The sequence below is a fragment of the Kribbella sp. VKM Ac-2568 genome (genome assembly GCF_004345365.1).
GTDB classification, from domain to species: Bacteria; Actinomycetota; Actinomycetes; order Propionibacteriales; family Kribbellaceae; genus Kribbella; species Kribbella orskensis.
The window spans coordinates 1-201,715 of record NZ_SLVF01000016.1 but is presented as its reverse complement, the minus strand read 5'-3'; the positions used below and the strand labels follow the sequence as shown (position 1 = coordinate 201,715).

The window sequence follows — 201,715 nt, the reverse complement described above, 5'->3', positions numbered from 1 at the left end:
AGCGCCGATGGTACTGCGACCGGGAGGTCGTGGGAGAGTAGGACGTCGCCGGACATTCACACTGTTAAGGGCCACCCACACCGGGTGGCCCTTAATGTTTGTGCCTGTATTTTTGTCTGAGCGTCAACACCTCGTACGACCGATAGGAGTCACCGTGGCTACGCCACCTCGCAACCCTCGCTCTGGCCCGGGCGATCGCTCCGGCCGTGGTTCGTCCGGCGGTGCCGGCCGAGCCGGCGGTGGGCGTTCCGACTCCACTGGAGGCGACCGCTCAGGCGGCGGCTTCAGAGGCGGGTCTGGCGGAACAGGCGGCTCCGGTAGCCGCGGCGGCAGCAGCTCGGCTGGCCGCGGTGGTAGCTCGTCGAGCCGTGGTGGTGCGCCGCGCACCGGCGGTAGTGGCGGCGCCCCGCGTACTGGCGGTACCGGTGGCGCTGGCGGTGGTGCTCCCCGTAGCGCCGGCAGCGGTCCCCGTAGCTCGAGTTCGTCCCGTGACGACCGGTCAGCTCCCCGTCGCGACGACCGTTCTGGTCCTCGTCGGGATGACAGGTCGGCTCCTCGCCGCGACGACCGCTCCGGGCCGCGCTCGGACGACCGTTCCGCGCCGCGTCGTGACGATCGTTCGGGCCCGCGTCGGGATGACCGCTCCGGAGCGCGTTCGGATGAGCGCGCGCCGCGTCGGAACACCAAGTGGGACGACAAGAACACCGGCGGCGAGCGTGACCCCTTCCGCGGTCAGTACCCGTCGAGCGGCCGTGATGACCGGTCCGCCCCTAGGCGTGACGACCGCGGCTACCAGAGCGGCGATCGCTCTGCCCCGCGGCGCGACGACCGTGGCAGTTATCAGAGCGGCGATCGCTCTGCCCCGCGGCGCGACGACCGTGGCAGTTACCAGGCCGGTGAGCGCGGCGGCTACCAGGGCGGCGATCGCTCCGCGCCGCGGCGTGATGAGCGCGGTGGTTACCAGAGCGGCGATCGCTCCGCGCCGCGGCGTGATGAGCGCGGTGGTTACCAGAGTGGTGAGCGGTCTGCGCCGCGTCGGGATGACCGTGGCGGCTATCAGGGTGGCGAGCGGTCTGGGCCGCGGCGGGAAGGGCCTACTGGGTACCGGGGTGGTGAGCGGACCGGTCCGCGCGGGGATGACCGCGTGGGTGAGCGTTCGGGGCCGCGTCGGGACGACAGGACTGGCTATCAGGGCGGAGAGCGCTCTGGGCCGCGCCGGGATGACCGGGGTGGACCGCGGCGGGATGACCGTGGCGGACCGCGTCGGGACGAGCGTGGTGGACGGCGTAACGAGCGTGGTGGCCGTGGCAGTGGTGCGAGCCGGCACGATGAGGAGAAGGTCGGTCCGCGCAAGGACGACCCGGTCATTCCGGCCGGGATCACCGGTGCTGAGCTTGATCGGTCGGTGAAGGCCGAGCTCCGGTCGCTTCCGCGCAGCCTGGCGGACCTCGTCGCGCAGCACCTGGTCGCTTCCGGCCGGTTCCTGGACGACGATCCTGAGCTGGCTTACCAGCACGCCAAGACCGCTCGACGGCTCGCGGCGCGCCTGGGCGGCGTACGGGAGGCTGTGGCTGTTACTGCGTACTTGTCCGAGCACTATGACGAGGCGTTGACCGAGTTCCGTGCGGTGCGGCGGATGACGGGCAACCACGAGGTGCTGCCGACGATGGCGGACTGCGAGCGTGCGCTCGGCCGGCCGGAGAAGGCGCTTGCGCTGTCGCGGGAGAAGCAGGTCAAGGATCTCGAAGAGGGTTCGCAGATCGAGATGCTGATCGTCGCGGCCGGGGCCAGGCGTGACATGGGCCAGACCGCGGCGGCGATCCAGACGCTCGAGGTTCCTGAGCTGACCAAGCGGACCCGCGCCGACTGGTTGCCGCGCCTGCGCTATGCGTACGCCGACGCGCTGGCCGAGGCTGGTCGGACTGAGGACGCGCTGGTCTGGTTCCACCGCGCCGCCGGTGCCGACCAGGACGGCTCCACGGGTGCCGCCGAACGCGCCGCCGAGCTGGAAGGCCTCCAGTTCACCGACCTGGACGACGAAGACGACTACGTCATCCAGGAAGTCACCGACGAGGACGAAGCAACCGCTGAGGACGAAATCACCGACGAGGACCTGGCCGCGGCCGCGGATGCTCTGGACAAGACCGCAGACGACCAGGACGACGTTGTAGTGGATGACGCCCTGGACGGCGAGGTCGACGTCGCATCCGACGCAGGAGAGGACCTGTCGGCCGCCGCACCTGCAGACGAGGTCGAGGACAAGGTCGAGGACGAGGACCAAGAGAAGCCGAAGGACTAGCAGCATCTGAGCGGCCCGGACAGGCCGGTGGGAAACCACCGACCCGTCCGGGCCGCTCTTGCATGCTCGGGCTCGTCTGCCCGCCGCCGCGCGGCGGGGTGGCAGAGCGGTCGGGTGGGATGCCGGGGTTGGCGTGGCGGGTGGGGAGTGTGCGGGGGCGAGGAGAATGGGGGGATGGTGGAGAGCGTGGGTCCGGGGAGAGGTGTCGGCGAGGGCGCGAGTGGGGTGGAGCGCCGATCGCTGGCTGGGGTCGAGGGCGTGGGTGGGGTTGAGCGCCGACTGTTGCCTGCGGTGGAGGGCGGGGCGGGTGCTGAGGGTGAAGAGGTGCTGGTTGGGGATTTGGTGGCGGCCGCTTTGGGGAAGGGGGCCGGGCGGTTGAGGCGGGCTGTGGGGATGGTGGAGAAGGGGGAGGACGACGCGATTCATCAGGTGCGGGTGGCTTGCCGGCGGTTGCGGAGTGATTTGAAGTTGTTCCGGAAGGTGCTGGCGGGGGATTGGGCCAGGGACCTGCGGACGGAGCTGGCCTATCTGGCGGCCAGTTGTGGGGAGGCTCGGGATCTCGAGGTGATTGCGGAGCTGGTTCGGGAGAGTGCGACCAGTGAGGATGATCCGGATCACGTGGCGACGATTCTGACCACGTTGACGGTCGGGCTGGAGCGGGCGGCCGCACAGTCCGCCGAGGTGGTTCTGGGGGACCGGACCGCCTTGCTGCTGGACGATCTCGAGGCGGTGGTGGCGGCGCCCGAGCTCAACAAGAAGGCGGCGAGACCTGCCGTCGAGGTGCTTCCTCAGTTGCTTGCGTCGGCTGAACAGACGTTCGCCGCCGCGGCCGACCAGCTGAAGCCGTGGACCGAGGACGACGACTGGCACGAGGTGCGGTTGCTGGCCAAGCGCGTGCGCTACGCGGCCAACACGGCCGCCTCCGTCCTAGGTGAGGAAGCCAAGGAGACCGCGGCCCACGCAGCGAAGTACCAGGAACTGCTGGGGCAGCATCAGGATCACTGCGCGGCCGCGGATGCCCTCAGCACGCAGGCGCGGGACGCTGCTGACCAGGGCGATGCCGAGCTGTTGTTCTCGCTCGGCCGGCTCACCGAGCGGCACCGCGCGGCCCGCAAGCCCCTCCGCGAAGAGTTCCTCGGCCTCTACCACCGCCCCTAGGACCTCAGACGAGGTGGGAATGGAGGCGAGGTAGCGACGAGGCCGCGAGCGCCGTTGCCAGCAGGATGCGGGCCTTCGAGGTGGGTACAGGGCCTGCCATCACCGCACCCGCTTGGACCAGGGCGGCGCCTCCGCCGGAGCCGTAGATGGCCGCAGTGGGACCGCTGGCGCAGCGGCTGGTGACGAGGACAGGGATACCCGCAGCCGTCGTGGCGACGACCTCCTCCAAGAGCCCTGGCGTGGGATTGCCTGCTCCGAGAGCCTCCAGAACAACCCCACGGGCACCCGCAGCGCGGCAAGCCGCCAGCTGTACTCCGTCCGCTCCGACATACGACGGCACGACGTCGACTCGCGGCAGCGACTGAAGGTCCCCCAGCGCGAAGCCAAGAGGTCTGATCGGCCGCGACCAGAAGCGCACCACCCCACGGCGTACCTCGCCGACCGGACCGCCGTTGTACGACGCGAAGGCGTCCGGTGCGAGCGTCTGCACCTTGACCGCCTGGCGAGCCGCGTGGATCCGCCCGGCCATCACCACCAACGGTCCAAGCCCTCGCGCAGCAGGTGAAGCAGCCACCTGTACTGCGTCGGCCAGGTTCCTCGGGCCGTCCGAGTCGGCCTCACCCGCGTGCCTCTGCGCACCAGTCAGCACCACCGGCGCCTGCCGATCCCCGGGAGTCAGCAGATCCAGCAAGTAGGCCGTCTCCTCCATCGTGTCCGTGCCGTGAGTGACGACCACCCTGTCGTGGCGGCCGGCCTCGTCGAGGATCTGGGTGACGAGTTCCAGGAGGTCGGCGACCGTGAAGGAGAAGCTGTGCCGGCACACCAGTTCTCGGACGGACACCGGCTCTGGGAGCTCCGCCATACCGACGACGAGGGCGCCACCACCGACAGCAACGCTGACAGCGCCACCTACACCGGCGGCAGAGGCGATCGTGCCGCCGGTGGTGAGGATGCGGACGCTCACTGGCTCTCCAGGCGAAGCGCTGCCACCGACAGGGACCTGGCACGCCGCCCGACCAGGTAGTAGAGCCCACCCGCCACCACTGATCCCGAGAGCCACGAGAAGTCCGTGTTGTTGAACACAGTCGCCACCGGACCTTGCATGGCAGGCACCAGTCCGAACTGCCAGGACCACCCGGCCGCCAACCCCAGTGCCAGGCTAACCAGCGCCCCGACGTTCCACAGCCCGTACTGCGAGTCGGCGGCGTACAGGCTCGGGACGTGCAGGCGGCCGCGACGGAGTACGAGGTAGTCGACCGCGACGATCGCCGCCCACGGGGTGATCCAGACCAGGATCGACACCATCCAGTTGTCGAAGGCGTGCGCGAAGCTGTCGGCGCGGACGAAGACCACCAGGACGCCGGACGCCACCAGACCGGCCGCCAGCGTGATCTTCCAGCGCGCCACCTTGATGCCGATCGACAGCGCGGCCAGCGAGCACGAGTAGAGGTTCAGGATGTTCGTCGCGACCGGGCCGTGCATGATCAGCAGGAGGACGGGCAGGGCCATCGCGCCGAAGGTGCTGATCACCAGGGACGACGGGTCGCTCCCGGTGCCCGCGCTGGCCAGGCAGGCGCCGAGTGCGGCGAGCCAGACGGTCGGCACGTACATCCCGAGCGCCGAGGCCCAGAACACCGAACGGCTGGAGGCTTCCCGTCGAACGAAGCGGCTGTAGTCGGCGGAATAGGGCAGCCAGGTGAGTCCCCAGCCCACCCCGATCGCGGTCATCAACTGGGTCATCGCGGTGAGCTTCGCGCCCGGGTCGACCGCCGTCGCCGCCGTCCAGTGCAGCTCCGCACGGCTCAGAGCCAGCACGGTCATGACCGCCATCACCAGCACGGTCACGGGCACCGTGTACTTCTCGAAGGTCCGGATGGCGTAGAAGCCGTACAGCGCGAGGGCGAGCTGGACGACCATGATCACCGCGGCGACCAGGTACTCCACGGCCACACCGCCACGGACCCCGAGCTTGGCGAGGACGGCCATCACGAGGTCGAGGACCACCCAGGTGTTCACGCCCACCCAGGCCATCGTCAGCAGGCACTGCACGATGCCGGGGATGATCGCACCGCGCCGGCCGAAGGGCGCCCGGCCGAGCACCATCTGGTTGACCGCGGTGCGATGACCGATCACGTTGAACAGGCCGAAGACCGCGCAGCCGATGAGGTTCCCGCCGGCCACCACCAGGAGGGTCTCCAGCAGGCTCAGTCCGAGAGTGATGCCGAGCGCGCCCAGCACCCAGTTGATCGGCGCGAGGTTGGCGCCGGCCCAGATCCAGAACTGCTCGTGCGGGCTGGAGTCGCGACCGGACGGTGGGATCGGCTCGACTCCGTGGGCGTCGAACGGGACGGCTTCGGCGGTGCTCATGGCGGCCTCCAGGGGGTGGTGGCCTGCGACACACAAGCCACGGTGATGGCTCAGAAAACCAGCCGGACCTCCCCGGGGTCAGTGGACAGATCTCTAGTGAAATGCAGCTCGGGTGGATATCTTCACAGCATGCTGACCCTGGCCACGCTCCTGCAAGACCCGTCCCTGGAGCTCGAGCTTCTCGTCGCGGGCACCGACGGCAGCCTGGACGCAGCGGCCCTCTGGGTGCACAACACCGAGCTGCCCGATCCGTCGCCGTACGTGCGCGAGGGCGAGATCGTGCTGACCAACGGCCTGTGGCAGGAGCAGACCGCCGCGGCCGACTTCACCAGGAACGTACGGCGGGCCGGTGCCGCCGGCATCATCTTCGGCCTCCGCGCGCAGACCCCGGAAACCCCGCAGGCCTTGGTCGACGCGTGCGAGGAGCTGGGACTGCCGCTGCTGGAGATCTCCACCAGGGTGCCGTTCACCGCGGTCACCGAAGCGGCCTCGGCGCTTCGTGCGGACCAGCGCAGGGACGCCCTGGTGGGCATGGTGAGGCGGGGAGATGCGCTGGCCCAGGCGATCTCCCACGGCGCCGGCGCTTCCGGAGTACTGGCGGTGCTGCGGCGCGAGCATGAGCTGCCGCTGGCGGTAGTCGACCGGATGGCCCGGCCGCTCGCGTCGGCAGGGGCCGAGCTGTCAGCAGAGCAGCGGCGCCTCGTCGCTGAAGGGCTAGCAAGGCATCCGCCGCCGCTGGAGGTCGATCTGGCCGGTGAGCAAGGCAGAGCGACGCTGTTCCTGGTCGGAGCGGTGGGGGACACCGATGCCGCGCTCGTCTGCCTGAAGCCCGTCACTGAGCTCAGTCGTCAGGAGCAGGACGCCCTCGACCAGGCGGCGCGGTTCCTGAGCCTGGAGGTGGCGAAACAGCAAGCAGTACAGGCGATCGAGCTCCGGTTCGCCAGCGAGCTGCTCGACATGATCCTGTCGGGGACGCGGCGCGCTGCCGAGGTACCGGACCGGCTGCGGGCGTTCGGCGTGGACCCCTCCGGTGAGCTGGTGGTGCTGACGACAGCGTTCGCCGATGGCGACGAGTCGACGCTGCCGGGGTTGTCGGAGACAGTGGGCAGCTTCTTCCTGGAGCAGAGCCTCGCAGTGGTTGTAGCCGGCGGCAGCCAGGACGTGGTCGCAGTACTGCAGCGGCCGCGCAAGGAGCTTCACGAGCTGGCAGAGGCGCTGCTCCGCTCGATAGCGCAGCGATTCCCCGGCAGGCGGGCGGTAGTCGGCCTAGGAGAGCCTGCTGCGACAGCACAAGCTCTGCGGCAGCCGCTGATCCAATCCCGTGAGGCATGCCGGGTACTGCGGCGACGCCAGGGCCAGGCGGTTGCCTCGTTCAACGAGCTGGGCACGCACCGTCTGCTCCTCGGCCTCCAGGACACCGAGACCCTGCGCAACTTCGCCGACGGAGTACTCGTACCGCTCAGGGAGTTCGACCGCCGCCGTGACGCCGAGCTCGAGACCACCCTCAAGGCCTTCCTCCAGTACGACGGCCAGTACGCCGCCACCGCCGCCGCGCTCTACGTGCACGTGAACACCTTGCGCAACAGGCTCGCCAAGATCGCCGAGCTGACCGGGCGTGACACCAGTCGCACAGAGGACCGGGTGGACCTCTACCTGGCGCTTGAGGCCGACGAGCTGGCTCAGGGATAGATCGAGGGGTCAACCACCACAGGCGAAACGGGCCGCACAGCCACCGAGGCATCAGCCGACGCCCGTACCGCGAGGTCGCGGCACCGGGCGAACTCCACATCACCACAGCTCTGCGCGTACTCGATGAGTTCGCGCAGAGCCAGCAGCCGCCCGGGTCGCCCGGACAGGAACGGATGCAGGCAGAGCGTGAACAGGCAGTGGTAGAACCGCATCCCGTCCAGCTCGGCCTTCCACAGTTCCAGTACCTTGCGAGGCGACTCGATCACCGAGCCGATCTGCGGAGCCGGGAGATACGCGTACTGCTCCCAGTCGTCCAGGGACCAGTGCACCGGCAGTTCGACCACACCGCCGGCGCTGAGCAGGTACGGCCGGTCGTCGCCCATCAGGGACGAGTCGTAGAGCAGCCCGTGCTCCGCGACCAGTCCAGGCGTCTGCGGGCTCGCCTCCCAGAGTGCTGCCCGGTGGCCGCTCACGGTGATGCCTTGGGACTCGAAGACCGCCAGGGCTCGCTCGAAGTCGTTCCGCTCATCGGCAGCCGTCAGGGAGGTCGGTGGCCGGTGACTGTACGAGTGGTGGGCTACCTCGTGTCCCCGCTCGACGATGCTCGCCGCCAGCCCCGGCCGCTGTTCCGCGACCCAGCCGGGTACGAAGAACGTCGCCGGAACTTCCAGATCGTCCAGCAGGTCAAGGATCCGCGGTACGCCGACGTCGGGTCCGTACGACTGGTGCGACATCGTCGTCAGGTGCTCGGCGTAGTGGCCGCCCTGCGCGAGGATCGGCGACTCCGCGTCCACGTCGAAGGTCAGTGCCGCCACCGCCGCGGCTCCCGCAAGCCAGGTCATGACCTGACAGCCTGCCATGCCCGGGCGCTCGCCAGGGTGACATCGGGATGCAGGGAGTTGCGGTCGAACGCCTCCAAGCCCCGTTCCTCCTCGAGCCGCCGCGGCAGATCCGGGTTGGCCAGGGCGCCGCGGGCGAGCGACAGCAGGTCCGCGTGGCCGTCCGTCAGCACCTGCGCGGCCTGGGTCGGGTCGTGCATGCCGCCGTTGGCGATCACCGGGAGACCGGTGAGCCGGCGAGCGAGCCCGGTGATGGTCTGGCCGCCGGAGAGACGGGCCGTGTCGATCCAGTTCCGGCCTTCGCTGGCGATGTGCAGGTACGACGCGCCCGCGTCCGCGACCGCCGGGAAGATCACCTCGGCGTCGGCGGCTCCACCCGGCCAGCGGTAGACCAGGTCGTTCACCTTCGTCTGGGACAACCGGACCCCGACGAGGAAGTCCGCAGGCACCGCGGCGGCGATCGCGGCGACGATCCGGGTGGTCAGCCGGATCCGGTTCGAGACGCAACCGCCGTACTCGTCGGTCCGCTGGTTCGTGTAGTCCGTCAGGAACTGGTCGAGCAGGTAGCCGTTCGCAGCGTGCACCTCGACCCCGTCGAACCCGGCGACCCGGGCGTTCACCGCCGCGGTCACGAAGCCGGCGACCACCGCGTCCAGGTCGGCGGAGGTCAGTTCGCGCGGCACCGGCCAGGGACCACTCCCGCCGTAGTCCGGCATCATCTCGCCGACTGGCTTGACCGGGGACGGCCCGGCCGTGGCCTCGGAGTACGGGTTGCCCTGGGAGAGGGCGCCGGCGTGCATCAACTGCGCGACGATCCGTCCGCCGGCCGCGTGCACCCGGCTCGTGACGTCCTGCCAGGCGAGCACCTGCCGGCCGGTGACGAGGCCCGGCTGGTTGAGATATCCCTGGCTGTACAGGTGATCCGTGTGGGTGCCCTCGGTCAGGATCAACCCGAACCCACCAGCGGCGAAGCCGGCGTAGTACTCCGCCATCTCGGCGGTCGGTACGCCGTCCGGAGTGGCCGAGACGCGCGTCATCGGCGCGACGGCCAGGCGGTTCGGCAGGTTGAGGTGGCCGAGTCGCAGCGGCTCGAGAGTGGGGTGGGTCATCGGAGATCCTCCAGGACGTCGAGGGCGAGATCGGTCGGACCCGGACCGTTCAGCAAGGTCAGGTCCTGCGGGCAGGACGACACCGCGACGACGCAGTCCAGGTCCGCCCGGAAGGTGATCGAGTCGCCAGGCTTGGTTGCTGCGGGCAATGACTCCAGGGTTCCGTCGGCCGCGACGGGCACTCGCATGAAGACGTTGACGGGCTGCGGGACCACCGGCGTCGCGAGCCCAAGCTCGGCCAGCGCGCCGGTCAGGTTGTCTGCGCAGGAAGGGTGATCCGGTGCGCCGAGCAGGTCGTACCGGGCCCGGTCGCAGGCAGCCATCAGTAGGTCGTGGTAGCCGGGCGACGTGTCCTCGACCAGGGTCAGGATCGGGCGCCGTTCGGTCGTCACGAAGGTCTCGCCGACCGCCGGGAACAACTTGCCCGTGGTGAGCCGGGTGTGCGACGCGCTCAGGTGTTCGGTGGTCTGGCCGCCGGGAAAGGCGAAGAGGTCGCCGACCTGTTGTCCGGCCAGATCGGTGACCCGGACGAACTGGCCGCGCGCGACCCGGACGGCTCGTCCGGCCCGCGCCGGCACGATCGTCCGCTGAGTGGTTGCTGTCATGTCCGGAACTCAACCAGCGGAGCCGCCCTCGGCTCGATGGCCGATCATCCAGCATCCAGCGCTGGATTTGGAGCAATCTCTAGTCGAGTGTGCGGAAGAGCAGTCCCACTCGAGGCTTGGGGCCGAAAGAAGTGGCCTTCTGCGGGAGGATGACGCCCCGGGCTGCTGACTGGAGCACCTGGTCCATGCGGGGCGCTACCAGCTCCACTGCGGCCTGCTGAGGATCCGCCAGGGCTATGGCGTCGGATAGCGCGTGGTGGAAGGTGATCTCGTCTGCGGGGACTCCCCACGCCGGCAGCAGGACCCGGTGCAGCAGGGCGACCGTGGGAGTCACCTGACCCTCGGTGGAGCTCAGTGTCACCCAGGAGGTCCCATCGGTGATGGCGATGCGGTCCGGCACGCCTTCCACCCGGCCGGGGAGCACCTGCCAGCCCTCCGGAGTACGGGAGGAGACCAGGTCGAGTGACAGGCCCGGGACGACGCGGTGGATCGGGTCGAGGGTTAGCGGGTGGCGGTCGTTGTCGACCAGCATCGCCAACCCCACTTCGGTTGCCGGGCGGTTCGGCTCGCGCCGGTTCCGTTCCAGGTACGCCGCATAGCGGTGGTGGCCGTCGGCGATCAGGGCCTCGTGGCCGGCCAGTTCCTGGGCGATCGCGGCGAGCACCGCGGGGTCGTCGATTCGCCAGATCCGGTGGTGCGCGCCGTTCTCGGTGTCTGCCACCAGCCACGGCTCACCCGCGCGGGCCGCGTCCACCGCGTCACTGGCGACGCCACCACCGCCGTACGCGAGCAGGATCGGCTCCAGGTCGGCGTCGGTGGCCTCCATCAGCTCGAACCGGTCGTCGACCCAGTGCGGCATCACGTCCTCGTGCGGCAGCACCACCCGCCGGGCCGGATCCAGGCCGAGCGATCCGACCAGCCCGCAGAGCACGGCGTCGCCGTACTGCTGCTCGTAGACGTACAGCGACGGCCTCACGTCCTGGATCACCACGCCGTCGCGCTGCCAGCCGGACAGCCTGCGCGCGGGCTCGTCGTACCGGCTGGGACCGAGGTCCGGATCGCGTGGAAGGATGAGCCTCACCATGTTGTGCAGATCAGCGTCAGTCAGCCGCCGGACGATGGCGGGTTCGAGCACGTCGTACGGCGGCGAGGTCACCGCGCCGAGCGCGCTCACCTTGCCCGCGACGAACCGCCAGGCCCGCAGCGGCTCGAGCCGCAACACGCCGGCGGACGCTTCTGACATGGGCGGCATCGTACGGGGGGAAGCATGAGCACGACACGAGAATCGCCCGCTCCGCTGTCGGCGTGTGACGAACCGCTCGCCACCGCGTACGACGTGGCACTGCTCGACCTGGACGGTGTCGTCTACGTCGGGCCGGATCCCGTCCCGGAGGCGCCCGAGAACCTCCGCAAGGCCGCCAAGGAGGGGATGCGGATCGGCTACATCACCAACAACGCCAGCCGGCCCGCCTCGGTGGTCGCCGAGCACCTGGCGTCGTTCGGCCTCGACGTGATCGGGGAGGACGTGGTGACCTCGGCGCAGGCGGCCGCGAAGCTGATCTCGAAGGACTTCCCCAAGGGATCTCCGGTGCTCGTGATCGGCGGCGAGGGCCTGTACGCCGCACTGGAGGAGTACGGGCTGGAAGCGGTCCGCAGCAGCGACGCCAACCCGGTCGCCGTCGTCCAGGGGTTCCACCCGGACGTGAACTGGGTGATGCTCGCGGACGGCGCGCACGCGATCAACGAGGGCGCCCGCTGGTACGCCACGAACCTCGACTGGACCATCCCGACCGCGGGTGGCAAGGCGCCGGGCAACGGCACCCTCGTGCAGGCGGTCCGCGCCGCCGTCGAGGTGGACCCGACCGTGGCCGGCAAGCCCGAACCGCCGTTGCTGGAGACGAGCATCGAGCGGCTGAAGGCGGAACGCCCGTTGATGATCGGCGACCGGCTGGACTCCGACATCGCCGGCGCGCACGCGGTCGGCATCGCCAGCCTCTGGGTCGCCACCGGAGTGAACGACGCGCACGATCTCGCCGCCGCCCCGAAGAACCAGCGGCCGACGTACGTCGGGGCCGGGCTCGGCGCGTTGGCCGAGAGGCATTCGGGCGTGACAGTCGAGGGCAGCAAGCACACCTGCAAGGGCTGGACGGCTGAGGTGGTGGACCGGGCTGTGGTGGTCAAGGGAGAGGGCGAGCCGTTCGACGGGCTCCGCGCGATCCTGTCGGCGACCTGGGCCGCGGTGGACGCGCCGGCCAAGCCTGCGGCGAAGACGGCTGCCAAGGGGGCCTCGCGGAGCCGGCGGCCGTTGCCCAAGCCGGGTCCGGCTCCCGGCTCGATCAAGCTCGACGAGGCGCTGCACCGGGTCGGCCTGTCGGGCTGACGTGGTATTGCGGTCCTAGCGCGATAACGTGGCTGGCAACGAAGCCCGGACGAGGGCTGGTGGGCGGGGACCGAACCCAGCCCGGACCGGGCCGTTGGGACAGGAACCAGCAAGGAGGCAGTCATGGTGATGGACGCAGTGCGCGGCTATATACAGCTGGCGAGCGGCCTGACCGAGGTCACGAAGCAGCGCGCCCAGCAGGCCGCGAAGGCACTGGCGCAGCAGACCGGCGCGGACACGCTGACCACTGGCCTGAGCACCAAGGTGTCCGACCTGGCCGACGAGATCGTTGCCACCAGCAAGAGCAACCGCCAGTTGCTGCAGGCGATCGTGGCGAACGAGGTCGAGGGCGCCGTCGCGCGGCTGGGCTTCGTCCGGTCCGAGGAGGTCGCGGCGCTGACCCGCCGGGTCGAGAGCCTCGAGCGCGAGCTTGCCGACGCCGACGAGGCCGAGACTGTCCACGCTGCCTCGGCGCCTTTCGCCGAGCCGGCTCCCGCGGCGAAGAAGGCAGCTGCGAAGAAGACCGCGAAGAAGAGCGCAGACCACGGCGCGGCGGCGGCCAAGAAGACGGCGAAGAAGGCGGCCAAGAAGGCCCCGGCGAAGAAGGCATGACGTGACCGAGCACCCCGGCGAGCAGTTCCCCCCGGCGGTCGACCCCGACGTCGAGCCGGGCGCCGATCCCCGCACCGACGAGCCCACCGAGCCGGACTACGACTCCGAGCCGGGACCGGAGTCGATGAACTCCTCCGGCTGGGTCAACCCGACCCTGCAGGCCCGCTCCCACACCGATCCCCTCCTGGCCGGCTTCACCATGTACGGCGACCCGCCGCCGGCCGACGACTTCCTGGCGACGGACGACTCCGAGCAGACCTTCGAGGCATCGATGGAGGAAGAGCCCGCAGTCGAGGTGGAGCAGCCGCTCGAGGAGGCTGAGGTAGCCCCCGAGCCCGTCGAGGCGGCATACGAGCCGGAGGCGCCTGCTCAGGTGAAGCCTGCTCCTGTGGTGCCTTCGCCTTCGCCTTCGCCTGCGGTGATGGCGAGGCCTGGGCCGCCAGGTGGCTCGCAGTACCAGCAGACGCAGTACCAGTCGCAGCCGGAGCCGCAGTACCGGCAGGAGCCGGAGCGGGTGGCGGATGACGACGGGGTGCATCCGTTGGTGGAGGAGACGATGGGGCGGCTGGACGAGTTGCGGGAGCGGCCGGTCGGGGAGCATGCCGAGGTGTATGCGGACCTGCACGAGCGGCTGCAGAGCGCTTTGGTGGAGGCGGACGCCGAGCACGGCGACCGCGCCTGAGTGGCGAAGGCAGTGAAGCGGTCCCGGCTCGACGCCGAACTGGTACGGCGTGGGCTGGCCCGCTCGCGGGAGCACGCGAGCGAGTTGGTCGCGGCCGGCAAGGTGAAGGTTTCGGGCACGGTGGCGACCAAGCCCGCCACCGGGGTCGGTGCGGACGCGCCCATCCTGGTGGACACCTCCGAGGTCGACGACCCCGGCTACGCCTCCCGGGGAGCGCACAAGCTGGTCGGAGCGTTGGAGGCGTTCAGCGAGCTCCAGGTGAAGGGCCGCCGCTGCCTGGACGCGGGAGCTTCCACCGGAGGTTTTACCGACGTCCTGCTCAGGAACGAGGCGGCGAGCGTGATCGCCGTCGACGTCGGCTATGGGCAGCTCGTCTGGGCTCTGCAGACCGACGACCGCGTGACCGTGATGGACCGCACGAACGTCCGGACGCTGACTTTGGAGGACATCGGCGGCGAGCCGGTCGACCTGGTGGTGAGCGACCTGAGCTTCATCTCGCTCACGCTGGTGCTGCCGGCGCTGCTCGGAGTGGTGAAGCCCGAGGGCGATCTGGTGCTGATGGTGAAGCCGCAGTTCGAGGTCGGCAAGGAGCGGCTCGGCAAGGGCGGCGTGGTCCGCGACCCGGAGTTGCGCGCGGACGCGGTCCGGGAGGTGGCCCGGAAGGCGGCCGAGCTCGGCTGGGGAGTGGCGGGAGTGGCGGCCAGTCCGTTGCCCGGCCCGTCAGGAAATGTCGAGTACTTCCTGTGGATACGGCGTTCGGCGTCCCCGCTCGATGAGACGATGCTCCGGACCGCCATCGAGAGCGGTCCCCAGTGAGCCGCTCGAGCCACAGACGGAGCGACCCACCGAGCGACCCGCTGGGCGGCACGAGCAAGGCGATCGAAGGCGGGAGAACCAGTGGTTGAGCCGGCGTCCGAGCCGCGGCGGGTGCTTGTGGTCACGCACACCGGCCGCGACCAGGCGGTCGAGGTTGCGCGCGAGGCGCACCGGCTGCTGACCGACGCGGGTCTGGTCGTGCGGCTGCTCACCGAGGAGGCGGAGGCGCTCAAGCTGGACCCGGTCGAGATCGCCGACGACCCGGAGAAGGCCGCCCAGGACGTCGAGCTGATCATCGTGCTCGGTGGCGACGGCTCGATCCTGCGCGCCGCCGAGCTCGCCCGCCCGCACGCCACCCCGGTCCTGGGCGTGAACCTGGGCCATGTCGGGTTCCTCGCCGAGGCGGAGCGGGACGACCTCGGACGGATCGTCGAGGTGGTCGTCGACCGCAGCTACACCGTCGAGGAGCGGATGACGCTGGCGGTGGACGTCTGGCACGACGGCGAGCGGATCTTCGACACCTGGGCCCTGAACGAGGCCAGCGTGGAGAAGGCGGCCCGCGAGAAGATGCTCGAGGTGATGGTCGAGGTCGACGGCCACGCGCTGTCCCGCTGGGGCTGTGACGGGGTCGTGGTCGCGACGCCGACCGGCAGTACGGCGTACGCGTTCTCGGCCGGCGGGCCGATCGTCTGGCCCGAGGTCGAGGCGATCCTGCTGGTCCCGCTGAGCGCGCACGCGTTGTTCTCCCGGCCGATCGTGGTGGCGCCGACCTCGGAGCTGTCGATCGAGCTGGTGGCGGCGTGGCACGGGCGCGGAGTGGTGTGGTGCGACGGCCGCCGGATGGTCGAGGTACCGCCGGGTGCCCGGATCAACGTCCGGCGCGGCAAGACACCGGTCCGCCTGGCGAGGGCGCACGAGGCGTCCTTCACGGACCGGCTGGTGGCCAAGTTCGACCTGCCGGTCCTCGGCTGGCGGGGCGCGGCAGAGCTGAATCATCGGCGCAACCGAAGCGCACAAGAGGAGACCTGAGGAGCCATGCTCGCTGAGATCCGCATCACCGGACTGGGCGTGATCGAGGACGCCACGCTGGAGCTCGACCCGGGCTTCACGGCGGTCACCGGCGAGACCGGGGCCGGCAAGACGATGGTCGTGACGGGCGTGAACCTGCTGCTCGGCGGCCGGGCCGACAGCGGGCTGGTGCGGCACGGCGTGCGCCGCGCGCGGGTCGAGGGCCGGGCCACCGCGGTGCCGAGGTCGATCGTGCAGCAGGCCGAGGACCGCGGCGGCGAGCTGGACGACGACGAGCTGCTGATCGCGCGCGAGCTGTCCTCCGAGGGACGGTCCCGGGCCTTCCTGGGCGGTGCGTCCGTGCCGGTCTCGGTGCTGGCCGAGGTGTCCGGCGACCTGGTCGCGATCCACGGTCAGGCCGACCAGTGGCGGCTCCTGCAGCCCGCGCGGCAGCGGGAGACCCTCGACACCTTCGCGGGCAAGCCGGTGCTCGTCCCGCTGGGGGAGTACTCAGCGGCGTACCGGCGGCATCGTGAGGTCGAGGCGGAGCTGATCGACCTGACCACGCGCGAGCGTGACCGGCTGGCCGAGGCGGATCTGCTGCGCTTCGGGCTGGAGGAGATCGCCAAGCTGGAACCCTTGCCTGGTGAGGATGTGGAGCTCGCGGCCGAGGAGGAGCGCCTCGCGTACGCCGACGGCCTCCGTACTGCGGCGACGTCGGCGGCGGATGCGCTCGCGTCGGACGATCTGGACTCGAACCGCCCGAGCGACGTGCTCGGACTCCTCCAGCTGGCGAAGCAGGTGCTCGACGGCGAGCGGGAGCACGACGCGAAGCTGGCGGAGCTCGCCGATCGCGCGAGCGAGCTCGGGTACCTCGCGGCGGACCTGGCCGGCGAGCTCTCGTCGTACGCGACCGATGTGGACACCGACCCGGCGCGGCTCTCCGTGGTCAGCGAGCGGCGGTCGGTGCTGACCGGGCTGGTCCGCAAGTACGGCGCCGACGAGGGCACCGTGGACGAGGTGCTCGAGTGGTCGAAGCGGTCGGCCCAGCGGCTGGCCGAGATCGAGGGCAGCGACGAGCGGGTCGAGCAGTTGACCGCCGAGCAGACCGAACTCCAGGCGCAGCTGAAGGATCTCGGCGAGCAGGTCAGCGCGGCCCGCAAGGAAGCTGCCGCGCGGCTCGGGGTGGCGGTGTCGGAGGAGCTGAGCGGGCTGGCGATGCCGCACGCGACGCTGACGGTCGAGGTGCACGAGACCGCGGCCGGGCCGTTCGGCGCCGACGAGGTCGAGTTCTGCTTCGCGGCGAACCCGGGGAGCCCGGCGCGCCCGCTGCAGAAGGCGGCGTCGGGCGGCGAGCTGTCCCGGGTGATGCTGGCGCTCGAGGTGATCCTGTCCGACACGCACCCGGTGCCGACGCTGGTGTTCGACGAGATCGACGCCGGTATCGGCGGCCGCGCGGCGGTGGAGGTCGGCAAGCGGCTGGCCCGGCTGGCCGAGAAGGCCCAGGTGATCGTGGTCACCCACCTGCCGCAGGTGGCCGCTTTCGCGGACCGTCACGCGGTGGTGCTGAAGAGTGACGACGGCTCGGTCACCACGAGTGGCCTGGTCGCGCTCGACGACGACGCCCGGCTGAAGGAACTGTCCCGGATGATGGCCGGCCTGGAGAACTCCGACGCCGCCCAGGCGCACGCCGAGGAACTCCTCGCGCTGGCGGCCGAACGGCACACCAAACCACGGAAGAAGCGCTGAGTCGCCGACGAGAAAGCGCTGAGCGACGATCCCCGGTGGCACCCGGATCGGCCAAAAGGATGATTTAACGCAACGTTACCGGGGTATCAGTCAGTGTTTAGGCTCCGCGGGCCGTTAAAAGGCGGGCCGAGGGCTCTTGACATGGCAGGATGAGAGCGCGATGAAACTGCCCAGCCTGCGGAGAGCACGCCCGACTGAACTGCCCGGTATCGCCGGAGTGGTCCGGCTCGATCGTCGTACCAAGAATCTCACCAAACGGCTGAAGCCGGGCGAGATCGCGATCATCGACCACGTCGACCTGGACCGGGTCAGCGCCGAGGCCCTGGTGGACTGCCGGGTCGCCGCGGTGGTGAACGTGGCCGACTCGATCAGCGGCCGCTACCCGAACCTCGGGCCCGAGATCCTGGTCGAGGCCGGCATCCCGCTGGTCGACGGGATCGGCCGCGAGGTGTTCTCGGTGCTGCACGAGGGCGAGCGGATCCGGCTGCACGACGGCGTGCTGTACCGCGGCGAGGAGGTTGTCGCCAAGGGCATCTCGCAGGACAGCAAGACCGTCGCGGAGCAGATGGACGAGGCGCGGGCCGGCCTGTCCACCCAGCTCGAGGCGTTCACCGCGAACACCCTGGAATACCTGCGCCGCGAGCGCGACCTGCTGCTCGACGGCGTCGGCGTACCGGAGATCCACACGCCGATGGACGGCAAGCACGTGCTGATCGTGGTCCGCGGTTACGACTACCGCGAGGACCTGGTCGCGCTGCGGCCGTACATCCGCGAGTACCGGCCGGTGCTGATCGGTGTCGACGGCGGCGCCGACGCGCTGGTGGAGAACGGCTACGTCCCCGACCTGATCGTCGGCGACATGGACTCGGTGAAGGACGACACGCTGAGGAGCGGCGCCGAGGTCGTCGTGCACGCCTACCGGGACGGCCGTGCGCCGGGCTCGGAGCGGCTCGAGCGGCTCGGCGTCGACTCGATCGAGTTCCCGGCCACCGGCACCAGCGAGGACGTCGCGATGCTGCTGGCCGACTCCAAGGGCGCCTCGCTGATCGTCGCGGTGGGCACCCACAACTCACTGGTCGAGTTCCTCGACAAGGGACGCTCCGGGATGGCGAGCACCTTCATCACCAGGTTGCGTGTGGGTGCGAAGCTGGTAGACGCCAAGGGCGTCGGCCGGCTGTACCGCAGCCGGGTCTCGACCTTCCAGGTGGTCGCGTTGATCGCGGCCGGCCTGTTCGCGCTCGGGGTGGCGATGGTCGCCATCGGAGCCGACGACGTGCTCTGGTCGATCCTGCGGGCGCGCTGGAACGACCTCGTCTACTGGATCCGGGAGCTGTTCGCGTGATCGACTTTCGCTACCACATCGTCTCGATCGTGGCGATCTTCTTCGCCCTCGGAGCCGGTGTGGTCCTGGGTGCCGGGCCGCTGAAGGGCACCGGCAGCGAGATCGTCCAGAGCCAGGCCGACAAGGACCGGGCAGCGCTCGAGGACGCCCGTGCGGACCTGATCCAGGCCAAGGCGCTGGACAAGTACCGCGACGACTACGTCGCCAAGGTGACGATGGGCCTGACAAACGGCAAGCTGACCGGCAAGAAGATCGCGGTCGTGACGATGCCGTCGGCCGACAACGACATGACCAACTCGATCCAGGACGCGCTCGAGGCGGCCGGCGGCCAGGTCACCACCCGAGTGTCGCTGGACGCGAAGCTGTTCGACCCGGGTCAGCGCCAGCTGGTCGAGTCGCTGGTAAACGAGCTCGTCACCGCGGACATCACCTTCGACCCGGACAGCAACACCTACCAGCGCGCCGGGATGCTGCTCGCCCGCGGCATCGCCGCCCGCGAGGAGGGCAAGCCGGTGGACACCGAGGCCACCCGGATCCTCAGCGGGGTGACCGGTTCCAAGCTGGTGTCGCTGAAGCCGACCCCGAAGGACCGGGCCAGCCTGGTCGTCGTGGTCGCGGCCAAGCCGCCGACGCCCGCCCCGGACAACTCGTCGTACAACGACGCGGTGGACTTCGCCGAGGGGCTCGACCAGGGCAGTGGCGGCGCGGTCGTCGCCGGGGTCCCGGAGAGCGCGCAGAACGGCGGCATGCTGAAGTCGCTGCGCGGCGACTCGGCCGCCACCAAGATCCTGTCCACTGTCGATGTCGCGAACATCCCGAGCGGGCAGATGACCGTCGTCTTCGCGCTGGTCGAGCAGGCCAGTGGCAAGGCCGGGCAGTACGGCGCGGTCGACGCCAAGAACGGGGTCGCTCCGTCCGCCGACCAGGCGAAGGGCAACTGAGATGGGTCTGCTCGGTGCGGTGATCGCCGCTGCCGCGACGGCGGGCCTGGAGCGGGCCGCCGCGAAGTTGCCGAAGGAGAACCGCGCGCCGTTCGAGCGCACGAACCACCGTGGCGAGACCGTCACGCTGCTGGAGGGCCCGATCGCCGTACTCGGCGCGCTCGCCGGCGTCGCGGCCAGTAGTTCCGCCGGCCGGGTCAAGGCCGCCGCCCTGGTGGCCGGCTCCGTCTCCGGTGCGGTCGGCGCGTACGACGATCTGGCGGGAGCCACGGAAACCAAGGGATTCCGCGGGCATCTGACGGCACTCCGCCGGGGCGAAGTGACCAGCGGCGCGGTGAAGATCCTCGGGGTCGGCGCGGCCGGTCTGGTCGCGGCGGCGTTGTTGCCCCGCCGCGCCAAAGGTTTCGGCGCGGTCACCGAGATCGTTGCCGACGGCGCCTTGATCGCCGGGACCGCGAACCTCACGAACCTGCTGGATCTGCGCCCGGGACGTGCCCTCAAGGCGGTCACCGCGTTGAGCGCGCCGATCGCTGTCACCGCTGGCCCGGCCTCGGCCGTCATCGGCGCGGCCGTCGCGTCGGCGCCGTCCGACCTGGGTGAGCGGTCGATGCTCGGTGACTGCGGAGCCAACGGCCTCGGCGCCATCACCGGTACGGCGCTGGCCGCGTCGCTGCCGCGGCCGCTGAAGGTGCTCGCGCTGGGTGCGGTCGTCGCGCTCAACCTGGCCAGCGAGAAGGTCAGCTTCACCAAGGTGATCGCCGAGACGCCCGCGCTCGACAAGATCGACCAGTGGGGCCGACGGCCCCGATGACCGAGCAGTGATGGCGCGGTGAGCACGGGCGGCCGGATCGCCCGGGCCGCCCTGATCATCGCCGGGGTCACGGTGCTGGCCCGGGTGGTCGGGTTCGGCCGGTGGCTGGTCTTCTCGAAGACGGTGGGCGCGGGGTGCCTGGCGGACGCCTATGCGACCGCCAACCAGTTGCCCAACGTGGTGTTCGAGATCGTCGTCGGCGGCGCCTTGGCAGGTGCGGTGATCCCGGTGCTGGCCGGGCCGGTGGCTCGTGGCGACCGCGCTGCCCAGGGCCGGATCATCGGTGCTCTGCTGACCTGGTCCGTGGTGCTACTGACGCCTTTCGCCTTACTGGCTTGGCTTTTCGCCGGGCGTTACACCGCCGCGATGCTCAACACCAGTCTCGAATGTGCCGGCTCGGGCAGCACGGCGACCCGGATGCTGGTGATCTTCGTGCCGCAGGTCTTCGGCTACGCCATCGCCGTGGTCGCGACCGCGGTTCTCCAATCCCACAAGCGATTCGCCGCGGGCGCGCTGGCTCCGCTGATCTCCAGCCTGGTCGTCGTGGCCACGTACTTCCTGTTCGCCGCCATGGCTCCGAGGGCTGACGAGGCGTCGCGGGGAGCCGCCGATCTGCTTGCCTGGGGCACCACTGCCGGCGTCTTCGCCCTAGCCCTCACAGTGCTCGTGCCGATGCTGTTCCTGCGCTTGCCGATCAGGCCCACCCTGCGTCTCGACCCCGGCGTCGGTCCCGTACTGCGGAGACTCGCTGCGGCTGGTCTGGCCATCTTGGTCGCGCAGCAGGTCGCCTTCGTCGTCACGACCTACCTGGCGAACCACCGAGGCGCCGCAGGCAGTATCGCCGTGTACACGTGGGCAAACGCGGTCTACCTGCTGCCCTACGCCGTACTGGCTGTGCCGATCACCACTGCGGTCTTCCCGCGGCTGGCGGCCGCCTACCAGTCTTCAGACACCGCAGCCTTCGACCTGTACGCCGCGACCTCCACCCGAGCGGTGATGCTCGCGGGAGGCGCAGGTGCCGCACTGCTCGTCGGTACTGCGGTCCCGGTCGCGCGGATCTTCGCGTACAACGATGGCGCTGTGCAGGAGGGACAGGCGTCCTCGCTGGGCGCCGGGCTCGTCGCGTTCGGTCCGGCGGTCATCGGGTTCGGTGTGCTCATGCACCTCGGCCGGGTCCTCTACGCAAGGCATGCGGGTCGCCAGGTCGCCCTCGTCACCGGCGGAGCCTGGCTGGCTGTGGCCATCGCTGGGGTGCTCCTGACCTTGCAGTGGGACGGCTTGGACGCCGTAGGCGCACTAGCCGCGGCGATGTCCGTCGGCATGCTCGCGGGCGCGGTCGTCCTGCTCGTGGTGTTGCGGCGGGTGGCCGGACCTGGTGTGCTCAGCGGGTTGCCGCGCGCCACGATCGCCGCGCTGGTCGGCGCAGTACTGGCCGGAGCCGCCGGGTGGGCAGTGGCGCTACCTGCTGCCGATGGCGGCTGGGGGAGTGCCCTGTTGTTCTCGGTACTCTCCGGCCTCGCCGTCGTGATCGTGTACGCCGTGGTCGCGGTGGCCGTGGATCGTCAGGACGTCCGGGCGTTGCTGCGCCGGGGTGTCCCAACCGCTGTGGAGGAGAAGCAATGAGGATCGGCCTGCTGCTGGCGGAGGCCCGGGGTGGGATCGGCCAGCACGTCGCCTCACTCGTGCCGCGATACATCGCTGCCGGCCACGAGGTGGTCGTCTGCGCGCCACCCGGCACAGCGGAGCACTTCGACTTCGGCGGCGCCACGGTGGTCGGGCAGGCGCCCGGACTCCGTGGCTGCGACGTGATCCACGCACACGGCTACCGGGCCGGCATGGCTGCCCTGCGCGACCGTTCGCACCTGCGGCCGCTCGTGGTCACCTGGCATAACGCGGTGATCGCTCCTGGCCCGCGAGGCCTGGTGATGAAGCTGGGCCAGCGGTTGGTCGCTCGCGGAGCCGACCTGACTCTTGGAGCGTCCAGCGACCTGGTAGAGCTCGCGCGCAGCTTGGGAGCACGAGAAGCCCGCCTGGCCCCGGTGGCGGCCCCCGCGATGCCGGAGGTCCGAACACCCGCTGCCGACGTGCGGGAGGCTCTAGGGATCGGTGAGGCGCCGCTGGTGCTCACTGTGGGCCGGCTGGCTCCGCAGAAGGACTACCCGACCCTGCTGTCCGTTGCCGCCGATGTCGCTGCCACCCATCCGGACGTGGTGTTCGCCGTGGTGGGGGATGGGCCGCTGCGCGACAACCTGCAGTCGCGGATCGACGCAGAGAACCTGCCGGTGCGCCTGCTGGGACACCGCAACGACGTAGCGGACCTCCTCGGCGCCGCTGATGTCTTCCTGCTCACCTCCCACTGGGAGGCCCGAGCTCTGGTGCTGCAGGAGGCGCTGCAGGTCGGTGTACCGGTTGTGGCGACGGCTGTGGGCGGAGTGCCCGAGCTCGTGGGCGACAGCGCAGTACTGGCGTTCCCTGGGGACTCGGCCGGGCTGGCGTCCGGAGTACGGACGGTTCTATCGGAACCTGAGACTGCGGCCGCTATGCGGACAGAAGGCCTGGAGTTGGCCGCTGGATGGCCGGACGAGGACGAGGTGGCGAAGAATCTCCTGGACATCTACGCGGGTCTCGTCGCGACCACTGCTTGACAGGCGGTAGGCTAAAAGCCCGTGGACAGAGCTTCGTTCGGGCAGCAGACCAAGCACGTATTCGTCACCGGTGGCGTGGCCTCCAGTCTCGGCAAGGGGCTGACAGCTTCCAGCCTCGGCAGTCTGCTGACGGCACGGGGCATCCGGGTCACCATGCAGAAGCTGGATCCGTACCTCAACGTGGATCCCGGCACCATGAACCCGTTCCAGCACGGCGAGGTGTTCGTCACCAACGACGGCGCCGAGACCGACCTGGACATCGGGCACTACGAGCGCTTCCTCGACCGGGATCTCTCCCAGGTCGCCAACGTCACCACCGGCCAGGTCTACTCGTCGGTGATCGCGAAGGAGCGCCGCGGTGAGTACCTGGGCGACACCGTCCAGGTCATCCCGCACATCACCAACGAGATCAAGGACCGCATGGTGGCCATGGCCGGTCCCGACGTGGACGTCGTGCTGCACGAGATCGGCGGCACCGTCGGCGACATCGAGTCGCTGCCGTTCCTCGAGGCCGCGCGCCAGGTCCGCCACGACGTCGGCCGCGACAACGTGTTCTTCCTGCACATCTCGCTGGTGCCCTACATGGCGCCCAGCGGCGAGCTGAAGACCAAGCCGACCCAGCACTCGGTCGCCGCGCTGCGCTCGATCGGTATCCAGCCCGACGCCATCGTCTGCCGTGCGGACCGGCCGATCCCGGACAGCGTGAAGCGCAAGATCTCGCTGATGTGCGACGTCGACGTCGAGGCCGTGGTGGCCGCGCCGGACGCGCCGAGCATCTACGACATCCCGAAGGTGCTGCACGGCGAGGGCCTGGACGCGTTCGTCGTACGGCGCCTCAACCTGCCGTTCCGTGACGTCGACTGGACCCGCTGGGACGAGTTGCTGAAGGTCGTGCACCACCCGGCGGACCAGGTCACGGTCGCGCTGGTCGGCAAGTACATCGACCTGCCGGACGCCTACCTGTCCGTCGCAGAGGCACTGCGCGCGGGCGGTTTCGACAACGACGCCAGGGTCAACCTGCGCTGGATCGCCTCCGACGAGTGCGCCACTCCCGAGGCGGCCGCGCGGCTGCTCGGTGACGTGGACGCGATCTGCATCCCGGGCGGCTTCGGTGTCCGCGGCATCGAGGGCAAGATCGGCGCGATCCGGTACGCCCGCGAGTCCGGCATCCCGATCCTCGGTCTCTGCCTCGGCCTGCAGTGCATGGTGATCGAGGTGGCCCGCGACCTGGCCGGCCTGGACTTGGCGAACTCCAGCGAGTTCGACCCGGACGCCGAGCAGCCGGTTGTCGCCACCATGGAGGAGCAGAAGCACATCGTCTCCGGCTCCGGCGATCTCGGCGGCACCATGCGGCTCGGCCTCTACCCGGCGAACCTGGCCGACGGCTCGATCGTCCGCGGCCTGTACGACGCCCCGTCGGTGCAGGAGCGTCACCGGCACCGCTACGAGGTGAACAACGCGTACCGCGACAAGCTCGAGACGGCCGGCCTGGTCTTCAGCGGGCTGTCCCCGGACAACGAGCTGGTCGAGTTCATCGAGCTGGACAAGGCGCTGCACCCGTTCTTCGTCGCCACCCAGGCGCACCCGGAGCTGCGGTCCCGGCCGACCAAGCCGCACCCGCTGTTCTCCGGGCTGATCGCGGCCGCCCTGGTCCGGCAGCGGGAGTCCCGCCTGCCGGTCGAGGATATCGCCTCCGCCAAGAAGACCGCCGGCTCGGCTGCGAAGCCGAAGGCGGAAACGGCGAAGGCTCGATGACGGACCACCCGGAGCTCCGGTACGGCGCCGGCCTGGCCGACGCCCGCGAGAGCTGGCCGGTTGCCTCCTCGGAGATCGTGCACCAGACCGGCCGGGTGATCGCAGTACGGCGGGACATGGTGGTCCCGCCCACCGGCGGCGAACCCTTCGACCGCGACGTCGTCGTCCACCCGGGCGCTGTCGGCGTGGTCGCGTTGGACGAGGACAACCGGATGCTGCTGGTCCGCCAGTACCGGCACCCCGTCGGCTACCGGCTGTTGGAACCACCTGCGGGGCTGCTCGACGTACAGGGTGAGGCTTATCGGCTGGGGGCCGAGCGGGAGCTCTGGGAGGAGGCCGCGACCAAGGCTGCCGACTGGCGGGTCCTGGTCGACGCGTTCACCTCGCCCGGGATGACGAACGAGGCGATCCGCATCTTCCTGGCCCGGGACCTGTCGGAGGCGAACGAGGTCTACGAGCGCTTGCACGAAGAGGCCGATATGGAGACCGCGTGGGCTCCCTTGGCCGACGTGGTCAAGGCGGTGCTCGCCGGTGACCTTCACAACCCGACGCTGGTGATGGGCTCGCTGGCGGCCTGGACTGCTCTCAACGGCGACGGCTTCGACTCGCTGCGGCCTGCTGACGTCCCCTGGCCGGCCAAGGACTCATAGCCCTCGCCCGGCCAGAGACTCAGAGCGCTCGCGCGGTCGGCGTCTGCAGTGCCAGGTAGGGGTCGAGGTCGATGGCGTCCGGCTGGCCGATGGCGGCTTTGGCGATCAGGCCGCGGAACGGGCGGGACATCATCAGCCTGGTCGAGGCGTCGCGCAGCCGGATGCCTGTCTTGGTGAGTGGCATGGCCATCTTGAGTCCACCCGGCGGCAGTTCCATCCGCTGCTCGACGTAGGCCTGCATCCGGGCCTGGTACGCCGGGAACGCATGCTGGTGGTCTCCGTCGGACCTGGCCAGCTCACCCGCGAGCACGTACGCCCCGACGAGTGACAACGCAGTACCGTGCCCCGCGAGCGGTGAACCGCAGTACCCGGCGTCGCCGAGCAGCACGACCCGGCCGCGCGACCACTCCGGTACGACGACGCGGCTGGTGGTGTCGAAGTAGAAGTCGTCCGCGTCGCGGAGCGCGTCCAGCACGTGGCGCGCGTGCCAGCCGACACCCTCGAACGTCTTCTCCAGCAGGGCCTTCTGCTGCTCGACGTCACGCCGGTCGTAGCTCAGCACCGGCGACCGGAAGCTCAGCAACGCCCTCGCGTACTGCGGGTCGTGGTCCGGCCGGAGCCCGACCCAGCGACCTCCTGGGGCCGTGTGGATCTTCATCCAGTGGTTCAGCGGCTCGGGGGACTTCACGGTGAAGAAGGACCCGTAGCCGCCGAGGTGCTGCACGAACTCCGACTCCGGGCCGAAGGCGAGCGAGCGGACTCGCGAGTGCACCCCGTCCGCTCCGACGACCAGGTCGAAGCGACGCTCGGCTCCGTGCTGGAAGGTGACGGCGACGCCCTGGTCGTCCTGCCGCAGCGCGGTCACCGCGTCGCCGTACAGGTATTCGATGCCGGTCGACGTGGCGTCCAGCAGGATCGCGGACAGGTCGCCGCGGAGGATCTCGATCTCCGCGACCGGTCCAGCGCCGTCGAGCAGTTCAGCGGGGAGCGCGGCGGCTCGGCTGCCGTCGGCGCGGACGTACTCGAGGCCGCGCTCGTGCATCTGGCGGTCGCGGACGGCCGGCATCAGGCCCATCCGCTCGACCACCTCGCGAGCGACACCGCGCAGGTCGACGGTCTGACCGCCCGGACGCGGACCCGGGGCGATCTCGACGACGGTCGGGCGGAACCCGTACCGGTGCAGCCAGTAGGCCAGGGCGGGACCGGCGATACCGGCGCCCGAGATCAGGACGGTCTTCGACATTTCGCGGACTTCCTTCCGTGGGGTAGTGCACGTACGGTGTACACGTACAAAGTCACAGATTGACGCTTGGTGAGTCCAGATGCACTAGTGCGGAAGGTGGCCGATGAGGGCAGAAGCAGCGCCGTACCAGCAGATCGCGGCGGAGATCCGGCGGTCGATCGAGAGCGGCAAGCTGCGTCCGGGGGAGCGGGCGCCATCGACGCGTGCACTAGTGCGCGACCACGGCATCGCGATGGCGACAGCCACGAAGGTGCTCGCCACGCTGCAGCAGGAGGGCCTCGTCCACTCCCGCCCCGGCGTCGGCACTGTCGTCGGCCCGCCACCTCGCCCATCGGCAACCCAGCAGCGGGCGCCGGAACCGTCGCTGAACCGGGAGGAAGTAGTCCGGGCTGCGATCGCGATCGCCGACGGCGAGGGGCTCGCGGCGTTGTCGATGCGGCGGGTCGCCACCGATCTCGGCGTCTCCACCATGGCCCTCTACCGGTATGTCGGCGGCAAGGACGCCCTTGTCCTGCAGATGGTCGAAACCGCGGTCGGCGACTTCCCGTTCCCGGCGAAACGTTCCACGAGTTGGCGCGAGGGCATCGAGACTGCCGCCCGCCTGCAGTGGTCGGCTTACCGGGCTCATCTCTGGCTGCCGGCAGCGGTCAGCCTCAGCCGTCCCCAGGCTCTGCCGAACCTGCTGGTGCACACCGACGCCGTACTGCGAGCCGTCTCCGGGTTCGGCGTCGACGCGAGCACCTCGCTGTACGCCGCGATCACCGTGTTCGGCTATGTCCGCGGTGTCGCGCTGAACCTGGAGCCGGAGGCCCGAGCCGAGCAGGACACTGGGATGACCGCGGACGAGTGGGGTGGCCATCAAACGGACCAGTTGGTCGCACTGATCGGCCAGCACGACCTGGCCGGCTTCCGGGCGCTCGACTTCGGCAACTTCGAATTCGACTACGACCTGGACCAGTTGTTCGAGTTCGGCCTCGGAATCATGCTCGACGGGCTGGCGGTGAAGTTGCAGCGGATGCGGTCGCCGCTACGCTGAGTGTTCACGGTAAGTACCTGCTCGCCGAGGACTTCGGCGACGAGTCGGGCCGGCTGCTGGCGCGGGCCCAGCGAGCTGTGAAAACGGTGCTAGAGGCAACAGTCACTCGGCGGCCGACTCGACGAGCTGAAGAACGACCTGGTCCTGCCAGAACAGCTCTGGGACCTCGGCCAGGTCCTGCACGAACAGTCCGTACTCCGCGCCCGCCAGCGCGAGGTGGCTCGTGGGATGGCGACGGCCGAGCTCGAAGCCGTGCTCGGACCGCAGCTGGCCCGCAGCATCGACGCCGCCCGCGACGCCGGCCGAACGCTAGCGCTGCCCGCCGAGTAGCGCAGCCTCTTCCTCAGCTGAGAACCCGGCCTGGAGCGGCGGTTCACCGCGATGCCGGTCCCAGGCGAGCACATCGGCGATCGTGACCGGCAGCGGAGTGGCGGGCATCCCCGCCGCCCGCGCCTTCGCCGAACTCCGCTGGCGGGACGGCCATTCCTCCTCCGGCAACAACAACGGCCCCCGTACTGCGTCCGCCGGCACCGGCACGATCTCCACGTCCTGACCGGCGATCCCGGCGGCCGTCCGGATCACGCCGCCGATGGTGGTCGGCTCGAGCGGCCCTACGGCGTTGAAGGCGCCGGACCTGTCGTCAGCGAACAGTTGGACCACCAACCGGGCGAGATCCCGGCTGTCGATGAGCTGGATCGGCTGGTCCACGCTGCCCGGAAGAGCCACCCGGCCGCCGCGGGCGCCTCGTCGTACCCAGTAAAGGACTGTGTCCGAGGAGTCGTAGGCGCCGGCGACCTTGCCCGGCCGGACGATAGTGGCGCGGTCTCCGTAGCGGGCAAGTACGTCGTCCTCGCACGCGACCTTGCAGCGCCCGTAGGTCTCGTTGTCGAGCTGATCAGCGGCCCGCAACGGCTCCCGGCGCGGCGTGGACTCGTCCGATCCCGGGGCCACTCCGGTCCGGAGGTAGACCGCGTGGCTGGAGATGAAGACGTAGCGGCCGGCCCGGTCGCCGAGCGCGTCCATGGCGCCGTCCACCTCCCGGCTCTGGTAGGCGCTGACGTCGACGACGGCGTCCCACTCGCCGCGTTCGAGAGCCCGGTAGTCGCCGGTGTCGCGATCGCCGATCAGCCGCGCGGCCTCGGGGAAGAGGTCGGTGCCGGTCTTGCCCCGGCTGAAGAGGGTGACCTCGGCGTCGTGGCGCAGCGCGTCGCTCACGATCGCCCGGCCGACGAACGACGTACCGCCGAGAACCAGGATCCGCATGGGCTCGACCGTAGTGTTCCGCCCGCGTCGGTGCGACCGGATTAGGGTGCAGGGTATGAGTCGGACTGTGGTTGTTGCTGGTGGCACGGGTGGGCTGGGGGCGGCGGTTACGGGGGCGTTTCTCGGGGCTGGGTGGCGGGTTGTCGTGCCGGGGCGGCGGGCGGAGTCGCTGGCTGAGTTGGGGTCGCACGAGCGGCTGCAGACCGTGGTGGCTGATCTGTCCGATCCTGCTGACGCGGCTGAGGTTGCTCGGGTCGCGGCCGCAGATGGAGGTGCTCCGGTGCGGGCTTTGCTCAACCTGGTAGGCGGATTCGCGTCCGGTGGGCGGCTGCACGAGACGCCGATCGAGGACTTCGAGAGTCAGTTGCGGTTGAACCTGCGCCCGACGTACCTGATCACGCAGGCGGTCCTGCCGCACCTGCTCGCCGGTGGTGGCGGATCGATCGTCTGTACGTCGAGTGGCTCGGCGCTGAAGCCGTTCTCGGGAGCGGCCGGGTACATCACCGCCAAGGCGGGCGTGCTCGCCCTCGCCGACGCGCTGAACGCGGAGTACGCGAAGGACGGCATCCGCGTGAACGTGATCCTGCCGGGCACCATCGACACCCCGGCCAACCGCGCCGCCAGGCCCAAGGCCGACACCAGCAAGTGGACGCCGCCGTCCCGGATCGCCACTGTGCTGCGCTTCCTGGCCGAGACCGACGGCGTCAGGGGCGCCCGCATTCCGGTGTGACCAAGGCCGCTGTCCACAACCTCAGGCAGCGGCTTGCGCAGTATTCGAACCTCTGTGCGATGCTTGGGGAATGGGGAGCAACAGGCGCTATCCGCGCGAACCGCCGCCGGATCACAAGCGGCGCCACTGCTGGGTTCTCGGTACTGCGTACGAGCGCGGCCCCTGGCCAGGGCTGATCCTGGAGTGGCGGCGGAGCAACTCCGACGACTGGATGGCCCGGGTGGTCTACGTGCCGAACCCTAAGGAGGCGAAGTCCGTCGAGGCGTGGTTCGCGGCCGGGTTGCTGCGCCCGCTGGAGCCGTCCAGGGTGCCGCAGGGGCAGGTGGACTTTCGGTGACCGGGACGTCGCCGGTTGAACTGTGGGTGAACGAACCCTCACGGTTGTCACCGTCGGTGAGGTACACATGAGGTGGGGGTAAACCGTTCGGCCCGGCCCGGCGTCTGAAGAGGTGTGCGGCGTGGGTACTTGTCGCACGAACCCTCGGGGCTGACAGGGGAGGCCATGGGTCGTCGATCCCGCGCCAAGCGCGCCGACAGTGCTTCCAGCCGTGTGTCCGGCCAGGCATCCGACACTGCGTCCGATGCGTCGGACCCCGCCGACGTGCCCGCGAGCGACGACGCGCCCCCGAGCAGCGACGCCGCTGAGCAGATCCGCGACCGCCTCGAGGCGACCCCGAGCGAGGCGCCGCCGAGCGAACCACCCCCGCGCGAGCCGCCGCGCGAGCCGCAGCCGAGCGAGGCGCCCGCGAGTGGTGCCCTCGTGAGCAGTGCGGTCAGCAGCCCAGCGGGGCGTCCGGTGAACCGGTCGCTGCCGCGGTCGCTGTGGTTGACGCTGTTCGGCGCGCTGCTGCCCGGGCTCGGCCTGGTGATCGGCGGGCGCAAGCGGCTCGGGGCGTTCGTGCTGACCCTGTGGATCGGCCTCGTCGGCCTCGCCGTCTACGTCACGCTGACCCGGCGCGAGGACGTGCTCGCTGCCGCGGTGGTGCCGAGCCGGTTGCTGGCCACCAGTGTCCTGATCGGCGCGGTGGCTCTGCTCTGGATCGTGGTGATCGTCGGCTCGCACCGGTTGTTGCGTCCGGCAACTGCCGGCCGGGGTGCCCGGTTCACCGGCGCCCTGCTGGTCGGGGTGCTCACCTTCGCGATCGCTGCGCCGGCCGCGCTCGCAGTACAGAGCGTGCTGGCCCAGCTCGACCTGGTGCAGAACGTCTTCGTCGCCCAGGACGAGAGCAAGAGCGCGACCCGGCCGTCGACCGTCAACGTGAAGGACCCGTGGGAGGACCGGCCCCGGCTGAACCTCTTGCTGCTCGGCGGCGACGACGGTCCGAGGCGGGTCGGGGTTCGTGCCGACACGGTGATCGTCGCCAGCATCGATACGAAGACCGGCGACACCTCGCTCATCTCGATGCCGCGGCAACTGACCTTCATGCCGTTCCCGAAGGACTCGCCGCTGCGTCGGTTCTATCCGAACGGCTTCGGGCAGGAGGGACTGAGTCTCGAGGGCCGGCTGGAGTGGATGCTGACCGCGATGTACCAGAACATCCCGGAGGCACATCCCGGCATTCTCGGGCCGTCCGACAACGAGGGCGCCGACGTGGTGAAGCAGTCGGTCGGCGAGGCGACCGGGTTGAAGATTGACTACTACCTGCAGGTCAACCTGCAGGGCTTCGACGACATCGTGGACGCGCTAGGCGGGATCACCGTCAACGTCAACGAGCGGGTGGCGATGGGCGGCATCAGCAGCTCGCACATCCCGCCGGGCCAGTGGATCGAGCCCGGCCCGAACCAGCACCTGAACGGCTTCCGCGCCCTCTGGTTCGCCCGCGGCCGGTACGGCGCCGACGACGACCAGCGCCAGATCCGTCAGCGATGCGCGATCAAGGGCATCGTCGACGCGGCCGACCCGACCACCCTGGCCACGAAGTACCAGGCCATCGCGAAGGCCGGCAAGAACCTGCTCCGCACCGACATCCCGCAGGAACTCCTGCCCGCCCTGATCCAACTCGCCTTCAAGGTCAAGTCGGCGACCGTTTCGAACGTCGCCCTGGACGTCTCGAAACTCCGCCTCAAGTACCTCCACCCCGACTACGAGGGCCTCCGCGAAACAGTCGAGAAAGCCCTGTCCGCCAAGCCGGAACCCCCAAGTGCGGCGGCCGGCGCCGGCCCCACCCCCGGCAAGAGCACACCGCCCGGCAAGAGCACCTCGCCCGGCAAGCCGGCAACCTCCGGCAAGGCGACGCCCCCCGCGCCGACCGAGAACCTCGAGGACGCCTGCGCCTACCACCCCACCACCGACCAACCCGACAGCTGACCGCGCCCCAGACCGCAGCGGTCGGCCGTTTCCCTGTGGATGAGCTGTCCTGATCCTGCCATCAGCGGATCTATCAGCTGTGCGACTGTGGACAACTTGACCGCTTCCGGCCAATCGTCAGAGTCCTTGTAAATAAGGGCTTTCTGGTTCGAAACTGTCCGTGGAGATGTCTAGGCTCCTGGGTATGGAACTCGTGGATCTGCGACCGCCGTGCTCGATGAGCGGCAGCGAACTGCTGACCGCTCTCGACGCACTGCACGTCGACATCTCCACGCGCCTGACCTACCGGCTGCAAATCCTCGAACGCCTCGACGAGATCGGCTACGCCAAAGAACTCGGCGCTCCCGACACCATCCACCTGCTGTCGCTGCGTCACCGCCTCGACCTCGCCGACGTTCGCCGGGACCTCAAGCTTGCCACCACCTTGAGCAAATACCCGGCCGTCGCCGCCGCCCTCCCCGACGCTCTCACAGCGACTGTTCACGACCCCACCGATGTCCTCGATGCCGATGCCGATGACGGTGTGGTCGAAACGCCACAGTCGATGCCGGTTGTGCTGCATCCTGCCCAGGCGGAGGCGATCGTCACCGCGTTGGAGAAGATCCCCACTGCCGCGATGGTGCCAGAGGAGGACCTGGAGGTCGCGGAGAGGGAAATGGTGAAGGCGGCCCGCCACCTGACCCCCATCGAGTTGCGAAAGCTCGGCAAGCGAGTCCGCGACACTCTCGACACCGACGGCCCCCAACCGGCCGAGGACAAGGCCTACCTCCGCGAGAACCTGTGGCTGAAGGAGGCTGATCACGGCCTCAAGTTCGGCGGCTTCCTGGCCAACGAGAACGCCGAAGCATTGAAGACCGCGATCCACGCCCTCGCGAAGCCCCACAAAACCATCGACGGCGAGCTGGATCCCCGCCCCCGCGACAAGCGCCAAGCCGACGCCCTCTCCACCCTGCTCGCCATCGCCGCGGGCGCCGACGACACCGGCCACCGCAACCTCGCCATCTCGGTCACCATCGACTACAACGACCTCAAAGCCGCCATCTCGAACACCAACGGCGACACCGTCAGCGAGGCCAGCGAGGGCAGGGCGGCGCCCGGGCAGTTCGGTGCCGTCGACGCTGCCGGCATCCCAACGGCGTACGGGAATCAACGCACGACTGGTACAGGCGATCTCATCTACGGCGGCAGCCTGTCCGCGGGCGCGATCCGCCGGCTCGCCTGTGACGCGGGCATCATCCCGATCGTGCTCGGCTCGAACTCCGAGCCCTTGGACGTCGGCATGCTGCAACGATTCGTCAACCGCGCAATGCGCCGGGCGCTGATCAGGAGAGACAAGGGCTGTGTGGTGTGCGGAGCGCCACCGATCCACTGCGACGCCCACCACCTGATCCACTGGGCAGACGGCGGCCCCACCGCGCTGTGGAACCTCGTCCTGCTCTGCAAAGCCCACCATCGCGGCGTCCACGCAGGCCACTGGACCATCAAGATCCACGACGGCGCCGTCGCCGTATCCCGCCCCACCTGGGCCGACCCGCCCGCGCCGCGCCCCACGCCATTGCGGCTCCCCGTGCCCGGTGATCCACCAACTCCAGCACCACCAACCACAACCTCCACCCGGACACCCGCCCGGGCGCACACCCCTGCCTCCACTGGCGCTGCCGTGCTCGCACAGGCACCTGCGCGCGCGGTACGAGCATGGCCTTACGTCACCGACGTCCCTTGGATCTCCGCGGCTGAGGCCATCCGCCTCAATCCCTGGGGCACCGACAACACCGCCTCCCCAGGCCCGTGACCGCCACCGCTACCCGGGCCGCCACCGCTCACCGGGCCGCCACCGCCCACCGGACCGGCGCGAACCACCCGACAGCGCCGTCTGCGCCTGCTACCAGGCACGGACGGACCTACCAGTCCGAGTGGGCGCCGCGGTACCGGCAGTTGGGACGAGACCGCCTGTCCGGCTGTCGCCGGTACGGCCAACGCCTGGCTGCCTGGCCGTCGGCGGCGGCGGTGGCGGTGGAGTTGGCTGTTCGGCGGTGCGGCTGAAAGCTTGTGGAAGTCGAGTGTCGATCTGGTGGTGACCCGGTCGACGTGAGAGTAAGTGTTCGGAGACTTCGACCAGGGGAGTAGACAGCGATGCGCTACATGATCATCAACAAGGCTGACGAGAACACCGAGGCGGGGCGGTTTCCCAGTGACGAGGTCGTCGAGGGGGTCGGCAAGCTGATGGACGACCTGACCAAGGCGGGTGTGCTGCTGATCGGCGAGGGTGTGCACCGCAGCGCGCTGGGTGCCCGGGTGAAGGTGTCCGGGGGTAAGCGGACCGTCACCGATGGCCCGTTCGCCGAGACCAAGGAGCTGATCGGCGGCATCATCGTCATCGACGTACGCAACAAGGACGAGGCGATCGAGTGGGCCGCCCGGCTGGCCGAGGCGCTCGACGCCGAGGTCGAGCTCCGCAAGGTGGTCGAGGAAGCCGACTTCGCTCCGGACTCAGGGCTCTACCAGCAGTAGACACCGCCTCCCGTCGAGAAGCTCAACCAACGGCAGTCGAGCGGGGCCCGCGCCTTCAACGCGGGCCTGTGCCGCGGCTGTGGGTGTGGTCCGAGGGCGCGGCTGTGCCTCCGGCGCGGGTGTGGGCCTGACCGCGGTGTAGGGCTTCGGTGGGGTGGCGCTTGCTGTTGGGCCGGGGGTGGGGTTCTATCGGTCGGGTGACGGTAGCGGACACGTACGGGGACACGCACGGGGCGATCGATGCGGTCTGGCGGATCGAGTCGGCGAGGATCATCGCCGGCGTCGCGCGGATCGTGCGGGATGTCGGCCTGGCCGAGGAGCTGGCGCAGGACGCGCTGGTGGCGGCGCTGGAGCAGTGGCCGGAGTCGGGCGTGCCGAACAACCCCGGCGCCTGGCTGATGGCGATCGCCAAGCGGCGTGCGATCGACCTGATCCGGCGCAAGGAGACCTACCAGCGCAAGCTCGCCGAGATGGGCCACGAGCTGGAGATCGACGGCGACAGTGTCGAGGACGACGTAGAGGCGATCCTCGACGAAACGATCGAGGACGATCTGCTCCGGCTCGTCTTCACCGCCTGCCACCCGGTGCTGACCACGGACGCCCGAGTGTCACTGACGCTCCGGCTGCTGGGCGGCCTGAAGACCGACGAGATCGGCCGGGCGTTCCTGGCGCCCGAGGCGACCATCGCGCAGCGGATCGTGCGGGCCAAGCGCAACCTCGCGAAGGCCGACGTGCAGTTCGAGGTCCCCACCGGCGATGACCTGATCCAGCGCCTGTCGTCGGTGCTCGAGGTCGTCTACCTGATCTACAACGAGGGGTACTCCGCGACCGCGGGTGACGACTGGATGCGTCCGGCCCTGTGCAACGAGGCGATGCGGCTCGGCCGGCTGCTGGCCGAGCTGATGCCGGGGGAGCCTGAGGTCCACGGCCTGCTTGCGCTGATGGAGCTCCAGGCCTCGCGCGCGAACGCCCGGGTCGGCCCGAACGGCGAGCCCGTCCTGTTGCTCGACCAGGACCGCCGCCGCTGGGACCGGCTGCTGATCCGCCGCGGTCTGGAGAGCATCGACCGCGCCTGGACCCTCGGGGGCACCCCCGGCCCCTATCTCCTGCAGGCGGCCATCGCAGCCTGTCATGCCCGGGCCGCCGAGGCCGATGACACCGATTGGGCTCGAATCGCGGGTCTGTACGACGTACTGGCGCAGGTGACGCCGTCGCCGGTGGTGGAGCTCAACCGGGCGGTGGCGATCTCGATGGCCTTCGGGCCGGAGCGGGGGCTCGTCGCGGTGGATGCGCTGGCCGATGAGCCGTCGCTGAAGGACTACCACCTGCTGCCGAGCGTGCGAGGCGACCTGCTGTTCAAGCTGGGCCGGCTCGACGAGGCGCGGGTGGAGTTCGAGAAGGCGGCCGGCCTGACCCGCAACGAGCGCGAGCGCGCCCTCCTGCTCGACCGGGCGGCGGCCTGTTAGGTGCCAGCGACCGCCCGAGCGACGCGGGCGCGGGGGCTGGAAAGTTTCTCGGCCGGGGGTGTCGATTCAGCCCTTCGATGTTCGACGCAGTGGTGCGGCCAGGTGATCGGCACCGGGCTCGCTCACACCGGGCCAATCGAGACGTTGGCCCTCTGAGAAGGAGCACCACCATGGAAAACGTCATCTCGGCCGACGGCACCTCCATCGCGTACGACCGGCTCGGCGACGGCCCCGCTGTCGTCCTGGTCTGCGGCGGATCGGTGGACCGGATGTCGAACGCCCCGCTGGCCGCCTTGCTCGCGCAGGACTACACCGTCTACAACTATGACCGCCGTGGCCGGGGCGACAGCGGCGACGCCGAGGTCTATGAGGTCGAGCGGGAGTTCGAGGACCTGGACGCGATCTTCGCCGTCGCCGGCGGCTCGGCGCATCTCTACGGGACCTCGTCCGGAGCCGCGCTCGCACTGCTCGCCACCGCCGCCGGCCGTCCGGTGAACCGCCTGGCGCTGTGGGAGCCGCCGTACATCCTCGAAGGCACTCGCGAGCGCCCGCCGGCCGACACCGCGTCGATCTACCGTGAGTTCGTGGCGGCCGGTCGCAGGGACAAGGCCGCGGAGTACTTCATGGCCGAGGTCGTCGGGCTGCCGGCCGAGTTCGTCGAGATGGCGAAGGCGTCGCCGTGGTGGCCCGCTCAGGAGGCGATCGCGCACACGCTCGCGTACGACGCGACGGTGATGGGCGACTACTCGGTCCCGGTCGAGGCGATCGCCGCTGTCATCCAGCCGACGCAGGTGCTGACCGGCGGCGCCGCCGGGGAGTGGATGAAGCTCGGCAACCAGGCCGTCGTGGATCAGTTGAAGGACGGCAGCCACCGCGTGCTGCCCGACCAGGAGCACAATGTCGACCCCGCCGTACTGGCGCCCGCGTTGAAGGAGTTCTGGGGATGAACGCCGTGGTCTCGAAGGATGGAACGAAGATCGCGTACGACCGCCGCGGGGAGGGGCCCGCGGTCGTCCTGGTCGACGGCGCGCTCTGCAGTCGCGCGCAGGGACCGATGCCCGAGCTGGCTGAACTGCTGGCCGCGGGATTCACCGTCTACAACTACGACCGGCGCGGCCGGGGCGACAGCGGCGACACGGCGGAGTACGACGTCGATCGCGAGGTGGAGGACCTGGCCGCGGTGATCGAGGAGGCGGGCGGGTCGGCGTACGTGTACGGCACGTCCTCCGGTGGGGCGCTGGCGCTGCGGGCCGCGGCGGCCGGAGTACCGATGACCAAGCTGGTCGTGTTCGAGGCGCCGTTCGTGGTCGACGACCAGCGCCAGATCCCGCCGACCTGGGTCGAGGACCTGCGCGGCCTCGCCGACCGCCCGGGCGACGCGATCAAGTACTTCATGACCAAGGGGATCGGGTTGCCGGGCTTCGTCGTCACGATGATGAAGCTGATGCCGGCCTGGAAGCCGATGAAGGCCGTCGCGCACACCGTCTGGTACGACGCGGCGATCCTCGGCGACAACGTCAAGGGCAAGCCGCTCGACGCGTCCCAGTGGAGCGGGGTGACCGCTCCGGTGCTGGTCGTCGGCGGTGGCAAGAGCCCAGCCTGGATGCGCACCTCCGTCAAGGCGGTCGCGGACGCGGTACCGGGAGCGGCGCACCAGGAGATCCCGGGGCAGAACCACATGATCAAGGCGACGGCGATCGCGCCGGTGCTGACGGAGTTCTTCGGAGGTGGGTCACGATGAAGTTCCGGACCACGTTGCAGGGCACCACCACGACCGGGATCGAGGTGCCCGAGGAGGTCATCGTTGCGCTCGGCAAGGGCAAGAAGCCGCCGGTGGTCGTCACCGTTGCCGGATACACCTACCGCAACACCGTCGCGGTGATGGGCGGCCGGTACATGATCTCGCTGAGCGCGAAGAACCGCGAAGCGGCCGGGGTGGCCGGCGGGGACGAGATCGAGGTCGAGCTCGAGCTGGACACCGAGCCGCGGGAGGTCGCCGTACCGGAGGACTTCGCGGCGGCGCTCGCTGCGGAGCCGAAGGCGCGGGCGTTCTTCGACGGGCTGTCGTACAGCCAGCGCAGCTGGTTCGTGCTCGGGATCGAGGAGGCGAAGAAGCCGGAGACCCGGCGGAACCGGATCGAGAAGGCGGTGGAGCGGCTCGCCTCCGGCCGCGGCCAGCGCTGAACCGCAGTCACACCCGTTACGTCCGAAGAACCTTGGCCACCAGGCCGAGGTTCTTCGGACGTGAGAGGTTCGATCAGAGCGTGATCAGACCGCCGGCGTTCGCGCGGGCCGCGTCGAAGCGGGCCTGGGCGTCCGCCCAGTTCACGACGTTCCACCAGGCCTTGACGTAGTCCGGCTTCACGTTCTTGTACTGCAGGTAGAAGGCGTGCTCCCACATGTCCAGCATCACGATCGGGATCTGCCCGGCCGGCAGGTTGGCCTGCTGGTCGTACAGCTGGTGGATCAGCAGGTTGCCCTGCAGCGCGTCCCAGCCGAGGATCGCCCAGCCGGAGCCCTGGATCGTGGTCGCCGCCGCGGTGAAGTGGGCCTGGAACGCGTCGAACGAGCCGAACGCCTCGTCCAGCGCGGCGCCGAGCTCGCCGTCCGGCTTGTCGCCGCCGTCCGGGGACAGGTTCTTCCAGAAGATGGAGTGGTTGACGTGTCCGCCGAGGTTGAAGGCGAGCGTCTTCTCCAGACCGACGATCGAGCCGAAGTCACCCTTCTCGCGGGCCGCGGCCAGCTTCTCCAGGGTGTCGTTCAGGGCGTTCACGTACGTCTGGTGGTGCTTGGAGTGGTGCAGCTCCATGATCTCGCCGGAGATGTGCGGCGCCAGGGCGCCGTAGTCATAGGAGAGATCCGGAAGCGTGTACGACGTGGTCAACTCTGCTCCTTCGTCAGGGCCCCGAAGGGCCGTTCTGCTGCGAGTCCGAGGGGTGCGCGGACCCGGTGCCCGTCGGGGCGCCCGGCCTAACCCACCTCCAGGCTCTACCTTGAAACTTCAACCAGTGTTGAGGTCAAGCGACACATGGTGCCGCCTCGACCCGCTCCGGCAGTCGCGGTCGGTGGACCGCACGGGCCCACCGGCAGCTCCTAGTCTGCCCCTTCGGTCCACCGGTCCGTAGGCGGCCTCGCAACAGTTCACCCTGTGGTCGCCCGAGAGTCCGTCGTCAGCTGTCGGCCAGGACCGTGCGCAGGGTGGGGGCGAACGCGTCGGGGTGTTCCGCGAAGCCGGTGTGGTCGCCCCGGAAGCGGAGCGGGACGACGCCCAGTCCAGCGGCCAGCGCGGTCGAGGTCCGCTCGCAGAGCTGGCCGGCCGAGTCCTCGCCGATGCCGACCACGATGTGCACAGGGCCGTCTCGCAAGGCATCGACATCCGGCTGCCAGCCGACGCTCTCGCCCAGCTCATGCGTGAACCAGAACCGCTCGTCGGCGACCGACTGCGGATCCCGCTCGCCGCCGAACAAGCCTTCGATCGCGTCCTCGGGCAGGAAGATGTTCGCCTGCGCGAAGAACTTCCGCCAGGCACCGATCACGTCGCCGGACCGATAGGTCGCGCGCATATCCGCCGACAGTGCGTGCTGCTCGGCCCGGTCGTCGAGCAGGTTCAGCAGCGGTGGTTCGTGGGCGATCACGGTGCTGACCACGTCGGGGTGGTGTTGCGCCAGCGCGAGCACGCTGACCGCGCCACCGCTCGAACCGAAGGCGATGGCCGGTCCGGCGCCGACGTGGGAGATCAGGGCGGCGAGGTCACCGGCCCGCTGCTGCGGGGTCGAGTCCTGCTCGGGATCGTCGAGCAGGCTGCGGTTGATCCCGCGCGAGTCGGTCGTCAGCACGGTGTACTCCGTGGCGAGCAACTCCGCCAGCGGCGCGAACGACCGGGCGTCCATGGGTGCGCCGACGAGGACGACGAGCGGACCGGTACCGCGCACTTCGTAGTACAGGCGGGCGTCGTCGACGTCGAGGGTCAGGGCGGTCAGGGTCTGGTTCATCAGGTGCTCCTCATGGTGGTGGTTCTTCTTTCCGCCTCGCTGGTCGCGAGGTACTGGTTCAGGACGGCGGGTGCTGCGGCGGCTACCAGGACCGCGAGCGCCGCCGGGATCAGGAGGGCGGTCGGTAGCCCGGCCCGGCCGGCGACCGAGCCGATCAGAGCGGGGCCGACGAGGCCGCCGCCGTAGCTGATGGTGGTGACGGTCGACAGGCGGCGGGCAGAGGCGCCGGACGTGCCCAGCGCGCTGACCACCACGGGCCAGACCACCGCCATCCCGGCGCCGGCGAGCACCCAGCCGACGATGGCCGTGCCGACCCGCGGCGTTGGGGCGGCGCCTGCCAGCAGGACCAGCCCGTACCCCGCTGTCGCGGTTCCTCCGGCGATCCGGATCGTCAATGCCGGCCCGAGTCGCGCACGCACCGGGTCGCCGGCGAAGCGCACGACGGTCATCGCGACGAAGAAGGCGGTGTAGACGAGCGACCCGACCGCGGTAGTAGCCCCCAACACCCGCGTCGCATGCACCCCGGCCCAGTCCGTCGCCGCCCCCTCGGTGAGAAATGCCGCCGCCCCCACCACCCCAAGCCCAACCACCAGACCAACCCGACGTGGCTCAGGCTGGGCGGCCTCGCGTGCAGACTCGGGGCCAGGGACCGGGTGCAGGTTCCTGCTGAGGGCGAGGGTGGTGGTGAACAGGACGGCGGCGCCGGTCAGCAGTAGTGGCTGGACGTCTACACCGAGGTGCAGGCCGGCAGTGACCACGGCGCCTCCGAAGACTGCGCCGAGGGTCCAGGTGCCGTGCATCGTCGCCATCACCGGCCGGCCGGTCGCCCGCTCGGCACCTACCGCCTGCAGGCTGAGGGCGACATTGAGTGCGCCCGACAGCATCCCGAGCACGACGGCCGACACGGTCAGTACGCCGGCCGACGGTGCCAGCGCCGTGAGAGCCAGCGCCAGCGACGCGCTCGGCATCGTCCACCGAAGCAGACGTTGACCAGTCCACCGATCCGCCAGACGTCCGGCGATCGGCATCGCCACCAAGGCGCCGACTGCTAGAGCCATCAGCAGCCCACCCAGCCGTCCGGCGCCGAGGTCAAGCCGCACGTCGGTGGCCGGCAACGTCGCACCCCACAACGCGTTCAGTACGCCGGTCACGCCGTAGCAGCCGGCGGTCCGTCCTCGTGCTCCCATGCCTCGACCATGAGGCAGCCGACGGCCCGGACGCCAACACCTGTTGGGCGCCTATTCACGCAGCTGGTGTGTTAATAAGGTGAGGTGCCCGACGACCTCGAGATCCGGCTGCTGCGGTACTTCGTCGTCGTGGCGGAGGAACTGCACTTCAGCCGCGCCGCCCAGCGGCTCTTCATCGCGCAGCAGGCGCTCAGCCGCGACATCCGCCGGCTGGAGGACCGCCTCGGCGTCCGGCTGCTCGACCGCACCACCCGTCGCGTCGAGTTGACGCCCTCGGGACGCAAGCTCCTGGTCCGCGCTCGCGAACTGCTCGCCCTGCACGACCTCACCGTCCGCGAACTCCGCGGCGAGGCTCCGTCGTTGACCGTCGACGTGGTCGGCCCCGGGCTCACTCCGGCGCTCGTGCTCGCCGCGGCCCGGCGGAACGCGCCCGATTTGGAGTTCTTCGCGCGCTTCCACACCGGTACCGAGCTGGCGGTGCCGTTGCTCCTGTCCGAGCGTCTGGACGTGAGTTTCGGCCGCAATCTCACCCAGGCCGACGGCCTGCGGGAGCGCGTAGTACGACATGAGCCGCTGGCGGTCCTGATCCCTGAGCGGCACCCGCTCGCCGAGCTTGCCGCCGTTCCGCTGGAGGCCCTGCGCGGGACCGGTGTGTGCTTCCGGGCCGGGAATCACGCGACGGCGGCGTGGGACCACGCAGCACTCCAGCTGCTCGCGCCCTTCGGTGTCGACAGCGGCGGTGCTCATCCCCACGTCCAGGGCGCCGACGAACTCGCGCAGCACGTCCGCGACCGCGACGCGCCGATCCTGACGATGACCACCCAGCCCGCGGTTCCAGGCGCCGTACTGCGGCCTCTCGTGGATCCGGTGGTTCTCTACCCGTGGTCGATGATGTGGCGAGCCGACCTCGTTCATCCTGCGCTGGATGCCCTCAATGAGGCAGTCGACGAGCTCGCGGCCGACGACTGGCTGTCGATCCCGCCCGGAGCCTGGCTCCCCGAGCCAGAAGCATCCGCCAGACGGTGACGGCGAGAACACGCCAGCCCCATTCAGCCCTTGCCGGGTAGGGATCGGCGGAGAACCCGACACACTGCAGATCTCGGCGACCTGCAGTCCCGGGCGAGTGACGAACTCGCCGCCGACGAGCAGCCGGAACGTGTCGTGTTCGGCGTCTCGCTCGATCCAGACCAGTTCGCCGGTCGCGGTCTGGTTCGGCGTACCGGTCAGGATGTCGACCCAGTTGCTGTCGGCAACTTCCCGGACCGGCGTGGTGGAGCCGGTCGAGGGGTCGACCTCGAGCAGGTGGAGGCAGGACTGGTCGCGCGTCTGGACGGCGATCACCGGGTTGCCGGCCGCCCAGACGACCTGGACGAGGTACTCGAACCGCTCCCGGTCCCACCGCACCTCACGTCGTTCGCCGGCCAGGTCGACGACGTACAGGCTGACGTCCGCGTTGGCGGTGCCGGCGACCGGGTAGCGGAACGGCGTCGGCGCCTTCTCGGGCTGCATGGGTCCGCCAGATACCGAAGCTGCACAGGACTTTCGTCCACCCGGGCGACCAGCAACCGCTGACCGTCGGGCGCCCACCAGAAACCCTCGCCGCGTTCGGCCGCCAGGTCGACGACCGACAGCTCCCCTTGGCGGAGGACCGACAGCAGGGCGCCGGCACCACCCCGGTACGCCGCTGCCGCGGTGACCCGCCGCTCTCGGCGATCCGTCGTGTCGTAGACCCACAGGGCCTCGTCCCGCAGGAAGGTGACGAACCGCCCGTTGTCGACGACGGCGAACGCACTCGCGGCGCCGGCGCGGAACCTCTTGGTCCGCGCCAGCTGCTGCGGCAGATCCTCGGCCATCGGTTCCCCTCCGTCGGCGGCACCCTGCGGACGGCCAGCCTGTCGGGGCCGGGGTTCCAAGAGGTTCCGGCCGGACCATCCGATCAGGACGTGAAACCGAGCTTGCGGAGCAGATCCTGGTGGGCGAACTGGCCGTAGTACTCGACGAGCTCGGCGATCCGGTCGTCCCGGAAGGTCGCGCGAATGATCAGCCGGTTCTCGTACTTGTCGCCGTCGAGGAACTCCGCGACCATCCGCTCCTCGATGACGGCGACGGCGGGATCGACGGTCTGGTGGAACAGGACATCGTGGACGGCGATGCTCCGGGCTTGTGCGACCAGTCCGTTGAAGGCTGCGCGCAGCGTCTCGTGGCCGGTCAGGACGGGTGGCATACCGGGCACCGGCAAGGCAGCCTCGTAGCGGCAGTCCTCGGTCCAGCACTCGACGAACGCCTCGATGTCACCGGCGTACAGCAGCTTGCTGGAGCGGCTCCAGGTCGCTTCGTTCCTGTTCCGGGCGGCGACGAGATCGACAGCGGGAATTGTGTTCGTGGTCATGGTGGTTCTCCTCAACTCATAGATTCGGGTTCAAAGGCCGGGCGACTTCGGTTCGAAAGGTCAGGCGATGAGGCCGACACCGCGTGGCGGCGTGGTGGTTCCGTGCATCCGGCGGGCGTAGCGGCGGAAGGCGCGGCGGCCGAGCGGCGGCAGCAGGCGGCGTACCGGCGCGGGGAGCTTGCGAAGCTCGAGGTCGATCACTTCCGGATCGCCTTCGTAGAGCATCATCCCGAAGCCCAGCACCATCTTCCGCTTCGGGATCGAGGACATCCCCTGCTCGGTGAACTCCTCCCACTCCGCCGCCGTGAGCTGCCTGGCCATGATCGGCAGCAGGTGCGTCTCCTCCGCGTGCAAGTGCTCGAACAGGGCCGCGCACAGGGTGTCGAGGACTGACGCGAGGTGCTCGCCGTCGGTGCCTGATGCCGTGCGACGCCACGTGTCCACCGCCTGGTGGGCCTGATCCAACTGCTCGGCCACCTGCTCGTGCTGGCTCTGCATCACGTGCACCAGCGGCGCGAGCTCGTGCGGAACGCGCTTGAGCAACGCCTCCCACAGCAGGTCGTCCTCGATGGTGTGATGGTGATGCAGCAGCGACAGGAACAACTCCACGTGGTCCGCCACCGCCGCGGTTCGCCGGCGGTCGCCGGCCGCGGTCCGCCGTACGGCGGCAGGGCTCAGCCCCAGCTCGCGGCGGAAGTTGCTGTGCGCCACCTTCATCATCCGTACGTCGGTGAGCCCGGGTCCGTGCAGCCGGTGCTCGTCCGTGGTCCGGTTCGTCATCGCCCTTCCTTCCTCTCGGGTGATCCGCTTCCTCTTGGCTGGACCGGTTCCTCTCGGACGGTCCGGCTTGCTGTCGGATGCTCCGATCGTGGGACCGGGCTCTTGGAAGTCGCCTGGAGCCGACTTGGAGGCATCCGCTGACAACCGGAGGCCGGCCGGTTAGGTTCGAGGCGTGCGGTTTCGGGTGTTGGGGCCAATGGAGGTTCTCGATGCCGACGGGGGGCTGGTCCAGCTCGGTGGCCAGAAGCAGCGAGCCCTGCTCGGCCTGCTGATCGCGTCCGGCGGCCGGGTCGTCCCGGTGTCCCGCCTGGTGGATGAGCTGTGGGGCGAGGACCCGCCGCCGAAGGTCCTGGTATCGGTGCAGTCCTACGTGGCGAATCTCCGCCGGGTGCTCGAGCCGGACCGGGCGGCCCGGGCGCCGGCCCGGGTCATCGTCACTCAGCCGCCGGGCTATTCGCTGGCCGCCGCCGAGCTCGACGTGGTCGAGTTCGAGGAGTTGGTGAGCGCCGGCCGCGAAGCCCTGGCGACCGATCCGGGCCGGGCCGGCGACCTCCTCCGCGCAGCGGCGAGCCTCTGGCGTGGCGACCCGTACGCCGACCTCACCGCCCTTGCGCCGGCGCTGGCAGCCGAGGCCGCGAGGCTGGTGGAGCTCAGCCTGCTCGCCACCGAGGACCGGTTCCGGGCCGACCTCGCGTCGGGCCACCACAAGCGGGTGGTGGGCGAGATCGAGCAACTGGCCGCCGCCCACCCGCTGCGGGAATCAGCCTGGGGGCTGCTCGCGGTGGCGCTCTACAGATCCCAGCGCCAGGGCGCCGCGCTGGACGCGTTGCGGCGAGCCAGGCGAATCCTCGCCGACGAGCTCGGCGTCGACCCCGGCCCGGAACTGAGGCGTCTGGAGAAAGCAATCCTCGACCAGGAACCCACCCTGGACGCCTCCCCGCGCGCAGCCCGCACCACTGCCCCGGCCCCCGCTACGGCGACCAGCCGACCGGGCGGCGGGGATCACCTGGTTGGTCGGGAGGAGCCGTTGACCCGGCTTGCCGGGCTGCTCGTCGAGGCGACCGCGGGGCGGGGGAACGTGGTGCTGATCACCGGGGAGCCGGGGATCGGCAAGACCGGTCTGGCCCGGGCATTGACCGCGACGGCCGCGGCGATGGGACTGAACACCGGCTGGGGCCGCTGTGAGGAGACCGCCGGAGCGCCGCCCTTCTGGCCGTGGTCGCAGGCATTGGCCAGCCTGATCCCGACGGCCGACGACGCCGCGAGGGCGAGAACACCGCTGGCATCGCTCATTCCGGATCCGGCCGCGGAAGTGTTGGATGCGAATACTGCGGTGTTTCGGTTGGCTGAGGCGGCGGCTGGGTTGTTGCGGGCGGCGGGACCGACCTTGCTGGTGCTCGATGACCTGCATCGGGCGGACGGGGACACCCTGCGCCTGGTGGGGCGGCTCGGGCTGATGGCGACCGGGCTGCCGGTCCTGCTGGTTCTCACCAGCCGTGATGCGGAGGCGGACATCACGCCGGAGGTCGCCGAAGTGCTGGCCGAGCTCGCCCGGGCGGAGCTGGTCCGGATCGGCCTCCGCGGGCTGGATGAGACGGGCATCCGGACCTACGCGCGGCTCCACCACGACATCGAGATCCCCGAGACGGTCGCGGCAGCGTTGGCTCGACGGACGAACGGCAACCCCTTCTTCGTCGGCGAGCTGATCCGGTTGCTCGCGGACCAGCGGCAGCTGACCGAATCGGGTGCGGCCGAGCTGCGGGTTCCGGACGGCGTCCGGGACGTGGTGCGCCAGCGGATCGCTCAACTGCCCGACGAAGTGGAACGGCTTCTGGAGGCAGCCGCGGCCTACGGAGCGGCCTTCGATGCCGACCTCGTCGAGGAGGCCTCAGGCCTGACCGCCGCCGAAGCCGTCGCTGCCACCGAGGCCGCGCTCCTGGCCGGACTGATCGTTGCCGATGGCCCCGATCTCCGATTCACCCATGCCCTGGTGAGAGAGGCCGTCTACGTCCGGTTGCCACTGGGACGACGGCGCGAGTTGCATGCCGCGATCGCCGGGCTGCTGGAGCAGCGGACCGGGCGGATCGGACTGGCCGAGCTCGCCCACCACTACGGTGAAGCCGGCCCGGACCACGCGCGTGCCGCCTGGACTTATGCCGTCCGCGCGTCCGAGCTCGCGGCGCGACAGTCCGCTCCAGCGGAGGCGGCTCGGCTGCAGGATCTGGCATTGACGTCCGTATCGCGGGACCGCACCGCCTCCGCCACAGACCGGTACGACGTACTGCTCGGTCTGGCGCGGGCCCGGAAGCGGGCGGGGCAGGAGATCCAGGCCTGGGCCGCCGCGCGCGAGGCTGCGGAGGTTGCCCTCGAGGCCGGAGATGTGGTCGCGGCGGCGACGGCCGCGGTGGCAGTCACCACCGACGCGATCTGGAGCTGGCGCGAGTACCTGGTGGTCGACTTCACCGGTGTCGCCCTGTTCGAGCGACTCCTGCGGGAGCTGCCGCCGGGACACGAGGTGGTGCGGGCACGTCTGCTGGCGGCTCTGGCGGCTGAGATCTACTACCAGCCGGACACGGTCGAACGGGCCGTGGCGCTCTCGACGGAGGCAGAGTCACTCGCCCGGAGGTACGGAAGCCCGGAGGATCTGGCGAGGATCCTGGAGCTCCGCCATCTCGCCTACGAGCGTCCGGAACTGCTGGGCGAGCGGTTGTCGGCTGCTCGCGAGCTGCTGGACCTTGCCGAAGCGGCGGACGATCCGGTGGCGGTCTCGCGGGCGCTGGTGTTCCGTGGCCGGGATCAGCTCGAGCAAGGTGAGGTGGCCGCGGGTCTGCGGGACTATCAGCGCGCCCGCGGGCTGGCCGAGACGTACTCGCTCGCGCCCGTGCTGGTCACGCTCGTCTGGGCGGACGCGGTCGTGGCTGTGGGCTGGGGCCGGTTCGACGACGCCGAGCGAGCTATCGAGACGGCGGCCGAGTTCCACGCAGGTACGACGCTGGCCGGAGCCGCCTCACTTCCCGTCGCCCTGGCGGCGACGCTCGGGTTGGCCCGAGGCACGCTGGCGGCCATCGAGCCGATGCTTGCCGAAGCAGCCGCCCTCTCCGGGCTGGCGTTGCTGCGGGAGTGGCACGCGCTGGCCTTGGTGAGGGCCGGGCGGATCGAAGAGGCCGGCGCGGCGCTGGGACCGTGGCATCAGCAGCCTGAGGTGCCGCCGGACTATCTCTGGCTGACGCATCTCGCGATCCGCGCGGAGCTCTGGTCCGCCCTGGGCTCCGCGGAGGCTGCCCGGGAGCTGTATGCGCAGCTGGCGCCATACGAGGACCGGGTCGTCATCGGTGGTACCGGGATCACCATCGCCGGTTTCGCCGGGCACCAGGTCGGCCTTCTCGCCCGGACGGTCGGCGAGCTCGACCTGGCCGTTGACCACTTGCAGACGGCTCTTGACCGCAACGAATCGGCCGAGCTCTGGCCGTTCGCCGCCGCGACCGCACGCGAGCTGGCCACCACATTGCGGCAGCGCGACCGGCCCGGCGATCGGCAGACCGCGGCGGCCGTGGAGGCCCGCGGGGCCGGGTGGATAAGCGGCTGGAGCGGGCGACCGGTGGTCCTGCGTGACGAAAGCACTTCAGGGGGCGAATAGACTCGGGGGTCGAATGCGGTGGCAGGCCCGGCCGCCGAGATCCCCCTGACCGAACCTGAGGTTGTCGTGCTCACCATGCAGGACGCGCTGCTCGCGCTCACGAAGTACTGGACCGACCGGGGCTGCATGGTGGTGCAGCCGTTCAACACCGAGGTGGGGGCCGGCACGCTGAACCCGGCGACCATCCTGCGGGTGCTGGGTCCCGAGCCGTGGCGCGTCGCGTACGTCGAGCCCTCCGTGCGCCCCGACGACGCCCGCTACGGCGAGAACCCGAACCGGCTGCAGACGCACACCCAGTTCCAGGTGGTGCTCAAGCCGGACCCGGGCAACCCGCAGGAGCTGTTCCTGGCCAGCCTCGAGGCGCTCGGCATCGACACCGACGCGCACGACGTCCGGTTCGTCGAGGACAACTGGGCCAACCCGGCCACCGGTTCCTGGGGGCTGGGCTGGGAGGTCTGGCTGGACGGCCTGGAGATCACTCAGTTCACCTACTTCCAGCAGGCCGGCGGGATGACGCTGGACCCGGTGTCGGTGGAGATCACCTACGGCATCGAGCGGATCATGATGGCGCTGCAGGGTGTCTCGCACTTCAAGGACATCGCCTACGCCCCGGGCATCTCGTACGGCGAGGCGTTCGGCCAGGCGGAGTACGAGATGAGCCGGTACTACCTCGACGACGCGGATGTCGACAGTGAGCGGCGGCTGTTCGAGGAGTACGCGCAGGAGGCCCGGCGGATGCTCGACGCGCGCCTGCCGGTCCCCGCTCATCTGATGGTGCTGCGCTGCTCCCACGCGTTCAACGTGCTCGACGCCCGCGGCGCGGTCAGTACGACGGAACGCGCGAAGGCGTTCGGCCGGATGCGCACCCTGGCCCGCGAGGTCGCCCAGCTCTGGGCCGAGCGGAGGACCGAGCTCGAGCACCCGCTGGGGATCGCCGAGTTGCCGGCCGCAGCCCCGGAGCCGACCGAGTTCCCGACCATGAGCGGCACCCGGCAGTTGCTGTTCGAGATCGGCACCGAGGAGATGCCGCCGTCGGAGGTGACCAAGACCGCCGAGTCGGTCCGTGTGGCACTCACCGAGAAGCTGGCCGCGACCCGCCTCGGCCACGGCGACATCACCACCTATGCCACCCCCCGCCGGGTGGTCGCGTTCGTCGCCGGAGTACAGGCGGGGGAGCCGGATGCCGAGCGGGTCGTCCGCGGTCCGCGCAAGTCCGCCGCATTCGATGCCGAGGGCAACGTTACGAAGGCGGCCGCCGGGTTCGCCCGCGGCCAGAGCGTCGAGACCTCCGAGCTGCACGACCTCGAGGTGGACGGCGTCGAGTACGTCGCGGTGACCAAGCCGGATCCGGGTCGTGGCGCCGCCGAGGTGCTCAGCGGCGTGCTGGCCGAGATCGTCAACGGTCTGCGCTCGGACAAGAACATGCGCTGGAACGACTCCAAGCTCTCCTTCACCCGGCCGGTCCGCTGGCTGGTCGCACTGCTGGGCGACCAGGTCGTCCCGGTCTCCGTGTCGACGCTCGCCGCCGGCCGGACCACCCGGGTGCACCGCACGGCCGCGCAGCCGACGGTCGAGATCGCCGCGGCCGAGGGGTACCTCGACCTGCTGCGGATCCACGGCATCGAGGCCGATCCGGCCAAGCGGCGGGCGCAGATCATCGAGGCGGCGCAGCGGCTCACGGCCGAGGTCGGCGGCACTGTCGACGTCGAGGGCGAGTCCACCCTGGTCGACCAGATCGTCAACCTGATCGAGGAGCCGACCGCGATCCTCGGCAACTTCTCGCCGGACTACCTGGACCTCCCGTCGGAGATCCTCACCACGGTGATGCGCAAGCACCAGCGCTACCTGCCGGTCCGCGACGCCGACGGCAAGCTGCTGCCGCACTTCGTTGCCGTCGCCAACGGTTCGGTCGACGAGGCGACGGTGCGCAACGGCAACGAGGGCGTACTGCGCGCCCGGTACGAGGACGCCGCCTTCTTCTGGCGGGCCGACCTGCAGAGCACGCCCGAGGCGATGAAGCAGGGGCTGGAGAAGCTCGCCTTCGAGGAGCGGCTCGGCTCGATGGCGCAGCGGGCCGGCCGGATCGCGAAGGTCGCCGAGGCGCTGGCGGAGAAGACCGGGCTGGAGGGTGACGACCTGACCGCGCTGCGGCGGGCCGCTGAGCTCGCCAAGTTCGACCTCGGCTCGCAGATGGTGGTCGAGCTGACGAGCCTGGCCGGCACGATGGCCCGCGAGTACGCGCGCCGTGCCGGTGAGTCCGAGGCCGTCGCGCAGGCGCTGTTCGACATGGAGTTGCCGCGCGCCGCCGGTGATCCGGTGCCGTCGACCACGCCGGGAGCGATCCTGGCGCTGGCGGACAGGTTCGATCTGCTGGCCGGGCTGTTCGCGGTCGGCGCCAAGCCGACCGGGAGCTCGGACCCGTTCGCGTTGCGGCGGGCGGCCGCGGGTGTCGTCGCGATCCTGCGCGAGCACCCGGAGCTCCGGGCGATCACGCTGTCCACCGGTCTGGCCGCGGCCGCCGAGCAGATCGGCGCCCAGGGCATCGAGGTGTCCGAGTCCGCGCTGGCCGATGTCGCCGACTTCACCGTCCGGCGGTACGAGCAGCAGCTGATCGACCGCGGTGACGACCACCTCCAGGTCGCCGCCGTGCTGTCGCTCGCGGAGGCTCCCGCGGCCGCCGACGAGACCCTCGCGGAGCTCCAGCGCCAGGTGGAGAACGAGTCGTTCGCCGAGCTGGTCGCAGTACTGCAGCGGGTCCGCCGGATCGTCCCGGCCGACGTGACCGCGCAGTACGACCCGTCCAAGCTGACCGAGCCGGCCGAGCTGGTCCTGCACGAGGCGGTCCAGAAGGTCGGTACGGCGCCGACCGCGCTGGGCGAGTTCGTGACGGCGGCCGAGGTGCTGGTCGAGCCGATCACCACGTTCTTCGAGGAGATCCTGGTGATGGCCGAGGACCCGGAGGTCCGCGCCGCGCGGCTCGGCCTGCTCGCCACCATCCGCGACCTCGCCGCCCCGGTACTCGACTGGCAGGCGCTCGGTACCAGCCTGGCGTCCTGACGTCGGGCGGGATGTCAAGAAGCTGATCGTGGTCCCGACCAAGAGGTGACCGGCCACTCGGCCGGTCACCGTCCAGCGGAGGTGCCATGAGAACCGACATCCTGTCCGTCCCCGGAGCGAGCCTGTACTACGAGGTTCGCGGGGCCGGGCCTGTTCTGCTGCTGGTGTGCGGCGGGGTCTACGACGCCGCGGGGTACGCCGACCTCGCCCAGCACTTCGCCGACCGGTACACGGTGGTGACCTACGACCGGCGGGGCAACTCCCGCAGTCCGCTCGACGGTCCGGCCGAACCGCAGAGCATCGAGGTCCACAGCGACGACGCCGCGCGGGTGCTGGCGGCAGTGGGCGTCGCCGCGGACGCGCCGGCTGAGGTCTTCGGCAACAGCTCGGGTGCGATCATCGCGCTCGACCTCGTAGCTCGTCATCCCGAACTCGTCCGCACACTCGTCGCCCACGAACCGCCGTTGTTCGAGCTGCTGGAAGACCGCGACCACTGGCGCACGATGATCCGCTCGGTCGAAGAGACCTTCCAGTCCGCCGGTCCCTGGGCAGCACTGGAGAAGCTGAACGCCGGCTTCGCCGCCGACCGTGCGGATGGCGACGGGCCGGATTCGGAAGCTGAGCAGCCGCCCGGGCCGGATGCGGAGGCTGATGCGGAGACTGTGGCGCGGATGCAGGAGAACTTTGCGTTCTTCGTTGGTTACGAGGTTCCGCCGTTCGCGGCGTACCAGCCGGACCTCGCTGCGCTCGCCGCGGCGCCGACCCGCGTAGTACCGGCTGTCGGTGAGGGCTCGAACGGCGAGCCCTGGGTGCGGGCCGCGGGGGTCCTGGCCGAGCGATTGGGAACCGAAGTTGCCGCGTTCCCCGGAGACCACGGTGGCTTCGGCACCGAGCACCAGGAGTTCGCCGCCAGGTTGGACAAGCTCCTTAGAGCGGCAGGGTGAGCAGGGGGGCGAGGCGTTCGCCGATCAGGCGGTAGCCCTCGGGCCCCGGGTGCAGGTCGTCGACGTACAGGGCTTGGGCTTCCTCGATGCTGAGCACGGTGCGGCCGTCGATCAGCTGCAGCTCGGGATCGCCCAGCGCCCGCGCGCCGAGCTCCACACAGGCGCGCACGTCGTCGAGGGTGAGGCCGAGAGCGTTCGGCTTGCCCTCCACGTTGGGTGCGTGCAGCGGCGTGATCACCACGATCGGCGTGTGCGGATGCCCGTCGCGCACGGTCGCCACGAACGACTCGACCTGCCCGGGCAGGGTCCGCCCGCTGAACGTCTCGCCGCCGTAGATGTTGATGCCCAGGCACAGCGTGATCAGTCGCGCCGGCGTATCCCGGATGGTCCGCGCCGCGATCGGGTCGAGATGGCACTCGCCCGCGAAGCCGAGCGCGACCAGGTCCCAGCCGTGCTCGCGGGCCACCAGCGCCGGCCACGTCTCGGACGGTCCGTACGCTCCCGTGCACTGCGTGATCGAGCTGCCGTAGGTGATCCACCGCGGCCCGACCGGTGGCTGCGGCTCCGCCTCACCGTCGAACAACACCGCCCGTACGCCGATCGCGCCCGCCTGCGGCAGCCAGATCTCCAACCGCACAGGCCCGGGCGGTAGCTCCACGGTGATCCGCTGCTCGCCTGCCTCGACCGGGCGACGCGCATGCAGGACGCCGTCGACCAGGAAGTCGACCGGCGCGATCAGCGAGTAGATGTCCAGCTCGGCCCGGATCTCCAGGCTGACCGTGGCCGCCGAGGTCAGCCAGGCGGCCCGTACGCCGGCCGGCGTCGCCGCCCGCGACCACAACCGGTGGCCCGGCCGGTCCGGCACACCGACCCAGTCGGTCAGGGCGAACGACTGCTCGCGCGGGTCCAGCCGCCAGAACGTCATCCACCCGGCGGCATCGATCTCCCGATGCCGGTAGCCGGTCCAGAGCGGGTCAGCTCCCACTGCGCACCACCCTCTCCGCCGCACCGGCTCCGCGCCGCGCGGACGACGGTACTGCGCTCGCGCGGGGGGTCGCACGAGCCGCTGGGGTGGACGGCGTGGCGGCGGCCGAGGTGTACAGGCGAGTGGCGGCCTTGGCCCCGAGGCTGGCATCCACATGGTCGCGCATCACCGCGGCGGCGGTTTCGGCGTCTCCCGCGGCGACCGCCTCGACGAGGGCGAGGTGCTCGGCGTGGGTGCGGTCCAGGTCCTCCTGGCTGCGTTCGACCTTCAGCGCGAGCCGCCGGTAGCGGTCCGCCTTGTCCCAGAGTCCGTCGAGGGTCTGGACCAGCAGGTCGTTGTGCGAGGCGGAGTAGATCGCGTGGTGGAAGAGCCGGTGCGTGCTGAGCTCCTCGACCTTGGGGTCGGTCCGCAGCGGGGCCAGGTCGGCGGCGGTGGCGCGGATCAGCTCGAGGTCGGCCCGGGTCCGGCGCTCCGCCGCGAGTCCGGCGGCGAGCGGGTCCAGCGACCGGCGGATCTCGACGAGATCCCGCGCCTCCTCGGCGTTCAGGGTGCTCACCCGGGCGTCACGGTGGGCGTCCAGCTCGACCAGACCGTCGCTCATCAGCCGCCGCAACGCCTCCCGCAGGGGCGTCGTGCTGATCCCCAGCTCATGGGCCAGCCGGCCTTGCTGGATGACGGCCCCGGGCTCGAGCTCACCGCGCAGGATCTGGTCCCGGACCAGCCCGTACGCGAGCTCGGCCTTGGTCGGGCGGCTCCCGTTCTGCTCGTCCATCGGTCCTCCGTTCAGGCGGTCGGGAGGTTATAACCTACCGCAGCCCAGCCGCCGCCGCGACGCCTGCCGACATCATCTCGACGGTCGCCTCACACCGCGTTATAACCCTCACGTAGACGGAATCAGCGCATTTCAAGGCCTGAGACGGTTCGCCTCGGTCCCTTGACGGAACAGGTTATAACGAAGCACAGTAGCTGCATCACTCGACGAGAGGACCCAGCGTGGCCACCACCGCCCACCCGGAGCCCTACCGGCTCGGCATCCTGCTTGGCGACGGCATCGGCCCGGAGATCGTGCCGGCCACCGTCCAGGTGATGGATGCGGCGCTCGCCGCGGCCGGCGCGAAGCCCGCCGACTGGGTGCCGCTGCCGCTCGGCGGAGCTGTGATCGAGACCCACGGCAGCGCGCTGCCCGCGGAGACCCTGGAGACGCTCGGCGAGCTCGACGGCTGGCTGCTCGGCCCGCACGACAGCGCTGCCTACCCGGAGCCGCACCGCTCTCAGCTCAACCCGAGCGGCGCCATCCGCAAGCACTTCGACCTGTTCGCCAACATCCGGCCGGCGAAGGCCTTCGAGGGCACCCCGGCGCTGCGGCCCGGCATCGACCTGGTCGTCGTCCGGGAGAACACCGAGGGCTTCTACGCCGACCGCAGCACCTACCGCGGCACCGGCGAGTTCATGCCGACCCCGGACGTGGCAATCGCGATGGGCATCTTCACCCGGCCCGCGATCGAGCGGATCGCCCGCACCGCCTTCGAGCTCGCGATGCGGCGGCGCAAGCACGTCACCGTGGTGCACAAGGCGAACGTGCTGCGCACCAGCACCGGTTTCTTCCTCGACATCTGCCGCGAGATCGGCGCGCAGTACCCCGAGGTCGAGCTGGACGACTTCCACATGGACGCGATGACCGTGCACCTGGTCCGCCGGGCCGAGGCGTTCGACGTGCTGGTCACCGAGAACATGTTCGGCGACATCCTGTCCGACCTGACCGGCGAGCTGGCCGGGTCGCTCGGCATCGCGCCGTCGATCAACGCCTCGCACGAGCGGGCGATGGCCCAGGCCGCGCACGGCTCCGCCCCGGACATCGCCGGGCAGAACCTGGCGAACCCGATCGCGATGATCAACTCCGGCGCCATGCTGCTGGACTGGCTCGGCACCCGGTACGACGACCCGCGGGCGCAGGCGGCCGCGGTACTGATCGAAAAGGGGCTGGAGGCAACAGTCCGGTCCGGTGTCAGTACTGCGGACCTCGGCGGCACGGCCGGTACGTCGGACTTCGCCGCGGCGGTGGCCGCCACGATCGGCGCGGTATGACCATCGCGGAATCTCGCCCGGCCGAGCTGGTGGTGGGAGAGCGCAAGATCGCCTTCCAGCCGCTGCGGGGTGTCGCGCCCGACCAGCTGCCGCGCACGCTGCGGATCCTGCTGGAGAATGCACTTCGGCACGGATCGCCCAGCGAGTCCCTGCGCAACTGGACGCCAGGGTTGACCGGTGAGATCGAGGTCTACGCCTCCCGGGTGTTCCTGCACGACACCAACGGCGTACCGGTGCTTGCGGACCTGGCGGCGATGCGGGACGCGGTCGCCAGTCGTGGCGGAGACCCTGCGACGGTCGATCCGCTCGTCCCGGCGGAGCTGGTGATCGACCACTCGGTGATCGCCGACGTGTTCGGCCGTCCGGATGCGCTGCAGCTGAACGAGGAGCTGGAGTACCAGCGCAACGGCGAGCGGTACCGCTTCCTGCGCTGGGGTCAGCAGGCGCTGGAGCAGCTCGAGGTCGTCCCGCCCGGTTCGGGGATCATGCACCAGGTCAACCTGGAGTACCTGGCCCGGGTCGTCGACGAGCGCGACGGCCTGGTGTTCCCGGATCTCTGCCTGGGCACGGATTCGCACACCACGATGATCAACGGCCTCGGCGTGCTGGGCTGGGGGATCGGCGGGATCGAGGCCGAGGCGGCGATGCTCGGCCAGTCCGTGTCGATGGTCCTGCCGCCCGTCGTCGGAGTCCGGCTGGCCGGCTCGCTGCCGGCCGGGGCAACCGCGACCGACCTCGTCCTCACGATCACCGAGCGGCTGCGGGCGCACGGCGTGGTGGGCAAACTGGTCGAGTTCCACGGGCCCGGCCTGGCCGGTCTGCCGGTGGCGGACCGGGCGACGATCGCCAACATGAGCCCCGAGTTCGGCTCGACCGCCGCGTGGTTCCCGATCGACGACCAGACGCTTCGCTACCTGGGTTTCACCGGTCGGCCGGCCGAGAAGATTGCACTCGTCGAGGCCTACGCCAAGGAACAAGGCCTCTGGCACGATCCGGACGCGGCTCTCGTGTTCGACGAGCGGGTCGAGGTCGACCTGGGTGAGGTGGTCCCGTCGATCGCGGGCCCCAGCCGCCCGCAGCAACGCATCCGCCTGGCCGACTCCAAGCAGACCATCGAAGCCGCCCTCCCGGCCGGTCCGCGGACCTCCGACTCCGAGCCGGGGCACGGTGCGGTGGTGGTCGCGGCGATCACCTCGTGCACGAACACCTCCAACCCGGCGGTGATGGTGGCCGCCGGCCTGCTCGCCAGGAACGCCGTGGACAAAGGACTGGCGAGCAAGCCGTGGGTGAAGACGACCCTGTCGCCCGGATCCCGGGTGGTGATGGACTACCTCGCCGAGGCGGGACTCACGCCGTACCTGGAGAAGCTGGGCTTCCACCTGGCCGGGTTCGGGTGCATGACCTGCATCGGGGCGTCCGGCGCGCTGATCGACGAGGTTGCCCAGCGGGTCCGGGCCGAAGGGCTGTCGGTCGCGGCGGTGCTGTCGGGCAACCGGAACTTCGAGGGCCGGATCCAGCCGGACGTGCGCTCCAACTACCTGGCCTCGCCGCCACTGGTGGTCGCCTACGCGCTGGCCGGCCGGATGGACGTCGACCTGCTCACCGAGCCGCTCGGTGTGGGCAGCGACGGGGAACCGGTGTACCTGAAGGACATCTGGCCGCGGCCGACCGAGATCGACGGCGTGATCCGCGAGGCGCTGCAGCCCGAGATGTTCACCAAGGCCTACGCGGACGTGTTCGCGGGCGACCATCGCTGGCAGAACCTCGGCGGCGAGGCCGGCGAGACCTTCGCCTGGGACGAAGTGTCCACCTATCTGCGCCGACCGCCGTACTTCGAGTCGCCGGCCAGGCCGGGTGACCTGGTCGGGGCGCGAGCCCTGGTCAGGCTCGGTGACGCCGTCACCACGGACCACCTGTCCCCGGCCGGCGCGATCCCGCCCGACAGCGTTGCGGGTCGCTACCTGCGGAGTCTCGGCGTACCGGCCGGTGAGCTGAACACCTATGCCTCCCGCCGGGGCAACCACCTGGTGATGATGCGCGGCGCGTTCTGCAACCTCCGGCTCCGGAACTCCCTTGCCGAGGGCACCGAAGGCGGCGTCACCCGCAAGGACGGTGTGCTGACGTCGGTGTTCGAGGCCGCGATCGCCTACCAGCAGGAGGAGGTGCCGGTCGTCGTTGTCGCGGGCAAGGATTACGGCACCGGCTCGTCGCGGGACTGGGCGGCCAAGGGGCCGGCCCTGCTCGGCGTGCGGGCGGTGCTCGCCCAGTCGTTCGAGCGGATCCACCGATCCAACCTGGTCGGGATGGGCGTCCTCCCGCTCGAGTTCCTCCCGGGCGAGGGCGACGACCTGACCGGCGAGGAGCCGATCGACATCGCCCTCGGCGACGACGGCTTCGCGACCGTCTCGTCGGCGGGCAGGACCTACCGGCTGCGGATCCGGCTCGACACCCCGCGCGAGCACGACTACTACCGGCAAGGCGGAGTGCTGCCCTACGTGCTGGATCGGCTCCAGTCCCGAACGCGGCCAGTCGTTGCCGCAGCAGGAAAGTAACCAGTACGCTTGTGTAACAGGTGATGCAATTTAACTAAGGTTACGCTCACCTTCATTTTCGGAAGGAATACCAGCAGATGAGCACGGAAGTGGCGGAACGACCGGCCGAGCAGCACCACTCGCACCGGGATGTGACCGGAGGCTGGCTGCGGCCGGCGACCTTCGGGGTGATGGACGGCCTAGTGTCGAACTTCGCCCTGGTGGCCGGAGTGGTCGGCGGTGGCGCGAGCGGCAAGGTGGTGATCATGACCGGCCTGGCCGGGCTGGTCGCCGGCGCCTGCTCGATGGCCTCGGGCGAGTTCACCTCGGTCTCCTCGCAGACCGAGCTGATGCAGGCCGAGATCGAGACCGAGCGGCGTGAGCTGAAGGTCCACCCCGAGGAAGAGCTCAAGGAGCTCGCGATGATGTACGAGGCGAAGGGCCTGCGCCCCGAGCTGGCGGCGGAGGTCGCCCGCGAGCTGACCGCCGACCCGGCGGTCGCCCTCGACGTGCACGTTCGCGAGGAGCTCGGCGTCGACCCGAACGACCTGCCCTCGCCCTGGCTGGCGGCGGGTTCCTCGTTCGCCGCGTTCGCGATCGGCGCCGTGATCCCGCTGCTGCCGTTCCTCTTCGGCGCGGCCAGCGTGCTCCCGGCTCTGCTGCTGAGTGTGATCGGCCTCGTCGTCACCGGCGGCATCGTCGCGCGGATCACCGCCCGTCCGTTCTGGTACGGCGGCGGCCGGCAGTTGCTGCTCGGCGGCCTGTCCGCCGCGGTGACGTACGCGATCGGCCTCCTGGTCGGTACCGGCCTGTCATGAACGAGGTAGCTGGCGTGAGCCACCGGCCGTTGCGGATCACCGCCCTGGTGAAGCAGGTGCCGAAGGGCGACCACAGCGGTCGCCTCGACGCCGACGGACGGCTCGAGCGTGCGGGTGCCGTCACCGAGATGAACCCGTGGTGCCGTCGGGCCGTCGCCCAGGCGGTCCGCCTGGCGGGGGAGTCCGGCGGCCGCAGTACCGCCGTCACGATGGGTCCGCCCGCCGCGGCCGACGTACTGCGGGAAGCGGTGGCCTGGGGGATGGACGACGCGGTGCATCTGAGCGACCGGGCGCTGGCCGGCTCCGACTGCCTCGTCACCGCCCGGGCGCTGGCTGCCACGATCGGCACTCTCGGTGCGACGGACCTCATCCTCGTCGGCGCCAGCTCGGTCGACGGCAGCACGGGAGCGGTCGGCACGATGATCGCCGAGCTCCTCGGCCTGCCGTACGTCGGCCCCGTCCTCGCCGTCGAACCCGAGCCGGGCGACTCGCCGGCAGGCACGCCGGCCGCGGAGCAGGCGGTCCGGCTGCGGGCGACCGTGCAGCACGACGACTGGACCGAGTCCGTCGTAGTGGATCTGCCAGCCGTCGTCGCCGTCGCGGAACGATCATGCAACCCCTGCAAGGCTCCCGCCGAGACCTGGCCGCCTGAGGATGTCGTCCGCCGGATCTCGACGGCGGATCTCAATCCCGGCAGTTGGGGCCTGGCCGGCAGTCCGACCAAGGTGGCCGGTGTTCGCCCGGTCGAGCTGACCCGTGAACCAGTGATCTTCCGTGGCACTCCGCAGGTCCAGGTGAGCCGCGCGATCGCGGAGCTCCGGGCCCGCGGCTGCCTCGACGAGCTCGAGCTGCTGACCGAGTCGGACGAGGTCGTTCCGCCGCCGGGCCAGGAGCAGCCGGAGGTCGTCGTCCTGGTCGGCCCCGGGCCGGAAGCAGGCATCCGGGCGCTGGTAGGCGCTGCCGCGGTACTGGCGGCCGGCGCCGGTGGATCCGTGACCGCCGTTCGGACTGACGGCGGACCGGATGCGCCGGATCTGTCCGGCTGGGGTGCCGATGCAGTAGTAACACTGACAGGCGACGAACCGCGGCCGGCCGCGAGTGCGCTGGCCGAGTGGATGGCAGCCAGGTCGCCCTGGGCCGTCATCGGCGCCGCGCTCCCGTGGGACCGCGAGGTACTGGCACGGCTTGCTGTCGCCTTCGGCGCCGGCCTGATGTCGGACCTGGTCAGCCTCCGGGTGGACGGCACGCGTCTGACCGGCCTGAAGCCGTCCGGTGGCGGCACGCTGGCCGAGATCGTCAGCCACGGGTCACCGCAGATCGCCACCTTGCGGACCGGCATGCTGCCGCTGCGCAAGCCGCGCCACTCCGAACGAGCCCCGCACACCGTGCTGTCCGTGCCGCCGGATCCCGCGATCGAGCGGACCGACCGGAGCAGCGGCGGCGAGGGGGATGCGCTCGACCGTGCGGAGGTGGTGATCGGTGTCGGCCGCGGCGTCGACCCCGGCCGGTACGCCGAGCTCGAGCCGATGCGGGTGCTGCTCGGAGCCGAGCTGGCCGCCACTCGCAAGGTCACCGACCAGGGCTGGATGGCGCACGGCCGCCAGCTCGGCATCACCGGACGGAGCGTCGCGCCGCGGATGTACTTCGCGATCGGCCTGTCCGGCAACATGAACCACCTGGCCGGCGCGAGCCGGGCCGGGACGGTACTGGCCATCAACACCGACCCCGCGGCGGAGATCTTCGCGCACTGCGACGTCGGGCTGGTCGCGGACTGGCAGGAGGTGATGCCGTTTCTCCTCGACGGACTGCGAGAACGCGGTGTCACGGCCTAGTGGGGCGCCGCCGGATAACCTGTCCGGCATGGCGACCCGACGTACCAAGGCCAAGAGCACTGCGGAGCTGTCCGACGCTGCGTCGGCCTCGTGGCTGCTGCTGATCTACAAGGTGCCCAGCGACTCGTCGCGGGCCCGGGTGGCGGTGTGGCGGGAGCTGAAGCGGCTGGGCGGGTTCTACGTCCAGCAGGCGGTGTGCGTACTACCGGATCGCGAGGAGCTGCGGGCCGGCATGGAGAAGGTGCGGGAGAAGGTGGCCGAGCTGGGTGGCTCGAGCGTCTTCCTCACCCTGACCGATGTCGACGACGACGCGCGCGACCAGTTCGTGGAGGGCTTCCAGAGCCAGTCCGCGAAGGAGTACGCCGAGATCGTCGAGGAGTGCGAGACGAAGTTCGCCAAGGAGATCGAGTTCGAGCGCTTCCGGGAGAACTACACCTTCGAGGAGGCCGAGGAGATCCGCCAGGACCTGGAGAAGCTGCGGCGCTGGCTGGCCAAGGTGGAGGGCCGGGACTGGATGGGTGCCGAGGGCAAGGATCTTGCGCGGGCCAGGGTGGCCGACTGCGAACGCCTGCTGGAGGAGTTCGAGGCGGACGTCTACGAGCGGACCGAAGGCAAGATCTGAGGCCGGATCCGAGGCAGGGCGTGAGCGGCGTCTGAAGCAGGGCGCCGGCCGGCGTCGCTACTTGCGGCGCTGGGGTTTGCGCTTCGCCTTGGGCAGGGTCACGTAGCCCTCGTCCGCGCGGGAGTAGCCGATCAGTTCCTCGCGGAGCTGGTTCATCCGGTCGGTGGTGTCGAGCGAGCGTTCGCGGTCCGCCGCGGCGACCGCGATCGTCAGCGCCTCCAGCAGGATCAGCACGGTCGCCTGGCTGGTGAACGTGCCGGGCCGGCTCATCGGCGCGGACAGCACCACCGCGACCTCGTCACGCAACGCTTCGCCGAGGGTGTCGGTCAGCAGGATCACCGGTATGCCGGCCTCGGTGCAGTGGTCCAGGATCACCCGGCTCTCCCGGACGAGGCGGTTGTGCGCCAGCACGACCACCACGTCCTCCGGGCCGATCAGCAGCAGCCGGTCGGCCAGGCGGTAACCGGTGTCGGACGCGGACCGGGCCCGGTGCCCGATCCGGACCAGGTGGGTGGCGATGTACTCGGAGACGCCTTCGAGGCCGGCGAAGCCGCAGATGATCGTCTCGCGGGCGGCGCCGACCAGCTCCACGGCGCGGCGGAACTCGTCCGTGTCGAGGGTGCGCTCGGCCTGGGTCAGTCGCTCGATGTGGTCGCGCAGCGTCGCGCTGAGCACCGCCTCGGGTCCGTTGCCGACGGACTCGATGCTGTTGCTCAGCCGGTTCGCCGGCGTGAGGAGGCTCTGCAGATGGCCCTGCAGCGACCGCTTCAGGCCCGGCAGGCCGTCGAAGCCGAGAGCTTTCGCGGTCCGGACCACGCTGGCATCACTGGTGCCGGTGGCGCGGCCGAGCTCCTCGGCGGAAGAGAAAGCCGCCTCCTGGGGATGGGCGGACAGGTATTCGGCGACCCTTCGTTCGGTCGCGGTGAGGGTGCCGAACCGGGCCGCGACCCGCTCCTGCAACGTGGGCGGCTTGGGCTCCGCAACAGTCACGACCGCTCCTTCGCCTCGCAGTAGTTCTGCCGGTACGCACTGATCATGTCACCCGGCGGGCCCAGATCACCGGCAGGTAAACGATCGTCGGACCCGTTGACAGTCACTGTAGCAATCACTACCGTCATATGGATATTCGTAGTGAACACAACGAATGGTCACTTTCCAGACTTCTTCCGTCCACTGGAGCGACTCCGTGTCACAGCTCATCACGATCGACCTCACCGCCGCGGATGCCCGTGAGCGAGGCCGCCAGTACGGCGAGGCCGCCCGCGAACAGATCGCCCGCTCGGTGGCCTTCTACGCCGAGTCGGTGGCTCGCGCGACAGGCCTTCCCTGGCAGGAGATCCTCGACCGGGCGCCCGCGTGGGTGCCGGTGATCGACGGCTACCTGCCGGACATCCTGGACGAGCTGCGCGGCATCGCAGAGGGCGCCGGCCGCAGCTTCGAGGAGATCCTGGCCCTGAACAGCCGCGGCGAGCTCACCAAGGGCAACCCGTTCGCCGAGGCCGACGCCACCACGGACCGCAGTACGAACGATGACGGCTGTACGTCGTTCGCGATGCTGCCGCAGGCCAACGCGCTGGGCCGCGTCTGGGCCGGGCAGAACTGGGACCTGTGGGACGGCATCGCCGACACCATCGTCGTACTGCGGATCGCCCAGCCGGGCAAGCCGGCCATCATCTGCCACGTCGAGGCCGGCCAGGTCGGCCGGCACGGCGCCAACTCCGCCGGCCTGGCCCTGAACGCCAACGGGCTCGGCGCGGGCTTCGGGACCGGCCTCGGAGTGCCGGGCACCTTCGTCCGCAGGAAAGTCCTCGAGAGCTGGGACATGCACGACGCGCTGGCCGCGATCTTCGGCGTCCGGCAGAGCCTGTCCAGCAACCTCCTCCTGACCCACCGGGACGGTTTCGCCATCGACGTCGAGACCACTCCCGGACGGCACGGCTGGATGTACCCGACGGAAGGGCTGCTGGTCCACGGCAACCACTTCCAGTCCTTCATCCCGCCGCAGATCGAACAGTCCTACAAGCCCTTCTCGGTGGACTCGCTCTACCGGACGCCGCGCGTCGAGGAGGGCCTGTCCCGGGCCCGCGTCGACGGCACCACCGAGGAAGCGGTCCAGAACATCGTGCAGACCACGATGAGCGACCACTTCAGCCACCCCAACGCCGTCTGCCAGCACGTCGACCCGCGCCGGCACGAGCTCGACCGCTATTCCACGATCGTGTCCAGCCTGGTCGATCTGACCACCGGCACGTATCGGCTGACTCCCGGTCTGCCCTGCAGCAACAGCTACCAGCAGGCTCCGTGGAACCTCTACGACGGTCCTGGTCCCGAGGACCGTCCGCACGTCCCCGGTCCGGCGCAGGCTCTTGCCGTCGCCGGGTGAATCCCACCCCTGCAAGGCATCTTCGACTCGAGGAGCGAATGCCATGTCCCTTTCCATCACGAGGTTCCGGCGCACCGTCGCCGTACTCACCCTGACCGCCGCCGCGGTCGCCCTGTCCGGCTGCGGCGGCTCTGCTTCCTCACCGGCCACCGGTGCGGCCCCGAACGCCAACCGTGCCGCCGCCGCTGCCGGTGTCAGCTCGGACGTCAACGACGAGCAGTGCGGCAAGTCCACCCGCACGATCAAGCACGACCTGGGTACCACCACCATCACCGGCAACCCGACCAAGGTGGTTGCGCTGGAGTACTCGTTCGTGGACGCGATGGCCGCGGTCGGGATGTCTCCGGTCGGGGTCGCCGACGACGACCATCCGGAACGGATCATCGCGCCGATCCGGGAGAAGACCGGCAAGTACACCTCGGTCGGGCTGCGCGCCACGCCGAACATCCAGGTGATCACGTCGCTGAAGCCGGATCTGATCATCGCCGACAGCGGCCGGCACAAGGCGATCTACGACCAGCTGTCCAAGATCGCGCCGACGATCGCCTACCCGAGTCTGAACGGCAACTACCAGCAGGTGCTCGACAGCGAGATGTCGACGGCGATCGCGCTGAACAAGTGCGACGAGATGAAGACCCGGCTGGCCGAGCACGCCAAGCTCCTGTCCGAGCTGAAGGCCAAGGTGCCGGCCGGCGAGGAGCGCAAGGCGCTGTTCGTCCGGGCCTCGGAGAAGGGCTTCACCGGCTTCCCGCCGAAGGCGTACACCCCGGGGGTGCTGGCCGCCGTCGGCATCGGCACGGCGTTGCCGGACGAGAACGGTGACGCATCGGTCTCGCTCACGCTCGAGACGCTGACCACGACCAAGCCCGAGGTGATGTTCATCGCCCCGAACCCCGGCCCGACGCTGACCGACCAGTGGGAGAAGAGCCCGCTGTGGAAGCAGGTCCCCGCGGTGAAGGACAACCGGACGTTCGAGGTCGACCCGGACAGCTGGTCCAGGTCGCGCGGCCTGATCTCCGCCGAAGTGGTCGCCACCGAAGCCATCAAGCTGCTCTACGGGAAGTGACATGTCTCTGTCCCTGGAAACTGCGCCCACCGCCGAGGACGCCGCCCACCGGCGTCCTCGGATCACCACCAACAAGCAGCGGGTCACCTGGGTGACGCTGGCGCTGCTGGTGGTCCTGGTCGTGGGTCTCGTCTGGGCACTCTCGATCGGGAGTCAGCACATCTCGTTGTCCCGGTTGCCCGGGGCGATCTTGAAGGCCGACGAGCCCGACGAGCTGATCATCCAGTCGATCCGGCTGCCACGGGTGGTGCTGGCGCTCTGCGTCGGCGCCGCCCTGGCGGTGGCCGGTGCGTTGATGCAGGCCGTCGCCGCGAACCCGCTGGCGGCGCCCGAGATCATGGGCGTCAACGCCGGTGCGGTGCTGATGGTCGTTCTGGCCGTCACCGTGGTGCCCTCGCTGTCGGGTGCGCCGACGATCCTGCTGGCCTTCGGCGGTGCCGCCGCGGCCGGTGTGTCGGTGATGCTGCTGGCCGGTTCGGGGCGCGGCCGGGTCAGCCCGGTCCGGCTCGCGCTGGCTGGTGTGACGGCGAGCAGTCTGCTGATCTCGCTGACCCAGGTGCTGATCATCTTCGACGAGAACTCCACCGACAGCGTGCTGTTCTGGCTGGTCGGCGGCGTCAACTACGCGGGCTGGCACGACATCCGCAACCTGCTGCCCTGGCTGGTTCTCGGCCTGATCGGCGCGTTCGCGATGGCCCGGCCGCTGAACCTGCTCGCGCTCGGCGACGACATGGCCCGCGGTCTGGGTCAGAACGTCGAGCGGACCCGGTTGTTCGGGTCGGCCCTGGTCGTCGTGTTGTGTGGTGCTGCCGTGTCCGTGGCCGGTCCGGTCGCGTTCATCGGTCTCATCGTGCCGCACATCTTCCGCCGGCTCGTCGGCTCCAGCTACACCGTCCTGCTCCCGCTCTGTGCGGTGGGCGGAGGTGTGCTGGTGCTGTACGCCGACATCGTGTCCCGCTACGTCAAGCCGCCCTTCGAGGTACCGGCCGGTGTCGTCACGGCGCTGATCGGCGCACCGATCTTCGTGTACCTCGCGCGTCGACAGAAGGTGACCTCATGACGAGTACTGCGATCGTCGCTCAGCACATCCGGCGGACCTCCCTGGCGCGCCGGCACCCGGCCATCCTGATGGGGTCGCTCGGCGTGCTGGCCGTGGTTCTGAGTTTCTACGGGCTCAGCGTCGGCGCCACCGAGGTCCCGGTGGCCGACGTGCTGCGGGCCTTGGTCGGTGACACCTCGACCCAGGCGTCGCGGATCGTGATCGACTTCCAGTTGCCGCGGGTCCTGCTCTGCTGGCTGGTCGGCATCGCGCTCGCGGTGTCGGGGGCGGTGATGCAGGGCGTGATCCGCAACCCGCTGGCGGCGCCGGACATCATCGGCGTCACCAAGGGCGCGGGGTTCGCCGGCATGCTGTTGCTGCTCGCGATCCCCACCCTGCCGGTGGTGGCGGTCGTCCCGGCCGCCTTCGTCGGCGGCCTCCTCGCGGCCGCGATGGTGTATGTGTTCGCCTACCGGCGGGGAGCTACCCCGGTCCGGATCGCGTTGGTCGGGATCGCGGTCAGTGCCGCGTTCGAGGCCGGCATCCGGTTCCTGCTGGTCCGCAACCCCCTCGACGTGTCCGCGGCGCTGATCTGGCTGACCGGGAGCCTGTTCGGCCGGTCGATGACCTCGGTGCTGCAGATCCTGCCGTGGGTGCTCGTGCTGGTCCCGCTGATCATCGTGTGGGCCCGCAAGCTCGACGTCCTCGGTCTCGGCGACGACCTGGCCTCGGGCCTGGGGGAGCCGGTGGAGAGGACCCGCCGGGTGCTGCTGTTCTTCGCCGTCGCGCTGGCCGCGGCCGCGGTGGCGGTGTCCGGCACGATCGGCTTCGTCGGCCTGATCGCGCCGCACATGGCCCGGCGGGTCTTCGGCGGCAAGCACATCGCCTCGATCCCGGCCGCCGCGCTGTTCGGCGTCCTGCTGATGTTGATCGCCGACATGCTCGGGCGTGGCCTCGCACCGCCGCTCGAGATCCCCGCCGGCCTGGTGACAGCCGTCGTCGGGGGCCCGTACTTCCTGTACCTGCTCGTGAAGACCGGAAAGTAGGAGATCCGCCATGCGTCTGCAGGCACAAGGTGTCGAGCTGGCATACGACCGCACCGTCATCGCCAAGGACCTGACCCTGAACATCCCCGACGGCAAGGTCAGCGTGCTGATCGGGCCGAACGGCTCGGGCAAGAGCACCGCGCTGCGCGCTCTCGCCCGGCTGCTGCCGCCCACCAAGGGCAGCGTCGTCCTGGACGGCAAGTCCATCCAGGACACCCCGACCAAGGAGGTGGCCCGGCTGCTGGCGATCCTGCCGCAGGTCCTGGTCACCCCGGAATCCATCTCGGTGGAGGACCTGGTCTGGTTCGGGCGGCATCCGCACCGCACGTCCTTGAAGGTGCCGAGCGAGGCCGACAAGGAAGCCGTCGAGTGGGCCCTGAAGGTCACCAGTACGGCGGAGTTGCGGCACCAGCACGTCGACCAGTTGTCGGGTGGTCAGCGGCAGCGGGTGTGGATCGCGCTCTGCCTGGCGCAGGGCACCGACCTGATCCTGCTGGACGAGCCCACGACGTACCTCGACGTGGCCTACCAGCTCGAGGTGCTCGACCTGCTGCACCAGCTCAACCAGGAACAGGGCAAGACCGTCGCGATGGTGCTGCACGACTTCAACATGGCGGCGGAGTACGCCGACCACGTGTTCGTGATGAAGTCCGGCAGCCTGGTCACCCAGGGGCCACCGGAGGACGTGTTCACCTGCGACATCATCCGCGACGTCTTCGGCGTCGAGTCCAAGGTGGTACCGCACCCGGTCAGCGGCAAGCCGATGTGCATCCCCTTGCGGGCCGGCCTGCTGGAGCGTGCAAACCTGGCGGTGGCCACCGGATGAACCCGACGAAGGGGAGCAACGCATGACAGAGCAGGCCCTCACCGAAGCGGTCACGCCGGCCGAGATCGCCAGCCGGTCGCAGCGGGTCGCACCGCGGCTGCGCGAACACCTCGAGGTCACGCCGTTCGTGCCGTTCGGGGCGTTCAGCGAGGAACTGGGCGCGGAGGTGCTGGTGAAGTGCGAGCACCTGCAGCGCACCGGCTCCTTCAAGGCGCGCGGCTCGATGGCGAAGATCCTTACGCTGACCGATGAGCAGCGTGAGCGCGGTGTGGTGACCGCGTCCACCGGCAACCACGGGCTCGGGGTCAGCAACGCGCTGGCCACCCTGGGCGGCCGGGGCATCGTCTACGTGCCGGAGAACGCCTCGGTCAGCAAGGTCGCGGCGATCAAGCGCTTCGGCGTGGAGGTGCGGAGTCAGGGCACCGACTCCGGTGCGCTGGAACTGGTCGCCCGGCAGCACGCCGCCGAGAACGACCTCACCTACGTCCCGCCGTACAACGACCCGGACATCGTCGCCGGGCAGGGGACGGTGGGCGTCGAGATCCTCGAGCAACTGGCCGGGCAGCAGCTGGACGCGGTCTTCGTGGCCGTCGGCGGCGGCGGCCTGGTCAGCGGGATCGCCTCGGTGCTGAAGCGCTACCGGCCGGAGATCAAGGTGTACGGCGCCTCGCCGGTCCGCGATGCCCCGATGGTGGCGTCGATCGAGGCCGGCAAGGTGGTCCAGGTCGACGCCCAGGCGACCTTGTCGGACGGCACGGCAGGCAGTGTCGAGCCCGGCAGCATCACCTTCGAGCTGTGCCGGACGCTCGTGGACGACTGGATCCTGGTCAGCGAGGACGCGATCAGCGCCGCGCTGCGGATGGTGATCGACACCGAGCACCAGCTGATCGAGGGCTCCGCGGCGATGGCGTTCGCCGCCGCGCGGGCCCGGCGTACCGAGCTGGAAGGCCAGCGGGTCGCGATCGTGTGCTGCGGCGGCAACATCTCGGCCAGCACGCTGGTGGCCGCGCTGGCCTGACCCCTCCCCGGGCCCGCGCGGTGGCGCCCGAAGAGACCCCGGCTCCCGGGTCCCTTCGGGCGCCTCGGCATGCCCAAAAGTTGCCTCAGGCAAATAAATCCTCCGTCACGTTGACACGGAAAGAACAACGTAACTATCGTTAAATGCAGCATATGTTGCATCAAGCGAAGGAAGTGAGAGATGGACGCGGCAACGTGGGGCCTCATCATCGCGACGTTCGTCGCGTGTTTCGTGGAGATGGTGGAAGCCACCACGATCGTGATGGCGATGGGCTATACCCGGAGCTGGAAGTCGGCGCTGATCGGCACGCTGGCTGCGCTCGGCGCGCTCGCGGTGGTGACGGTGTTCGCCGGCTACGCGCTGGCCACCTGGCTGCCGGAGTCGGCGCTGCAGCTGGCGATCGGCGGACTGCTGCTGATCTTCGGGCTGCAATGGCTGAGAAAGGCGATCCTGCGGTCATCGGGCCGAAAAGCCGTGCATGACGAGGCGGCGATCTACAAGGAAGAGGTGGCGGCGGCCAAGGCCGCCGGGCAGAGCACCGGCAGTATCGACATGTTCTCCTTCATGGTGTCCTTCAAGGGTGTCTTCCTGGAGGGCATGGAGGTGGTCTTCATCGTGATCACCTTCGGCCTGAACGCGGACAACATCCCGGGCGCCAGCGCCGGGGCGCTCGCCGCCGTCGTGATCGTGCTGATCATCGCGATCGCACTGCGCCGGCCGCTGTCGATGATCAACGAGAACCTGCTCAAGTACGGCGTCGGCCTGCTGCTGGCGTCGTTCGGAACCTACTGGGCGGTCGAGGGGATCGGCATCTTCCAGTCCGGCCGCGAGAGCCTCGACTGGCCCGGTCACGACCTCGCGATCATCGGCCTGCTGCTCGCGTGGCTGGTGCTCAGCCGGATCTTCGTCGCCGTGCTGAAGACCCCCGCGGCCCCGGTCGCCCCCGCCAACGTCCCTGTGGAGGTGAAGAAATGAAGTTCCTGAAGTCCTTCGGCCAGTTCTGGTACGACTTCATCATCGGTGACGACTGGAAGATCGCCGTCGCCGTGGTGCTCGCCCTGGTGGCGCTGTTCGCGGTGATGAAGGCCGACGTGCTCGGCGACGCCGCGCTGACCGTGCTGGGAGGCGCCGGGATCGTGGTCGCGTTCGCGATCAGCCTCGCCATCGACGTCCGTCCGAAGCGGCGGTGAGGGCCTGAATCCCTTGCCCTGTTGACGTCCGGCCCCGCACGTGGATCCCAGTCCGTGCGGGGCCGGCGCAGGTCCGAAAGGTGTCTTGTAGTGAACACAACGCTATTCAGTAATTTCGTAGTACCTGCTACAGTCGGTTCCGAGGTGCCCGGCCAGACGATTCGGAGGATCCAGACGTGATTGCTGACTCCCGCCCACTGAGGAGGCCCCAATGATGCGCGACACCGCGGAGACCGTGCTCGCACTGCTCCCCTCCGACGTCCAGTACGGCGATGTCCGGGTGGTCCGGCGGACCCACGAACTGGTGCTGGTCGAGCTCGACGGCCCGGGTGAGGTCGGCTACGACGACTCCCTCGGCCTCGGCCTGCGCATCGTGATCGGCGGCCACTGGGGCTTCGCCGCGACACACCGGCTCGACCCGCAAGGGATCGACGCCGTCATCGCCCAGGCCGTCGGCCAGGCCCGCGCCGCCGGCGGCGGCGGTCATGTCGCGCTGGGGCAGCCCGTGACGACGCGCGCCACCTGGTCGTCGCCGATGGAGGTCGACCCGTTCCTCGTCCCGCTGTCCACCAAGCTCGACCTGCTGTCCGCCACCGTGAAAGAGGCGTCGACCGCGGGTCCGCTGGTCCAGCAGGTCGAGGCGTCGGTCGACTTCTACCGCGACGAGAAGGTGTTCGCGAACACCGAGGGCGCGCTGATCGAGCAGACCCTGACCGAGAGCGGCGGCGGCCTGATGGTCAACGCCGGCGACGGCAACGACGTCCAGCGCCGCTCCTTCCCGCAGGGGGTGCCGCGCCAGATCCGCGGTCACCGCGGCGACTTCGCCACGGCCGGCTGGGAGCACGTGCTGGCGATCGGCCTGCCGGAGAACGCGGCCCGGGTCGCCTCGGAGGCGGTCGCGCTGCTGACCGCGCCGCAGTGCCCCGACGAGGTCACCACACTTGTTGCCGGTAGCAACCAGCTGGCGATGGTGCTGCACGAGTGCGCCGGCCACCCGATGGAGGCCGACCGCGCCCTCGGCACCGAGGCCAGCCTGGCGGGTGGCACCTACGCAACCCCCGAGCGCCGCGGCAACTTCCGCTGGGGATCGGAGATCGTCTCGGCGTACGCCGACGCGACCATCCCGGGCGCGCTCGGCTCCTACGCGTACGACGACGAGGGCGTTCCGGCCCAGCGCACCCAACTGGTGAAGGACGGCATCTTCCAGGGCTACATGTCCGGGCGCGAGTCCGCGGCGGCGCTCGGCGACGAACCGACCGGGGCGTCCCGCGCCGACGGCTGGCAGCGGCTGCCGCTGGTCCGGATGACCAACATCTGCCTCGAGCCGGGTGAGTCCTCGCTGGCCGAGATGATCGCCGGCACCAAGCGCGGCATCCTGGTGGACACCAACCGGGGTTTCTCGATCGACGACCAGCGGATGTCGTTCCGGTTCCAGACCGAGATGGGCTGGGAGATCCGCGACGGCAAGATCGGCCGGATGCTGAAGAACTGCACGTACCAGGGCGTCACGCCGCAGTTCTGGGCCGAGCTCGACGCCCTCGGCGGGCCGGACGAGTGGAAGGTGCACGGCGTCCCGTCCTGCAACAAGGGCGAGCCCCTGCAGGTGGCCCACGTCGGCCACGGCACCGTACCCGGACGCTTCCAGAATGTGCAGGTGGGACGATGAGCATCGATCAGGCAGAGGTCGCCCGGGCGCTGGAGATCCTCGGCGACGGCACCCGGCTCGACATCCTCGGCGAGAACGCGGACCTGCTCCGCTACGCCGAGTCGGAGATCACCGCCCAGCACAGCGAACGCAGGCTCCGGGTCCGGGTCCGGATCAACCGCGACGGCCGGGCGGCCGCCGGTTCGCTGGAGACCCTCGATCCCGACGCAGTCCGCACCCTCGCCGACCGCCTCTCCGCGGCCCTGGCCGACCTCCCGGCCACCTCGAGCAACGCCCCGGAGTCACCGTCAGGAACGAACTCCGGCAGCACAGCGCCTGCCACGCCTGAGATTGTCCCCGCTCAGTCGGTACTGGAGTCTGATCCGGCGGTCCGCCACCAGTGGTTCAACACGGTCCGGGTCGGCCTGGACTCCGACATGAAACTCGGCGGCGCCATCCGGTACGACGTGATGGACCGAGTGGTGGCCGACTCGACCGGGCTGTTCCGCGCCGAGACGTTGACCAAGGCCTCGATCCAGGCGATCGCCAAGCAGGACGGGCGATCCGCGAGCGTCAAGCTGCTGCACCGCGACGCCGACCAGATCCCGATCGGGGAGATTCCCGGCCGGCTGCGGGAGGCGCTGACTCCGCTGCCCTCGGTGGATGCCCACCACGGCACCTGCCGGGTGCTGCTCAAGCCGCAGGCCGTCAACAGCCTGATCGCCACCTACGGGTACGCGGTCCTGGGCGCGAACGCCTACGCCACCGGACGGTCGCTGGTCGCGGGCCGTCTCGGCGAGAAGATCACCAGCGAGCTGATCACCCTGGTCGACGACGGTTGCGACGCCGACGGACTGCCCAGCGGATTCGATGCTGAGGGCAACGTTCGGCGCAGGACCACGCTGATCGACAGGGGCGTGCTCACCGGCGTCGTCTCCGACCAGCGCCGGGCCGGGTTGACCGGCGGCGTGCCGACCGGTCACGCGGTACCGGACGGCTGGCGGTTCGGCGGCGACCCGGTTCCGTCGCACCTGTTGCTGGCGCCCGGCGAGTCCACCGAGGACGAGTTGCTCGCCGAGGTCGGCAGTGGGCTCGTGGTGAACCGGCTCGACTACCTTCGGGTGCTGCACCCGAAGGAGACCCTGGTCACCGGGACGACCCGCGACGCGACGTACTGGGCCGAGGACGGCAAGCTCGTCGGCTGGCACCCGCAGCTGCGCTTCACCTTCAAGATGGACGACGTGATGAACGCGATCCTCGGGGTCGGCGCCGTGCGCGAGCGCTGCGACCAGACCTTCATGGAGAGCATCGTGGTTCCGTCGCTGCTGATCGACGCCGGTCCGCTCGTCCTCCCCTGAACCAGCAGCGCCCCGGGCCATGCGTGCTCATAGAAGGCGCGGAGCGCTGCTGCTCCACCTCCTGACCAGGGTCACTCTCCTGATCAGGAATCACTGCGACGAGGGAGCGGATGACACCGACGCTCACCACTCTGCTCAACGGGTACTCGCTGAACACAAACCAGGGCAATCCGGCCTTCTGCTCCGTCCACCTGGTCGAGAGCGAGGCCGGGCGGGTGCTGTTCGACTGCGGCCATGCCGGCCGGCGCCGGATGTTGCTGGAGGCTTTGTCCGCCCGTGGACTCGAGCCGGCCGATATCGACACCGTCGTCCTGTCCCACGGCCACTGGGACCACCTGCAGAATGCCGACTTCTTCCGGCGGGCACGGGTGCTGCTGCACGCGGACGAACTGCGCAACCTGGACGCGCCACCCGCCAAGGACCTCGGCACACCCCGCTGGGCCAAGGCAGTGCTCGACGGGCTGGACATCCAGTCGGCGGGGGAGGGCGACCAGCTCATCCCCGGCGTCGAAGTGCTCGAGCTGCCCGGGCACACCCCTGGCTCGATCGGCCTCGCCGTGACCACAGACGCCGGAACCACCGTGCTCACCGGTGACGCCGTGCCCACTGCCGCAGTACTGCGGGCCCGCCGCGCGTCGGGTCGCCCGTACGACGCGGCCAAGGCGGATGCGTCGGTCGAGCGGGTCGCCGATCTCGCCGATGTCGTCTGCCCCGGACATGACGCTCCCTTCCGGATCAGCGCCAGTGGGAACCTGGAGTACGTCGTGAGCCCCGAACCGCTGGTCTTCCGGGGACGAAGCCAGGCTGTATTTGATTCCTCGCCCACCCCACCACCCCAGTCATTTGATTCCTCGCCCACCCCACCACCCCAGTCTTTCGAGGAGACACCGTGAACCAGACCGTGGGACAGACGTCGAGCCTGGTCGAGGAACCACCCGAGGTCGACCTGGCCACCGCAGCGGAGTTCCTGCGCGCGCAGTACGGGATCGTCGCCGAGTTGCAGGCGTTGCGGAGTGAGCGTGACCTGAACTTCCTGGCCGTCGCCGACGACGGCCGGCAACGGGTGCTGAAGGTGTCGAACTCCGGCGACGATCCCGGCCAGATCGCGATGGAGAGCGCCGCGATGCGCCATGTCGCGCTGGTCGATCCCGGTCTCCCGATCCCGCGCATCGTCGACACCGTGGACGGCGAGCAGGTGGTCACCCTGAAGGCCGACGACGGCCGGGTGCACCAGGTCCGGGTGATGACGGTGATGCCGGGTGCGGTCGGCGATCTCGCGGTTCTGCCGGACCGGTTCGCCGCGGACTTCGGCGAGGTCTGCGCGCGGCTTGCTCGTGCGCTCCAGGGCTTCGGTCACCCGTCGGCCGATCGACGGCTGGACTGGGATCCCCGGCTGGTGACCGCGCTGCGGCCGTTCGCGCAACAGTTGCCCGACGCGAGCCGCCGGGCGCCGATGGAGAAGCTGCTGGATCGCTTCGAGGGCTTGGAGGAAGCGACCAAGCGGCTGCCGGCGTTCGTGCTGCATGGTGACGTCACCTTGAGCAATGTGCTGCTCGACGCGGACGGGATCTCCGGCGTGATCGACTTCGGCGACATGCACCACACTGCCCGGGTGGCCGATCTCGCGATCAGCCTGACCTCGCTGTTGCGGGAGTCCGCCGATCCGTGGCCCGCGGCCGCCGCGTTCCTCGATGCCTATCAGCGGGTGTTGCCGCTCGAGCCGGAGGAGGTCGAGCTGATCGGTGAGCTGGTGCTCGCCCGGATGGCCGCGAGCGTGCTCATGTCGGCGTGGCGCGCTCCGCTCTATCCCGACAACTACGAATACCTGACGAGCCTGGTGGCCGGGAGCTGGCACGGACTCGATCTGCTGGCGGGGATGGACGCCACCGAGCTCGCGGATCGCTTCCACCGGCTCTGCGGGACCTCCCGGGTGGAGTCCGCCCAGCGTCTGGATCCGTCGCTGTCGGAGCGCCGGGGTGCAGCCCTGGGCGGGCAGCTGTCGCCCTTGTTCTACCGCGAACCGTTGCAGGTGGTCCGGGCTGCCGGAGCCTGGGTGCACACCGCGGACGGGCGTCGCTATCTCGATGCCTACAACAACGTTCCCGTCGTCGGCCATGCTCACCCGGCCGTGGTCCAGGCGATCTCGCGCCAGGCCGCAGTACTGAACATCAACTCCCGCTACCTGCACCCCAACGCCGTCGAGCTCGCGGAGCGGCTCACCGCCTCGATGCCGCTGGGCTTGGACACCTGTGTCTTCGTCAACTCGGGCAGCGAGGCCAACGACCTCGCGTGGCGGATGGCCCGAGTGGTCACCGGTCGATCCGGAGTGATGGTCGCCGATCTCGCGTACCACGGGGTCAGCGAGGCGACGGCTGCCTGGTCGACCAACACCTACCCGCCGTCGGCACGTCCCGCGCACGTTGCCGTCTTCGACGCGCCTCGGCTGGATGCGGACGGGCAGCAACCCAGTGGCGTCGAGGCGGGCCGGCGGGTCCGGCTGGCACATGACGAGTTGCGCCGGGCCGGTCAGGACGTGGCGTTGCTCGCCGTCGACTCCGTGTTCAGCAGCGCGGGGATCCTCACGCCGACCGGACGGTTCATGCGCGGCCTGCAGGACGAGACCCATGCGCTCGGCGGGTTGTTCCTCGCCGACGAGGTGCAGGCCGGCTTCGGCCGTGGCGGTCGCAACCTCTGGCGGTTCACCGACTTCGGCCTGACGCCCGACTTCGTCACGCTGGGCAAGCCGATGGGCAACGGGCACCCGATCGCCGCGCTGATCACCCGGCGGGAGATCGTCGAGCAGTTCATCGCGATCGACGAGTTCTTCAGCACCTTCGCCGGCAACCCGGTGTCCTGTGTCGCCGCGCTGACCGTGCTGGACGTGATCGAGCAGAACGGCCTGGTCGAACGGTCCGGCCGGATCGGCGCCGAGTTGTCGGCCGGCCTCGCAGACCTCGCGCCCAGGCTGCACCCGGCGGCCCGCGTTCGTGGCCAGGGCCTGATGGTCGGGGTCGAGATCCCACCGGAGGCCCCGCTGACGGCAGCCGACCTCGCCGAACGACTGCGCGAACAGGGCGTCTTCGTCGGCACCACCGGACCAGGCGGGACCGTCCTCAAGATCCGCCCGCCGCTGATCTGGGACGAGGGCCACGTCGCATACTTCCTCAAGGCTTTCCAAGCTGCTGCACTAACCTGAGCCTCGTGCGCGAACTGGTCGTCCTTGGCACCGGGAGTCAGGTGGCGTCGCGAGAGCGCAGCCAGAACGGGTACTTCCTGCGCTGGGACAGCGACGGCTTCCTGTTCGATCCGGGCGAGGGGACCCAACGGCAGATGCTGTACGCCGGGGTCTCGGCCGGGGCGATCACCCGGTTGTGCGTCACCCACTTCCACGGCGACCACTGCCTCGGAGTACCGGGGGTGATCCAGCGGTTGTCGCTCGACGATGTGCGGCATCCCGTGCACGCGCACTACCCGGCGTCCGGCCAGGAGTACTTCACCCGGCTCCGGTACGCCGCGTCGTTCTTCGAGCGGGCCGAGGTCCGGGAGGAGCCGGTCGAGGAGGAGGGCCTGCTCTCGGTCGGGCCGTTCGGCCAGTTGTGGGCCAGGCGGCTGGAGCACCCGGTCGAGTCGTTCGGGTACCAACTGGTCGAGCCCGACGGCCGGCGGATGCTCCCGGACCGGCTGGCGCAGTACGGCGTGGTGGGGCCGGCGGTGAGTCGCCTGCAGCAGGCGGGATCGCTGGAGGTGGACGGGCGCACGGTGACCGTCGAGCAGGTGAGCGAACCGCGGCCGGGCCAGCGGTTCGCGTTCGTGATGGACACCCGGCTCTGCGAAGGAGTGTTCCGGCTGGCCGACGGCGCGGACCTGCTGGTGATCGAGTCGACGTACCTGTCCTCGGAGCAGGAACTGGCCAGGCGCTTCGGGCACCTGACCGCACGGCAGGCCGCCCGGGTGGCGCGGGAGTGCGGGGTGCGCAAACTCGTGCTGACGCATTTCTCCCAGCGCTACACCGAGCCGGAGCGCTTCCACGAGGAAGCGGCGGCCGAGTTCGACGGCGAGATCGTCGTCGCCGCCGACCTCACCCGGGTCTCCGTGCCGGCTCGTCGCTGAGTGTTCCCGGCCGGGAACATCTGGGTACTGTACGACTGTTGAAGCCCTTAACTACCCGCGTGAGCAAGGAGATTCGATGCTGTACGGACAGGAGCACGTGAAGCGCTACGAGGAGACCGACGGCGAGGTCGGCTACGACTGGGGTGACCACGGCGCGCACATCCTCATCCTCACCACCGTCGGCCGCAAGTCCGGCGAGGAGCGCAAGAACCCGCTGATCTACCGCGAGGTCGAGGGTGGTTACGCGATCGTCTCCTCCGCCGGCGGCGCCGACGCGCATCCCGCGTGGCACTTCAACCTCGAGGCCGACCCGGACGTCAAGGTCCAGATCAAGGCCGACCGCTTCGCCGCCCACGCCCGCGTCGCCACCGACGAGGAGCGCGCCCGGATCTGGCCGCTGATGACCGAGATCTGGCCGGACTACGACACCTACACCACCAAGACCGACCGCCAGATCCCCATCGTCATCCTCGAACGCCGGTAGTCCTCCCCACGCGGCTCCTGACGGATGACCGGGCGACGAATTGTCGTTGCCCCGGTCATCTCGTCGTGATCCAGGCGAGGTATTGCCGTTCCAGGATTCCAGTTGCAGGGTCCCGATCACGGACTAGCGCAGGTCGCGGAAGAACTCGCGGATGTCGGTGGTCAGCAGGGCCGGCTCCTCCAGGGCGGCGAAGTGGCCGCCTCGGGGTACGTCGGTCCAGCGGGTGATGGTGTTCTCCTGTTCGACGTAGCGGCGGATGGCTACGTCGTGGGCAAGGATGAGGGCGGCGGTGGGGACGCCGGAGTTCTCCTTCGTCACGCCCCACGGTGCTGCCTGTGCGTAGCCGACGTACGCGGCGGTGCCGGCCGTGCCGGTGAGCCAGTAGAGCATCACGTTGGTGAGCAGCAGGTCCCGGTCGATGATTGCGTCCGGCAACGTTGCGCGCGGGTGGGTCCACTCGCGGAACTTGTCCATGATCCAAGCGAGCTGCCCGACGGGCGAGTCGACGAGTCCGTAGGCGAGCGTCTGCGGACGCGTCGACTGGATCGCGACATAGCCGAACTCCTCCTGCATGAACGCGTTGATCCGCGCGACCCGGTCCTGCTCGATCGGCGACAGGCTCGCCAGTTCCTCGGCCGGCATCGGGTACGGCGCGATCGGACCGGGCCCGCCGTTCGTGTGGACGCCGATCACGTGCTCGCGATCCACCCGTCCCACCTCTGCCGACACGGTCGCGCCGATGTCACCACCCTGTACGGCGTACCGGTCGTAGCCGAGGCGGTTCATCAGCTCCGCCCAGGCCCGGCCGGTCCGGTCAGTGGTCCAGCCACCGTCACTCGTGGGACCGGAGAACCCGAACCCAGGCAACGACGGGATCACCAGATGGAAGGCATCCGCCGCGTCCCCGCCGTACGACACGGGATCGGTCAGCGGGCCGATCAGGTCGAGGAACTCCACGATCGACCCCGGCCATCCGTGGGTCAGCACCAACGGCAGCGCGTCCGGCTCAGCCGACTTCACATGTAGGAAGTGGATCCGCTGACCATCGATCTCGGTCGTGTACTGCGGGAACTCGTTCAACTGCTTCTCGGCGGCACGCCAGTCGTAGCCGGTCCGCCAGTACTCGACCATGTCGGACAGCCAGGCGACCGGGACGCCGGTGTCCCAGTCGTCGCCGGGCAGTGCGGCCGGAAGTCGCGCGGCGGCGAGCCGGTCCTGGAGATCGTCGAGAGTGCTCTGCGGGATGTCGATGACGAATGGCTTTATCATGTCTTCCACTCTGTCACCCGGTTAGGACAGCTTCAGTCCTAGCTCGATGGCAGACTGGGGAACATGTTGGAGACCTCGGCGCGACTGCTCAAACTGCTCTCCCTGCTGCAGTCTCCGCGCGACTGGAGTGGTACCGCGCTCGCGGAGGAACTCGGCGTCGGAGTACGGACCGTCCGCCGCGACGTCGACAAACTCCGCAACCTCGGCTACCCCGTCGACGCCTTACCCGGGGTGGCCGGCTATCGCCTGGGTGCCGGTGCGGCCCTGCCGCCGCTCCTGCTCGACGACGAGGAGGCGGTCGCGGTCGCGATCGGACTACGGGCCGCCGCGACCGGGAGCGTCTCGGGCATCGAGGAGTCGTCGGTGCGCGCCCTCACCAAGCTCGAGCAAGTCCTGCCCTCGCGACTGCGCCATCGGGTCCGCCTGCTCCAGTCGGTCGCGGTGACTCCGACTGCCGGGGCCTCGGTGGCGCCCGACGTGGTGTTGGCCGTCGCGGCCGCTTGCCGCGATCACCAGCGCCTCCGCTTCGACTACCGCAGCCACGACGGCACGTCGACAGTCCGTACTACGGAGCCGCATCGCCTGGTCCACACCGGGCGGCGGTGGTACCTCGTGGCCTGGGACGTGGACCGCGAGGACTGGCGAACGTTCCGCCTGGACCGGCTGAACCCGCGGATCCCTACCGGCCCACGCTTCACGCCTCGACCGGCGCCCGAGCTCGATGAGACCAGTCGAGGAGTCGCCTCGGGGGCGTATCGCTATCAGGCTCGCTTCCTGGTGCGTGCGCCCGCCGAGCAGATCGCCGACCGGATCGCCAACACGATCGGCACGGTCGAGCCGGTCGACGCCACGACCTGCATCCTCTCCACCGGCTCGAACTCCCTGGACGAACTCACCCTCTACGTGGGGCTCCTCGGCTTCGACTTCCAGGTGGAGTCGCCACCCGAACTGATCGACCACGTCCGCACCCTCACCACTCGCCTCGGAGCGGCTACGCCGGCTTGATGTTCTGGTTCAGGTGGAAGGTGTTGTCGGGGTCCCAGGTGGTCTTCAGCGTGGTCAGGCGGGTCAGCTTCGCGGGCGGGAAGGCCCGGCGCACGCTCTCGCCGTTCAGAGTGTTGAGGTACGCGCCCCCGGCGTACTGGTCGAGTGAGGCGGCGTACGCGCGGATCGTGGCGATCCGCTCCTCGTCGTCGGCAGGGTCCTCCCACCGGGTCGCGGTGACGAACTCGAACAACGTGTCCCGCTGGCTGAACGCGGCCTCCTCGTCCGGTACGTCGGAGATGGCGCCGCCGTAGGCCTGGAGGCTCGCGCCGACCCCGGGGTTCCGCAGCAGCGCCCGGATCGCGTCGTCCGTGAGGGCCTTGAAGTAGTGGCCCTTCCAGTAGCGGCGGTACCGGTGCCCCTGGATGCTGTCGTCGCGACTCTGCAAGGTCAGGTAAGGAACCTCTTCGATGCTCTTGGCAACGACCTGGCCGAGGCCGTCGAAGGCCTGAAGCAACTGCTCGCGCCCGGCCGGGTCGCCGACCCAGGCGAAGCCCACGGTGATCCCGTCGCTCCGGATGCTCGCGGTGAAGGTCGCCTGCCGCGGAGCGGTCGCGTTCAGCTCGCGCCAGGCCCGCAGTACGGCGAAGGTCTCGGCGGCGGGGTAGGTGAACTCGGCGACGAGTGCCTGGGTGCCGATGACGTGCAGGCGGAACTCGAACGAGGTGACGATGCCGAAGTTGCCGCCACCACCGCGCAGACCCCAGAAGAGGTCCGGGTTCTCCGTCGCGCTGGCGTAGACGATGTCGCCGGTCGCGGTCACTAGCTCGTAGCGGACGACGTTGTCGCAGGCGAGGCCGAACTGCCGGGCGAGCCAGCCCATGCCGCCGCCCAGGGTGAGGCCGCCGACCCCGGTGTGCGAGACGTTGCCCGCGGTGGTGGCCAGACCGTGCTGCTGTGCGACGCGATCCAGTTCGCCCAGTAAGGCGCCGCCCTGGACCCAGGCGACCTGCCGGTCGGGGTCGACCCGCACCTCGCTCATCGGGGTGAGGTCGATCATCAGACCGCCGTCCGGTACGGCGAGGCCGGCGATGCTGTGGCCGCCGCACCGCACGCCGATCTCCAGGTCGTGCTGGCGCGCGTACCGGACGGCGGCGGCGACGTCGGCGGTGGTGTGGCACCTGGCGATCGCGGCCGGGCGGCGGTCGACCATCGCGTTCCAGACGCTCCGGGCCTCGTCGTAGCCGGGCTCGCCGTCGCGGATCAGGATCAGGGTCTCGGTCTGGATCTGGGTGGCGGTCATGGTCTTGCCCCTTTGCTGGAAAGTCTTGGTACTCACGACCATGACAGCGAAGCGGTACCCGGATAAGGTCCAGTTCCATGAGCCGATCCAGGACCAATTCCGGTTCCGGGGAGCTGTTGGTCGAGCTCCGCCGGGAGACGAGCGTGCCGCTGCACCAGCAGTTGGAGGGTGGGATCCGGGACCGGATCCGGCAGGGGTTGCTGCGGGCGGACACGGTGATGCCGTCGACCCGGGCGCTCGCGACGGACCTCGGCCTGTCCCGCGGCGTCGTGGTCGAGGCCTATCAGCAACTGGTCGCCGAGGGGTACCTCGTCAGCCGGACCGGCGGCTACACGCAGGTCGCGCCGGCCGCGGCCCGCACGCCGCAGGCGACCGAGACCAAGAGTCGGCCCAGCGGACCGCCGAAGATCGACTTCAAGTACAGCCGTCCCGACGTCTCGCAGTTCCCGCGAGCCGCCTGGCTGCGATCGATCCGGCGGGTGCTGAACGAGACTCCGCACATGAGTTTCGCGTACCTGGACGGCCGGGGTGCCGACGAGTTGCGAACGGCGCTCTCCGACTACCTCAACCGGGTCCGCGGCACCTCGGCTCGACCCGAGAACATGTTGGTCTGCAACGGATTCGCGCAGGGATCGCGGTTGCTCCTCCAGGTGCTCGCCGCCTCCGGATATCGGCGGCTTGCAGTCGAGGACCCGTCGGACAACGAACTGCGGGAGGTCGCGACCGCCGCCGGGCTCGAGGCCGTCGGAGTACCGGTGCTGGAGTCCGGCCTGGATGTGGAGGCACTCGAGCGGTCCGGAGCGGACGCAGTACTGGTGACTGCCGCGCATCAGTTTCCGACCGGCGCGGTCACGTCGGCCGAGACAAGGGCGGCGCTGGTCGAGTGGGCTGCTCGGCGCGATGCGTTGATCATCGAGGACGACTACGACGCGGAGTACCGGTACGACCGCGAGCCGATCGGCGCGATGCAAGGGCTCGCGCCGGATCGGGTGGTCTACGCGGGGACCGCGAGCAAGACGCTGGCGCCAGGACTACGGCTCGGCTGGCTGATCCTGCCGGCCCGGCTGGTCGAGCCGATGGCGGCCGCCAAGATCGTCGACGACCGCGGCTCGCCGGTGCTCGACCAGTTGACCTTCGCCGACTTCGTCGCGCGCGGCGAGTTCGACCGGCACCTGCGCCGGATGCGACCGCGGTACCGGCGGTTGCGCGACGCGCTGGTCGGCCGGCTGGCCGAGCGGTTGCCCGACCTCGAACCGATCGGGGTCTCCGCCGGGCTGCACGTGATGGCCTGGCTGCCGGCGGACGTGTCCGAGAGCGCGGTGACCCAGGCCGCACGGGACCGTGGGCTCGGCGTCTACGGCCTGAAGCCCTATTGGGTGCAGAATGCCGGTCCTGAGGGTCTCGTCTTCGGGTACGGCGGGCTGACCGAGCCGGCCGTTGTCGAAGGCATCGACCTGCTCGCGGACACCATCGCCTCATTACGCAGCTAGGACACTAGGACCTTGATGGAGGATGCCACGACTTCCTAGCGGTTCACTCGTAGTCCGTCGACGTGGTGACGTGGGCCCACTGGGCGGCCTCGTCGGCGCGGGACCGGGAGGCGCGATCGGCGTGCTCCAGGGCGTCCTTGCCGAGCAGCAGTCGTAGCGGCGGCTCGTCCAGCGCGGCGATGTCGACGACGGCCCTGGCTGCCTTGGCGGGATCGCCCGGTTGCTTGCCGTCGACGCTCACGCGGTACCGGTTGAGCTCGCCGACGGTCGACTCGTAGTCCTCGCCGACCGGCGTGATCGTCATCGACGAGCCGCCCCAGTCGGTGCGGAAGGCGCCCGGCTCGATGATCGTCACCTTGACGCCGAACGGCTTGACCTCGTTGTTGAGCACCTCCGAGAAGCCTTCGACGGCGAACTTCGCGGTCTGGTAGGCGCCCATTCCCGGGGTGCCGCCGACGCGTCCGCCGACCGACGAGAACTGCAGGAAGTGGCCGGAGCGCTGCTTGCGGAACACCGGCAGGGCGGCCTTGGTGACGTTGACGACGCCGTACAGGTTGGTCTCGACCTGCGCGCGGAAGTCCTCGTCGGTGGTCTCCTCGATCGGCGCGCTGTTGGCGTAGCCGGCGTTGTTCGCGACCACGTCGAGGCCGCCGAACTCGTCGATCGCGGTCTGTACCGCGCCCCGGGCCGCCTCGGCGTCGGTGACGTCCAGGGCGACGGCGCGGATGGCGTCGCCGTACTCCTTCACCAGGTCGTCGAGCTGCTCGGGCTTGCGAGCGGTCGCGACCACGCGGTCGCCGCTGTCCAGGACCGCCCGGGTGAGCTCACGTCCGAGGCCGCGGGAACTGCCGGTGATGAGCCAGGTCTTGCTCATGATCTCTCTCCACTAACTAACCGACTGGTTGGATAGTTCTATGGAACCTCGCTCGGCGAGAGAAATCAACTGACCAGTTGGTTGGTAGACTCGGGATCATGCAGAGGGATGCCGGACGGACCAGGAAACGGATCCTCGAAGCCGCGACCGAGGAGTTCGCCGCGCTCGGCATCGCCGGCGCCCGGGTGAACCGGATCGCCGAGGAGGCCGGCTGCAACAAGGCGATGCTGTACGCGTACTACGGCAACAAGGACCAGTTGTTCGACGCGGTCTTCACCGCCTATGTCGACGCGTACCTCGAGGAGGTGGGGTTCGACGCGGACGACCTGCCGTCGTACGCCGGTCGCGTCTTCGACTACTTCGAGGAGCACCCGGGTCACCTGCGGCTCGCCACCTGGTACCGGTTGGAGCGACCGCAGGGGGCTCGGCTGGAGGCAGTGCTGGCGGTGAACGCGGACCGGCTTGCCGCATTGGAGCGGGCTCAGGCCGATGGTGTGATCCCGGCGGACTTCAGTCCGGTGGAACTGTTGTCGCTGATCCAGTCGATCGCCACGAGTTGGTCGACGATGAACCCGGAGTACGGCAGCGCGGTGCCCGCCGACCGCGCCCACCGCCGCCGGACTGTGGTGGACGCGGTCGAGCGGTTGCTCACCAGCCGAGACGCTGGAGCGTGATCGGAAGCACCACCCCGCCGCCGTACCTCCGTGGAGTGGCCGGCTGAGGTGTGGTGCGGGTCACGGTGGATTCTCAGGTGATTCCTCTATCGGCTCGATGGTGCTCTCAGGATCCCGCGCTCTACTCGAATCAGCAGGGAAATGCGCTGAGGAGGCAATGGGAATGAGCGAGATCGACGGAGAGCAGGGACCGACGCCGGACCAGACCGGTCGGCAGGGTTCGGGGCAGCAACAGGGACAGGGTCCGAACACCCCGCCGCCGTCGCCGCAGCCCCAGCAGCCGGAAAACCAGCAGAACCAGCAGGGCCAGCAGCAGGGATGGACGCCGCAGTACGGGCCGTCGCACTACAAGCCGCAGGAACAGCGGCAGTACGGGCAGCCAGGTCAACCGGCACAGGCGCAGTACGGGCAGCCAGGTCAACCCGGGCAGGCGCCGTACGGGCACCAGGGTCAACCGCAGTACGGCCAGCAGGGTCAGCCGGCGCAGGCGCCGTACGGGCAGCCGCAGTACGGGCAGCCGGGGCAGCCGCATTACGGGGCGCAGGGGCACTACGGGCAGGCGCCGTACGGGTACCCGTATGGGCAGCCTCACGGCGGGCAGTGGGGGCCGATGCCGTTCCACCACCAGCCTCCGAAGCGGCGGAAGCGGTTGCCGGCGCTGATCGGGGCGTTCGGAGTGGCCGCCGCTCTGGTCCTCGGATCAGTTGCCTGGGGCATCGACCAGCAGTCGAACGCGAACAGCTCCAAGCTCTCCCAGCCGCTCGACCCGGCCGCGGTGGCCGCGCAGGTCTCGCCCGGTCTGGTTGACGTGAACACGGTGCTCGGCTTCGAGGGCGCTCGCGCCGCCGGTACCGGGATCGTGCTGACCTCCGACGGTGAGGTGCTGACCAACCACCACGTGGTGGAGGGCGCGACGCAGATCTCCGTCGTGGACATCGGCAACGGAAAGACCTACTCGGCCAGCGTCGAGGGCTACGACGCGACCCACGACATCGCGGTCCTGAAGCTGAAGGACGCGTCCGGGCTGCAGACCGCCAAGACCGGTGACTCCTCCAAGGTCGCGATCGGCGACCAGGTGGTCGGCATCGGCAACGCCGGGGGAGTAGGCGGCCCGCCGAGCTACGCCGCCGGCAAGGTGACCGGCCTGAACCAGGCGATCACCGCGACCGACGAGTCCGGTTCCGACCCGGAGAACCTCACCGGCCTGATCCAGACCGACGCCAACATCCAGGCGGGCGACTCGGGTGGACCGCTCGCCAACACCGCTGGAGAGGTGATCGGCGTCGACACCGCGGGTGGCTCGAGCAACCCGACCCCGGGCGGCTCCGGCGAGACGGCCTACAGCCCCAGCTCGACCTCAGCCACTGCCACCGCGACGCTGACCGCCTCGGGTGACGGCACCGGCAACGGCTCGCCCTTCGGCGACGGCAACGGCTCGCCCTTCGGTGACGGCAACGGCCAGGGCTTCGGCGACGGCCAGGGCCAGGGACAGGGCAACGGCCAGGGCCAGACGACGACGCAGGGCTTCGCGGTGCCGATCAACCAGGCGCTGGACATCGCCCAGCAGATCGAGAAGGGCGACTCGTCTTCGACCGTCCACATCGGCGGCTCCCCGATGCTCGGCATCTCGGTCCTCGCCAACGCCACCGGTACCTCGGGCGCCGTCGTCAACGACGTCCTCGCCAACGGCAAGGCCGACGAGGCCGGCATCACCGCGGGCGACGTGATCACCTCGCTCGGCGGCAAGACCGTCGACTCGCCCGACACCCTCTCCAACCTGCTCGACCAGCACCACCCGGGCGACAAGGTAGCCGTCACCTGGATCGACCAGACCGGCGCCAAGCACACTGCGACCATCGAACTGGCCACCGGCCCGGTCCGCTGACACCTCCTTCAGCGAACCGTCCGATCGGGCCCGCCGCGCTCCTCCCCCTCAGAGCGCGCGGGCCCGATCCTTTGTCGTCTCGGCTCAGCTGAGGAAGCCCTCGCGCCACGTCTGGTACTGCGGTGTCCAGTGCAGCTGGCTGCGGGCGTAGTCGTTGTCCGCGCCGCGGGCCCAACGCGTCCGCTCCGAGTCGACCGGGGCCGGCTCGGGTGCGCCGACGGAACGGGCGAAAGCGGGAACCCACTCGACGGCCGCAGCAGGCTCGTCGTCGACGATGTTTACCGGTCCGCTCGGCCAGTCGAGTGCCTGGACCGCAGCCGCGGCGGCGTCCTCCACGTGCACGAAGCTGCTGACGTCGGAGTTCGGGACGAGCTCGCCGGCGCGGGCCTTGTCGTCCATCAGCCCGCCCTTCGAGAACCAGGTGCCCTGACCGTAGAGCGTGCCGTAGCGGAGAACCACCCACTCGGGCACCTCGGCCGCGATCTCCTCCAACGCGGCCACGCCCTCCACCGACTCGAGCCGAGGCATCGACGCGCCGAGGTCGAGCGGAGTCCCTTCGGCTGCGGGCGAGTCGCCGCCTTCATAAGCCCAGGCAATGCTCTGCGCGACCACCCGACGAGCGCCGGCTGCGAGTGCCGCGTCGACAAGATTCCGCGTGCCGGTCTTCCGGATGGTCGAGTTCGCGGCGAAGTTGCCGCTGCTCAGGTCAGTCAGCTGGTGCATCACCACGTCGGGCCGCGCTGCGATCACGGCAGCCGTCAGCGCCGCTGCGTCGTAGACATCTGCCTGTACCGCGTCGGCACCCTGCGCCTTCAGCACATCGACGTGTGCCTCACGCCGAACCAATCCGGTGACCTGATGTCCAGCGGCGATCAACTCAGGGACGAGGAGGCGACCGATCACCCCCGTCGCCCCGGCCAGGAAGACCCGCATCAGTTCGCCTCCGAGAGGCCGTCATCCACGGTCCGCGGTCCCCGCCGGTCGCGCCGGGCCTCGAGTTCCTCGGCGTCGACGAGCGTGAGCATCGGCTGTCCTGGTTCTCCGACCATCACGACTACGAAGCGGCTCGGCCGGTCGGCGAGGTGGTTAGCGGCCTGGTAGTGGATCAGGTCGCCGCCGGGCTCCCAGAAGGCCCCACCCTCCTTGATCACCCGCGGGGCCTCGCCTTCGAGCTCGAAGAGCAACTCGCCCTCGAGCATGTAGCCGAACACCGGCCCCGAGTGCCGGTGCGGAGGCGTCCCGGGATCGCCTGGCGGTAGGTCGATGGTCGCCGTCATCACCTCGGCTCCGGCGGGGATCCGCGGCGGCACCACATCCAGCAGCATCGTCAACTGCGAGTTCGATTCCATCCTCCCAACGTAGAAGCCTGATTGACCCAGGAACTGGTCCACTTCGCCGGCCATTCGATGGTCCACTTCGCCACGCTCGAGCTGCGCGGCGCCGTACACGAGTTTGAGCCGTGCCGAAGTCGAGCTGAGCCGCGCCGAAGTCGAGTTGAGGAAGGGGTGAACGGGCGTTTACTGTGGGGTGAACAGTTGTTCACCTGCGGCCGCTCCACCGCAGCCCTGCCTCGTGAGGACCTCCTTGACCGTCCGTCCTGCTGCTCACCCGCGTCTGGTTCTGGCCGCACTCGCCTCCTGTGGCGTGCTGGTGTCGGTGATGCAGACGATCGTGGTGCCGTTGCTGCCCGAACTGCCCTCGCTCACCAACAGCCGCCCGGCCGACGTCAGTTGGCTGGTCACCATCACCCTGCTCACCGGCGCAGTGTTCACCCCGTTGCTCGGCCGGGCCGGGGACATGTACGGCAAGCGCCGGGTGCTGATTGTCGCGCTCGCGTCGATGGTGCTCGGCTCGTTGCTCTGCGCAATCAGTTCCCTGCTGCCGGTGCTGATCGCAGGCCGCGCCTTCCAGGGGGCCGCGGTCGCCGTCGTCCCGCTCGGCATCAGCATCCTGCGCGACGAGTTGCCGCCGGACCGGGTGATCCCGTCCATCGCGATCATGAGTTCCACCCTGGGCGTCGGCGCCGCGTTCGGCATCCCCGCCGCGACGCTGGTGGTGCAGTACGCGAACTGGCACACGATGTTCTGGATCTGCCTCGCGCTCGGCCTGCTCGACATCCTGCTGGTGCTGCTGATCGTGCCCGAGTCGAAGCTGCGCACCAGCGGGAGGTTCGACGTACCGGGTGCTCTCGGGCTGAGCGCCTTCCTGGTCTGTCTGCTGCTGGCGGTGTCCAAGGGGAGCGCCTGGGGCTGGGGGTCGGCGGCGACGCTCGGGTTGTTCGCCGGCGCGGTCGTGATCGTGGCGCTGTGGATCCTGTTCGAGCTGCGGACGTCGGCGCCGCTGGTGGATCTGCGGGTGTCGGCGCGACCGGCCGTGCTGTTCACCAACCTCGCCGCGCTGCTGATCGGGTTCGCCTTCTACGCGAACTCGCTGACCACCGCGCAACTCGTGCAGGAGCCGACCTCGACCGGATACGGGCTGGGCGCCTCGATCGTGGTCAGCGGGTTGTGCCTGCTGCCGGGCGGTATCGCGATGGTGCTGCTCTCGCCCGTCTCCGCGCGGATCTCCAAGGCTCGCGGGCCGCGCTTCACCCTCGCGATCGCGGCCGCCCTGATGGCCGCCGGGTATGTCGTGCGGCTGTTCACCAGTGAGAACCTGATCGCGATCGTGGCGGGTGCGACCGTGGTAGCGGCCGGAACCGCCGTGGCTTACTCGGCACTTCCGGCTCTGATCATGCATGCTGTGCCCGTGACCGAAACGGCCGCCGCGAACGGCCTCAACACCTTGATGCGCACGATCGGGCAGGCAGTCTGCAGCGCGATCGTGGCCACTGTCCTGGCCAACGTGGTCGCCACGCACGCGGGCCGCACGGCTCCGACGCTCGGCGCCTACCTGATCATCTTCGTGATAGCCGGCGCCGCCGCGCTGGTCGCGGTCGGTCTCACGCTGCTGATCCCAGCCCGCCGGGCCGTGCCGGCGCGCCACCCCGAACTGGCCGAGGCGGGCCGGGCCACGTGACCGACGTCGGCCGTACTGCGATCCTCCGGTCGGCGCGCAGAGCGTTCGCGCGACAGCCCTATGCGGCGGTGACCCTGCGGGGGATCGCCAAGGACGCAGGAGTCAGCGCGTCGCTGATCGTCAAGCATTTCGGCGGCAAGGAGTCCCTGTTCGACCAGGTCGCCGACTTCAGCGACGCGGCCGAACTGTTGCTGGCGGCCCCTGATGCGGAACTCGGCCGGCACGCGGTGGTGACGCTGATCCAGTGGCGCCGCGACAACGGCAGCGACCTGCTGCTCCGGGTGGTCTTCGCCATCGGTATCAGCGACGAACGGAAACTCCTCCGCGAGCGGTTCCACGACCAGGTCGTGCGGGCCTTCGCGGGCCGCCTCTCCGGCGACGACATCGCGCTGCGCGCCGACCTCATCGTCGCCCACCTCCTCGGCCTCGGCGCCGCCCTCGCCGTCGACAAGACCGGCCCGACCGCCTCCGCCGACCCCGCCCAGGTCGCCGACCTCTACGCTCCCGCCCTCCAGTCGCTGATCAGCTGAGCGCTCGGCCGCAGCGCGCCGTCGCTCCCACCCGGCACAGCGCCCGCCACTCCCACCCAAGTGCACGTCGTTGCCCAACTCGGACTGGCCGAGCGAGGCCGTTCCCACCCGGCCGAGCGGCCTGTTCCCATCGCGAGGCGCACGCCGTTCCCACCCGGCCGAGCGGCCTGTTCCCATCGCGCGGCGCACGCCGTTCCCACCCGGCCGAGCGGCCTGTTCCCATCGCGAGGCGCACGCCGTTCCCATTCGGCCGAGCGCGCCCCGTTCCCACCCTGCAGAGTGCGCCCCGTTCCCACCCTGCAGAGTGCGGGCCGTTCCCAACCTGCAGAGTGCGGGCGGCCCCACCCGCATCGGCGGGGTGGGTCGCGGGCTCCGCTGCGTGATGGTGCTAGTCGGGACGCGGTGCGTCAAGAGCGCCTTCGGCGTCCCTTCGGGATCGAGCAAGCTCGACTCTTGACCCACCCCATCCCGACCAGGGAAAGACGCAGCTACGCGGATCCCGCGCAGGGGTCTGAGCCGGGTCGGGGTGGTGTTTCCAGGGTCGGGCTTGTACCGAGCGACAGGCAGTACTGGGTCCCCCGCCTCGGTTCCAGGCGTGGGATGAATGCCAGGGCGGTGTGCCCGGCGACCACTGTCCTTCGGTGCACCACCGGACCCCGGGGACGGTTTCGTGCCGCCGGCAATGGTTGCGCGCTGATTCCGGTGATGGCGCTGGCGGTGGCCGGTTCGACCACCGACGGGTTCGTCGACCACCGACGGATTCCTTTGCCCGCTGGCTGGCTGTTCGCCAACTGGCGGCTTGTAAGGGGCCAGCGGCCGAACAGCCCGTCATCGGGCAAGCCCGGTGCGTGGCGTGGAGCCGCTGACGGTGGCGGGCGGTGCAGTGGTGGAGACCGGGGACAACCTTTTCGGGGTGTGGCGGACCGTATTTGGGGGGTGGTTGTGGGGACGGGAGACACGTTCTGGGCCGGGTGGCCGGTGGTGGTGTGGTTGTGGGGACCTCGGACAGGCTGTGGGGTCATGGGACAGGTCATGTCGTGTCCCAGGACCCCACAAGGTGTCCGAGGAGCCCACGGTGGCCGGGGGGCGGGACTTTGTGCGCCGGGTGGGTATCCCGAGCGCTGGGACTTGCTCGGGTGGTGCACAAAGTGCTGGTTTCGGGGGTCGCCGCCGCCGTTGGCGAGTCCGGTGCTCACCGGACTGGAGTCGACAGCGGCACTGCCCAGGTTGTCCCATATTATGGATCGCAAATCTCAGTAGGCGGGCAATCATTCGGCATGGCAGATCTCGATCAGTAGGATTGCGGTCCAGGTCGAGAGGCGCTGCGACGGGCCCGCTGGGTTCGCCACGCTCGGCCTGGGGGTTTGACTGCAAGGGCGCCTCCGGATCTTTTCTGGAGGTGGGCCGAGGTGAACGAACGTCAGACGGAGTTGCGCACCCTGCTGGACCAGCGGGTGGCGGTTCTGGACGGCGCCTGGGGCACGATGCTGCAGGGCGCGAAGCTGACTCCCGAGGACTACCGCGGTGATCGCTTCGCCGACCACACTCACGACGTCGCCGGCGACCCCGACCTGCTGAACCTGATGCGCCCGGACGTGATCCTGGACGTCCACCGGCAGTACCTGAACGCCGGCGCCGACATCACCACCACCAACACTTTCACCGCGACCAGCATCGGCCAGGCCGACTACGGGCTGCAGCCGCTCGTGCGGGAGATGAACCTCGAGGGCGCCCGGCTGGCCCGCCAGGCGGCCGACGAGGCCGGCGGCCGGTTCGTGGCCGGGTCGATCGGCCCGCTGAACGTCACCCTCTCGCTGTCCCCGCGCGTCGAGGACCCGGCGTACCGCGCGGTCTCGTTCGAGCAGGTCCGGGACGCGTACGCCGAGCAGATCTCCGCGCTGGCCGAGGGCGGGGTCGACCTGCTGCTGGTGGAGACGATCTTCGACACCCTGAACGCGAAGGCCGCGATCGCCGCCGCCCGCGAGGCGGCTCCCGACCTGCCGCTGTGGATCTCGGTGACGATCGTCGACCTGAGCGGCCGGACCCTGTCGGGTCAGACCGTCGAGGCGTTCTGGAGCTCGATCGAGCACGCCAAGCCGATGGTTGTCGGGGTGAACTGCTCGCTCGGGGCCGCGGAGATGCGCCCGCACGTCGCGGACCTGGCCCGCTTCGCCGACACGTACGTCGCGTCGCACCCGAACGCGGGACTGCCGAACGCGTTCGGCGGCTACGACGAGACCCCCGTGCAGACGGCCGAGATGCTCGCCGAGTTCGCGTCCTCGGGCCTGGTCAACATCGTCGGCGGCTGCTGCGGTACGACGCCCGCCCACATCGAGCGGATCGCCAAGTCGGTGCAGGGGATGGCGCCGCGTGAGGTCGCGCCGCCGAACACCGCCAGCCGGTTCAGCGGCCTCGAACCGTTCTCGATCGGCGCGGACACCGGGTTCGTGATGATCGGCGAGCGCACCAACGTGACCGGTTCGGCGCGGTTCCGCCGGCTGATCGAGTCCGACAACCACCAGGCCGCGGTGGACGTGGCGCTGGAGCAGGTCCGCGGCGGCGCGAACCTGCTCGACGTGAACATGGACGCCGACCTGCTCGACAGCGAGCAGGCGATGACCACCTTCCTGAACCTGGTCGCGACCGAGCCCGAGGTGGCCCGGATCCCGATCATGATCGACAGCTCGAAGTGGTCGGTGCTCGAGGCCGGGCTGAAGTGCGTGCAGGGCAAGGGCGTGGTCAACTCGATCAGCCTGAAGGAGGGCGAGGAGGAGTTCCTCGACCGGGCCCGGCGGATCCGCGACTACGGTGCCGGCGCGGTGGTGATGGCCTTCGACGAGCAGGGCCAGGCCGACACCGTCGAGCGCAAGGTGGCGATCTGCGGCCGCGCGTACGACCTGCTGACGCAGCAGATCGGCTTCCCGCCCGAGGACATCATCTTCGACCCGAACGTGCTCGCCGTCGCCACCGGGATGTCCGAGCACAACGGCTACGCCAAGAACTTCATCGAGGCGCTGCCGCTGATCAAGGAGCGCTGTCCGGGCGTCCACATCAGCGGCGGGATCTCGAACCTGTCGTTCTCGTTCCGCGGCAACGACGTGGTCCGCGAGGCGATGCACTCAGCGTTCCTGTACCACGCCGGCCAGGTCGGGCTGGACATGGGAATCGTCAACGCCGGCCAGCTCGCGGTCTACCAGGACATCCCGGCCGACCTGCTGGAACTCGTCGAGGACGTGATCTTCGACCGGCGCGACGACGCCACCGACCGGCTGGTCAGCTTCGCCGAGAACGTGAAGGGCAAGGGCACCCAGCGCGAGATCGACCTGACCTGGCGGGAGGGCTCGGTCGAGGAGCGGCTGTCGCACGCGCTCGTGCACGGCATCGTGGACTTCATCGAGGACGACACCGAGGAGGCCCGGCTGACCAGGGCCCGGCCGCTCGAGGTGATCGAGGGCCCGTTGATGGACGGGATGAAGATCGTCGGCGACCTGTTCGGCGCGGGCAAGATGTTCCTGCCCCAGGTGGTGAAGAGCGCCCGGGTGATGAAGCGCTCGGTCGCCTACCTCGAACCGTTCATGGAGGCCGAGAAGGAGCAGGCCCGGCTGGAGGGCCGCGAGGAAGCGGTCCGCGGTCAGGGCAAGGTCGTGCTCGCCACCGTCAAGGGGGACGTGCACGACATCGGCAAGAACATCGTCGGGGTGGTGCTCGGCTGCAACAACTACGAGGTGATCGACCTCGGCGTGATGGTGCCGGCGGCCCGGATCCTCGACACGGCGATCGCCGAGGGCGCCGACGTGGTCGGCCTGTCCGGGCTGATCACGCCGTCGCTGGACGAGATGGTCGCGGTGGCCGCCGAGATGGAGCGTCGCGGCCTCGACTTCCCGTTGCTGGTCGGCGGAGCGACCACCTCCAAGCAGCACACCGCGGTCCGGATCGCACCGGCGTACGGGAACACCACCGTGCATGTGCTGGACGCGTCCCGGGTGGTCGGCGTGGTGTCGGACCTGCTCGACGACGGCCGGGCCGAAGAGCTTGCCGTCAGCAACCGTGCGGCCCAGGAGATCCTCCGCGAGCAGCACGCCAACAAGCAGCGCAAGCCGGTGCTGCCGATCGAGCAGGCCCGGGCGAACCGCGAGCAGGTCGAGTACGGCGAGCTGCCGGTGCCGGCGTTCACCGGGCTGCGGGTCGAGGAGCCCGACCTGGAGACGCTGCGGGCGATGATCGACTGGCAGTTCCTGTTCCTGGCCTGGGAGTTGAAGGGCAAGTACCCGGCGATCCTGGAGCAGCCGGTCGCGCGCGAGCTCTTCGACGACGCGAACAAGCTGCTGGACCAGATCATCGCGGACGGCTCCTTCACCGCGAAGGGTGCGTACGGGTTCTGGAACGCGCACAGCGAGGGCGACGACATCATCCTCGACGACCTGGGCGTCTCCTTCCCGATGCTGCGGCAGCAGACCGAGAAGCCGGAGGGCCGGGACAACCGCTGCCTGGCCGACTACGTCGCACCGGCCGGGGACTACCTCGGCGGGTTCGGCGTCGCCATCCACGGCGCCGAGGAGCTGGCCGCGCGGTACGAGGCGGACAACGACGACTACCGGGCGATCATGGTGAAGGCGCTGGCGGACCGGCTGGCGGAGGCGTTCGCCGAGTGGATCCACCTGGAGGCCCGCAAGGCCTGGTTCGAGCCGGACGCCGATCCGGTGCTGGAGGATCTGCACGCCGAGCGGTTCCGGGGGATCCGGCCCGCGCTCGGGTACCCGGCGAGCCCGGACCACAGCGAGAAGAAGCAGTTGTTCGACCTGCTCGAGGCGGAGAAGCTCGGCCTCGGCCTGACCGAGTCGTACGCGATGACGCCGGCCGCCGCGGTCAGCGGGCTGATCTTCGCCAGCCCGGCCGCGCGGTACTTCAGCGTCGGTCGCGTCGGCAAGGACCAGATCGAGGACTACGCCGCCCGCCGCTGCATGCCGCTGGCCGAGATCGAACGCTGGCTCCGCCCGAACCTCGCCTACGATCCGGACTGAATGTCACACTCGCGGGTCGCTCGTCCTCTCAGGGTCTGGAACTGTTGAAAGGCAGGAAAGGACCGCAAGGATGAGTGACCTGACGCAGGACGCGGCGACGAGGACGTTCCTCGACCACCGCGAGCTGCTCTTCTCGATCGTCTATTCCATGCTCGGCAGCGTTGCCGACACCGAGGACGTGCTGCAGGAGACCTGGCTGGGCTGGTCGTCGCGGGAGGGCATCGAGAACCCCCGCGCGTACCTGGTCCGGATCGCGGTGAACGCCGCGCTGGCCCGGCGTACCAGCATCAACCGGCGCAAGGAGCAGTACTACGGGCCGTGGCTGCCCGAGCCGATCGTCGCGCCCGAGGATCCGGTGGAGCGGACCGAGACCGTGTCGACGGCGATGCTCGTCGTGCTGGAGACGCTGACGCCGTTGGAGCGGGCGGTGTTCGTCCTGCACGAGGTGTTCGGCTATCAGCACACAGAGATCGCCGGCATGCTCGACCGTACGCCGCAGGCGGTCCGGCAGCTTGCCCATCGGGCCCGGGAGCACGTGCAAGCCCGGCGGCCCCGGTTCACGGCCGATCCGACTGTGCAGCACGCTGTCACGGAGCGGTTCGTCGCGGCCATCGTCGGCGGCGACCTCAACGCCTTGATGGAGGTGCTCGCGCCGGACGTCACGCTGTGGGCAGACGGTGGCGGCAAGGCCCGCGCGGCCGGACTCCACCCGCTGCAGGGCCGGGACAAGATCGCCCGGTTGATCATCGGCGACGCGACCCGCCGGCCGGTCCCCTCGCTCGGCGTCCAGTACCGGACCGTCGGCGGTGACCCGTGCGCTCTGCTGTTCGCCGGCGACACCACCCCGTACGCCGTGATCGTTCTCGATCTCGACGGGGGCGTGGTCGCCGGCATCTACGCGGTCACCAACCCCGACAAGCTGTCGCACCTCGTGGAGGTGGACCGATGAGCGCCGGGTACATCGCGATCACCGCGGTGACGGCTGCCATCAACGCGTTCTCGGGCATCGCCGCCCTGTTGCACTGGAAGGCGATCCTGCCGGGCATGCAGAAGGCCGCGGTCCCCGAGTCCTGGTTGACCTTCCCGATCGGCACGCTCAAGACGGCCGGAGCGGTCGGCCTGGTTGCCGGTCTGGCCGGGCTGCAGGTGATCGGAGCGGCGGCCGCGATCGGCCTGGTGCTGTTCTTCGTCTGTGCGCTCTACACCCACGTTCGCGCTCAGGACTACTCGGCACAGTTCGGTCTGGCGATCTTCTTCCTGGCCATGGCCGTTGCCTCCACGGTGGTTACAGTGACGGGATGACCGTCTCGCTGCGCGCTGCCACCGCTGCCGACGCCGATGCCGTTGCCTCCATCTGGTACGCCGGGTGGGGCGACGGGCACTTCGGGAACGTGCCGGAGGAACTCGTTGCCATCCGCACCAAGGAGTCGTTCTGGGAGCGGGTGCCGCCGCGCATCCCCGACACCACGGTCGCGGTGGTGGGTGACGAGGTCGCCGGGTTCGTGATGGTGGTGGCCGACGAGCTCGAGCAGGTGTACGTGTCCGGCGAGCATCGCGGTTCCGGGGTGGCCGGGACGTTGATCGCCGAGGCCGAGCGGCAGGTCAAGGCCAACGGGTACGACGAAGCCTGGCTGGCCGTGGCCACCGGTAACGCCCGGGCCAGGCGGTTCTACGAGCGCAGCGGCTGGGCCGACGGCGGCGAGTTCGACTATCCGGCGACCACCGAGGCCGGGCCGATCCCCGTGCCCTGCCACCGGTACGTCAAGAAGGTCTGACCACCTGAAGTCGCCTGGTCGCCGGCACGATCAGCAGCAGGGACGCGCAGACCAGGCCGAGTCCGCAGGCGAAGATCATCAGCGGGCGCTCACCGGTCACCGAGGCGAGTGGTCCGGCGACCGAACGACCAAGCGCCATCGTGACGAGCGACCCCGCGACGTCGTACGCGTAGACCCGGTTGAGTAGATCGGCGGGGACCTGGGTCTGCACGGTGGTGGACCAGATCACCGACCAGAAGGCGATCCCGCTGCCGGCGATCGCCCAGCCGATGACCAGGACGACGAGGTTCGGGCTGAGGGCGGGGACCAGCGGGTAGATCGCGAACAGCGCCCAGCCGATCGAACCTGCGGCCAGCGGCCGGGTCGGACGGATCCGGATGGCGAGCGTTCCGCCGACCGCTCCACCCGCACCGAAGGCGGCCAGGCCGATCCCCAACGCGGCCGAGTCGAGGTTGGTGACGATGAGCTCCGCGCCGATCGGCAGCGAGACGCCGACGACGAAACACCCGTACAGCAAGAAGATCGTGATCACGCTGAACAACCAGGTGCGGGACCGGAACTCGCGCCAGCCCTCGGTCAGCTGGGTCAGGAACGACGCCCCGGCCGCGGCTCTGATCGTCTCCAGCCGCAGCGCGAGCAGGCAGAGCGCGCTGATCGCGTAGGTGGCCGAGTAGATCGCGAAGACGACGCTCGGTCCGGACACGCTGACCAGCACGCCGGCCGCCGCCGGGCCGAGCACACCCGCCATCGACTCGGCGATCCGGAGTACTCCGTTGGCGCGCTGCACGTCGTCCGCGACCTGCGGGACCATGCTCGCCACACCGGGCTGGAACATCGCGGTGGCGACACCGCTGAGGAACTGCAGCACCACGATCGTGACCAGCGAGGGAGCGCCGAGCGCGAAGAGCACGGCCATCCCGGCCTGCAGGACGAACCGCGCGAGGTCGGCGAGCACCATCATCCGGCGAGCGGTGAACCGATCCGCCAGTACGCCACCGACCAGCATGCACAGGGCCACCGCGGCCAGCCAGGACCCGAGCGCGTAGCCGACGCCGCTAGCGCCGTACCCGGCCTGGAGCACGCCGACCGACAACGCCACCGGCAGCATCGCGTCACCCAGCAACGAGGTGGTGCGCGCCCCGAAGTACAGGCGGAAGTTCGGCGACCACAGCGTCCGCGCCGGTATGACGACGGTCGGCAGGTCGGTGGCGCAGCTCATTCCGTCGGCTCCTCGGGGACTCATCAGTGACGGCTGATGAGTCAGAAGATATCATCGACGGATGATGCAAGGTCAAGGTGTTCCAGCGCCGCTGATGCTCGAGGTCGGCCGGGCGCTGAGTTGCGAGGTCAGGCTGTCGCTGCTGATGGCGCTGGCCGACGGCGAGGCCACGGTGAGCCAGTTGGTGGACCACACCGGAACCACCCAGCCGAACGTCTCCAACCACCTCGCCGTACTGCGGTCCGTCGGGCTCGTCGCCAGTCAGCGCGACGGCCGGACGGTGCACTACGAACTGGCCTCGCCGGAGGTGGGCGACCTGGTCAAGGCCCTGGTCGCGGTCGCCGCGGAGCCGTCAGACCGGCGCTGACGACGCTCTCCGGAGGATTTCCCTGGACTTGGGTGCGGGGGGAGGAGCGGTCGGCAAGGACGGGGTTAGTTTGCTTTTGCAAGCTTTCGTCCTTGGAAGAGGGTCATCATGTTCAACCGTTCCTGGCGCCGGCCGTCGCGCCGGCTGCTCCTCACCGGTGTCGCCACCCTGGCCGTCGCCTCCGTCGCCGGCGGCGTCGCGTACTCCGCCGGGGTCGCCTCCCAGCAGCCGGCGATCCAGACGTCGACGCCGCGGTCCGAGAAGCAGGTCACCAACATCGACGTCCTGCGCCAGCAGCTCCGCAACTACTACGGCGACCCGCTGGGCACTGGCACCTTCGGCGCGACCAGCAACTACGCCAAGGAGGCGACCTCGGTGGCCGCGTCCGGCAAGCGCTGGCTGACCAGTCGTCACCACACCCGCGGCACCAAGGCGATCCTGCTGGACGTCGACGACACCTCGCTGGCCACCTGGAACTACGAGATCTTCAGCAACTGGGCATTCAACCCGACGACGAACGGCACCTTCGTCACCGAGCAGCGGTTCCCTGCGGTCCCGGGCATGGTCGACCTGGTGAAGACGGCCGAGCGCGAGGGGTACGCGATCTTCTTCCTGACCGGCCGCGGCGCCGCCCAGGAGCAGGCGACGCTCGGCAACCTCACCGCGGACGGCGTCGGCGTCGACGCGGGCTTCCCGAAGCCGACCGGGCTGCGCAACGGCGAGGACGGCCTGTTCACCAAGCCGGCCGTCGCCGACTACCCGGCCTACCTGCAGAAGGCGTGCGCCAACGACCCGAACGGGTCCTGCACCACGATCCACTACAAGTCCGCGACGCGCGCCCACATCGAGTCACTCGGCTACGACATCGTGGCCAACTTCGGCGACCAGTTCAGCGACCTGAAGGGCGGCTTCGCCGACCGCACCTTCAAGCTCCCGAACCCGAACTACTACTTGCCGTAAGCAACAATTCCTGGGCCGGTCCGGCGCTCTGCGCCGGGCCGGCCCGCTGCTACGCCCGACCGGCCAGGAGACCCCGGAGATGGATCTCGAGGACCTCCTGGAGATCGGCGGCGAACTCCATCCGCAGCGCCGCCAGCTCGGGATCCTGGTCGTAGACGGCGAGGATGGCCGGCGCTGGATTGGCGTGGGTCCAGATCGCTCCGGTCAGCATGCTGGCGGCGGCGATGAACCGCTCGGCGCCGGCCTCGCCCAGCTCGGGCAGGGTGCCGAGCAGGACCCGGACCAGATCACGAAAGTCGGCGACCGCGGCGCGCTTGAACCGCAGCGCCACGTCGGTCGAGATGTTGTGCTCCAGCACGGACGCCTGTGCGCTCACCAGCGCGCAGAACATCGGCCTGGACGCCAAGGTCGCCACCACAGTCCCCGCCAGCCGATCCACCCGCTCATCGATCGACTCACCAGCCACCGAGTCGCCCGCAGCCGGCACTGCCAGCGCGTCCTCGAGTTGCCGGGTCCAGTCGCGCATCTGTGTGTCGAGGAGTTCCAGCAGGACGGCCTCGCGCGACTCGAAGTAGTTCAGCACGTTCGACTTCGCCAACCCCACGCGCCGGCTCAGCTCGTTCAGGCTCAGCTCCGCGACCGGCATCTCGGCCAGCATCGCGGCCGCGGTCTCGAGGATCGCCTCGCGCCGGACGGCCCGCTGCTCCTCGCTGCGAGCGCGCTGGAAACTCGTCATCGTCACAGTCTACAGACCGATGGTCTGTTGCCATCAGACCGGCGGTCTGATAACTTCCCTTCATAACAGACCGCCAGTCTTTTACTGAAGGAGCCCCCATGTACGTCGTCCCGGACCAGACCGGCAAGTACGCCGTCGTCACCGGCGCCAACAGCGGCACCGGCAAGGAGACCGTCCGGCGACTGGCCGGCGCCGGGGCCCGCGTGGTGATGGCCGTTCGCACCCTCGCCAAGGGCGAAGCGGCCCGCGCCGAGATCCTCGCGCAGTACCCGAACGCCCAGCTCGAAGTACGGCGGATCGATCTCGCGGACCTTGCCTCCGTGCGGGAGTTCGCGGACGGGCTGATCGCGGACGGCACACCGATCGACCTGCTGGTGAACAACGCAGGCGTGATGGCGCCGCCGACCCGGATGGCCACGACCGACGGCTTCGAGCTGCAGTTCGGCAGCAACTTCCTCGGCCCGTTCGCGCTGACGCTGCAGCTGCTCCCGTTGCTGCTGGCCGCGCCGGCTCCGCGGGTCGCCAGCATGAGCAGCGGTACGGCGAACTTCGGGCGGATCCATTTCGACGATCTCCAGTGGGAGCGGAGCTACCGGTCGACCACGTCGTACGCGCAGTCCAAGCTGGCGGACCTGATGTTCGCGCACGAGTTGGCTGCGGTGGCGGCCGAGCGCGGGTGGAACCTGATGAGCACGGCGGCGCACCCGGGCTACACCAGGACCAACCTGCAGACCGCCGGAGCGAGTCTCGGTCGCGACAAGCTGCCGTGGTGGCACTCCTTCGTGGACCGGTTCAACCCGCTGCCGTCCCAGGGCGTCGAGCAGGGCGCCGAGCCGCTGCTGTTCGCGGCGACCAGCCCAGAGGCCAAGGCCGGCGCGTACTACGGACCGGGTCAGCGCCTCGGTCTCGTCGGTCCCACAAAGCTGGCCAAGGCCCCGCGGCGATCGCTCGACGCGGAGACCAACGCGCGACTCTGGTCGGTGGCTGAGAAGCTCACCGGAGTATCGCTCTCGACGGTGGTCCGCTGACGGCGGTGCAGGCTTATCCTGCCGAGATGGACGAATGGTCGAGCGGTGAGATCTACGAGTCGTACGTCGGCCGCTGGAGTCGCCTGGTCGCGAAGGAGTTCGTGGTCTGGCTCGACCAGCCCGAGGGCCTGACCTGGCTCGACGTCGGGTGCGGGACCGGTGCCCTGACCAGCACGATCCTCAGTACTGCGGCCCCGGCGGCGGTGCTCGGCGTGGATCGCTCGGCCGGGTTCGTCGACTACGCGCGCAAGACCGTGCAGGACGAGCGAGCCCGCTTCGAGGTCCGCCCGGCCGAGGAACTGACGGACGAGTCGTTCGACGTGGTCGTGTCGGGGTTGGTGCTCAACTTCCTGCCGGATCGGCTCGAGGCGCTGCGCAAGTTGCGGTCCATCGGGAAGACCGTCGCGGTCTACGTCTGGGACTACGCGGACGGCATGCAGTTGATGAAGTACTTCTGGGACGTCGTCGGTGACCTGCGGCCGGCGGATCGCGAGCAGGACGAGGGACTCAGGTTCCCCTTCTGCAGCGCGGAGGGACTGGAGGGCCTGTTCACCGAAGCCGGGTTCGCGGACGTCACCACCCGGGCGATCGACGTACCGACGGTCTTTGCCTCGTTCGACGACTACTGGAAGCCTTTCCTCGGTGGCCAAGGCGTCGCCCCGGCCTACCTGCGCACGCTCGACGAATCTGCGCAGGCTGCCGTTCGGGACGTTCTCCGGGACAGGTTGCCGACCGAGGCGGACGGCTCGATCGACCTGACCGCGCGAGCGTGGGCGGCCCGGGCAGTCAGCTGATCCAGTCGGAACGGAGCAGGCCGAAGAGCAGGTCGTCGGTCCACTCGCCCTTGAACCACGTGTTGGCGAGCCGCAGACCTTCCTGACGGAAGCCGAGCCTGGTCAGCAGTCGAGCCGAGGACTCGTTGCGCGCGTCGCACTCCGCGGACACCCGGTGCAGGTTCCGTTCGCGGAAGAGGTGGTCGAGGAGTCCCCGCACCGCCTCCGTGGCGTAGCCCTTGCCTTGGTACGCGGGCGCGAGGGTGTAGCCGAGGTCTGCCTGCCCCAGGTTGTCGTGCAGCTTGAGGCCGATGTCCCCGATCAGTACTCCGCCGAGGTCGATCGCGTACTGGAACCACCCGGCCTGCGTGGGATCACCTTCCGCGTACCGTGCGACCGTCGTACGGGCTGTCTCCAGGCTGACGGGTGTGTCCCACGACTGGTAGCGCGCAACCTCCGGCACCGAGCGGTACGCCGCGAACGCGTCCGCGTCACCGAGCTGGAAGCGGCGCAGCGTGAGCCGGTCCGTCGAGATCATCCACCCAGTATCGGCTGACGGCCGGTCGTGGATGTCAAGAACAGCAGGTCTGTCTCGTACTTCTGGTGAGGGTCGCGGTGAGCGGCCGAAGCGGAGGTGGGCGATGAGGTATCTGCTGATCCTGCAGGTCAACACGGCTGTGCTGGCGCGCCTCACGGAGGAGCAGCGCAAGGCGGTGCACGCCGGGCATCAGGAGTTCCAGCGGGTGGCGTCGGAGGCGGGGGAGATGATCAGCACGCAGGCGCTCGCCGATCCCTCGACGAGCACGATACTGCGCAGCCGCGGGGGCGTACCGGCGGTGTCGAACGGGCCGTTCCGGGCGGCGGACGAGTTCATGGGCGGCTACTACCTGATCGACGTGGACAGCAAGGAGCGGGCGATCGAGCTCGCCGACCTGCTGCCCGACACCAGGATCGACGGACTCGCGGTGGAGATCCGCGCGGTGATGTACTCCGCCGGCGCCGACTTCTGAAGGCCTGGTGCAGCACCGCGCAAGTTCGTGGAGGGGTGTTAGGGCTGATCAGGCGGCTTTGGGCGGGGTGCCGTCGTAGGTCCAGCTATACGGCTTCGCAGTGGTGTTGTGGTTGATCACGTACGTCTCCAGCTTGTCGAGGAGGTCGTCCGGCCTATCAGGCGCTCGCGCACCACCGCATCCAGTTCCACGACGACCGCCGCACCCATCCCCGGCGCTCCCCTGCACCCGCCCTGGCGAAAGAGACGATCATGGCGTGTCGGGTCGGGAACCTGCAGGATCGAGGACGTATCCACATGATCAAATTGTGTGCCCGGCGAAACGGGCGGTGCGGCTAATAGCACGACCCTTTGAGGCGGAGGACGCTCAGCAGTGGACGACGAGGCACTGACCGGGGGCATGGCCAACGCGGGCGCGGTCCTGCGCCGCGGCGCGGTGGTGGAGCGCCCGGCACCACCCAATGCCCGAGCGATCCACGCTCATCTCAAAGCGCTGGCGGACCACGGGTTCGACGCCGCCCCCACCCCGGTACGGATCTCTCCCAGGGGACGTGAGGAACTCACCTTCGTCCCTGGCGATGTCGCCCTGCCGCCCTATCCGGCGTGGGCACTGACGGAGACCGCCCTGTGCTCCGTGGGGGCTTTGCTGCGGCGTCTGCATGAGGCGTCCGCAGACGTCCCCCTCGACCTCTCCGCCGGCTGGGCCTGGGATCTGGCCGATCCGCAGGGCGGCACGCTGCTGTGCCACAACGACGTCTGCGTGGAGAACGTGATCTTCCGCGACGGCCGTGCCGCTGCCGTGATCGACTTCGACCTGGCAGCCCCGGGCCGACCGGTGTGGGATGTGGCGATGGCGGCCCGCTACTGGGTGCCGATGCTGGACCCCGAATCGGCGGCCGTGTCGGGGCGCGACCAGCTCGACACCATGAAGCGACTGCGCGTCCTCGCCGACGGCTACGGCCTGGCGCCGCAGGACCGGGTTGACCTGCCGGATGTCATCGAGCAGGCCACCGAGGTGGCCCGCTCCTTCGTCGCTGCCCGCGTGGCCAGCGGTGACACGGCCTTCACGCTGGCGTTGGCCGAGCACGGCGGCTGGGAGCGATGGGATCGCATCCAGGCATGGATGGCAGCCCATCGGGACGCATTCGCCAGTGCTCTTCTGGCCTGAACGGCCGCCCAGCCAGCCCGATGCACCACCTACCGCGCTCATCCGCCAACTGCCGGACCTACTTCATCAACACCCCTCCACGAACTTGCGCGGTGCTGCACTAGATCAAACCGTGGCGGCTAGACGAGGCCAAGTGATGCGGCCGTCGACGCAGCCTGGCGGCGAGTGGGGACGCCGAGCTTGAGCAGGATCGCCGAGACGTGGTGATCCACCGTGCGGACGGACAGCACGAGCTCCGCGGCGATCTCGTTGTTGCTCCGCCCGGCAGCCAGCAGGCGCAGTACGTCGATCTGCCGAGCGGTGAGGCCGGCCGGGTTGCTCCGGGTGGCGGCGGCGGGTCGCCGGGGGAGACGCTTAACGCCGAGCTTGGCGAGCTCCGCGCGGGCCAGGCTCGCGGCGGGTCTGGCGCCGAGCTCGTCGAGTGCCCAGATCGCCTGGGTGGTTGCCTCGACGTCACCTGAGCCGGCCTTGAAAAGGGCTTGCTCGTAAGGGTCCTCGGTTAGCGCGACCGCACGTTCCCAGTCACCGCGCATCGCGGCGGCGTAGACCTCGGCGCATCCCTCGAACGGCTCGATCTCAAGCCCGGCTCGCCAGAGGTAGTAGTAGAACTCGCCCACGATGAAGCCCAGGCCGACCGGAATCGGCTGCTCGGTGGCCGTCTTGTGGAGCTGTTCGGCGACGTCCCGGCGGCCGCTCAGCCAGGTCCACTCCGCGCCGCCCACGCCGGTGTAAAGCACCCCGATCAGGGATTCCTGCGCCCAGGCGCGCTTCCAGGAGGCGGCGAGCATGTCCTCGGCCTCGGCCGATTCGTCCTGACGCAGCATCAGCCTGGCGAGGACGGGCCTGCTGTAGACCGCGAACATGCCCGGGTCGCCGGTCGACGCCACCAGCCGGCGCAACCTCGTCTCGGCGGCATCCCACCGGCCGAGGCGCAGGTCAAGTTGGGCTTGGTGGACCTCGAGGTCGTACGAGTGCGACCAGATGCCGTGCTCGTGGGTGAACTCGAGACCCGCGTCGAGGCAGTCGGCCAGCTCCGCGAACCGGCCCTCCCGATAGAGCACCGCGGCCAGACTCGTGTATCCGCGAGCGGCCGACTCGTGGTCCCCGGAAGCGAGCGCCGACTCCAGGCTCTCGTGGATCAGCCGCAGGCCTTCGGGGTTCCCCACGTACGAATAGGTGACGCCGAGGTAGTTGAGGCAGAGCGCGGCCAGATCCGTGCGTCCCACCTCGAGCGCGAGTTGCCGGGCCCGTTGCAGCTCCTCGATCGCGTGCCCTTGCCGGGCCTGCGTGACCGTCATTCCCCGGTACGCCGAGATGGAGGCGAGCACATCCTTGGAGTCCGCCGACTCGGCGAGACGGCCGGCCCGCTCGATCCCGGTGATCGCGTGCTTCGTGTCGCCGGAGAGGTACTGGCTGCGCGACACCCGGAGCAGGGTTTCGGCGAGGGCAGCGGGTTCACCGGCCCGCTCGCGGAGCTTGATCGCCTCTTCGCCGACCTGGACCGCATCGGACAGCCGGTGCGCGATGTGGAGTTCCCAGGCGTAGTCGTCGAGGAAGGCTGCCCGTTCGTCCGGCGGCAGCCGGTCGGCGTACGGCGTGACGGCCTCGAAGGTGGCGACCGCCTCCTGGTGGGACCCGGCGGCGGAGGACGCTCTGGCAGCTTGAGGTGCGTACGCGACCAGCGTGTCCACGTCGCGTGCTTGGGCGGCGTGATGGATCAACCTCGACAGGTCTGGTGGTTCTTCTTGCAGGAGGGCACTGACGACGGTGGCGTTGAGCGACCGGCGGCGGATTTCGGGCAACTGCTGCTCGGTGGCGCGGCGCGCGATCTCGTGGCGGAAGCCGACGCCGCCACTCTCCAACACCAGTACGCCGCGCTGCTCGGCCTCGGCCAATTGCTCGAAGTCCTTGCCCAGCAGGCGTTCTGCGAAGTCGAGCTGCAGTTGCGACGGGATCACCGACAGCTGCTCGACCAGTGGAAGGCAGTGATCGCTCAGGCTGCCGACGCGGGCGAGTACGGCGTCCACCACGGTGACGGGGATTTCTCCGGACGGCCCGGCGAGTGTCTCGGTCAGGTAGAACGGATTGCCCTTCGTCAGCGAGTGCAGCTCTTCCGCGTTGTGGGTGGACCCGGCCGCGAGGGCGGCCACCGCTGTGAGTGAGAGCGGCGAGAGCTCGATGCGGATGATCCGGTCGCCGCGCAGCTCTCCCAGGAGTGCCCGCAGGGACGCCCGGGAGTCGACCGCGTCCGGGCGGTAGGTGAGCACGAGCAGCACGCGATCCGGTCGAGCCGGCGGACCAGGTACCGCAGTACGTCGATGGTGACGTCGTCGGCCCAGTGGACGTCCTCGATCACCAGCAACTGCAACTGCGATCCGGTCAGCTCGGCCGTGACCGCTTCGAAGACGGCATCCATCGCTCCACTTGCCAAGGCCTCAGCGGCAGCACTACCCGATCCGCGGAACGCCTCGCGGATCGGGGCGAGCGCCGGTGGTGCCAGCAGGTCGTCGCAGGCTCCGGCGAAAGTCCGGACACCCGGCGGGAGCTGGTCGAGCAGGGCGCGGACCACGCTCGTCTTGCCGATCCCGGCCTCGCCGGTGATCAGCGCGACCGAGCTCTCGTCCTGCCCTGCGGCAGCGAGGAGTTGCGCGATCGCCTGATCACGCTCCAGCAATCCCAGCTCCGGCCGCATCGAACCCCCACGGGTCAGCGTATCCAGGCTGCCACCGGACGTCCTTCGATTTCACCGTGGGTGCGGAGGCGGCCCAGCTAGAGCCGGAGGGTCGCCCCGGCGTCAGGAGTCCCTCGTGCCACGTCTCGTAGTACGCGAATCAACCGGTCCTGCTAAGCGGTGACCTCCTTGGCGCTGTATCGCAGGTAGACCACGCCGTTGGCGAAGCGCCGCTCGTCCAGCAGTTCGAGGTCGACGCGGACGCCGGCCGGGAAGAACGGGTTGCCGCCACCGACGATCGCCGGTCCGACGAAGACCTGGTACTCGTCGACCAGGCCGGCTTTGATCGCCTCCGCCGCCAGGTGCGGGCCGTCGACGGTGAGGTCCCCGTCGGACCCGGCCTTCAGCTTGCGCACCGCGTCCGGGTCGAAGGTTCGCTCGATCCGGGTCCGCTCGCTGGCGACCTCGTTCAGCGTGGTGGAGTAGACGATCTTGTCGGCGGCCTGCCAGACCCGCGCATACTCCACGATGAAGGGCGGCGACCCGGGCTCCTTGTGCGCCGTTTCCCAGTAGACCATCGTCTCGTACATCCGCCGGCCGTACAGGTAGGTGCCGACCGATCGGAACTGCTCGTTGACGAACTCGTGCACCTCCTGATCCGGAGCAACCCAGCCGAAGTTGCCGTCGGAGTCGCTGACGAAGCCGTCGAGCGACGTGATCATCGAGTAGATGAGCTTGCCCATCGGTCACACCACCTTGAACCAGAGGCTGGTGGCCAGGGGCACCTGGCCGACGGAGAGGCGTTCCAATTTGGTGTTGCGGCCGCCCGGGTGGTCGAAGAGAGGGACACCGTCGCCGAGGAGGACGGGGGCGATGAGGGTCAGGACCTCGTCGAGTTGGCCGGCCTCCAGGCACTGTTTGCCCATGCTCGCGCCCATGACGTTGACGTACTTGTCGCCGGCGGCTTCCTTGGCCTGCGCCAGGGCAGTGCCGAAGTCGTCGACGAACGTCGTGTTCGGTGGAGCGGTGGCGGGGATGTCGTGGGTGACGACGAACTGCGGGCCCTCCCAGCCGCCGCCGAAGGCCTTGCCCTCGCCCTCGTCGCCCTTGTGCGGATCGTCCCCGTCGTACGTCCGGCGCCCGACGAGCAGGGCGCCGATCCGCTCGATCAGCTCGTCGATCTCCGGGTTGGGGCCGAGGTACTCCGTCATCCATGACATGTCCCCGCCGGGTCCGGCGATGAAGCCGTCCAGCGACATCGTCACCGAGTACAAGACCTTCGCCATGATGTGTGTCTCCTCCGAGTTTCCGGTTGTGTCTCAGTAGAGACGAGCCGGCCCGGAAAAACTCATCGCAACACGGTCAGTCGGCGATCGCCACGCGGTCACCGATCGCTGCCGCCCAGCCCGGGGATCAGGTGACCTGTGCACCGGGCCTACGCAGAGCGGTGCTGGGGTAGCCTCCGGTAGATCAAGATTTTCGGATCCGGGTAGTTCTGATTCAGGGGGTCGGGCGATGGGCGAGGGGGGCGACGTCCGATCGCGCACGCCTGAGGTCGACACCAACCGGCCCAGCGGGGCCCGCGTCTACGACCTGTTCCTCGGCGGGAAGAACAGCTTCGAGGTCGACCGGCAGTTGTATCGGCAGATCCTGACGATCGCTCCCGAGACGCCCGAGCTCGCCCAGGAGAACCGTCGCTGGCTCGCCAAGGTCGTCGACCTGATGGCGCGCGACCGGGGGATCGACCAGTTCCTCGACCTCGGCTCCGGCCTGCCGACCTCGGAGAACACCCATGAGGTCGCGCAGAAGGCCGCTCCGGACGTGACCGTGGTGTACGTCGACGACGACCCCACGGTGATCTCGCACGGCCAGGCTCTGCTCGCCGACGAGTGGCAGCGGATCTACTTCGCGGCCGCGGATCTCACCGATCCGGCTGCCGTCCTCGCGGATCGGACCGTGACCGGCGCGCTCGACCTGAACCGGCCCGTCGGCCTGCTCCAGTGCCTGGTGCTGCACTGCATCGCGGATCTCGCGCAGGCTCGCGAAGTCGTGGCCGGCTATGTCGACGCGCTCCCGGCCGGCTCCTACCTGGCGGTGACGCACGCGACCAACCCGCGCGACGGCAGCCGCCTCGCCGAGTTCGCGACCTCGGTGGAGGACAAGGTCCGCACGGCCTTTCCCTCGATGACGTTCCGTACCGCGGACGAGATCGCCTCGCTCTTCACCGGCCTCGAACTCGTCGGCCCGGGGCTCGCCGCCGTCGGCGACTGGTGGCCGGTAAACGGCAGCCGCCTCACCACCCCGAGCGGAGCCAGCCGCCTCCTGCTCGGAGGACTCGCCCGCAAGCCCTGACGGCCAACGCCGCGGCCTCAACAGCCAGGGCCGCGGCTTCAAAGCCAGGGCCGAGGCGAAACCCGGTGACAGGTCACCGGTGGTTCGCCGATGATGGGGTGCATGTCTGCTGGAACGGCTGCTGCCGCTCACTGATCCGCGGGATCCCCGTGTGATCCCTGTGATCACCACCGGCCACCTCGCGTGGTGCCGGTGCCCGACCCGGCCCGCGCGGCCGGGGTCCTCAGCGTGCAGCCACGTTTCCCCAGGGAGCAGCCATCCCCATGCATTCGCGTCCTCTCGAGATCGCCTGTGACGAGTCCGGATTCACCGGCACCAACCTGCTCGATCCCACCTCGCCCGTCATCACCCATGCCGGCGTCCACCTCGACCGCCCGGCCGCGGCGGAGTACGTCGCGCTGGTCCGGGCGAGATTCCGCCACACCAGCACGGAGTACAAGGCGACCCAGATGCTCCGGCAGCGTCCGGTGCTGGAGTGGTTGCTCGGCTCGCTGCGCGGCATCGGCCACGTGCACCTGACCGACAAGCCGTTCTTCATCACCTGCCGCATCGTCGACTTCCTGCTCGGCGATCCCACGTACGCCGCGGGCACCAGCCTGGCGACAGAACTCCGCCCCGCGGCCGTGACTCTGTACCGCGACGGCCCGGCGGTCTTCGGCCGGCTGAGGTGGCGCGCCTTCCTGGCCACCTTCGTCAAGGTGATGCGGACCAAACGCCGCCAAGTGATCAACGCAGCCGCCGTCGACGAGTTCTACGCCATCCTCGGGGACCTTCGTTCCACACTCCCAAGCCGACAGGAATCCGACAGCCTGCAAGGGATTCTCGACCGCCTGAGCAGGTCCCGGCCGAAGCTCGAAGAGGTGCTCACCCTCCTCCTCGACGACCGTTCGTCGGTGCCACCCGCCCTCGAACCCCTGCTCCCAGCGCTACTCGAGACCGCCCTGCACTGGAGCACCGCACTGAACTGGAACGAGGGCGTCTGTTCCGTCGCCATCGTCCACGACGAGCAGAGCGCCCTGACCCGGCATCGCGTCGCTCAGGTTCAGGCGATCCTCGCAGAGGTCTCCTCCGGCCCGCCACCGCTCCTGAGCGTCACGATGACCGACTCCCGCACAGACCCTCGGGTCCAGCTCGCGGACCTCCTCGCCGGAGCCGCCCGCCACATCGCTGTCGCCGAACTTCACTCCCGCTCGGACCCGGCCCTCACCGAGCTCCTCCGGCCCTACCTCTCCCACAACTCCCTCTGGCCCGACGCCCCGAGCTGGCAGCGCCTGACCGGTGGACCGGAAATCCGATCCGTGACGAGCCGTTGACGAACAGTCAGTGACCCACTGAGACCACGGGCCCCACAAGAGCTGTGGGGGCCCGTGGCACTGCTCCGTCCGGCTCACCAGGTGCCGGTCACGTCGACGGTGGTTCCCGCGATGACGATCGGGCCGCGCCGGGAGCGCAGGACGGCCTCACTCGAAGATGAGGTGAACGCCCGGTGCAGGCGTCCATGGGGGCGTGCGTCGAGCACCGTCAGGGCGGCACCCGCGGACTCGCTCGCCAGCGCGAAAGGAGAGACGCGGCGGAAGCGCACCTCGGGGAAGGCGTCCTGGCACATGCGCAGGGCCTCCTTGAGAACAGGTCTGGCCGGTTTGGCCAGCACCGTGACTCCGACGCCGCGACGCAGGGCGGCACGGAAGGCCACTCCCAATGCCGGCCTCGGGTCCCCGGTCTCGCCCAGGCAGGCGACCACCCGTCCCGCCGAGGGCCCGCGCGCTTCGTGGCCGAGCAGGTCGACTATCGCCACCGGGCCCGCCGCCCGGCGAGCCACCCGTAGGCCGGGCGGTTCGGAGCACGGGTTGGTCCAGTGCGCGCGGGAGCGGCGGCCGAGGACGATCAGGGAGTCCCACCGGCCCTCCCGGAGCACCGCGTCGGCGGGGGAGCCGCCTTGGAGGTGGGTGCTGACCCGCAGCGTCGGCGCGATGCGGCGAGCGCGCCTCGCGGCCTCCTCGACGATCAGCCCGGCGGCCAGTTCGGCTTGCGGGTCCCGGTGCACCATCATGAGCCCGCCGAACGCGTCGATCGGGAAGGCCGACCAGGTGTAGGCGTGCACGATCCGGAGGACGCTGCCGCGGGCGGCCGCCTCGGCGGCGGCCCATTCCAGCGCCCCCCAGCCCTTCGGGTGGCCGTCCACTGCGACGAGGACCGAACCCGAGTCCTCGCGCAGTGGCAGGCCGATCGTCTTCCGCCGGCCCGGCGTGGGGGCCGCCCGGACCGGCGGCCTCACCTCGTCTGCTTGCAGCCGGCGGAAGAACTTCATCAGTGGCTCCGTTCTGTGTGACCAGGTGGCGTCAGCGCGCGGCGATGTGTTGCTGGAGCGCGTGCAGTGCGGAGACGTAGATCTCCGAGAAGGTCGGGAACGGCTGGATGGTGTCCACCAGCACGTCGAGCGGGAGCCGGGCCCGGATCGCCAGCGTGGCCTGCTGCAGCCATTCGCCCGCTTCCGGGCCGAGGGCATAGGCGCCGGTGAGCCGGTCACCGTCGCTCAGCAGCGTGAGGAAGCCGTTCGACTCCGCGTAGGCACGCGTGTATGTCGCCGTCTTGGCGACCTCCGCCACCGGGACGGTCGAGCTGAACACGTCCTCGCCGACGCCCACCGAAGCCGCCGCCGGATCGGTGAACGTGACCCGCGGGACCGCCTCGTAGTTGGTCTGCCGCGATCCGCCCAGCAGGTGATCGGCGACCACATCGCCCTGGTACTTGCCGACGTGGGTGGTCGGCCAGATCCCGGTGACGTCGCCGATCGCGAAGAGCCTCTCGCCCGCGCGCAGGTGTTCGTCGACCGGGATCCCGCGCGGTTCGGGCTCGATGCCGACCGTCTCGAGGCCGATCCCGTTCACCCGCGGCTGCCGGCCGGTGGCGACCAGCAGGCGATCCCCGCGCAACTCCGTGCCGTCGTCGAACTCCACCACATACTCCGAGCCGTCGCGCCGCGCGGCGATCGCCTGTGCTCCGAGGGCGATTTCCACCCCCTCGCGGCGGAGCACCTCCGCGATGGCTTCACCCAGCGGCGCGGGTTCCCTGGAGAGCAGGTGTTGTCCCCGGTTGGCGAGCGCGACCTCGCCGCCGAGGCGGAGTACGGCCTGGGCCATCTCGACGCCGACCGGGCCGCCGCCGAGGATGACCAGGCGACGCGGGATCGCCGTCATCGCGGTCACCTCGCGGTTGGTCCAGATCCCGTCGAGGTCGCTGAGCCCGGGGATCGGCGGAATGACCGGGTCCGCGCCGGTCGCGACGACGACGTTCGCCGTGGTGTGCCGGACACCGTTGACCTCGACCGCCCCGCGACCGGCGAGCCGGCCGCTGCCGCGGATCAGGGCGATGCCGGCCTTCGCGAGCCAGCGCTCCTGACCCACGTCGGTGTGGTCGGACACCATGAAGTCGCGCCAGGCCAGAGCTTTCGCGACGTCCACCTCGGCGACACCCTCGGCGTCGCGAGCCGCGTGGACCGCCTCGCCCGCCCGCAACAACGTCTTGGACGGGATGCACGCCCAGTACGAACACTCGCCGCCGACCAACTCCCGCTCGACCAGCGCGACCCGCAGCCCGCCCTCGGCCAGCGCGCCGGCGCAGTGCTCGCCGGGTGCCCCGCCGCCCATCACGATGACGTCGTAGTCGTAGTCGTTGTTCGTCTCCACGGTCGGACCTCTCTGGCGTGGTCGCGGCAGCACTCCGGCGGTACCGCCACGATCACCGTCGCCCGACTGGCCGTCCGTTCGCGCCCGGGAGATGCCCTGGCCATGCCCTGGTATCCCTGGGGGCCGGCGCGGGGTGTCAACCACTCAAATGCTCAGCGGTCCGAGCGGGCGCTCCAGGCGGCGATCTGGCTGCGGGTGGCGAAGCCGAGCTTGGTGAGGATGTGCTGGACGTGGTTCTGCGCCGTGCGTTCGGAGAGCACCAGGCGCTCAGCGATCTGCCGGTTGGTGAGGCCCTCGGCCACCAGCGCGGCCACCTCCGCCTCCCGAGGGCTGAGACCGTTCGGCGCCTCGCCGGTGCCCAGCAGCGCGGCGGTGCGGTCGGCGTACGCGGTCATGCCGAGCGATCTGACCAGCCGGTCGGCGTCGCGGGCCACGGTGAGGGCGCGGTCGCGATCACCCGCCGCGTTCCTCGCCCGCAATGCAGTGGCGAGATGAAACTCCGCCTCGGCGACGAACCCGGGCGCACCGGCGCTCTCGGCCTGGCGGACGGCCGTGGTCAGATCGTCGATCGCGGCGTCGAAGCGCCCGAGGGCCGCCGCCGCCCGTCCGAGGGCGAGTTCGGCCGGGCCCATGAAGGCGACCCCGTTGCCGACCACGTGCTCACCGCGGAACGGTTCTAGCCGCTCGAGGAGTACTGCGAGGTCGTCGTGCCGGCCGAGCCCGGCACACGCCAGCGCGGCGTACACGTAACCAGGCAGGACGAAGAACGCCGGCAGCGACCAGGTCTCCATCGGCCCGGCCTGCCGGTACGACGCGGCCGCCTCGTCCGGGAGGCCCGCACACAACTGCAGGTACGACCTGGAGAGCCGGGACATCGTCGCGAACCGAGGCGGTGGGTCGAAGGCCTGCCGGGCGAAGGCGGCCGCGTCCTCGCTGACCCCGACGTGACCCGCCAGCGAGATCAGCAGCGCGAAGTAGGCACCCGAGGCGGGCGCAGGTTCGACCACTCGCATCCGGTCGAATCCCCGCCGTGCGATCGCGGCAGCCTCGTCGTACCGACCTCGGGCCTGGGCCAGACAAGCGGCGACGCGGTCGTGGTGCCACGCGCTGACCGGTCCACCGAGTCTCTTGACCGCGACCTCCAGCGTGGGGAGTTCCTCGGCGGCTGCCGCGAGTTGTCCGCTCTCGATCAACGCGTCGAGTCGCCAGAGCTCGCCCCACATGACCGCACGCGCACTGTTCGTTCGTTGCGCCAGCGAGAGCATCTCGGAGGCGAGCTCCAGCCGCTCGGCGCGACCGGCCGGACCGGGGCACGCCTCCTGCCTGGCGCGCAACGCGTCCATCAACGCGTGGATGTCGTGCGACGTGCGAGCCAGGTCGAGAGCCTCAGCGCTCAGTACATCGAGCCGCTCCTGTTCGCCGTCGTAGAAGGCGAGGTGGCTACGTTGAGCCAGCAGCCGTGCTCGGAGGGCGTCGTCGTCCGTGATCGCGAGCGCTTCCTCGCACAGCCTCTTCGCCGTCGCGTTGATCCCCGGGTCGGGAACGGCTTCAACCACCAGGGCGGCCTCGGCCTTCTGCTCAGGACTCTGCGCCGCCTCGGCCGCCGCGGCCGCCGCCGTGACGCATCCTTGGAGATCGCCCGCGAGGTACGCAGCCCGACCGAGCGCCACCTGGATCCGGGACCGCTCCTCTGCGGGCAGGGGCGTCGTAGCCAGCGCAGCCCGATAGAGCCGAGCACCTTCCTCATAAGCAAGCCGTCGTACTGCGTCGTCCGCGGCCCGCACCATCCAAAGCCGGGCCGTCTCACCTTCCCCGTACTGCGCCAGCTCGGCGCGGTGGCGGGCGATCTCGGCGAGGTGCTCGGACAGATCCTCCGCGAACCGTGCCTCCAGTACCTCCGCCAAAGCCCGATGCAGGGCGGCCCGGTCGGCAGTCGCCAGGGACGCCTCCACCGCGTCGCGGGTGAGCGCGTGGACGAAGCGGTAATCCCCACTGTCGTTGACGCGATCGACGAATCCGAAGGCAACGGCCTCGTCGATCAGCGGCAGGCAGTCGTCGACAGGTCGGCCGATGGTTGTGGCCAGCAGGCCTATTTGGAAGTCTCGGCCGATGATCGCCCCGGCCTGCACCAACCGGCGGCAGTCTGGGCTGATCCGGTCCAGCCGCGCGCCGACGATGTCGAGCACTGTCCGCGGCGGCCGGTCGGGACGCCACGAACCGTCCGTCATTGCCCGGGCGACCTCGCGCACGAACAGCGGATTACCGCCAGTCACCTCATGCACCTGCCGGGCTTCCTCGGTGGTTGCGTCTGGCAACTGTTCGCTGACCTCCGGCACCCCGAAGCCCTTCAAAGCAAGACGTTCCGCCGACGGTGCCCGGAGCAGCTCGGGCATCAGCCGCGTGCTCGCCGGCTCGAAGTCGCGCACGGTCGCCAGCACGAGCACCGGCATCCCGCTCAATTGGTCGGCGAGATGCCTGAGCACCAGCACTGAATCCTCGTCGGCCCGGTGGATGTCATCGAGTACCACGACCAGCCCGTCGTGCCCGGCCATTTCCTCCACGACCTGGACTATGTCCTCGAAGAGCCGGAAGCGATCCTCGGTCCCCTCGCCCGAGAGGGTCCGGTCCGCGTTGATCCCCAACGACCGAAGGACCTGCCGCCACGGCCAGTACGCCGGGGCGCCTTCCGTCTCGACGCACCTGCCCCACGCGACAGTCGCCCCTGCCGCCAGCGCGATCCCCGCGAGCTCCTGGGCCAGCCGGGTCTTCCCGATCCCGGCTTCACCGCTGCAGAGGACCAGCCGTCCGGAGCCGTTGCGCGCGGCATCCAGCCAGCTGCGCAACAACCCCAGCTCGCGTTCCCGCCCGACGATCCCTTCGGCCCCGCCCCGTGCCGGCGTACTCACGCGACCAGCATCACCCGCCGCAGCTCAAACCGGAAGGAGGATCGCTGGCGGCCGGCTCTGCCCGATCGGGCAGAGAAAGGGGATTTTCAGGCACTTCCGGCCTTGCGGGCCAGGGTTCACGATGCGTAGCGGGAAGGTAGTGAGGAGACTAACCTGGGTGACGTGGGCGTCACGCGACGTGGGGGGCCATCGTCGCGCAATCGGGTCCACTGAGTGAGAAGGGGGTGGCCCGGATGAGTGAGCTGCGTGTGCAGCTGTCCGAGTCTGGAGCCGATGCCGAGCGGCTGGACACGCTGACGGGATATCTGCGGCAGGAACTGGTGCAGCTGGATGTCGGGGACGTCACCGCGCTGCGGGCCGGTCCGCCGCCGCCGGGTGCGCGCGCGATCGACGCGATCGCGATCGGTGGACTGCTGATCACCCTCACTCGCACCGCCCAGGGAGTGCGGAACGTGGTGTCCGCGATCCGCGGCTGGCTCGCCCAGGGCGACGGCAGCAAACGGACGGTGCGGCTGGAGCTCGACGGCGACGTACTCGAGCTGTCGGAAGTGTCGGAGAAGGACCAGACCCGGCTCATCGAGTTGTTCGTCAACAGGCACGCGGGACCCGAGGACGAGTGATGGACGGCCGGCGCAAGGCCCTCATCGTCGCCAACGACGAGTACGACCACGAGGGACTGCGGCACCTGCTGTCTCCCGCGGCCGACGCCGAAGCGCTGGCCGAGGTGCTGGGCGACCGGCAGATCGGCGCCTTCGAGGTGGAGACCGTTCGCAACCAGCCCGCGCACGTCATCCAGACCCACATCGAGGACCTGCTCGCCGACAGCCGCGCCGACGATGTACTGCTGCTGCACTTCTCCTGCCACGGTCTCAAGAGCGAGTCGGGCGAACTGTTCTTCGCGGCCAAGAACACCCGGCCGAACCGGCTCAGCTCCACCGCGATCTCGGCCGACTTCGTCCAGCGGTGCATGCGGGCGAGCAGGTCGCGGAGCATCGTGTTGTTGCTGGACTGCTGCTACGGCGGGGCTTTCGGTAAGGGAGTGACGGTCCGGTCGACCGGGGACGTCAACGTGGCGGACAGCTTCCCCGAGAACCGGGTCGGCGGTGGTCGCGGCCGGGCGGTGATCACGGCGTCCAGCTCGATCGAGTACGCGTTCGAAGGGGATCGGCTGGCCGACGACCAGACCCAACGGCCGTCGGTCTTCACGACGGCTCTGGTGGAAGGGCTTGCGACCGGCGACGCCGACCGCGACGAGGACGGCTGGGTTTCGCTGAACGAGCTGTACGACTACGTCTTCGACCGGGTCCGCGCGCAGACCCCGCACCAGACCCCGAGCCGCGACGTCGAGATGCAGGGCGAGCTGTATCTGGCGAGAAGCCGGCGCAAGCGCATCAAGCCGATGCCGATCCCGGCTGACCTGCAGGCCGCGATGACGGACCCGAACATGTTCTCCCGCCTCGGCGCGGTCAGCGAACTCCGCGTCCGCCTGCTCAGCGACAACCTTCCCTCGGCGGTCGGCGCCTACGAGGCCCTGGTCGAGATCGCCCGCACGGATATCCAGTACGTCGCCGACCCGGCGAAGGCGGCCCTGGCTGAGGCGGTTCTCCACCCAAGCCACGCCGAGGTCCGCTTCCCGCCGGTGGAGCAGGGCTCTGAATCCCCCGCGCAGCTCATCAACCTGCTGGGGCCGCCGATCGCCCGGGCCGCCATCCCGCACGCTGACGACTCCTGGATCCGCCTCCAGGAAGCCGCGGAAAGCTTCACCGTCACCATCGAAACCACCACCCCCGGCCCTCGCGCCGGAACCGTCACCCTCAAAGGTCCGAGCGGCGAACTGACCATCCCCGTCACCACCACCATCACCCCCGCCGCAACCCCAGCACCGCCACCGCCGGAACCAGCAGCCCCGCAACCGGCACCGCCGGAACCAGTACGGCGGCCGGCACCGCCAGAGCCAACTCCAGAAGTGAAGGTCCCGACACCGACCGCGACACCGACGCCCACCACGCCGCCGCCGGCCGCGACGCCGGCAGCGGCACCGCAGCCAACTCCTCCTCCGACGCCAATAACAACGCCAGAGCCTGCGGCCACCACCGCACCGCCACAGCACTCGCCCCAACCCACGCCCACGCAGCCGATCAAGCCCACTCAACCGGCCAAAACCACTCAACCGGCCATGACCACTCAACCGGCCAAGCCGGTTGAGGCGGCCAAGCCCGTTCAGCCAGCGAAGCCTGCTCAGCCTGGCGCTGGGTCCGTGCTCTGGGCTCTGATTCCAGTGCTGACGCTCGGCCTGTTGACGCCCGCGCCCTTCATCCATGCGGCGAGCAAGCTCAAGGAAAGCGCGCTGTGGACGGCTGCGGTGATCTACTCACTCGCCTGGCTCGTCCTCCTGATCGGACTGGGCTCGGACGCCCAGGTGATGCCGATCTTCATCCTGCTCGCGGTGATCGCCACGATCCACGCGTTCGTCCTGCGCCCCCGCGTGTTCGCCCCGGCACAACCCGCGTCCCCGCGCCCCCCACTACCCCGACCCACAGCACCTCCCCGCCAACCCGCGAAACCAGCCGAACGAGCCACTCGACTGCTCGGTACGCCGGCGCCGCGCGAACGACGTACGGCTGAAAGCGCTGCAACCGCAGCGGAAGTCGCCGTCCCGCACTTCCGCGTGGTTGCCCTGGGAGTGGCCGGTTCGGGCAAGACCGTCTACCTGTCGAGCATGTTCCACACGGTCAACGTGCCGATGCCAGGACGTTCCTACTTCCTGGAGACGAACGCCGCGCACCGCGTGTATCTCAGCAAGGTGTTCGACGAGGTCAGCGACACCTCCGAGCCCTGGCCCCGCGGTACCAGGACCGGTGAGACAAGAGAGCTCGACTTCGACTGCGTGTCGTTCGATGCCGGGGTCAGGCACACGGTCTTCAAGATCAGCTACCTCGACTACGCCGGCGAACTGCTGGAGTCCGAGCAGGAGGCCGGTTCCACCGCGCTGAGCGACCTCGAAGGGCGGATCCGGAACTCCCACGGTCTGCTCGGCATGCTCGACGGCTACCGCGTCCTGCAGTACCTGCGCAACGAGCCGGCCGGCCGCAGGTACTTCCGCAGCCAGATCCAGCCGATGACCGGCATCATGGCCGGCGCATCCTGCCCGATCCACTTCGTCCTCACCAAGTGGGACCTGGTTCGCGGCTTCGGCGAACCCGAGGACGCGGACGAGAACACCCGTCTCGACCTGGTACGAGACGCACTGCTCGAGACCGCACACCTCCGCGCGCTGGTCGAGACCCACACCTGGGGGAGTCGGGTCATCCGGCTGATCCCGGTCAGTGCCGTCGGCCCCCACTTCGCCCAGATGGATCACGAGGGCCACGTCCTCAAGCTCCCCGACGGCGAGATGAACCCGACCAACGTCGAGGTCCCGCTCACCGCGATCCTGCCGGACCTCTTCCGCCAGGTGGAGTTGTCGCTCGACGCCCCGACCCGCACGCGCCTCGCCGAGGAAGCACGATCCAGGCGTGGCCTCTCCGACGAGCAGTCCCGTACGTCGCTGGGGAATTTCGTCAACCTGCCCGCGGGTCTGGCGCTCCGGCAGAAACTCCAGGACGTGGTCGGCGGATCCTCCGGCAAAGACGTGATGGGCATGTTCCTCGACTGGATGGCCGGGGCAACGGCTGAGGACATCCGGGCCACCGGGCGGGCCAGGCAGCAGGGCAGGCTGCAGGCGCAGTCGATCGAGGCTGCCCGCGGCCGGGTCCTGACGGAGTTCGGCGAGGAGTTGGGGCGGCTGGAAAAGCGGCTTCCGGCCTCCCGGCTCAGTGGAAGGTAGGGCGAGTGTCCGATCACCCGGTGCACGGATGGGTCTTCCTGGTCGCGCGCGGTCGGCGCAAGGGCTACCAGTCCCTGCTGGTTCCCGATTTCCTTGTCCAGAGCAACGAGTACGGCGTCCTCGGGCAGGCCGCGAGCGGCGACTTCCCACCCGAGGGCGCACCCAGGTTCTCCCGGATCAACGGGCTGGCGGCGGGTGACGTGACCGTGGTCTACCTGACGCAGCGGCTCACCCCGGCTGATCTGGACGGGAGTCCCGCCGGTGGCTCGGTGACCGACGAGTTCGGGCGGCCGCTGGATCTCCTGTACGGCTTCGTGTGTCGCGGCGCCGACATCGTCGACCTCCAGCAGACAGACTTCGCCGCGGCCCGGGCGGAGGCGCTGCGGACCTATCAGCGGTTCCTTGCCGATGAGTCCGGGTTCATGGTCGAGTCCTCCAGGCCCTTCGTCCTACGCTCCGTCACGGCTCCGGCCCAGCAACAACAGCCCGTCCTGGAGCCCACCCCGGTCGGCGACGCCACCCCAGCGCCGTACCCGCTCAGTCCGCCACCTGTCCCGGAAGGCGCGGCCGTTGCTGCGCCTGCGTCTGGAAGACCGACCTTCTCCCCGGTTCTGGCGGCCGCTCTGATCGTCGCGGTCTCCCTGATCGCCTGGCTCGTGCTCTTCCGCGGCGACGACGGGAAGATCACCAAGGTCAGCTTCGTCGAGCCCTCGTCCAGCAACGTCTTCTGCACCGCGCCGTTCACGTTGCGAGCCACCGTCACGGCGGACGCGGCGACCAAGATCAAGTACCACTGGGAATCGAACATCTTCCCGCCCTCGGCACCGATCGAGAAGACGATCCCCGAAGGCGACAGCATCCTCGAAACCAAGGTGGACCTCGACGACAACGCCGACCGGGTGGAACTGACCCAGGCCCTGGTCGTCGACGAGCCGAACAACGTCAGCGGCAAATACGACTACCACCTGACGTGCAAGTAGCGGCCCGTCTCGGGCTGAGCAGGCTCCGCGAAACACCGCGTACCGGTCATCGAGGTGGCCGGGCCGCTAGCCTGGGGGATTCACTCGGCGGGCAACGGCCCGCGTGACCCTGAGGGGGATCGATGGCGATCGTTGTCCTGACGGGGCCGCCCGGGGCGGGCAAAGGGACGCAGGCGAAGGTCCTGGCCGACCGGCTCGGCGTACCGGCCATCTCCACCGGCGACATCTTCCGGGCCGGAGTGGCCGACGGGACGGAGCTCGGCGCGCGCGTCAAGCAGTACCTCGACTCGGGGGAGTACGTGCCCGACGAGCTGACCAACGAGATGGTGCGCGAACGCCTCTCCGCGGACGACACCCGCGAGGGGTTCGTCCTGGACGGCTATCCCCGCACGCTGGAACAGGTCGGCGTCCTCGACGACCTGCTCGCGGAGCACCGCCACCCGCTCGATGCGGCCGTCGTCCTGGAGGTCGGTTCCGACGAACTCGTCCAGCGCCTACTCGCCCGAGCTGCCGCCCAACACCGCTCCGACGACACCGAAGAAGTCATCCGCCACCGCCTCGAGCTCTACACCGCCCGCACCCTCCCAGTCCTCGACGCCTACCGCACCCGCAACCTGGTCATCCCCGTCAACGGCTCAGGCGACGTCACCGAGGTAAACCAGCGGATCATCGCTGCCGCGGCGCTACTGTCATAGCTGTGCGGATCCTCTATGTCGGGAACAGCTTTACGGCGCGGAACAATCTGCCTGGGCTGGTTGCTTCGCTTGCGAAGGTGCGGGGGCATGAGGTCGAGCATCGGTTGATCTCGGCGGGTGGGGCCTCGCTTCGGCAGCATTTGAACGCGGGTACTGCGTTGGAGGCGATTGCCGAGGGCGGGTATGACGTGGTGGTGCTGCAGGAGCAGAGCACTCTGCCGGTCAAGAACGCGGCTCGGATGCAGGACAGCGTTCGGGACTTCGATGCCGCCATCAAAGCCGCCGGCGCGCAGACCGCGTTGTACATGACGTGGGCGCGCAGGAACGCTCCGGAAACCCAGCAGGCGTTGACCACCGCCTACGCCGGCATCGCCGCTGAACTCGGCGCCACTCTGATCCCCGTCGGCATGGTCTGGGAACGTTTCCTCGCCACCCACGACCAGCCGCGACTCCACGACGCGGACAACAGCCACCCCGCGCTCCCCGGCAGCTACCTGGCCGCCTGCGTCTTCCTCATCACCCTCCTCAACGAGCATCCCGTCGACATCGACATCCCCGTCAAGGGCCTCGACGCAGCCACTGCCGCCCAACTCCGCGAGGCAGCGTGGACCATTTACGAAGACCTGGCCACGCAGTGACGCAGTACTGGTTCACAGGTCCTGGATGTGCAGGACGGCGCCGTTCTGCACGTCGCGGTTGAGCAGGGACCAGATGGTGCGGGCGACGTCCTCGGGTCTGGCGAGGCCGCCGCTCGCCTGGAGTTCGCGGAAGCGGCGGGCGTTCGGGACCTGCTCGTCAGCGGCCGCCCGGAGTTCTTCCTGCATGGCGGTGTCGACCGCGCCGGGCGCCACGGAGATCACCCTGCATCCAGGCTTTCGGCGTTGTTGTTCCAATCCGACGGATCGGACCCACTGGTCCACCGCGGCCTTGCCGGCGCAGTAGCTCGACTCGCCCTCGTAAGGCCGGAGCGCGGCGCCGGACGTCAACATCATCAGGTGCTGTTCGAAGTCCCGGCCGTCCACCGCTTGCAGGAAGGCGTGTCCCAGGACCTGCGCGGCCGCCGAGTTCAGCAGCACGTTCCGCGTGTACTGCGCGGTGTCGACCGTCCCGGCGGGTCCCAACGGGGTCAGGGTGCCGGCGTTGTGCACGAAGACGACCCGGTCGCCGTCGAAGTCGGCCAGCCGACGGGTGAAGTCCTCCTCGACCAGCGGCCACGACTCGGGGTCCGCGAGGTCGACCGCCACGTGCTGTGTCCCCGCCGTACCACCGCGTCGCGAGAGGTCGACGATCTCCGCCTCGAAGGGGATCGTCGCCGCCAGAGCGGCCCCGATACCGGCCGATGCTCCGGAGATCCACACGAGCATCCGGCTGAAGGCGCCCATGGCACTACTCGAGTTTCCTGTTCCGCGGGGCGGCGTGCGGAAGTTGTCGATCAGACGGCAGGCATAAGTCGCTCATGATGCAGTTCCCCCCTGCAACGCCTGGCGGTGCGCCAGTCAGAACGCAGCCTACGTCCCTCCTGCTCGCGATCGCACCAAGTTGAAGCCCTTGTTTTCTTGGAGTTTCACCCCGATTACAGCCGGGGACCAACCCGCACCGCTCAGCGACGGTGCGGGTGCTGCCAGCGGCGGTGGTGGTGCGGTCCGCCCAGTAGCGCGATCCAGAAGAAGACCCACAGGAACCATGGCGCGGCGACGGTGATGGTGGCGACGACCAGGCCGATCATCAGCACCGGCAGCAACCAGAGGATGGGTGGCGGGCCCATCCGCTGCGGACCGGACCGGAAGCCCGGCGACCACCTGTTCGGCCCCGACTGCGCCGCGGCGGGCTCCGGGAGATCGTCGAACAGCGGCGCCAGGTCGTCGTCGTACCGCGCCCGCGTCGCCTGACCGCTGCGCTCCTCGAACTCCTCCTGCGTCAGCCGCCCGGCCACGAAGTGATCACTGAGTACTGCGACCGCCTGGTCGCGTTCCGCGTCGCCGATCCGGAGCGGGCCTCGCCGCGCCGATGAGCCTCTGGGACTTGGGAGGTGCTGACTCATGACCGGTCCTGCTCGTCGTCGGCGAGGATCCCGTACAGCGTGCGGCGCAGTTCGATGAGCGCCGTGCGGGCCCGGGCCTGCTGGTCCGGAGTACCGGCGGCGAGGATCTGCCACAACGCGGTACCGACTTGTCCCAGGAGTGGCTTCAAGCCGTCCGCGTCGTCGTCGGCCGAGGCGGTCATCGCCTCCCAGGGAGCTGTCACTTCCTCAGCGTGCTCGGCGACGTAGGTGCGCCCCTCGTCGGTGAGTGAGAAGGTACGGCGCCCTGTCGCGGCGTCCGCGGTGACCAGGCCCTCGTCCTCGAGCTGCGACAGGGTCGGGTAGATGGAGCCCGGGCTGGGCTTCCAGGCGCCGCCGCTGCGCGACGCGATCTCCTGGATGATCTGGTAGCCGTTCATCGGCTGCTCGGCGAGCACCGCGAGGATCGCGGCCCGGACGTCACCGCGCCGTGCCTTGGGCCCACGCCAGCCGCGTGGCCCACCCTGCGCCCACGGCGGCCCGAACATCGATCCGCCGAACATGCCCCACTGGGAGCCGAACGGATTCGGCCCGCCATGGGTGCCAGGTCCGCCATGTCCACCGTGGACGCGCCGGCCGCCCATGGCGGCGAACAACTCCCGCTTGATGTCCTCCACGATCGAGCAATGCTGCGCGACCCGCTGCTGCCAGGGCCACCCACCCACGTACGCCGATCCGGTCATCCCAACCACCGTCCCTCACGAAGTGCCGCTGCGATAGGTCAACGATATATCGCGAAACAACACCACCCAAGGGCCTTCACCCGTCCGCCGTCCCACCCCTGCCGCGAAGGTGGACAGCCCGGACTAGGCCGCGTTCAGCACGACGTTGGATGCGGTCGCGGTGAGCAGGACCGCCTGGCCGTCGACCGCGATCTGCTTCAGCGACGCCCCGAACGGCAGTTCCGGGATCTCGAGGCCCCGGGCGAGCAGGTTGTTGATCGCGTTCCGCACGACGGACGGCACCGTGCTCGGCAGCTCGCCCACCGTCAGCCTGATCCGCCCGTTCTGCGCCTGCGGCTGGATCGTCGCGCGGGTCTCGACACCCCGGACGGTCACTCGTGCCTGCAACTTCCCGCCGACGATCTGCAACGAGAGCCCGTCCAGCCCGCTGGTCCGAGCGACCTTCGTGAGCGCGGCAGGTGACAACCGGAGGTGGACGTCGGCCGTCCCTACGTTCACGGGCGCACTCGTGTCCCCGGTCAGCAGTTCGCGCGGTACCTGGATCGAGTTCATCACCACGGTCAGGTCCTCCGCCGGCACCTTGGAGATCGTCGGCTGATCCATCGTCAGCGTGATCTGCGAGAACTCGCCCCGGGCGACCTGAGGCAGGAACCCGAAGCCGCCGACCTCGACTGACGTTTCCGCCGCCTGCACGTCGTACTGCGCTGCCTCGTCCGCCGCCATCGTCGCCAGTTGGCCCTCGGCGAACGACTCCGCCACCCGATCGGCGACCACCAGCAGGCCCACCAGCACCACCAGCACGACGATCAGCGACCTGAACCGCCGCCGCGGTCTCCTCGACGCCATCAAAGCCTTCCCAAGGTCGCCCACCGAACCGGGCCCACAATAGAGCCTGGCCCCGAACCTCCCGGCGTAGCGTGCCCCCATGGACCAGATCGGCTACGTCATCCTCTACGTCTCCGACCTCGACGCGTCCATCGCCTTCTACCGCGACATCCTCGGTCTGCCGCACAAGTTCACCGACGCCGGCTTCGCCGAGTTCGCCACCAAAGGCACCCGCTTCGCCCTGTACGAACGCCGCCGGGCCGAGTGGCTGACGGCCCACCCGGTGACCCCAGGTCCAGCCGCCGAGATCGTGCTCGTGGTCGACAACGTGGACACCGAGGCAGCTCGACTGACTACGCTGCAGGTCCCGATCCTCAGCCCCCCTGCCGATCGCCCCTGGGGCCACCGAACCCTGCACATCTCCGACCCCGACGGCTTCGTCGTCGAACTGGCCCAGGAGATCCCGCGCCGGCGAGTACGCAGTACCTGATCAGTCCTTGGTGGGCCGGGGGACGTCGTGCGCCAGGTCGTAGGAGTAGTCGCCCTCGTACTCCGGTGTCGCCGTGACCACTGGTTCGTGGTCCTCCTGACTCGGCGGGGTGGCCGGGGCGGCTCCGTGCCCTGTCTCGTGGGCGAGGTCGTACTCGAGATCCGTGCCGGGGTCCGAGATGTCCTGGGGTTCCTGACTGCTCACGACTGAGCTCACCGCCTTCACCTGGGTCTCTCCAGTATTCACGCTCGTCAGGGAGTCGCCTGATGGAGCGCGGCGGCGACGGCTTCGACGGCGGGTGTCCGGGTCGCTCGGGTGAGGAGGAAGACCTCGCGGTCGATCGCTCCCTCGGCGAACGATCGCACCGCGACGCCGGGCGTGCCGTAGCCGACCACGAGGTCGGGCAGCAGTGCGCAGGCGCCCGCCGTGCGGACCAGTTCCACCAGGATCAGGAAATCGTCCGACGCGTAGCGCAGATCCGGTTCGAACCCGCCGAGCTCCCGGCACGCGCGGATCTGCATCTCGCGATGACCTGTGCCCGGCTGGCAGGCGGCCCACCGGGCATCGGCCAGTTGCGCCATCCGCACCCGGCTCTGGCTCGCCTGCGGATGCGTTTCGGGCAGGGCGACGCGCACCTGCTCTCGCACCAGCGACTCCCGGGTGAGATCGCTGTGGACGGGACGCGGCTGGCCGGAGTACTCGTCGCCGACCACCGCGTCGAGCTGCCGCAGGCGAAGGGCCGGTACCGACTCCTCGACCTCCGCCTCGGTCACCTCGACGCGGATGTCGGGATGGCTCCGCGCCAGCGCGGCGACGGCAGGCGCCACGATGCGCAGGAACGCCGACTGGAACGCCGACACCCGTACTACGCCGGCCGGGTGCCCGGCCGCGATCGCGGCCACCTCCGCCTCGGCCGCCTCCACGCCGTCGAGCAGTGTGGCCGCATGCCGAACGAGCACGCGGCCCGCGTCGGTGAGCCGCACGTTGCGGCCGGTGCGCTCGAGCAACTTGGCGCCGGCCTCACGCTCGAGCACCGCCAGCTGCTGGGAGATCGCGCTCGGGGTGTAGCCCAGCGCCCGGGCCGCGCCGTGGACGGTCCCACGGGCGTCCAGTTCGCGCAGCAGTCTGAGTCGGCGAAGGTCGAGCATCGTTCACAAAAGCTACCTGGTTTCGTGCACAAAGAGGAGATGGACGTGAACAGTTGCCCGCTGTCAGCATCGTCACGTGGGACCTCTCCTCTGCCTCCTCTCGGCCGTTTGCTTCGGCGCCATGGCGATCTTCGGCAAGCTTGCGTACAACGCGCAGGTCGACGTCGGGGATCTGCTGCTCATCCGCTTCGCGATCGCGGCCGCGCTGCTGCTGGTCGTGGCCGGCGCGACCGGCGCTCTGCGTGGGCTGCCGCGCCGATCGGTGGCCGCCGGGCTCGCGATGGGCGGCATCGGCTACGCGACGCAGTCCGGACTGTTCTTCGGCGCGCTCGAGCGGATGGACGCCTCCCTGCTCGCGCTGATCCTCTACGTCTACCCGGCCCTCGTGATGGTCGGCGCCATCGCACTCGGCCGGGAACGGGCGTCGACCCGCAGGATCGCCGCGCTGCTGATCGCCTCCGTCGGGACCGCCCTCGTCCTCGGTGGCGCAGCCTCAGGCAGCCTGGACGCCGTCGGTACGGCGATGGGCTTCGGCGCCGCGCTCGCCTACACCGTCTACATCCTCGCCGGCGACCGTGTCGGCCAGGGGATGCCACCGCTCGCCCTGACCGCCCTCGTCTGCACCGGCGCGACCTGCACGTTCGCCCTGGCCTCCGCGGTCCGCGGCGGCCCGAACCTCACCTTCGGCGCCGCCGGCTGGATCTGGCTGATCGCGATAGCGCTGATCAGCACTGTGGCCGCAATCCTCTTGTTCTTCGCGGGTCTGAACCGAGTCGGCCCTTCGACGGCATCGATCCTGTCGACCCTGGAGCCAGTAGTGACAGTCACCCTTGCAGCAACAGCCTTCAACGAGTCCCTGGGTGCCGTGCAACTACTCGGCGGTGTCTTGGTCCTCAGCGCGGTAGCGGTGATCCAGTGGCCCGCGCGTCGTCGTCAGGCGTCGACCTTGAACGGATCATGCTCAGCCAGCAACTTGTCCAGCCTGGCCTGATCGACGCGATTGGTCACCACTGACAGTTCCTGCCGGTCCCGCACCACCTTGCAGAGCGTGACCGTCGACGTGACCAGGTACAACAGGCCAAGCCCCAGGAAGGCCCGGACCCACCCAGCAGCAGGTAGGTAGACCAGGGCAAGCCCCATCGAGGTCAGCGAGATGGCGAACGACGCGATCGCCTGGGCGTAGAAGGCGGAGGTCTGCGAGGGCTGAATCGTTTTCGTCATGCGCTCATCGTCAGGCGCGGCGGGCCCCACCACATGCGGTGAACTACTCAACCCCCCACCGGAACGACGGGTCCGGCAGATTCTTTGCCTTAGGCAATTTATCGCTACCACGGCCGGCAGTTGGTGGCGCCGGGCCGTCCGCCACAATCGGGGGATGGCCAAACGTTCCGCCCGCCGGCCGGCGGTCTCTGCGCTGTCGCCCGTGGCGCCCTGCCCGTGTGGCCTCGACGCCACCTACGGAGACTGCTGTGGCGCGCTGCACCAGGGCCGGAGTACGGCAGCGACGGCAGAGCGACTGATGCGCTCCCGATACAGCGCTTTCGCCGTCCGCGACGCTCGCTACCTGCTGCGCACCTGGTCCGCCGAGACCCGGCCGCCCGCGTTGCGGTTCGACGACAACATCGAGTGGACCGGCCTCGACATCCTGAGCACGACCGGTGGTAGCGCCTTCCACACCGAGGGAACCGTGGAGTTCCGCGCGCACTTCACGTTCGACGGCCGGCCTGACAGCCAACACGAGAACAGCCGCTTCAGTCGCGAAGACGGCCAGTGGGTCTACGTAGAACCACTACCAGAGCAAACCGGATAGCGCTTAGTCTGTGGAGGTTGCTGGGCGACCTGCGGAGCGTCGTACTGCGGTCGGCCGGCAACGACCTTGACCGCTGAGTCGGAGGCGGATGCCGGTGGAGAAACGCGGCGAGACGTCCGTCTGGGGAGGGCTTGGGCGATTGCGTGGTCGCCGTGCCGAGTGCGCGGTGCTCGACGAGTTGGTTGCCGCTGTTCACTCGGGTGCCGGCCGCTCGCTGGTACTGCACGGCGACGCCGGCGTCGGCAAGACGGCCCTGCTGGGGTACGCGGTGGACAGTGCGTCGGAGCTGCGAGTGCTCCACGCCGTCGGGGTCGAGTCGGAGATGGAGCTGGCGTTCGCGGCGTTGCACCAGCTGTGTACGCCGATGCTTGATCGGCTGGACAAGCTTCCGGGCCCGCAGCGGGACGCGCTGGGCGCGGTTTTCGGCCTGCGCGACGGCGGACCGCCGGATCGCTTTCTCGTCGGGCTGGCCGTGTTGAGCCTGCTGTCCGAGCTCGCGGACGAGGGTCCGTTGCTGTGCGTGGTGGATGACGCGCAATGGCTGGACTGGGCCTCCGCACAGGTGCTGGGCATCGTGGCGCGGCGATTGATGGCCGAGCCGGTGGGCTTGCTGTTCGCGACGCGAGCGTCCGGCGTGGAGTTGCGGGCGCTGCCGGAGCTCGAGGTCCAGGGGTTGCGCAGGGGTGAGGCGCGCGCCCTGCTGGACTCGGCCGTCCGGTTCGTGCTGGACGAGCGGGTCCGGGACCGCATCGTGGCCGAGACCGGCGGGAATCCGCTGGCGCTGCTCGAGCTGCCCCGCGGGCTGACTGTGGCGCAGTTGGCCGGTGGCTTCGGGCTGCTGGGCGCGCAGGCGTTGCCCGGGCGGATCGAGGACAGCTTCCTGGCGCGGATCGAGCGGCTGCCCGAGCAGACCCGGCTGTTGTTGCTGGTCGCGGCGGCGGAGTCGGTCGGCGACCCTTTGCTGGTCTGGCGGGCGGCCGAACGGCTGGGTGTCGGGACCACGGCGGCGACCAGCGCCGAGGCGGACGGGTTGTTGGTGATCGGCGCCCGGGTGATCTTTCGTCATCCGCTGGTGCGCTCGGCGGTGTACCGCTCGGCATCGCCCCGGGATCGTCGCGCAGTGCACCTGGCACTGGCCGAGGTGACGGACCTGGCGATCGACCCCGACCGCCGGGTCTGGCATCTGGCCGCAGCGGCGATGGGACCTGACGAGGCGGTCGCAGCTGAGCTCGAACGCTCATCCGGGCGAGCGCAGGCGCGTGGCGGACTCGCGGCCGCGGCAGCGTTCCGGCAGCGCTCGGTCGCGCTGACGGGAGACCTCACGGCCCGCGCGGATCGCGCTCTGGCCGCCGCGCAGGTCAGCCTGCACGCGGGAGAGTTCGAGTCCGCGCTCGGGCTGTTGGCCACCGCGGAGGCAGGAGAGCTCGACGAGTTCCAGCGCGCACGGGCCAACCTGCTGCACGGACAGATCGCATTCGCCTCGGGACACGGCAGCGACGCCCCTCCGCTGCTGCTGAAAGCCGCGAAGCAGCTCGAGCCGTTCGATCTCGAACTCGCGCGGGAGACCTACCTCGACGCCTGGGGTGCGGCCCTGTTCGCCGGCCGGCTGGCCACCGCCGGCAGCCTCCGCGAGGCTTCGCGCGCGGCCAGAGCCCTCCCGGCCGCTGACCCTCCGCGTCCGTCCGACCTGCTCCTGGACGGCCTGGCAACGTTGGTGACCGAAGGCCGCACTGCGGCAGCCCCCTTGCTCAGAAGGGCGACGAACTCCTTCGCCGCCGAGGAGATCTCCGCGGCGGACAACTTCCGGTGGGGCTGGTTGACGACGGTGCCGTCCAACGTGCTCTGGGACGAGCAGAGCTGGAACGCGATCAACGTCCGCCAGTTGCGGTCGGCCCGCGCGGCAGGTGCGCTCGCCCGGCTGCCGATCGACCTGACCGCCCTGGCCATTCTGGTCACCTGGCGGGGTGGCTTCACGGAGGCCGAAGCGGCGATCGCGGAGCTCGACGCCGTCGTCGAGGCAACCGAGACCCACATCGCGCCGTACAGCGCGATGCTGCTCGCCGCTTTCCGCGGACGGGCGGCTGAGGCGTCCGCGCTGATCACGACCGCCGCCGAGGACGCGGCCGCCGGCGGGCAGGGAATCGGCGTCCAGTACGCCGAGTGGGCCTCCGCGATTCTGTTCAACGGCCTCGGCCGGTACCAGGAGGCGCTGACCGCGAGCCGGCAGGCGAGCGCGGACACCCCAGAGCTGTTTCTCTCCGCTTGGTCGCTGCCCGAGCTCGTCGAGGCCGGCGTCAGATGCGGGGAGAGGCAGCTCGCCGCCGGTGCTCTCGAGCGCCTGGTGGAAGCGACGGGTGCGGCCGGCACCGACTGGGCGCTGGGAATCGAGGCCCGTTCGCACGCCCTGCTGAGCGAGGGGAAGATCGCCGAGGGTTTCTACCGGGAGGCGATCGATCGCTTGAAGCGGACGCGGATCCGTCCGGAACTCGCTCGCACGCACCTGCTGTATGGCGAGTGGTTGCGTCGCGAGAATCGCCGCGTCGACGCGCGAGGCGAGCTGCGCGTCGCGCACGACCTGCTGAGCACGATCGGCATGGAGGCGTTCGCCGACCGCGCCCGGCGCGAACTCCTCTCCACCGGAGAGACGATCAGCAAACGCAGCGCCGGGACCGAACGTGACGAGCTGACGCCACAGGAGAAGCGGATCGCCCTGCTCGCGCGCGACGGCCTCTCCAACCCGGAAGTCGGCGCCCGCCTGTTCCTCAGCCCCCGCACGGTGGAATGGCACCTCCGCAAGGTCTTCGCCAAGCTCGCCATCAGCTCCCGCAAGGAACTCCGCGAAGCCATCCGCGGCGCCGAGACCTAGGCGTCGAGCGTCATCCCTGCACCCGTGGCTACGGCAAGGCCGCGAGTGCGTTCGTCAGTAGGGCCGCGAGTGCCTCGAGCTGGAAGTCGGCCGACGACGACACCTCTTCGTCGGAGCCGTCGAGTGCCCTGGCCGCAAGCCCGGCCTTGGTGTCGATGAGGTCCGCGATCCTGGTGTCGATGGTCTGCGCGGCGATGATGCGCCACGCGGTGACGGGCTCCTCCTGGCCGATGCGGTGGACACGGTCGATGGCCTGCGTCTGTTCGGCGTTGGTCCAGGAGAGCTCGGCGAGGACGACGTTGGAGGCGACCTGCAGGTTGAGGCCCACGCCGGCGGTCAGCAGGGAGCAGACCGCGATGGAGACGTCCGGGTCGTTGACGAACGCGTCGATGTTCTTCTGGCGCGTCCTGGCGGACTGGTCGCCCCGGATCGAGGAGTAGCGGATACCGCGCTCGGTGAAGAGCTTCTCGGCGGTGTCCATCACCTCGATGTGCCGGGCGAAGAAGACCACCTTGCCGACGTTGTGCGCGAGCTGCGCGGCGTAGTCGGCGGCCAGGCCGGCCTTCGCGTTGCCGATCCGGCGCACCAGGCTGAAGACGTTCTCGCCGGTCTTCGCGGTGTCGGGGTCGGACCGCTCCCACCCGGCGACGCGGCGTACGAGCTCGTGGTCGATGCCGTCCACAGGGGTGTCGGAGTTCCGCGTCGCGAGTGCGCTCTGGTACCGCGCCACGAGGCGGTCGGCGAGCTCGCGCTCGGCCTCGCGGATCGACCGGCCGGCGGCATCGTCGAGCTCGACGGGCAGGTCGGCGACGCGACGGGCGGGGATGTCGGCGGCCACGTCCACCTTGCGGCGGCGGACGATGCCCATGTCGATCACGCTGGCGCGGGCAGCCGCGTAGAACCCGGGATCGGCCGGTGTCAGTCCGCTCCGCTCGAGCGACTCCATCAGCTCGGCGCGCGGCGCCTTCTCGTCGATCCAGCCGAGGAACTGCCAGATCGCCGTGAAGTCCTCGATGTCGTTGATCAGCGGGGTACCGGTGAGCGCCATCAGCAGCGGCCGCGCGGTCCGGGTCCGGATCCGCTCGGACAGCTGGAGGACGTTCCGCGAGCGCTGGGACTTCTTGTTCTTGATGAAATGCGCCTCGTCGACCACCATGCCGCGGAAGCCGAGGTCGCCGAGCCAGCCGACGTGCCGGTCGAGGACGTCGTAGTTCACGATGACGATGTCGGCGAACCCGTCGATCGAGTCTCCGTCGCCGTGGATCACCGTGGCGGTCCGCTTCGGCGTCCAGAGGTGGGCCTCCCGGGCCCAGTTGGTCTTCACGACGTTCGGTACGACGACCAGCAGGGGGTAGGCGTTCGCGGCCTGCGCGGCGAGCAGAGCCTGAGCCGTCTTACCCAGGCCCGGCTCGTCGGCCAGCAGGAAGGTCCGATGACCGGCGGCAGCGGCGGCGACCAGGCGCGCCTGGTGCGGCATCAGCTCCAGGACACCCGGCGCGCGCAGGGACGACGGCTCCGGCAGGGTCTTGCTCGCCGAGGCGGCGGCGTACTCGAACGACTTGAGCAGGGGACCGATCAGCTCCCAGCCGGCCAGGCGCCGAGCCTGCGGCTCGCGCGGCGCGGCGGACGAGAAGTCGGGAGCGAGGAATGGATTGGCCAGCTGCCGCGAGACCACCGACTGCGGCACGACCCGCCGGGCACCAGTTTCGGGAGTGGCCGGCGGCTCACTGGGCGCGGGCTCCTCGGCGGGCGGCTCCGCACCGGCCGCGAGCAACATCTCGCGCTTGAGCGACACGGCGGCTTCGGACATGACAGCGTCCTCGGCGAGCAGGGCGAGCAGCGAGGTGTCGCGAGCGGCGGTCTTCGCGAGGATCGTCGCGATCCCGTCGAGCCGCCTGAGCTGCTCGGCCCGGTAGGCGTCGGTGGCGCTCTGGTCGGCGTTCACCCGGGCCCGCTCCTCGCGCACCAGCAGGGCGACGACCTGGAACTTGGTCCGCACCGACGGCCGCACGTTCGCACGCTCGACGGCCCCCTCGACTTCCCGCACGGCCTTCGCGAGCACCGGCAGGATGCCGTCGACCTCGACATCGCGGACGCGACGCCGACGACGTGACGCAGTACTGCTGGCGCCGGACTGGCGCTGGCCTCGTCGGGCCAAAGAATCCTCCTCAAAACTGCCATGGCACCCCTTGCCATGGCGGAACGACAACGCCGCAGGCCATCGGCGCGGCCGACGAGACGTCGCGCGGAGCGGCCCGTATCGGCCACTCGACAGCGCGGCTCGGCCCCACCGCCTCTGCAGGCGATCAACCTCTCGAACTCCGACGGAACCGCCCACCGTGTCGGAACGACCACCAGCAGACGGCCTGAGCGCCGGTCATCAGAAACAACCGCCGCCGGGACAGGCCTCACCAAGTGATGCTGCCTAGCTATCGACCCCAATACTAGCGCGGCTGCGGTCAACCGGGCCCCGGCCTCCTCCGCACCCCGCTGGGCACGGCTCGCGGGAGGGCAAATCATCCGGCCTGTGTGATGCCTCGACCGGTGCGGGCGAACAGGATGGCCTTGGCGTCGGGCCTCGACGCCGGGACCGAGACTCTGAGGACGGTATTCCATGAGGCGGCGACTCGCGGCGGCCGTCGCGCTGCTGGTGGGGTTGGCGACGATCGTGCTCGGCGTGGTCGTCGCCGTGAACCAGTTCCCGCGCGGACTCGGTCTGCTGGCCTGTGTGGTGATCGCCGCAGTGGCGGCCTGGTACGGCGTACTGCGGCGGGGGACCGCGCACGTGGTGGGGTTGACGGTGGCAGGCCTGGCCCTCGCCGGCGCCCTGGCCTTCCTTATCGCGGGCGGGGGAATCCTCGCAATCCTTGTCGTCGCGGCGGGACTCCTGGCCACTCTGGCGGCGCTGCGTGCCAGCTTTGCCAGTCACGTGGATCTGCCATCTGCCCCGGCCCCGCAGCGAGCGGTGCTGTTCTACAACCCACGTTCCGGCGGGGGCAAGGCAGAACGCTTCGCAGTGGCCGAGCAGGCGCGCAGCCGTGGCATCGAGCCGATCGAGCTCAAGGGCGGCGAGGACCTCGAAGTCCTGGTCCGCCGCGCGGTCGAGAGTGGCGCGGACGGGCTCGCGATGGCCGGCGGGGACGGCTCGCAGGCGATCGTCGCCGCGATCGCCGCCGAGTTCTCGCTCCCGTACGCCTGCGTGCCGGCCGGCACCCGCAACCACTTCGCGCTCGACCTCGGGGTCGACCGGGACGATGTCGTCGGCGCTCTGGACGCTTTCGTCGACGGCGGCGAGCGGTTGGTGGACCTGGCCGAGGTCAACGGCCGCGTGTTCGTCAACAACGTGTCGCTCGGCCTGTATGCCGAGGCGGTCCAGCGCACGGGATACCGGGCCGCCAAGATCCGGACCATCCTCGACACCGTGCCGGACGTGCTCGGAACCGGTGGCAGCGAGTTCGACATGCGCTGGGCGGGGCCGGGTGGGGACGAACACAGCGGAGGCGCGGCCGTGCTCGTCTCCAACAACAAGTATCGTCTCGGTCGTGCGGTGGGCTCCGGCACGCGACCCCGGATCGACGACGGCCTGCTCGGGATCACCGTCATGGGGGCACCCTCCGGTGGCGGCGAGGGAGGCCGCTCTCTTCAGCGGCCCTGGCGCGAGTGGTCCGCCACGTCCTTCGAAGTCGATTCCGATCGGCCCCTCCCCGCAGGCGTCGACGGGGAGGCGCTGGTCCTCGATGCGCCGCTGCGGTTCCGGATCCGGCCCGGCGTTCTCCGGGTGCGGATCGCGCACCAGCATCCGGGTTCATCGCCGTCCGCAAGAGCCCCCGAGGGCCTCCGCGCGGGCCTGGTCGAGCTGGTGCGCATCGCCCTCGGCCGGGAATCCGCAAGTTCACCACGGAGGAAGCCGTAGATGGACCTGATGAAGATCAAGGAGAAGGAACTGCTGACCCGGGAGACCGCGGCGGCTCGCCTGCACGTCTGCCCCGGCTAGTGACCGCTGGCGAGGACTGACACGAGCCGCTCGAGCGCCTGGCCGATCGTGAAGCTGGCGGGGGGGGCACCACATGACTGAACCGGTCGAGAACGCGGAGCAGGGGCGGGAGCGCAGGCCCCGGCTCAGGCATCCGGTGGTGGTGGTCACCGTGCTCGTGGTCGCCGTGGTACTCGTCATCATCGTGGCGCTGCAGATCCTGAGTGGCGGCGACGGCTTCTCCACGATCGACGAAAGCAGTGGGAACTGGGCCTACCTGGCAGTGTTCCTGCTCGTGTTCGGCGATGCGCTGTGCGCGGTGTTCCCGGGGGAGACCACTCTGAACGCCGCCGCCACGCTGGCGTCCCAGGGGGTGCTGAACCTGGTGCTGATCATGGTGGCCGGTGCCGCTGGAGCCGTCGCCGGTGACTCGGCGCTCTACTGGATCGCCCGGCGCAACAGGGACAGGTTCCAGCCGCGGATGGACGCGGCGATGCGGCACCAGAAGGTCGCGGCCGGGATGAATTTCATCGGCTCGAGCGCCGCACTGCTGCTGATCTTCGGACGCTACCTGCCCGGACTGAGATTCGTCGTCAACGCGACTCTCGGGCTCGCGGCCTATCCGTACCGGCACTTCCTGTTGTGGTCGGCCATCGGCGGAACCATCTGGTCGGTCTTCACCTGCGGGCTGGCCTATCTCGTCGGTACGGCGCTGGCGGGCTTCCCGCTCGCCTCGGTGATCATCTCCGGCGCCATCACCACCGTCGCCATCGGCGTCGTCTTCCTGGTCGCCCGCCGGCGCCGTACCGCCGGCGGGGACCCTGTCCAGCCCTGACCCTACGCAGCCCTGAGCCGGTGCAGCCCTGACCTTCAGACTTCGGCGAAGACGGTCGCCCAGTCGTTCTTGATGCTCACCACCGTCCAGTCCTGTGCGCGCGCCCGCTCGAGCGAGGTCTCCGCCCCGGAGGTGTAGCTGAACTCGCGTTCCTCGTCGTCATGCAGGATCAGCATCCGGAGCCCGGGACGCGAGGGAAGCCCGGCGTACTGGAGCATCGGGATGTCGCCGTTGGAGTTCCCGCCCGCGATCACGGGCCGTTGACCGGTCCGGCTCCAGATGCGGACGGGCTTCATCGGGCCGTCGTCGAAGACGTCCATCTCGGCTTGGTAGACGAGTGATCCTCCGCTGTCGTCCTCCTGGTACCTGAGCCCGGCAGAGCTGCCGATCACCCGCTCGGCCGGGATGCCGTAGATCTCGGAGGTGACCGGTCGCATGAAATCGCGGTCACCTCCGGACGCGATGTAGGTCGTGAATCCGTTGGCCTCCAGGTAGTGCAGCAGTTCGACCATCGGGAGGTAGGCGCAGTCCCGGAGCCGGCGGCCGAGCGTGGGGTGGTGCGTGGTCTGGAGGAATCGTTCGGCCAGCTCCGCGTAGGTGTCGACACTGACCGTGGCGAACGCCTGCAGGATGCCGCCCAGCAGGACTTTCACGTCGGTGTCGTCGCCGTGGTAGTGCTTGGTGATCACGCCCCCGAGCCAGGCATAGTCCTTCTCCCGGGCGGCCTGCCAGGGCTGCCGGGTTCGGAGGCTCGCGTCCTGTTCGGCCATCTCCGCGAGCCGCTGCAGGACGAAACCGAGTTCGGGCGGCATCGGCTTCTCGCACCACAGCGTGCCGTCGTTGTCGAACACCGCGATCCGCTCGGAGGGCGGAACGTACTGCGCCCCGCCCTCCTGGACGGCGCGGTCGACGTAGTCCACCAACGCCTGCCGCGTCGGGGTGTCGTTCCAGGACGACAGGTGGCCGTCCGATCGTTGTTCTGTGCTCATGGCCGGGCCGCTCACTCGCGCATCAGCATCAGGGCGGCTTCGCGCTCCAGATCCATGTAAGGCTCGCCGCTGACGTCGATCGCCACCCGGTTGATCGTGCCACCGGTGAACGTGTGCGGGGGCGCGCCCGGGTAGTCGTCGGTGATCGGCTCACCGTTGTGCCTGCCGACGTAGAGACCTGATCCTGCGATGGCGAAGGCTCCGAGCTGAGTCTTGATGTGTCCCTCACCGACCTTCTCGTCCCCGTGATAGAGCGAGAGTGTTCCGGACGCGGCTTCGGAGTCCATCCCTTCCTTCTCGAAGGAGGCCGACAGGATCAGATTCCCGCCCGTCGGGATGTCCTTCGTACCGACCACCTGCTGCTCCATCGCGCCGACGAAGCTGTTCACGTAGTGAAGCCGGTTGTCCTTCACGTACAGGGCGTGGCCGCCGAACCGGGCCCCCATGGCGAACAGCACGCCTTCGGCTCCCGGTTCCGGAATGTCGACCAAGGCACCGATCACGAACGATCGGCCGCGGGTGTTGACCGCCTGCCACTCCGAGACCGGGGCAGTGTCCGGGTAATACACGTACCGGTCCTTCGGCGCGCTGAGCTGGGGCCGGGGGGTACCGAGGATCTCCAGTGGGGAGCGATCGTCGAGCGGGAAGGCGTTGTTCGCGCCGGCCTCGGCGAACCAGATGTTCACCAGTTCGCGCAGCTTCTCCGGCTGCTCCGCCGCGAGGTTGTTGATCTCGGACCGATCGACATCGACGTGGTACAGCTCCCACTCGTCGGCGTTGAAGTTGGCCCAGCCTGACACGGTCGGGTGGGTGGTGACCGCCTTCCAGCCCTCGTGCCAGATCGAGCGGGATCCCAGCATCGAGTAGAACTGTGTCTTTCGGCCGGAAGCGGCGGACGCGTCCTCGACGCTGGCCCGCATGCTGATCCCGTCGAAGGCGCTCTGGGTGTGTCCCTTGATCGTCTCCGGGGCATCGACGCCGAGGACGTCGAGGATCGTCGGGACGATGTCGATCGCGTGGTGGTACTGGTGCCGGATCTCGCCGCGCGCGGACGAACCCATCGGCCACGAGATGATGCACGGGTCCGCGGTACCGCCGTTGAACTCGTAGCGCTTCCACATCTTGAACGGTGTGTTGAACGCCATTGCCCAGCCGTTCGGGTAGTGGTTGTACGTCTTCGTGCCACCCAGGTCGTCGAGCTTCGCGAGGTTCTCCGCCAGGTCGTCGGGGATCCCGTTGGCGAACTTCATCTCGTTGACCGAACCGTTCGGTCCGCCCTCACCGCTCGCGCCGTTGTCGGACACGACGATCACCATCGTGTTCTCCAACTGGTCGGTCTGCTCCAGGTAGGCGAGCAACCGGCCGATGTGGTGGTCGACGTGCCCGAGGAACCCGGCGTACACCTCGGCCATCCGGGCGAAGAGGCGCTTCTCGTCGTCGTTCAGCGTGTCCCACGGGCGGGTGTAGTCCAGTTCCGGGAACGGCTGGCCGTCCGGACCGGTGCGCGTCTGGGGCGTGCCGATCGGATTCACCGGAGGCAGTTCGGTGTCGGCCGGCACCAGACCGAGCTCCTTCTGCCGGGCCAGGGTCTGCTCACGCATCGCCTCGTAGCCCTGGTCGAAGCGGCCCGCGAACTTCTCGATCCACTCCTTCGGCGCGTGATGGGGTGCGTGGCAGGCGCCGGGTGCGTAGTACAGGAAGAACGGCTTGTCCGGAGCGATCGACTTGGCGTCCTTGATGAACTCGATCGACTTGTCGGTGATGTCCTCGGTGAGGTGGTAGCCCTCCTCGGGCGAGCGTGGCTGATCTACCGGGTGGTTGTCGTAGACCAGGTCGGGGTACCACTGGTTGGTCTCGGCTCCGAGGAACCCGTACCAGCGTTCGAAGCCCCGGCCGCTCGGCCAGTTGCGACGGGTCGCCGCGAGGTTCATCTCGTCGGTCGGGCACAGGTGCCACTTGCCGACCATGTACGTGTTCCAGCCGCGTTCGCCGAGGATCTCCGACAGCAGCCCGTTCTCTGGTGGGATCGTGCCGCTCGCGTTCGGGAACCCGATCGCCGCCTCGGTGATGCACGCCATGCTGTTGCGCGTGTGGTTGCGACCGCTGAGCAGGCACGACCGGGTCGGCGAGCACAGCGCCGTCGTGTGCCACTGGGTGAAGCGCACGCCGCGCGAGGCGATCGCGTCGATGTTGGGGGTCTCGATCGGGCCGCCGTAGCTGCCCATCGCCGAGAAGCCGACGTCATCCAGCACGATATAGACGACATTGGGCGCACCCTCCGGCGCCTTCGGTGGCTCGAAGGGCGTCCAGTCCGGCTCGGAGTCGCGGATGTCGACATTGACCTTCCCACGGAACGGCACAGGCATAACGTCACTCCTCGTTGGTCGCTGCTCTGGCTCGGCGGGCGCGGCTCACCCCGTCGACGTGGCCGCCTGGACGGCGACGGCGGTTGCCTTCAGCTCAGCCTCTGTCGAGCCCGCTGCCGAAGTCGTCACCCCCAACGGATGAACCGGCACCACGCATCCGCGGCACGGTGGTTGATCGTCCGCGCGGGGTGAGGCCTTCCGCCGGAGCCGGAGGCAGGGTGAGGACAAGAGGTATCGGCTGTCCCGGTCGCCGGGGTCAAGAGGAGGAAATCGTGGGATCTGACAGCAACGTTCCAGTCGACCTGTACATCGCCGCCTATCCGGAGGCGAAAGGAGCCCAGGATGATTGGGCTGCCATCAAGCAGCTCGCCGAGGATGACGTGATCAAGGTCGATGGGCTTGTCCTGGTCAGCCGTGGCTCCGACGGGAAGATCAACGTCGACGATGACTTCCACTCGGCGCGCAAGGGTGCCGCCTGGGGTGCGGTCGGTGGTGCGGTGATCGGTCTGATCTTCCCGCCCAGCCTGCTGGCCGGTGCGGCGGTCGGTGCGGGTGCCGGCCTTGGGATCGGTGGCCTCAAGTCTCACCGGGAGAAGAAGGCGATCAAGGCTGAGGTCGAAGACATCCTTCCGCTCAACAGTTCGGGAATCGTGGCGCTGTTCGAGGAACGGTGGGTCGCGGAAGTCGACAAGGCGTTGTCGCATGCAGACCAGGTCATGAAGCAAGAGGTAGACGCGGACAGCGCAACAGAGGTCAAGAACGCGGCCAAGTAAGCCTCTCCGCGGACCTATAGCTTCGCGGGGTCGAACGTCATGAATTCACCCCGCGCGGATGATGCCCATGTCCGCCCCTCGGGCGACGATCCAAGTCGACCGTCCATCCGGCGACGGGCCAGGAGTGCGCGATAGGAGTGACATGGGGTGCTTGTTCGCCTTGTTTGCGGGGATATTTCCGCGCTTGGGCCTGTTCATCGTCTGGGTGGCACGACCCAAGCTGGTGGACGCCGCCTTCGACACGTGGTTCTGGCCACTGCTCGGCATCATCTTCCTGCCCTTTGCGACTCTCATGTACGTGATCCTCTATACGGGTGGCGGTCTGAACGGCTTCGACTGGTTCTGGGTGGTCCTGGCCGGCATTCTCGATCTCTTGCACTGGGGCGCCGGGTGGACACAGCGCCGACAGGCGCCCGGCTATCCAGCCGGCGCCCAAGGGTGAGGTGGAAGGCCGGGCTGACGAGATCGCCCTCAACCGTGAGTTGTGGGCGCTGGTCAACGAGCGCTTCACCGGTCCCGCGGCTGAGGCGCTCTGGTCGAAGCCGGACATGGTGTGGGGCCTGTTCGCGGTACCGGAGCTGAGGCTTGGTGCGCTCGGAGCTGTCTGCGGGCTCGACGTGCTCGAGTTGGCTTGCGGTACGGCGTACTGCTCGGCGTGGCTGGCCAGGGCCGGCGCTCGTCCGGTGGCTGTCGACCTGTCGGCAGAACAGTTGCTGACGGCCCGTGACCTCCAGCGTCGGACGGGTCCGAGCTTCCCGCTGCTGCAGGCGGATGCGGAGCAGGTGCCACTGGCCGGCGGTTCCTTCGACCTCGTGGTCAGCGAGCACGGTACTGCGGCGTGGTGCGACCCGGAGCGCTGGCTTCCCGAGGCGGCGCGGGTGTTGCGGCCGGGTGGACGACTCGTGTTCCTGACCAACAGCTTGTTGTCGGCGCTCTGCGTCCCTGACGACGAGGGTGTCGCCACGGACCGGCTCCAACGTGGCCAACGCGCGGCCTATCACGTGCGGTGGCCGGGCGGCGGGGCCGAGTTTCATCCGTCGCACGGCGACTGGATCCGGCTGCTCGGCCTGTTCGGTTTCGTGGTCGAAGGGCTGCACGAGATCTACGCGCCGGCCGACGCGACGGACCATCCGTTCTACGAGATCGTCTCAGTCGAGTGGGCCTCGCAGTGGCCGGCCGAGGAGCTGTGGGTGGCCCGGCGAGCCTAGGAGGAAGCAGCGGGACCGGCTGACCGCCGCGCAGCCACTTTCGCGGTCAGACGCCCGAGCACGACACCGACCGATGCGCCCACGACGACGTCAGCCGGGTAGTGCACGCCGGTGTACACGCGGGAGAACGCAACGACCGCGGCTGCGCCTTGCAGTGGCACCTTGAGCTGCGGCAGCGCGGCGCCGACCGCGACGGCGAACGCGGCCGCTGACGCCGAATGACCGGAGGGGAACGAGGCCGACGACGGCATCCGCACCCACCGCTTCTCGGGGACACCCAGCTGCGCACGCTGCGGACGGCGGCGCTCCCCGGCCAGTTTCATCGGTTGGTTGACGACGAACGAGGTCAGTCCGATCGCGGCCACACCGGACACGGCGGCTCGGCGCCCTCTGGCTCCGCCGAACAGGGCCAGCACCGCCGCGACGAGGAACCACGGCTTGGAGAAGTTGGCGAAGCCGGAGACCCGGCGGAGCGGAGCGTCGAGCCAGGGGGTGTGCAGCTCGGCCACTGCGCGGTACGCGACGCGGTCGACCTTGCCGAGCTTGCGCAGCACCCACACCACCGTTGACGGCCCGCCGTTGCCGTACCGAGCGCTCAGCCGGTCGGCGAGTCGCTCTTCGACCGGATCAAGAGGAGCCGGGCGGGTCACGGGATCCCCGCCGACCGGCCGATCGCTGTCCGCCACAGTGCGACCAGCGTGGGCTTCTCGGCGACCCCGAGCGGCCCTGCCGCCGCGGCCTGGTGCGCACGACTGGGCTTGTCGCCCGCAACCGTCGTCGTCACCTCGTCTTCTCCTTCGGGTCGCGCCAGTTCGCGCCCGTCTGCCGTCTGTACTCCGCGACCGCCTCGTCGAGCGTCGGGAGGAAGTGCGCCGGGTCGATGGTGCGCGTGAGCTCGTACCGCTCGATCTTCTGGCGCACCGGGTCCTTCATCTCCGCGAAGACCAGGGACACTCCGCGCGCGTTGAGCCAGGCGTCCAGCTCCTGCAGCATGTCGGAGGCCGTGGTGTCCACGTCGGTGATCGGCTCGGCAGCAACGATGATCCAGCGGAGATCCGGGTGATCCTCGGCGATCTCCCGCACCGTGTCACCGAACATCCGCGCGTTGGCGAAGATCAGCGGCGCGTCGAAACGGTAGACGACCAGACCGGGCAGCAGGTCGGCGTCGGGGTAGCTCTCGGTGTCGTGCAGGCCCGCGATCCCCTCCACCTGACCGAGCTCGGCCTGGTGCGGCCACCAGACGCGGCGGAAGACGTTGAGGATGGACAGGCCCACGGCGACGAGGATGCCGGGCAGCACTCCCAGGAGGGCCACGCCGAGCAGCGCGATGATGGACAGCCCGAACTCCGTCCGGCGCTGGTGCCACAGCCGGCGCGTCCCGGCGATGTCGGCCAGCGACAGTGCGGCGGCGATGACGATCGCGCCCAGGGTCGGCTGAGGTACGTGCTGCATCAGGGCGGTGGCGAACACCAGGACCACGGTGATCACTCCGGCGCCGACGACACCCGTCACCTGGGACCGGGAGCCGGCCTGCTCGGCGACGGCGGTGCGGGATCCGCTGGTGCTGACCGGAAAGCCCTGGAAGAACCCGGCTGCGATGTTGGCGGCACCGATGCCGATCATCTCCTGGTTGCCGTGGACCCGCTCGCCCTTGCGGGCGGCGAACGCCGATGCCGTCGACATCGTGTCCGCGAGCGCGACGACCGCGATGGCGAGCGCCCCGAGGAACAGCGGTGCCACGTCGCTCCAGTCGATCGCCGGGATCGTGAACGGCGGGAATCCTTGGGGGAGTACACCGATCGTGTCGACGCCGTGCGACTCCAGGTCGAAGGTGCTGACCGTGAGGGCGGCCAGCACCACGACGATGAGGACGCTGGGGAGCTTGGGCAGCAGCCGGTTCAGGAGCAGGATGCCGGCCAGCGATCCCAGTCCGAGGATCGCGGCCGTCGTGTTGGCCTCGCCGTCCGCGAGCCCCGACACGAAGGCGCGTGCCTCGTCCACCAGCCCGTCGGCATCGACCGAGAACCCGAACAGCTTGGCCAGCTGACCTACGACAATGGTCAGCGCGAGCCCGTTCATGTAGCCGATCTGGGTCGGCTTCGACAGCAGGTCCGCCACGAACCCGAACCGGGCCAGCCCGGCGACCGTCATCACCACGCCGACCATCACTGCCAGCATCGAGGCGAGCGCGACGGCTCGAGCGGGATCACCGTTGGCGAGAAGGAGGGGTACGACCGTCGCCGCGATCATCGGGCCCAGGGACGAGTCGGGACCGAGGACCAGCACTCTGGAGGGCCCGAAGACCGCGTAGCCGAGCAGACACAGGATCGAGGTGTAGAGCCCGGTCACCGGCGGCAGCCCGGCCAGCTGGGCGTACGCCATCCCCTGCGGCACCAGCAGCGCCGACAGGACGAGGCCGGCGACGACATCCTTGGGCAGCCACGCCCGCTCGTACGACCTGGCCAGCCCCACGCCAGGCACGTACTCCTGCCACCGAGGCGGTCTCACGTCGGGTCCGTCGGTGAGCGCGGCCATGGCGTCAGCCGACCATCCGGACACGTGTCCTGAAGGGCGATCGTCTGAGTCCGGGCATGTCGCTCCTCCGCAGGTGGTCGCTCGAGGGCGTCGGTCGACCACCATTCGACCGCCCGCGGGAACGTTCTGCATCACCCCTCCCGGATGAAGCCGCGTTCTCATGCGGACTGGATGATGCGGAGGCTTCGCCGTTCGGATCGAATCGGACCAGCAGCAGTCCAGCCACCGAACCACGAACGAGGGGATGCACCATGTCTGAATCCGCAACCGAGAGGCCGGTCCTCGACCTGCTCGCACAGATGACCGCCGCCTCGGTCCAGGCGTCGAGTCTCGATCCGGCGACCCTCATGCTCGTGCGCATCGCCGCACTGGTCGCGGTCGACGCGGCGCCGATCTCGTACCTGATGAACCTCGGCGTGGCCAGCGAGGTGGGTGCCGACGCCGAGCAGGTCCGCGGTGTTCTGGCCGCGATCGCACCGATCGTGGGCACGGCGCGCATCGCCTCGGCGACGGGGAGGATCGTCGAGGCGCTCGACGTCGCCATCGAGGTCGCAGAACTCGAAGCGCTCGACGCGCTCGATGCGCAGAGCAACGAGTAGCAGCGAGGAAGTCCGTTGATCGGGCAGACCGAGCGAAGTACGTGGGCGTCTTCACCTGCGACGCTTCGAGGTCTGCCCGATCGACTGTGCCTGCGCCGGTGTCAGCTGGGGCCTGCCGGCTCCTGGGCCGCCGCGGGCGCCGTACCCGGGTCGGCGCGGTAGGCGCGGAAGGCTGTCTCGATGGTCGGGTAGATGTTGTCCTCGCCGATCGTGTCCAGGATCCCGTACGCCCGGAGCGTCGCCAGCAGTTGGGTGTCCGGTCGGACGAGCACGAAGCGGGCGTTGTGGGCCCGACTGTAGTTGACGAGGTTCGCCAGGGTCACTCCTGCCGAGTAGTCGATGTCGTCGATCGTGCCGCAGTCCAGCGCTACCCAGCGGACCGGGTCGGGCGCGGCGGAGATCACCGCCTCGAGGTGGTCGGCGAAGCGGTTGGCGTTGGCGTAGAAGAGTTCCGCGTCGTAGCGGAAGACCACCAGCCCTGGCAGGCTCTGCGTGCCTGGTACTGCCGGCAGGTAGGTCGGTTCGCCGGCCTGGTTCTGACCGATGACGAAGTCGCCCGGTGTGTACTGCCGGCGGACGAGGTCGAGCAGCGAGAGAGCGATCGCGAGGATGATTCCCTGCTCGACGCCGACGGCGAAGACGGTGACGGTCGTGATCAGAGCAACCGCGAACTCGTTCTTGCGTCGCCCCCACAGCCGTTTCAGGCCGGGCAGGTCGATCAGGCTGACGCCGATGAGGAAGACGATCCCGGCGAGCACCGCCGTGGGCATGTCCGCCAGCAGCCCGGTGAAGAACAACGTGAACAGCAGCGCGACGGCTGCCATCGTCAGGTTGGCGAGCTGGGTGCGTCCTTGCTGCTCGTCGAGGATCTGCGTCTTGGTCGGGCTGCCGTTGACCACGAAGGTGCCGCTGAGGCCGGCGGCGAGGCTGGCGCCGCTGAGCCCGACGATGTCCCGGTTGATGTCGACGGCGTCTCCGTGCTTGAACGCGAAGCTGCGGGAGGTGGCGGCGCTCTGGGCGATGATGAGCACGAAGCAGGACAGGGCCGTCGGCAGCACCTTGGACACGTCCGACCAGGAGAGGCCCGACGGGAGGCCGATCGGCGGGAATCCGCCCTCGACGGCACCCACCACGGACACGCCGTTCGCATGTGCGTCGGCCAGGGCGGAGATGGCGGTCAGCAGCACGACGGCGACGATCGCACCCGGGACGACCGGGATGAAACGCTTGAAGACCCGGATGATCACGATCGTGGCCAGCCCGAAGGCGAACGTGCCGAGGCTGATCGAGGACAGCGAGGTGATCCAGTGCCACTGCTGCTCGAACCAGTTGCCGCTGCCCTTGGGGATGCCGAGCAGGTCCGGGATCTGCCCTGACAGCACCTGGATGCCGACGCCGGTGAGGAACCCGATCAGTACCGACGCGCTCAGGAAGTCCCCGATGAAGCCCAGCCGCAGCAGCCGCGCCACGACCAGCATCGCACCGCAGACCAGCGCAGTCAGACTGGCGAAGGCAAGCCAGTCAGGCGATCCGGGGGTGACGCCGGCGATGCCGAGACCGCTCAGGCCCGCCGCGAGTACCGCGGCGGTGGCGGAGTCCGCGCCAACGACCAGCAGCCGCGAGGAGCCCAGCAGGGCGAAGATCAGGGTGGGGAAGATGATGGTGTAGAGCCCGGTCACGATCGGCGTACCGGCGATGGACGTGTAGCCCATCACCTCGGGGATCGCCACCGCCGACAACGTCAGACCGGCGATGAGGTCGCGGGACAGCCAGGCCTGTCGGTAGCCACGCAGCGACTCGGGGATCAGGCGCATGTCGTCCTGCGGTGGTCAGACGTTCTGGATGGCATCGATCCGGTTCGAGCTGATGGCTTTGGTGAAGTCTGCGAAGTCCTGGTCGTTCTGGGCTGCGTAGCGTTCGGAGAAGTCGGTGATCGACTTGTCGAAGGCATCGTCTTCGCCGAGGTAGGCAGCGATGGAGACCGCGTCTCCGGATCGTGCGTGTGCACGGGCAAGGGTCCATCCGCACGTGCGGCCGTAGAAGGCCAGCTCCGCGGGCGCCAGCAGCTCCACGAGCGCTGAGCCTTTCATGTCGCGCAGTTGGCGCCAGTAGAAGTAGCGGTCGGCCTGAACGCCTCTGGACCAGCCGAGGAAGATGTCGCTATTGGCCTGCATCAGTCGCTGGCCCTGGACCACCCGCTCGCCCGGTTGCTTGAACGCGCTCTTGCGCAACGGTCCTTCGAGGACCGACCTGGTCGCTTCCTTGACCTGGAGAAACAGCGGATCGTTGCGGTCACGGCCTTGCAACAGGACGATGAACGCCCGGGTTCCGACACTGCCGACGCCGACGACCTTGCGCGCCCAGTCGACGATCTCGAAGCGCTCCAGCAGTTGCCGGAGTTCGGGCCGAAGGGTGGAACGATAGTCCCGGAACAGGCTGACGACGACTTCCCCGAGCTCGTCGGGCTCTACGCCGTACGCTGTGTGAAGCTCGCGCGCGGGGACGATCACCGGCGGGACACTGGCGATGCGGTAGCGCCCGTCGATCTCTTCGCTGAGCTTGGACAGGGCCTGTTCGCTGTTGCGGGAGTGCGCCTTCTGGGCGTTCTTCTCGAAGCGCTTCTTCGCCTCTTTCACCTGCTTCGGCGTCATCCCGCTCATGCCGTCCTCCGCGCCGGCGCCCTTGTCCTTGCCCTTCTTGGATCCCTTGCCTTTACCCTTGCCGTCGGCTCCGGCCAGGAAGTCGGTGACTGACTGCTTGATCTGGTCCTCGGCGGTGTGGGCGTACCACACGTCGAGAGTCTTCATGCCGGCGAACTCGGCCATCGTCTCCCGGTAGGAGGTGACACAGGCCTTCGTGATCGCCCGGGCGTCCGACTCCGAGCAGCCGTTGTTCTGTGCCGCGACCATGAGACTCGCGGCCAGCCGTTTCACGTCGTATTCGAACGGGCCCGGAAGAGTCTCGTCGAAGTCGTTGATGTCGAACACCAGGTTTCGCTCCGGCGAGGCGAAGACCCCGAAGTTCGACAGGTGGGCGTCGCCACACAGTTGGACCTGGAAACCGGCCGTGGGCGTCTTGGCAAGGTCCGCCGCCATGATCTTGGCAGCGCCGCGGTAGAACGTGAATGGCGAGGCCATCATCCGGCCGTGCCGCACCGGGACCAGGTCTGCGTCACGCCGGAGGTTCTGCTCCTCGATGAGTGCCACCGGGTCCGGCCGGTCCGCGGCGGGCCTCCACCCTGCGTGACTGTCGGGCATCGCTTTCGTGCGAGCCTCCAGACCGCGTGCGTGGCGCTCCTCCAGAGTCGGATGTGGAACCTTCGTCGCCATGATCGCCCGCCCTCTCTCCGCGTCGCAGGCGCCGCTCGTCGGACGAGCCGGGTCACCACCCTGCAACCCGTGTACTCCGCCGACGATTCAGCAGGACGCGGTCCGCCGCATCACCCCTGACGGAGGATTGGGCCCCCGAAGTGGTGCCCGTTGGCTTGAGGTTAGTAGTTAGTGACTAGTAACCTCGTGGCATGGAACGCCGACAGAGGATGAGTGGGTCAGACCGCAGACAGCAGGTACTGCGGATCGCGGCAGAGGAGTTCGCCGACGGTGGCCTTCGTGGGGCGTCGACCGAGTTGATCGCCCGGCGTGCCGAGATCACCCAGGCGTACATCTTCCGGATGTTCGGGACCAAGAAGGCCTTGTTCCTGGAGGTCGTGATCGCGGCGTTCGATCGCCTGACGGAAGGGATGCGCGACGCCGCCGGGACAGCGACCGGGCTCGACGGACTCGCCCTGATGGGTGCCCAGTACAACGAGCTGCTGGCCGACCGTACCTCGCTGCTCCTACAGCTCCAGGGCTTCGCCGCCTGCGGCGATCCCGAGGTTCGCGATGCCGTGCGCGACAGCTTCGGGCGGATGTGGCAGACGGTCGCCGACGCCACCGGACTCGACCCGGTGACGATCAAGGCGTTCCTGGCCTTCGGCATGCTGCTCAACAACGGCGCCGCCCTCCAGGTCGCCGAACTGGACGAACCATGGGCGACGGGCGTGCAGACTCGCATTCACGCCGGCCTGTTCGATCACATCACGACCGAGACGAACCAGTGAACAGGCCGGCAAGCCGATCCGAGCCGCAGTTACTGGTCCCCTCGCTGTTCTTCATCGCTCTGGTCGTCGCCGCGGTCGGCAGTCTCGGGGCGCCACTCATCACGAGCGTGGCGACCACGTTCCAGGTGTCTCTCTCCAGCGCGCAGTGGACGCTGACCATCACCCTGCTGAGCGGAGCAATCGCGACGCCCGTCCTGGGACGGCTGGGGGCTGGTCCGCATCGCCGTGGCACCATTCTCGCCACGCTGGCGGTGGTGGTGGCTGGAAGTGCGCTCACCGTCCTTCCCTTGTCCTTCGCCTGGTTGCTCGTCGGCCGAAGCGCCCAAGGCATCGGTCTGGGTCTGACCGCGCTGATGATGGGCGTGGCCCGGGACCATCTCCCCGAGGAACGGGGGTCAGCCACCATTGCACTGGTTTCGGTGGCGTCCACCATTGGTATCGGCGTCGGCTATCCGCTCGCTGGTCTGCTGACCGAGCTCGGGGGTTTGCGTGTCGCCTACGGGCTCGGTGGTTTCGTCACGGCAGTCGCTTTCCTGGCGGCCCTGCGCAGCATGCCCGTCCCGCCTGAGGGTCGCTCTGCTCGGGTGGATGTGCCTGGCGCGATACTGCTCGTTGGTGGACTGTTTCTCGTTCTGCTCCTAGCGAGTGAGACCAGCCTGTGGAGCCGACACGTCCGCCTCGCCGTAGTACTGGCGGCTCTTGCGGTGCTGCTGCTCTGCGCCTGGACGGCGTACGAACGCCGCACGGCGTCGCCGCTCGTCGATGTCCGGTTGGTGCGGCACCGAGCCGTCGCCGTCGCCAACGTCGTCACGCTCGTCGGCGGCGTCGGCATGTACCTCCTGCTGACCCTCATCACCCGGTACGCCCAAACGCCGCGCAGTACCGGCTACGGCTTCGGGCTCACCACTTTCGCCGCCGGCCTCGTGCTCGTTCCGTTCTCCTTACTGGGTTTCATCGCCGGCAGGTTCACCCCTCGTCTTCGCGAGCGGGTCGGCGCACCTCTGTCTCTGGCCGGCAGCGCCAGCGTCGTTCTCGGCGCCTTCGTACTCTTCGCCGTCGCCCGGTCGAACGTTGCCGACCTGCTGGTGGCGATGGCAATCCTCGGCTTCGGTGTCGGCAGCTTCTCCGCTGCCATGCCCGCGGTCATCCTGGCCGTCACTCCCCAGAGCGAGACCTCGAGCGCCATGAGCTTCAACCAGGTCGTGCGCAGTGTCGGCTTCTCCCTCGGAAGCGCCGTCGGCGGCCTGGTACTAGCCGCAGGAACCGACAGCGGCCAGCTTTTCCCAACCGACGCCGCCTACACGACGGCGGCCTGGATCGGCGCCGCGGCAACAGCAGCCGCCGCGCTGACCACCTTCGCCCTCGCCCGTGAACGTATGGCCGCGACGGTCAGGTGACCTTGCTCCGGCGACCCTGCCAGTAGTTCCAGGCGAGGGTCACCAGGATCGCGCCGGCGATCGACCCGATGATCCCGCTCGGGCGCAACGAGAGCCCGTCTCCGGCCAGCAAGCTGATGAGCAGGCCGCCGACGATGGAGCCGAGCAATCCGGCGACGATGGCGGTGGGCCAGTTGATGCCGTGTCCGCGGGTGCCGAGCAGAAGTTGCGCCGCGGCTCCCACGATCATGCCGAACAGCAAGATCCCGATGATGAGCATGGCCCGACGCTACGGCCTAGACGCGCCGAAGGCACTAACCACTACGAAAGAGCCGCAGGTGTTCACCCAGCGGCGCTCCGCAGTACTGGTGCTGAGTAGTCCATTCTGTTGCCGTCGGGGTTCGGGGTGAGGCCGTCGGGGCAGCCTGTTCCCGGTGACATGTATTGCGAGCTTGCAATAAATCACTGCATAGTCGTAGTATCGTCTGTATGGTTGCTGCACCTCCTTCCGACGGGCCGATGTCCTTGCTCTTCGACGTTTGGTTGGTCGGCGGCTTGGCGTCCGGGCTACTGGATGAGGTTCTCGCAGACACCGACCTCAGTGGCGACGACTTCGGTATGTACTCACTGCTGCGCAGGTACGGCCCCGTGACTCCGACTCAGGTGCATAGGTGGACCGGACTGCGGCCGACCACCGTCTCCGCGCACCTGAAGCGCCTCGAGAAGCGCGGCCACGTGGTCCGCTCGCCCAACCCCGCCGATGGCCGCTCACATCTCGTTGGCCTGAGCAGCGCGGGTATGGAGGCGCACGACCGCGCGACCGAGCCGTTTCTCGAGGCCATGCATGTACTGCGCGCCAGGTTCATCCCCGACACGTTGCGGGAGCGTCTGGTGCTCCAGCACATCGACACAGTGCTGCGAGAGGGCGCCGGACTGGACGACCGCCCCTACCGGGTCGCACCAGACGAGGAAGCCCGCCCCCACGACCATGCCGGCGTACCGGTACTGGCCTACCCCGGCGAACCGCTGACCGCCTCCGAGGAGCAGCAGGTCCGCCTCTACATCGACTTCCTGAGAAGTCAGGAAGCGAACCGCGCGGCACCGGTCTAGTCAGGCCGATCACCCGTGCTCAAGGACCAGCCATGAACACCACCGATGACCAGCCGGATCGACCCGGCGGCCAGAGTGCGCAGGGGAACGCCGACCGAGCTCGACGCATCACGGAGGAGGTCGCCGAGGCCGGAAGAATCCCCGGGATGTCAGTCGCGGTAGCCGGTCCACAAGGGATCGTCTACTCGGGAGCAGTGGGCTACGCAGATCTGGCGGCACGTCGCCTGTCCACTGTCCAAGACCAATACCTGTGGTTCTCCATGACCAAGATCGCCACAGCGACGGCAGCGATGCGACTGCACGCCGACGGGCTCATGGATGTGGAGGTACCGATCGGGACCTACCTACCCGGTTACCGGCCACCCCCCAGGCACGGCCACCCCACCACGCGGCAGCTGCTGACCCATACCGCCGGCCTTGCCAACCCCCTGCCGATCCGCTGGGTACGCCCCGAGGATCAGCCCGAGGACCCCGCTCTCCTCGATCGGATAGTCGCCAAACATGGAACACCGAACAGGACTGTCGGCGCCCGGGCCGCCTACTCCAACATCGGCTATCTCCTCGCTGCCCGCGTCATGGAAGCCGTCACCGGACGGTCCGTCCAGGACTGCGTCCGCGACACCGTGCTGACGCCCTTGGCCATGAACGAAACCGGCTACGCCTACCAGGCCGGCTCGCCCCGATCCGTGGGCTACGTGCGTATGCCGAAGGCAGTCGTGCCTGCCGTCGGCTGGATGCTGCCCGCGGGGATCGTCGGTCCGCGGGTCGAGGGCCATACCTCGCTGCGGCCCTTCCTGGTCAGCGGCGCGGGCTACGGGGGCCTCGTCGGAACCGTGACCGATGCGGCCAAGCTCGCCGCCGCCCACGCAGCCGGCCCGGCGTACTACGACCCCGCCCTGACCCCCGTCGACACCGAGCGGATGCGGACGATCACCTCGCCCGGCAAGCCGTTCGACCATGGCATCGGCTGGTTCCGCAAGCCGACCGACGCTCAGCGCACCCCGACGTTCGTCGAGCACTATGGAACCGGCGCCGGCTTCTGGAACGCCATGCGCATCTACCCCGACACAGGCGTCGCCATGGTGGCGATGACCAACACCACCAAAGCCTGGAACTTCGACCATCTCTTCATCCAGCTCAGCGACTGCTTCTCGTAAGACGCAGGATTCACTCGATCGTCCGGCGTGCGGCAACTGACCCGGTGTCGCGGGGCGGTGCGCACATAGTCCGCCCGGGGTGAGGCCTTCCGTCGGAGCCGGAGGCAGTGTGAGGACGAGAGGTATCGGCTGTTCCTGTGCCGGTCGCCGGGTCAAGAGGAGGAAGTCGTGGGATCTGACAGCAACGTTCCAGTCGACCTGTACATCGCCGCCTACCCAAACGCGGAGGGAGCGCGGCTCGACTGGGCCGCCATCAAGCAGCTCGCCGAGGATGACGTGATCAAGGTCGACGGGCTTGTCCTGGTCAGCCGTGACGCCGACGGGAAGATCAACGTCGACGATGATTTCCACACCGCGCGCAAGGGTGCCGCCTGGGGTGCGGTCGGTGGTGCGGTCATCGGCCTCATTTTCCCGCCCAGCCTGCTGGCCAGCGCGGCGGTCGGCGCGGGTGCCGGCCTTGGGATCGGTGGCCTCAAGTCTCACCGGGAGAAGAAGGCGATCAAGGCTGACGTCGAAGACACTCTCCCGCTCAACAGTTCGGGAATCGTGGCGCTGTTCGAGGAACAGTGGGTCGCGGAGGTCGACAAGGCACTGTCGCACGCCGACAAGGTGACCAAGGAAGAGGTCGACGCGGACAGCGCGACAGAGGTCAAGAACGCCGCCAAGTAGTCCGCCCAGAAGCTGGAACCTTCGAGGAGCGGTTGATCCCGTAGACCGTGGCTGCAATGCGCTCGGCGTCGGCTTCGCTCGTGTAGTCGGCGAGCAGCCGCGTCGGGAACGGGGGTCGCGGCCTACGAGCGGCTCGCCGCGCACGGGTTGATCCGCTCGCGCGCCGGGCTCGGAACGTTCGTCACTGGGAGACGGATCCCCGCTGTGGCCGCGCCGGCCGAATCCCCGCTGCGGCCACGGGCGATCTGGCGCGCCGAGCAGCTCGCCCTACCGGATCTCACCGTGCCGGACACCGAGTTCAACTTCGCGCTCGGCATCGCCGCGCGCACCCAGTTCCCGTTCACACGGTGACGAGCGCTGCTCAATGATCAGCTGCGCACTCGTACCGAGGTCAACTACGCCGACCCGGCGGGCTCAGCCCGGCAGCGTACTGCGCTCGCGCGGCAGGCCGGCGGGACACGGCAGAGTAGCCGGATCGACGAGCAAGTGAACGCTTGACCGGCTGGCCGACGGTGGCTCCCTCGTGCGTGCCGGCATCGTCGGTTGCCGGATTCGGGATCGACGGAAGTCACCCTGCGCGGATGAGTCGATCCGCGGGCTCCTGCGGCAAGGTTGCGAGCGGGAGCAGGTGGGGGCGGCTACGCATGGTGGGCGAGGAAGCGCAGGGAGCGGCGCCGGTCGTCGGTGGGCTCGATCGGCTGCTGCTGGACGCCAAGTTGTCGGTTCCGCAGCCTCGCCCTGGTTCGGTGAGCCGCGCTGACGTCATCGAGGCGGCTCGCGCCGGCCGGTGCCGTGTGGTGGGCGTCACGGCGTCCGCGGGTTACGGCAAGTCGACGTTGTTGGCTCAGTGGGCGCGTGCGGAGGACCGTCGCGTCGTCTGGGTGTCTCTTGACCGCTTCGATGATGATCCCGCGGTCCTTCTCTCTGTGTTGGCGACCGCATACGCTCGGGTTTCGCCGACAGAGGCTGACCTGCTGGCCGACATGCGCAGCCCCGGCGTATCGCCGCTGGGTCGGGCAGCGCGGCGCCTCGCGTCGGTGTTGAGGACCAGCCCGGTGCCGTTCGTCCTGATGCTGGACGACCTTCACGAACTGCGGGCGTCGGCCTGCCACGACGTATTGAGCGTAGTGATCTCAGGGATCCCGCGGGGCTCTCAGTTGGTCGCCACGAGTCGTTCGGAGCAACCTCACATCCCGCGGCTGCGGACATCGGCAGACGCGATCGAACTCGGCGCGGGCGACCTGGCCCTGGACGCAGCCGGCGCCGAGCAGATCTTTGCAGCCGCCGATGTCCAGGTGTCTCCAGACCTGATAGCCGGGGTGACGGCTCGTACCGAAGGCCGGCCGGCCGGCCTGTACCTCGCGGCGGCGATAGCGCGTGAGAGCCCCGGTCAGGCGGTGGCGGTGTCGGGTGACGACCGGTACGTGGCCGACTACCTGTATCGCGAGTCGCTGAGCCAGTTGCCCGCGAACACGCAGGCTTTCCTGCGCCGCACGGCCGTACTGGACCAACTCAATGCACCGTTGTGTGATGCCCTCCTCGGAGGGGCCGGAGGGCAGCAGCAGTTGCGCACCATCGAGGCCCCGAGCTCGTTCCTGATCCCGCCGCTTCGGTCGCGCGATCTTGAGGTTGGGTCGAGCATCGCTGCCCGGCCCGGGGGAGGCGCAGTATGTCCGATCCAATAGCAACGACGCCTGGTGGTCGAACACCAACGGTGCCGGTCGAAGCGCCAACGGCGGGGCGGCCGTCGCGGGGGCGCTCGATCGCCGCTGTGGTCTGCGTGGTGTTGGCGGCGCTGCTGATGACGCCGGCAGCGGTCGCGTACTGGGGGCAGCGCACACTGAACGACTCGCAGCGCTACGTGAACACGGTCGGTCCGTTGGTGAACTCGCCGCAGGTGCAGGACGTGCTGGCCACGAAGGTGACCGGCGCGATCCAGCAACAGGTCGACATCGAGGCGATCCTCAACGACGTGTTCGCCGGTGTCATCACCGACCGGCCGCGGTTGCAGCGGCTGGTGGGGCCGTTGTCTGCCGCGATCAACGGTCTGATCGACCGGCAGGTGCGGGAGTTCATCGCGTCCGATGCCTTTGCCGAGCTGTGGACCGCCGCCAACACCAGGGCGCAGCAGTCCCTGCATCGCCTCCTGACGGGTGACGAGTCCGGTGCCGTGTCTCTGCAGGGTGACCAGGTCGTCCTCGACGTCTCCGAAGTCATCGACCGCGTCAAGCAGCGGCTGGTCGACCGAGGACTGACGATCGTGGAGAAGGTGCCGATCCCCGACACCGACAAACAGATCGTGCTGATGGAAGCGCCCCAGCTGAAGCAACTCCGGACGATCTATGCCTTCGCCAACCCACTGGCCCAGTGGCTGATCGTGGTCGTGGCTGCGCTCTACCTGGCTGCCCTTCTGCTCGCGCGCCGCCGGCCGCGGATGACGGTGATCATCGGCGCACTCGTGGCGGCGAACGCGCTGCTGGTGGCGCTGGCGCTCTCCGTCGGACGCCAGTTGTTCGTCGACCAACTGGCGGGAACGGACTTCGGCCCGGCCAGCAGAATCTTCTACGACACGCTGCTCAGCTATCTCGACCGCGGGTGGCAGGTGTTCCTCTGGCTGGGCCTGATTCTGGTGGTTGTCGGCTGGTTCGCGGGACCCAACAGGTCGGGCACCGCTGTGCGCACGGCGGTCACCGGCGGCCTGGAGGGCATCGGCCAGGCGCTGGCCGACACCCCCGTCGGCGGCGCCGGCGCATGGACCGCGACCAACGCCCGATGGCTGCGGGTAGTCATAGGAGCGCTGGGTGTCGTGGTTCTCCTCTGGGGCAACGACGTCTCGCCGTCGCGGCTCTTCTGGTCGCTCGCGCTCGTCATCCTGCTATTGGCGCTCGTCCAGGTTCTAGTCGGAGCCGGGCGGGAATCCGCCACATCACGGCCGGCTCCGCCAACCCAGACCGCCCCCGCCGGTACCGGGTAACTTCACTCGGCCCCGCTGTAGCTCCCGCAGTGACGGCGTCACTCGATCCAGGTGATGATCTGAGTCTGGCCGTGGACCAGGCTGATATCCAACGCTCGGAACAAACGAGATGCTGACGGGCAAACGCCCAGGGCGACGTCTTGGAGAGGTGCCAGTCATGTCAGGAAACTGACGCACCCTGCCGACGCGGCGTCGCGGAGGTCAGCTCGACCGTGGGGACCGAGACAGCTTCGGCGCCTTATGACTTGGGTCCGGGAGCATGTAGGTGATCACGAAGGCCACCACCACAGCCACCACGACCTGCGGTGTCACCGACACACCGTCGGCACCGAGCAACAGGGTTGCCAACAGCGTCGAGGTCAAGGGCAGCCGCAGCATCGCGGCGCACATGGCTCCGATGCCCATGCCGATCGCCGGTGCGAGGCTCATACCGGGCAAGCCGCTGGCGGCGATCCCCAGCACCGCACCGATGAACATCGATGGAAAGACAGGTCCGCCCCGGAAGGCGCTCAACGAGAGCCCGTAGGCCAAGGCCTTGCAGGCCGCGAGCAGGATCAGCACGCCAACCGAGTAGCCGGCGGCCTGATCGACCAATGCGGGCAAGGCATCCTGGCCGGAGAACAGCACTTGGGTGAAGCTTCTGCCGGAGATGAGTTGGTACGCCATCGCGATGAGGCCGATGGCCAGGCCGAGAAGGGCCGTCACCAGCACGCGGTTCAGATGCACGACCGGGCGCAGCGACAGCCCGATCCAGCGGATCGACCAGCCCAGCAGTGCGCCGGCCGCTCCCATGGCCAGGGCCCAGGCCATGGTCGCGAGGGTCGGATTCGTCGCCGGCGGCACCGTCGTGAGGGCCAGCGAGAAGGTCCCGAGTCCTGTCCAGTTGTCCAGCCCGACGAAGACCAGCGCGCCGATGCCGGAGGCGAGCAGGCCCGGCAGCGCCACCAGACTCAGCGTCGCACCGCCGATGCCGGCGATCTCCATGATCAGGAATGCGCCGAGCAGCGGGGAGCCGAGCAGTGTGCTGATTGCGGCGAAGCTGCCGGCCGAGGCCATGATCGTCAAGGCCATCGGCGGTGCGTCTTTCTTCGCGAGGTGAACGGTCAGCGCGGCGAGGCCACCACCGATGGCGATCAGGGGTGCCTCGGGTCCGAGGACAGCGCCCAGACTGAGCGTGGTGAGTGCGGCGAGAACGATGCCGGGGAGCTCCCTGTCAACGGGCGGACCTCCGGCCTTGAACCCGAAGGCGGGTGAATGGCCCGCGTTGCCTGGCAGGTACCGGATGGTCAACCCGGTGAGCAAGCCGCACAGCGCCAACCAAGGCACCGGCCACCACGCGGGGACACCCCCGGTGAAGACATCCTGCGGCAGATCGTCGAACACGAACGACTGGATCTTGCTGACCAGGGCCAGGAAACCGTAGGCCACAGCCGAGATCGGGATACCCAGGATCGCGGCGAGCAGCAGGGCTGACAGGTACGGCTTGGAGCGGATGACTGCGACCGGGTCCATCGCCGGTGGTCCGGCCGGCGGCGAAGCGGCAGCCCGACCCTCCGCGGGGGATACGCCCGAGGGGACTTGCGAGTCGGTCATCAGTTCTCGCCTCCCTAACCTGAACAACCCTGGCTTGCCGGCCACTTCGGGCGGCCGAGTGGTCAATCGCGGCTGCCTCGATCAGCTTGCCGAGTTCGGCACTTGTCGTTCACAAACTGCTGCCCGCCGTCCTGCACTGCAATGACCTGGTGCGGCCGCGAGACGACGGCGCCGCGAACTCGCCCGAACCAGTCACCGATCGCTCGATGGGCGCGCCGACAGCACAGATCTCGATTGTGTGCGCAACGAGCGGCGGCGACCTCCTCCCGCCCGGATGAACCCGGCAGGCGAGCGCTAACCGGGCGTGACAGCGCAGGTCTCCCCGCGTCGCGGTTCCAGCAGCCCCCTGAAGGAATGACTCCGCACCGACACGTCGCCGCCGAGTTCGGCCTCTCGTCACCCAGCAGGGGTGATGCCGCGCTGCCCCTCTCGGTATCAGGGTAGGGGCGTGGTCCGGGGACGATCCTGCCCCACGGTCCTCAGTCCACCAGGCGCGCTGCGTGCCTGATGCTCTGGTTGGTCCAAGAATTTCACGATCCGCTGGATCTGGTTCGGCTTTTCTCGATGGCGTGGGGGTGGCTATGACTGTGAAGACTGAGGGCGGCAGATTGGCGAGCCCCGCCGCGCGGGCGTTCCGGAGAGATTCGAAGCGGGCCGGGACTCTCGGGCAGTTGAGCCATGCGGACCGGGTCGCCCTGGGGAAGGATGCCCGGAGCGTCACTCCGCGTGAGGCGCACGCGGAGTTCCAGCCCGGCGGGCCGCGGGATCCGGTGGGGCTGTTGCTGGAGCAGTCGAAGTCGCGGGTGCCGGAGCTGGTGCCGATCCGGCACGGGCGGATGCTGGTGTCGGCGTTCACGTTCTACCGGGGGGCTGCGCTGCCGATGGCGGCCGACCTGGCCACGACGCCCACGTCGGGGCTGCGGGTGCAGTTGTGCGGAGATGCGCATCTGTCCAATTTCGGCGCGTACGCCTCACCGGAGCGGAAGCTGGTCTTCGATGTCAACGACTTCGACGAGACGCTGCCCGGCCCGTTCGAATGGGACGTCAAGCGGCTGGGGGCGAGCCTGGCAGTGGCGGGACGGGACAACGGGTACCGAGGCAAGCACCGCCGCAAGATCGTCCTCGCGGCGGCGAAGGCGTACCGGAAGGCGATGCGCGAGTTCGCGGAGCAGACGTTCCTGGAGGTGTGGTACGCGCACCTGGACATCGAAGAGGCCATCGGGCAGTTCCGGTCTCAGATGAAGGCCAAAGGGTTCAAGGCCACGGAGAAGATGCTGGCCAAGGCCCACACCCGCGACAGCACCCAGGCGCTGCGCAAGCTGACCACGATGGACGAGGGCCGTCGGCGGATCATCAGCGACCCCCCGATGGTCGTCCCCGTCGAGGAGGTCTTCGCCGACGTGCAGGCCAGTGCGGTGTATGAGCAGATCCGCACAGTGGTGGGTAAGTACCGGCGCACCCTGCAGTCCGACCGGCGCCACATGCTCGAGCAGTTCACGCTGGTCCAGGCGGCCCGCAAGGTCGTCGGCGTGGGCAGCGTCGGCACCCGCGCCTGGATCGTGCTGATGGACAGTGGAGACGGAGTCGAACCGGTGTTCCTGCAGGCCAAGGAGGCACAGCCGTCGGTGCTGGCGGACTACTGCGGGCGCAGCCAGTACACCAATCAGGGCGAGCGCGTCGTCGCCGGACAGCACCTGATGCAGGCCGAAAGCGATATCTTCCTCGGCTGGACCCACACGCCAGGCCCGGACGGAGTGGACCGCGACTATTACGTCCGCCAGCTCAAGGATTGGAAGTTCTCCTTCCCGATCGAGCAGGCGGCCCCCTCGGGCATGGTGGTCTATGCCCGCGTGTGCGGATGGACCCTGGCCCGCGCTCACGCTCGCTCCGGCGACCGCGTCGCCCTGGCCGCCTACCTCGGCGGCTCGGACGCCTTCGACCAGGCAATCGCCGACTTCGCCGAAACCTACGCCGACCAGAACGAGCGCGACTACGCCGCGCTCCAGGGCGCTGTCGAAGACGGCAGAGCCGAAGCGACCACCGACATCTGAAAACCAAACCGGGCGGTCCAGCCCGGACGGCCGAGAAGGAAAGGGATACGCGCCATGGCAGAACCCGCCATCGATCCCGATGCTGAGCACGAAGCGTCCCTGAGGCGCAGGTACTTCATCCGGTTCGAGGAAGACACCCTGCGACAACGGCCGTTGTGGATCCGGCTGATCATCGAGTTTCTGGGCACCTTCGTACTGGTGACCGTGGCGGCCGGGTCGGGTGTGATCAACCACTACGTGGGCAACGAACCGATCAGCAGGACCGCGGCGGTGATCGCGCCCGGGGCGGTGGTGATGGCAATGATCTACGCCTGGGGCCCACTGTCGGGACTCCACATCAACCCCGCTGTGACCTTCGCCTTTGCCGGCCGCGGAGTGTTTCCCACCAAATGGGTGGTGCCGTACTGGCTGGTCCAGTTCGCCGGGGCCATCTGTGCCGCACTGTTCCTGGAGTTGATGTTCGGCGACGTCAGCACGGGCGGGAACTACCCGATCAACACTCCCGGCGGGGAGTGGAAGTCGTTCGTCATGGAAGCCGTCCTGACCGCGATCCTGGCCAGCATCATCCTCAACACTGCGACCGGGGGCCGCAGCATCGGCCACAATGCGGCTATCGCGGTCGGCTCGACGGTCGCCCTGCTCGGCTTGTTCGCCAGCCCGATCAGCGGCGCGTCCATGAACCCGGCCCGTACCCTCGGGCCCGACATCGTCGGCAACGACTACACAGGCTGGTGGGTCTATATCGCAGGCCCAGTGCTCGGGGCCGCCATCGCCGTGGCGATCATCGGAACCGTGCGCGGGCGGCCCGACAAGGACGAGCTCGCGGCCGCTGAGGGCGGTGCCCTGCCGATGACTGGCACCCCAACCCGAGACAGCCACTGAGCTGAGCAGAGAGCCCAACAGAGATCTGGCGTCCGGCCAGCGTCAGGAGCGTGTGTCGATGACGGCTGAACTGCCTGAGGGCCTCGCCGGCGAGGGACTCCGCAGCCTGGAAGTGCGCTGGATCTTCCCGGGCCGGCTGAAGACTGCAGTGATCGGATGGTTCGGGCGGTTCCCGATCGGGACGGAGTCACGCGAGGACAGCTACCTGCTGGATCCGCGGTTGCCTGGGCTTTCAGTGAAGGTCCGCGGGGGTAGGTCACTGGACGTCAAGATGTACCACGGGAGCCCGGGACTCCTGGAGGTGGCGGGCCGCGCCCGCGGACGCATGGAGTCCTGGCAGAAGTGGTCCTTTCCCGTCAGCCCGCCCGACCAGTACAGCGGCTGCCCGGCGGGCTGGCAGCCGCTACGCAAAAGGCGACGCATCAGCCATTTCTCACTGGCCGGAGGACACATCGTGGCGCGCGCCTCCGGGCTGGACCAGGAGCCGCAGTGCAACGTGGAACTTACCGAGGTCAGCACCATCGGCCAAGACTGGTGGACCCTGGGGTTCGAGGCGAGCGGTCCTGCCGATCTGCTTCGAAGCGCACTCGAGGCCACTGCCCAGCTCTTGTTCGACCGCCCCCTGCCCGGCGGTACTGAACCCGGTCTCGATGAATCCAAGTCCTACATGCTGTGGCTGTCCCAGCGGTCCGGCCCCAAGACCGAAGCCTTCGACGTACAGAGGTCGGTATCGGATTCGCTTCTGCCCGCTTCGGGTGAGGCGGACGAGCATCGATCAGAGGATTGATCAGATCGAAATAGCCCGCTCAGCGCGAGGCGCATCACATGTTCCTCCAGGTCGGCGACACGTCCTGCGAGCTTGCTGGTCTGGTCAGCTGACTCGACGACCTCATCGGACTTAGCCGAGGCCGGATCGTGCGATGACGTTGGTGATGCTGATCCGAACTGCGGTGAAGCCTGCCTGTACGAATGATTCAGCGAAGTCCTCTGCGGGTTGGGAGGGATAGTAGCGGTTGGCGATGCGTGCGCCGATGTGTTTGACCTGTTCTGGCTCGGCGGAGACCTGCGCCTCTCCTTCGATGGTGACGAAGCTGTACGGTTGCCGCTCATCGCTGACGCAGAGTGCGATTCGCCGGTCGCGGGCCAGGCTTTTGCCCTTGACGCTCCCAGGGGATAGGGCGAAGGCGAGTTCGTCGCCGTCGAGGATGAAGCAGATCGGGGTGATGTGGGGTCGCCCGTCGTGGCGGGTGAGAGCTATGTGGGCAAGCCTTGTTCCCGCTGTGAGGAAGGATCGCCATTCGTTGTCGGTCATTGTTGTCATTGGTGTGGTTCCTTTCGTTTCGATGTTGCGATTTCCCCGCTGACGGTGGCGCTGGGCGGTGTTCACCTTGTGCCGTGGTTCGGCAGCGCAGCGCCGGCGAAAGTGCCTGTTGGCAGGCGAAGAGAGCGATCCCGGTGAGCGCAGACGCCGTTCCCAGTCCGGTTCATCCGGCATGGTCGAGCAGGACAGTGCCGAGCAGAGGGCCGAGCACGGCGCCGATACTCCACATGGTGGAGGCGACCTCCATGTATCTGCCACGCGACCGCGGCCGACCCGGCTGGGCGGAACAGATCGGTCATCAACCCGACTCCGACGGCCGCCGCCCAGATCGCCTGCATGGTCTCCGCCGACCCCAGCAAGATCAGCGCGATGGCTGTTCCCAGGAATCCGACCAGCATGGTGTGGCGTCGGCCGATCCGGTGCCGCCAGCGCCCAGACCAGGTTTGCCGGCCCCCAGCGTGGCCGGGACGGTCGGGCCTGGTCAGTTCCGGCTGCCGATGTGACTGTGCCGTAGGTCGCCATACCCCTGACGCTAGGTTGGTCGACGCATCAAGAAAAGCGATCATTCCCGATCAAGACAATCGCCATGGCCTATCATATTGCTCATGGCGGATGTCGAGCTGCGCCTCCTGAGGACCATGGCTGCCATCGCCGAGGAAGGAACGTTCGGGCGAGCGGCGGCCCGGCTTGGCTACACCCAATCGTCGGTGAGCCAGCAGATAGCCGCGCTGGAGCGGGCCCTCGGTGGCGCCGTCTTTGACCGGCCCGGAGGTCCCAGGCCGGTACGGATCACTCCCCTTGGCGAGGTGGTCCTGGCCCACGGCCGCGATCTGCTCACGAAGGCGGAGGTCCTGGCCGACGCCGTCGATCGCTTCAGGGCGGGTAGCGGCCGGATCGACATCGGTACCTTCCAGAGCGTGTCCAACTTGATCCTGCCGGCCGTCGTACGCCGGCTGCTGGACGAGCACCCCGGCTGCGACATCAGGCTGTCCGACGTGGAACCGAAGGATCCGCAGATCGGAGATCTCGACCTGTTGTTCTACGACGGCCGGATCCAAGGCGACGTCGGGCACGTCAAGCTGCTCGACGAGCCTTACCTCCTGGTGGCCGGCGCCGGCGCATTCCCCGATGGTCCAGTACGGGTGAAGCTGCTCGACGATGCTCCGATGGTCGCCTGGCCTACCACCTATCACCAAACCTGGTTGGAGCGAGCGCTCGCCGGCGCGGGCGCACAGCCACGGATCGTGTTTCGAACCGTCGGCCACGAAACCATCTTGTCCATGGTGCGGGCGGGCATAGGCTCGGCGGTGCTGCCATGGCTCGCCCTGCACGGATCCGATGCCTGGTCCGACGACCGACTCAGCATCCACCAACTGCAACCATCACCCGCGCGCGAGTTGTACCTGTACTGGCCGGCCGGACGCACCCAATCGCCACTCGCGACCCGCGCCATCGACATCGCCGTCGAAGCCGCGCGCGAACTCACCAAGCAGGAGTCGGCCTAGGCGCCTGGCGGGCCGTTGCCTGCCCGGCCGTCGTGACCGCGATCTTCGCGATCGCATTCCACCTTGTCGGCTTCGCGAAGCCGCCACAACCGGTCTCGTGGACTTGGCAGCTGATCGCTAGGAGGCCGACCGGGCGGCGGCGCGTTCTGCTTGTGGCAGCCATCGTGCGGCCGCAATGAGGTTGCTGGCCTGGGTAGGAGAGAACAGGTACGTGTGCTCGCCGCCGCACTTTCCGTCGGATTCGCCGGGAGCCTTGATCCAGAGGAGTGCGGCGAGGTGCGGGCGGTGGGTGATCTGCGGCGGGGCACCGAGTGCCTGCCTCCGTGGGTTGCACCATTCATCGTCGCGCCCTGGGTCGTCCGGTGGTGGGCCGGAGCCGTTGCGGGAGGTGTCGATGATGAAGTCGCGGTCGCCGACCAGGTCGGACAGTTCGAGGCCCCAGCGGTAGCTGTCGGTGGTGGTTTGGCGGTTGGCGACGTTGACCGCGAATCCTTCGGCGTCGGCGATCCCGGACTGCAGGAGCCGCGTCGCGATCTCGCCGGGGGAGCGCCAGCGGGAGTGTCCGGCGTCGAGGTAGACCGAGTGTCCGGCGCTGGTCAATGCCTTGACCGCGCGGGCGAGGAGTTTGCCGCGGCCGGCGTTGTAGCAGTCGGCTGTGGCCGCGTCCGGTTCGAGCACGATCACCGAGGAGACCGCGCCGAGGGCGTCGACCAGGTCGCGGAGATATGCGTCGTACGCCGCCGCGTCGGGCGCGCCCTGTTTGAAGTCGGTGCAGCCGCGGTTGGGGATGTAGTAGGCCACGAAGACCGGGAGCTCCCCGCGATCCTTGGCGCGGGTGACCATGCGTGGCACCCCGGCCAGGTCACGGGGGCTGTTGATCCAGCGGGCTTGGGGGCGGCTGGTGATCGGATCCAGCCAGTCCGCGCCGTGCGCCTTCTGCCAACGGGTGGTGGCGGTGTTGGTGTCGACGTACAGGGTCGCGTCGTGGAAGGGGTGACGAAGGGGTGCGTACCGGATGTTCGGCGGGTCGGGGTGCAGGGAGGTGTCGGGCTGGCGGCCACACCCGACGCCGAGCGCCGCGATGGTCACCATTCCGGCGACCAGTCGGCGGTATCGGCCGGTCATGTCGGCGGCTTCCAGTGGTCGCTGACACGGTAGATCTGGACCCGGTCGGTACCAGCGCCGAAGGTCGCCACTGCGACGGCGTGCTTGCGTGCCTCCACCAGGGTCGGGTATTTCTGCGCCGCGTCGCCGGTGCGGTAGTACCAGTCGGGCACGACCAGGTAGTCGACGCGTCCGAGGTTGTCGCGGACCGCGGGGTCGCTGTCCAACTTGTAGATCATGATCGGCCGCGGGTTGAAGCCGTAGCGGTGGACGAGGTCGGTCCAGATGCTGTCGTGTACGACGATGACCTTGTTCCGCGGGACGTTGTCGGCCAGCCATGTGGTGGCTGAGTGCAGTGGCTGTTCTTGAGTGACGGTCATCATCGGCCGCAGGCGCGGAGCCCAGGACACAGTGGTGACGGTGACCAGGCCGAGCGTCAGCAATACGGCGACACCGACCCGCGCGCGATGCGCGGCGCCGCTCGCCGCTCGCAGCCATCCGGGTGGCACGAGGGTCGGGTTTCCGGCGATGGTGCTGACTGCGCCGGCGACCAGCAGCGCGCTCCACGGCAGCAGGTTGATGACGTGCATGAACGGTACGTAGCCGCCGCGGACCATGACCAGCCACTGGATGATCAGCACCAGCGCGACCGGTCGCAACCGCCGTACCAGCAACGCGACTGGGATCGCGGCCAGGCCTAGCAGCAGCAGCCACCGGTCGTATTGCAGCCAGCCGTGCAGTTGGTCGGCGGTCGCGCTGTCCGGGTCGAGCACCGAGCCGCTGGCGGCGCGGCCGGCAAGCTGCCAGATCGCCGTGCCAATCAGGCTGTTGTGTCCTGGTCCTGGCAGCAGCTCGCCCTTGAGCAGCGCGAACAGTGGATACAGACCCATCAGGAACGCACCGGCGAAGACGGAGGTGACCAGCACTTGGGGCCGGTTGCGCCGGTCCAGGTTCTGCAGCACCGCCCAGCCGAACGCCGGCAGCAGCACCAGTGCGGTTTCCTTGGTGAGTGCCGCCATGCCGAACGCCATCGCCGCGCCGACTGCGGCGCCGATGCTGCGCCGCGGCGAGTAGGTCAGCACGAACGCCAGCAGAAGCCAGGGCGTGACGAGGTTGTCGAGGAACGTCCACCGCCCGTAGACAAGCTCCAGCGGGCACAGCCCGAACAGCAGCGCGGCGCCGGTGGCCGCGATCCGGCCGAAGCCGAGCCGCCGGCCGAGCACGAACAGCAGGGCCATGCTGACCAGCTTTGCGATCAGCATGCACTCGTTGCCGAAGGCGATCGCCGAGTCGTACCGGTCGAAGCCGTTGGTGAGTCCTGACCATGCCGCGATCTGGATCCAGCCCGCCGGGGCGTGGTCGTAGAAGTAGGAGTACGGCGACAGTCGGTGCTCGTACTGCAGGGACCAGGCTTGCGACAGGTAGGTCCCGGGGTCGTCGACGTACCCAGGGAAGGTCGACATGCCGATGCCGTGCACTGCCCCGACAAGGGCAAGCAACGCCAACAGGATCACCAGGCTGATCAGGTGCCGCGCGATCCACGTCTGAGCGCCGCGCCGGATCTGGCGGCGCAGCGACGGCGCCCGGGCGTTTTCGGTGATGTCCGGGAGGTCCAGCGTCGCGTCGGTCATGCAGCCTCCGACGGCGCCAACACCCGGGCGTCGACGTGGCCGGGTGCCGTCAGGTGCGCGCCGGAGTGGGTGGTCTTCACCCAGTTGTTGCGCCCCCGCAGGTGCCGCAGCAGTGCCCACAGCCCGGCCACGGACAGCATGACCTGATACGGGTAGGCGCCGAGGGCTACTCCGAGGTAGTCGCGCAGCCGTACCTTCTGCTCGAAGGTCCGGCCGAACTGGTGCAGCATCTGCAGGTCCAGGGCGGTGGTGAGCAGCCCGAGCCCCAGTGGGATGGTGGCCAGCAGTGCCACCGCGACCGGGGACTTGTGGCCCACCGCGAGAGCCAGGGCGAACGGCGCGAAGACGATGGCGAAGGCCTGGAAGAACTGGAAACCCAGGACGTAGACGGCGAGCACCTTCTGCCACGGCCTGGGCAGTTCGAGCCACTCACCCTGGGTGAAGACCTGGATGAAGCCCTGCATCCAGCGCACCCGCTGCCGGACCAGGCCGCCCAGGGTGTCCGGTGTCTCCTCGCGGGTGACCATCTCGTCGATGTAGACCACGTCGACCGAGTATCCGAGCACCGAGGCGACGATGCCGATCTTGCAGTCTTCGGTGAGGCAGTCCTCGTCCCAGGAGGCGCCGTACCGCATGTGCAGTGCGTCGAGGAACCGGCGCCGGAAGAATACGGTGTTGCCGCCCAGCGGCATCACCTTGGCGGCGGCCTGCAGCTTGAGCCGGGACTGGAACCACTTGTAGTACTCCAGCACGTTGGCCGCGCGCCACCAGCCCGACGCGTTGGCCCGCAGCCAACGCCGAAGCCGTGGCAACCGGCCGGCGGGCAATGGCAGCTGGGCCGGGTGGGCGCTGAAGTTCATCAGCTGCACGCCGCACTGCACGATGCCCGCGCCGGTGTGACGGAAGCGGTAGTCGACCATGCGCAGCAGCCCAGCATGGAACAGGTCTTCGGCATCGGCGATGCCGATCCACTCATAGTCGATGCCCGTTTCCTCGAGCAGCCGGACCGCGGCATTGAGACCGATCGGCTTGTTGTGGACGTCGGTGTCCTCGGGGTACGCCGCCACCAGCACCCGATCCGGGTACTCGGCCGCCTTCGCGTGCGCGATCGCCGCAGTGCCCGGGTCGTCCGGATGATCGATGATCGGCATCACCCAGTAGTCCGGGTGGTCCAGGTTGGCCAATCGCTCCAGCGTGTGCCCGGCAACGGCCTCCTCGTGCCGCATCGGCACCAGGATCACCCCCGGCAGCTGAGGTGCGTCGGGGTCGCCGTACCGTCCCGGATCGTTGTTCTCCGGCCGCCACCACTTGTAGAGCTGGAACGCCAGCGTGGTCACCGCGACGAGCAGCATGAACAGCGACACCACGACAAGGAACGCGTCGACGAACACAACGGCCAAGGCCAGCATCGCTAGCACCGCGCCAACCAGTGCCGCCCTGGTCGCCGGCCGGGCCAAGCGGGAGGCGACGGGCGGAGTAGGCATGGAGGTCCTCGACTTGTGGTGGGTGAACGACCAGAACCGGTCAGTGCAGAAGTTCGCGACGGTCCCGGTGATAAGCAGCCCCCAATACGCCGGGGCGATGCCGACGACGGGGGCGAGGAACGGGAAGCCAACCAGGCTCAGCACCGCGCTGGCGCCCCGGGCGGTCTGGAAGCGCCACCAGCGGCCGTAGCGGCGGGCGGCACGATCGAACGTGTGCCGGCGCCAGGTGAGGAAGTCATGGGCCAGGAAGCTCAGCTGGAGGGTCAGCACGATCTGGATCGCGTTCGCCAGGTCAGCGCCGACACCCGCGCCGATCAGCATCGCCAACAGCGCGTGCCCGAGCACGGCGACGCCGCCGCCAATGAGCAGGAACAGCGAGACTTCGCGCTTGCGCACAAGCGCCCTTCGAGATCGCACAGGGGTCCTTCCTAGCTTCGCCCCAGGTAGCTTCCGGTGCCCCGGACTCCGGCTTCCATTCGACGATGTGAACGGGGTGACAGAGCGCGACTCGATGCCGCAACCAGCAAGCAGGCTGTGCGATGACACCGAGTGCAGTTCCCGACGCGGAGAGCTGCATTCATGTGCGCGATGAGGGACCGGCACGAGGACACGAGGACTCGGCGCGAATGATGGACCGGGTGACCAACGCGATCGTTTGACACCCGTGTCTGGTTCCGCTTCACGATTGCAGTAGCGAGGTACGGCCAGGACGCGGCGGTGGTCGGTTCCGACGGCGGGAGGCCCAACGGGCTGAAGATGTTTCCGGTCGCCGAACTGTCGCGGGACTCGTGCGGCGCTAACCTGCATGAGTGAGGAGTACCTAGGTTGTGGCCGACGGATCCGGCTGAGCTCGCATCCCAGCAGCACAGACTTGCACGGGAGACACCAGCGCTCTGGATGCCAGCGGCCAGCTACCTCGTGGGCGCCTGCTGGGTCTGCTTTCGTCGCGGGCTGTCAGGCCCCGGGGCTGCGGGCGATCCGCTGTGGGCCGCTGCGGTCGTCGTTGACGCTGGTCGCATTGTCGGGCAGCGGGTGGTCGGCGGCTACGCGTCAGGTCCGTACGTGCCTGGGATGCTGGCCCTGCGGCTCGGTCCGCAGTTCGAGGACGTCGTGCGGCGCCTTACGCCCTGGCCGGAGGTACTGCTCCTGGATGCGACCGGAGATGACCATCCGCGGCGGGCCGGGCTGGCATTGCACCTGGGGGCGGCGCTCGACTTGCCCACAGTGGGTGTGACACACCGCCCGTTGCTGGCCACCGGGGTGTGGCCCGCGGACGAGGCCGGCGCGACTTCACCGCTGACCATTGGCACCGACCAAGTCGCGACCTGGCTCCGAACCAGACCAGGAACTCGGCCACTGGTCGTGCACCCTGCCTGGCGGACCGATCTGGAGGTCAGCGTCCGGGTCGTCGAGGCATCACTCGCCGGGCGCCGGACCCCGGAGCCACTGAGGTCCGCCAGGCAGGCGGCCCGCCGTGCTCGCGCAGGGCAGTAGGCCTCGTCTTCTCAGCCGATGGCGCCGGCCAGCGCTTTCGAGCCGCCGACCACCGGGACCGTGAGCGAGCTGCGGGCCAGGTCGAGGGTCAGCTGCGTCCCGACCGGCGGCCGGATGGTGAAGTCGCGATCGCTGGAAACGACCATCACCGCCAGCCGGTTCCCGGCCGGTACGACGGTGTCCTTCGGCTGCATGTCGAAGTCCATCCGGTACATCCGGCCCGGCCTGATCGGGGTATCGGCCCGGTCGGAGTTGCGGTTGGCCGGGTCGATCCAGCCACGCGTGAGGATCGTGCCGTTGCCTGTCGGTGGATAGCTCACCAGCGCGGCGGTCAGATTCGCTCTTGACTTGCTGAACGCCAGTTGTAACGAGACCGTCGGCGTACCGCTGATGCGCAGGGGCTGCGTGAGTACCGGCGTTTGGTAGATCAGCCGCACGTTCGAGGTGGCAGTGTTGGCTGAGGTGAGCGCGGCGATCGACGCGTCATCGGTCAGGGTCTCTGTCGGGCTCCCCGGGACCGGTGGTGCGATTGTCAGTCCGCCGCGCGACGGGGCCCCTGGTGTGAGGTGCAGTGCGACCTCGCTCGAGGTGGGGTCTGGCCATTCGGCGTACGGGGTCGGGTTGGCAGTGCTACAGACAAGGCTCACGACAGTGCCGTCAGCGACCTTCTGGCCAGTTCCGGTGGCCACCGCCGATGCCAGTACCAGGTGGGTGGCGTCCGGGATGTCCGTGATCAGGCGCGTCGTGTTCGTGATCGTGCCGTCGGTGTTCGTCTGCGGGACCGTCAGCACGAAGCCGATCCCGAACGGGCTGGTGTCCGCAACAGCCAGCGTCACGGTGTTCGACTGATCGCCAGTCACAGTCGTCTGGCGCGGTGGACAGGACGCGGCCTCGCGGACGACCCATGAGCGAGGCAGCGACTCGACGCCGTTCTGTACGCCGTAGAGGTAGCGGGTGAACCAGTAGTTGATCAGCACGTCCGGCGGTGCTCCGCCATGACCACCCTGGTGGAAGTAGAACATGTGCGGCACGTCCCGCTTCTTGAGCGCCTCGTAGAACTGCGCCGCGTTCTTCGTCATGACATTGAAGTCGTTGTTGCCATGGGCAAGCAGAGTCGCGGCGTGGACGTTCTCGACGTCCTTCATGTAGTTGCGCTCCTGCCAGAACCCACTGCGGTTGCCGGTGGCTCGATCGATGTGCGCCTCGATGTAGTCGATCTCCGGCTGGCAGATCGTGCGCTGCCCGGCCTCGTCGACACGTGAGTACACGACGTCCGCCAGGACGTCGAGGTCCTCGCCCTGGAAGGCGTTGTTGTTGCCTGTCGGGTTGGACGAGGAGTGTGGCGCCCGCACCATGCCGTTGGCGCGGTAGTAGTCGTACCAGTCGGAGATGGCAGAGATCGGCACGATGGCGTCGAGCCCCTCGACGCCGGTCGTCGCCACGGCCTCCGGGATGGTCCCGTTGTAGGAAGTGCCGATCATGCCGACCTTGCCGGTCGTCCAGGACGCGGCCGCGGGCGTGCTCCCGCTGCGCGTCGTGTACGCCGGCACCCGGCCGTTGAGCCAGTCGATCACAGCTTTGGCGGCCAGTGTCTCGTTCGTACCACCCGAGGTCGGGCAACCGTCGGAGTAGCCGGTACCGGGCGACTCCGCGTGTACTACGGCGAAGCCGCGCGGCACCCAGGTCGACTCGTACCTGGTACTGATCGTGGGGCTGGTGTTGACCGCCGTCCAGAACGGTGTTGCCGGCCTCGACGACGGGGGTGCGCCGAGTTCGTGGTCGACGGCCCAGTTGCTGTAGTCCGGCGCCGTTCCCGCGTAGTACGGGCTGTCCTCGAAGACGACCGGCACCTTGAGGCCGTCCGTGAGAACCTCGGGCGGTGCGGTGAAATCGACGTGGATCCGGTCGAGCTTGCCGTCGTTGTCGCTGTCGAACGACGCCTGGACCCACACCTCACCGCTGTACCAGTCGGCGGGGTTGGCCGAGAACACGGCCTGCGCAAGGCCATTGACGAATGTCGGGACCGCAGGCGTCTCTGCCTCGGTCGTGACAGTGCGCGTCGCAAGCGCCGACGCAGGGCTCGCCGCTACCGCGGTCGCTAGGGCGGTCGCCGCGACGGCCGCCAGAAGTCGAGTTCTCATCGCTGCTCGCCCCTCTGCGTTCGTCCAACACGTCGAAACCTCTGCATCATGCGGCGACAGAGTCGGAACCGCAACAGTCTGGCCTTGGAGGCCCGCGCGCTGTCGCGATGCCCTCAACGGCGCTACATCCCCATGTAGGTCCCAGGGGAACGACTTGGCTGAGGCGTTGCAAGACTCCCTGTGCGGATCGATCATGAGGCATTGATTGGGCGGTGCGCCGGTTCGGTTCCGAGTCGTCCGCGCCGCCCTAGGGGAGGGGAATCAGATGAGGAAGTTCGCGCTGCTCGTAGGAGCCGTGCTCACGCTGACGCTGGGGTTGCTGACCCCAGCGATAGCGGTCACACCCGGTGCACTGACCCCGGCGGCGGCCTCTGCCAACTGCCAGGCCTTCTTCGGTGTCGGAGCCGGACCTGAGCCGCTGTCCGCCTGTCAGTGGGACATGCGTGCGATCGGAGTCGGTGCGGCGTCGTACGCCAACGCCACTGGTGACGGCGTCGACGTGGGGGTGATCGACGGTGGGGTCGACTTCACCCACCCCGACCTTGTCGGCAACATCGACGTCGCGCGGTCGTGCTCGTTCATCTTCTCGACCACGCCGACGGCCGACCCACGGGAGGTCGCCAACGGTGACTGCAGCAACAAGGCCGCAGTACAGGATCTGCAAGGCCACGGCACGCACGTGTCCAGCACGATCGCCGGTCGGGTCAACGGCGTCGGCATCGCCGGCGTGGCCCCCAAGGCCAAGATCGTGGCCATCAAGGCCTGCACCATCATGGGCTTCTGCTTCGCCGACTCGGTGGCTGCCGCGCTTCGGTACGCCGGTGACCAGCGCCTCGACGCCGTCAACCTGAGCCTGTTCGCCGACCCGTGGCTCTACTTCTGCGGCAACGACGCCGAGCAGCGAGCGATCCTTGCGGACCTGCGGAGTGCTGCACGGTACGCACAGCAGCGCGGCGTCGTGGTCGTGGCCGCGGCCGGCAACGAGGCGCAGGATCTGGGGCACCCGACCACCGACACCATCAGCCCGGACTGGCCGCCGGACACAGCCGTGACCCGCGAGGTACGGAACAACTGCCGAGTCACGCCTGCTGAACTCCCCGGTGTGGTCACGGTGTCGGCCTCTGGCGTGACCACGCTGGCCGGCTACTCCAACACCGGAGGTCCGGTTGTGGACGTGACGGCGCCGGGTGGCGACGCGGCTCAGACACCTGGTACGACGTTCGGCCGGATCCTGGCCGCCTGGTCGAGCACCGACGGCACCGGGCAGTGGGAGGCACTGGCCGCCGCCGGGCGCGGGGTCGAGGACGCCAACGGCGCCCGCTGGGTCTGGATCAGCGGGACCTCGATGGCATCGCCTCACGTGGCCGGCGTGGCAGCGCTGATCCGTCAGCTCCACCCAAACTGGAGCCCGGGTGCCGTGGCAGCGCAGATTCGGCGCACTGCGACGCCGACGGCCTGCCCGGCCGTCTGGCCGGCCGATGACGTCCGCCAGTGCACCGGCGGGCCGTCGAGCACCACCTTCTTCGGCGCCGGCATGGTGAACGCCTTGGCGGCCACCTCCTGACACCGAAGCGCTGAGTGGGGCGGGCACCTGCCCGCCCCACTCTCGCCGTCTGTGGCTGGGACGCCGAACCTGCGATGCTGCCCTGGCGCATGAAATGCGGGAGAAGCAGGGAGGACCGTCATGGCACGGCAGATCATCACGACCGCGAACGCGCCGAGTTCGCCACTCTACAGCCAGGGAGTCAAGGCCGGACCCAATGTGATCCTCTCGGGCATCGTCGGCATCGACCCGAGCACTGGCAGCCTCGCCGAAAACACCATCCAAGCTCAGACACGACAGGCGCTGACGAATTGTGAGGCCATCCTCCAGGCCGGCGGCGCCGGCCTGGGCGACGTGATCGAGGTGGGCGTACTGCTCACAGACCCCGCCGACTTCGCCGGCCTGAACGAGGAATACGCGCGATGGTTCCCGTCCGATCCGCCGACTCGCTACGTCGCCAAGCTCGGTGTCGAACTGCCTGGACTGCTCGTCTCGATCCGGATGACCGCCTTCGTCGGGTAACGCCGCTCCCAGCCGGAGCCAAGTCAGGCCGTGAGCGCGAAGTGCTCGAGCTGGCGCCAACTCAGCCGACATCACGTCGCTTCGTCAGGAGCAGCGCCGGTACGGCGATGGCGGCGACGTACGCAGCGACGAGCAGCCCACCCGTGGCGGCGGCGACGGTTCCGTCCACGACTGGGACACCCGCCTGGATGAGCGCTCTCGAAGCGGCCGCCGGAAGGTACTTCGCCAGCCCGGGCTCGCGCAGCGCACGAGGGAGCAGACCCTCGATCACGAACCACCACGCGACAGCCGCGATGATCGCAAGGGCCTCGCTGCGCACGAGCGCACCCAGCCCAGCTCCCGCCGAGGCGAACAGACCGGCTGCGATCGTGACCCCGAGCGCGGTGACCGCGGCGTCTCCGGTCAGCAGGTCGACGGGCAGGTCCTTGGCGAGCACCACGATCGCCGTCGCGACGTACGACGCGATGAGCGTGACACCGGCGAAGGCGGTCCCGAGGACGGCGGCAGCGGCGTACTTGCCGGCGAGGAAGTGATCACGACGCGGGGTGACGAGCAGCGATGCGGTGATGGTGTGGTGCCGGTACTCACCGGCCGACGACAGCACGCCGAGCACGAAGACGATGCCCGCGACGAGTAGGCCGGGTACAGAGAGCACGCCGCGAAGGTCCTCACGGCCGAGCGGTGCGGAACCGTGGCTGCCTGCCACGATGGCGATCGCCGTGGTGAGGCCTGCGGACAGGGTGATCGCGATGGTCAGCATCACCCAGGTCAGGCGCAGCCCGAGATGCTTGATCAGCTCGGCCCGGAGCAATGCGGTCATGATGGTCTCTCAGTGGTGAGCTCGAGGAAACGACTCTCGAGGCTGGTGGTCGCGTTGGTCAGTTCGGCCAAGGGCGCGTGCTCGACGAGCCGGCCGCGGTTGATGATCAGGACGTCGTCGACGGTGTTGGTCAGCTCGGCCAGCAGGTGACTGGAGACGAGCACCGTGCCGCCGCCGGTGGCGTACGTGCGGATGAAGCCGCGCAACCAGTGCACGCCGTGCGGGTCCAGCCCGTTGGTCGGCTCGTCGAGAATCAGTACGTCAGGCTCGCCGAGCAGCGCAGCCGCGAGCGCCAGCCGCTGCCGCATGCCGAGCGAGTAGCCGCCGACGCGTCGCCCGGCGGCGCGTCCCAGCTCGACCGTCTCGAGTACGGCGTCCAGCCTGGTGGTCTCCAGGCCGGCGGCGGTCGCGAAGACCCGCAGGGCGTTCCGGCCGGTGCGCGCCGGATGGAACACGCCTGTGTCGAGGACCGCGCCGACGCGACGGGTCGGTGTGGACAGGTCACGGTAGGCGACCCCGTCGATGGTGGCGGTGCCTGAGGTGGGACGGGCCAGCCCGAGCAGGATGCGAAGGGTGGTCGTCTTGCCAGCGCCGTTGGGTCCGAGGAAGCCGGTGACCCTGCCACTTCGGATGTCGGCGGTGAGATCGTCGACGGCGATCACGTCGCCGTATTTCTTGGTGAGGCCCCTGAGGGCGATCTCGGTCATGGCCCCGAAGTTACGGATCGCGAGCTCGCGCGTCGTCGGCCTCGGATCCGAACCTCGCCGTACGCCGCCGGGTGCACGACTACACCCGCAGATGTACGCCTCAACCGTCGCGCGGTACGACCAGGCCACTCTCGTAGGCGAGCATCACCAGCTGAGCGCGATCCCGAGCGGCGAGCTTGGCGAGGATGCGGCTGACGTGGGTCTTCACCGTCGCCGGGCTGACGACCAGCCCGTCCGCGATCTCGCTGTTGGACAGGCCCTGGGCGATCAGGCCGAGTACGTCTCGTTCGCGGTCGGTCAGCCGCGCCAGCTCCGCCGGGCGGGCCCGGGGCGTCTCGGGGCGGCGTACGAACTCGGCGATCAGCCGGCGGGTCACGCCGGGAGCCAGCAGCGCGTCGCCGGCCGCGATCAGGCGGATCGCGGCGAACAGGTCCTCCGGCAGGCTGTCCTTGAGGAGGAAGCCGCTTGCTCCGGCCCGCAGCGCGGCGTACACGTACTCGTCGAGGTCGAACGTCGTCAGCACCAGCACACGGACACCGCCGCACCGCTCGTCCGAGGTGATCCGCCGGGTGGCCTCGATGCCGTCCATGACCGGCATCCGCACGTCCATCAGCAGTACGTCGGGCCGGCAGCTGCGGGCGACCTCGATCGCCTCGGCGCCGGTCGTAGCCTCGCCCACGAGCTCGATGTCGTCGACCAGAGCGAGCTGGGCGCGAAAGCCGTCGCGGACGAGTGGCTGGTCGTCGGCCAGCGCGGCGCGGATCGTCATGGCTCGTCCTCCGCCCGGATCGGCAGCCGAGCCTCCACACGGAACCCTCGCACCGGTCTGGGCCCGGCAGTGAACTGTCCGCCCAACGCGGACACCCGTTCGCGCATCCCGACGATGCCGAGACCGGGGTGGCCGTCGGAGGACTTCCCGTTCCCGGCTCCGTCGTCGGTGATCTCCAAGACGAGCTGGTCGCCGTCGTACCGCACGAGGACCGCGGCCGCCGCCGGCTGCCCAGCGTGCTTGACAACGTTGGTGAGCGCTTCCTGCACCACCCGGTACGCGACCAGGTCAAGGCTCCGCGAGAGCGCCCGGCGGTCGCCTTCGACGGTGAGCTGCACGCCCGCGCCGGCGCGACGCATCGTTCCGACCAGATCGTCGAGGTTCGCCAGCCCTGGGGTCGGATCCAGCTGAGCCGCCGTGTCGCCGCCCTGCCGCAGCACGCCGAGCAGCTGCCGCATCTCTCGGCTGGCGGCCCGGCTGGTCGTCTCGATCGTCGCCAACGCACGCTGCGCCACGTCCGGATGCTGCGGCAGCGCCAGCCTGCCGGTGCTCGACTGAATGGCGATGGTGGTGAGGCTGTGCGCCACCAGGTCGTGGAGCTCTCGAGCGATGCGCAACCGCTCCTCAGCAGCAGCCTGACGTGACAGCGCCTCGCGCTCCCGCTCGAGGAACTCGGCGCGGTCCCGCAGCGCCGCGCTCCGGGTACGGCGGTCCGCGACGACGAAACCGACGATCCCGACCACCAAGGTCACCACAACCATCGGCAGCGCGTCCTCCAGTCGCAGACGGTCTCGGGCGACGTGCGCGAGTTCGAGCGCCGCGACCACGACAGTCGCAGCCGCCGCGCCGACCTCGGCCATACGTCGGGTCGCGTGGACGATCACCGAGTACAAGGCGACCCACAGCCCGAACGGTGCCGACGGCCCGAACACCACCTGGGCAACAACCCACGCGGCCGACACCACCGCGAGCACCACCGCCGGACGCCGTCGTCGCCAGAGCAACGGCACACTTTGGACGAGCACGAGACCCAGCCAGACCGCGCCCAGCAGGATCGACGTCTGCTGCACCGGCTCGCCGGGACCGATCCGTGGGTTGAGCAGGTGGAGCAAAGCCACCGCCGCGACCAGCAGCCAGTCGCCGAGCGGGTGGATCCGCCCCGGCCGGCCCCGGATGCCGGCGCGAGTGACACCGGCGGTGTCCTGCATGACTTCATCGTGCACCCCCGCGACCTGCGCGGGGACCGGGCATGTCTAGCGCCAGCGCCACTGTTGCGTGGTCCTCGACGAAGAACTGGTGATCCACATTGGTGCCCCCGCAGGATTCGAACCTGCGACGCACGGTTTGGGAAACCGATCACCCCACCGACGTACGCCCCTCTAGGCGCGCCTTGGCCACATTAGTTCGGGCGCTCTCGACTCCAGTTGACTCGATCCGGCGCCTCTTTGTTCCCATGGTGTTCCCACGCTGAGCCCAGCTCGCGCCGCTCCTCGTGACTGAGATGACGCTGAGTCCGTGCCGCCGGATGATCGAGTTGACGACAGCACAAGCCGCCGCCGGCCGGAGGAGCCTCCTGCGCGTCCACCGGCAACTCGAGGCTGCATCCCGGTGAACGATGTCGGCGACCTCACCCGGACTCGGCCAGCGGGAAATTCGTCAGGCGGCGCTTTGGGGTTGCGGCGGACGCGGATGATGGGCTGGGCTGGGTGGGGAGTGGTCCATGGCTGGCTGGCGGTGGGCCTTGCGATGACGGAGGTCGACATGGCTGGTTCATCCACGCGCACCAATGCCTTGGACCATGTGGTGGTTGTGCTGTTTGAGAACCGGTCCCTGGACAACGTGCTCGGGCGCTTGTACGGCCCCGGAGACGGGAAGACCTTCGAAGGTGTCACCGGGAAGGATCTGAGCAATCCGATTCCGGAGTGGGCCGAGCACGGCGCCGACCGCAAGGTGGTGCCCTACGGGATCGCGACGGACATGGACTCACCGAACCCGGACTCGGGTGAGGAGTATTACCACACCAACACTCAGCTGTTTAACACCATCGACCAGAACAACCGGTTCAAGATCGGTGAGGGCGTCACGGCACCGTGGAACGCGCCGCCGGCCGGTGCGACGCCATCCATGGACGGGTTCGTCACCGACTACATCAGCACCTTCACCGGCGAGATGGGTCGCCAACCGACGTACGACGAGTACGCCCACATCATGACCGGGTATAAACCGGAGCAGGTGCCGGTGCTCAGCGGGATCGCCCGGGAGTTCGGGGTGTTCGACCACTGGTTCTGCGAGGTGCCGTCGCAGACGTTCATGAACCGCTCGTTCTGGACCGCCGCGACCTCCTCAGGAATGGTCGTGAACTTTCCCGTGCGGAAGTGGTTCGCGCAGAACGACTCGGAGACGATCTTTGAGCGGCTGGACGCGCACGGTCGAACCTGGAAGGTCTACGTGATGGAGCCGATGCCCGTCTCGTTCACCGGGATCATTCACTACGCCCGACTGCACGATCGGTTGGCCACGCACTTTGTTCGGTTTGAGGAGTTCGAGAAGGACGCGGCGGCGGGTACGCTGCCGGACTTTGCCCTGATCGAGCCGAACATGATCTCCGGCCACGGTGACTACCACCCGGCGATGGGTCGGGCGATGGGCCCAGGCATCGAGCCCGGCGTCGACTCGCCGTCGTCCATTCTGGCCGGTGAGGCCTTCTTGCAGCGAGTGTTCAACGCCTACCGGTCGGCGATCTCGGAAACCGGCGCGAATGTCTGGAACACAACCCTTCTGATCGGCTGGGACGAACCAGGCGGAACCTACGACCACGTGCCCCCAGGGCCGGTGCCTCCGCCAGACCCGGCCGCACCCGCGGGTGAGTTCGGGTTCACCTTCGACCGCTCCGGCTACCGGGTTCCCGCGATCGTTGTTTCGCCCTGGGTCGAGCCCGGATCGGTCTACAACGAGGAATACCGACACACCTCTCTGATCGCCACGCTGCGTAAGGCCTGGGACCTCGGTGGACCTCTCACGGGTCGAGACGCCGCCGCCCGCAGTTTCGAGCACGTGTTCACCCTCGACAAGCCCCGCGACCCCGACACCTGGGCGACCGTCGAAGCCCAACCGGTACCCGAATGGACCATGGACCCCGAGGTCCTGGGCCGAGCCGTCAGCGGCCTGGCCAAAGCCCTCATCCCCGGCCTCATCGCGCATGCGAAGGAAATAGGCGTGTCGCTCCCACCCGAGCTAGATGACCCCAACGCCCACGCCGATCTTCCCCCCGCCGACCTCGTCCAGCTCCTCCGAGACACCTGCCTCCACTACTTCCCGGCGCTGGCCGGACGCTGACCCTGGCCAGGGCTGCAAGAGCCGCCGGGTGGATGGGCTGTGTAGAAGCTTTGGCAGAAGCCATCGCCACATCCGCATGGCGCCGGTGGTGCTCACCACCCAGACCGCCAACGTCGGCTCGATGCGTCTCGCGGCGAAGTTGGGGTTCACTCAGGTAGAGCGGTTCGAGGCCTGGGGCGCCGAGCAGTGGCTCGGCATGTGGTCCCGGTCACGCCGTCCAGTTGAGTTTGCGACGAAACCGCCGGGGAGTACCGGCCCGTCCACGCGCGCGAGCGGCCTGCAACCGCGACTTGCCCGCTCAGTCCCGAAGGCATCGCCGCGACGGCGATCGCTCCGGGCTGGACCGCGACCGACATGGCGGCCGTGAACTTGAGCGGCGACGGGTACGACCGCCGCCGGATGGAGAGCCCGCTGGAACGGGTCGCGGATCCTTCCGAGGTGGCGGCGGCGATCGTCCACCTGGCGTCTCAAGAGGCCGAGTTCGCGGCGGGACGTGCTCGACTTGAATGGGGCTCATATCTTCGCATGTAGCCGGGCTTCGTCCCACAGGTTGCGGTAGGCGACCGACGCCGGGGCGGTGCGGGCCCAGGCCACCACCGGGGCGCGGCGTACGCCCATCTGCTCGACCACCGAGGCCATCGGGATCGCGGTGGCGGCGACGTCTTGGTGTTCGTTCGGGAGTTGCTCGGACAAGTCGCGGTGCAGCCGGCGACGACGGTCGACCATGGACAGGAACGCGAGCAGGTCTGGCGCAGGCCCCTTGGCCTCGGCGATGAACGACCGCAGTTGGTCCAACGTGCGCACTGACAGGGGAGCGGGCACCAGTGGAGCGAGGACGAGGTCGGCGGCACGCACGATGCCCTCGGAGACGAGCGAGACGCTCGGCGCACAGTCGAGTACGACGACGTCGTACTCGTCGGCCATGCTGTCGAGGAGCCGGCCGAGGCGGCGGGTCGGCTTCTTCTGCGCGTCCAGCAGCAGGTCGAGGTTGCGGTAGGAGAAGTCGGACGGCAGCAGGTCGAGGTTGTCGAAGTCACTCGCTTTGACCGCGTCGCGGAGGTCACGCCGGCCGGACACGAGAGCCTCGCCGCCACCCTTGACCTTGGGCCGGACCCGGAACAGGTACGTCGCACCGCCTTGCGGATCCAGGTCCCACAACAGGACTCGTTGTCCGCTCTCGGCGGCCAGCCAGGCCACGTTCGCCGCCGCGGTCGTCTTCCCGACACCGCCCTTGATGCTGTACGACGCGACGATCCTCATCGGCTGGTCACCATCCTGGCGTAGAGGCGCTGGTTGTGTTTGCGATTGAACCGCTGCCATCGGTCGGCCACCTCGGCCCGCGCGGCGTCCTGACGAAGCTGCAGGTGGTGTTCGAGGCGACCCATCGCGATCAGCGTCGCCGGGGGCGCCCCGGCCTTGGCGAGTTCGACGGCGTACTGGTGGACGCTGATGCGTTGGGCCTCGGCGTCCTGGAACTCGCCGAGGATGTCCTGCAAGAGCTTGAGCTCACTCACGGCCTCGCTTCGGGCGTCCGCGCCGTACAAGCTGCCGAAGAACTCGAGCAGGTAGCGCAGCTCCTTGCAGCGCTTGCGCAGGTCGTGCACGGCTTCCGCCGGAGAGGCGTCGGTGATGGTGTCCCCGCGCTTCGCGACTCGCTTCCAGGCCCGGCTCAGCTGGTCGTCGGCGACCTCGATCACCGGCCGCTCGGCGGGCCCAGCGACCGCCAGTTCGCGCTGCCAGCCGTCGAGCAAGGCGGCGAATCGCTCGGACCGCAGTGCACGGTTGAGTGCGGCGTGCGCCGTCTTGCGGTGCCGCGTGAGCTGCCTTCGGAGCGGCTCGAGCTCGCCGGATGCGTTGACGTGGCTGACCAGGTCCTCGAAGCCGAGCAGGTACACGTCGAGATCACGGCTCAACGAGGTCTGATCGGCGAGCCACTTGAGCTCGACGGCGTAGCTCGCCCGGATGTCCTCGTCGATCGTTCCGTGCGCGAACTTCAGCACGGCTCGGGTACGGCGCACCGTGACACGCAGATCGTGGAGGAACTCGGTGTCTAGTTGGCGAAGCGTGCCCTCGACGTTGTCGAGGACGATCTCTCGTAGTTGCGTGAGCGTGCCGGCGAACGCCTGGGTGACCGGGATCCGCGGGATGAACTCCAGGTCGGGCTTCGACCGGAAGCTGCGCGGATGGAGACCGGCGGCCCGGAGGACCGACTCGAAGAGCGGCTCCTTGGCCGGCCCGAACCCGGGGATGGCATCCAGCGTCCGGCACACCTTGGCCGCGTCCTTGTCGTAGCCGCGGAGAGACTCGATCCTGGCCCGCAGGCCGACGGGCGCGCCGTCCCGGACTGTTGTGGGACCTTCGACGACGATCCGTGCGACGGTCTTCTCCTCCGGGCCGAGCACCGAGAGCACCTGAACAGGACCGCTCGCGACTACGCGCGGTAGCAGCGCCCGCACACCGATCAGTTCGAGGACGCGGTCTCGCGTCACACCGTCCGGAAGCGACTGCGCGGTGACCGCTGCACGGCCGATCGGCTGTCGGGAGATCCGCTGCCCTTCGAGGTCGCTCAGCACCAACCACGACTCGCGCTTCCGTACGTGGTGCTCGAGCAGCAGTCCAGCGCGGAACAACCGCCAGTCATGCGTGTCGAACCAGACTCTGCGCTCGGTGTGGTGGACGTCGCCGCGCACCGGCAACGCGTCGGTCAGCACTTCGACGCACGACGGCCCGACCGCCTCGTCGACCACGAACTCATCCGCCACCCTCGGCTCCCAAGAAACGCGACGTGAACGATGAATGAACGCAGGTATGTCTCACTCCAGTGAACTACGGCATGCCCCTGTCGCGATGCGGGCGCGCGGACTACCGGTCTGCCGATATTCGGTCAGCAGGACCACCCGGCGCGACTAGAGTCCTGGTCGTGCATCGCATCGACACTCCGCCTGCCGCCGCTTAGCGGACGGCTTCTCGACCCGCGGGCGGCGCAGCTGCTGCGCACGGGGTCGACTCAGCAGCGCCCTGCGTCATGTCGGATTCGGCGTCGTCGACGAGAGCGGCGAACCGGCCGCGGTGCAGCCGCCCGGGAAGGCTGCCGTCAAGGTCGCACGCGTGCCAAGACGCCCACCCGCAGAGCCTCGGCCGCGAAGGCAGCCCAAGCCGCCGTATCCACACCGGCGACGTACGTGCGGCGCTTCACGCGCGCTCGTCGCAGCAGCACACTAGTGCTCGAGCATCCTTTAGTGTCCTTCATGAACAGTCGCCGGTCGCGGGCTCGAGCCTGTTGCGCCTGTGCTGTGGCGGGGTGAGGGGAGGGACCTTGCCATCCGGCTTTGGGTCGCTTGTCGTGGTCGTGGTCATCGCGGCGCTGGCGCCGTTCGTCGTCGCCCTGATGCCACGCCGGTTGCGGTTGCCGCAGGTCGTGCTGCTACTGGTGGCCGGCATCGTGGTTGGTCCGTCTGTTGCCGGTTGGGCGAAGCCGGATCCTGTCTCGCTGTTTTCGTCGATTGGCCTGGGCTTCTTGTTCCTGCTCGCCGGCTATGAGTTGGACCCGGCGCTGCTGCGGGAGCGGGCCGGGCGGTTGGCCGCCACGTCGTGGCTTGTGAGTCTGGCTGCAGCCGCTGCCCTGCTGGGTGTCCTGTACGCGGTGGGGTGGGTGGACTCGCCGGTGGTGGTCGCGATTGCGCTGACTACAACGGCGCTGGGCACGCTGCTGCCGATCCTTCGTGACAACGACATGCTGGGCGGTCGGTTCGGCCGCTACGTGTTCGCTGCCGGCGCGGTGGGGGAGCTTGCGCCGATCGTGGCGATGGCGTTGTTCCTCGGCACAAGGGGTTCCTTGGTCGAGGCGATCGCCCTCGTCGTGTTCCTCGTGATCGCGTACGTGGTCGCGGTGCTGCCCGGTCACGTCCGGGCCACGCGTATCGGGCAGATCATCCTCGACGGGGAGCACTCAACGTCGCAGACGACGCTGCGGCTGGCGATCGCGCTGCTCTTCGTGCTCCTGCTCGCCGCAAGCGACCTGGGGTTCGACAACGTGTTGGGTGCATTCGTCGCCGGGATGGTGCTGCGCCGCTGGTCACCCGGTCGCGTCGACCTGCTCGAGGCGAAACTCGACGCGGTGGGGTACGGCTTCTTCATTCCGATCTTCTTCGTCTATTCGGGGATGACCCTCGACGTCGAGGCCATCATCGCCAACCCTGCGCCGATGTTGGTCTTCTTTGCTGTGATGTTCGTTGTGCGTGGCCTGCCGGCGCTGTTCTGGTACCGGAGGGACTTACCCCGGATCGAGAGGGTCCAGATGGTGTTCATCACCGCCACCGCCCTCCCGCTGCTCGTCGCGCTCACCGCCGTCGGAGTTTCTAGCGCCACCATGACAACAGCGGCGCAGGCTGGCGTCATCGGGGCCGGAGTTCTCTCGGTGCTCGTGTTCCCCCTTGTCGCAGTAGGGCTTCAGCAGCGCAAGTCCGCGGCCAGTTCCTCGCAACCCGACCCGGGCCCAGAGAACCGTCCGAGCGAACCCCGCGCATAGTGCCGCTCACGTGCGCTGACGGTCAGGTGACGCGCTGGCCCTTCCGTTCATCGCATCGAGGTTCGGCGAGTCAAGTGTGCTGAGCGGTCTCGTTGTCGCCGCGTCGCTGAGCTTCGGCGAACCGTACTGCGCAGGACCGTTGGCGGCCGTCGACCAGCTACTGGGCAGCCAGCCGGTGAGGACGACCAGGGGTCGGCAACCCCTAATGTCACGTGTGCGGGCGGGGCAACTGTGCGAGCTGCACGAGGGCGGCCACGAGCACGACAGCACCGAGTGTGATGAGCCCATACCGCGCCCCGCGGACTGGGAAGTGCGCGCTGATGCCTACGAGGAAGAGCACGCTGGCGAGGAACAGGGTGGTCCGGACGTACTTGTCGGCCGTCACGTCGTCGGCCGTGCCCGCGGCGTACGCATCGTCTGCCTTTTCGTCCAGCGCCTTGGCCTCCGCGAGCCGCGGCTGGCGGTACTGGGGCATGTAGGTCGGGCCGCGAGGTGCGGTTAGGTTCGTGTCAGGACGTGTGGCGCGCCAGGCGTTGAACGCGACCGCGAACTCGGGACGGAAGCGGCGCGCCGCAAGGGCCATTGCGTGCTCGTCCCCGGCCACGTAGGCGTCGAACCAGGTTTCAAAGGTCGAAAGGTCGAAGTTTCGGTCTTCCCTTGCGTCGAGATCCGCCCGGCTCGCGTCCGTCCTCGCCTCCACGGCCGCCGTCAACCAGTCGGAGGACTCGCCGTTCCACTTCGCCGCCGCGTAGCCCGACCAGGCCGCCGCCAGAGTTACGAGCGAGAGGAGGACCGCCTCTGCGATCGATACGATCCAGTCGCGTCGGTCGGCGGCGTGATGGGCGCTGCTGTGCTTGGCATGTTCGGAGATCTCTCTCCCAGCCTCGGTCCCCGACAGTCCCTCGGACACGTCGGCCTCCTCAGCAGCTCAACGTCACGGCCGGTCGATGACGGTTCACGGTCGCCGTCACCCGCCGTGATCGCAACGCTCCGAGAGCGGTTCTCCAGCGCCGGCCAGATATACCCGCCAGCTATCCGTTCCTCGGCTTGCACCGTTGTCGGCCGTGGGCTCGCGCAACCACACTCACGCGAAGTCTACGGTCCTCGACCCCACTTCAGACCGACGAGAACCCCAGGCAGGCCGACCCGAACAATTCCGCAGTCGGGATCGGGCAGGCGATCGCATGCCGCAGAGCGCGGCGAAGGCGGCGTTGCTATGCAGGCGCTGCGGGTTGTCGCTGGCGGTGGTGAGGGGCTGGCCTGCTGTTTCGTGGCCAACACCGATCAGGGTTGGGGGAGCATGCAGCGCCCACGGCATGCCCCAGTGCTAGCCCGGCGCTTTCACGGTGGTTGGCTGTGAGGTCGTGTTGGTGAACTGAAAGGTGCTCCTGACCAGCGACGATGTGGTTTGTCTAGGACCATGTCGTGCGTAATCGAGGAGCACCTTCGAGGTGGAGAAGGCACACATCGAGCGGTGAACCCCGGGCCGTCGGTCGAGTCGCCGGGACGAGCAGCGGCCTCGACAGCTTGTCGTGGTCGCCGGTAGGAGCCGGGCTGCTCGGGTCGCCGGGTCCATGACCAGATCACGGCACAGCCCGATTCCAAAACCTGTCCCGACTAGGAAAGTCGCCACCCCGCCAACAGCTTCACCGCGGCATCGGCGCAGGCACCTGCAGCGCGCCGCCGGGCTGGCCCGCGAGCTGGGCAGGCGTTCGAGCAGGCACAGGGCGCCATCAAGCAGCAGGGCTACAACGTGCGAGAGGACCCAGCCGCGAGCGAAGGCGCACTCTAGAGCCATGGCCTGGCGGTGTGGAAAGTGCGACGGCGGGGGCCTCCCTGTCCACAAACGGGATGAACCGATCGGAGGCTGAACTCGTAGTGACGAAGGGCCCCAGTTGTTTCCGTCGATAGGCGACGCGATGGACACGCCCGGAATCACGGGCCCTCCGGCCTGCTGAGTGTGGGGGTCTGGTCCACAGTGAATTGAACGAATCTTCGAGAGGGGAAGCGATGAGCGTCCGGAGTCTGACCCAAGCTGAGGCTGAGGGGCGCTCGAGCCTGCTGACGGTCGAGCGGTATGGCGTTGCCGTCGACCTGACCGACCTGACGACCGGCTCGCGGGTTCGGTGTGAGTCGACGATCACCTTCGACTGTAGCCGCCCCGGAGCCGAGACCTTCGTCGACTGTGTGGCGGAGGTTGATAAAGCCGTGCTCAACGGGGTCGCGCTGCCGGCGGCCGTCGAGGGCCGGATCGCACTGGCCGGTCTCGGCGAGCGCAACGTCCTCACTGTGGTCACTGTCCCCGACTGCTCGACCGATGAGCAGGGTGTTCACAAGGCCGTCGATCCCGCCGACGGCGAGGTGTATGCCTACACGGACTTCGAGCCCGACCACGCCCGCTACGTCTGGGCGTGTTTCGATCAGCCCGACCTCAAGGCCCCGCACGCGTTCACGGTGACCGCCCCGGCCGCCTGGCTGGTGCTGACCAATAGCGGCAACCCGCGGATCGAAGACGTCGGGTCCGCGCGGCGCTGGACCTTCCCGCCGACTCCGCCATTGGCGACCTACAACACGGTGATCAACGCAGGGCCGTACTACGAACTGCGTCGCAGCGGCGCGGGTCACGACCTCGGCCTCTTCGCTCGCCGGTCACTGGCTCCGATCCTTAACCGGGACGCCGACGAGCTCTTCACCCTGACCACCCAAGGGCTCGAGTTCTTCGCCGACAAGTTCGGCATGCCGTTTCCGCAGCACAAGTACGACCAGGTCTTCACGCCCGAATTCCCTGGCGCGATGGAGAACTTCGGCTGCATCACCTGGATGGACTGGTTCCTGCGCCGGACCACCCCGACGCGTGCGGAGTGGGACATCTTCTCGCGGTACCTATTGCATGAGCTCGCGCACATGTGGTTCGGCAACATCGTCACGATGCGCTGGTGGGACGACCTGTGGCTCAACGAGGCGTTCGCGGAGTTCGCGAGCAACTGGGCCGCGGTGTGCGCGACGTCCTACACCGACGCCTGGACCGCGCATCTGGCCGGCGAGAAGCTCAATGCCTATTTCGTCGACCAGGGACCGACCACGCACCCGATCCGCCAGCCTGTGCCGGACGTCGCCGCGGCTGAAGCGACTTTCGACGCCATCACCTACCCCAAGGGTGCGTCGGTGCTGCAACAGCTGATGACGTATGTCGGTGAGGCAGAGTTCTCCGCGGGGCTGACCAGCTACTTCGCCAAGCATGCCTGGGGCAACACCACGCTGCATGACCTGATCGATGCGGTCGCCGAGTCGAGCGGACGTGACCTGGACCAGTGGCGTGCGGGGTGGCTGGAAACCGCAGGTACCGACCGGCTGACCCTAGATCACGACGGGGATAGTTTCGTCCTGGTCGCGAAGGGCCCCGGTGGGCCGCCGCGGCCGCAGGTGCTTGCCGTCGGCGCCTACCGCGGACAAGGCGACCGCCTCGAGCGGGCGGCACTCGTCGAAGTCGAGGTCGCGGGCGAACGGACTCGGATCGACCTGCCGGCCGACGCGGACCTTTACCTGGTGAACGACGAAGACCTGACCTTCGCCTCGACGAGACCCGATGCCACGACCAGGGACGCGTTCTTCGGCAACGCCGCCCGCCTGCCCACACCCATCTCGCGGAGTGTCGCGGTCGCGACCGCCTGGGACATGCTGATCAACGCCGAAGCGTCGGCCGCCCAGGCCGTGCAGTGCCTGACCGGGGTGCTCGCGGTCGAAACCTCCGCGTCGGTGATCGAGCCGTATCTCGACCTGGCTGTCGAGGCCGCAGACCTGTGGAGCCCCGACTCGGAGCGGGACGTGCTGATGCGGGCAGTAGCGGCGGCGTGCCGCAGCCTCTCCGGCGTCGGCGCCTACCGCAAGGCGGCGCTGCGTGGCTTCGCCCGAGCCGCAGCCGACCTCGAGGAGGTTGGGTGGCTCCAGGTCGAGGCCGGTGAGGACGTCGATCTCCAGTGGCGGGCGCTGGTCCGCAAGGCTCAGCTCGGCAGCCCGACCGCTACCGAGGCTCAGGCGCTGCTCGACCGGGATCCGGACCCCGACGCTTGGATCAGCAGGCTTCAGGTCCGTGCGGCGACCCCGGACCCGGCTGAGAAGAAGGCGGTGTGGCAGGCGCTGGTGACGGAGCGCGCGGTCCCGCTCCCTTCGGTCTACTCGGTCGCGGCGCCGTTCTGGAGCGCCGGCCAGGACGACCTGCTGAGGCCCTATGCGGAGGCCTACCTCGAGCTCGTGCCGACCATCCACCGTGGCGGAGCCATACCGGCGAAGACCTTCACCAGACACCTCTTCCCGCAGTTCGGTATCGACCTGACTTTCGTGGGACGGGCGGAGGCCCTGGCGGCAAAAGCTGTCCCGGTCGTCCGCGCGAACCTCCTGGGGCGGGCCGACCGGATCAGCCGCATGCTGCGCTCCCGCGGCTGAGGTCCTTCCGGAGGGCAGCCTGCGGTCGGTGTCACGACCCAAGCCTTTTGCAAAAAGCGGGTGTTGTGGGGTGCCGGCGATGGTGCTCGTCCGCCGAGCCGGTTGTACTGAGGGACACCGGGCTCGCTGAGGCGCATCTCCGACGGTCGATATGCCAGCATCAGAGGCGGGACGATGCCGCACGGCACGGCCTCTGGGCGGGCGCGCGGCATCCGTCTTTTGCCGTACGACGCGCGGACGAAGGGGGAATAGTGCACAGTTCAGATAGCACCCCTCTGCCAGTCCACCGGTTCTGCCCGCTGCGCGACCCTGACGACGGCGTCGACCGGGTCGGGGTTGTGGTGTGGCCGTCGTTCGGGCAGCCGGCCGATCCGCGAGCGGCGAGGCGAGACGATGCCCCGGGTACGGCGGACTGACCCCGCCGCGGTCCGGCTGCCGCCGGATCTGGTCGGGCCGTTCGACGTCGAGCTGACCCGTGCGGTCGAGGAGATCCCCGGCCCGAACGCACTGCCCGGCGGCAGCCGGTACGAACCGAAGTTTGACGGATTTCTTCACTGAACCGTGTCTACTGTCGTCGTGGTCAGTTGACGAACGGGGTCGGAGTCGATGGGAGTCCTGTGGCTAGGAATGCCAGACCCAACCTGGCGAAACCGACGCTCACCGCACGGCGCACTGTGTGCATCTGCATCACCGGTCACCTTGCGTTCCCACGTACTGCTGCATCCACTGGTTGCCGGCGCCAAGCGTGGTCGACCGGGCACCCTTCGGCATGATGGACACGACCCGTAACTCGGTGTCCAGATGCACCACGAGTTCCCTCACCCCCGCGTACTGTGCATTGAGTTGGTTGATGGCGAAGGTGTCCGAGGCATCCAGCCAGGTCATCACGGCCCACTTCTGCATCGGAGTGTCGACCGGCTTAGACAACCGGAGCTCCACGACGGTCCCGATCCGCGCACGGCTATCGGCCCGTGTCCACGGGCCATGCTGGAAGATGACGTACGACGCCTTCGACAGAAGCGCCTTCATCTCTGGCCGGGCAGATACCGAGGCATCGATTGCCCCACGAGTGTTCTCAGGCAGCGCGACGACGGATGGGGCCGCCGGCAGGGGGGCAGGTCGAGCGTTTTCGTTTGGCGGCGGCCCGACTTCGACGGAAGGTGTCGCCGCCGGTTTGGGTGCTTCGCCAGCCCCTACGATGACGATCGGAATCAGGGCCACAGCACCTGCTGTGACCAGTGAACCTGCTAAGAGTTTGAGCCCGAGCCTCATGAGTTCCTCCCCTTGGAGATCATCGGGCGAACGGCGGTAGGCAGCGCCTGGAGCTCCGGAACGTATGCGGCCAGGCACCTTGGGTCAATGGGTCTAGTCCAGGGTCTGGCGAAAATTGCAGGAAGTTGCGGCCCTCCGAGCCGGGGCATCAGGCCGCTTCTGTTCCGCAGTGGTCCCGTTGGACCACGTGCGCTGGAGCCTGAATCCGTTCACTCGAGTTGTGTCGAGACCTTGCGCCACCGACATGTTCGCGCCAGCAGCGTCTGCTCTTCACCCACCGGCCAACGCGCCAACCGGCCCGCTGAAGAGTTCAGTCAACTAGCCGCTGCACCATCGTTCGGCGCGGTGACCAAGCGAGGCTGTGGTCACGGCAGCGCAAAGACCTGACCGATCGATTCCCCGACATCGCCGCGGCCGCCGTTCGCCAGATCGACGACGGCGTCGTACTGGACGGCGAGCTGCTGATGTTGGTCGACGGCCGGCTGTCCTTCGACGCCTTGCAGCGCCGCATGGTCACATCACCGGCCAACGCAAGGCAGCTGGTCGCCGCCGTACCGGCGTCGTACGTCGCGTTCGACCTGCTCGCGGTGGCCGGGGTCGACCTGCGCACCCAGCGGTGGACCGTACGCCGTGGCTGCCTGGCGCAGCTCGCCACCAGTTGGGCACCCCCGCTGCAGCTGACACCGGTCACCGCGGACTTCGCCGAAGCCCGGGAGTGGTTCGACGGATTGCCCGCGGCGATGGACGTCGAGGGTCTGGTCGTGAAGGGGGCGGCCACCCGGTACGTCGGAGGCCGCCGCGAGTGGCTGAAGATGAAGCACAAGGCCACCCGTGAGTTTTTGATCGGTGGTGTGATCGGGCCGATCACACGGCCCGAGGTGGTGATCGTCGGCCTGTACCGCGGCGGCGATCTGGTCGTCGTCGGCCGCACCGTTCCCCTCAGCCCAGCCCAGTCGGCCGAGCTCGGCGCGGTGCTGACCCCAGCCAAGCCGGGCCATCCGTGGCCGGACGAGGTCACGTCGCAGCGATGGGGCGGGAAGGACTTCAAGAAGCCGTTGACCAAGGTCGAGCCGCTCGTCGTCGCCGAAGTCGCGGCCGATCCCGCCACACAGACTGGCCAGGTCCGCCACTCGATGAGGTTCGTCCGCTTGCGACCCGATCTCACTCCCGACGATCTCGACCAGCTCGATTCCTGAGCCGTGCCCGCCTGGCACGTGGGGGTGGTGTCCTGCCTAGCGCACCGCCACTCGGCGCGGCGGCCGTGGAGGGGGGTGATTCCGTCGGCGACGCTGCTGGTGTCCGTGGCGCGTGGCAGGCTGGCAGGCATGTGTGGTCGATACGCCTCGGTGGCCAGCCGCGCCGATCTGCTCGCGCGGTTCGTCGTCGACGAGAGCAACGCCGACGAACCGCGGGGCCAGGACTTCAACGTCACCCCGACCAAGGACAACCCGGTGGTGATCGCCCGCATCCCTGACAACGCCGGCGAGGCTGCGGATCCGGTGCGCGAGCTCCGGGCGTTCCGCTGGGGTCTTTTACCGTTCTGGGCGAAAGACATCAAGCTCGGCGCGATGATCAACGCCCGCGCGGAGACCGTCCACGAGAAGTCGGCCTACCGGCGGGCGTTCAAGTCGCGGCGGGCGCTGATCCCGGTCGACGCGTTCTACGAGTGGCTCGAGACCGACGAGGTCGGCAAGTCGGGCAAGAAGCTGAAGCAGCCGTTCGCGCTCCGGCCGGTCGACGGGTCGACGCTGGCACTGGCCGGGCTGTACGAGGTCTGGTACGACAAATCGCTCCCCGACGACGACCCGAACCGGGGTGTCCCGACGTACACGATCATCACCACCACCGCGACCGACAGCGTCGGCCGGGTCCACGACCGCATGCCGATGGCGATCGCCCCCGATCACTGGGGCGAGTGGCTCGACCCCCGCAACCACGACGTCGACCAGCTCCGGGCGCTGATGGAACCGCCAGTCGACGGCAGCCTCGACATGTACGCGGTGTCCAAGGCCGTGACAACGTGAAGAACAACGGGCCGGAGCTGCTGGAGCCGCTCCCGGCTACCGAGGTCTAGACAGTAGGTTGCAGGCGGCGAGGGGAGAGATCAGGTGCCCAGGATGAGGACGTCGACCGCTTTCGGGGTCGACATCGGCGGCAGCGGGATCAAGGGCGCCATCGTCGACCTGGAGACGGGCGACCTGGCCGCGGAGCGGGTGAAGTACCTGACGCCCAACCCGTCCACTCCGGAGCCCGTCGCCGAGGTCGTGGCCCGGCTGGTCAAGGAGGCCGGGTGGACCGGTGAGCTGGGTGCGACGTTCCCGGCCGTGATCAAGAACGGGGTGGCCAAGACCGCCGCGAACGTCGACAAGAGCTGGATCGGGACCGACGTCGAGAAGGTCTTCACCGACATCACCCACTGCGACGTGACCGTGCTCAACGACGCCGACGCGGCCGGCATCGCCGAGGCCCGGTTCGGCGCGGCCAAGGGCGTCGACGGCGTGGTCATCCTGCTCACCTTCGGTACCGGTATCGGCAGCGCGCTGCTGCTCGACGGCCAGCTCGTGCCCAACACCGAGCTCGGTCACCTCGAGCTGGACGGGTACGACGCGGAGAAGAAGGCCTCCTCGGCGGCGAAGGACAACGAGGGCCTGTCGTACAAACAGTGGACCAAGCGGGTGCAGCGATACCTTCGGCACGTGGAGAACCTGTTCACCCCCGACCTGTTCGTGGTCGGCGGCGGGGTCAGCAGGAACGCCGACAAGTGGGTGCCGCTGCTCGAGATCTCCACCCCGGTGAAGCCGGCTCAGCTGCTCAACAACGCCGGCATCGTCGGCGCGGCGATGGCCGCGCACGAGAAGTTCACCGAGTAGGTCGACTACAACCCTGCGCCGGCATCGGCGGCGGCTCGCCCGCCGTTCCGCGAGCGTCCGCGGCCGCCGGTAGCTCGAGGGGAGCTGCGGCGGCAGTCAGCGCGGGTGAGCTCAGCTCGGGGACGTACTTGTAGATGGTGGCGCGGCTGACGCCGAGCAGCCGCGCAATCGAGTACACCGTGTTGTCCGGGTTGCCGAGCAGGTCGCGGGCGTGCTGGACCTGTTCGGTGGTCATCGCCGGCGGCCGGCCGAGGCGAGCGCCGCGGGCGCGGGCGGCGTCGAGGCTTTCGCGGGTGCCCTGGACGATCATCTCTCGGATGAACTCGCCGAGGGAGGCGAAGACGTGGAAGACCAGCCGGCCGCCGGGCGTGGTGGTATCGAGTGCCTCATGCAACGACTTGAACCCGATCTCGCGTCGGCGCAGATCGCCGACGATCGCGATCAGATCCTGGAGGTTGCGGCCGAGCCGCCACAGTTCAGTGACGGTGATGGTGTCGTGGGCCGGGCGAACTCGAGGCACTTCCGCAGCTCGGGCCGTTCGGCGTTCTTGCCGCTGAGCTTCTCCTGGAAGATCCGGCTGCATCCACCCGCGCTCAGGAGGTCGAGCTGGCGGTCCAGGTTCTGATCACGAGTGGAGACCCTGGCGTAGCCGAGGAGCATGCCGCCGCCGATGACACCGAGTGGGTCAGGATCGAGCAGCAACGCGGCGCGGTGGTCGAGATCGGTACCGGTCACGCCGCTGACTGTACGAAAAGGGTGAGCGTGGAGTTGTTGGACACTCCGACTTTGCAACACGTTTCACGACAGTCCGTCCGCGGCGTGTCGAGGTTCTGGCCGGCCAACTGCTGGAGGTGTCGAGAAACGATCGATTCCCAACACCCCATCCAACGTCAATCCGATCCGAGCGCTCATGGGGAGTGCGGAAGAAGCGGTGGCTTTCGAGCCGCGCACTGCTCCGACTCACCACAAAGAGCGCCCACGTCTATAACTCCATGACCCTCGACAACTACCCGACGTCGCCGGCCGCCCGGGCGATACTTGGAGAATGAGCCAGTCGGATCTGCCCGAGTTCGATCGAGCGCAGCTTCATGCGATCGAGGTGCTGCGTGGCGGTGGGGCTGTTGTCGTGACCAACCCCAGTCCGATGACGTACGGCGTGGTGGCCCGCGATCCCCGGGCGGTGAATCTCCTGAAAGGCCGCCCCGCCAACCAGCCGGTCGGAATCTCGGTCCATACGGCTGCCGCTCACGATCAGCTCTTCCGGTTCCTCGACCTCCGGACCGACGCCCGCGCTGCGGTCGATTTCGCTCTCGCCGAGCGGATTACCGTACTGGCGCCGATCCGGTCGGACCCGACGATGCCCGAGTGGCTGGCGCCGGCCATCCAGGACGGCTGGGTGGTGTTCTTCGACGGATCCTGGGGTCCACTGGCGCTGCTGTGGCTGACCTTTCCCTTCCTGTACGGAAGTAGCGCCAGCCGGACCGGCGAAGCCCCGGCTGCCTCCGCCGCCGAAGTCCGCGCGCAGTTCCCGGCCGACACAGTCATCATTGACGCCGACCACCTCCGTACGCCGGCCGCCGTCCACGGAGCCAGCACGATGATCCGCGTCGACCCGGACGGCCTGCTGACCCTGCATCGATCAGGTATCCAGGACCAAGCGGCCGGCGGACCCGGCGTACTCCTGGACCGACTGCGCGAGTTCAAGTCCGCGATCGGCGGCCTGGACCCAGCGACCAGTACGCCGATGGGCAACACCTATCTGTCTACCGCAGTGACTGCCAGGCAGTTGGTGCCGAGGACGCGCATCCTGCTGGAGTTCGCACGAATGCCCAACAAGAACGCGGACGGGCCGCGGGTGTACGACGTCCTGAGAGCGCACGCCGGTTGCAACCAGATGGGCACAGCCGCCGCTGCCGGCGAACTGCTGGCCAACGGGAGGCTGTGGATCGACGGCATCGGCGGCACCCAGGTCGGCTGCGAACCGGCCCTCCGGGCTCAGGAGGAATGGTTGAAGACCTTTCTGATGAGCAATCCCAGCTGGCACGTAGACGGCGACGAGCTCACGCTCGCGTCAGACGGTACGACGATCAGGCTGCTCGACAAGAAGATCGCCGAACCCGACTTCCCGGTCGACGGGATCAGGTGGAAGGTCGTCACCACCATCTCCAACGCCGACCTGCGCCACTACCGCTATCACGCCGAGCAAGCGTGGATCTCCTTCGACGGCAACCGCCTGACCGGCTGGACCGGTTGCAACGAACTCTCCGGCACCGTCACCCGCTCCAACACAGAACTGACCTTCACCGCCGTCGCCACCTCCGGCCACCCTTGTACAGGCGAAACAGCCGACGTAGAAACCGCGATCCTGTCCACCCTCGGACCTGCAGTCACCTACACCATCGACCACAACCAAATGATCCTACTTGCTCCATCCGGCATCGGCCTCGACCTCAAGGCGGATTCAGAGCGGTAGTCCGTTGTCATCGGCCGTCAGCACCTGAGGCTTGACTTCGTCAGGAAAGCGATCAGTTCCCCATCGGCCTGCGCGATGATCGTCCCGTGCGCCGAGGCAGTCGCCGACGATAAGACACGCGGCATAAGCAGAGCTCTCGATGTCTGAGGCAGGTTGCTGGCTGCGCTGTTTGGGGTAGTTGTAGGGCTCCCGCGGGTTCGGCCGAACTCACCGAGGACGAACTCGAGCAGCTCCTTGACCTGTCCATCGATCCAACTGAGGTCCCCGCAAGCAAGCGCAAATCGTGGGCGCCTGTTGGTTCGATTCGGCTCGGAGGCAGAGTCGCAGCTAGAGCGTAAGTACCAGAGTGGCCTTTATAGCGGAGACTCTGCGTATCGAACTCGCGCGTATTCGGTCCGCACGCCTGGCCGGGCGGGTCATCTGGGCGCCAGCTGCACCGGGGGTGATCAGTCGGCCGAGGGCGCCCGGTGATGGAACCTCTTGCGGCCCTGGATTCGGTGGTGGTCCGCGCTCTCGGTTCGTTCCTGCCCCGGGTGGGCAGATAGTAGCGGGGAACTAGGACGGGATGCCTGGAGCGCTTCGGGCGTGCATGAGTCCCTTATTGTTCTCGTCTTCTGAACGGATGCCGGTGCGAACATCATTCGCGCAGCGCCAGGCGAAGTAGCCGGGTCCTGATCGGATACGACGAGGTTCGGCGCGCCAGCCGGGAAAGCTGCGACAAAGGCGAGCACTTGACCGACGAGGAGATCACCGGCGGATCAAGAAGATCCGCCGCTACTGACCACCGCCCGGCCCGTGGCCGCTGACCGTTAGTCGATCTGCCTCGGCGAGCAACAGATCACCGAACGGCTGGAACCCGATCTGTCGGCTGTACAGGCCGCTGATGACGCGGTGGATCGTTCCCCACTCCCAGATCGCCGTGGCGTCTACACCAGTGTGGGTGGCCAGCCGCTTCGCCCTGGCGTGCAGGTCGTCGCCGGCGTCGGGATTGCATCGGATGATGGTGCAAGGTCGCATGCTCGCTCAGCGCGCAGGCCACCCGGATCGATGAGCTTGAACGTGCCGTCCGCCGCCTGAAGCACGTTGAGGTCGTGGACGTCGCCGTGTACGAGCACGGCGTGTCGGTCATCGTGGGCGCAGCGGCGACGGTCCAGGCACGCGAGAGCGTCCTCGACTGTCGCTTCCGAGCACGCCTGACCCGTCTCTTCCCACAGTCGCGGCAGCAGGTCGGAATACTCGCGTGTCTTGTCGGCGCCCGTCGGCAGGTCGACATCGGGGCTGACCGGCCGCCAGAGCCGGACAGCGACATCGCACATCATGTCGTGCCGTGTCGCGGGATCAGGCACGACGTCGCAGATGGCAGCCCCGAGTCGCTCGAGCAAGAGTGCGCCGCGGTCGAGGTCGTCGCGCAGCAGGCTCGCGCAGCCGTCGCCGTCGGCGAGGCGCAGCGCGGTCGCCTCGAAGGTGAGATCGCGCTGAGTCCCCGGAACGCCGACCTTGAGGACAGCCGCCGTTCCGTCAGCGAGTGTCGCCTCGACGACGAGCGCCGCGTGGCCGCCGCGCAACGTGGCGCCGATGGTCAATGACCACTCCTGCGCTAGAGATTCCACGATCGAGGGCAGCTCGTCGAGCCACGCGGCGTTTCCGTCGGCGACGACCTTGTTCCACACTTCATCGGGAATGTCGAGCATCACGTGGGCTCCTAATGCGACGAGACTCGATCACCAGTCTGGGCCAACGTCAGGCCGGTGCCTGCCGGTCGGCGCGGTCGTCGGTGACGGGCCGGACCTGGCCGGGTTCGTGCCAGCCGACGTGCACGCCGCCGCTGGTGCCGTTGGCGGTGGCGAGAAGTGCCTGCCACTGTCCGGTGTCGGTGCGGCGCTGGTCGACCAGGAGAGCCGGCGCGGGCCGACGCGTAACGCCAACCTTGCCCGGTTCCCGGTCAGGAGACCACCTGACATGACGCCGGCTATCGGCTCTCAAGCGACGGGATCTGCATCTCATGCAAGCACTCCCGTCTTGTGGTCGTCCAGGCGATCGTGGACGTCGACAGTATCCCGAGCTTCGTGGCGACGTCCCACGCGCTCCTCGACCAGATACCCGAAGCATCGCGAGACGAGGACCATGAGCTTGTTCGGCCGGCGCTGAATTCTCGGCGGACCTGGACGTTCTCAGGGCAAAACAGGTCGAGCCGCCTACGCCGGCCTGGTCGCGTTCGTGGTGCCGGTCGTGGTGCGAAGTGGTGTCAACCCATCGGGACAGATGGCCGTGGTGCGAACACAGCGAGGGCAAAGTTGCTGGTGGAGACCAGATGCGACGGTGTCGTTCTTCCTCGTGATGAGAAGGTCGGCAGTCGCATTGCTTCGCTTACCGGGCAGCCCCTCCCAGCACAGTGTGATCCGCCAGCAGATGCGCGACACCCTGTCCGCCGACTTACCCACGACCGACTGGAAGCAAGGCGACCCTGGGCGCCGGCCAACGCACGGATCTGGCCGGTGAGCGGACGTTGCCAAATGCTTGCACTGCGATGATGTCTCCGTGACGAGCGACCGATTCGCCGACCGACTGGACGCCGCTACCACGAGGATGACGACGAGACCGTCGGCGTGTTCGAGTCGACCCCCGCCGACCAGGACTGCCTATGGCTCTCCGGCCGACTGTTTCGTCGCCTGGCTGGCGTAGCTGCGGCCTATGAGGGCAAGCGAGCGATGGCCATGCCGGCGAGGATATCGACGATTGCGGTTGGCGCACGTCCCGATTCCGCAGTGACGTGCCGGCGCTGTTGACCGTCGTACGTCCGCTCATGCCGCTGTTGGTGAAACGCGATCATGCCGGGTTTCCAGGCGCGATCGCGACTTCGCCAGCGTGCGCCGTCTCGCGCCACTCACGTGGTGAGAGTCCGTACTCGGCGCGGAAGAGGCGCCCGAAGCTGGATGCATCGCGAAATCCCCAGCGTTGGGCCACAGAGGCGATGGTGACGTGCTGAGACAGGCCACGGCCGAGCTCGTCTCGGCACGCCTCCAGGCGGCGGCTGCGGATCCACTCGCCGAGGGAGATGCCGCCGGCGGCGAGGACGTTGTACAGGTGGCGGACGGAGATGTGTTGTTCGGCCGCGATTTGAGCGGCGTTGAGGGTCGGATCGCCCAGGTGCGCACGCACGTACTCCAAGATCCGCATCTGCAACGTGGCCCGCAGTGATTCCCTGCCCGCCGTTGAGGTGACGTCAAGGTGCGTGCTGATCACTGCCCGGATGAGTTCCATAGAGGGCTGGCTTACCGCGTCGGCCCCGGCGTCGGCGAACGCTCTCGGCCGGCCCGCGAGGTGCCGGAAGTAGACCGCGGCCAAGTCTGCGACCGGATGTCCAGGACTCAGTCGCGTTGCCGTCACCTGCCGCACGACATCCCACGGCAGGGCCAGCTTCTCCAACGGCATGCGGAACTGGTGCTGTCGGTAACCCTCGGAGTCGACCAGTGTGTACTGAGATGTCGAGCTGTAAACCACCAGGTCGCCCGGGCGCACAACAGCTTCGCGGCCCTCTTGAACGACGAGGCTGGATCCACTGATCTGCAGACCAAGCATCAGGCTGGGTGCCAGATCATCGCGCGCCAGGCGCGGGGTTCGCTCGACTTTGGTGACATTGGAATGGATGGAGGACATCCTCAGCGCACCAAGGTCGGCGAGTGTGCCTCGCACGACAGGGCCTGGTTCGGGGAAGTCGAGCTCTACCGGAATGATCCTGGCGGCCACCGCTCGCATGGATGCGGCCCGCGCGCCGGCCGCAATCGTGCTCGAGTCGACAATCGAGATCACGGCTTAATCCTCCGTAGTCGCCCCTGCTCGCCGGACGCAGGCTCAGCGTGCCGCGGGCCGGGAACGACAGGCGCTATCGGCGCCGGCTCGCACAGACGATGCTACGCGCTCTCGGAGATCGGTCACTGGGAGCGCATACCGCGCCGAGTCCGACCCTAGGTCGACCTACCGAGGCTCTGTCCGGCGATGGCCGCTACCTCAGCGTGGTGGCGGCTGGTCGAGCTCTTGCCGCTGCCGGTCGGTCATCCCGTACGGCGCGAAGGAGGCGGTGGACCATTTGTGCACGGCTATCTGCACGTTGTGCAGGATAACGCGCGCAACGGCACCGGCGGCTGCGGCCGGCCCTAGCGTCTATTCCGACACCACGAACGGTGTCCTCGGCGGGCGGCCCTCACGCCATCATCTGGCCGCACGCCGAGCAGGTCAACGCCGCGCTGTCGAAGCTCCTCTCCTGGTTCGACACCGCCGCTGCCCTCCCGCCCGGCGAGCCCGCCGAGCAGATAACGCCACCCGCAAAGGACAAGCCATGCGTACACCGAAGAAGTCACTCCCCGCGGCCGTCGCGGCCCTCACCGCCGGCGTGCTCGCGCTGGGCATCGGCACCGCCACCGGCAGCAGCGCGCAAGCTCTGCAGAACGACAAGCCGCTCAAACCGACGATCGTGCTCGTGCACGGCGCTTGGGCTGACGGCTCGAGCTGGTCTGCCGTCACATCAAAGCTGCAGAGCGCCGGATACACCGTCGATGTCGAGGCAAACCCGCTGCGTGGCCTCGCCTCCGACGCGCAGTACCTGCGTGATCTGCTGGCCACCATCCCTGGCCCGGTCGTGCTCGTCGGGCACTCCTACGGCGGCATGGTGACCACCAGCGCTGCCACCGGCAACCCCAACGTCAAGGCCCTCGTCTATGTGGATGCCTTCATCCCCGACCAAGGCGACAGCGTAGGCGCGCTCGCCGCCGCACAGCCCGGCTCCGAACTGGACCCGAACAGCTCGATCACCGCGGTGCCGATCCACGACGCCAGCGGAAACGTCATCAACGCCGACGTCTACATCAAGCCAAATCAGTTCGCTGGCCTCTTCGCCGGTGGCATCCCGGCCAAGCAGGCCGCCGTCTTGGCCGCCACCCAGCGGCCACTGACCGCCAGCACGCTCGGTGAGACCCTCGCCGGTGTTCCGGCGTGGAAGACCATCCCGTCCTGGGACCTCATCGGTACGGCGGACAAGGTGCTGCCAACGGCGGAGCAGAAAATCATGGCGCACCGCGCAGACGCGCACATCACCGAGGTCGACGCGCCGCACCTGTCGATGATCTCCGACCCGGACGCGGTGACCGACGTGATCGTCGACGCCGCCCGTGCCACCAGCTGACCGACCAACCGCCAAGAAATGCACGGGTGGACCACCGTTGTCACGTGCAGCGTCAATGCGATCGACAACGAACCCGACGGCCTGCTGGACCTCTTCCTTCGAGTCACCGAGGCCAGCAGGCAGAAGGGTGTCGAGTACCTCAAGCGGTATGCCGCCCGCACCCAGGACCAGCGTGAAACTTCACTGTGGTCCTAACGACGCGAGTTGGTGTCCAAGAACCTGCGCGATGCCTGAGGCGGGCGCGACCGCATCGCTCAAGGCCCCCGGCCGCGCTTGATCAGTCAACCGCCGGAGGCGGTGTGTGCCGTGGCATCAGCCGTGGCACGAAACCGCCAGCGCCGGTTTCCGAGCGTCTTGATCGCCTCGGCTGTCTCGGTGCCACCCGTCGATTTCGCCTCCGCGGCAAGTTAGGCGTGCCATGAAACCGTGTCAAGTAGAGGGGGAGAAGGCGGGTAGATTAGGGCGGACCCATTAGCCGCGTAGTCTGAAGCGCCGCGTTAGTGCGCTAGAGGAAGGCGCTAGGCCTGGCCTGACCTCAGAGCTTTTTTCTCGTGTATGGGATTGCTCGGCGAAGATGCGCATCCGACCTGACTAGGGTATGAGCAAGGTAAGCACCATGCGGGAGGAAGTGTGGAGACCAAGGTCAGGACGCCGCATGAGGTGTTCTTCATGCCTCAGCGTCTGCTTGTCCCGCTGTTCCAGCGTCCGTACGTGTGGACGCGCGAGAACCAGTGGACAATGCTGTGGGACGACATCCGTCGCCACGCCAACCTCAGGCACTCGGGCATGCGTTCCAGCCCTCATTTCCTTGGGGCGGTAGTCCTGCAGAATCAGTCGGCTTCCGTGGGAAATCTGCCGTACTGGACCATCATCGACGGACAGCAACGGCTCACCACGATGCAACTACTTCTCGACGCTGCGCATCAAGCTCTGACGCTGGTGGGCTCGGAGACGCTGGCACGCCAGGTAGAGGACCTGATTCGCAATCCTGAGCACTTCTGCCGCACCGCCGAGGACCGGTTCAAGGTTTGGCCGACCAACCGTGACCGGGCCGCGTTCAACGACGTCATGGCTGCGACGCTTCCGGTGGACTACTCACGGCTCTCGCACCAAGACAGCCGCATGACGCAGGCGCACCAGTTCTTCAGCGACGAGATGACGGACTGGTTGTCGGGGGAAAGCAGCGAATCCCGCGCCGAGGCCCTGACCCAGGTGTTGCTCAACGGATTGCAGCTGGTGGTGATCCAGCTCGAGGCCGACGAGGACAGCCAAGAGATCTTCGAGACGCTCAACGCCAGGGGTACGCCGCTGACCGCCGCTGATCTCATCAAGAACTTCGTCTTCCAGCGCCTCGACCTTCCGGCCAACGAGAGCGAGGCCGCCTACGAGAAGTATTGGAAGCTCTTCGAGACCGCATTCTGGGAGAAGGAGGTCGGAGCCGGGCGCAACGCCATGGCCCGCAGCTCACTGTTCCTAAACCAGTGGCTCATCGCCCAGACCGCCGAGCCCATCGGCGTCCGCGAGGTGTTCTCCCGATTCAAGTACTTCACCACACACGATTCGAACGCACCGATGGGCGACCTGCTGCCCACGATCCATCGTGCTGCCCTCAACTACCAGTCGTGGACCGAGGCCGCACGCATCAAGGACGGCGTCCTCGACCGCCTGACATTGTTCGTCTACCGAATCGGCGCGTTGGACTCCGAAGCGACCAAACCCCTGCTCATCTGGCTGAGAGACCCTGCTCTGGAAACGGTGGCTCCTGCCGTCGAGGAACGCTTCCTCACGCATCTGGAGAGCTGGCTCGTCCGCAGGTCCTTGCTCCGCCTCTCGACGCAGAGCTACTCAGACCTGATCGCACTCCTGCTCCACGAGCTCAAGGACAGACCCAGGCAGGAAGCCGCGATCGTCACCGAACGGATCCTTCGAGAGCAGACCTCGGGCAACCTCTACTGGCCCGCAGACGAAGAAGTGCAGCCATGGCTGGCCACCGCGCCCATCTACCGGCGGCTACGTCGTGGTCGGCTGCGCATGGTGCTCGAAGCCATCGAGGACCACTTCCGCGGGTACGACAGCGACCGGCCTTCGTACGCCGGGCAGCGGATAGCTCGCGACCACCACGCGATCGAACACATCTTGCCCCAGCACTGGCAAACCCACTGGCCGGTCGAAGACCTTGCAGCACGCCTCCGGCGAGACAACCACGTTCACGTTCTGGGCAACTTGACTCTCCTTACGCGCGGTCTCAACAGCAAGGTGAGCAACGGACCCTGGCTCGGCGAGAACGGGAAGATTGCCCACCTCGCGCAGCATGACGTGATGCTGATGAACAACAACGTGCGGACATCCGGCGCGGACGGGTGGGACGAGCAGAAGATCGACACGCGGACCACCGAAATGGCCCGTGCGATCCTTGAGATCTGGCCCACCCCACCCGGGCACACGGGCGCCCACTCGGGGGCGGCCACCCAACCCACTTCCTACATCGGTCTGGATGCCCTGATCTCCGAGGGGCTGCTCAAAGTCGGTCAGACCCTCACCGGTCGGGGACGGTTCAGTGACGTCCAGGCGACGGTCCTGCCGGACGGATCGCTGCAGGTGGGCGACAGGATCTACGAGAGCCCCTCCGGCGCCGGCAGTGCCGTACGCAAGAGAAGCACGAACGGGTGGACGTTCTGGGAGGTCGATGCTGGCAACGGCATCAGGCTTGACGACCTCAGGGGCCAGTACTGGGTCCAGTTCGGTGTCGAGGTCGACAACGACGACGAGCAAGGGACGTCGCCGCCCGAGTAAGGAAGTCCAAGCGCTGTGCGAGCATCGGAGAACGTGCCGGCCGGAAACCCTGTGACCACAAGTGTCGGCCGCCCACGCCGACGTGCATCCTTATCGAAGTGAGGCGCAGGCCCACACCCATCGTTGCCAGGACCTCACAACCCGCCCGCTCTCCCTTAGGGCTGGTTGGCCCGGATGCCGACTCATGCGCGTCTATCCGCCGCGATTGCAGCGTTGCTGGCCAATGCAGTTGAAGCGGACGCAACGTCTGGACGTAGCCGCAGGTCGTAAGCTGCGGGCAGCCTCTTTAAGCCTCGATCCACCGATGAGGGCGTTTGAGGGAGCGGGTCGGAACGCGAGAATGCCCTTACGTACTGGAAGAATTTGACTTCTCTAGGATCCAATTCGCACCAGAACGAAGGGCATCTCGTAGATGCAACTGTCTCACACGCCACGGGCGACGTCGGCTGTGTTCGATGATCCGAATCTCATGT

The 201,715-nt window shown here is 68.9% G+C and carries 174 protein-coding genes, 4 pseudogenes and 1 riboswitch; of the genes and pseudogenes, 110 read left to right on the top strand and 68 right to left on the bottom strand.

Annotation, left to right across the window (positions count from 1 at the left end; translation table 11 throughout):
* Window positions 1-953: 953 nt before the first annotated feature.
* The 3 genes from EV648_RS36605 to EV648_RS36595 all read left to right on the top strand — a co-directional run bounded on the left by EV648_RS36605 (window position 954) and on the right by EV648_RS36595 (window position 3,457).
* Window positions 954-1,409 (top strand): hypothetical protein, encoded by a 456-nt coding sequence (locus tag EV648_RS36605; protein ID WP_132300057.1) that lies wholly within the window; start codon window positions 954-956, stop codon window positions 1,407-1,409.
* Window positions 1,406-2,299: a hypothetical protein gene (locus EV648_RS36600; RefSeq protein ID WP_132300055.1), complete on the top strand. Its 894-nt coding sequence runs from the start codon at window positions 1,406-1,408 to the stop codon at window positions 2,297-2,299. Before EV648_RS36605 ends, EV648_RS36600 begins: the two co-directional genes overlap by 4 nt.
* A gap of 174 nt (window positions 2,300-2,473) precedes the next feature.
* Window positions 2,474-3,457 carry a CHAD domain-containing protein gene (locus tag EV648_RS36595; protein ID WP_132300053.1) on the top strand — a complete coding sequence of 328 codons (984 nt, stop codon included), beginning with the start codon at window positions 2,474-2,476 and terminating at the stop codon, window positions 3,455-3,457.
* 4 nt (window positions 3,458-3,461) lie between these two features.
* On the opposite strand, the gene EV648_RS36590 is transcribed toward EV648_RS36595, so the two are convergent.
* Together EV648_RS36590 and EV648_RS36585 are read right to left on the bottom strand one after the other, a co-directional pair.
* On the bottom strand, window positions 3,462-4,421 hold the full coding sequence (locus tag EV648_RS36590; RefSeq protein WP_158294171.1) for an asparaginase: 960 nt from the start codon (window positions 4,419-4,421) through the stop codon (window positions 3,462-3,464).
* Window positions 4,418-5,824 carry a cytosine permease gene (locus EV648_RS36585; protein WP_132300049.1) on the bottom strand — a complete coding sequence of 469 codons (1,407 nt, stop codon included), beginning with the start codon at window positions 5,822-5,824 and terminating at the stop codon, window positions 4,418-4,420. The genes EV648_RS36590 and EV648_RS36585 overlap by 4 nt, the downstream gene beginning before the upstream one ends.
* 129 nt (window positions 5,825-5,953) lie before the next feature.
* On the opposite strand from EV648_RS36585, the gene EV648_RS36580 reads away from it, so the two are divergent.
* Window positions 5,954-7,513, top strand: coding sequence for a PucR family transcriptional regulator (locus tag EV648_RS36580; RefSeq protein ID WP_132300047.1), 1,560 nt, complete (start codon window positions 5,954-5,956; stop codon window positions 7,511-7,513).
* Here the strand turns inward: EV648_RS36580 and EV648_RS36575 are convergent.
* From EV648_RS36575 to EV648_RS36560, 4 genes are all read right to left on the bottom strand, one after another.
* Complete coding sequence (locus EV648_RS36575; RefSeq protein WP_132300045.1) at window positions 7,504-8,355, bottom strand: polysaccharide deacetylase; 852 nt, start codon at window positions 8,353-8,355, stop codon at window positions 7,504-7,506. The two genes, EV648_RS36580 and EV648_RS36575, sit on opposite strands and share 10 nt — an antisense overlap.
* Window positions 8,352-9,461 (bottom strand): tRNA-dihydrouridine synthase, encoded by a 1,110-nt coding sequence (locus tag EV648_RS36570; protein WP_132300043.1) that lies wholly within the window; start codon window positions 9,459-9,461, stop codon window positions 8,352-8,354. Before EV648_RS36570 ends, EV648_RS36575 begins: the two co-directional genes overlap by 4 nt.
* Window positions 9,458-10,066, bottom strand: a complete 609-nt coding sequence (locus EV648_RS36565) for a DUF1989 domain-containing protein (RefSeq protein WP_132300041.1) — start codon at window positions 10,064-10,066, stop codon at window positions 9,458-9,460. Before EV648_RS36565 ends, EV648_RS36570 begins: the two co-directional genes overlap by 4 nt.
* A 79-nt stretch (window positions 10,067-10,145) precedes the next feature.
* Entirely contained in the window at window positions 10,146-11,309 is a 1,164-nt protein-coding gene (locus EV648_RS36560; RefSeq protein WP_132300039.1) for a DUF1015 family protein, read from the bottom strand.
* A 24-nt stretch (window positions 11,310-11,333) separates the two neighbouring features.
* On the opposite strand from EV648_RS36560, the gene EV648_RS36555 reads away from it, so the two are divergent.
* From EV648_RS36555 to EV648_RS36495, 13 genes are all read left to right on the top strand, one after another.
* Window positions 11,334-12,446: an HAD-IIA family hydrolase gene (locus EV648_RS36555; protein WP_132300037.1), complete on the top strand. Its 1,113-nt coding sequence runs from the start codon at window positions 11,334-11,336 to the stop codon at window positions 12,444-12,446.
* 123 nt (window positions 12,447-12,569) lie between these two features.
* Window positions 12,570-13,058: a phasin family protein gene (locus EV648_RS36550; protein WP_132300035.1), complete on the top strand. Its 489-nt coding sequence runs from the start codon at window positions 12,570-12,572 to the stop codon at window positions 13,056-13,058.
* Window position 13,059: 1 nt separating this feature from the next.
* Entirely contained in the window at window positions 13,060-13,740 is a 681-nt protein-coding gene (locus EV648_RS36545) for a hypothetical protein (RefSeq protein WP_132300033.1), read from the top strand.
* Complete coding sequence (locus EV648_RS36540; RefSeq protein ID WP_132300031.1) at window positions 13,741-14,556, top strand: TlyA family RNA methyltransferase; 816 nt, start codon at window positions 13,741-13,743, stop codon at window positions 14,554-14,556.
* Window positions 14,557-14,637: 81 nt separating this feature from the next.
* Window positions 14,638-15,585, top strand: coding sequence for an NAD kinase (locus tag EV648_RS36535; RefSeq protein WP_132300029.1), 948 nt, complete (start codon window positions 14,638-14,640; stop codon window positions 15,583-15,585).
* Between the two features lie 6 nt (window positions 15,586-15,591).
* On the top strand, window positions 15,592-17,313 hold the full coding sequence (gene recN / locus EV648_RS36530; RefSeq protein ID WP_132300027.1) for a DNA repair protein RecN: 1,722 nt from the start codon (window positions 15,592-15,594) through the stop codon (window positions 17,311-17,313).
* A 160-nt stretch (window positions 17,314-17,473) separates the two neighbouring features.
* A complete protein-coding gene (steA, locus tag EV648_RS36525; RefSeq protein ID WP_132300025.1) occupies window positions 17,474-18,655 on the top strand; it encodes a putative cytokinetic ring protein SteA in 1,182 nt (393 codons plus the stop codon).
* Window positions 18,652-19,596, top strand: a complete 945-nt coding sequence (locus EV648_RS36520; protein WP_132300023.1) for a copper transporter — start codon at window positions 18,652-18,654, stop codon at window positions 19,594-19,596. Before steA ends, EV648_RS36520 begins: the two co-directional genes overlap by 4 nt.
* A 1-nt stretch (window position 19,597) precedes the next feature.
* Window positions 19,598-20,407, top strand: a complete 810-nt coding sequence (locus tag EV648_RS36515; RefSeq protein ID WP_132300021.1) for a hypothetical protein — start codon at window positions 19,598-19,600, stop codon at window positions 20,405-20,407.
* An 18-nt stretch (window positions 20,408-20,425) separates the two neighbouring features.
* Window positions 20,426-22,030, top strand: coding sequence for a murein biosynthesis integral membrane protein MurJ (gene murJ / locus EV648_RS36510; protein ID WP_199235024.1), 1,605 nt, complete (start codon window positions 20,426-20,428; stop codon window positions 22,028-22,030).
* Window positions 22,027-23,052: a glycosyltransferase family 4 protein gene (locus tag EV648_RS36505; protein WP_132300019.1), complete on the top strand. Its 1,026-nt coding sequence runs from the start codon at window positions 22,027-22,029 to the stop codon at window positions 23,050-23,052. Before murJ ends, EV648_RS36505 begins: the two co-directional genes overlap by 4 nt.
* A 21-nt stretch (window positions 23,053-23,073) precedes the next feature.
* Complete coding sequence (locus tag EV648_RS36500; RefSeq protein ID WP_132300017.1) at window positions 23,074-24,807, top strand: CTP synthase; 1,734 nt, start codon at window positions 23,074-23,076, stop codon at window positions 24,805-24,807.
* Window positions 24,804-25,457: an NUDIX hydrolase gene (locus EV648_RS36495; protein WP_132300015.1), complete on the top strand. Its 654-nt coding sequence runs from the start codon at window positions 24,804-24,806 to the stop codon at window positions 25,455-25,457. The genes EV648_RS36500 and EV648_RS36495 overlap by 4 nt, the downstream gene beginning before the upstream one ends.
* A gap of 19 nt (window positions 25,458-25,476) precedes the next feature.
* Here the strand turns inward: EV648_RS36495 and EV648_RS36490 are convergent, their stop codons facing one another.
* Entirely contained in the window at window positions 25,477-26,700 is a 1,224-nt protein-coding gene (locus EV648_RS36490) for an FAD-dependent monooxygenase (protein WP_132300013.1), read from the bottom strand.
* 103 nt (window positions 26,701-26,803) lie between these two features.
* Here EV648_RS36490 and EV648_RS36485 point away from each other — a divergent pair, with 103 nt between their 5' ends.
* Window positions 26,804-27,736 carry a GntR family transcriptional regulator gene (locus EV648_RS36485; protein ID WP_132300011.1) on the top strand — a complete coding sequence of 311 codons (933 nt, stop codon included), beginning with the start codon at window positions 26,804-26,806 and terminating at the stop codon, window positions 27,734-27,736.
* A 309-nt stretch (window positions 27,737-28,045) separates the two neighbouring features.
* Here the strand turns inward: EV648_RS36485 and EV648_RS36475 are convergent, their stop codons facing one another.
* Complete coding sequence (locus EV648_RS36475; protein WP_132300009.1) at window positions 28,046-28,999, bottom strand: NAD-dependent epimerase/dehydratase family protein; 954 nt, start codon at window positions 28,997-28,999, stop codon at window positions 28,046-28,048.
* Between the two features lie 55 nt (window positions 29,000-29,054).
* On the opposite strand from EV648_RS36475, the gene EV648_RS36470 reads away from it, so the two are divergent.
* The 9 genes from EV648_RS36470 (at window position 29,055) to EV648_RS36430 (ending at window position 38,198) form a co-directional block, all read left to right on the top strand.
* Window positions 29,055-29,729, top strand: coding sequence for an SDR family NAD(P)-dependent oxidoreductase (locus tag EV648_RS36470; protein ID WP_132300007.1), 675 nt, complete (start codon window positions 29,055-29,057; stop codon window positions 29,727-29,729).
* Window positions 29,730-29,799: 70 nt separating this feature from the next.
* Complete coding sequence (locus tag EV648_RS36465; RefSeq protein WP_132195840.1) at window positions 29,800-30,066, top strand: hypothetical protein; 267 nt, start codon at window positions 29,800-29,802, stop codon at window positions 30,064-30,066.
* Between the two features lie 165 nt (window positions 30,067-30,231).
* Entirely contained in the window at window positions 30,232-32,037 is a 1,806-nt protein-coding gene (locus EV648_RS36460) for an LCP family protein (RefSeq protein ID WP_241995948.1), read from the top strand.
* Between the two features lie 184 nt (window positions 32,038-32,221).
* A complete protein-coding gene (locus EV648_RS36455) occupies window positions 32,222-33,829 on the top strand; it encodes an HNH endonuclease signature motif containing protein (RefSeq protein ID WP_158294170.1) in 1,608 nt (535 codons plus the stop codon).
* Between the two features lie 341 nt (window positions 33,830-34,170).
* Entirely contained in the window at window positions 34,171-34,548 is a 378-nt protein-coding gene (locus EV648_RS36450; RefSeq protein WP_132300003.1) for a YciI family protein, read from the top strand.
* Between the two features lie 197 nt (window positions 34,549-34,745).
* Window positions 34,746-36,014 (top strand): RNA polymerase sigma factor, encoded by a 1,269-nt coding sequence (locus tag EV648_RS36445; RefSeq protein WP_132300001.1) that lies wholly within the window; start codon window positions 34,746-34,748, stop codon window positions 36,012-36,014.
* A gap of 170 nt (window positions 36,015-36,184) precedes the next feature.
* Complete coding sequence (locus EV648_RS36440; RefSeq protein ID WP_132299999.1) at window positions 36,185-36,961, top strand: alpha/beta fold hydrolase; 777 nt, start codon at window positions 36,185-36,187, stop codon at window positions 36,959-36,961.
* Window positions 36,958-37,755: an alpha/beta fold hydrolase gene (locus EV648_RS36435; RefSeq protein ID WP_132299997.1), complete on the top strand. Its 798-nt coding sequence runs from the start codon at window positions 36,958-36,960 to the stop codon at window positions 37,753-37,755. The genes EV648_RS36440 and EV648_RS36435 overlap by 4 nt, the downstream gene beginning before the upstream one ends.
* Window positions 37,752-38,198 (top strand): YdeI/OmpD-associated family protein, encoded by a 447-nt coding sequence (locus EV648_RS36430; RefSeq protein WP_132299995.1) that lies wholly within the window; start codon window positions 37,752-37,754, stop codon window positions 38,196-38,198. The genes EV648_RS36435 and EV648_RS36430 overlap by 4 nt, the downstream gene beginning before the upstream one ends.
* 73 nt (window positions 38,199-38,271) lie before the next feature.
* Here the strand turns inward: EV648_RS36430 and EV648_RS36425 are convergent, their stop codons facing one another.
* The 3 genes from EV648_RS36425 to EV648_RS36415 form a co-directional block, all read right to left on the bottom strand.
* On the bottom strand, window positions 38,272-38,898 hold the full coding sequence (locus EV648_RS36425) for a superoxide dismutase (RefSeq protein WP_132299993.1): 627 nt from the start codon (window positions 38,896-38,898) through the stop codon (window positions 38,272-38,274).
* A 286-nt stretch (window positions 38,899-39,184) separates the two neighbouring features.
* Window positions 39,185-40,006 carry an alpha/beta fold hydrolase gene (locus EV648_RS36420; RefSeq protein WP_132299991.1) on the bottom strand — a complete coding sequence of 274 codons (822 nt, stop codon included), beginning with the start codon at window positions 40,004-40,006 and terminating at the stop codon, window positions 39,185-39,187.
* Window positions 40,006-41,193, bottom strand: a complete 1,188-nt coding sequence (locus EV648_RS36415) for an MFS transporter (protein ID WP_132299989.1) — start codon at window positions 41,191-41,193, stop codon at window positions 40,006-40,008. The genes EV648_RS36420 and EV648_RS36415 overlap by 1 nt, the downstream gene beginning before the upstream one ends.
* Before the next feature lie 84 nt (window positions 41,194-41,277).
* Between EV648_RS36415 and EV648_RS36410 the strand changes: the two genes are divergently transcribed.
* Entirely contained in the window at window positions 41,278-42,219 is a 942-nt protein-coding gene (locus EV648_RS36410) for a LysR family transcriptional regulator (RefSeq protein WP_132299987.1), read from the top strand.
* A 228-nt stretch (window positions 42,220-42,447) separates the two neighbouring features.
* On the opposite strand, the pseudogene EV648_RS45390 reads toward EV648_RS36410, so the two are convergent.
* The 4 genes and pseudogenes from EV648_RS45390 to EV648_RS36390 form a co-directional block, all read right to left on the bottom strand.
* Window positions 42,448-42,702 (bottom strand): annotated as a pseudogene (locus EV648_RS45390) (DPP IV N-terminal domain-containing protein); the annotation flags it as partial.
* A 2-nt stretch (window positions 42,703-42,704) separates the two neighbouring features.
* Window positions 42,705-43,046: pseudogene (locus tag EV648_RS36400) on the bottom strand (DPP IV N-terminal domain-containing protein); the annotation flags it as partial.
* Window positions 43,047-43,129: 83 nt separating this feature from the next.
* Window positions 43,130-43,582 carry a nuclear transport factor 2 family protein gene (locus tag EV648_RS36395; protein ID WP_132299983.1) on the bottom strand — a complete coding sequence of 151 codons (453 nt, stop codon included), beginning with the start codon at window positions 43,580-43,582 and terminating at the stop codon, window positions 43,130-43,132.
* 60 nt (window positions 43,583-43,642) lie between these two features.
* Window positions 43,643-44,362, bottom strand: a complete 720-nt coding sequence (locus tag EV648_RS36390; RefSeq protein ID WP_132299981.1) for a hemerythrin domain-containing protein — start codon at window positions 44,360-44,362, stop codon at window positions 43,643-43,645.
* 196 nt (window positions 44,363-44,558) lie between these two features.
* Here EV648_RS36390 and EV648_RS36385 point away from each other — a divergent pair, with 196 nt between their 5' ends.
* The 3 genes from EV648_RS36385 (at window position 44,559) to EV648_RS36375 (ending at window position 52,000) form a co-directional block, all read left to right on the top strand.
* The gene (locus tag EV648_RS36385; protein ID WP_132299979.1) at window positions 44,559-47,999 is read left to right on the top strand and encodes an AfsR/SARP family transcriptional regulator; all 3,441 of its coding nucleotides are present in this window, start codon (window positions 44,559-44,561) and stop codon (window positions 47,997-47,999) included.
* Between the two features lie 18 nt (window positions 48,000-48,017).
* A complete protein-coding gene (locus EV648_RS36380) occupies window positions 48,018-51,056 on the top strand; it encodes a glycine--tRNA ligase (protein ID WP_241995946.1) in 3,039 nt (1,012 codons plus the stop codon).
* 86 nt (window positions 51,057-51,142) lie between these two features.
* A complete protein-coding gene (locus EV648_RS36375; RefSeq protein WP_132299977.1) occupies window positions 51,143-52,000 on the top strand; it encodes an alpha/beta fold hydrolase in 858 nt (285 codons plus the stop codon).
* On the opposite strand, the gene EV648_RS36370 is transcribed toward EV648_RS36375, so the two are convergent.
* Together EV648_RS36370 and EV648_RS36365 are read right to left on the bottom strand one after the other, a co-directional pair.
* Complete coding sequence (locus EV648_RS36370; protein WP_241995944.1) at window positions 51,984-52,985, bottom strand: GDSL-type esterase/lipase family protein; 1,002 nt, start codon at window positions 52,983-52,985, stop codon at window positions 51,984-51,986. The two genes, EV648_RS36375 and EV648_RS36370, sit on opposite strands and share 17 nt — an antisense overlap.
* Window positions 52,975-53,757 (bottom strand): GntR family transcriptional regulator, encoded by a 783-nt coding sequence (locus tag EV648_RS36365; RefSeq protein ID WP_132299975.1) that lies wholly within the window; start codon window positions 53,755-53,757, stop codon window positions 52,975-52,977. Before EV648_RS36365 ends, EV648_RS36370 begins: the two co-directional genes overlap by 11 nt.
* A 221-nt stretch (window positions 53,758-53,978) precedes the next feature.
* On the opposite strand from EV648_RS36365, the gene EV648_RS36360 reads away from it, so the two are divergent.
* The 5 genes from EV648_RS36360 (at window position 53,979) to EV648_RS36340 (ending at window position 60,873) form a co-directional block, all read left to right on the top strand.
* Window positions 53,979-55,070 carry an isocitrate/isopropylmalate dehydrogenase family protein gene (locus EV648_RS36360; protein WP_132299973.1) on the top strand — a complete coding sequence of 364 codons (1,092 nt, stop codon included), beginning with the start codon at window positions 53,979-53,981 and terminating at the stop codon, window positions 55,068-55,070.
* Window positions 55,067-57,622: an aconitate hydratase AcnA gene (gene acnA / locus EV648_RS36355; RefSeq protein WP_132299971.1), complete on the top strand. Its 2,556-nt coding sequence runs from the start codon at window positions 55,067-55,069 to the stop codon at window positions 57,620-57,622. The genes EV648_RS36360 and acnA overlap by 4 nt, the downstream gene beginning before the upstream one ends.
* Window positions 57,623-57,699: 77 nt before the next feature.
* Window positions 57,700-58,419: a VIT1/CCC1 transporter family protein gene (locus EV648_RS36350; protein ID WP_132195800.1), complete on the top strand. Its 720-nt coding sequence runs from the start codon at window positions 57,700-57,702 to the stop codon at window positions 58,417-58,419.
* Complete coding sequence (locus tag EV648_RS36345) at window positions 58,416-60,251, top strand: FAD-binding protein (RefSeq protein WP_132299969.1); 1,836 nt, start codon at window positions 58,416-58,418, stop codon at window positions 60,249-60,251. The genes EV648_RS36350 and EV648_RS36345 overlap by 4 nt, the downstream gene beginning before the upstream one ends.
* Window positions 60,252-60,279: 28 nt before the next feature.
* Window positions 60,280-60,873 (top strand): Chromate resistance protein ChrB, encoded by a 594-nt coding sequence (locus EV648_RS36340; protein ID WP_241995942.1) that lies wholly within the window; start codon window positions 60,280-60,282, stop codon window positions 60,871-60,873.
* 57 nt (window positions 60,874-60,930) lie between these two features.
* Here EV648_RS36340 and EV648_RS36335 read toward each other — a convergent pair whose 3' ends face one another.
* The gene (locus EV648_RS36335) at window positions 60,931-61,863 is read right to left on the bottom strand and encodes a MurR/RpiR family transcriptional regulator (RefSeq protein WP_132299967.1); all 933 of its coding nucleotides are present in this window, start codon (window positions 61,861-61,863) and stop codon (window positions 60,931-60,933) included.
* 196 nt (window positions 61,864-62,059) lie between these two features.
* Here EV648_RS36335 and EV648_RS36330 point away from each other — a divergent pair, with 196 nt between their 5' ends.
* From EV648_RS36330 to EV648_RS36265, 14 genes are all read left to right on the top strand, one after another.
* Window positions 62,060-63,256: a C45 family peptidase gene (locus EV648_RS36330; protein ID WP_199235023.1), complete on the top strand. Its 1,197-nt coding sequence runs from the start codon at window positions 62,060-62,062 to the stop codon at window positions 63,254-63,256.
* A gap of 43 nt (window positions 63,257-63,299) precedes the next feature.
* Complete coding sequence (locus tag EV648_RS36325; protein ID WP_132299963.1) at window positions 63,300-64,322, top strand: Fe(3+) dicitrate ABC transporter substrate-binding protein; 1,023 nt, start codon at window positions 63,300-63,302, stop codon at window positions 64,320-64,322.
* Between the two features lies 1 nt (window position 64,323).
* Window positions 64,324-65,382 (top strand): iron ABC transporter permease, encoded by a 1,059-nt coding sequence (locus EV648_RS36320; RefSeq protein WP_132299961.1) that lies wholly within the window; start codon window positions 64,324-64,326, stop codon window positions 65,380-65,382.
* Complete coding sequence (locus tag EV648_RS36315; RefSeq protein WP_132299959.1) at window positions 65,379-66,407, top strand: iron ABC transporter permease; 1,029 nt, start codon at window positions 65,379-65,381, stop codon at window positions 66,405-66,407. Before EV648_RS36320 ends, EV648_RS36315 begins: the two co-directional genes overlap by 4 nt.
* Before the next feature lie 10 nt (window positions 66,408-66,417).
* Window positions 66,418-67,233, top strand: a complete 816-nt coding sequence (locus tag EV648_RS36310; protein WP_132195788.1) for an ABC transporter ATP-binding protein — start codon at window positions 66,418-66,420, stop codon at window positions 67,231-67,233.
* Between the two features lie 22 nt (window positions 67,234-67,255).
* Window positions 67,256-68,251 carry a threonine/serine dehydratase gene (locus tag EV648_RS36305; protein WP_132299957.1) on the top strand — a complete coding sequence of 332 codons (996 nt, stop codon included), beginning with the start codon at window positions 67,256-67,258 and terminating at the stop codon, window positions 68,249-68,251.
* 180 nt (window positions 68,252-68,431) lie between these two features.
* Window positions 68,432-69,226 (top strand): COG4280 domain-containing protein, encoded by a 795-nt coding sequence (locus EV648_RS36300; protein WP_132299955.1) that lies wholly within the window; start codon window positions 68,432-68,434, stop codon window positions 69,224-69,226.
* The gene (locus EV648_RS36295; protein ID WP_132195782.1) at window positions 69,223-69,441 is read left to right on the top strand and encodes a hypothetical protein; all 219 of its coding nucleotides are present in this window, start codon (window positions 69,223-69,225) and stop codon (window positions 69,439-69,441) included. The genes EV648_RS36300 and EV648_RS36295 overlap by 4 nt, the downstream gene beginning before the upstream one ends.
* 211 nt (window positions 69,442-69,652) lie before the next feature.
* A complete protein-coding gene (locus EV648_RS36290) occupies window positions 69,653-71,107 on the top strand; it encodes a TldD/PmbA family protein (RefSeq protein WP_132299953.1) in 1,455 nt (484 codons plus the stop codon).
* Window positions 71,104-72,444 carry a metallopeptidase TldD-related protein gene (locus EV648_RS36285; protein ID WP_132299951.1) on the top strand — a complete coding sequence of 447 codons (1,341 nt, stop codon included), beginning with the start codon at window positions 71,104-71,106 and terminating at the stop codon, window positions 72,442-72,444. The genes EV648_RS36290 and EV648_RS36285 overlap by 4 nt, the downstream gene beginning before the upstream one ends.
* A 110-nt stretch (window positions 72,445-72,554) precedes the next feature.
* Complete coding sequence (locus tag EV648_RS36280; protein WP_132299949.1) at window positions 72,555-73,337, top strand: MBL fold metallo-hydrolase; 783 nt, start codon at window positions 72,555-72,557, stop codon at window positions 73,335-73,337.
* On the top strand, window positions 73,334-75,640 hold the full coding sequence (locus EV648_RS36275; protein WP_132299947.1) for an aminotransferase class III-fold pyridoxal phosphate-dependent enzyme: 2,307 nt from the start codon (window positions 73,334-73,336) through the stop codon (window positions 75,638-75,640). Before EV648_RS36280 ends, EV648_RS36275 begins: the two co-directional genes overlap by 4 nt.
* Before the next feature lie 5 nt (window positions 75,641-75,645).
* On the top strand, window positions 75,646-76,554 hold the full coding sequence (locus EV648_RS36270) for a ribonuclease Z (RefSeq protein ID WP_132299945.1): 909 nt from the start codon (window positions 75,646-75,648) through the stop codon (window positions 76,552-76,554).
* Window positions 76,555-76,630: 76 nt separating this feature from the next.
* On the top strand, window positions 76,631-77,038 hold the full coding sequence (locus tag EV648_RS36265; protein WP_132299943.1) for a nitroreductase family deazaflavin-dependent oxidoreductase: 408 nt from the start codon (window positions 76,631-76,633) through the stop codon (window positions 77,036-77,038).
* Window positions 77,039-77,161: 123 nt separating this feature from the next.
* On the opposite strand, the gene EV648_RS36260 is transcribed toward EV648_RS36265, so the two are convergent.
* Window positions 77,162-78,307, bottom strand: coding sequence for an epoxide hydrolase family protein (locus tag EV648_RS36260; RefSeq protein ID WP_132299941.1), 1,146 nt, complete (start codon window positions 78,305-78,307; stop codon window positions 77,162-77,164).
* A 63-nt stretch (window positions 78,308-78,370) separates the two neighbouring features.
* On the opposite strand from EV648_RS36260, the gene EV648_RS36255 reads away from it, so the two are divergent.
* On the top strand, window positions 78,371-79,312 hold the full coding sequence (locus tag EV648_RS36255; protein WP_132299939.1) for a YafY family protein: 942 nt from the start codon (window positions 78,371-78,373) through the stop codon (window positions 79,310-79,312).
* Here EV648_RS36255 and EV648_RS36250 read toward each other — a convergent pair.
* Complete coding sequence (locus EV648_RS36250) at window positions 79,299-80,594, bottom strand: FAD-binding oxidoreductase (RefSeq protein WP_132299937.1); 1,296 nt, start codon at window positions 80,592-80,594, stop codon at window positions 79,299-79,301. The genes EV648_RS36255 and EV648_RS36250 overlap by 14 nt on opposite strands.
* A gap of 77 nt (window positions 80,595-80,671) precedes the next feature.
* Here EV648_RS36250 and EV648_RS36245 point away from each other — a divergent pair, with 77 nt between their 5' ends.
* Window positions 80,672-82,084 (top strand): PLP-dependent aminotransferase family protein, encoded by a 1,413-nt coding sequence (locus tag EV648_RS36245; protein WP_132299935.1) that lies wholly within the window; start codon window positions 80,672-80,674, stop codon window positions 82,082-82,084.
* Window positions 82,085-82,127: 43 nt separating this feature from the next.
* Here the strand turns inward: EV648_RS36245 and EV648_RS36240 are convergent, their stop codons facing one another.
* Complete coding sequence (locus tag EV648_RS36240; protein WP_132299933.1) at window positions 82,128-82,958, bottom strand: oxidoreductase; 831 nt, start codon at window positions 82,956-82,958, stop codon at window positions 82,128-82,130.
* A 98-nt stretch (window positions 82,959-83,056) separates the two neighbouring features.
* On the opposite strand from EV648_RS36240, the gene EV648_RS36235 reads away from it, so the two are divergent.
* Both EV648_RS36235 and EV648_RS36230 read left to right on the top strand, forming a co-directional pair.
* A complete protein-coding gene (locus EV648_RS36235) occupies window positions 83,057-83,632 on the top strand; it encodes a TetR family transcriptional regulator (RefSeq protein WP_132299931.1) in 576 nt (191 codons plus the stop codon).
* 163 nt (window positions 83,633-83,795) lie between these two features.
* On the top strand, window positions 83,796-85,517 hold the full coding sequence (locus EV648_RS36230) for a S1C family serine protease (RefSeq protein WP_132299929.1): 1,722 nt from the start codon (window positions 83,796-83,798) through the stop codon (window positions 85,515-85,517).
* A gap of 84 nt (window positions 85,518-85,601) precedes the next feature.
* Here EV648_RS36230 and EV648_RS36225 read toward each other — a convergent pair whose 3' ends face one another.
* Both EV648_RS36225 and EV648_RS36220 read right to left on the bottom strand, forming a co-directional pair.
* On the bottom strand, window positions 85,602-86,450 hold the full coding sequence (locus EV648_RS36225; protein WP_132299927.1) for an NAD(P)-dependent oxidoreductase: 849 nt from the start codon (window positions 86,448-86,450) through the stop codon (window positions 85,602-85,604).
* Window positions 86,450-86,866 (bottom strand): cupin domain-containing protein, encoded by a 417-nt coding sequence (locus EV648_RS36220; RefSeq protein WP_132299925.1) that lies wholly within the window; start codon window positions 86,864-86,866, stop codon window positions 86,450-86,452. The genes EV648_RS36225 and EV648_RS36220 overlap by 1 nt, the downstream gene beginning before the upstream one ends.
* Before the next feature lie 223 nt (window positions 86,867-87,089).
* On the opposite strand from EV648_RS36220, the gene EV648_RS36215 reads away from it, so the two are divergent.
* From EV648_RS36215 to EV648_RS36190, 6 genes are all read left to right on the top strand, one after another.
* A complete protein-coding gene (locus tag EV648_RS36215) occupies window positions 87,090-88,535 on the top strand; it encodes an MFS transporter (RefSeq protein WP_241995940.1) in 1,446 nt (481 codons plus the stop codon).
* Window positions 88,532-89,065: a TetR/AcrR family transcriptional regulator gene (locus tag EV648_RS36210; RefSeq protein ID WP_132299923.1), complete on the top strand. Its 534-nt coding sequence runs from the start codon at window positions 88,532-88,534 to the stop codon at window positions 89,063-89,065. Before EV648_RS36215 ends, EV648_RS36210 begins: the two co-directional genes overlap by 4 nt.
* Before the next feature lie 1,308 nt (window positions 89,066-90,373).
* A riboswitch (S-adenosyl-L-homocysteine riboswitch) is annotated at window positions 90,374-90,454 on the top strand.
* 20 nt (window positions 90,455-90,474) lie between these two features.
* Window positions 90,475-94,086 (top strand): methionine synthase, encoded by a 3,612-nt coding sequence (gene metH / locus EV648_RS36205; RefSeq protein ID WP_132299921.1) that lies wholly within the window; start codon window positions 90,475-90,477, stop codon window positions 94,084-94,086.
* Between the two features lie 70 nt (window positions 94,087-94,156).
* Window positions 94,157-95,035, top strand: coding sequence for an RNA polymerase sigma factor SigJ (sigJ, locus tag EV648_RS36200; protein ID WP_132299919.1), 879 nt, complete (start codon window positions 94,157-94,159; stop codon window positions 95,033-95,035).
* Window positions 95,032-95,388: a DoxX family protein gene (locus EV648_RS36195; protein ID WP_132299917.1), complete on the top strand. Its 357-nt coding sequence runs from the start codon at window positions 95,032-95,034 to the stop codon at window positions 95,386-95,388. The genes sigJ and EV648_RS36195 overlap by 4 nt, the downstream gene beginning before the upstream one ends.
* A complete protein-coding gene (locus EV648_RS36190) occupies window positions 95,385-95,861 on the top strand; it encodes an N-acetyltransferase (RefSeq protein ID WP_132299915.1) in 477 nt (158 codons plus the stop codon). Before EV648_RS36195 ends, EV648_RS36190 begins: the two co-directional genes overlap by 4 nt.
* Here the strand turns inward: EV648_RS36190 and EV648_RS36185 are convergent.
* Complete coding sequence (locus EV648_RS36185; RefSeq protein WP_132299913.1) at window positions 95,848-97,080, bottom strand: MFS transporter; 1,233 nt, start codon at window positions 97,078-97,080, stop codon at window positions 95,848-95,850. The genes EV648_RS36190 and EV648_RS36185 overlap by 14 nt on opposite strands.
* 61 nt (window positions 97,081-97,141) lie before the next feature.
* Between EV648_RS36185 and EV648_RS36180 the strand changes: the two genes are divergently transcribed.
* Both EV648_RS36180 and EV648_RS36175 read left to right on the top strand, forming a co-directional pair.
* Window positions 97,142-97,447 (top strand): helix-turn-helix transcriptional regulator, encoded by a 306-nt coding sequence (locus tag EV648_RS36180; RefSeq protein WP_199235022.1) that lies wholly within the window; start codon window positions 97,142-97,144, stop codon window positions 97,445-97,447.
* Between the two features lie 108 nt (window positions 97,448-97,555).
* A complete protein-coding gene (locus tag EV648_RS36175; RefSeq protein ID WP_132299911.1) occupies window positions 97,556-98,407 on the top strand; it encodes an HAD family acid phosphatase in 852 nt (283 codons plus the stop codon).
* A 49-nt stretch (window positions 98,408-98,456) separates the two neighbouring features.
* On the opposite strand, the gene EV648_RS36170 is transcribed toward EV648_RS36175, so the two are convergent.
* Window positions 98,457-99,143, bottom strand: a complete 687-nt coding sequence (locus tag EV648_RS36170) for a TetR/AcrR family transcriptional regulator (protein ID WP_132299909.1) — start codon at window positions 99,141-99,143, stop codon at window positions 98,457-98,459.
* 98 nt (window positions 99,144-99,241) lie between these two features.
* Between EV648_RS36170 and EV648_RS36165 the strand changes: the two genes are divergently transcribed.
* Both EV648_RS36165 and EV648_RS36160 read left to right on the top strand, forming a co-directional pair.
* On the top strand, window positions 99,242-100,171 hold the full coding sequence (locus EV648_RS36165) for an SDR family oxidoreductase (protein ID WP_132299907.1): 930 nt from the start codon (window positions 99,242-99,244) through the stop codon (window positions 100,169-100,171).
* 26 nt (window positions 100,172-100,197) lie between these two features.
* The gene (locus tag EV648_RS36160) at window positions 100,198-100,965 is read left to right on the top strand and encodes a class I SAM-dependent methyltransferase (protein WP_132299905.1); all 768 of its coding nucleotides are present in this window, start codon (window positions 100,198-100,200) and stop codon (window positions 100,963-100,965) included.
* On the opposite strand, the gene EV648_RS36155 is transcribed toward EV648_RS36160, so the two are convergent.
* Entirely contained in the window at window positions 100,958-101,482 is a 525-nt protein-coding gene (locus tag EV648_RS36155; RefSeq protein WP_132299903.1) for a GNAT family N-acetyltransferase, read from the bottom strand. The genes EV648_RS36160 and EV648_RS36155 overlap by 8 nt on opposite strands.
* Window positions 101,483-101,585: 103 nt before the next feature.
* Between EV648_RS36155 and EV648_RS36150 the strand changes: the two genes are divergently transcribed.
* On the top strand, window positions 101,586-101,954 hold the full coding sequence (locus tag EV648_RS36150) for a YciI family protein (protein ID WP_132299901.1): 369 nt from the start codon (window positions 101,586-101,588) through the stop codon (window positions 101,952-101,954).
* 372 nt (window positions 101,955-102,326) lie between these two features.
* The gene (locus tag EV648_RS36145) at window positions 102,327-103,121 is read left to right on the top strand and encodes an aminoglycoside phosphotransferase family protein (protein ID WP_199235021.1); all 795 of its coding nucleotides are present in this window, start codon (window positions 102,327-102,329) and stop codon (window positions 103,119-103,121) included.
* A 119-nt stretch (window positions 103,122-103,240) separates the two neighbouring features.
* On the opposite strand, the gene EV648_RS36140 is transcribed toward EV648_RS36145, so the two are convergent.
* The 4 genes from EV648_RS36140 to EV648_RS36125 all read right to left on the bottom strand — a co-directional run bounded on the left by EV648_RS36140 (window position 103,241) and on the right by EV648_RS36125 (window position 107,078).
* On the bottom strand, window positions 103,241-105,271 hold the full coding sequence (locus EV648_RS36140; RefSeq protein WP_158294169.1) for a LuxR C-terminal-related transcriptional regulator: 2,031 nt from the start codon (window positions 105,269-105,271) through the stop codon (window positions 103,241-103,243).
* On the bottom strand, window positions 105,217-105,813 hold the full coding sequence (locus EV648_RS36135; protein ID WP_132299897.1) for an AAA family ATPase: 597 nt from the start codon (window positions 105,811-105,813) through the stop codon (window positions 105,217-105,219). Before EV648_RS36135 ends, EV648_RS36140 begins: the two co-directional genes overlap by 55 nt.
* 152 nt (window positions 105,814-105,965) lie before the next feature.
* A complete protein-coding gene (locus EV648_RS36130; protein WP_132299895.1) occupies window positions 105,966-106,535 on the bottom strand; it encodes a dihydrofolate reductase family protein in 570 nt (189 codons plus the stop codon).
* 3 nt (window positions 106,536-106,538) lie between these two features.
* Window positions 106,539-107,078, bottom strand: coding sequence for a dihydrofolate reductase family protein (locus tag EV648_RS36125; protein ID WP_132299893.1), 540 nt, complete (start codon window positions 107,076-107,078; stop codon window positions 106,539-106,541).
* A 229-nt stretch (window positions 107,079-107,307) separates the two neighbouring features.
* On the opposite strand from EV648_RS36125, the gene EV648_RS36120 reads away from it, so the two are divergent.
* The gene (locus tag EV648_RS36120) at window positions 107,308-108,144 is read left to right on the top strand and encodes an SAM-dependent methyltransferase (RefSeq protein ID WP_132299891.1); all 837 of its coding nucleotides are present in this window, start codon (window positions 107,308-107,310) and stop codon (window positions 108,142-108,144) included.
* Between the two features lie 263 nt (window positions 108,145-108,407).
* Window positions 108,408-109,457, top strand: a complete 1,050-nt coding sequence (locus EV648_RS36115; RefSeq protein WP_132299889.1) for a DUF3800 domain-containing protein — start codon at window positions 108,408-108,410, stop codon at window positions 109,455-109,457.
* A gap of 74 nt (window positions 109,458-109,531) precedes the next feature.
* Here the strand turns inward: EV648_RS36115 and EV648_RS36110 are convergent, their stop codons facing one another.
* From EV648_RS36110 to EV648_RS36100, 3 genes are all read right to left on the bottom strand, one after another.
* Entirely contained in the window at window positions 109,532-110,452 is a 921-nt protein-coding gene (locus EV648_RS36110) for a universal stress protein (RefSeq protein WP_132299887.1), read from the bottom strand.
* Window positions 110,453-110,483: 31 nt separating this feature from the next.
* On the bottom strand, window positions 110,484-111,830 hold the full coding sequence (locus EV648_RS36105; protein ID WP_199235020.1) for an NAD(P)/FAD-dependent oxidoreductase: 1,347 nt from the start codon (window positions 111,828-111,830) through the stop codon (window positions 110,484-110,486).
* 152 nt (window positions 111,831-111,982) lie between these two features.
* A complete protein-coding gene (locus EV648_RS36100; RefSeq protein WP_241995938.1) occupies window positions 111,983-114,736 on the bottom strand; it encodes an AAA family ATPase in 2,754 nt (917 codons plus the stop codon).
* 233 nt (window positions 114,737-114,969) lie between these two features.
* On the opposite strand from EV648_RS36100, the gene EV648_RS36095 reads away from it, so the two are divergent.
* The 5 genes from EV648_RS36095 (at window position 114,970) to EV648_RS36075 (ending at window position 120,875) form a co-directional block, all read left to right on the top strand.
* On the top strand, window positions 114,970-115,356 hold the full coding sequence (locus EV648_RS36095) for a hypothetical protein (RefSeq protein WP_199235019.1): 387 nt from the start codon (window positions 114,970-114,972) through the stop codon (window positions 115,354-115,356).
* On the top strand, window positions 115,356-118,562 hold the full coding sequence (locus EV648_RS43495) for a caspase family protein (protein WP_199235018.1): 3,207 nt from the start codon (window positions 115,356-115,358) through the stop codon (window positions 118,560-118,562). Before EV648_RS36095 ends, EV648_RS43495 begins: the two co-directional genes overlap by 1 nt.
* Window positions 118,563-118,567: 5 nt before the next feature.
* Window positions 118,568-119,542, top strand: coding sequence for a hypothetical protein (locus EV648_RS36085; RefSeq protein ID WP_132299885.1), 975 nt, complete (start codon window positions 118,568-118,570; stop codon window positions 119,540-119,542).
* Between the two features lie 122 nt (window positions 119,543-119,664).
* Window positions 119,665-120,237, top strand: a complete 573-nt coding sequence (locus tag EV648_RS36080) for an adenylate kinase (protein ID WP_132299883.1) — start codon at window positions 119,665-119,667, stop codon at window positions 120,235-120,237.
* Between the two features lie 2 nt (window positions 120,238-120,239).
* Window positions 120,240-120,875 carry an SGNH/GDSL hydrolase family protein gene (locus tag EV648_RS36075; protein WP_132299881.1) on the top strand — a complete coding sequence of 212 codons (636 nt, stop codon included), beginning with the start codon at window positions 120,240-120,242 and terminating at the stop codon, window positions 120,873-120,875.
* Window positions 120,876-120,887: 12 nt separating this feature from the next.
* Here EV648_RS36075 and EV648_RS36070 read toward each other — a convergent pair whose 3' ends face one another.
* The 4 genes from EV648_RS36070 to EV648_RS36055 form a co-directional block, all read right to left on the bottom strand.
* A complete protein-coding gene (locus EV648_RS36070; RefSeq protein WP_132299879.1) occupies window positions 120,888-121,619 on the bottom strand; it encodes an SDR family NAD(P)-dependent oxidoreductase in 732 nt (243 codons plus the stop codon).
* A 218-nt stretch (window positions 121,620-121,837) separates the two neighbouring features.
* Window positions 121,838-122,278, bottom strand: coding sequence for a DUF1707 domain-containing protein (locus EV648_RS36065; RefSeq protein ID WP_132299877.1), 441 nt, complete (start codon window positions 122,276-122,278; stop codon window positions 121,838-121,840).
* Complete coding sequence (locus EV648_RS36060; protein WP_132299875.1) at window positions 122,275-122,979, bottom strand: PadR family transcriptional regulator; 705 nt, start codon at window positions 122,977-122,979, stop codon at window positions 122,275-122,277. The genes EV648_RS36065 and EV648_RS36060 overlap by 4 nt, the downstream gene beginning before the upstream one ends.
* Before the next feature lie 123 nt (window positions 122,980-123,102).
* Window positions 123,103-123,825 (bottom strand): DUF2993 domain-containing protein, encoded by a 723-nt coding sequence (locus tag EV648_RS36055; protein ID WP_132299873.1) that lies wholly within the window; start codon window positions 123,823-123,825, stop codon window positions 123,103-123,105.
* A gap of 79 nt (window positions 123,826-123,904) precedes the next feature.
* On the opposite strand from EV648_RS36055, the gene EV648_RS36050 reads away from it, so the two are divergent.
* Window positions 123,905-124,294 (top strand): VOC family protein, encoded by a 390-nt coding sequence (locus EV648_RS36050; protein ID WP_132299871.1) that lies wholly within the window; start codon window positions 123,905-123,907, stop codon window positions 124,292-124,294.
* Here EV648_RS36050 and EV648_RS36045 read toward each other — a convergent pair whose 3' ends face one another.
* Entirely contained in the window at window positions 124,295-124,510 is a 216-nt protein-coding gene (locus EV648_RS36045; RefSeq protein WP_132299869.1) for a hypothetical protein, read from the bottom strand.
* Window positions 124,511-124,545: 35 nt separating this feature from the next.
* Window positions 124,546-125,442: a LysR family transcriptional regulator gene (locus EV648_RS36040; protein ID WP_132299867.1), complete on the bottom strand. Its 897-nt coding sequence runs from the start codon at window positions 125,440-125,442 to the stop codon at window positions 124,546-124,548.
* 76 nt (window positions 125,443-125,518) lie between these two features.
* Between EV648_RS36040 and EV648_RS36035 the strand changes: the two genes are divergently transcribed.
* The gene (locus EV648_RS36035) at window positions 125,519-126,433 is read left to right on the top strand and encodes a DMT family transporter (RefSeq protein WP_132299866.1); all 915 of its coding nucleotides are present in this window, start codon (window positions 125,519-125,521) and stop codon (window positions 126,431-126,433) included.
* On the opposite strand, the gene EV648_RS36030 is transcribed toward EV648_RS36035, so the two are convergent.
* Window positions 126,376-126,663, bottom strand: coding sequence for a YiaA/YiaB family inner membrane protein (locus EV648_RS36030; RefSeq protein WP_132299864.1), 288 nt, complete (start codon window positions 126,661-126,663; stop codon window positions 126,376-126,378). The genes EV648_RS36035 and EV648_RS36030 overlap by 58 nt on opposite strands.
* Before the next feature lie 154 nt (window positions 126,664-126,817).
* Here EV648_RS36030 and EV648_RS36025 point away from each other — a divergent pair, with 154 nt between their 5' ends.
* Together EV648_RS36025 and EV648_RS36020 are read left to right on the top strand one after the other, a co-directional pair.
* Window positions 126,818-127,252, top strand: coding sequence for a YchJ family protein (locus EV648_RS36025; RefSeq protein WP_132299862.1), 435 nt, complete (start codon window positions 126,818-126,820; stop codon window positions 127,250-127,252).
* A 94-nt stretch (window positions 127,253-127,346) separates the two neighbouring features.
* Window positions 127,347-130,118 carry an AAA family ATPase gene (locus EV648_RS36020; RefSeq protein WP_241995935.1) on the top strand — a complete coding sequence of 924 codons (2,772 nt, stop codon included), beginning with the start codon at window positions 127,347-127,349 and terminating at the stop codon, window positions 130,116-130,118.
* 28 nt (window positions 130,119-130,146) lie between these two features.
* On the opposite strand, the gene EV648_RS36015 is transcribed toward EV648_RS36020, so the two are convergent.
* A complete protein-coding gene (locus tag EV648_RS36015) occupies window positions 130,147-132,276 on the bottom strand; it encodes a DEAD/DEAH box helicase (RefSeq protein ID WP_132299858.1) in 2,130 nt (709 codons plus the stop codon).
* 456 nt (window positions 132,277-132,732) lie between these two features.
* Between EV648_RS36015 and EV648_RS36010 the strand changes: the two genes are divergently transcribed.
* Complete coding sequence (locus tag EV648_RS36010) at window positions 132,733-134,031, top strand: diacylglycerol kinase family protein (protein ID WP_132299856.1); 1,299 nt, start codon at window positions 132,733-132,735, stop codon at window positions 134,029-134,031.
* A 154-nt stretch (window positions 134,032-134,185) separates the two neighbouring features.
* Window positions 134,186-134,926 carry a DedA family protein gene (locus EV648_RS36005; protein WP_132299854.1) on the top strand — a complete coding sequence of 247 codons (741 nt, stop codon included), beginning with the start codon at window positions 134,186-134,188 and terminating at the stop codon, window positions 134,924-134,926.
* A gap of 35 nt (window positions 134,927-134,961) precedes the next feature.
* On the opposite strand, the gene EV648_RS36000 is transcribed toward EV648_RS36005, so the two are convergent.
* Both EV648_RS36000 and EV648_RS35995 read right to left on the bottom strand, forming a co-directional pair.
* A complete protein-coding gene (locus EV648_RS36000) occupies window positions 134,962-135,915 on the bottom strand; it encodes an HAD family phosphatase (protein WP_132299852.1) in 954 nt (317 codons plus the stop codon).
* Window positions 135,916-135,926: 11 nt separating this feature from the next.
* On the bottom strand, window positions 135,927-138,281 hold the full coding sequence (locus EV648_RS35995) for an arylsulfatase (RefSeq protein WP_132299850.1): 2,355 nt from the start codon (window positions 138,279-138,281) through the stop codon (window positions 135,927-135,929).
* A gap of 272 nt (window positions 138,282-138,553) precedes the next feature.
* On the opposite strand from EV648_RS35995, the gene EV648_RS35990 reads away from it, so the two are divergent.
* From EV648_RS35990 to EV648_RS35980, 3 genes are all read left to right on the top strand, one after another.
* Window positions 138,554-139,054 carry a DUF1269 domain-containing protein gene (locus EV648_RS35990; RefSeq protein WP_158294168.1) on the top strand — a complete coding sequence of 167 codons (501 nt, stop codon included), beginning with the start codon at window positions 138,554-138,556 and terminating at the stop codon, window positions 139,052-139,054.
* Window positions 139,055-139,238: 184 nt separating this feature from the next.
* Window positions 139,239-139,496 carry a hypothetical protein gene (locus EV648_RS35985; RefSeq protein WP_199235017.1) on the top strand — a complete coding sequence of 86 codons (258 nt, stop codon included), beginning with the start codon at window positions 139,239-139,241 and terminating at the stop codon, window positions 139,494-139,496.
* Window position 139,497: 1 nt separating this feature from the next.
* Window positions 139,498-140,262, top strand: a complete 765-nt coding sequence (locus tag EV648_RS35980) for a class I SAM-dependent methyltransferase (RefSeq protein ID WP_199235016.1) — start codon at window positions 139,498-139,500, stop codon at window positions 140,260-140,262.
* Here EV648_RS35980 and EV648_RS35975 read toward each other — a convergent pair.
* From EV648_RS35975 to EV648_RS35970, 3 genes are read right to left on the bottom strand one after another with little or no spacing between them, the layout of a single operon-like run.
* Entirely contained in the window at window positions 140,259-140,912 is a 654-nt protein-coding gene (locus tag EV648_RS35975) for a phosphatase PAP2 family protein (RefSeq protein ID WP_199235015.1), read from the bottom strand. The genes EV648_RS35980 and EV648_RS35975 overlap by 4 nt on opposite strands.
* Window positions 140,909-141,046 (bottom strand): hypothetical protein, encoded by a 138-nt coding sequence (locus tag EV648_RS42865; RefSeq protein ID WP_158294167.1) that lies wholly within the window; start codon window positions 141,044-141,046, stop codon window positions 140,909-140,911. Before EV648_RS42865 ends, EV648_RS35975 begins: the two co-directional genes overlap by 4 nt.
* Complete coding sequence (locus EV648_RS35970) at window positions 141,043-142,797, bottom strand: SulP family inorganic anion transporter (RefSeq protein ID WP_132299844.1); 1,755 nt, start codon at window positions 142,795-142,797, stop codon at window positions 141,043-141,045. Before EV648_RS35970 ends, EV648_RS42865 begins: the two co-directional genes overlap by 4 nt.
* A gap of 251 nt (window positions 142,798-143,048) precedes the next feature.
* On the opposite strand from EV648_RS35970, the gene EV648_RS35965 reads away from it, so the two are divergent.
* Window positions 143,049-143,396, top strand: coding sequence for a carboxymuconolactone decarboxylase family protein (locus EV648_RS35965; protein ID WP_132195666.1), 348 nt, complete (start codon window positions 143,049-143,051; stop codon window positions 143,394-143,396).
* Between the two features lie 101 nt (window positions 143,397-143,497).
* Here EV648_RS35965 and EV648_RS35960 read toward each other — a convergent pair whose 3' ends face one another.
* Together EV648_RS35960 and EV648_RS35955 are read right to left on the bottom strand one after the other, a co-directional pair.
* On the bottom strand, window positions 143,498-145,210 hold the full coding sequence (locus EV648_RS35960; protein ID WP_132299842.1) for a SulP family inorganic anion transporter: 1,713 nt from the start codon (window positions 145,208-145,210) through the stop codon (window positions 143,498-143,500).
* 15 nt (window positions 145,211-145,225) lie between these two features.
* Window positions 145,226-146,653 carry a DUF2252 domain-containing protein gene (locus tag EV648_RS35955; protein WP_241995933.1) on the bottom strand — a complete coding sequence of 476 codons (1,428 nt, stop codon included), beginning with the start codon at window positions 146,651-146,653 and terminating at the stop codon, window positions 145,226-145,228.
* 263 nt (window positions 146,654-146,916) lie between these two features.
* On the opposite strand from EV648_RS35955, the gene EV648_RS35950 reads away from it, so the two are divergent.
* Together EV648_RS35950 and EV648_RS35945 are read left to right on the top strand one after the other, a co-directional pair.
* Window positions 146,917-147,495 (top strand): TetR/AcrR family transcriptional regulator, encoded by a 579-nt coding sequence (locus tag EV648_RS35950; protein WP_199235014.1) that lies wholly within the window; start codon window positions 146,917-146,919, stop codon window positions 147,493-147,495.
* Complete coding sequence (locus tag EV648_RS35945) at window positions 147,492-148,892, top strand: MFS transporter (RefSeq protein ID WP_199235013.1); 1,401 nt, start codon at window positions 147,492-147,494, stop codon at window positions 148,890-148,892. The genes EV648_RS35950 and EV648_RS35945 overlap by 4 nt, the downstream gene beginning before the upstream one ends.
* Here the strand turns inward: EV648_RS35945 and EV648_RS35940 are convergent.
* A complete protein-coding gene (locus EV648_RS35940) occupies window positions 148,885-149,151 on the bottom strand; it encodes a GlsB/YeaQ/YmgE family stress response membrane protein (protein WP_132299836.1) in 267 nt (88 codons plus the stop codon). The genes EV648_RS35945 and EV648_RS35940 overlap by 8 nt on opposite strands.
* Window positions 149,152-149,360: 209 nt before the next feature.
* Here EV648_RS35940 and EV648_RS35935 point away from each other — a divergent pair, with 209 nt between their 5' ends.
* The 6 genes from EV648_RS35935 (at window position 149,361) to EV648_RS35915 (ending at window position 154,781) form a co-directional block, all read left to right on the top strand.
* Window positions 149,361-149,981: a MarR family winged helix-turn-helix transcriptional regulator gene (locus EV648_RS35935; RefSeq protein ID WP_132299834.1), complete on the top strand. Its 621-nt coding sequence runs from the start codon at window positions 149,361-149,363 to the stop codon at window positions 149,979-149,981.
* Between the two features lie 32 nt (window positions 149,982-150,013).
* On the top strand, window positions 150,014-151,138 hold the full coding sequence (locus tag EV648_RS35930; protein ID WP_132299832.1) for a serine hydrolase: 1,125 nt from the start codon (window positions 150,014-150,016) through the stop codon (window positions 151,136-151,138).
* A gap of 168 nt (window positions 151,139-151,306) precedes the next feature.
* Complete coding sequence (locus tag EV648_RS35925; protein WP_158294166.1) at window positions 151,307-151,807, top strand: DUF1269 domain-containing protein; 501 nt, start codon at window positions 151,307-151,309, stop codon at window positions 151,805-151,807.
* A gap of 204 nt (window positions 151,808-152,011) precedes the next feature.
* Window positions 152,012-152,158: a hypothetical protein gene (locus EV648_RS42860; RefSeq protein WP_158294165.1), complete on the top strand. Its 147-nt coding sequence runs from the start codon at window positions 152,012-152,014 to the stop codon at window positions 152,156-152,158.
* 230 nt (window positions 152,159-152,388) lie between these two features.
* Window positions 152,389-153,492: an AAA family ATPase gene (locus EV648_RS35920; protein ID WP_199235012.1), complete on the top strand. Its 1,104-nt coding sequence runs from the start codon at window positions 152,389-152,391 to the stop codon at window positions 153,490-153,492.
* Window positions 153,477-154,781 carry a hypothetical protein gene (locus EV648_RS35915; RefSeq protein ID WP_132299828.1) on the top strand — a complete coding sequence of 435 codons (1,305 nt, stop codon included), beginning with the start codon at window positions 153,477-153,479 and terminating at the stop codon, window positions 154,779-154,781. Before EV648_RS35920 ends, EV648_RS35915 begins: the two co-directional genes overlap by 16 nt.
* A 201-nt stretch (window positions 154,782-154,982) precedes the next feature.
* On the opposite strand, the gene EV648_RS35910 is transcribed toward EV648_RS35915, so the two are convergent.
* A complete protein-coding gene (locus EV648_RS35910) occupies window positions 154,983-156,374 on the bottom strand; it encodes a chloride channel protein (protein WP_132299826.1) in 1,392 nt (463 codons plus the stop codon).
* A gap of 581 nt (window positions 156,375-156,955) precedes the next feature.
* Between EV648_RS35910 and EV648_RS35905 the strand changes: the two genes are divergently transcribed.
* From EV648_RS35905 to EV648_RS35895, 3 genes are read left to right on the top strand one after another with little or no spacing between them, the layout of a single operon-like run.
* Entirely contained in the window at window positions 156,956-158,425 is a 1,470-nt protein-coding gene (locus EV648_RS35905; protein ID WP_132299824.1) for a DUF2252 domain-containing protein, read from the top strand.
* Between the two features lie 54 nt (window positions 158,426-158,479).
* A complete protein-coding gene (locus tag EV648_RS35900; RefSeq protein ID WP_132299822.1) occupies window positions 158,480-159,307 on the top strand; it encodes an MIP/aquaporin family protein in 828 nt (275 codons plus the stop codon).
* Window positions 159,308-159,365: 58 nt separating this feature from the next.
* Window positions 159,366-160,094 carry a hypothetical protein gene (locus tag EV648_RS35895; RefSeq protein ID WP_132299820.1) on the top strand — a complete coding sequence of 243 codons (729 nt, stop codon included), beginning with the start codon at window positions 159,366-159,368 and terminating at the stop codon, window positions 160,092-160,094.
* Between the two features lie 111 nt (window positions 160,095-160,205).
* On the opposite strand, the gene EV648_RS35890 is transcribed toward EV648_RS35895, so the two are convergent.
* Complete coding sequence (locus EV648_RS35890) at window positions 160,206-160,628, bottom strand: PPOX class F420-dependent oxidoreductase (RefSeq protein WP_241995932.1); 423 nt, start codon at window positions 160,626-160,628, stop codon at window positions 160,206-160,208.
* Window positions 160,629-161,233: 605 nt separating this feature from the next.
* Here EV648_RS35890 and EV648_RS35880 point away from each other — a divergent pair.
* Window positions 161,234-162,133, top strand: coding sequence for a LysR family transcriptional regulator (locus EV648_RS35880; protein WP_132299818.1), 900 nt, complete (start codon window positions 161,234-161,236; stop codon window positions 162,131-162,133).
* Between the two features lie 117 nt (window positions 162,134-162,250).
* On the opposite strand, the gene EV648_RS35875 is transcribed toward EV648_RS35880, so the two are convergent.
* From EV648_RS35875 to EV648_RS35865, 3 genes are read right to left on the bottom strand one after another with little or no spacing between them, the layout of a single operon-like run.
* A complete protein-coding gene (locus EV648_RS35875; protein WP_158294164.1) occupies window positions 162,251-163,258 on the bottom strand; it encodes a glycoside hydrolase family 6 protein in 1,008 nt (335 codons plus the stop codon).
* Window positions 163,255-164,868 carry a glycosyltransferase family 39 protein gene (locus tag EV648_RS35870; protein ID WP_132299816.1) on the bottom strand — a complete coding sequence of 538 codons (1,614 nt, stop codon included), beginning with the start codon at window positions 164,866-164,868 and terminating at the stop codon, window positions 163,255-163,257. The genes EV648_RS35875 and EV648_RS35870 overlap by 4 nt, the downstream gene beginning before the upstream one ends.
* A complete protein-coding gene (locus EV648_RS35865; RefSeq protein WP_158294163.1) occupies window positions 164,865-166,748 on the bottom strand; it encodes a glycosyltransferase in 1,884 nt (627 codons plus the stop codon). The genes EV648_RS35870 and EV648_RS35865 overlap by 4 nt, the downstream gene beginning before the upstream one ends.
* A gap of 501 nt (window positions 166,749-167,249) precedes the next feature.
* On the opposite strand from EV648_RS35865, the gene EV648_RS35860 reads away from it, so the two are divergent.
* On the top strand, window positions 167,250-167,846 hold the full coding sequence (locus tag EV648_RS35860; RefSeq protein WP_132299812.1) for an endonuclease V: 597 nt from the start codon (window positions 167,250-167,252) through the stop codon (window positions 167,844-167,846).
* Window positions 167,847-167,857: 11 nt separating this feature from the next.
* Here the strand turns inward: EV648_RS35860 and EV648_RS35855 are convergent, their stop codons facing one another.
* On the bottom strand, window positions 167,858-169,987 hold the full coding sequence (locus tag EV648_RS35855; RefSeq protein WP_158294162.1) for a Xaa-Pro dipeptidyl-peptidase: 2,130 nt from the start codon (window positions 169,985-169,987) through the stop codon (window positions 167,858-167,860).
* 265 nt (window positions 169,988-170,252) lie between these two features.
* On the opposite strand from EV648_RS35855, the gene EV648_RS35850 reads away from it, so the two are divergent.
* Both EV648_RS35850 and EV648_RS35845 read left to right on the top strand, forming a co-directional pair.
* Window positions 170,253-171,551 carry a S8 family serine peptidase gene (locus tag EV648_RS35850; RefSeq protein ID WP_132299808.1) on the top strand — a complete coding sequence of 433 codons (1,299 nt, stop codon included), beginning with the start codon at window positions 170,253-170,255 and terminating at the stop codon, window positions 171,549-171,551.
* A gap of 120 nt (window positions 171,552-171,671) precedes the next feature.
* Window positions 171,672-172,052: a RidA family protein gene (locus EV648_RS35845; RefSeq protein WP_132299806.1), complete on the top strand. Its 381-nt coding sequence runs from the start codon at window positions 171,672-171,674 to the stop codon at window positions 172,050-172,052.
* 61 nt (window positions 172,053-172,113) lie between these two features.
* Here EV648_RS35845 and EV648_RS35840 read toward each other — a convergent pair whose 3' ends face one another.
* From EV648_RS35840 to EV648_RS35825, 4 genes are all read right to left on the bottom strand, one after another.
* On the bottom strand, window positions 172,114-172,872 hold the full coding sequence (locus EV648_RS35840) for an ABC transporter permease (RefSeq protein WP_132299804.1): 759 nt from the start codon (window positions 172,870-172,872) through the stop codon (window positions 172,114-172,116).
* Window positions 172,869-173,579, bottom strand: a complete 711-nt coding sequence (locus EV648_RS35835; RefSeq protein WP_132299802.1) for an ABC transporter ATP-binding protein — start codon at window positions 173,577-173,579, stop codon at window positions 172,869-172,871. The genes EV648_RS35840 and EV648_RS35835 overlap by 4 nt, the downstream gene beginning before the upstream one ends.
* A 100-nt stretch (window positions 173,580-173,679) precedes the next feature.
* Window positions 173,680-174,348 (bottom strand): response regulator transcription factor, encoded by a 669-nt coding sequence (locus tag EV648_RS35830; RefSeq protein WP_132299800.1) that lies wholly within the window; start codon window positions 174,346-174,348, stop codon window positions 173,680-173,682.
* Window positions 174,345-175,556, bottom strand: a complete 1,212-nt coding sequence (locus tag EV648_RS35825) for a sensor histidine kinase (protein WP_132299798.1) — start codon at window positions 175,554-175,556, stop codon at window positions 174,345-174,347. The genes EV648_RS35830 and EV648_RS35825 overlap by 4 nt, the downstream gene beginning before the upstream one ends.
* Before the next feature lie 553 nt (window positions 175,557-176,109).
* Between EV648_RS35825 and EV648_RS35815 the strand changes: the two genes are divergently transcribed.
* Together EV648_RS35815 and EV648_RS45385 are read left to right on the top strand one after the other, a co-directional pair.
* Window positions 176,110-177,684, top strand: coding sequence for an alkaline phosphatase family protein (locus EV648_RS35815; RefSeq protein ID WP_158294161.1), 1,575 nt, complete (start codon window positions 176,110-176,112; stop codon window positions 177,682-177,684).
* Window positions 177,685-177,993: 309 nt separating this feature from the next.
* Window positions 177,994-178,215 (top strand): annotated as a pseudogene (locus EV648_RS45385) (SDR family oxidoreductase); the annotation flags it as partial.
* Here EV648_RS45385 and EV648_RS35800 read toward each other — a convergent pair.
* Together EV648_RS35800 and EV648_RS35795 are read right to left on the bottom strand one after the other, a co-directional pair.
* Window positions 178,198-178,944: a ParA family protein gene (locus EV648_RS35800; protein WP_132299794.1), complete on the bottom strand. Its 747-nt coding sequence runs from the start codon at window positions 178,942-178,944 to the stop codon at window positions 178,198-178,200. The pseudogene EV648_RS45385 and the gene EV648_RS35800 overlap by 18 nt on opposite strands.
* On the bottom strand, window positions 178,941-180,446 hold the full coding sequence (locus EV648_RS35795) for a CHAD domain-containing protein (RefSeq protein ID WP_158294160.1): 1,506 nt from the start codon (window positions 180,444-180,446) through the stop codon (window positions 178,941-178,943). Before EV648_RS35795 ends, EV648_RS35800 begins: the two co-directional genes overlap by 4 nt.
* A 581-nt stretch (window positions 180,447-181,027) precedes the next feature.
* Here EV648_RS35795 and EV648_RS35790 point away from each other — a divergent pair.
* On the top strand, window positions 181,028-182,212 hold the full coding sequence (locus EV648_RS35790; RefSeq protein WP_199235011.1) for a cation:proton antiporter: 1,185 nt from the start codon (window positions 181,028-181,030) through the stop codon (window positions 182,210-182,212).
* A gap of 208 nt (window positions 182,213-182,420) precedes the next feature.
* Here EV648_RS35790 and EV648_RS35785 read toward each other — a convergent pair whose 3' ends face one another.
* Window positions 182,421-183,122 (bottom strand): hypothetical protein, encoded by a 702-nt coding sequence (locus EV648_RS35785; RefSeq protein WP_132299788.1) that lies wholly within the window; start codon window positions 183,120-183,122, stop codon window positions 182,421-182,423.
* A 1,100-nt stretch (window positions 183,123-184,222) separates the two neighbouring features.
* On the opposite strand from EV648_RS35785, the gene pepN reads away from it, so the two are divergent.
* Window positions 184,223-186,655 (top strand): aminopeptidase N, encoded by a 2,433-nt coding sequence (gene pepN / locus EV648_RS35775; protein WP_132299784.1) that lies wholly within the window; start codon window positions 184,223-184,225, stop codon window positions 186,653-186,655.
* Window positions 186,656-187,048: 393 nt separating this feature from the next.
* Window positions 187,049-187,213, top strand: coding sequence for a hypothetical protein (locus EV648_RS35770; protein ID WP_199235010.1), 165 nt, complete (start codon window positions 187,049-187,051; stop codon window positions 187,211-187,213).
* A gap of 129 nt (window positions 187,214-187,342) precedes the next feature.
* Here the strand turns inward: EV648_RS35770 and EV648_RS35765 are convergent, their stop codons facing one another.
* Window positions 187,343-187,927: a hypothetical protein gene (locus tag EV648_RS35765; RefSeq protein WP_132299782.1), complete on the bottom strand. Its 585-nt coding sequence runs from the start codon at window positions 187,925-187,927 to the stop codon at window positions 187,343-187,345.
* A 332-nt stretch (window positions 187,928-188,259) separates the two neighbouring features.
* Between EV648_RS35765 and EV648_RS35760 the strand changes: the two genes are divergently transcribed.
* The 3 genes from EV648_RS35760 to ppgK all read left to right on the top strand — a co-directional run bounded on the left by EV648_RS35760 (window position 188,260) and on the right by ppgK (window position 190,797).
* A complete protein-coding gene (locus EV648_RS35760; protein ID WP_132299780.1) occupies window positions 188,260-189,123 on the top strand; it encodes an ATP-dependent DNA ligase in 864 nt (287 codons plus the stop codon).
* A gap of 129 nt (window positions 189,124-189,252) precedes the next feature.
* Window positions 189,253-189,951: an SOS response-associated peptidase gene (locus tag EV648_RS35755; RefSeq protein ID WP_199235009.1), complete on the top strand. Its 699-nt coding sequence runs from the start codon at window positions 189,253-189,255 to the stop codon at window positions 189,949-189,951.
* Between the two features lie 93 nt (window positions 189,952-190,044).
* Window positions 190,045-190,797: a polyphosphate--glucose phosphotransferase gene (gene ppgK / locus EV648_RS35750; RefSeq protein WP_132299778.1), complete on the top strand. Its 753-nt coding sequence runs from the start codon at window positions 190,045-190,047 to the stop codon at window positions 190,795-190,797.
* Here ppgK and EV648_RS44490 read toward each other — a convergent pair.
* Both EV648_RS44490 and EV648_RS44485 read right to left on the bottom strand, forming a co-directional pair.
* Window positions 190,787-191,032, bottom strand: coding sequence for a helix-turn-helix domain-containing protein (locus EV648_RS44490; RefSeq protein ID WP_241995953.1), 246 nt, complete (start codon window positions 191,030-191,032; stop codon window positions 190,787-190,789). The genes ppgK and EV648_RS44490 overlap by 11 nt on opposite strands.
* A gap of 81 nt (window positions 191,033-191,113) precedes the next feature.
* Window positions 191,114-191,457, bottom strand: a pseudogene (locus EV648_RS44485) (recombinase family protein); the annotation flags it as partial.
* Window positions 191,458-191,842: 385 nt separating this feature from the next.
* Here EV648_RS44485 and EV648_RS35740 point away from each other — a divergent pair.
* Complete coding sequence (locus tag EV648_RS35740; protein ID WP_132299776.1) at window positions 191,843-193,270, top strand: META domain-containing protein; 1,428 nt, start codon at window positions 191,843-191,845, stop codon at window positions 193,268-193,270.
* 926 nt (window positions 193,271-194,196) lie between these two features.
* Here EV648_RS35740 and EV648_RS35735 read toward each other — a convergent pair.
* From EV648_RS35735 to EV648_RS35725, 3 genes are all read right to left on the bottom strand, one after another.
* Entirely contained in the window at window positions 194,197-194,961 is a 765-nt protein-coding gene (locus tag EV648_RS35735) for an aminoglycoside phosphotransferase family protein (protein ID WP_241995951.1), read from the bottom strand.
* Between the two features lie 49 nt (window positions 194,962-195,010).
* Window positions 195,011-195,253: a hypothetical protein gene (locus EV648_RS35730; protein WP_132299774.1), complete on the bottom strand. Its 243-nt coding sequence runs from the start codon at window positions 195,251-195,253 to the stop codon at window positions 195,011-195,013.
* A gap of 843 nt (window positions 195,254-196,096) precedes the next feature.
* Complete coding sequence (locus EV648_RS35725) at window positions 196,097-197,080, bottom strand: helix-turn-helix domain-containing protein (protein ID WP_132299772.1); 984 nt, start codon at window positions 197,078-197,080, stop codon at window positions 196,097-196,099.
* A 526-nt stretch (window positions 197,081-197,606) separates the two neighbouring features.
* Between EV648_RS35725 and EV648_RS35720 the strand changes: the two genes are divergently transcribed.
* The 3 genes from EV648_RS35720 (at window position 197,607) to EV648_RS35715 (ending at window position 201,242) form a co-directional block, all read left to right on the top strand.
* Window positions 197,607-198,449, top strand: a complete 843-nt coding sequence (locus EV648_RS35720; RefSeq protein WP_132299770.1) for an alpha/beta fold hydrolase — start codon at window positions 197,607-197,609, stop codon at window positions 198,447-198,449.
* A gap of 18 nt (window positions 198,450-198,467) precedes the next feature.
* Window positions 198,468-198,644: a hypothetical protein gene (locus tag EV648_RS42855; protein WP_158294159.1), complete on the top strand. Its 177-nt coding sequence runs from the start codon at window positions 198,468-198,470 to the stop codon at window positions 198,642-198,644.
* 474 nt (window positions 198,645-199,118) lie between these two features.
* Window positions 199,119-201,242 carry a DUF262 domain-containing protein gene (locus EV648_RS35715; protein WP_132299768.1) on the top strand — a complete coding sequence of 708 codons (2,124 nt, stop codon included), beginning with the start codon at window positions 199,119-199,121 and terminating at the stop codon, window positions 201,240-201,242.
* The last annotated feature ends 473 nt before the right edge of the window (window positions 201,243-201,715 follow it).

Coding starts and splice junctions, on each gene's coding strand:
- EV648_RS36595 (WP_132300053.1), top strand. CDS start 2,474: ATGGTGGAGAGCGTGGGTCCGGGGAGAGGTGTCGGCGAGGGCGCGAGT.
- EV648_RS36585 (WP_132300049.1), bottom strand. CDS start 5,824: ATGAGCACCGCCGAAGCCGTCCCGTTCGACGCCCACGGAGTCGAGCCG.
- EV648_RS36580 (WP_132300047.1), top strand. CDS start 5,954: ATGCTGACCCTGGCCACGCTCCTGCAAGACCCGTCCCTGGAGCTCGAG.
- EV648_RS36575 (WP_132300045.1), bottom strand. CDS start 8,355: ATGACCTGGCTTGCGGGAGCCGCGGCGGTGGCGGCACTGACCTTCGAC.
- EV648_RS36570 (WP_132300043.1), bottom strand. CDS start 9,461: ATGACCCACCCCACTCTCGAGCCGCTGCGACTCGGCCACCTCAACCTG.
- EV648_RS36565 (WP_132300041.1), bottom strand. CDS start 10,066: ATGACAGCAACCACTCAGCGGACGATCGTGCCGGCGCGGGCCGGACGA.
- EV648_RS36560 (WP_132300039.1), bottom strand. CDS start 11,309: ATGTCAGAAGCGTCCGCCGGCGTGTTGCGGCTCGAGCCGCTGCGGGCC.
- EV648_RS36555 (WP_132300037.1), top strand. CDS start 11,334: ATGAGCACGACACGAGAATCGCCCGCTCCGCTGTCGGCGTGTGACGAA.
- EV648_RS36550 (WP_132300035.1), top strand. CDS start 12,570: ATGGTGATGGACGCAGTGCGCGGCTATATACAGCTGGCGAGCGGCCTG.
- recN (WP_132300027.1), top strand. CDS start 15,592: ATGCTCGCTGAGATCCGCATCACCGGACTGGGCGTGATCGAGGACGCC.
- steA (WP_132300025.1), top strand. CDS start 17,474: ATGAAACTGCCCAGCCTGCGGAGAGCACGCCCGACTGAACTGCCCGGT.
- EV648_RS36515 (WP_132300021.1), top strand. CDS start 19,598: ATGGGTCTGCTCGGTGCGGTGATCGCCGCTGCCGCGACGGCGGGCCTG.
- EV648_RS36505 (WP_132300019.1), top strand. CDS start 22,027: ATGAGGATCGGCCTGCTGCTGGCGGAGGCCCGGGGTGGGATCGGCCAG.
- EV648_RS36495 (WP_132300015.1), top strand. CDS start 24,804: ATGACGGACCACCCGGAGCTCCGGTACGGCGCCGGCCTGGCCGACGCC.
- EV648_RS36490 (WP_132300013.1), bottom strand. CDS start 26,700: ATGTCGAAGACCGTCCTGATCTCGGGCGCCGGTATCGCCGGTCCCGCC.
- EV648_RS36485 (WP_132300011.1), top strand. CDS start 26,804: ATGAGGGCAGAAGCAGCGCCGTACCAGCAGATCGCGGCGGAGATCCGG.
- EV648_RS36475 (WP_132300009.1), bottom strand. CDS start 28,999: ATGCGGATCCTGGTTCTCGGCGGTACGTCGTTCGTCGGCCGGGCGATC.
- EV648_RS36470 (WP_132300007.1), top strand. CDS start 29,055: ATGAGTCGGACTGTGGTTGTTGCTGGTGGCACGGGTGGGCTGGGGGCG.
- EV648_RS36465 (WP_132195840.1), top strand. CDS start 29,800: ATGGGGAGCAACAGGCGCTATCCGCGCGAACCGCCGCCGGATCACAAG.
- EV648_RS36460 (WP_241995948.1), top strand. CDS start 30,232: ATGGGTCGTCGATCCCGCGCCAAGCGCGCCGACAGTGCTTCCAGCCGT.
- EV648_RS36455 (WP_158294170.1), top strand. CDS start 32,222: ATGGAACTCGTGGATCTGCGACCGCCGTGCTCGATGAGCGGCAGCGAA.
- EV648_RS36450 (WP_132300003.1), top strand. CDS start 34,171: ATGCGCTACATGATCATCAACAAGGCTGACGAGAACACCGAGGCGGGG.
- EV648_RS36440 (WP_132299999.1), top strand. CDS start 36,185: ATGGAAAACGTCATCTCGGCCGACGGCACCTCCATCGCGTACGACCGG.
- EV648_RS36435 (WP_132299997.1), top strand. CDS start 36,958: ATGAACGCCGTGGTCTCGAAGGATGGAACGAAGATCGCGTACGACCGC.
- EV648_RS36430 (WP_132299995.1), top strand. CDS start 37,752: ATGAAGTTCCGGACCACGTTGCAGGGCACCACCACGACCGGGATCGAG.
- EV648_RS36420 (WP_132299991.1), bottom strand. CDS start 40,006: ATGAACCAGACCCTGACCGCCCTGACCCTCGACGTCGACGACGCCCGC.
- EV648_RS36415 (WP_132299989.1), bottom strand. CDS start 41,193: ATGGGAGCACGAGGACGGACCGCCGGCTGCTACGGCGTGACCGGCGTA.
- EV648_RS36395 (WP_132299983.1), bottom strand. CDS start 43,582: ATGACCACGAACACAATTCCCGCTGTCGATCTCGTCGCCGCCCGGAAC.
- EV648_RS36390 (WP_132299981.1), bottom strand. CDS start 44,362: ATGACGAACCGGACCACGGACGAGCACCGGCTGCACGGACCCGGGCTC.
- EV648_RS36385 (WP_132299979.1), top strand. CDS start 44,559: ATGGAGGTTCTCGATGCCGACGGGGGGCTGGTCCAGCTCGGTGGCCAG.
- EV648_RS36375 (WP_132299977.1), top strand. CDS start 51,143: ATGAGAACCGACATCCTGTCCGTCCCCGGAGCGAGCCTGTACTACGAG.
- EV648_RS36365 (WP_132299975.1), bottom strand. CDS start 53,757: ATGGACGAGCAGAACGGGAGCCGCCCGACCAAGGCCGAGCTCGCGTAC.
- acnA (WP_132299971.1), top strand. CDS start 55,067: ATGACCATCGCGGAATCTCGCCCGGCCGAGCTGGTGGTGGGAGAGCGC.
- EV648_RS36350 (WP_132195800.1), top strand. CDS start 57,700: ATGAGCACGGAAGTGGCGGAACGACCGGCCGAGCAGCACCACTCGCAC.
- EV648_RS36345 (WP_132299969.1), top strand. CDS start 58,416: ATGAACGAGGTAGCTGGCGTGAGCCACCGGCCGTTGCGGATCACCGCC.
- EV648_RS36340 (WP_241995942.1), top strand. CDS start 60,280: ATGGCGACCCGACGTACCAAGGCCAAGAGCACTGCGGAGCTGTCCGAC.
- EV648_RS36325 (WP_132299963.1), top strand. CDS start 63,300: ATGTCCCTTTCCATCACGAGGTTCCGGCGCACCGTCGCCGTACTCACC.
- EV648_RS36320 (WP_132299961.1), top strand. CDS start 64,324: ATGTCTCTGTCCCTGGAAACTGCGCCCACCGCCGAGGACGCCGCCCAC.
- EV648_RS36315 (WP_132299959.1), top strand. CDS start 65,379: ATGACGAGTACTGCGATCGTCGCTCAGCACATCCGGCGGACCTCCCTG.
- EV648_RS36310 (WP_132195788.1), top strand. CDS start 66,418: ATGCGTCTGCAGGCACAAGGTGTCGAGCTGGCATACGACCGCACCGTC.
- EV648_RS36305 (WP_132299957.1), top strand. CDS start 67,256: ATGACAGAGCAGGCCCTCACCGAAGCGGTCACGCCGGCCGAGATCGCC.
- EV648_RS36300 (WP_132299955.1), top strand. CDS start 68,432: ATGGACGCGGCAACGTGGGGCCTCATCATCGCGACGTTCGTCGCGTGT.
- EV648_RS36295 (WP_132195782.1), top strand. CDS start 69,223: ATGAAGTTCCTGAAGTCCTTCGGCCAGTTCTGGTACGACTTCATCATC.
- EV648_RS36290 (WP_132299953.1), top strand. CDS start 69,653: ATGATGCGCGACACCGCGGAGACCGTGCTCGCACTGCTCCCCTCCGAC.
- EV648_RS36285 (WP_132299951.1), top strand. CDS start 71,104: ATGAGCATCGATCAGGCAGAGGTCGCCCGGGCGCTGGAGATCCTCGGC.
- EV648_RS36280 (WP_132299949.1), top strand. CDS start 72,555: ATGACACCGACGCTCACCACTCTGCTCAACGGGTACTCGCTGAACACA.
- EV648_RS36265 (WP_132299943.1), top strand. CDS start 76,631: ATGCTGTACGGACAGGAGCACGTGAAGCGCTACGAGGAGACCGACGGC.
- EV648_RS36260 (WP_132299941.1), bottom strand. CDS start 78,307: ATGATAAAGCCATTCGTCATCGACATCCCGCAGAGCACTCTCGACGAT.
- EV648_RS36255 (WP_132299939.1), top strand. CDS start 78,371: ATGTTGGAGACCTCGGCGCGACTGCTCAAACTGCTCTCCCTGCTGCAG.
- EV648_RS36250 (WP_132299937.1), bottom strand. CDS start 80,594: ATGACCGCCACCCAGATCCAGACCGAGACCCTGATCCTGATCCGCGAC.
- EV648_RS36245 (WP_132299935.1), top strand. CDS start 80,672: ATGAGCCGATCCAGGACCAATTCCGGTTCCGGGGAGCTGTTGGTCGAG.
- EV648_RS36240 (WP_132299933.1), bottom strand. CDS start 82,958: ATGAGCAAGACCTGGCTCATCACCGGCAGTTCCCGCGGCCTCGGACGT.
- EV648_RS36235 (WP_132299931.1), top strand. CDS start 83,057: ATGCAGAGGGATGCCGGACGGACCAGGAAACGGATCCTCGAAGCCGCG.
- EV648_RS36230 (WP_132299929.1), top strand. CDS start 83,796: ATGAGCGAGATCGACGGAGAGCAGGGACCGACGCCGGACCAGACCGGT.
- EV648_RS36225 (WP_132299927.1), bottom strand. CDS start 86,450: ATGCGGGTCTTCCTGGCCGGGGCGACGGGGGTGATCGGTCGCCTCCTC.
- EV648_RS36220 (WP_132299925.1), bottom strand. CDS start 86,866: ATGGAATCGAACTCGCAGTTGACGATGCTGCTGGATGTGGTGCCGCCG.
- sigJ (WP_132299919.1), top strand. CDS start 94,157: ATGAGTGACCTGACGCAGGACGCGGCGACGAGGACGTTCCTCGACCAC.
- EV648_RS36195 (WP_132299917.1), top strand. CDS start 95,032: ATGAGCGCCGGGTACATCGCGATCACCGCGGTGACGGCTGCCATCAAC.
- EV648_RS36190 (WP_132299915.1), top strand. CDS start 95,385: ATGACCGTCTCGCTGCGCGCTGCCACCGCTGCCGACGCCGATGCCGTT.
- EV648_RS36185 (WP_132299913.1), bottom strand. CDS start 97,080: ATGAGCTGCGCCACCGACCTGCCGACCGTCGTCATACCGGCGCGGACG.
- EV648_RS36180 (WP_199235022.1), top strand. CDS start 97,142: ATGATGCAAGGTCAAGGTGTTCCAGCGCCGCTGATGCTCGAGGTCGGC.
- EV648_RS36175 (WP_132299911.1), top strand. CDS start 97,556: ATGTTCAACCGTTCCTGGCGCCGGCCGTCGCGCCGGCTGCTCCTCACC.
- EV648_RS36170 (WP_132299909.1), bottom strand. CDS start 99,143: ATGACGAGTTTCCAGCGCGCTCGCAGCGAGGAGCAGCGGGCCGTCCGG.
- EV648_RS36165 (WP_132299907.1), top strand. CDS start 99,242: ATGTACGTCGTCCCGGACCAGACCGGCAAGTACGCCGTCGTCACCGGC.
- EV648_RS36160 (WP_132299905.1), top strand. CDS start 100,198: ATGGACGAATGGTCGAGCGGTGAGATCTACGAGTCGTACGTCGGCCGC.
- EV648_RS36155 (WP_132299903.1), bottom strand. CDS start 101,482: ATGATCTCGACGGACCGGCTCACGCTGCGCCGCTTCCAGCTCGGTGAC.
- EV648_RS36150 (WP_132299901.1), top strand. CDS start 101,586: ATGAGGTATCTGCTGATCCTGCAGGTCAACACGGCTGTGCTGGCGCGC.
- EV648_RS36135 (WP_132299897.1), bottom strand. CDS start 105,813: ATGCGGCCGGAGCTGGGATTGCTGGAGCGTGATCAGGCGATCGCGCAA.
- EV648_RS36130 (WP_132299895.1), bottom strand. CDS start 106,535: ATGGGCAAGCTCATCTACTCGATGATCACGTCGCTCGACGGCTTCGTC.
- EV648_RS36125 (WP_132299893.1), bottom strand. CDS start 107,078: ATGGCGAAGGTCTTGTACTCGGTGACGATGTCGCTGGACGGCTTCATC.
- EV648_RS36120 (WP_132299891.1), top strand. CDS start 107,308: ATGGGCGAGGGGGGCGACGTCCGATCGCGCACGCCTGAGGTCGACACC.
- EV648_RS36115 (WP_132299889.1), top strand. CDS start 108,408: ATGCATTCGCGTCCTCTCGAGATCGCCTGTGACGAGTCCGGATTCACC.
- EV648_RS36110 (WP_132299887.1), bottom strand. CDS start 110,452: ATGAAGTTCTTCCGCCGGCTGCAAGCAGACGAGGTGAGGCCGCCGGTC.
- EV648_RS36095 (WP_199235019.1), top strand. CDS start 114,970: ATGAGTGAGCTGCGTGTGCAGCTGTCCGAGTCTGGAGCCGATGCCGAG.
- EV648_RS43495 (WP_199235018.1), top strand. CDS start 115,356: ATGGACGGCCGGCGCAAGGCCCTCATCGTCGCCAACGACGAGTACGAC.
- EV648_RS36080 (WP_132299883.1), top strand. CDS start 119,665: ATGGCGATCGTTGTCCTGACGGGGCCGCCCGGGGCGGGCAAAGGGACG.
- EV648_RS36070 (WP_132299879.1), bottom strand. CDS start 121,619: ATGGGCGCCTTCAGCCGGATGCTCGTGTGGATCTCCGGAGCATCGGCC.
- EV648_RS36065 (WP_132299877.1), bottom strand. CDS start 122,278: ATGAGTCAGCACCTCCCAAGTCCCAGAGGCTCATCGGCGCGGCGAGGC.
- EV648_RS36060 (WP_132299875.1), bottom strand. CDS start 122,979: ATGACCGGATCGGCGTACGTGGGTGGGTGGCCCTGGCAGCAGCGGGTC.
- EV648_RS36055 (WP_132299873.1), bottom strand. CDS start 123,825: ATGGCGTCGAGGAGACCGCGGCGGCGGTTCAGGTCGCTGATCGTCGTG.
- EV648_RS36050 (WP_132299871.1), top strand. CDS start 123,905: ATGGACCAGATCGGCTACGTCATCCTCTACGTCTCCGACCTCGACGCG.
- EV648_RS36040 (WP_132299867.1), bottom strand. CDS start 125,442: ATGCTCGACCTTCGCCGACTCAGACTGCTGCGCGAACTGGACGCCCGT.
- EV648_RS36030 (WP_132299864.1), bottom strand. CDS start 126,663: ATGACGAAAACGATTCAGCCCTCGCAGACCTCCGCCTTCTACGCCCAG.
- EV648_RS36025 (WP_132299862.1), top strand. CDS start 126,818: ATGGCCAAACGTTCCGCCCGCCGGCCGGCGGTCTCTGCGCTGTCGCCC.
- EV648_RS36010 (WP_132299856.1), top strand. CDS start 132,733: ATGAGGCGGCGACTCGCGGCGGCCGTCGCGCTGCTGGTGGGGTTGGCG.
- EV648_RS36005 (WP_132299854.1), top strand. CDS start 134,186: ATGACTGAACCGGTCGAGAACGCGGAGCAGGGGCGGGAGCGCAGGCCC.
- EV648_RS36000 (WP_132299852.1), bottom strand. CDS start 135,915: ATGAGCACAGAACAACGATCGGACGGCCACCTGTCGTCCTGGAACGAC.
- EV648_RS35995 (WP_132299850.1), bottom strand. CDS start 138,281: ATGCCTGTGCCGTTCCGTGGGAAGGTCAATGTCGACATCCGCGACTCC.
- EV648_RS35970 (WP_132299844.1), bottom strand. CDS start 142,797: ATGGCCGCGCTCACCGACGGACCCGACGTGAGACCGCCTCGGTGGCAG.
- EV648_RS35965 (WP_132195666.1), top strand. CDS start 143,049: ATGTCTGAATCCGCAACCGAGAGGCCGGTCCTCGACCTGCTCGCACAG.
- EV648_RS35960 (WP_132299842.1), bottom strand. CDS start 145,210: ATGCGCCTGATCCCCGAGTCGCTGCGTGGCTACCGACAGGCCTGGCTG.
- EV648_RS35955 (WP_241995933.1), bottom strand. CDS start 146,653: ATGCCCGACAGTCACGCAGGGTGGAGGCCCGCCGCGGACCGGCCGGAC.
- EV648_RS35950 (WP_199235014.1), top strand. CDS start 146,917: ATGGAACGCCGACAGAGGATGAGTGGGTCAGACCGCAGACAGCAGGTA.
- EV648_RS35940 (WP_132299836.1), bottom strand. CDS start 149,151: ATGCTCATCATCGGGATCTTGCTGTTCGGCATGATCGTGGGAGCCGCG.
- EV648_RS35935 (WP_132299834.1), top strand. CDS start 149,361: ATGGTTGCTGCACCTCCTTCCGACGGGCCGATGTCCTTGCTCTTCGAC.
- EV648_RS35930 (WP_132299832.1), top strand. CDS start 150,014: ATGAACACCACCGATGACCAGCCGGATCGACCCGGCGGCCAGAGTGCG.
- EV648_RS35920 (WP_199235012.1), top strand. CDS start 152,389: ATGAGTCGATCCGCGGGCTCCTGCGGCAAGGTTGCGAGCGGGAGCAGG.
- EV648_RS35915 (WP_132299828.1), top strand. CDS start 153,477: ATGTCCGATCCAATAGCAACGACGCCTGGTGGTCGAACACCAACGGTG.
- EV648_RS35910 (WP_132299826.1), bottom strand. CDS start 156,374: ATGACCGACTCGCAAGTCCCCTCGGGCGTATCCCCCGCGGAGGGTCGG.
- EV648_RS35905 (WP_132299824.1), top strand. CDS start 156,956: ATGACTGTGAAGACTGAGGGCGGCAGATTGGCGAGCCCCGCCGCGCGG.
- EV648_RS35900 (WP_132299822.1), top strand. CDS start 158,480: ATGGCAGAACCCGCCATCGATCCCGATGCTGAGCACGAAGCGTCCCTG.
- EV648_RS35895 (WP_132299820.1), top strand. CDS start 159,366: ATGACGGCTGAACTGCCTGAGGGCCTCGCCGGCGAGGGACTCCGCAGC.
- EV648_RS35890 (WP_241995932.1), bottom strand. CDS start 160,628: ATGACAACAATGACCGACAACGAATGGCGATCCTTCCTCACAGCGGGA.
- EV648_RS35880 (WP_132299818.1), top strand. CDS start 161,234: ATGGCGGATGTCGAGCTGCGCCTCCTGAGGACCATGGCTGCCATCGCC.
- EV648_RS35875 (WP_158294164.1), bottom strand. CDS start 163,258: ATGACCGGCCGATACCGCCGACTGGTCGCCGGAATGGTGACCATCGCG.
- EV648_RS35870 (WP_132299816.1), bottom strand. CDS start 164,868: ATGACCGACGCGACGCTGGACCTCCCGGACATCACCGAAAACGCCCGG.
- EV648_RS35860 (WP_132299812.1), top strand. CDS start 167,250: ATGCCAGCGGCCAGCTACCTCGTGGGCGCCTGCTGGGTCTGCTTTCGT.
- EV648_RS35855 (WP_158294162.1), bottom strand. CDS start 169,987: ATGAGAACTCGACTTCTGGCGGCCGTCGCGGCGACCGCCCTAGCGACC.
- EV648_RS35850 (WP_132299808.1), top strand. CDS start 170,253: ATGAGGAAGTTCGCGCTGCTCGTAGGAGCCGTGCTCACGCTGACGCTG.
- EV648_RS35845 (WP_132299806.1), top strand. CDS start 171,672: ATGGCACGGCAGATCATCACGACCGCGAACGCGCCGAGTTCGCCACTC.
- EV648_RS35840 (WP_132299804.1), bottom strand. CDS start 172,872: ATGACCGCATTGCTCCGGGCCGAGCTGATCAAGCATCTCGGGCTGCGC.
- EV648_RS35835 (WP_132299802.1), bottom strand. CDS start 173,579: ATGACCGAGATCGCCCTCAGGGGCCTCACCAAGAAATACGGCGACGTG.
- EV648_RS35830 (WP_132299800.1), bottom strand. CDS start 174,348: ATGACGATCCGCGCCGCGCTGGCCGACGACCAGCCACTCGTCCGCGAC.
- EV648_RS35825 (WP_132299798.1), bottom strand. CDS start 175,556: ATGCAGGACACCGCCGGTGTCACTCGCGCCGGCATCCGGGGCCGGCCG.
- EV648_RS35815 (WP_158294161.1), top strand. CDS start 176,110: ATGGCTGGTTCATCCACGCGCACCAATGCCTTGGACCATGTGGTGGTT.
- EV648_RS35800 (WP_132299794.1), bottom strand. CDS start 178,944: ATGAGGATCGTCGCGTCGTACAGCATCAAGGGCGGTGTCGGGAAGACG.
- pepN (WP_132299784.1), top strand. CDS start 184,223: ATGAGCGTCCGGAGTCTGACCCAAGCTGAGGCTGAGGGGCGCTCGAGC.
- EV648_RS35770 (WP_199235010.1), top strand. CDS start 187,049: ATGCCCCGGGTACGGCGGACTGACCCCGCCGCGGTCCGGCTGCCGCCG.
- EV648_RS35765 (WP_132299782.1), bottom strand. CDS start 187,927: ATGAGGCTCGGGCTCAAACTCTTAGCAGGTTCACTGGTCACAGCAGGT.
- EV648_RS35755 (WP_199235009.1), top strand. CDS start 189,253: ATGTGTGGTCGATACGCCTCGGTGGCCAGCCGCGCCGATCTGCTCGCG.
- ppgK (WP_132299778.1), top strand. CDS start 190,045: ATGAGGACGTCGACCGCTTTCGGGGTCGACATCGGCGGCAGCGGGATC.
- EV648_RS44490 (WP_241995953.1), bottom strand. CDS start 191,032: ATGACCACCGAACAGGTCCAGCACGCCCGCGACCTGCTCGGCAACCCG.
- EV648_RS35740 (WP_132299776.1), top strand. CDS start 191,843: ATGAGCCAGTCGGATCTGCCCGAGTTCGATCGAGCGCAGCTTCATGCG.
- EV648_RS35735 (WP_241995951.1), bottom strand. CDS start 194,961: ATGCTCGACATTCCCGATGAAGTGTGGAACAAGGTCGTCGCCGACGGA.
- EV648_RS35720 (WP_132299770.1), top strand. CDS start 197,607: ATGCGTACACCGAAGAAGTCACTCCCCGCGGCCGTCGCGGCCCTCACC.
- EV648_RS42855 (WP_158294159.1), top strand. CDS start 198,468: ATGCACGGGTGGACCACCGTTGTCACGTGCAGCGTCAATGCGATCGAC.
- EV648_RS35715 (WP_132299768.1), top strand. CDS start 199,119: ATGCCTCAGCGTCTGCTTGTCCCGCTGTTCCAGCGTCCGTACGTGTGG.